The organism is Pseudomonas sp. SWI44 (genome assembly GCF_002947915.1).
Lineage (GTDB): Bacteria > Pseudomonadota > Gammaproteobacteria > Pseudomonadales > Pseudomonadaceae > Aquipseudomonas > Aquipseudomonas taiwanensis.
This window is the reverse complement of record NZ_CP026674.1, coordinates 1-227448: the sequence shown is the minus strand read 5'-3', so window position 1 is coordinate 227448 and position 227448 is coordinate 1. Positions and strand designations below refer to the sequence as shown.

The window sequence follows — 227448 nt, the reverse complement described above, 5'->3', positions numbered from 1 at the left end:
TGTCGGGATGGACGATCACCGCCACACCGTCCAGGCCGATGACTTGCTCGGCACGCGCCGCGCGCAGGTCGCCCAAGGCATGCAGCTGGTTGGCTTCGGCGTCGTTGATGGGGCGGGAGGCCGCGGCCAGGTCAGCCTCGCCGCGGCCCAGGGCGGTGAAGCCGGTGCTCGAACCGTGCGCGGCGATGTCGATCCGCAGGGCGCGGCCTTGGGTATCCTGTGCCTGGATCACACTCTCGTTAGGTACCGCTCCGGGCAATCGCTGGATGGCCGTGGCGTGTTGCGACTGCAACAAGCTTTCGACAAGTGCCGGCAACAAGGCCGCGCCGATGGTGTTGGAACCCTGAATACGCAGGTGCGCCGGTTCGGCCAGGGCCATCAGCGGTAGCAACGGGATGAGCAGGATGAGCAGGCGATGCATGCCGGGGACCTTTGGCACAGGAGTGCCCGGCAGATTACGACAGGGGCGTGACTGAAATGTGACAGCGGGTGGCGGGAGGGAGGGCTTTGCCCGCTTATCGCCGGCAAGCCAGCTCCTACGAAGCGTCGGCTTGCCGGCGATGGCGCTGCATCAATGAGCGCCGGCGGATTTGCTCAGGTCACTTTCGGCCCACTCGGTGTACACGCAGGCATCCGCCACGGCCCAGCGAACCTTCACGGTATCGCCCGGCTGCATGGGCATACCCGCGGCAGACAGCGCCTTGACGGTCAGTTCGGTACCACCGGCGGTCACCACATGACAGGTCTGGCTTTCGCCGAGGAACAGTACTTCCGCGACCTTGGCGCTGACCTCGTTCCAACCTGCTGGCAACGAGTCACGAGCGGCTTGTTCAGCCGTCAGTGCCAGGGCTTTTTCCGGGCGCACCATGATCAGCGCGTCTTGCCCGGCCGTCAGGCCTGGCGTCAGGCGAATGGCTACCGGCTGGCCTTCGAAGCTGCCTGCCCCATTGCTGCTGGCCTTGATGCGCAGGAAGTTGGAATTGCCCAGGAACGAGGCCACGAACGCGTTTGGCGGGTTCTGGTAAAGGTCGTAGCCGGTACCCAGGCCAACGATCTTGCCGTGGCTGAAAATGGCGATGCGCTGCGAAAGGCGCATGGCTTCTTCCTGATCGTGGGTCACGTAGACGATGGTGATGCCCAGGCGCCGGTGCAGCTGGCGCAGCTCGTCCTGCAGGTCTTCACGCAGCTTCTTGTCCAGCGCACCAAGCGGTTCGTCCATCAGCAGGATGCGGGGCTCGTACACCAGCGCCCGGGCAATCGCTACGCGCTGCTGCTGGCCGCCGGACATCTGCGAGGGTTTGCGGTGGGCGAATTTCTCCAGCTGTACCAGCTTGAGCATGGCGTCGACGCGCTTGTTGGTCTCAGCGGCGCCGAGCTTGCGGATGGCCAGCGGGAAGGCGATGTTGTCGCGCACGTTCAGGTGCGGGAACAGCGAATAGCGCTGAAACACCATGCCGATGTCGCGCTTGTGCGGTGGCACGTTCACCAGCGACTGGCCTTCGACCAGAATCTCGCCGCTGCTGGGCGTTTCGAAGCCGGCCAGCATCGACAGGGTGGTGGACTTGCCCGAGCCGCTGGAGCCCAGGAAGGTGAGAAACTCGCCGTCCTGGATGTCCAGGTCGAGGTTGTCCACGGCGGTGAAGTCGCCGTAGTGCTTGTTCAGACCGCGCAGGCTGACCAGGGTCTTGTTGTGCGCGTTGTCTTTGATCACTGCACTCATGGTTGTTCTCTCCGGGCACTCAGGCGTTGACTTCGGTGCGCCGGCGCAGTGCGGCGGCAATAATCATGACAAGAAGCGACAGGCCGATCAGCAGCGTCGATGCGACGGCAATGACCGGGCTCAGGTCCTGACGCAGGGTGGTCCACATCTTTACCGGCAGTGTCTGCAGGTCGGGGCTCGCCATCATCACGCTGAGCACCACTTCATCCCAGGACACCAGGAAGGCGAACAGGCCGCCGGCGATCATTCCCGGGCGGATGGCGGGGAAGGTGACCTTGAAAATGGCCTGCAGGCGCGAGGCGCCGCAGATCACCGCGGCATCCTCGATCGACTGGTCGAACAACTTCAACGAGTTGATGATCGAGATGATGGTGAAAGGCAGGGCGACGATCACATGGCTGACCACGAAGGCGAACAGCGTGCCGGTGTAGCCGAGCTTGAGGAACAGCGCATACACCGCCACGGCGATGATCACCAGCGGCACGATCATCGGCATGGTGAACAGGCCGTACAGCAACTCACGGCCAGGGAAGCGCCCGCGTACAAGGGCGAAGGCGGTGGGCAGGCCCAGCAGCACGGCGGCAAGGGTGGTCAGCACGGCGACCTTGAGGCTGGCCAGGGCGGCGTCCATCCATTCGGGATTGGAGAAGAACTGGCCATACCATTTGAAGGTCCAGCCTGGTGGTGGGAACACCAGCCACTGGGATGAGCCGAACGACAATAGGACGATGAATACCACCGGCAGCAGCAGGAAGGCCGCGATGACCCCGGTGGTCAAGTACAGGCCAGTACGCAGCGGGCGGCCCATGGCGTTGGGAGACAGGAGCATGACGGCTTACCTCGCGTTGCCAACCGGAGATTCCGGCTGCAGCTTCAGGTACAGATAGAAGAGCACCAGGGTGATCACCACCAGCAGTGCGGCGGCGGCGCTGGCCAGGCCCCAGTTCAGGAACGATTGCACCTGCTGGATGATGAATTCAGGCAGCATCATGTTCTGCGCACCGCCCAGCAGTGCCGGGGTGACGTAGTAACCGAGCGACATCACGAACACCATCAACGCACCGGAGAACAACCCCGAGCGGCACAGCGGCAGGAACACCTTCCAGAAGTTGGTCCAGGGACTGGCACCACAGATCGAGCCGGCCTGCAGCACCATCGGGTCGATGGCGTGCATGGTCGCCTGCAGCGGCAGGACGATGAACGGAATCATGATGTAGCTCATCCCGATCACCACGCCGGTGAGGTTGTGCACCATCTCCAGCGGCGTATCGATGATGCCCATGGCCATCAACGCCTTGTTGATCACCCCCGAGCTTTGCAGCAGCACCAGCCATGAGTAGGTGCGCGCCAGCAGGCTGGTCCACATCGACAGCAGCACGATGTTCAGCAGCCAGCGCCCCCACCCCTTCGGCACCAAGGTGATTGCCCAGGCCAGCGGAAAGCCCAGCAGCACGCTGATCAGGGTCACCAGGCCGGCGACGGAGAAGGTGTTGAAGAGCACGCGCGCGTAAGCCGAGTTTGCGAACAGCTGCTCGTAGTTGCCCAGCCCCGGCACCGGCTCCAGCACTCCGCGCAGCAACAGACCGGCCAGCGGCGCGAAGAAGAACAGGCCAAGGAACAGCAGGGCAGGCAGCAGGTTGCGGCTGCCTTTCCAGCGTTGGCTCAGGCTTGGGCGGCACGCGGCCGCTCCCGGAGCGCCGGTGCCGCTGGGGGCACCGTGCGCGTTATGCAGGGCGTTGATGGCAACTTTCATTTGACCAGCCACTCATTCCAGTGCGCCGCGATGGCCGGTCCGTTCTTGGCCCAGTAGGCGAAATCCAGGGTGACCTGGTCCTGGGCATAGGCGGTCGGCAGGTTTGGCGCAAGGTCTTTGTCGAGTTTGCCGACGCTGTCGATGTTCACCGGGGCGTAGGCGGTCTTGTTGGCGAAATCGGCCTGGCCCTCGGCGCTGCTGGCATTGGCCAGGAACTTCATGGCCGCATCCTTGTTCTTGGCGCCCTTGGGGATGACCAGGAAATCGGCCATGACCAGGTTCTGCTTCCAGCTCACACCCACCGGCGCACCGTCTTGCTGCAGGGCATAGACCCGGCCATTCCAGAACTGACCCAGGGACGCTTCTCCGGAGGCCAGCAGCTGTTGCGACTGGGCGCCACCGCCCCACCAGACGATGTCCTTCTTGATGGTGTCGAGTTTCTTGAAGGCGCGGTCCAGGTCCAGCGGGTAGAGCTTGTCGGGCGCTACGCCGTCGGCCAGCAGGGCAAGCTCCAGCACGCCAGGGCTGGGCCATTTGTACAGGGCGCGTTTGCCAGGGTACGTCTTGGTGTCGAACAGAGCGCTCCAGTCGACCGGTTTGTTGGCACCGAGCTTGCCTTCGTTGTAGCCGAGCACGAAGGAGAAGAAGAACGAGCCGACACCGTGGTCGGAGACGAAACGAGGATCGATCTTGTCGCGCTGGATCTGTTTGAAGTCCAGGGGTTCGAGCAGGCCTTCGCTGGCAGCCCGCAGTGCAAAATCGGCTTCGACGTCGACCACGTCCCATTGCACGTTGCCGCTCTCGACCATGGCCTTGAGCTTGCCGTAATCGGTCGGGCCGTCCTGAACGACTTTGATGTTGGTCGACTTGGTGAAGGGGACTGCCCATGCTTCTTTCTGGGCGTCCTGGGTGGTGCCGCCCCAACTGACGAAGTTGAGGCTGTCGGCGGCCTGCACGGCCTGACATGCCAGGGTCAGCAGGCTGGCGGACAGCACTGCGGTTACACGTTTGCTCAACAGCATGGTTACGCCCTCGTTGCTTTTGTTATTCGAGGCGGGGCTTGTGGTGCGCCCGCCAACAGTGTTCGGGGAGCAGCTTCAACAAAGTGTCTTCTGGCCGTTTGTCATTGTAGGTGCCGGCCTGCTGAATCAAGGTCTACGGGATATCATATTATGGTATTCCAAACATTTGGCAAGAGGGATGAGGCTACCGGCCATCACTCCGAGGTTCTGGTTGCGACGCGGGCCCTCTGCAGGAGCGGCTCGGCTCAATTGGAAAAGGGGAGGTTGTTCAGCCCGCGATCCCCGGTTCGAACGGAATGCTTTGCACCACTTCCAGCTCATACCCTGCCAGCCCTGCGTATTTCAGTGGCGGCCCCAGGTGACGCAGCTTGCCCACGCCCAGGTCCTGGAGGATTTGCGCTCCGGTACCCACCTCCGAGTACACCTTCGATTGTCCGCGCTGGTAAGGCCGTATCGGCTGGGTCAGTTGCGGCACGCGTTCGAGCAAGGCCTGGGAGGATTCGTGGTTGGCCAGGATCACCACCACGCCTGCACCTTCCTCGGCGACCTTCTCGAGCGCCGCCCACAACGTCCAGTTGGCCGGGCCGGCATACTCGGCACCGACCAGGTCACGCAGCGGGTCGATCACATGCACACGCACCAGGGTCGGCTGCTCGCGGCGGATGTCACCCATCACCATCGCCATGTGCACACCGCCTTCGATGCGGTCTTCATAGGTCACCAGACGGAAGGTGCCGTGGACGGTGGGTAGCTCCCGTTCGCCGATGCGCTTGATGGTCTGCTCGGTGCTCAGGCGATAGTGGATCAAATCGGCGATGGTGCCGATCTTGATGCCGTGCCGGGCGGCAAACACTTCCAGGTCGGGCCGCCGGGCCATGGTGCCGTCGTCGTTGAGCACCTCGACGATTACCGATGCCGGGGCAAAGCCGGCCAGGCGCGCCAGGTCGCAGCCGGCTTCGGTATGCCCGGCACGAGTCAGGACGCCGCCTTCGCGGGCGCGCAGGGGAAAGATGTGGCCGGGCTGCACCAGGTCTTCCGGGCGGGCGTCAGGAGCCATGGCTGCCGCCACCGTGCGGGCCCGGTCGGCGGCGGAGATGCCAGTGGTGACGCCGGTGGCCGCTTCGATCGACACGGTGAAGGCGGTGCTGAACACACTGCCGTTGGCCGGTACCATCTGTTCCAGGCCCAGGCGTTGGCAGTGATCGTCGGTGAGGGTCAGGCAGATCAGGCCGCGCGCTTCGCGGGCCATGAAGTTGATAGCCTGGGCGTCACAGCGTTCGGCGGCAATCAGCAGGTCGCCTTCGTTTTCCCGGTCTTCATCGTCCACCAGCAGCACCATCTTGCCCTGCCGGTAATCTTCGAGAAGTTCTTCGATGCTGTTGAATGCCATGCTGCACGCTCGCTGTGATGGGGTGATTTTTATGGTATACCATCATACACAATATCGACGTAGCAGGAGATCAGCGGATGAAGGCTTACTGGATCGCCCATGTGGATGTCAGCGACCCCGAGCAATACCAGCAGTACACCCAGCGTGCGCCGGCGGCCTTCAAGGCATTCGGTGGACGCTTCCTGGCTCGTGGCGGGCGTAGCGAGGCAATGGAGGGGAGGCCTACGCCTCAGCGTAGCGTGGTGATCGAGTTCGATTCGTATGAACAGGCAGTGGCCTGTTATCGGTCGGCGTTGTACCAGCAGGCTTGCAGCCATCGCCAAGGGGTGGCGAAGGCCGAGGTGATCATCGTCGAAGGTTTCGAGCCCTGAGCCATTCGCGACTGGCCTATGGCGGGCTTGCCCGCCGTAGGCCAGTAATGCCTGAGGTAGCCTTCAAGGCATCCCAGGCAACTCATGTGGACGCAGGTCGAATACCAACACTTCGGCATCATTGCCATTGGCCAGCTCCAGCCTTTGCTCTTGGCGAACCCGCACACCGTCCCCCTCATTCAGCGCCTGCCCATTGAGCGCGATGCTGCCCCGGGCGACATGCACATAGGCATGGCGGTTTTCCCGCAGGTTAAGGGTCGCCCGTTCCTCGCCATCGAACAGCCCGGCATACACCCGCGCGTTCTGGCGGACCTGCAATGAGCCTTCGGCGCCATCGGGCGAGATGATCAAGCGCAACCTGCCGCGTTTTTCCTCTGCACTGAAGTGCCGCTGCTGGTAACGCGGTGTCGCGCCCCTGACGTTGGGCACGATCCAGATCTGCAGGAAGTGTACCGGCACCGTCAGGCTGTGGTTGAACTCGCTGTGGGCCACACCGTGCCCCGCGCTCATCAGTTGCACATCGCCGGGGCGAATCACCGAACCGGTGCCGAGGGTGTCCTTGTGCTCCAGTGCACCTTCAAGCACATAGGAGAAAATCTCCATGTCTCGGTGCGGGTGCTCGCCGAAGCCTTTGCCGGCGATGACACGGTCGTCGTTGATCACCAGCAGGTCGGAAAAACCTTGTTCTTCGGGGTTACGGTAATGGCCGAAGGAAAAGGTATGGAACGACTTCAGCCAGCCATGGAAGCCAATGCCACGGTCTTGGGCGTTGCGCAGGGTGAGCATGGTGGTTCTCCTTGAAAAGCCGGGGCCGGAAGGGCCGCAGGGCAATTGATGGGAGAATCGTACTGTCACTTTAAGTGTTTATAAATTAGGTTCAATGAGTATTACTGTCTTGTCCAGGATGACAGCGGTAGACGTGCTCTGACGGCTATTTCTTTTGCGGCAGTAGTACTGTTCCTAATTTTCGCTGACGCGCTTCGGAGGGGGATTTCGGCTGCTAGCTTCCGGATTTTCCACTCGGGAATCGCACTCCATACGTAATGAAATCGACGGTAAAGGCCAGGCAGTAGACGGGGACAGGACCACCACCGGGGCCATCTGCATGGCCAGTGGCAGTGGCTATACCTTCAATGGTCAGAAGGTGCTTCGCCGAGGTGATGTCACTAAGGCTTGTCCGATGTGTGGCCAGGAAGGAGTGATTGCAGAGGGTAGCGAGTTGTTCCTCTCGTTCGGGCAGCCCGTGGCGGAGGATGGATCATTGGTCAAATGTGGCTGCCCGACTGGCAGCAATCGTGTAGTGGCGCCCCTTACGGGGCCGATGCCGTCAGGCCGGAGCTTGGCCACGGCAAGAGCAGTCGCTGCGCCGACAACACGGTCCCTCGGCGCTACTGATTCTGGATTGGAGTCGGGCTTTCATATCGTTCAGCGCAGCATGTCGTTCGAGGAGGTATTGGCGAGCCTGGCTATGCAAAAGCCTTTGCCCCTCTCATCGCTGCAGCGCTTGAATCCCACCTTCGCTGACGGCTTCAAGGCCGGCGAGATCTTTGTGCTGGGCAGCCCGAGCAGCGAGTTTACCTGCAGCCCTGGGGAAACCGAATTGATCATGGTGGCGGAAGAAGCGAGAGCGTCACTGGCGATTCTTTGACCCGAGGAAGCCAATTTCATGATGCGGCACCTAAGCGAGATTGCAGGTGTACTCAATGGCGCGAGCCAGTCGATGGGCGTTGGCATGGATATGCTTGAGCGGGGGCTGGGGCAGGTAACAAATACTCTGAAAGGGATCGAAGCATTGCACCAGCGTCAATTTACCCTGCATGGCCATCTGAACAGCCCAGAGTTCTTTGCCTCGCGCAAGGAGCTCTACAAGCAACTGGATAGCCAATTGCGCATGGCCTTTTTGAACAAGCCGCTAGGTTTGGGAAGTTATGACAGTCTGCGCCGTGATCTTGGTATCTCGTCCAAGAGTGTTGTACATCATTGGAAGAAGGCAGGCGTGTCAGGACAGATACCGGGCTACGCGACGCACCTGGACGAGGTGGCGAAGGTGTCGAAGTATCTCAAATACGGAGGGTGGGTTGGAATCGGACTGGGTGCCGGGTCTTCTTATTTGAAGGTCTATGAAGCGTGCCGATCAGGTGAGACCAAAGCCTGTAAGAAAATTCGATTTACAGAAGCGGGAAGTTTCGCAGGAGGGTTAGCTGGAGGGGTCGCTGGGGGGCAGCTTGCGTCTCTTGCAGCGAAAGCGGTGTGCCGTTTTGGCGTCTATGGTAAGGCTGTTTGTGGTATTGCGATGTTTGGTGGTGGATCCTATGGTGGTAGCACGTTAGGTGAACCGGTGGGCGACGTTTTAGGAGAAATGGCATACGAGGCGCTCTATGATTGATCTATCGAACGTGCCCGTTGGCTTGAAAATAGCGTTTGTGCTTGCACCTTTCATCATCAGTTTGACTGGGGTCGGTATTGGCTACCATAGAGCGGGTTCCCGGCATTTCGAGGTGCTATGCAAGGCATTTAAAAATAGCCAGGGCTTTGTGGAGGACTTTACGTATTGGAGTACTATTTCGCTTAGAACAAGGTCGATGATAGTGTCGGGTGTCACGTTGGCGTCAGTTTGGCCTGGTTTAGGAATTCGCCAAGGGTGGTTGGATGCTGATGACTGCCGAAACTGCCCGCTCTATCTCAGGCGCAGGCTGCAGATATCATTCTGGTGTCTTCTAATCGGTTGTATATGGCTTTTTGTAGTTTGGCTGCTGATTGAACTGGATAGATTGTAGATCCGAAAAAGACCCGCCAAGGCGGGTCTTTTGATCGTTGACTCACTGCAAATGTATTTTAAGTTCGGTGGCCGCCTGCCTCATCGCCGCCTTAACCGCCGGCACCTGATTCAACGGGTTGAGCAGCCCATAGTCGTGAATCATCCCGTTGTACCGCACCGAAGTCACCGTCACGCCAGCGGCATCCAGCTTGCGGGCATACGCTTCACCTTCGTCACGCAGCACGTCGAACTCGGCCGTCTGCACCAGCGCCGGCGGCAGGCCTTTCAACTGCTCACTGCTGGCCCGCAGTGGCGAAGCGTAGATCTGCGCGCGAGCATTGGCGTCGGTGGTGTAGTTGTCCCAGAACCACTTCATCATGCCGGTGGTGAGGAAGTGCCCTTCGGCGAACTGCTTGTAAGAACCCGTCTCGAAGCTGGCGTCAGTCACCGGCCACAGCAGCAACTGGAAGCGCAACGCCGGCGTGCCAGCCTCTTTGGCCTTGAGTGCCACGACGGCCGCCATGTTGCCGCCGACGCTGTTGCCTGCCACGGCCAGGCGCTTGCCGTCCACGCCGATGTCCTTGCCATGCTCGGCCACCCAACGGGTCGCGGCATATGCCTGGTCGATCGCAGTGGGGTAGTGCGCTTCGGGCGACGGGGTGTAGTCCACATAGATCGCCACCGCACCGGAGCCGACCACCAGGTCGCGAATCAATCGCTGATGGGTCGGGAAGTCGCCGAGTACCCAGCCGCCACCGTGGAAGAACATGAACACTGGCAACTCGCCTTTAGCGTTGCTTGGGCGCACCACCTGCAGCTTGATCGACTGGCCGTTGGCCTGGATGGTGCGTTCCTTGACCTCGATGCCGGACAGGTCGACCTTCACCGACGCCTGGGCACCGGTCAGCACGGCACGGGCTTCGTTCGGGGTGAGTTGCTCGAGCGGCTTGCCGCCGCCGCGTTCCAGGGCTTCGAGGAAGGCTTGAGTATGCTGTTCGACACCCGGGCTGCCCGCTGCAAATGCGCTGGAGACGGACAGGGCCAGAAGGCTGGCGGTGAGGGTTTTGTGGACAATGTTCATGTGCGAATCCTTTTCTATGAAGTGTTGGAGTGGGCGTCTTGCCTGGCCTGGGGGCCATCGCTGCGACCTGTGCATAGAGTAGGGAGATGCCTTCGTGGGAAAAAGTCGGTATAAAGCGTTTTACTGTCACGTAGAGAGAGACAATGAACCCATACGAAGACATGCGGATCTTCGCCCAGGTCATGGAAGCTGGCAGCTTCACCGCTGCCGCCGACCGCCTGGGCATGTCCAAGCAATCAGTCAGCCGACGCTTGATGCAGTTGGAAGAACGCCTGGGTGTGCGCCTGCTCAATCGCTCGACTCGGCGCCTGGATGCCACGCCGCTGGGCCAGCATTACTATCAGTCGGCCTTGCGTCTGCTGGGCGAAGTGCAGCAGGTGGAATACGACATCAGCGGCCAGGCTCAGGCCCTGCGCGGTACCTTGCGTTTGAGTGCGCCGCTGTCTTTCGCCATGGCGCACCTGGGATGCCTGCTGACTGAGTTTCTCCGCTTGCATCCGCAGGTCGACGTCGAAGTGGACTTGAGCGACCGCGCTGTCGACCTGATCGGCGAAGGTTATGACTTGGCATTGCGGATCGGCGCACTGGAAGATTCAAGCTTGGTGGCGCGGCGCATCGCCAGTGTCGAGCGGGTGTATTGCGCCAGTCCAGCCTACTTGCAAGCCCGGGGGCAGCCCATTACGCCCGAGGCAGTGAGCGAGCACGATTGCCTGCCATACGGCCACGCACGTCAGGTGCAGTGGCAGTTCAAGGGGCAGGGCAAGGCTCAAAGCATCGCGGTCACTGGTCGGATGCGTGCCAACAATGGTGAACTGCTCAGGGATGCGGCGATCGCCGGCATGGGCATCACCTACCTGCCGACCTTCATCGTTGGGCAGGCATTGGCCGATGGGCGCCTGGTGACGCTGCTGGAGCCCTGGACACCGCCACCCCTGCAGTTGTCGGCGGTGTATCCGCAGCACCGGCAGGTGGCCAGGCCGGTGCAGGGGTTCGTGGCGTTTCTGCGCGAGCGCCTGGCGCAGTTGTAGGCGCCTACTCCAGACCGCGTTGCAATGCTTCGATGAACACACCTTCGGCCCGGCTCAGGCGTTGCTCGCGGTTCCACAGCAGGTGGATGTCCACATCGGCAATGCCTTCGTGCGGGGGCAGCTTCCACAGCAGCCCCGCGGCCACATCCGGTGCCACCACGTGCTCGGGCAGGCAGCCGATGCCGAACCCCGCGATCACCAGGCGGCGGACTTCCTCCAGGCTGGGCGACGAAGCCACGATACGCCCGGAAAAGCCCTGTTGGTCGCGGAAAATGGTCAGCGGCGACAGCATGCCGCCGATCTGGTCGCTGGTGAAGCTGACGAAATTCTCCCGCTGCAAGTCGCCTTCGGCCTGGCCGAACAGACGATGGTGCTTGCCACAGAAGAACGCATAGCGTTGACGCAGGAACAGTCGTTGTTCCAGGCGTGGCTGGGGCCGGCGGTTGAGGCTAAGGCCTGCCGTGGCGGTCTTCTCCTGCAGGGCGGCGACGATATCGGAGCTGCGCATCACGTCGATCTCCACCTCCACCCTTGGGTGCTGGCGATGGAAGGCGGCGAGAAAATCATCGAAGCGCTCGCTGACGATGCGGCTGATCATCAGTAGGCGCACCTTGCCCACCAATTCATTGGCCGGTTGCTCCAGCAGCCCGCTGATTTGCGACATCTGTCCATACACCTCACCGGCCAGCTGGAACAGCTGCTCGCCCATTTCGGTCAGTACGAACCGCGGCCCCCGGCGGGCGATGAGTTGGCGCCCGAGTTGTTCCTCCAGGCGCTTGAGTGCCTGGCTCACGGCAGGTTGGGTCAGGTGCAGCCGGGCAGCGGCGCGGCTGATGGACAACTCCTGGCCAATCACCCGAAACGTACGCAGCAGGTTCCAGTCGAGGCGGTCGTTGAGCAGGCGGTCGGACATGGCGGGACTCTAGAATAAGCTCGATTTATAGTTGGAATAATAAATAGAAAATTGACTAATCATAGCCTCGGAACGATAAATCGCACCTAGACGCCGACAGAGCGCTCCCGTGACTCACTTACTCCTGCCAGAAAAACAAGCAAAGGAGCCATCCATGAAGCCTACCGCTTCACCCCAGCCGCGCCGGGCCGCTGCCGCCGCATTCATCGGCACCATGATCGAGTGGTACGATTTCTACATTTACGCTACCGCCGCGGCGTTGGTGTTCGGTGCCTTGTTCTTCCCCTCCGACGACAGCCTGTTCAGCACCATGGCCGCCTTCGGCACCTTCGCCGTAGGCTTTTTCGCCAGGCCGCTGGGTGGCATTGTCTTCGGCCATGTCGGCGACCGTATTGGTCGCAAGAAATCCCTGGTCATCACCCTGTTGATGATGGGCGTGGTGACGGTCGGCATCGGCCTGCTGCCGACCTACGCCCAGATCGGTACAACCGCGCCGGTGCTGCTGATTTTGCTGCGCATCGTCCAGGGCATTGCCGTGGGCGGCGAGTGGGGTGGGGCGGTCTTGATGGCTGGCGAGCATGCCCCCAAAGGGCGCCGTACCTTCTTCGCCTCCTTCGCCCAGTTGGGTAGCCCGGCGGGTTTGATCCTTTCCCTGTTGGCCTTTGGCGCCGTCACGCGGTTGCCAGAAGCAGAGCTGATGAGCTGGGGCTGGCGTGTACCGTTCCTGGCCAGTGCACTGTTGCTGCTGGTAGGCCTGGCCATTCGCCTTGGGGTCAACGAGTCGCCTGAGTTCATCGCCAGCCGTGAACAGGCCCTGAAGACTCAACGCAAGGAGCAGGCCCCGGTACTGGAAGTGCTGCGTACTGCCTGGCGCCCGTTGTTGCTGTGCATCGGCGCCAATACCCTGGGCATCGCCGGGGTCTATTTCACCAATACCTTCATGATCAGCTACACCACCCAGCAGTTGCACCTGGAACGCGCCTTGATTCTTGAATGCCTGTTCTTCGTGGCTGTCATCCAGTTCTGCGTGCAACCGCTGGCAGCGTGGCTATCGGAAAGAATCGGTACCACGCGCTTCCTGGCGCTGGTCGCCCTGCTGGCCATGGCTTCGCCTTACCCGATGTTCGTGCTGGTCAGCTCCGGCGAAGGCCCGTTGATCGTGCTGGGTATCGCCCTGGCGGCAGCCTGCATGGCTTCGTTCTACGCGGTCATCGCCGGTTATGTCAGCGGCATGTTCGAAACCCGTGTGCGCTACACCGCCATCTCCATGGCCTACCAGGTGTGTGGCGCCATCGCTGGCGGGCTTACCCCGCTGATCGGCACCTGGCTGGCCCATACCTTCATTGGCCAATGGTGGCCGATGGCGGTGTTCTACACCCTGATCGCCACGATCTCGCTCACTTGCGTGCTGGCCCTGGCGCGCCAATACACCCGCAGTCAGCGCCTGGAGCTGGCCTGATCCCGACCGAATCCGGAGTATTCGTATATGTTGAAAAGCAACGGGGACCGCCTGTGGGCGAGCCTGATGGACATGGCTGAGGTCGGTGCCACTGCCCGTGGCGGCAGCTGCCGACTGGCCCTGACCGACGACGACAAAGCCGGCCGCGCACTGTTCAGTCACTGGTGCCGTGAGGCCGGTTTGACTCTGTCGGTAGATGCCATCGGCAACCTGTTCGCCCGTCGTGCAGGGACCGACCCTGACGCCGCGCCGGTGATGATGGGCAGCCACCTCGACACCCAGCCCGAAGGCGGTCGCTTCGATGGCGTCTATGGTGTGCTGGCTGGCCTGGAGGTGGTCCGCCGTCTCAACGACCTCGCTATCCAGACCCGCAAGCCGCTGGAAATCGCGGTGTGGACCAACGAAGAGGGCGCCCGCTTCACTCCGGCCATGTTCGGCTCGGCGGTGTTCACCGGCACATTGTCTCTTGACCACGCCCTGGCCATCCGTGATGCCGACGGCATCAGCGTGGCCGATGAGCTGCAGCGTCTCGGTTACGCCGGCCAACGTCCGCTGGGAGGCAAGGTCGATGCCTATTTCGAAGCGCATATCGAACAGGGCCCGATCCTGGAAGACAACGCCAAGTCCATTGGGGTGGTCAGTGGCGGTCAGGCCATTCGTTGGTTGGACGTAACGGTCCAGGGCATGGCGGCCCATGCCGGCACCACACCGATGTTGCTGCGCAAGGATGCCCTGTACGGTGCTGCGCAGATGGTCCAGAGCGTGGAGCAACTGGCGGCAGCCTTTGCCCCTGAAGGCCTGACCACCGTGGGTGAGCTGTCCATCGTCAAGTCATCGCGCAATACCGTGCCAGGCTTGCTGCGCTTTACAGTCGACCTGCGCCACCACCGTGATGAAGCCATTGAAGCCATGGAGAGCGATCTGGCCGCGGAGCTGCAGACGATTGCTGCGCAGCGAGGCTTGCAGGTGCGCATCGAGCGCCACTGGGGCAGCCCGGCAACCCCTTTCGATGCCGAGTGCGTGGCGCAGGTGCAGCGGGCGGTCGATGGGCTCGGTTACTCCCAGCAGAGCATCGTCAGCGGTGCTGGCCATGACGCGATCCTGCTGGCCCGCTATTGCCCGACAGCGATGGTGTTCATCCCCTGCGTCGGTGGCCTGAGCCACAACGAAGCCGAAGACGTGCTGCCCGAGGATGCCAGTCAGGGCGCCGATGTACTGCTCAATGCCGTGCTGGCCCGCGCTGGCCGTGTCGAACAAGGAGAAGCCTGATGCGTTGCTACTTCCACCCCGAGCAACTGTTGCACCACCCCCGCAGCTATTACTCCCGCGGCGCCATGCGCACCCCGCAGGAAGTTCCCGAGCGTGCCGAACACCTGCTGCAGGCAGCCAAGGATCTGGGCTTCGACATCCGCCAGCCCGAAGATGCGGGGCTGGCACCGCTCAAGGCTGTGCATGGCGAGGCCTACCTGGTCTTCCTCGAAGAGGCACATGCGCGTTGGAAGGAGGTACCCGAGGATTGGGGCGACGAGGTGATGTCCAACATCTTCGTGCGCGAACCCAATGCCCTGCGCGGCATCCTTGCCCAGGCCGCGCGTTACCTGGCCGACGGCAGTTGCCCGGTGGGCGAGCATACCTGGCGTTCGGCCTACTGGTCGGCGCAAAGCGCAGTGGCCGCGGCCAAGGCCATCCTCGACGGTGAACCCGCCGCCTATGCCCTGTGCCGCCCGCCGGGACACCATGCCCGCTTCGATGCAGCCGGTGGCTTCTGCTACATCAACAATGCCGCCGTCGCCGCCCAAGCGCTGCGCAGCCGATACAACCGCGTAGCGATCCTCGACACCGACATGCACCATGGGCAGGGCATTCAGGAAATCTTCTACGCGCGCAACGATGTGCTGTACGTATCGACCCATGGTGACCCGACCAACTTCTATCCTGGTGTGGCCGGGTTCGAGGACGAGCGTGGCAGCGGTGCGGGGGAGGGGTACAACCTCAATCTGCCGATGGCCCATGGGGCCAGTGAGGCGGACTTCATGGTCCAGCTTGAAATTGCGCTGGATGCGGTGAAGGATTTTGGCGCCGAGGTGCTGGTGCTGTCGCTGGGGTTCGATATCTATGAGCAGGATCCACAGAGCAAGGTGGCGGTGACGACCGAAGGCTTTGCCGCGCTAGGGGAGCGGATTCGGGCGTTAGGGGTGCCATGCTTGATTGTCCAGGAAGGGGGCTATCACCTGGAGAGCCTGGAGGCGAATGCTCAAGCCTTCTTTGCTGAACAAGCAGCTTGGCGATAGGTGAAGGGCCGATAGCGGGGCCGTCATGGGCGGCCCAATAGCCGGCAAGCCGCCTCCTGGAGAGACGCCTGCCAGCCCAGCGCAATACCTGTAGGCGGGGGCTTGCCCGCGGGGGGGGGGTTCAGTTTCGCCCGGCAGCGCCTCACGTGTTCCCACGCCGCACGTGCTTGACCAACACCTTCTCCAGCAACTCCCACATCGCCGGGTCGCTGCTGAAGGCCACATTGAACCGCATCCACCCGGTGGCCTGCGCATCGACCATGAACAACTGGCCAGGCCCGAGCATGATCCCTTGCTCCAGCGCATCGTCCAGCAACGCCGCGCTGTCGGGAATCGCTGGGTGGCGGGTCCAGATGTACATGCCTTCGTCCGACTCGGTGAATAACTCGAAACCCAACCGGTGCAGGTGACGGCCCACTTCCTGGTGCGCCTCGGCCAGGCGTTGGCGCAGGCGCTTGAGGTGCTTGCGCCAGCGGCCGTCGATGATGGCGGCGTATACCACGCGCTCCATGACCTGTGACGTGGTAAGGCCCGAGCGCATTTTCAGGTGCAGCAGTTTCTGCATCAGCTCGGGGTTGGCCAGCATGTAGCCGACCCGTACGTTGGGCGAGATGCTCTTGGAGTAGCTGCCCACGTACACCACCTGCTGCAAGTGGTCCAGGCTGGCCAGGCAAGGCTGCGGCTCGGCGACCATGTCGGCGTACAGATTGTTCTCCACCAGCCTGAAACCGTGCTTGCTGGCCAGTTGCAGCAGGCGGTGCAATTGCGCCAGCGGGGTGCGTGAACAGGTTGGGCTGTGCAGGTGCGGTTGGGTGAAAAACGCGGTGGGGCGGTAGTGCGCCAGCAACTGCTCCAGTTGGTTCAGGTCATAGCCTGCCGGTGTGCGGGGGACTCCCACCAAGGTGGCGCCCTGGGTACGCAGGATGCTCATCAGGTTGGGGTAACCCGGGTCGTCCACCAGCACCACATCGCCTGGGCGCACCAGGGTACGCGCTGCAAGATCCAGAGCCTGGCTGGCACCGTGGGTGAGCATCAATTGTGCTGGATTGGCGACGATCGACAGCTCTTGCTGCAGGTTCTGCGCCGTCAGCGTGCGCAGCTCCAACAGGCCCATCGGGTCGCCATAGCCGGACAGCTCCAGCGGGCTGCCGGCCACTTGGCGCAAACCGCGGCGCAGGCCGTCTTCGTACATCCAGTCGTTGGGCAACCAGCCGCAACCTGGCTTGAACGGCAACTGGCGGATTTCGAAGATCTGCTGCAAGTACCATTCGGAGTTGAACGTTGGTCGACTGGTGTCGGTCTCGGCACTGTGGTTGTCCAGCAACTCGCCCGCTGCGCGATTGACGAAAAAGCCCGCGTTGCCACGGCTTACCAGCAGCCCCTGGGCCACCAGTCGGTCATAGGCTTCGACCACGGTGAAGGTACTCACCGAATAGGTCGCGGCGAAGGCGCGGATAGACGGCACCTTGGCTCCAGGCTTGAGGGTCTGGTTGTCGATCAGCGCGCGCACCCCGTCGATGATCTGGTTGACCAGCGGAGTGGGGGCGTCTGGATGTAGTTCAAACATTGGGGTGCCTTCAGGTGTGCAGAACGCTGGGCGTCTGCGGGGTACTGCGGGTGTATTGCATGGGTGACCTGTACAGTGCAGCGCGTATTTCATGCCACTGTGCATGGCTCTCTGCGCCGGACATTTTTACATTACGTGTCAGATATCGCCACATAAAGCATGTTCAGTCCGCTCCAGGGTCAACCTTGGGGCGCGTAAGCAGGCCGCCATGGAAGGCCTGCGTGTGCTTGTGCACACCTTCCTGCCCGCATTAGCGCTGATGTACAGGTGAGACCGCTAGCCATCGGGGTCTCACAGTTTTCCTTGGATAAAAAGAAGCACGGGGTACACAACTGATGGGAGCAACATCCACAACCACCACCGCCAAGGGCGAGCACGAGAGCAAGCTCAGCGCTTCGCTCAAGTCGCGCCACCTGACGATGATGTCGATCGCCGGGGTAATCGGCGGCGCCTTGTTCGTCGGTTCCGGCAGCGTGATTCACAGTGCCGGCCCGGCCGCTGTGCTGGCGTATCTCGCCGGCGGCATCCTGGTGGTCCTGATCATGCGAATGCTGGGTGAAATGGCGACGTCCTCGCCAGACACCGGCTCGTTCTCGACCTACGCCGACCGCGCCATTGGCCGCTGGGCCGGCTTCACCATCGGCTGGCTGTACTGGTGGTACTGGGTCATCCTGATGGCCTGGGAGGCCTACGTGGCGGGCAAGATCCTGCACGGCTTCTTCCCCGATGTGAGCGTCAACGTATTCGTGCTGGCCACGACCTTGGTGCTGATCACCGTCAACTTCTTCAACGTCAAGCACTACGGCGAATTCGAGTTCTGGTTCGCGCTGATCAAGGTGGTCGCGATTGTCTGCTTCCTGGTGATCTGTACTGCCGCGGTCATGAATATCTGGCAGTTCGGTGAAGTCCGTGGCATCAGCCACCTGACCGCCGAAGGCTTCATGCCCAATGGCATCACCACCGTGATCGGTGCGTTGCTGGGGGTGATGTTCGCATTCCTCGGCGCTGAAATCGTGACCATCGCGGCTTCCGAAGCCAAGGACCCGGCCGCCCAGATCGTCAAGGCCACCAACTCGGTGGTATGGCGCGTGTGCCTGTTCTACGTCGGCTCGATCTTCCTGATCGTCTGCCTGGTTCCATGGAACGACCCGCACCTGGGTGAGTCCGGCTACGGCGCCTACCGTCGTACCCTGGAACTGCTGGGTGTGCCGTACGCAGAACTGCTGATGAACTTCGTGGTACTGACGTCGGTCAGCAGCTGCCTGATCTCCGGTCACTACACCGCTTCGCGCATGTTGTTCTCCCTGGCCCAGCGTGGCGACGCGCCGTCGTTCTTCAAGATCACCCGTGCCGGCACCGGTGTTCCGGTGTACGCGATCATCGGTTCCTGCGCCGTGGCCGTGGTGTGTGCGCTGATCAATTTCAGCGAGACCCTGCGTCCGAAGGACGTACTGGAAACCCTGATGAACACCACTGGCATGATCGCCTTGCTGGTGTACCTGGTAATTGCCTTCTCGCAGCTGCGAATGCGCCGCAAGCTGATCGCCGAGGGCAAGGAAGTGCGCCTGAAGATGTGGCTGTTCCCTTGGCTGACCTACCTGGTGATCGCTTTCATCGTGGCAGCCCTGGTGACCATGGCATTCATGCCTGACTACCAGATCCTGGTGATCTCCACCGGCATCGCCGCTGCCATCGTGGTGGCCATGGGTGTGGTGCACCAGATCCGTACTGGCAAGCAACACTAAGCGTTCAACGCTTGAGAGACGGCCGGCTTCTTCGGGAGGCCGGCCGTTTTTTTTCGTGATGGTGGAGGCGCCACGCGGCGTTACCGAAAGTGTGAGCAAGCGCATGACCCTAAGTATGGGCACATGGCTTATGCTTCGAGCATTGCCCGCCAAAAGGAACCCGCCATGGCCTGGTCCGCCAATCAGTATTCGCTTTTCGAAGATGAACGCACCCGCGCCGTGCGCGACCTGCTCGCCGCGGTGCCGCAGCGCGCGGTGCACCACGCCACCGACCTGGGCTGCGGCCCTGGAAACTCTACCGAAGTCCTGCTGCACCATTGTCCCGATGCCCAGGTTGTGGCCCTGGACAACGACCAGGACATGATCAACAAGGCGCTTGAGCGGCAACGGTTGCGCGTGCTGCGGGTGCGTTGCGAGAAGGCCGATATCGCCACTTGGACCGCATCGAAACCGCAGGACCTGATCCTGGCCAATGCGTCGTTGCAGTGGTTGCCGGACCACGGATCGCTGTACCCTCATTTGGTTCACCAGCTGTGCGAGGGCGGCAGTCTCGCGGTGCAGACGCCCGACAACCTGGACGAACCTGCGCACCGGCGGTTGCGTGAAATCGCCAGCCAGGGCCCTTGGGCCGACAAGTTCGCTGACCATGTCCTGCCGCCCCGGCACAGCGCAGCCTATTACTATGACCTGCTCAGCCCCCTGTGCGCCCGCGTGGATGTATGGCGCACCACCTACCATCACCCCTTGGCGGGAGGCGCCGAGGCAGTCGTGGAGTGGTTCAAGGGCTCGGCGCTGCGACCTTACTTGGCAAAGTTGGACGCGCAGGAGCAGGCCGATTTTCTGCAGTTGTACCTGCAAGCCATGCAGCGCGACTACCCCCCGGCCACCGACGGTAAGGTGTTGTTGCCGTTCCCACGGCTGTTCGTGGTGGCTACCCGCTGAGCCGGCGCTTGCGCCAGACGATGTAACCATAAAGGGCGAGGTTGACCACCAGCACCAGCGTGCCCAGCAGCAACTGAGTCCGTTCGGTCAAGCCGGCGGGGTAAATCAAGGGCCAGATGTAATGCTCGACGAAGCCGCCTTCGTAACCGGCATCTCCTGCGGCACTGCGCATGCGGTTTTCCCACGTCGTCAGGGGGCAACCCAGGTGCAGGCATTCCACGGCCAGGCCCCAGGCCAGGGCTGGCAGGTGAACGAGCAAGGCGCGAGGCCAGCGGATCACCAACAGCCCGCCCAACAGCACCAGCAGGATGAAGGCCAGGTGCAGTAGGACCAAGGTGTCGGCGGTCAGGCGAAAGAGCATGAGGGCTTATCGCTGGGTTCAGGAACGCTCAGCATAAGACAATTGATGGGGCAGCACGGGTCTTGTTGCCGGCTAGCCGGCTCCTACAGGTTCGGCGAGGATTGTGTAGGAGCCGGTTTGCCGACGATGTGCTGACTCAGACCAGGGCAGGCGTGCGCGGCGGGATCATGCGTCGCGAACCGGTGGACTCGAATGCTGCACCGAAGGTCAGCAGGGCATTGTCGGAGTAAGCGCGACCGGCGAAGGTCAAGCCTACGGGCATACCGATATCCGCCATGATGCCCATCGGTACGGTGACGGTCGGCACGCCCAGGTGACGGATCGCCAGGTTGCCGTTGGCTACCCAGATACCATTGCTCCAGGCGATGTCCGCCGACACGGGGTTTACGTCGGCATCGGCCGGGCCCACGTCGGCCACGGTAGGGAACAGCACCGCGTCAAGGCCCAGGTTATCCATCCAGTCTTCCAGGTCAATCTTGCGGGTTTTCTCCAGCCCGCGCAGGCCGTCGGGCAGCGTTTCGATCTGGTCCCAGGTCTTCAAGCCGCGCTTGGCCATGTTGACGTATTCGTCCATGCCCGCGGCCAGGTCGTCTTCACGGTTGGGCAGGGTGCCGGGGTCGTGGGGGAAGATCTGTGGGCCATCGACGTCGGCCAGGCGGTTGAGCTTGGGGTCGTCGTTGGCGCGCAGGAAATCGTCGAAGGCCCAGCCTGACAGTTCCCACAGTTCGTCGTGAAGGAATTCCTTGCTGACGATGCCACGGTTGTACACGGTCGGTGCACCCGGACGGTCGCCTTCGCAGTTTGACACCAGCGGGAAGTCCACTTCGATCACCTCGGCACCGGCGGCTTCCAGCGCCTTGCGTGCCTCTTGCCACAAGTCGATGACGCTGGCACGGGTGTTGATGCGCTGACCGGTCGGGCCACCGATGCCAGGCTTTTCGGAAGTGCCGGCTTCGGGATCGGCGTTGATGTACATGCGAGGCACGCCGAAACGCTTGCCTTTGAGCGCGCTGGCATCCACCGCCAGGTCGAGGTACGAGGTCGGACGCACGGTCGAGGCCGCCGGAATCGGTACCCAAGGTTGCAGGCGCCACAGGTCGCCACGCTTGTCGGCGTCGTCGGCGACCACTACATCCAGAATTTCCAGCAGGTCGGCCATGGTCCGTGCATAAGGCACCACCACGTCCATGGTCGGGGTCAGTGGCCAGTTGCCACGGACCGAAATCACCCCGCGAGAGGGGGTATAGGCGCACAGGCCGTTGTTCGAGGCTGGGCCGCGACCACTGGACCAGGTTTCCTCGGCCAGGCCGAAGGCACTGAAGCTGGCGGCGGTGGCAGTTCCGGCACCATTGGAGGAGCCGGACGCGAACGGTGCGGTCAGGTAGTTGGCGTTGTACGGGCTTTCGGCGCGGCCGTAGACGCCGCGCTGCATGCCGCCGTTGGCCATGGGCGGCATGTTGGTCTTGCCCAGGCACACCGCACCGGCCGCACGCAGGCGCTCGATGGTGAAGGCGTCGCGCTGGGCGACCAGGTCCTTGAAGGCCGGACTGCCGGAGGCGGCGGTAAGGCCTTTGACCAGGTAGCTGTCTTTGGCGGTGTAAGGAATGCCGTCCAGCGGGCTCAGGGTCTGTCCCTTGGCGCGACGCGCATCGGACGCTTCGGCCTCCTTGAGTGCGTCTGGGTTGCGCACGACCACGGCGTTCAGGGCAGTGGCGGTATTGGCTCCATCGTAGGCGTCGATACGCGCCATATAGGCCTTGACCAGCTCGACCGCCGTCGTGCGGCCCGACTCAAGTGCATCGCGCAGCTCGGCAATGGAAACCTCGGTTACCTCGATCATGCTTTCACCAAAAATTGTGCAAGGTGGGGGCTAATGCGAGGAGTGTACAAGAAGGTTTCGGGGGAAGCAGGTTTGCGCGGGAGAAATGGTTTTTTGCAGGCGGGCATTGATGGGGCCGCCAAGCGGCCCGGTGCACTCAGGCCAGGTCTGTCGCCGAATGCCGTTCCGCCACCTGGCTGGCTTCGTCGCCCCAGGTGCGGTTCACCCGTGTGCCGCGTTGTACCGCCGGGCGTGCGGCGATCTGCTCGGCCCAGCGCTGAACGTTCGGGTACTCATCCACCGCCAGGAACTCTGCGGCGCCATACAGGTTGCCGCGTACCAGCTGGCCGTACCATGGCCATACGGCGATATCGGCGATGCTGTATTCATCGCCACCCAGGTAACGGCTTTCGGCCAGGCGGCGGTCCAGCACGTCGAGCTGGCGCTTGGCTTCCATGGTGAAGCGGTTGATGGCGTACTCGAATTTCTCCGGGGCATACACATAGAAGTGGCCAAACCCTCCGCCCAGGTAGGGGGCCGCGCCCATCTGCCAGAACAGCCAGTTCAGGGTTTCGGTGCGGGCAGCAAGGGACTTGGGCAGGAAAGCGCCAAACTTTTCGGCCAGGTACAGCAGGATCGAGCCTGACTCGAACACCCGTACCGCAGGTTCGACGCTGCGGTCGAGCAGGGCGGGAATCTTCGAGTTCGGGTTGACCTGCACGAAGCCGCTGGAGAACTGGTCGCCTTCGCCGATGCGAATCAGCCAGGCGTCGTATTCGGCACCGGTGTGGCCGAGGGCGAGCAATTCTTCGAGCAGGATGGTGACCTTGACGCCGTTGGGCGTGGCCAGGGAGTAAAGCTGAAGGGGGTGTTTGCCCACCGGCAGGTCCTTGTCATGGGTCGGGCCTGCGACAGGGCGGTTGATGCTGGCGAACTGGCCGCCGGAAGCGGCCTCGTTGCGCCAGACCTTGGGCGGAACGTAAGGGGACTTGCTCATGCGCGGATCTCCTACCTGCAAAGACTTGCATCTATGCCATGGGTTGGGCGCCGAGGGCAAATGCAACCGATGCATGCGAAACAGGGCGCCCTGGCCTGAACCTCGACAGCGGCAGGTAGCATAACAGCGGCACTGTTGCGCAAGGCTGGCCGCCAACTGTGCTGGTCCCTGCCGAAGAAATGCCTTTATGCTGTAACGAAATATGTCTAGAACGCCTGAAGAAGGAAGCCGCAATGCCGCTCAAGGACCTGCTGATCGCCCTGGTGGTGATCATCGCGTGGGGAGTCAACTTCGTGGTCATCAAGGTTGGCCTCGACGGTCTGCCACCGATGTTGCTGGGGGCGTTGCGCTTCGTGTTGGTGGCGTTTCCGGCCATATTGCTGGTCAAGCGCCCGAAGCTGCCCTGGCGCTGGCTGATTGCCTACGGTGCGACCATCTCCCTGGGCCAGTTCGCTTTTCTCTTCCAGGCCATGTACAGCGGGATGCCACCGGGGCTGGCTTCGCTGGTGCTGCAATCCCAGGCGTTCTTCACCCTTGGTTTCGCTGCGCTGTTTCTGGGGGAGCGGTTGCGCCTGGCCAGCGTACTCGGGTTACTGGTGGCGGCGAGCGGCCTGGCGCTGATCGGCAGCGAGGACAGCGGGCACGTGCCGATGGTGGCGCTGCTGCTGACATTGTGCGGCGGTGCCATGTGGGGCCTGGGTAACATCATTACCCGGCGCTTCGGCTCGGTGGACTTGGTGGCGCTGGTGATCTGGGGCGGGTTGATTCCGCCATTGCCGTTCCTGGCGCTTTCGTGGTGGCTGGAGGGGCCAGAGCGCATCGGTCATGCATTGGCCAACATCAGCTGGAGCTCGATTCTGGCCCTGGCTTACCTGGCTTTTGTCGCCACCATGCTCGGCTACAGCCTCTGGAGCAAGCTGCTGTCGCGCTACCCGGCGGGCAAGGTGGCACCGTTCTCGTTGCTGGTTCCGGTGATTGGCTTGAGTTCCTCGGCGTGGTTGCTGGGTGAACGGTTGACCGCCGTGCAGGGATGGGGCGCGTTGCTGGTGATGGCCGGGCTGCTGGTCAATGTCTTCGGGCCGAAGCTGGGGCAGCGCTTGAGGGCGGCCAGCGCGCAATAACTGAAAACACACCCGCGTTCAGTTGCAACGGGCAAGCGCCGCAATGCGGGCGAGGGCTTTGTTAGACTGGGCCTCTTTTGCCAGGCCCACGGAGCACGCCCATGATCATTTCCACCACCAGCCAGCTCGAAGGCCGCCCGATTGCCGAGTACCTCGGGGTAGTCAGCTCTGAATCGGTGCAGGGCATCAACTTTGTGCGCGATTTCTTCGCACGCTTTCGGGACTTCTTCGGGGGGCGTTCGCAGACCCTGGAAAGCGCATTGCGCGAGGCCCGCGAACAGGCCACCGAAGAACTGAAGGCTCGGGCACGGCAGTTGCAAGCCGATGCAGTGGTGGGGGTCGATTTCGAGATCAGCATGCCCTCGGTGCAGGGCGGAATGGTCGTGGTGTTCGCCACTGGTACGGCGGTGCGGTTGAGGTAAGGCTTTTTGCCACTGGTCGGGTTTGGATGTTTTGCCCGGGCAGTCTGCAAATGACTGGCTAGTCTCTTTCTTCAACAGACCGCGTTTTTCCTGGGCATGTCATCTACCTGCCGACGCGGTCGTCACTTGAGGGAGACGGGGCATGAGCGAGTCCTTTTTCGAAGACACGAACGACGCATTCCCAATCAACAGCCAGGTATGGTGCGGCCAGTCGTCGTTTCGCCTGGGCTTTGCCAACATGACCCTGGACGAGTCAGAGCAGCTCAAGCCTGCGCATTTGCAGCGCTACAAGAAGGGCCGTTTCACGCCCCGGCTACCTGCGAAGAAGTAACGCTGACCCAAGACCCCGCCGAACGGCGGGGTTTTTGTTTTGGTTGCTTGATCCAGCTCATGGTATCCAGGGGTAGCGCTCGCCGGATCGCGGCGCTTGTGGTCTTCTTGCGCGGCATGTCAGAAAAGGAGGATTGTTTTTCCATGCGCATCAGGGAAGAGACTTATTGGCAGTGGGCTGACGCCCAGCTGCACAGCCGCTGTCATGACGAGGCGCTGAGCGATGGCACCACGCTCGATGTTCAGGTACGTCTGTCGCGCCTGGGTGCGACGCAGCTGTTCCTTGGCTTGTATGCCCAGGACGGCAAGGCGCTGCTTGAGGAGTATTATCCAGCGCGGCCTGGCGAAACCATGACCCGCGCACTGGTGTGGGGTGTGGACCGCGCGCGAGCACTGGCCACAGGTGCACTGCCACTGCCAACCACCGTGCTACGCCGTCAAGCTTGAGCGTGCCGGGCTTCAGACGCCTGGACGATGCGTTGCGCAGGGACGTGCAACTGACGTAGCAGGTAGTCGGAGAACGCCGGGTCCCACCGTTGCAGGGCAATGGCATCGCGCATGCAAGTCAGCCAGACGCTGGCGTGCTGTGCGTCGATCGGCCACTGCGCATGGAACGATGGGATGGCGATCGAGCCGTAGCGTTCACTGTACAGGCGTGGGCCACCCAACCAACCACTGAGAAAACAGGCCAGTTTGTCCCGTGAGCCGCTCAGGTCGTCCGGGTGCATCTGGCGTACGCTGGCGGCTGCCGGTGTTTCATCCATCAGGCGGTAGAAGTCATCGACCAGGCGGCGCAGGCCATCGATACCGCCTGCGGCCTGGTAAGAGGCATCGCCGGTGCCGAATGCGGGAGTGTTCATCAAGGGCTCCAAGGTCCAGGGGCCGACAGTTTAACAGGCATGAAAAAGCCCGGCCGTTGCGGGCCGGGCTGATGAGGAGGCGTGCTCGATCAGTTGATCGAATCGATCACCTTGATCGCCTGCCGCTCGCGGGCGGCGGGCCATTCCTCCTGCAGGGTCTGCAGGACGCGGCCTACGAACTCGGTGTCGGCGGCGGCCTTCTTGCCGACGTAGCCCTGGCCACGGCGGTAGACCTTGAAGCGTGCGCGCATGCTGGGCAGGTGCGCTTCGAATTCATCTTCGACGGTGTTTGGCGGCAGACGGTCGAGGCGTACCTCACCGGTCTGGCTGACCCACAGCAGGTGATCGTCGAGGCTGTCCTTGCGTGCGGCGAACAGCTTGGACAGTTGGTCGATCGTGGGATTGTTGTTCAAGTTCATCATAAAGCCCCCATTACCTATTGATTGTGATTTTCACAGTTGGCGCCACCACGGTGTAGCGCACTACCACGGCTGCTACAGCAGCATCGCAACAGGGGCTTTCTCACGCTGCCTTTTGGACAGTTCCCTCTCCACGAACGGCCTGCGTTACCGCGCAGGCCGTCTGGAATACCCTTGCCACCGCTCCCGATCAGGGAGACGGCCTCATCATGCCCAAGGCGGATGAACGGCGTCAACCGTTTTGTAGTGAATATTTTTTCTCACTACATCTTGTCGGACAATCCACCTGTCGGGGCCTTTTCAAGGGTGTCGCCGGTCAATGCGACAGGCCGGACAGAATCTGCCATGCAGCCCGAACCCGCGCCTCGTTGGGGTAGTTGCGGTTGGCTAGCAGCACCACGGCCTGGCCTTCGGAGGGAATGAATACGGCGTAGGCACCAAAGCCATTGGTGGAGCCGGTCTTGTTGTACCAGGCGTTGCGCAAGGCGGGACTGGCAGGCTTCAGGCGTTGGGTGCTCTGAGGTTCGCGGATCAGCCTGGGGCTGTTGCCATTGACGAGGGTCTGCAGGTCGACAGGGTAGGGGTAGCGCTCCCAGCCCAGGCCCTGAGTCATTGTGCCGACCTGGAAGTAACCTGCCTGGGTGATCGCGGTGGCCTCCTGCAGGGGTTGAGGCAAGGCGGAGGGTTGCATGTGCAGGCGTACGTAACGCAGCAGGTCGGTGGCGCTGGTCTTGATGCCGTACGCCGGGTCGGCATATGGGCCGGGGTTGACCCGAACGGGTTGGTCCTGGGCGTCATAACCCTGGGCGTAGAGGCTACGCGCTTCGGGAGGGACGTTCAGATAGGTGTGCTCCAGACCCATTCGCGGCAATAGCCCCTGGGTCATCAACGGGTCGAAAGGCCGATGCTGGGCGCGTGCTGCAAGATCGCCAAACAGCCCAATGCTGGGGTTCGAGTAGCAGCGCTGAGTGCCGCGCTCACTGTGCGGTTTCCACTGGCGGAAGAACGTCAGCACCTGCCGTGGCGTCTGCACATCGTCGGGGAACTGCAAGGGCAGGCAGTCGGCGCTGTAGGCACCAAGCTCCAGCACGCTGACATCACCCAGATACGTGCCGGCCAGTGCGGGCTGGTAGCGGCGGGCAGGCGCATCGAGGTCCAGCTTGCCTTCGGCACTGGCCAGGGCCGCGAGGGTGGCCGTGTAGGTCTTGCTCAGCGAACCGACCTCGAACAGGGTATCGGCGCTGACCGGTGTGCCCGCTGCCTTGTCGGCCACGCCAAAGCTGAAGTAATGCGCCTGGCCCTTGTGGTAGACCCCCACTGCCATGCCGGCGATCCCGTACGCCTGCATCAGCGGGCGGATGGTCTGGGTCACCCGTGCTTGCAGGGTGTCATCGGCGTGGGCCGAGGCATGGACCCAGGCGAGGGAAGTAGCGGTAGCCAGCGTGGCAAGAAGAAAGCGTGACATGGGGGCGGGTCCTGTGCGACGGAGTGTCCGTTCAGCGATACCGGCGGGGGTTCCGGCGTTAGCGGGAAAAAGGCCCAGACCTTATCGTCTGCCCCAGCACAATAACAAGACGGAATCTGTGATGAAGTATTTGCGCATGTTATTCGACAATTTCACCCTGGCGCTGCTCAGTGTGGTGTTCATTGCCACCGTGCTGCCCTGCTCGGGTGATGGGGCGTTGTACTTTGGCTGGTTGACCAACCTGGCCATCGGCCTGCTGTTCTTCCTGCATGGCGCCAAATTGTCGCGTGAGGCCATCATTGCCGGTGCCGGCCACTGGCGTCTGCACCTGTTGGTATTCTCCTGCACCTTCGTGCTGTTTCCTTTGCTGGGGATGGCCTTCAAGCCGTTGTTCGTGCCGCTGGTGGGCAACGAGTTGTACCTGGGCGTGCTGTATTTGTGCGCGTTGCCGGCCACGGTGCAGTCGGCCATCGCCTTTACCTCGCTGGCCCGCGGTAACGTGCCAGCAGCCATCTGCAGCGCGGCGGCTTCCAGTCTGCTGGGTATTTTTCTCACGCCGTTGCTGGTGATGATGTTGCTGGGTGCCAGTGGCGATACCGGTTCGGGCCTGGACGCGGTGCTGAAGATCACTCTTCAGTTGCTGGTGCCGTTCCTGGCCGGCCAGGTTGCCCGCCGCTGGATCGGCAACTGGGTCAAGCGCAATGCACGCTGGCTCAAGCTGGTCGACCAAGGTTCGATTCTACTGGTGGTCTACACCGCATTCAGCGAGGCCGTGGTCACGGGTTTGTGGCACACCGTTTCCTCGCAGCACCTGGCAGGGTTGTTCGCGGTGTGCGCCATCCTGCTGGCCGTGGTGCTCCTGGGCACCCATATGCTGGGCAAGGTGCTGGAGTTCAACCTCGAGGATCGCATCACCATTCTGTTCGCAGGTTCGAAGAAGAGCCTGGCCACCGGTGTGCCCATGGCGCAGGTGCTGTTCGTAGGCAGCGGTATCGGGGCGATGATTTTACCGTTGATGTTATTCCACCAAATCCAACTGATGGTCTGCGCGGTACTGGCGCAGCGCTACGCCAGTCGCGATGAAGCGGGTGAGGTTGTCACCAACGGCTAGCGCGCCTGACCCGAGCCTCGCTGGCGCAGGGTCTTATTCACCTGAGCCTCGATCTTGTAAGCCGGCGCTTCCAGCTCCTCGTAATTTCGGGTGTAGCGCCGCGCGAACTCTTCCACGCCCAATTGCTGATACTGCTGAACGTGCTTGAGTTCATGCGCCCACAGCGCCACGTTGTCCTCGGCATCGGTCGCGTGGCGGAATATGATGGTGTCGATGAGCGTGACCGCATTCACGTCAGGGTTCTGCAGCAGGGCATTGGCGGCGCTCACCTGTTGCTCGTCGCCGACCCGGTAACGTGCGGCGTCGAGCACGGCGAAATCGTACCAGGGTTCCAGTTGTACCCGGATATGCAGCGGAATGGGCTGTGTGCCGCTGGCCGTGGCTTCGTCGCGGGCCTGCTGCAGGGCGAACACCAGGCTGCTGGAGGCGACGACCTCGACGTCCTTGAGAATCTGCCCGGCCTGGCCGGGGTCGATCGGCGCGCAGAAGCATCCCATCAGGCACACCTGGTATTGCCCAGGAGGGCAGGCTTGTTCGGCGAATGCGGGGGCAGACAGCACAAGGCCAAGCAAAAGACTAGAGAGCTTCATTCAAGGCCTTGTCGACGAAGGTACGGTTGGCATCCAGCACCTGGGTTTGCACGTGTTCGCTGACCATCATGCGCCCGACCACCAGGGCGCCCACGCACTGGCTGATCAGCACCCAGGCCAGTTGCGGGTCTTGCAGCGTTTCGCTCCACGCATCATGCAGGGCTACCAGCCAATGCTCGGCTTCCTCGCGCACCTGTGGCTCGGCCCGAGCGATTTCAACACCTAGCGGGGGCAACGGGCAACCACCCTCGGGATTGTGCAGGTGAGCCAGGCTCAGGTATTGCTCAAGACAGCGTGCCAGGCGTGCCTTGCTGGTGCTTCGATTGGCCAGGCGGGCCAGTGGGCTGTTGCACAACTCCTGGCGGACCACTTCGGTGAACAAATCGTCCTTGGATGGAAAGTGGTTGTAGAAGGCGCCGCCGGTCAGGCCAATGGCCTTCATCAGCCCGGCCACGCCGGTGCTGGAGAAGCCGCCACGCTTGGCCAGCGCGCCGCTGCTGGCCAGCAGTCTTTCTCGCGTTTGTTGCTTGTGTTCGGTGGAATAGCGCATCCGAAACCCCCTCGCGCCCTGACTTGACGATGGGGGCGATCATAACATAGCGTTCGTTTACTAAGTGATCGTTCACTAATGGAGGCGGGTCGTGACAGAACAACAAAAAGTAGTGCTGGTGATCGGTGCCGGCGATGCCACCGGAGGGGAAATTGCCAAGCGTTTCGCCCGCGAGGGGTACACCGCCTGCGTCACACGACGCCAGGCCGAGAAGCTGCAACCCCTGGTGGACGAGATCCGCGCTACGGGCGGCCAGGCCCATGGTTTTGGCTCCGATGCCCGCAAGGAAGAAGAGGTGACGCAGCTGATCGAGACCATCGAGCGCGACATTGGCCCGATCGAGGCGTTTGTCTTCAATATCGGCGCCAATGTGCCGTGCAGCATTCTCGAGGAAACGCCCCGCAAGTATTTCAAGATCTGGGAAATGGCCTGCTTCGCCGGCTTCCTGACCGCACAGGCGGTTGCCCGGCGGATGGTGATGCGCGAGCGCGGCACGATCCTCTTCACCGGTGCCACGGCTGGCACCCGAGGCGCTGCCGGGTTCGCCGCCTTCGCCGGGGCCAAGCATGCCTTGCGCGCGTTGGCCCAGAGCATGGCCCGTGAACTGGGCCCGCGAAACATTCACGTCGCCCATGTGGTGGTCGATGGGGCCATCGACACCGCCTTCATTCGCGACAGCTTCCCCGAGCGCTACGCCCTCAAGGACCAGGACGGTATCCTCGACCCGGCACATATCGCCGACAGCTACTGGTTCCTGCATGTCCAGCCACGGGACGCCTGGACCTTCGAGCTGGATCTGCGACCATGGATGGAGCGCTGGTGACCCCTATGTCGAACAAGGAGCTTTCAATGGGCAAGACTGTCGAGTTTTTCTTCGATCTGGGCAGCCCGGCCAGCTATCTGGCCTGGACCCAAGTGGCGGGTATCTGCGACCGCCACGGCGCCGAGCTTCGCTACCGACCCTTGTTGCTGGGCGGTGTGTTCCAGGCGACCGGTAATGCTTCACCCGCCATGATCCCGGCCAAGGGGCGCTACATGTTCACCGACCTGGGGCGCTTCGCTGCGCGCTATGGCGTGCCGTTCGCCATGCCCCCGGGCTTTCCGATCAACACCCTGAGCCTGATGCGCGGCTTGACCGGCACGCAATTGCTGGCACCCGAGCGCTTCGAAACGTTGCTCGACGTGCTGTTCACCGGCCTGTGGGCGAAGCAGTTGAACCTGGGGGATGCTGCAGTGCTGGACGTTACCTTGCGCCAGGCAGGTTTCGACCCTGCCGCGTTCCAGGCCTTGGCCGCCGAGCCACAGGTCAAGGCGACGCTCAAGCAGGTGACCGAAGAAGCAGTGGCGCGTGGGGTGTTCGGTGCGCCGACGTTCTTTGTCGATGGGCAGATGTTCTTCGGGCAGGATCGCCTGGACTTCGTCGAAGGGGCGTTGCGCTAGCCAGCCAGCAGTTTCTCGAGCTGGGTACGCTCCCAGAGACTGAGCAGGTCGGTGGGGTTGCTGCCGTAGCGTTGCCAGTCTTCCAGATCGGCCTGCAGGCCCTCGGGGGACTGGCAGCGCACGCAATGGGCCAGGCCTTCGGCATCCACGGCCAGGGTCAGCTGCCAGCCGTCGATGTCCACTTCGACCAGCCCATGCCCATCACGGGCGCGAACCTGCAGCGAGTGAACGCCGAGGGCCGTCTCGCGCAGGCACTGGTAAACGGCCCGGGAGTGCAAGCGCTGGCCGGGTTCAGGCACGGTCAGAAGTTGGCCGGCGTGTTGGCGCTGATGATTTCGGCCTCGTCCGGACCGATGTTCTTGAAACTGTGCGGCAGGGTAGTGGGGATGTAGTAGCCATCGCCGGAGTTGAGCACGCTGACCTGGCCATCGACCCACAATTCGACCGTGCCCCGGGTGACCAGCCCGCATTCTTCGCCCTCGGCATGAACGATCGGCTCGCCGGAGTCGGCGCCTGGTGCATACAGCTCGCGCAGCATACGCATCTGGCGGGCTTCGACGCTCGCACCGACCAGCAGCATGCGCAGGCCGTTGCGGCCCAGGTCAGGCTGCTCGTTGGCGCGGAACACGAAGCGCTCTTCCCGCACCGGCTCGTCGAAGCTGAAGAACTCCGCCAAGGTCATCGGGATCCCCTCGAGCAGTTTTTTCAGGGAACTGACCGAAGGGCTGACGCGGTTTTGCTCGATCTGCGAAATCGTCGAGTTGGTCAGGCCGCTGCGACGGGCCAGCTCCCGTTGGGAGAGGTTGTTGCGTTCACGCACCAGTTTGAGTCGTGTCCCCGTGTCCATAGCCGCCTTGTAATCAGAGGTGTAAAAAATAATGGGCGACGCATTAAAGCACACTCTGAAGCCTTGCGCGCAGTGCTTGTCAGGTGCGTTGGTCGCGGGGCATTGGCCACAGCCCGACCAGCAGCAACAACAGGGCAACCGCAAGGAATGGCAGGCGTGGATCCAGCGCGTAGACCAAGGTGCCAGCCAGTGGCCCTATCACCGCGCCCATCCCCTGCGCCGCGCCGACGGAGCCGGCCGTGGCGCCTTGTTCCGACGCGTGCATGGCATTGGCGGCCAGCGCGGAAAAGGACGGGAACACAAAGCCCATGCCCGCGGCGGCGACGAAGTAGCAACCCCAGAGCCAGGGCGCGCTCGTGGCCAGAGCGCCGCCGGCAAAGCCCAGCGCCGAGACGCTGGCGCCAACCCGTATCATCTTCAGCGGTGGCCATTCCAGCTGGCGCAGGGCGATCTGCGACAGGATCAGTGCCACCCCGACCGTAGTCAAGGCGATGCCGGCTGCCTGGGCTGCCTCGGTCGGCGGCAGGTGCAAACGGTCGAGGGCGAAGAAACCGACGATGATCTGCGAAACGGTGACGCTGAGCATGGCGCTGAAGGCCACCAGCAGGGGGCGGCGCAGGCGCGGGTCGGTCAGGCGCACCGGGCTCGGCGCATGGCTGTGGGCCAACGGTTGCGGCTTTAGCTTGAACAGCAACACGATGAACGCGGTGGCCGGTAGCAAGGACATGATGTGAAACGGCAGGCTCAGACTGTGGCGTGCCAACAGCGCGGCAATCGCCGGGCCCAGTACCAGCCCCACAGCATTGGCTGCGCCCAGGGAGGCTATGGCTCGGGCCCGACGTTGCGGTTCGACATGGTCGGCGATCAGCGCATTGCCGGCCACCGGCAGGGCCGCGTAGAACGCGCCGATCAGCCCGCGAGCCAGCATCAGACCGACGAACGCCAAGGTGGCGTCTGGCAGCCAGCGCAAGGCGCCTTCGACGAACAGGCACAATGACCAGTAGGCCAGGGTAAAGCCCGCACTGCCTAGCAGCAGGATGCGTCGGCGTCCGAGGCGGTCGGCCGCGCGCCCCCAGGGGCGTGCCAGCAGCACCCAGACCACGCCGGCCACGGTCACGGCTGCCCCGGCCTGCCAGGTCGCCATCCCCAGCAGCCGGGCAATTGGCCCGATCAAGGCCACGAAGGCCATCATCGACATGGTGCAGGCCATGTTGGCCAGCAGCAGGGGGCGCAGGTCGAGGGTGCGTGTGACACCCAGGGTGGCAGGATCCTTTGCAGCAGTCATCGGGCAGTCCAGGCAGTTTCAGCGTTAAAGGGCGATCTTATTAAGAGCACTCATCGGTTGTCGAACCGGCCTGGACCGCACGCTGTCATTCGCCGCGGCGCAGGGGGCCTGGCCACATGCTACGCAACACGCCGTCCCGGCGCACCAGTGCGTGCATCAACGCTGCACCCAGGTGCAGCAGGACAGTGGCGAACAACAGGTACCCGGCCCAGCCATGGGCTTGGCGCAGTACGGCGTACAGTTGCAGGTCGTGTGGGGCGATGGCCGGTAGCTGCAGCGGTCGAGGGTAACCGCCCGCCGACAGCATTGCCCAGCCCAGCAGCGGCATGGCCAGCATCAGGGCATAGAGCAGCAGGTGCGAGGCGCCGGCAGCGAACCGTTGCACAGTCGGCAAGTCGTCGGGCAGGGGCGGATGAGGTCGGGTCAGGCGCACGCCGATACGCAGCAGCACCAGTACCAGCAGCGCCAGGCCGGTGGCCTTGTGCAGCTCGACCAGCATCGGGTGGCGGGTTGACAGGTCGGCGACCATGCTCACGCCGATGAACAGCATGGCCAGGATCAACACTGCCATCAGCCAGTGCAGCGAGCGGGCCAGGGGGTGGAAAGCTTCAGGTTTCATGGGCGGGCTCCGGTGCTGAGCGATTCGCGGCTGCGGCGATTGAAAGACTCCGAATAGGCCGCCGAGCGGGCGGCGAGGATCGGGTCGGCGGAAGGTTCGATGCCACGGGGGAGAATCAGCGGGTCGAAGTTCAGGTCGCGGCAGGCACCTTGTTCAGGGGCGTCCACTCGTTCGATCACCAAGGTGCCAGCGTCCACTCGGCGCCGTTGCGCAGGCCAGGGCTGGGCCGGGTCGTCCACGGCGTCGCCGGCCTCGGCCAGCACCAGGCGCAAGGTCCAGCGCAACGGGCCCTGGGCCAGGCGTTGTTGCAGGTCATGTTGCAGGAATTGTTTGTCATCGACCTTGCCTGGGAGCGCGGCGAAGTGGGTCTGTGGCTCCAATTGCCAGCGCACCGGGTGAGCCTTGCCATCGCCGTCGATCAGGCGAAAGGCATTGATGCTGTGGTATTGGGTGCTGGCGAAGCTGTCGCTCGGGGTATAGCTGGCGGCCCATTGGCGGAACGCCGCGCTTTCCGGATGGGCGGCGAAGAATGCTTGTAGCCTTGCCGGGTCAGGCTTGCCGGTGGCAGGGTCAGGCGCGCTGGCCAGCACCTGTTCATAGAACGCCTGCGGCGTGCTCACCGCCAGCACGGGAGGGTTGTTCATACCGGTACGCCAGAGCTGGCCGTCATCGGTACTCAGTTGCAGCGCCAGACTGCGCACGGGCACCGCGGTGTCCGGTGCGAACGGATTGGCCCCCCCAATGGCGAACCGGCCGATGACCGGTACCCGCGCCTGGCTGAACACCCGCGCCGTCGACAGCGTCGCCGCCTGGCCGCTGGCCTGGAAGTAACCGCTGACACACAGGCCTTTCGCATGGTTCTTGCGGTAGCCGGGGTAATGGCCAGCCTGGGCCTCGAAGGTATCTATGATGCGCTGCGGGGTCACTGTTGGGCCGCCGATCCAGCCAGCGGCATAGGCGAAACCCGCGCCCATGGCCAGCATGATGGCGCCTATGGCGGCCAGCCGCAGGTGCTTGGCGGGGCCGTGCAAGGGTGAGTTCATGGTCATCGTCCGGTGCAGTTGAGGTGCCGGTACGACGGGGCAGGAAGGCGGTTATTCCCTGCGAGGGAATAAATTTTGTGGCCGGGCGTCTGCCCTCTACACTGACCATCCCAGGGGCCGGATGACTTCCATGCATGATTTGGACGAACACCAATGGCGCGAGCTGCTGCAGCGTCTGCGCCGCTTTGCCATCTGGCTGACGCGCGAGTCTGGCAGCGCCGACGACCTGGTCCAGGCGACCGTCGAGCGTGCCCTCAGCCGCAGCAGTCAGCAGCGTGACGCCGACAGCCTGCGCGCCTGGCTGTTCACCATCCTTTATCGGCAGTTTCTCGATGGCAAGCGCCGTGACCGCCTGCATGCGCGTTGGCTGTCCTGGTTTGGGCGCGCCGAGGCGCAGGAAGAGCCGGTTGGCGGCGATATCGAACGCATCATCCTGGCCCAGGCGGACTTGCAGGCCTTCGCGCGATTGTCGGACGAGCAGCGCGCCCTGTTGTTGCTGGTCAGCGTCGAGGGCCTGAGCTACAAGGAGGCCGCCCACGCCCTAGGGATTCCCATCGGTACCGTGATGTCGCGCCTGTCGCGCGCCCGTGCCGCGTTGCGTGAACTGACCGAGGGCAACCCGCAGCCCCCGGCCTTGCGGAGACTGAAATGACGCGCCTTATTCCCAGTGAACATGAGCTGCATGCCTACGTCGATGACCGTCTGGAGCCCTCACGGCGAGCCGAAGTGCAAGCCTGGTTGGCGGCCAACCCGTTGGAAGCGCAAAGGGTCGAGGCCTGGCGAAGCGATGCCCGGCGTTTGCGGGCGGCATTGGCAGGTTTCGGCGAGCAGCCAGGCTCGTCACAGTTGGATGTGGGCAGGCTGCAGCAACGCTTGCGTCATCGCAGGCAGCGCCGCTGGGCGTCGGCTGCGGTGTTGCTGCTGGCCGTGGGAGTGGGTGGATTGGTTGGCTGGCAGGCACGGGACGCCACGTTGGCGGACGCTGGCCTGCCCATGGCCGATGCCGTGCAGGCCCATCGCCTGTTCGCTGCCAGCGAAGCGCTGGATATCCAGGCCAGCGACCCGGCACAGTTGCGCGACTGGCTGGAGCGGCATTTCAGTCGGGTAGGGCAGTTGCCAGACCTCGCGGGATACGGCTTCAAGCCGGTGGGGGCACGACTGCTCAGCAACGAGCAGGGGCCGGCGGCTTTGCTGGTATTCCAGGACCGTGAAGGGCAACGCATCAGTCTGTTTCTGCGCTCGCCGGGCGAACGCTTCGCGCGCATGCCGCAGGGGCAGCGCACGGATGGGCGGTTGGAGGCACGCTACTGGTCCCATGGGGCGTACAACTTCGCACTGGTCAGTGCGGCGGACGATGTGCGCGGCGCCGGTGTTGGCGAGGCGCTGCGCTTGGGCCTGTAGTCGGTCCGATCGCGGACAAGCCGGCTCTACGGAGCGTACGACGACTTCGTAGAGGCTGGCTTGCCGGCGATTCGTTTCAGCTCAATTCCAGCCAGATCGGCGCATGGTCCGAGGGCTTTTCCATGCCACGCAGCTCGTAATCCACCCCTGCGGCCTTCAGGCGCGGCACCAGGGCTTGCGAGGCCATGATCAGGTCGATGCGCAGTCCGCGCTTGGGCTCGTCCTCGAAGCCGCGGCTGCGGTAGTCGAACCAGCTGAAGCGGTCGTTCACTTCCGGATACAAGTGACGGAAGCTGTCCACCAGGCCCCAGCCCTTCAGGCGCTCCATCCATTCCCGCTCTTCAGGCAGGAAGCTGCATTTGCCGGTCTTCAGCCAGCGCTTGGCGTTGTCCGGGCCGATCCCGATATCGCAGTCCTGGGGCGAGATGTTCATGTCGCCCATCACCAGCACCGGCTCGTGATTGTGGAACTGCCCTTCGAGCAGGGCCTGCAAGTCGCTGTAGAAGCGCTGTTTGGCCGGGAACTTGGTGGGGTGGTCGCGGCTTTCGCCTTGGGGGAAGTAGCCGTTCATGATAGTGATCGGGGTGCCGTTGGCATCGGCGAAGGAGCCCCAGATGAAACGGCGCTGGGCATCTTCTTCGTCGGTGGCAAAGCCTTTGAACAGGCTAAGAGGCGCCTGGCGCGATAGCAGGGCGACGCCGTAGTGGCCTTTCTGGCCATGGAAGTGCACGTGGTAGCCCAGTGCCTGGACCTCGGCCAGAGGGAACTGATCGTCGCTGACCTTGGTTTCCTGCAGGCCGATCACGTCCGGCTGGTGCTTTTCGATCAGCGCCGCCAGCTGATGCGGGCGGGCACGCAGGCCGTTGATGTTGAAACAGACGATCTTCATCGAAAGACAATCCTGGTAAAAGGCCGGATGCTAGCCGACATCGGCCGTCTCCACCAGCGTGGCAGCCTTGGGGTGGCGCTGCTAACGTGCTGGAGGGGGTGAACGATGTGCGTCCAGGCACCTCCAAGGCACTGAATGACCTTTCCAGGAGGACCGCCCGCGATGCCCGAAACCACTGAAGCCAAGGCCCGTGTCTGTATGCTCGATGAGGGCTATAGCCGTGAGGTGCGCTCGCTGCTGTACCACGCCTATCGCCACGAACCGACGTTCGGCTATGTGTTCGAGGGCCAGCGGCCTGGCTACGAAAGGCGCCTGCGGGTGATGGTGCGTGAGTGGGTGCGCCAGCACTTCTATTTGCAATTGCCCGCCATTGGCCTTTTGCTGGATGACCGCCTGATCGCCTTGGCACTGATCGTGCCGCCGCAACGACGGTTGGGGGTGGCCGACAGCTGGGCCTGGCGCCTGCGCATGATGTTGGGCACTGGCTTGCGCTGCACGCGCCGCTACATGGAATACCAGGCCGCATTGGCCAGTTGCCTGCCGGGCGCCAGGGTGCATGTGCTGCCTTTGCTGGGGGTCCATCCGCAATTTCAGGGCCGGCACTACGGTGAACAATTGCTCCAGGCCGTGCACGACTGGTGCGCGGAAGACCCAAACACCCAAGGGGTGGTGCTGGATACGGGCAATGAGCATTATCTGGCGTTCTACCAACGCCAGGGGTACGAAGAGATCGGCGAGGTAGCTGTAGGACCAATCCGGGAAAGGGTGTTCTTTCATCCCAATCCTGTGTCATCAAGAATGACGGAGGCCTGAACGCCTCCCATGAGGGCCCGGCTCTGGTAGCATGCGCCGCATGACGTATTCAGGAAGATTCACCTGGGGCCTTATTTTCTGGGCCGCCAGTTTCGCAGCATGGGGCCAGAGCGAGTTGCTGGTGAAGGTCAAGCCGGCCAATAAAGCGCTCAAGGCCAATGTCGAAGGCTATATCGGTAATCTGGGTGACCGCGACGAGGAAGCGCTGCTGCGCTTCAGTCGCGGGGCGCAGGAGCAGGCGCGCAAGGCTGCGCAGGCACTGGGCTACTATCAGGCGCAGATCGACACTGAGGTCAAGCCCGCAGCCAAGGCCGACGAACACCCGCAATTGATCATCCGCATTGAACCCGGCGAACCGGTGCGCCTGCGCAACGTGACGGTGCGCATCGAAGGGCCAGCCAGTGAGATGAAGGCGTTTCGCATACCGGACGGTCGTGCGCTGCGTCCGGGCGAGCCGCTTAACCACGGCCACTACGAGGATGCCAAGCGGCTGATCCAGAACCAGGCCTCGCGCTATGGATTCTTCAGCGGTCGGTTCACTCGCCAGCGTCTGGCAGTGGACCCCCAGGCCGGGGTGGCCGACATCGAGCTGGTGTACCAGAGCGGCCCACGCTACCGCCTGGGCGCGGTCACGTTCGGTGGCGACACGCCACTGGATGAAGAACTGCTGCAACGCATGGTTTCGTTCAAGCCTGGCACCCCCTACGATTCGGAACTGGTGGCCGAGCTCAACAACGACTTGCAGTCCAGCGGCTACTTCGAAGGCGTGCGGGTCGACGCGGCGCCCACTGCCGCCGTGGGCGAAGACATCCCGGTGGACGTCCATCTGCAAACCCGCAAACCGCGCACCATGGGCCTGGGCCTGGGTTTCTCGACCGACGTTGGTCCGCGTGGCAAGGCCAACTGGACCCGCCACTGGGTCAACCCACAAGGGCACAGCTACGGCTGGGAAACCGAACTATCGGCCCCGCGGCAGAACGTCGGCCTTTGGTACGACATTCCCCTGGACCCTCCGCTGACCGACAAACTGCGGTTCGCCGGTGGCTATCAGAACGAAGAGCTCGCCGGAACCGACACCCTCAGCAAGCTGTTGACCGTCGGCCCGGAATGGCACAGCAAGCTGCCCAGTGGTTGGCAGCGGGTCATCTCGCTCAAGTACCAGCGCGAGGAGTACCGCCTGGGCGACGACTCGGGCCTTAGCAACCTGCTGATGCCAGGCGTGAGTTTTTCGTATCTGCGCAGCGACAACCGCATCGACCCGCACAGCGGCTACCGCCTGCAGTTCGATGTTCAGGCGGCCAAGGAGGGGCTGGTTTCGGACACCAACCTGCTGCATGGCAATGTCCTGTTGAAAGGCCTGACGACGCTTGGCCACAACCACCGTTTCCTGGGCCGTGTGCAGTTCGGCGGCAGTGCCACCAATGGTTACAAGAACAACATTCCGCCGTCACTCCGTTTCTTCGCCGGTGGCGACCAGAGCGTGCGCGGCTACGACTACCAGAGCTTGTCGCCGAAGAACAGCGACGGCGACCGGATCGGGGGGCGCTACCTGGTGGCCGCCAGCGCCGAGTACCAGTATTCGTTGGCCGAGAAGTGGCGCGTTGCGACCTTCGTCGACCAAGGCAACGCGTTCAATACGCTTGAACTGCCCAGCCTCAAGACCGGGGTCGGCATCGGTGTGCGTTGGGTATCGCCGGTCGGGCCGCTGCGTCTGGACCTGGCCAGGGCGCTCGATGACGATGGCGGTTTCCGCCTGCACTTTTCCATGGGGCCTGAGCTGTGATGCGTGTGTTGAGAACCCTTGGGCTGAGCCTGCTGGCCATCGTGCTATTAGTGGCCTTGGCGCTCGGCGCGATACTGGCTAGCGAAGCTGTCGGGCGCTGGCTGCTGGGTCAGGTGCCTGGGCTCGAAGTCACTGAGTTCCAGGGGCGCCTGGGTGGCAGTTGGCAGGCCCGTCAGATTGTCTGGGCAGATGGCGGTAACCGTGTCGAGCTCCAGGAGCCGGTGCTGTCCTGGTCGCCTGCTTGCCTGTTGCGTGCCACCTTGTGCATCGACCGGCTCAAGGCCCAGCGGGTCGACATGGCCTTTGCGCCCAGCTACGCGCCTGCTGACACCAGCCCTGTGCAGCTGCCGGTGTTGCGCCTGCCGATCGGGATCGAAGTGGGTACGGTCGAGGTCGGGCAGTTGCGACTCGACGGCAATGATCTGTTGGGCGACCTGCAACTGGCGGCGCACTGGACGACCACTGGGCTTCGCATCGACCGCCTGCAAGTGCATCGGGACGATCTGCACCTGGCGTTGCAGGGTAATCTCTTGCCCGAAGGCGATTGGCCGCTGCAACTCGATGGCCAGCTACAGCTGCCAGCCGTGGAAGGTCAGGCCTGGCAACTGGCCGTGACCGCCAAGGGGGATTTGCAGCGAACCCTCGAACTGGATGCGAGCAGCACCGGTTATCTCAATGCCCGGTTGACCGGTGAGCTGCAGGCCCTTGCCGAGCACCTGCCGGCCAAGCTGCACGTCCGTTCCGAAGCGTTCAAGCCCGCAGCTGCGCTTCCGGACACCGTGCAACTCAACCAGCTCAAGCTGGACGCCGAGGGTGACTTGCTAAAGGGTTATCAGCTGACTGGCTCGGCCAGTTTGCCTGCCGAACAAGCCCCCGTGTCGCTGGTGCTGGCGGGGCGTGTGGATGCCAAGGGGGCAAGACTCGATGCTTTGGACCTGAGCGCCAGTGAAACCCAGCGGTTGAAGCTAAGTGCCACCGCCGATTGGCAGAACGCCCTGCAGGCCGATGCCCAATTGGATTGGCTGGACTTCCCCTGGCTGCGCCTGTACCCCTTGGAAACCCCGCCTGAAGTCAGCCTCAAGCGCCTCGATGCCCAGGTGCATTACCGCGATGGCAGTTACCAAGGTACGTTCAAGGGTGAACTCGACGGCCCGGCAGGTGCCTTCACGTTGGCCAGCCCGTTCGAAGGCGACCTGGGCCAGGTTCGGTTGCCGCAACTGGCGCTGGTGGCAGGCCAGGGCAAGGCGAGCGGCAATGTTGCCGTGCGTTTCGCCGACACACTGGCGTGGGATGTCGACCTGCAGCTGTCGGCGCTCGATCCCGCTTACTGGCTCGCCGAGCTACCCGGTACCCTGGCGGGGCCGTTGCGCAGCAAGGGTGAGTTCAAAGGCGAGCAACTCACCCTCAATGCCCAGTTGGATCTAAAGGGGCGCCTGCGTGGTCAGCCGGCGGTGCTCAAGGTAGAGGCCCAGGGCGCTGCCCAGAGCTGGACATTGGGCGCCTTGGCCGTGCAGCTGGGGGACAACCGCATCACCGGCAGCGGCAGTATGCAGCAGCGCCTGGCCGGGCGGGTGGACCTTGACCTGCCGCGCCTGGGCCAGCTTTGGCCAAGGCTGCAAGGGCAGGCCAAAGGCCGGCTGGACATCAGCGGAACACTCAAGGCGCCCCAAGGCACGCTGGACCTGCAGGGTCAGCAACTGGTCCAGGCCGAGAACCGGATCCAGCGCCTGGACCTGGATGCTCGTCTGGATAACGCCCAGCGCGGCCTGATCGAGCTCAAGGCCAGCGGTATTCGTCTGGGCGAAACATCCCTCGGCACGCTCCAGGCCAATGGCAAGGGCGACATCCGGCAGCAGGCACTGACCCTGGCTTTGGATGGCCCGCAGCTGAAACTCGACTTGGGTCTGGATGGCCAGTTGAACAAGGGCGACTGGCGCGGCCGACTGGCCAGCGGACGGATCCAGGCCGGTGGTCAGGATTGGCAACTGCAAGGGCCGGCACGTTTGCAGCGTCTGGCCAGCGGCCAACTGGACTTTGGCGCCCATTGCTGGCGTTCCGGCCAGGCCAGCCTGTGCGGTGACGACCAGCGCCTGGCACCTGAGCCGCGCCTGCGTTACCACCTCAAGCAGTTCCCGCTGGAGAGCCTGGCCCAGTGGTTGCCCAAGGACTTTGCCTGGCAGGGGCTGCTCAATGCCGACGTCAATCTGGATGTTCCCGCCAGCGGCCCCAAGGGCAAGATCGTTATCGACGCCAGTGGCGGCACCCTGCGTGTACGCGACAACGGCCGTTGGATCGACTTCCCGTACCAGGCCCTGCGGCTGGACAGCACCCTGGCGCCGCGACGGGTCGACACCCGCCTGGATTTTCGTGGCGAGCGACTGGGCGAGCTCAACGTCACCACGCGCCTCGATCCGTTGGGCAAGGACAAACCGCTGTCGGGTGACTTCCGCCTGGCGGGCCTGGACCTCTCGGTCGCCCGACCGTTCGTGCCCATGGTCGAGCGGCTGGCCGGGCAGTTGAACGGCAGTGGCCGGCTCTCCGGCACCCTGTTGGCACCGCAGGTCAATGGCGACGTGGTGCTCAGCGGGGGCGAGGTGAGCGGAGCCGAGCTGCCGGTGAGTTTGCAGGGCTTGTCGTTGCAAGCGCAGATCGCCGGTGAACGGGTGCAACTCAATGGCGACTGGCGCAGCGGGGCGGCGGGTCGCGGGCAACTTTCCGGGCACCTGACCTGGGGCCAGGCCCTGGGCATGGACGTGCGCCTACAGGGTCAGCAATTGCCTGTCACGGTCGAGCCGTATGCAGAACTGGAAGTCGCGCCAGACCTCAGTCTGCGCCTGGTCGACGACAAACTGTCGGTCACTGGCAAAGTGTTGGTGCCCAAGGGCAACATCACCGTGCGCGAGCTGCCACCGTCGACGGTGAAGGTGTCGGACGACACCGTCATCGTCGGCCACCAGACCGAAGAGGGCAAGGCGCCCATGGCCGTGGCCATGGACATCGACGTAGAAGTGGGACGCGACAAGCTCTCGTTCAGCGGCTTCGGCCTCTCCGCCAACCTGTTGGGGCATGTACACATCGGCGATAACCTGGACACCCGTGGCGAACTGAGCCTGGCCGATGGCCGTTACCGTGCCTATGGCCAGCGCCTGACCATTCGTCGTGCGCGCTTGCTGTTCGCAGGGCCCATCGACCAGCCGTACCTGGACATCGAGGCGATCCGCAAAGTCGACGATGTGATTGCCGGTATCCGCCTCAGTGGCAGCGCCGAGCAACCGACCACCCAGGTGTTCTCGGAACCGGCGATGAGCCAGGAACAAGCGTTGTCCTATCTGGTGCTGGGCCGCCCGTTGGGCGCCTCGGGCGAGGACAGTAACATGTTGGCCGAGGCTGCCCTGGGCCTTGGGCTGGCAGGCAGCGCCGGGATCACCGGCAGCCTGGCATCGAGCCTTGGCATTGACGATTTCCAACTCGATACCGAGGGGTCGGGCAACGCCACCAGCGTCGTGGCCAGTGGTAACCTGACCGAGCGACTGAGCCTGCGTTATGGGGTAGGGGTGTTCGAGCCAGCCAACACCATCGCGTTGCGCTACAAGCTGAGCAAGAAGGTCTATCTCGAAGCGGCCAGCGGGCTGGCAAGCTCGCTGGACATCTTCTACAAGCGGGACTTTTAAGTGCAGCAAAGCCCGCGCACGCGGGCTTTGTTCTTAAATGGCCTGGACGGCGGCTGTTCGGGATTCGCTTTTTAGAATCAGCTCCAGCAGCAGCGCCAGGACCAGTGCAGCAGCCGCGACGCTGAACAGCACGCCGTAGTGGCCATCGCTGCTCGCGAACAGGGCTGAATATCCGTATCCGGCGATTGCCTGGAAACTCGCGAACGAAACCGTGGCGCGGCTCCAGGTCGCATTCTGCCATGTATGCCCCTCGACCAGGCTGTGCACCCTGGCAAGTGCCAGCGGGACAATGCCAGGCGGGAAAGAGCCGATCAGCAATGCTGCCGCGCCAAGCAGTCGCAGGTCATGGCTTTCAATCAATGCACCCATTGCGACCAACTGTGCGAAGAGCACGATCCGAATGCCCGCCCGTGCGCCCAAGTGGTCGGCCAGCAGCCCATACAGTACGGGGCCCGCGATAGCGCCCAGACCATACAGTCCCCATATCAGCGCACCGGCATGGGTGCCGGCACCAAGGCCGCGGCTGATGTAGTCCACCAGGAACATCATGGGCGCGACCAACGCGGTGGCCATCAGCGCGTACTGGCCGAACAAGACCAGCACTGCCGCCGACGTTGCAGGCTTTGCCGGCGTCGGTGTCGGCGGATGATGCGGAGGGTCTGCTGGCCATCCCGCCCAGCTGCTGATCGTCAGCAGCAGCGACAACGCCGCAAGACCGAGCCAGGTTTGTTGCAGGCCTTTGTCCAGCAACCAGGGTACCAGGCTGGCGGCACCTGCGATTCCCAGTCCGATTCCAAGGAAGATCGCACCACTTGCCAGCCCCCTGCGGTGGGTGGCGACATGGGGGAGGATGGCCGTTGCGGCCAGCACCATGATCGCGCCCCCGGCGACGCCCGATAGCAGCCGCCAGAAGAAGAACCAGCTCACCGACAGGGGCCAGGCACAGCCTAGAAATGCCAGGCTGACCAGGACCATCATGAACCGGAGCACGCTTGCACTTGACCATCTGGTCGCGATCGGTCGGCTGATCAAGGCACCGATGAGGTAGCCTGCGAGGTTCGCAGCGCCCAGGAAAACGACTGCAGAGCTGGCAAACCAATGGGCCTCGATGAGGGCCGGGATGAGTGGGGTATAGGCGAAACGCGCCAGGCCGATACCGACGAGGCTGGCACAAAGACCCGCCCAAATCGGTAGCCATGGGGCACGCGGTGTTGATGCAGTCATGACTTCCCCTTGCGCCGCTGGCGGCGTGAAAGTGACACAGCGTGATGAATTTGACTGGCGCGTTGCATCAGCCAGCAACGCCCGTTACGGGTGAGTCGGATAGTCGATGTAGCCCCGTTCGTTGCCGCCGAAGAAGGTCGCGGGGTCGGGGGTATTGAGCGGCAGGCCCTCGCGGATTCGGCGTGGTAAGTCCGGGTTGGCCAGAAACGGCCTGCCGAAAGCCACCACGTCCGCACGGCCATCACGGATCGCTTTCTCGGCAGAAGCAGCGTCGTATCCGCCCGCGATTACCAGTACGCCTTTCCAGGTATCCCGCAGCGTGAGGATGATCTCGTCCCAGCGGGGGTCGAAGTTCTCGTCCTTGACGGTGCCGACGACCGCAGGCTCGACCAGATGCAGGTAGGCCAGCCCATACCGGTTCAGCGACTCCACGATGTAGGTGAACGTTTCCAGAGGAGTGTCGTCTCCCATCCCCATGAACCGTCCCATGGGGGTCAGGCGCACACCGACGCGATCTGCACCGATTTCCTGCGCCACTGCCTGGACGACGGCCAACAGCAGGCGCGCCCGGTTGCGATAGGAGCCGCCATACGGATCGGTGCGTTCGTTACTGTTGCTGTTGATGAACTGGTCGAGCAGATAGCCATTGCCCGCGTGAATCTCGACACCATCCATCCCGGCCTCGATGGCGTTCAGCGCCGCATGGCGGTAGTCGTCGATGATGCCGGCGATTTCCTCGGTATCCAGCGCGCGCGGCACCGGCACATCACCCCAGACCCCATTGCCCTGTTCGTCGACGATGAAGGTCTTGCCGGGCGCTGCGATGGCGCTCGGAGCAACCGGTAGCCCGTTGCCGGGCTGGAAGCTTGGGTGCGAAACACGTCCCACGTGCCACAGTTGCATAAAGATGCGGCCATCGCGTTCATGCACCTGATCGCTCACCTGTTTCCAGGCTTCGATCTGTTCACGGGTGTAGATACCCGGGGTCCAGGCGTAGCCTTGGCCCTGCTGGGAGATCTGCGTGGCTTCGGTGATGATCAGCGCTGCACTGGCACGCTGGCCGTAATACTCCGCTGCCATGGGCGTTGGCACATCGCCTGGTTGGCCTGCGCGCGATCGGGTCAGGGGTGCCATGGCGATACGGTGAGGAAGTTCCACAGCGCCCACGCGAATAGGATTGAACAGATTACTGGTCATCACTCAGTTCCTTTCAAGTCAGTGTTGATACGGGGTCGAAGGTGCAGCGATGTCGCTGTCGTTTGATGACGTCAGGTTAAGACCCGGGTCCGCATTTGATAATCACCACAACCAGAGCAAGTGCGTTGCGCCACTCGCAAAGCTTGCGACGGAAGCAGCTTCAAAGAGCCGCTCGGGCTTTGCCCCGGTAAACACGCAGCACATCGGCCATTACCGACAAAGCGATTTCGGCTGGCGTTCTGGAGCCGATGTCCAACCCGATGGGCATATGTAGACGGTCCACTTGCGCGGGCGACAGTCCGCCGATTCGCTGCAACCGCTGCGCGCGTTTTTCCGAAGTCCGGCGCGAGCCCATCGCACCGATGTAGAAGGCAGGCGTGTGTACCGCCTCCATCAAGGCCAAGTCATCGATCTTGGGGTCGTGGGTCAATGCCACCACTGCGGTTGCCGCGTGACAACCGCCGTTGGCGATGTACATCGAGGGCAACATGGAAATCAGCTTCACACCCTCGATCGGCATCGCCGCGGCTTCTTCGCGCGGATCGCAGGCGATCACCTCGAAGCCCAGTGCGCGGGCGAACTGCCCGCATGCCTGGGCGACCGGCGACAGACCGGCGAGCAACAAGCGAAGCGCAGGCCCGAGGTTGATCTCCAGGCGGCTGCCAAGACGCACCACCGGATCTGCACCCGCGACAGGGCTTTTCACGCTGAAGAGGCCGCTTTCCAGGTCGAGCGTGCGCGTCAGTCGATGCTGCCCGCGCAGAGCCTCGAGCAATTGCCTGAGGTGGTCACGCCATTGCGCACACGGGTGCCTGTGCTCGACCAGCACGTCCAGGCTGCCACCACACGGCAACTGCAGGCGACTTCGCTCTTGGGCCGTACCGCCGTAACGGATGACCTGCGCCGGTGCGGCATGCTCGCCACGGCCGAGTGCTTCAAGAAATTCCTCTTCGACGCAGCCGCCCGACAATGAGCCGCTGTGTGCTCCGGATCGCAGGGCCACCAGCATGGCGCCAGGCGACCGCGGGGCCGAGCCGAAGGTGCTGAGCACAGTGCAAAGCCACACACTTTTCCCCTCGTCAGCCCAGGCCAGGGCCTGTTCGAGAACCGTCACATCAAGATGTTGCATCTACCGTAACCTCTGTAAACGCTGGCGCGAGTGCCACCGGCTACCCTTGCTGACCGGAACGGGTGAGCGGCAGGGCGAGCCGTCGGTGTCCTGTGGCATCTGCCAGCGCATTGCCCAGCGCGGCAGCCATCGGACCCTGCACGATTTCAGCGGCCCCGAGGAAGGGCTGGCCAGGTTGGTCGATCATGTGCACTTGCACGTGCTTGGGAAGCTGCGGGAAGCGCAGGATCGGATAGCCGCTCCAGTCGTAGCTGCGCACACCACCGGCGTCATAACTGACTGCCTCATACAGCGTCCAGCTGCTGGACTGAACGATGCCGCCTTCCACCTGGTTGCGCAGCCCATCGGGGTTCACGATCTGTCCTACATCGACGGCCGTGACCACCCGCTGGATCTCGATCTCGCCGGTTTGCGGATGTACCTGGATTTCCACCGCCACTGCGCAGTAGCCCATGATGTTCTTGTAGCGCGCGAAGCCCATGCCAATGCCCGAGCCTGGGGTGGGCGATCGCCGTGGCCAGCCGAATTCACTGCGGGCCCGCTCGATGACAGCCCGGGCCCTGGGGTCGGTGAGGTGGCTCAGGCGGAACTCCACGGGATCCACCCCTGCCTGGCCAGCCAGTTCGTCCAGGCAAGCCTCGATGGCGAAGACGTTGATGTGCGCCCCAAGCGAGCGCATCGCCGAGGTGCGAAATGGCATTTGCGTGATGAAATTCATATCGATAGTGCTCGCGCCCGTTTGGTACAACGGGATTGCGTTGCGGTCACCATCGCCTTCGGGCTGCGCGATCGGAATGGAGGGCGCCGAGGTGAACGGCCGAGCGAGCAGGCGCGCGGGCACGAGGCGGCCGGCATTGGTGATGCGTTCGTTATGCGGCGTGGTCCAGAGCTCGTATTTCCAATGGTTGATTCGGCCGTTGCGGTCCAGATCCGCCTCCAGTTCGGTGAGCATGGCCGAGCTGTAGGGCTCCCACAGGTTCTCCTGTTCACGCATCCACTGCACACGCACCGGGACGCCCGGCACCTGTAGGGCGATCAGCGCAGCGTCGGCTGCCGCGTCATCGGCGCCATTGTGCCCGTAGCATCCGGAGCCTTCGACATGGATGCAACGCACGGCGCTTAGCGGCAGGCCGACCATCTCGGCGATGCCGGCGCGCAGTGGGAATACACCTTGGGTGTGGCTCCAGACCGTCAGCGTACCGTCCTTGAACCAGGCCACCGAACAGGAGGGGCCGATCGAACCGTGCATCAAGTATTGCTTGGTGACGCGCGCCCGATACGTCTTGCCACTGGAAGGCGCCGCTGAGCCTTCATGCTTGATTGGGTAGCGCCTGGATTGCAGCCTGGGCAGCAGCTGGTGAATGACGGCTTGGTCCGCAATCACCTCTGCGCCGCTCCAGGTCGCTGATTCGTAGCCTGCGCGCATGGCGGTGACGGCCTGCCATTCATCCTTGGCCACCACGGCGAGGTAGTTGCCATCCTTGACCACCTTGACGATGCCTGGAAGGCTTTCAATAGCTTGCATATCGAAACCGGTGAGCGTGCTGCGAGGCCTTGGTGGCCGGATGACCCGCGCGTGGACCATGCCCGGTAGCCGCATGTCCTGGACGAACGCCGCGGCGCCGGTGACTTTTGCAGGGATGTCGAGGCGTGGAATGGCGTGGCCGATGAGCTTGAACTGCTCCGGTGCGCTTTGCGGTGACTCGGCCTTGGCGTGTCGATGCAAGTCCACACCGGCCACGGCCTCGGCATAACTCATGCGCAGGCCGGACGGGGCGATGATCATCGCGTCAGCGGTCTTCAGCGATGCGGCATCGACGCCCCAGCGTCTGGCGGCCGACTCCAGGAGCATCTGGCGAACCTGAGCAGCGGCGTTGAACAACGCCGTGCCACTGTCGAAGATCGTGTGGCTGCCGGCCGTGTAGCCTTCGTTGGGCGTCAGGGCCGTGTCGGCCGTGAGAAAGGTGATCGCTGTTGGTGCGACATCCAGACGCTCTGCCGCAATCTGCACAAGCGCGGTCTTGACGCCGGTCCCTAGCTCCACCTTGCCGGTATACACGGTGATCCCCTCTGCACCAACCCTGATCCAGGCGTCCAGGTAAGGGTTGGTGCGCAAGCTGCCGGGCAGATCCGGGGCGAGCACGAGCGTACCCAGGGTATCCACCTCAGTATCGGCCAGCGCCTTGCGCGCGGCTGGCATCAACGTGAAGGCCATCAGCAGGCTGCTGCCCTGAAGGAATGCGCGGCGACTGAATTCAGTTCTGGACGACATGGATTCCACCGTTTTCAACGACGCGGGTGATCGCTTCAATGATCCGAAGGTGCGTGCCGCAGCGACACAGGTTCGTCGCCATGTGGGCACGAAGGGTGTCCTCGTCGGGGCGAGGGTTTTTCTCCAGCAGGGCCTGCGCGCGCATGATCATCCCAGCGATGCAGTAACCGCACTGGGCCGCCTGGGTATCGATGAAGGCTTGCTGCAGGGGGCCTGGCCGCTCTGTCGTGCCCAGGCTTTCGAGCGTGCGGATCTTGCGGCCTTCCATGCCTGAACATGGCGTCACGCACGAGAACACCGGCCTGTCGTCGACGATGACCGTGCAGGCGCCACACTGGCCCAGCCCGCAGCCGTACTTGGCGCCGTTGAGTTGCAGGTGGTTACGCAAGGCGTAGAGCAATGGCATGTCCGGATCGATGTCCAGGCTGTGCACCTTGCCGTTGACGGTGAGATTGACGTTGCTCATTTGGCCTCCTCGCGCAGCGCTTCGATAGTCGAGTCCACTCCGCTCCACGGCTGCTCCGGGTTCGCCTGCTGCCTGACGTACGAGGCCAGGGCGGCGAGCTGTCGGTCGTTCAGGCTGGCAGCGAAGGGGGGCATGGCTGGGCCGGCCTCGCCGGGTGTGGGAGGAATGCCCTCAAGTACCGTCTTGATGAAATTGCGTGGCTCATGGGCCTGAGCCGCGGATGTGGCCGCCAGTGAAGGCCGGCCGTCGATGGTGCGCATCGGCGCCGCAGCACCGTGGCAGCCCGCGCAAGCGCCCTGGAAAAGATCGCGACCAAGGCTGGTCGACTCAGCCGTTACCACCGTGTCCGAATGGTCGTCGGTCGGTTTACGACGCGGCGCCGGCAAGCTCAGCAGGTAGTGGGCAATGGCTTGGACGTCGGCCTGCGGCAGTCGCGCCAGTTCCTGGCTGACCGGGCGCATCGGCCCGGCTGGGGTGCCATGGTCGTCAACCACCTTGGCCTGCAGATAGCCCACCAACTGTGCCTGCGTCCAAGGCTTTTCGCGACGGGCAAGGCCGAGCAGGGAGGGCGCTTCCCAACCATCGACCAGCCCACCGGAAAGCGCCTGGCTGTCTTTCTCGGCACCGAGAAAGTTCAAAGGCGTGTGGCAACCGCCACAGTGGCCTGCGCCTTCGACCAGATAGCGGCCACGATTCCACTGTGGCGATTGCTGCGCTGTCGGCTCGAAGGGCTGTGTATGCAAGAACAGAAGGTTCCAGCCCGCGACCAGCGGGCGAATGTTCATTGGAAACTTCATGCGGTTGGGGGAGGCGGGCTCATACACTGGCGGCCCGCTCATCAGATAGGCGTAGGCGTCCGCCAGGTCGTGATTGCTGAGCAGGCGATAGTGCTTGTATGGGAAGGCTGGATAAAGGAAATGCCCATCGCGGGAAACCCCGTCGCGCATGGCGCGTTCGAACGCTGCGAGCGGCCACTGGCCAATGCCCGTTTCGGCGTCAGGCGTGATGTTGGTGCTGTAGAGCGTGCCAAACGGCGTTACCAGTGGCAGGCCACCTGCCAGGTATTTACCACCGGGACGTGTATGGCAAACCGCGCAGTCTCCGGCTGTAACGACCTTGGCGCCGCGAGCGATCTGCGCGGCATCGAAGGCTGCTGGCCGCTCGATCGGGTCGATAGCAGGTCGCCACATCAACCCGAACGCTGCCGCCAACCCTGCTACTGCAAGGGCAACGGCCACGGATGCCCAACGCTTGTTACGCGACATCGAAGATCTCCTCATCTCCAACCTCGGCGTGTTCGGTACCGATTGGTTGAGGGCCTGAGCGTAAAGGAGCAGGTTTTCCAGGGGTATAGGTCCCTCGCGCAAGGAAGCTTTGCTGTTCACGCAACGCTGGCAGTTTTGCGCAACATGCACAGCTTCGTTGCTGGGCGTTCATATTCCAACGCCTCGCCTTGGCGCATAGGCTTGCTCCTGAACTTTTCAACCCATCCGGAGATGACGCCATGTCAGCGAGCAGCCCTGAAGTACTTGTTTCACCGTCGGTGCATGCCGATGCAACCCCGACGCTATCCAAAGCGCTGGTCGTGTTCCTCGCATTCTGCTGCGGTGCGGTGGTTGCAAACCTCTATTACGCCCAGCCCATCGTCGAACTGATCGCGCCGAGCATTGGCCTGTCGCCCGAACATGCCAGCCTGATCGTTTCGTTGACCCAGTTCGGTTATGCAGCGGGCTTGCTGTTCCTGGTCCCGCTGGCCGACTTGATGGAAAACAAACGCCTGGTGATCGGTTTTACCCTGGTCGTCGGCGGGTTTCTCGCGGCAGCAGGGTTTGCGGACTCGCCCTCGCTGTTCCTGATCGCGGCGTTGATGATCGGCCTGACTTCCGTCGCCGTGCAGATCCTGGTACCGCTGGCCGCGCACATGGCACCTGAAAGCAGTCGTGGCCGGGTGGTGGGCAACATCATGAGCGGCCTGCTGCTCGGGATCTTGCTCGCTCGCCCCGTAGCGAGCCTGGTGTCCGAATACATTGGCTGGCGAGGTGTGTTCTTCAGCGCTGCGGTGCTGATGGTCGCGATTGCCTTGCTGGTCGCCGTACTGCTGCCCAAGCGCATGCCTAACCATCACACCACCTATGGTCGTCTGATTGGTTCGGTGTTCGGCCTTGCCAAGCAATATGCCGTTCTTCGGGAACGCTCGCTGTATCAAGGCCTGTTGTTCGCAAGCTTCAGCTTCTTCTGGACCATCGTGCCGATCGAGCTGATCCGTCACTATGGCTTCAGCCAGAATGGGGTGGCGCTGTTCGCGCTGGTCGGCGCAGTGGGTGCCGTCGCGGCCCCCATCGCCGGCCGTCTGGCCGATGCAGGGCATGGCCACGTCAGTACCTTGGTGGCATTGGTACTGGCACCGGTAGCGCTGCTGATCGGTGGTATTCCGGGGCTGGGCTACCTGGGACTGGTGGCAGCGGCAATCGCCTTGGACTTCGCGGTGCAACTGAACATGGTGCTTGGGCAACGCGAGGTCTATGCGCTGGACCCCAACAGCCGAGCACGCCTGAACGCCGTGTTCATGACCAGCATCTTTGTCGGCGGTGCACTGGGTTCGATGCTTGCAAGCCCGCTCTATGAGCGCTTTGGCTGGCCAGCCACGATCTTCACTGCCGCTGCGTTTCCGGCCGTGGCGCTGGTGATTTTCCTCATGAAGCATGTGGGCAAGCGCTGATCGATGAGCTGAGCACGCCTGTTCTATTTCCACGTCCGTTCACATGACTATCATCCAGCCTGCCAGCAGCGTCGACGGGTGACGACACTGGCTTGCCGGATGGATCTTCAACGGAGTCGGAAATATGGATAAGTTTCTCGCGTTAAGCATGTTCGTTGAGACGGTGCGCTGCGGTGGATACTCCGCAGCGGCCCGAAAGCTTGGCGTGGCAACTTCTTCCGTAGCGCGTCAGGTTGCCGCATTGGAGTCGGAGCTGGGCACCACGCTGATCACCCGCAGCACACGCCAGAACAGCCCGACCGACTTGGGGCAGGCCTATTTCGAAAGCGCGGTGGCCATCCTCGATGCGCTCGCTGCCGCTGACAGCAGGGTGACGGACAGAGGAAGCGAAGCCAAAGGCAAGCTTCGGGTCAGCGTGCCAGTGGAGTTCGGCCGGCGCCTGATCTCACCCCACTTGGGCCGGTTTCTGGCGAGTCATCCGGGGGTGGAGGTGAGCCTGAACCTCAGCGATGAGAGGGTGGATCTGTTCAAGGACCGAATCGATCTGACCGTTCGCTTGGGCTCGACGGTCTCCAGCGAGGAAGTCATCTGCACCACCATCGGTCACTTTCAACGCTGGCTGGTGGCAAGCCCGGCGTACCTTGAACAGCATGGTGCGCCCACTCAGCCAGGCGAACTCAGCACCCATTCTTGTATGCGATTCGACTACGGTGGGCCGATGCGAGACTGGCTTTTCGAAGTTGCTGACCAGACTCTGCCGGTTTCGGTTCAGGGGCGGATGCAAAGCAACAATGCCGATATTCTCAGGCAAGCAGCCGTTGCAGGGCAGGGCATTGCACTGTTGGCCGACTGGCTGGTCGCCGAGGATGTGCAGCAGGGGCGGCTCACCCGCTTGCTGCCGGAATATGAAGTGAACCCGATATCCGTCAATTCCTCGATCAACATCGTCTACTTGCCGATCAACCGTGAATCGACACGCATCAAGGTATTTGCGCAGTTCATGAAAGAGTTGCTCAATATCGCATAGCTGCGTACGCAACGCTCCATTGCGTGGTGCGTGGCTTCAGTCTGTCCCCGTAACGCCTTACCCTTGGATGAACGAATCCTTCAGGGTAGTAATCATGCAGACTCCACCGATCTTGGCGTTCGACTTTCTCGACCCTTGGGGTTGGGTCGCAATGCGCCGGCTCGTGATCGCGATGACCCAGGCCAATAGAGAACTGAATGTTACCTTTCAACCCTGCCGCTGCGTGCTGAGTCGATCGGCAGCCGGCATGGCCTACCGCGACTTCCTGGCGTACCGCTTCGGGACACAAGCGGTGCTCCATCAGTCCCTCGTGGCAACGGAACTGCAAATGCTGGGCATTGAACCGGCGTTCAGCGCAATCGTCTGCGTTCCGGACACGCGGCTGGCGCTTGCGGCGGTGCTGTGGTTGCAGCGCAGCGCCAGGCCTGCCCGGCCATTCGTGGAAAGCGTGTACCAAGCCTTGTATTGCCATGGTCAGGACATAGGTGATCCGGCCATGCTGGAAAAGTTGCTGGGGCGCGAGATGGCGTCCTTCGGCGACATTCAGGCATTCATGCAAAGTGCCGCTTTCAGCGATGAATTGCAGGAAACCGAAGCTTCTGTCGCCGCCTGGGCTGGACGTGTGATTCCCTCTTTGTGCATTAATGGGGCCGTTGTCTTCGGCGCGCAGACGCCCGGCGTATTAATGCCAATGTTCATCTGAGGTGGGCCGTGTTCAGGTGACTGTGCGGCTAGGCCGCGGTAGCTGAGCCTAGACAAGGTCTGGACTGACCCTGCGCTAGCCACCTGGCCATAGCCATCGTGGGCTTTGCTTGCCTCGATGTCGCTTGTGGCTTTCGCCATCAGATCTGTCTGCTGTTGCGCGCAGCGATCGCGACCGTGTTCGGCGAGTCTGCAAGTGAGACGAATTTTCGTGTCGCGCCATCAAGCGCATCGATGCAACCCGCCTCGATGTCGTAGACCCAGCCGTGCAGGTTCAAACGCCCCTGCTCGAGCGCCAGTGCGACCGAGGGGTGGGTACGAAGGTTCGACAGTTGCGCAATCACGTTTTCCCGCACAAGGCCGTCGAGCTTGGCGCGAGGCGTGTCGAACGCATGCGCCGCGTTGATCGCTTTTGCGGCGTCTGCGTGCCGCAGCCAGCTAGCGACCGCGGGAAGATGGTCCAGACAAGTGCAGCGTGAAATCGCGCCCATCGCACCGCAGTCGGAGTGGCCGCAGATCACGATGTCCTGCACGCCGAGCACCGCGACCGCATATTCGACGGTTGCCGAGACGCCGCCGGGTTCGGGTCCATAGGACGGCACGATGTTACCGGCGTTGCGAATCACGAACAGTTCGCCCGGTTCGCGCTGTGTAAGAAGTTCAGGTACGACACGACTGTCCGAGCAGGTGACGAACAATGCCTTCGGGTTTTGCGTCGTCGCGAGTTGCTTGAATAGCTCGACGCGTTGGGGGTAAACCTCTCGCTGAAAGCGCAGAAAGCCGTCAATGATGTCACGCATGGAATCCTCCAAATCCGAATGCCAGGATCAGGTCACGAGCATTCAATATGCCACGGTGCCGTTGTGGCCGTCATCATCGCGAAGCTCGTGCCCAGTGGCTGTCGTCGATTAGCGGAATTCCCCGCGCCGCAACCCTGCAACGAACGCCTAGTCCGCAGGCCCAAGTCTGGTCATTGATCCTCGAACCGCCCAGCAGGGTGCATTGCACTTGAAATGCAGATTCCGGGCGGCAGCTGTTGCAACGGCTAACGGGCTCATCAGGGCTGGCTTGGATCCATTTCAAACCTCGATGGAAGAATTTCAGTTCAAACGGGTCACTCAGGCCTGGCGGCGAATGTTACCGATCTGGCGCAGGCTCAGGCCGTACTTATCGGCCAACAGGCTGCGGGACAAGCCCTTGGCGCTTTCTTGCTGGATTTGCAGGTTGCGCAGCTGGCGCAGGAAGTGATCGGCCTTGGGAATTTCCAGCGCCACGCCAGCGAAGCGTTTGATCAGGGCATCCAGAGCCTGTGGCGGCAGTACATCGGTCAGCTTGGAGCGTTCGCGATGCTTGGGGATGTATTTTGGCCTGCCGCCGTAGGAGCAGGTCAGGCGGTAAGCATTTTCAATGCCGATGCACTCGATGAGCGATTGCAGCGAATGCGGTAATTGGCTGATATCGATGCAGCTCAGGTCTAGTGATTCCATGTGGGCCCCCTCAGGACAAATGGGATGCGCGCGTTGAACATCCAACGTTGCGACTCTGCGATCGCCACCGATCGGTTGCTGATGGCGTGACTGGATTTTCAGACAGCGGCGAGCTGAGCCGCTAGGCGCCAAGCGGACTGGGCGCTGTAGCCTAGCGGAGCACTTGTTGCAGGCAGCGATTTCGTGGGCTGTAGGATAAGGCGTCGGTTTTTGGCTCCAGGCCTTTGTTTTCCGACGGGGCCAGCGTCCGTTGCTGCATTGGGTCTCAGTACCCTCATTTGTGCCGGGGGGGCAGAGGGGAAGGGGCCAGGACGCTGGCATCGTGGCCATGGCTATCGATACCTTGGCAGTGGGCGCAAGGCCCATGTGCTCAGGTGCGTCGAAGCACGCCAGGCAGGAAATGCAGCGCCGATGACGGTTGGCGTTGTATCATGGCCGCGGCTCGATGCGAGCCATTTGCCTCTGATGTTGCAAGGAACCTTCGATGACACATGTGCAGCGCCTCAAATACTCCCTTTTGATCATCCTGGTGGTGTTGGGCCTCATGCTGGGCCTGTCTCACCTGCAGAAAGAAGGGGTGATCAGCGAGCAGACGTTCCAGGTGTGCGCCATCGTCATTGCGGTGGTCGTGGTGGTAATCAACGGGATACTGCGGCGCAAGGTCAAACCCTGACCCGTGCCGGCCGGCCAGTCCTGGCCGGCCATCCGCTCAGCGCGCGGCCTGCTCCAACACGGCGCGCGCCTGGGGATCGAGGCTGTAGCATTTGTCGCTGCCCAGGCAGATCACACCTTCGGCGCACAGGCGCTTGAGCACCTCCCGGACACTCAGGAATGAAAGCGGTATGTCCAGTTGTTCAAGCTGGGCGTGCACACCGCGCACGCCGATGCTGCGGCCGTTGCGGTCAGCCGTGTGCAGGGCGTCGATCACCTTCAGGCGGATCAGGCTGGTGCGCAGGCCATAACTGCGCAGCAACTCGCGAATCTGTTCGTTGCCAACGCGTTCATCCCCGCTGGCGACCGCTCCGTTGGGCGCCGTGACCGGCGCATGCCCGGCCTGCATCGTGGGTTGCGGGTGGTACATGTGAATGCTCCTTTTCGTGGACTGTCCCGAAATATGGGTGCCTCACTTACTAGGACGAATGAGAGCGGCAAATCTGCAGCCTTGGCGTAAAAAAAATTGCCTCGGCCTGATCAAGACCTTGGATGCGCGGGCATTGCGTAAAATTTTCATTCAGCCATTCGTCTGATCGGGATGACCCTTGAATCCGAGGAATGCCCGTGTTCACACTTTCGCGTCCACTGACCTGTGCCAGCCTGGCGGTAGCCCTGGTTGTCTTCAGCGTTGCTGCCCAGGCTCGGGATACCGGTGACGAGGCCAGCGCACAGATCCGCCGCACCAGCTTTGGCGTCCCGCACATCGTGGCCAAGGACGAGCGCGGCCTGGGGTATGGGATTGGCTACGCCTACGCGCAGGACAACCTGTGCTTGCTGGCCAATGAGGTATTGACCGTCAATGGCGAGCGCTCCCGCTACTTTGGGGCCCAGGGCAAGACCGTGGAGCAGCGCGACAACCTGACCAGCGACCTGTTCTTCACCTGGCTCAACCGCCCATCAGCGGTCAATGGCTTCCTGCAGGCACAGCCGACCGCCGTACGGCAGTTGCTCGAAGGCTATGCCAGCGGCTACAACCGTGCACTGGGCGAGCGCCGTGCCGCGGGCCTGCCGGCCGAATGCGGAACAGGGCAGTGGTTGCATCCGATCACCAGTCTGGACCTGGTCAAGTTGACCCGGCGGTTGCTGGTGGAGGGTGGGGTGGGGCAGTTTGCCGAGGCCGTGGTAGGCGCGCAGCCGCCGACACGGGCGACTCAGCGGGCCGCCAGCGATTTTACTGCGGCGCTGGCACAGCAGTCGCGCTTCGCTTCCGAGCGCGGCAGCAACGCGGTGGCCGTCGGCGCAGAGCGCTCAGCCAATGGTCGCGGGCTGTTGTTGGCCAACCCACATTTCCCTTGGGTGGGTGGCATGCGTTTCTATCAGATGCAGCTGACCATTCCTGGCCAACTGGATGTCATGGGCGCTGCCCTGCCGGGGTTGCCGGTGATCAACATCGGTTTCAACCGGCACCTGGCCTGGACCCACACCGTCGATACCTCGAAGCATTTCACCCTGTACCGGTTGCAACTGGACCCGAAGGACCCGACCCGCTACCTGCTCGATGGCCAGTCGCTGCCACTCATGCCGCAAACCGTGAGCATCACCGTCAAGTCCGAAGACGGCAGCCTGAGCCAAGTGCAGCGCCAGGTCTATGCCTCGACGTTCGGCCCGGTGGTGCAATGGCCGGGCCGACTGGACTGGGACAGCCAAGCTGCCTACAGCCTGCGCGACGCCAACCTGGACAACACCCGTGTGTTGCAGCAGTGGTACCAGATCAACCGCGCGGGAAGCCTGGACGCGCTCAAAGGCTCGATCGCCAGCCTCCAGGGCATTCCCTGGGTCAACACCCTGGCGGTAGACGCCGCAGGACGAACGCTGTACCTCAACCAGTCGGTGGTGCCGTACGTCGACCAGGAGTTGCTGAGCCACTGCAGTCACCCGGCAGCCCAGGGCCCACTGGTGGTGCTGGATGGATCGCGCAGTGCGTGCCAGTGGAAAGTCGATGCCCAGGCGGCTCAGCCGGGTATCTTCCCCGCGCGTCTGCTACCAAGCCTTGAGCGCTCCGACTTCGTGCAAAACTCCAATGACCCCGCCTGGATGGCCAACCCTGCCGAGCCCCTGACGGGTTTCTCGCCACTGGTCAGCCGCGATGATCAACCGCTTGGCATGCGCGGGCGCTTTGCCCTGCAGCGCCTGCAAGGCGAGACGAAGGTGGGTATCGATGACTTGCAGCGCATGGTGACCGATGACGAGGTCTATCTCGCCAGCCTGGTGCTGCCGGATCTGATGCAGTGGTGCAAGGAAGCCGAGGCTGACGTGCAGACCGTTTGCGCCAGCCTGGCAGCGTGGAACGGCAAGGCTGATCTGAACAGTGGCGTCGGCCTGGTGCATTTCGAAAACATTGTCGAGGCGCTGGCCGAACACCCGCAAAGCTGGCGGGTGGCCTTCGACCCGGCCGATCCGCAGCACACGCCCCGGGGGCTGGCCGTCGAACAGGCAGCGGTACGCAAGCTGCTCCATCACGCCGCGCTGGCGTCATTGCAGGCAGTCGCACAAGCCGGGGTAGGGGAAAACAGCCAGTGGGGGCAGATCCAACAGGCTGCCGATGGCACGCCAGTGCCGGGCGGGCCACAAGGCTTGGGCGTATACAACGCGATCTACAGCGTGCCGCACGGGCCGGGCAAGCGACGGGTCGTCAGTGGCACCAGCTACCTGCAACTGGTCAAGTTCACCGAGCAGGGGCCGCAGGCCCGAGGGCTGCTGGCGTTTTCGCAGTCCAGTGAAGCCGGTTCGGCACATTCGAACGACCAGACCAAGGCCTTCTCCGCCAAACAGCTGGCGCCGATTCCGTTTACCGAGGCGCAGATCAAGGCAGACCCGCAGTATCGGCAGTATGTGATCAGCGAGCGGGATGGGGCGGTTGTGAGCGTGAAATGAGGGCGGCCTCACCGCCGGCAAGCCGGCTCCTGCAGGTCGACACGGGCCTGCAGGGGCCGGCTTGCCGGCGATAGGATCGACAGCATCAGGAAAACTCGAAAGGCGCCAGCTGGAACCCTTGCTCGTCCACCTGAAGGGCCCAGCCCCGACGGTCCCAGTCGCCCAGAACGATGCGCCGCGCTGGCTCACCTTCGACCACCAGCTTGTGAATCGCCGGTCGGTGGGTATGGCCATGGACCAGGGTGCGCACACCGTGCGCCGCCATGACCTTCGGGACCTCTTCGGGCGTGACGTCGACGATCTCGGTTGCTTTCATGCGTGTCTGCGCGCGGCTTTCGCTGCGCAGCTTGCGCGCCAGCTTCTGCCGCGTGGATAGCGGCAGGTGGCGCAGTACCCACAGGCTAACCGGGTTGCGCAGGTATCGACGCAGCTTCATGTAGGCCAGGTCGCGGGTGCACAGGGTGTCGCCGTGCATCAGCAGCACCTGTTCGCCACCGAGCTCGATCACGCTTGGGTCGGTCAGTAGCGTGCAGCCGGCGGCTTCGCAGAAGTCCTGGCCGATCAGGAAGTCACGATTGCCATGCATCAGGTAGATCGCCGTGCCGCTGTCGCTCAGCTGGCGCATGGCCTGGCCGATCGACTGCTGGAAGGGCGACATCGCGTCGTCGCCGATCCATGCTTCGAAGAAGTCACCAAGGATGTAAAGCGCCTTGGCGTGGCGGGCACGACCGTCGAGCAGATCAAGAAACGCCCGGGTTATGTCCGGGCGTTCTTCTTGCAAGTGCAGATCGGAGATCAGCAGAATCACTCAATGATCTCGGCTTTCTCGATGACCACGTCGTCTTTCGGCACGTCCTGGTGGCCAGCCTTGGAACCGGTGGCGACCGTTTCGATGGCGTCGACGACTTCACGGCCTTCGATCACTTCGCCGAACACGGCATAGCCCCAGCCCTGAACGTTCTTGCCGCTGTGGTTGAGGAAGTCGTTGTCGTTGGCGTTGATGAAGAACTGCGCCGAGGCCGAGTGCGGCTCCATGGTCCGGGCCATGGCGATGCTGTACTTCTTGTTCTTAAGGCCGTTGTCGGCTTCGTTCTGGATGCTGGCGCGGGTCTTCTTCTGGCTCATGCCGGCTTCGAAGCCGCCGCCCTGGATCATGAAGCCCTTGATCACGCGGTGGAAGACGGTGCCGTCGTAGTGGCCGTCTTTGACGTACTGAACGAAGTTCTCAACGGTTTTCGGCGCTTTCTCGGCGTCCAGTTGCAGGACGATGTCGCCGTGGTTGGTGCTCAGTTTGACTTTGGACATGCTGAAATTCGCTCTTTCAAGGCATTCGGGAATAGGGTGCGTCAGGCGCATAATGGCAACTGACGCAGGATCCGGCCGGCACGACACATGGCCTGCGTCGGCTATTTTGCCAGCTTGCGACAAATAGCAGCGATAAATCGCGGCAGTTTGTCCGAGCCCGGCTGTCAGCAGCTTGACTGCTTCGGCTATGATAGGCCCTTTGATTCAATCGGCCTACCCAGGCCGGACACGTGCATTCAAGGATCCTATGAGCAAGCCCACTGCCGACAACGCGCCCAACGCCGCTGCCAAAGGCGCCCCCGCCGTCCCTGCGAACTTCCTGCGGCCGATCGTCCAGGCCGACCTGGACTCGGGCAAGCACAGCAGCATCGTCACCCGCTTCCCGCCAGAGCCCAATGGCTACCTGCACATCGGCCACGCCAAGTCGATCTGTGTGAACTTCGGCCTGGCCAAGGAGTTCGGCGGCGTCTGCCACCTGCGTTTCGACGACACCAACCCGGCCAAGGAAGACCAGGAGTACATCGACTCCATCCAGCGCGACGTCAAGTGGCTGGGCTTCGAGTGGGCGGGCCCGGTGCGCTACGCCTCGGACTACTTCGAGCAATTGCATGAGTGGGCCGTGGACCTGATCAAGTCGGGCAACGCCTACGTCTGCGACCTGACCCCGGAGCAGGCCAAGGAATACCGTGGCAGCCTGACCGAGCCTGGCAAGAACAGCCCGTTCCGCGAGCGCAGCGTCGAGGAGAACCTGGACCTGTTCGCCCGCATGAAGGCGGGTGAGTTCAAGGATGGCGAGCGCGTGCTGCGTGCCAAGATCGACATGGCCTCGCCGAACATGAACCTGCGCGACCCGATCCTGTATCGCATCCGTCACGCCCACCACCACCAGACCGGTGATAAGTGGTGCATCTACCCCAACTACGACTTCACCCACGGTCAGTCGGACGCCATCGAAGGCATCACCCACTCGATCTGCACCCTGGAATTCGAAAGCCACCGTCCGCTGTACGACTGGTTCCTGGACAAGCTGCCGGTACCGGCGCACCCGCGCCAGTACGAGTTCAGCCGCCTGAACCTGAACTACACCATTACCTCCAAGCGCAAGCTCAAGCAGCTGGTCGACGAAGGGCACGTCGAGGCCTGGGACGACCCGCGCATGTCGACCCTGTCGGGCTACCGCCGCCGCGGCTATACCCCAGCGTCGATCCGCAACTTCTGCGAAATGATCGGCACCAACCGTTCCGACGGCGTGGTCGACATGTCGATGCTCGAGTTCAGCATCCGTGACGACCTGGACCGCACCGCGCCTCGTGCCATGTGCGTGCTGCGTCCGCTGAAGGTGGTCATCACCAACTACCCGGAGGGCAAGGTCGAGCAGCTCGAACTGCCGCGTCACCCGAAGGAAGACATGGGCGTGCGCGTACTGCCATTCGCCCGCGAGCTGTACATCGACCGTGACGACTTCATGGAAGAGCCGCCCAAGGGTTACAAGCGCCTGGAGCCAGCCGGCGAGGTGCGCCTGCGCGGCAGCTACGTGATCCGTGCCGACGAAGCCATCAAGGATGCCGACGGCAACATCGTCGAGCTGCGCTGCTCGTATGACCCCGACACCCTGGGCAAGAACCCTGAAGGCCGCAAGGTCAAGGGTGTGATCCACTGGGTACCGGCCGAAGGCAGCGTCGAATGCGAAGTGCGCCTGTACGACCGTCTGTTCCGCTCCGCCAACCCGGAGAAAACCGAAGACGGTGGCAGTTTCCTCGACAACATCAACCCGGACTCGCTGCAAGTACTGACGGGTTGCCGTGCCGAACCATCGCTGGCCCAGGCACAGCCGGAAGACCGCTTCCAGTTCGAGCGTGAAGGCTACTTCTGCGCCGACCTGAAGGATAGCCAGCCTGGCCGTCCGGTGTTCAACCGCACCGTCACCCTGCGTGACTCCTGGGGCAGCTAAGGAACCGCCGTGCTTACCATCTACAACACGCTGAGCAAAACCAAGGAAGTCTTCAAGCCGCTCGATGGCAACAAGGTGCGCATGTACGTCTGCGGCATGACCGTGTACGACTACTGCCACCTGGGCCACGGTCGCAGCATGGTGGCCTTCGACCTGGTCACCCGCTGGCTGCGCAAGAGCGGCTATGAGCTGACCTATGTGCGCAACATCACCGACATCGATGACAAGATCATCAACCGGGCCAACGAGAACGGCGAGTCGTTCGACGCGCTGACTGCCCGAATGATCGACGCGATGCACGAGGACGAGCGCCGCCTGAACATTCTCAAGCCGGACCTGGAACCGCGTGCCACCGACCATATCGCCGGCATGCATGCGATGATCCAGACCCTGATCGACAAAGGCTACGCCTACGCCCCGGGCAATGGCGACGTGTACTACCGCGTCGGCAAGTTCGTCGGTTACGGCAAGCTGTCGCGCAAGAAGATCGAAGACCTGCGCATCGGCGCCCGCATCGAAGTCGACGAAGCCAAGCAGGACCCGTTGGACTTCGTGTTGTGGAAAGGCGTCAAGCCGGGCGAGCCGTACTGGGATTCGCCGTGGGGCCCTGGCCGTCCGGGCTGGCACATCGAGTGCTCGGTGATGTCCACCTGCTGCCTGGGCGAGAGCTTCGACATCCACGGTGGCGGCAGCGACCTTGAGTTTCCGCATCACGAGAACGAGATCGCCCAGAGCGAGGCGGCCACCGGCAAGCCGTACGCCAACGCCTGGATGCACTGCGGCATGATCCGCATCAATGGCGAGAAGATGTCCAAGTCGTTGAACAACTTCTTCACCATTCGCGACGTGCTCGACAAGTATCACCCCGAAGTGGTGCGTTACCTGCTGGTGGCCAGCCATTACCGCAGCGCGATCAACTACTCCGAGGACAGCCTGCGTGATGCCAAGGGCGCCCTGGAGCGGTTCTACCACGCCTTGCGTGGCCTGCCGCGCGTGGCAGCCAAGGGGGGCGAAGAGTTCGTCGAGCGCTTCAGCGTGGCGATGAACGACGACTTCGGTACGCCCGAAGCCTGCGCCGTGCTGTTCGACCTGGTACGCGAGATCAACCGCCTGCGGGAGACTGACCTGGAGGCCGCTGCCGGCCTGGCGGGGCGTCTGCGTGAGTTGGGGGATGTGCTGGGTGTGCTGCAGCTGGAGGCTGATGACTTCCTGCGCGCCGGTGCCGAGGGCAAGGTCGATGCGGCCGAAGTCGAGGCGCTGATCCAGGCGCGTCTGCAGGCACGTGCCGACAAGAACTGGGCTGAATCGGACCGTATCCGCGACCAGCTGACCGCCATGGGCGTGGTGCTGGAAGACAGCAAGGGTGGGACCACCTGGCGTCTGGCCGACTGATCGCGTTAGCGGATCGTTCGCCGGCACGCCGGCACCTACAGGATCTCTCAGTGTCATGTAGGCGCCGGCGTGCCGGCGATTGGGCTGCGAGGCAGTCCCGGTCGTTACTTGGCCAGCCCCGCCAGCGGGCAATGCATCACCAACTTCGCCCCACCGAACTCGCTGGCCCCAATTTCCAGCGCGAACCCATGCAGGTCGACGATCGCCGCCACGATCGACAGCCCCAGCCCGAACCCTGCATGACGGTGACCTTCCTCGCTGCGATAGAAGCGTTTCAACACCGCGGCGCGCTCCTCTTCAGGAATGCCCGGCCCGCTGTCTTCGATGGCGATATGCACCCCGGCCTCGTCCTGGGTCGCCGAGATGACCACACGCCCGCCCTCGGGAGTGAACTTGATCCCGTTGCCGACCAGATTGGCCAGCGCCTCGAACAGCAGTTCCCGGTCGCCGTGTAGCGCCGCCAGTTGCGCGGGCTGTTCCAGATAAAGGCGTATGCCACCGTCCTCGGCCAGCGGCAGGTAGAAGTCATGCAGCTCCACCAGCAGGCCATGCGGATCCAGCTGCACGAAGCCGGCCCGGCGTTGGCGGTCCTCCAGCTCACTGATGCGCAGCAACCCGCGAAAACGCGCCATCAGCGTATCGGTTTCGCCAATCGCCTGGTCCAGCGCCTCGGCTTCGGCCGAGTCGACGGCGCTTTGCTGGCGAATTCGATACAGCTGTGCGCGCAGGCGGGTCAACGGCGTGCGCAGGTCATGGGCAATGTTGTCACACACGCCCTTGACCTCGTGCATCAGCCGCTCGATACGGTCGAGCATGGCATTGACGATGGCCGCCAGCATATCCAGCTCGTCACGCCGTGCCGACAGCGGCAGGCGGTGGGTGAGGTCGCCGGCGACGATCAGTTCGGCCTGGGCCTGGATCGCGCGGATGCGCTTGAGAGGGCGGCGGCGCAGCAGGTACCAGCCAGCGAAGCCTGGGATCAGGGTCAGCGAGATGCCCCAAAGCAAGGCATGCAGGATGATCCGGGTGACCACGAACAACGAGCCATTGTCGCGCACCAGCACTAGCCAGCGGCCATCCTGCACCTTGATGGCCACGGCATCGCAGCTGTCTCGCGGCATGTGCGGGTCATCGGCATCCAGGCAGCGCTTGAGCTCATGCACCTTGCCGTCCAGCCCAAGTTCCTGAGGTATGGCGCGAATACGCCCGCCAATCGGGTTGAGCTGCGCGTCGAACAGGCCATAGGCGTCGAAACTGCGCTCTTCGAAGGCTTGGCTGGCGATCAGGGCATCGTCCAGTTGCTTGCCGCTCATGTGCGCGAACAAGTGCTGGCGCTGCAGCATGGAATGGCGAGTGAGCTTGTTCAGGTAACTGGACACCTCGAAGTACAGCACCCCCATGAGGATGCAACTCCAGGCCACGAACAGGAAGCTGTACAGCGCCAGCAGGCGGCTGGTGGACGAGCTCCAGCCCTTAGACGGGTTCAGCAATGGCATAGCCGGAGCCCCGTACGGTACGGATCAGCGGCGACTGGCCGGGTGAGTCGATCTTCTTGCGCAGACGGCCGATGTGGACGTCGATCAGGTTGGTGCCAGGGTCGAAGTGGTACCCCCAGACTTCTTCGAAAATCATCATCCGCGTGATCACTTGGCCGGCGTGGCGCATCAGGTACTCCAGCAACTTGTACTCGGTGGGCAGCAGGTTGAGGGTCTGCTCGCCGCGACGTGCCTCGTGGCTGATCAAGTCCAGCTCCAGGTCGGCGACCTGCAGGCGGGTCTGGGTCATGGGCACGCTGTTGCGCCGCAGCAGCACTTCGACCCGCGCGGCCATTTCATCCGATGCGAACGGCTTGGTCAGGTAGTCATCCCCGCCGGCGCGCAGGCCACGTACCCGCTCGTCGACATCGGACAGGGCGCTGATCATCAGGATCGGCGTGGCGATCTTCAGGTTGCGCAGGGTGGTGACGATGGTCAGGCCGTCGACCTCGGGCAGCATGCGGTCCAGGGTGATCAGGTCATAACCACCGGCAATGGCCTTGGCCAGGCCTTCACGGCCATTGTCGGCCCAATCCACTTCCAGGCCGTGGCTGGTGAGTTCGGCGACGATTTCCTGGCCGGTGACGGCGTCGTCTTCGATGGTCAGTACGCGTGGCATGCTGGTTCCTGGGCGGCGAATGGAGACTGGATTGTGCCAAAGAATAGACTGCCCGGAATTTAAGAAAAATTCATCTGCCACCGGGTAGCAAGCGTTGGCCGAGCCGCCGCCTCTGCGCCAAGCCGGTTGTTGGGCGGATTTAGATCAATCCTACATTCAGTAGTGAAGCGTCCTACATATATTCGCGGATGTTCTTGGTAGGTTCCGGTCTTTGCCGATTGACAGGCATTGGTCCAACCCACATCAAAGGACATCGGATGTTCAAGTCATATGGCTACGGGGCAATTCGCTTTCTTGCGGACAGGTTGCCCGATGACATGCGCGTGCTGGCCTTCAGCGGCGGCGAAGGCATCAGCAGCCTGTTCTCTTTCGATATCGAACTGGTCAGCGAGCGCGCCGACCTGCCGTTGGAAACACTGCTCAACCAGCAGGCGTTTCTCGCCTTCGACACACGGGGCAGCGGTGTGCATGGCGTGATTTCGCGCTTGCGTCAGGGTGCCAGCGGCAAGCGCCTGACCCACTACCACGCCAGGCTAGAGCCGCAAATGGCCCGCCTGGGACTGCGTCGCAACCACCGCATCTTCCAGGGCCGCACGGTTGCTCAGGTGGTCGCCCGCCTGCTCGAAGAGCACGGCATACTGTCCGACGCCTACCAGTTTCACCTCGCCGAGCCATCACCGCCCCGCGATTACTGCGTGCAATACGCAGAGAGCGACCTGGCCTTCGTCGAGCGGTTGTGCCAGGAAGAGGGCATTCATTACCACTTCGTCCATTCGCCGCAGGGGCATCGGGTGGTGTTCGCCGATCACCAGTCCTATTTCCCGAAACTGGCCACCGCGGTCCCGTTCGTGCCGCCCGCCGGGCTGCAACCCGACGGGCCGGTCATCCAGGCATTCAGTGTGGCGGTGCAGACCACGGTAAGCCGCGTGGAACTGCGCGACCATGACTTTCGCAAGGCCGCTGCGCCGCTGGCCTATGCCAGCCGTAGCAATACCGGGCTCCGTGCGCCGGATATCGAGTTTTACGCCTACCCGGGCGGCCTGCGCCAGACGTTGGAGCAGCGCCGTGGCAGCACGATGAGCAAGCGTGCCCTGGAGCGTTGCCGGGTCGACCACCGCCAGGCCCAGGGCGACAGTGATGAACCTCTCCTGGTCAGTGGCCACTTGATGAGCCTGACGGGCCACCCCCGCGCTGACTTCAACGACCTGTGGCTGCTGACCAGCCTACGCCATGAGGGGCGTCAGCCACAGGTATTGGAGGAGAACGGTGGCCAGGAGGGGGCCGTCAGCGAAGCGCCGCGCTATGCCAATCACTTCACTGCCACGCCCTGGGACGTCATCTACCGTCCGGCCATGACCCGTCCCCCGCCGCGCATGCCTGGTTGCCAGGCCGCGCGGGTGACCGGGCCCAAGGGCGAGGAGGTGTACTGCGACGAACTGGGACGGGTCAAGGTGCAGTTTTACTGGGACCGTGAAGGCCAGGGCAACGAACACAGCAGCTGCTGGTTGCGGGTGATGTCGAGTTGGGCCGGTGATCGTCATGGTGTGGTGTGCTTGCCGCGGGTCGGCATGGAAGTGGTGGTGAGCTTTCTCGATGGCGACCCGGACCAACCAGTGGTCAGCGGGTGTCTGCCCGACAGCCTGCACCCTTCACCGTATGCGCTGCCGGACGCCAAGGCCCGTACCGTCTTGCGCAGTCGCAGCCTGGGAGGCAGCGGTGGCTACAACGAGTTGGCCATGGATGACCGCGACGGCAACGAATTGCTGTACCTGCGCGCACAGCGCGATTTCGAGCAATGGGTCGAGCATGACAGCCTGCTGGAGGTCGGCAACCGCCAGCAGGTGCTGGTCAAGGGCGACAGCCACGTCACGCTGGAGGCCGAGGCAGGGTGCACGGTCGGCGGCGACCGCCGTGTCCTGCTGCGCTCCAGCGATCACCTGACCGTCGACCTGGGTCGTCAGGTCCGGGTCGGCACCGTGCTCGCCCAGCATGCCGGTCAGCAAATGCAGCTGTCGGCGGAGCGTGAGGTGGTCGTGGAGGGTGGGGCGAGTATCACCCTGAGAGTCGCAGGTCAGCACCTGGTCATCAATGGCGCCGGGATCTTCGCCAGCAGTCCCGTTCAGCTTGGTGGCGTGCCGGCTGCCAGTCTCGTCGCCAACCCCTTGTCGCCAGGGCAGGGGGGTGGCGTACAGGTACCGGGGGCATTGCCGGCGAGCATGGCGCCGACGCAAGCGGCGTTGATGCAGCAGAGCCGGTTACTCGGAGCGGCCTATTGCCCGGTTTGCGAGGGCTGCCGCGAAGGCGTGGCGGCGTTGGGAGGTGTGCAATGAGCGCGGTATCGCCTCGGGCCTGGATGGCGCAGCAGCGCGCCTGCGGTCGCGAGATTGCCTTGGTGCTGGACAGCGGCTTCGACGAGCGCACGTCCCTGCTCGCGTGCCTGCCGAGCGAGCGCTGGTGTGCGTTATATGCCCAGACCGAAGTGGCGCACATGGCGACCCTGGGGCCGAGTTGCTTCTTGATTGGCGAGCCCGAGGCGAAGACCGTTCAGGCGCTGCTGGATCAGCCACAACGGCATTGGGGCTGGCTGGCCAGCCTGGCCCCCGATGCGCTGGCCGCCTGGGCTGCGCATTGGCGGGCGCGGCTGTTGATCGGCCAGCGACCGCAGCAGGCGCTGTACCGCTTCCATGACAACCGCATTCTGGCGGCGGCCTTGCAGCGGTTGCCCTCGGCTGCCCTGCCTGCCTACCTGGGGCAGGCCATCAGCATCTGCTACTGGGACGGGCAGCGGTGGGCGCAGGTCGACAACCCGTTGCCCGGTGATCATCCCTTGCCGACAGCGCCTGTTTGGCTGGCGCACGGCTCAGGCAGCGAAGCGGTGTTGCTGGCCAATGCACATCGATTCCTCCTGGCCCACCACTTCGCGGCCTACCTGAAGGTGTTCGAACCCCCTGGTCACCCTGATTGGTTGCGTACGCAACTGGCGCGTGCCCGCGCCTGGGGCTGGGAGACGCCGCAGCAACGCGAGTTCTTGCTGGTGCAGAGCCTGAGTATGCCGGGGTTGGTGTTGCCAGAGGAGTGGGGGCCACAGGCTGGGGAAAGTCCGCAGATGCATCTGCACCGGTTGCGCTATCGCACGGTGGGCTGACGAAACGAGAGGTCAGGGAGCATGAGTGCTCAACGGATGATTAAACAGTTGTGCTGGCTTGGCGGCATGGCGCTACTGGCTGGTTGCGGTGATGACAAGACCAATACCTTTACGTTGATAGGTGAGTTGCCGCCGAATTTTTCCTATCACGGCGTGGCGTGGTACAGGCACGAATCCGACCCCACGTGCGACGCCGGAGGGTTTCGTGGAGTGTCGATCAATAAGGACTGGCGGAAAAACTACCTCCCCGTGACGACCATCGAAATTCGCAAGGTGGTCAAGGGCTGCCCGATGGTGGTGCGGCATTTGGAATTGAAGATACGTGCAAAGTATGGAAATACGATTCATGAAATAGCTGGTGACCCGGCGAATATCGGGGTTTATCAAGTGCTTGATGAAAAGTACCGTCGTGAATTCAATGCGGCGAACGAAGATGTTTTCTATGGGGTGTGTGAGTGGATGTTCAGGACGATGGGTAGGCATCGGATGCTCGTGAAGTTGATGTCATGCAAAAAAGATAACGAGCGTGGTGAGCGTGGTCTGGGCCATCCCTTTGCGGCGTATACGCTCGATCAGCTACCAGGGAAAACGGTGCGGATGAATATTCGAGTGGGCGGTGAAGAGCGTCCGTCTTGGGGAGATACATGGGTGAAGTTTCCAAATGGCTGGAAACGTTGTGCAGGAAAAGGGGCTGAGGATCATAGGGGGTACTGCAATGGAAATTACACCGATTTCAGCGAATTTACGATGCCTGATGGTAGGCGTTGCACAATTTACCCAGGTTGTGAGGAGTGATGGATGAAGTTGGGCGTCAATACTGCCAGGGCAGGAAAACCTATTCTAGGGCTTGGAGTCGTGGCGCTACTGGCTGGTTGCGGTGATGACAAGACCAATACCTTTACGTTGATAGGTGAGTTGCCGCCGAATTTTTCCTATCACGGCGTGGCGTGGTACAGGCACGAATCGGACCCCACGTGCGACGCCGGAGGGTTTCGTGGAGTGTCTATCAATAAGGATTGGCGGAAAAACTACCTCCCCGTGACGACCATCGAAATTCGCAAGGTGGTCAAGGGTTGCCCGATGGTGGTGCGGCATTTGGAGTTGAAGATACGTGCAAAGTATGGAGATACGATTTATGAAATAACTGGGGATCCGGCAAATATCGGGATCTATGAAGTGTTGGAGGAAAAGTACCATCGTGAATTCAATGAGACGAACGAAGATGTTTTCTTTGGGGTGTGTGAGTGGATGTTCAGGACGATGGGGAGGGATCGGGTGATACGCAAGTTGCTGGCATGCAGAAAAGACAATGAGCGCGGAGAGCGTGGTTTGGGCCATCCCTTTGCGGCGTATACGCTCGATCAGCTACCAGGGAAAACGGTGCGGATGAATATTCGAGTGGGTGGTGAAGAGAGTCCGTCTTGGGGAGATACATGGGTTAAGTTTCCAAATGGTTGGAAACGATGTAAGGGAAGGGGACCTGAGGATGTTAGGGGGTACTGCAACGGAAATTACACCGATTTCAGCGAATTTACCATGCCTGATGGTAGGCGTTGCACAATTTACCCAGGTTGTGAGGAGTGATGGATGAAGTTGGGCGTCAATACTGCCAGGGCAGGAAAACATATTCTGGGGCTTGGCGTTGTGGCGCTACTGGCTGGTTGCGGTGATGACAAGACCAATACCTTTACGTTGATAGGTGAGTTGCCGCCGAACTTTTCCTATCACGGCGTGGCGTGGTACAGGCACGAATCGGACCCCACGTGCGACGCTGGAGGGTTTCGTGGGGTGTCGATCAATAAGGACTGGCGGAAAAACTACCTCCCCGTGACGACCATCGAAATTCGCAAGGTGGTCAAGGGCTGCCCGATGGTGGTGCGCCATCTGGAGTTGAAGATACGCGCAAAGTATGGAAGTGAATTTCACCAATTCACCGGGGATCCGGCAAATATCGGGATCTATGAAGTGTTGGAGGAAAAGTACCATCGTGAATTCAATGAGGCGAATGAAGATGTTTTCTATGGAGTTTGTCAATGGATGTTCAGGACGATGGGGAGGGATCGGGTGATACGCAAATTGCTGGCATGCAGAAAAGACAATGAGCGCGGAGAGCGTGGTTTGGGCCATCCCTTTGCGGCGTATACGCTCGATCAGTTACCAGGGAAAACGGTGCGGATGAATATTCGAGTGGGCGGTGAAGAGAGTCCGTCTTGGGGAGATACATGGGTTAAGTTTCCAAATGGTTGGAAACGATGTAAGGGAAGGGGACCTGAGGATGTTAGGGGGTACTGCAACGGAAATTACACCGATTTCAGCGAATTTACCATGCCTGATGGTAGGCGTTGCACAATTTACCCAGGTTGTGAGGAGTGATGGATGAAGTTGGGCGTCAATACTGCCAGGGCAGGAAAACCTATTCTAGGGCTTGGAGTTGTGGCGCTACTGGCTGGTTGCGGTGATGACAAGACCAATACCTTTACGTTGATAGGTGAGTTGCCGCCGAACTTTTCCTATCACGGCGTGGCGTGGTACAGGCACGAATCGGACCCCACGTGCGACGCTGGAGGGTTTCGTGGGGTGTCGATCAATAAGGACTGGCGGAAAAACTACCTCCCCGTGACTACCATCGAAATTCGCAAGATGGTCAAGGGCTGCCCGATGGTGGTGCGGCATCTGGAGTTGAAGATACGTGCAAAGTATGGAAGTGAATTCCACCAATTCACTGGAGATCCGGCAAATATCGGGATCTATGAAGTGTTGGAGGAAAAGTACCATCGTGAATTCAATGAGGCGAACGAAGATGTTTTCTTTGGAGTTTGTCGATGGATGTTCAGGACGATGGGGAGGGATCGGGTGATACGCAAATTGCTGGCATGCAGAAAAGACAATGAGCGCGGAGAGCGTGGTTTGGGCCATCCCTTTGCGGCGTATACGCTCGATCAGCTACCAGGGAAAACGGTGCGGATGAATATTCGAGTGGGCGGTGAAGAGCGTCCGTCTTGGGGGGATACATGGGTGAAGTTTCCAAATGGTTGGAAACGATGTGCAGGGGATGGGCCTGATGACCTTCAAGGGTACTGCCATGGAAATTACACCGATTTCAGCGAATTTACGATGCCGGATGGTAGACGTTGCACAATTTACCCAGGTTGTGAGGAATGATAGATGGAGCTGAAGACTGATGGTGCTGAGAGGATTTCAGCTTCGCTGAATGATCAAGCGCTAACATGTCCGCATCGCGGTCGTGAAACAACATTTCAATTGGTGGATGAACAGGGGGCGGGTGAGCCTTATGCGGGCTTGTATTATGAAGCGGTAGACAGTGAAGGGGTTACGTACAGTGGTGCGCTAGATGTCAAAGGATGCGGCAGGGTGACGAATCATCACGGTGCTATATCGTTGCGGTTCGAGAGCGAATATGTCGGCTCGGAAGAGCTTTATAGCGACCTTCAGCGACGTAAATCCTATCCCTTGAAAATTACTGATCTCCAAGTGCGCGCAGAGAAAACGCAGTACGCAAATGCCGATGGATCCAGAACTTCAAGTAATCCTGCGCAAGCAGCGGCGGACCATTACTATCAGGTAGAAACCAGTGAGCTGGTTCGTTATGCCTGCCATTTACCACCGCTCGTTGACCGTGGTTTTCCACCTCGAACCTCCTTGAATGCCATCATGGGGGAGCATGGAAATAGCGGTATTTGCCTTATGCCGGATGCTTGCACGGTGCTTGAAGTGCGTCCGCTCCGGGCATTGCGACCGCTGCTATCGGCGAACGCCGAGTTCTGTGCGCTGAACTTGTATCAGTTGGCGTTGATGGCGACGCTCAGCTACAACCCATTTGGACAGGACCCGGACGAGCACCCCGTGCTGGCTTCTACGGTCAGCTTTCCGTTCATACCCACCAGTGGTAACTGGTTCGGGAGTGCGTTGAACACGTTCAATGAAATCTGGCGTGTCGACCCAGAGCAATCGGAACCCATGTACCCAATACTCGAAGAGGTGGCCTATTCCAGACGTCTGGAAATCGTGCCGTTTGACCCCGCTCTGTATCCAGTGAACGACCCAAGCCTGGGAAACGACCAACAAAATCCGGCGCGCTTGCATTTTTTGGATGACAGAGGTCTCAGCGATGCAACGGACACCCAGGCCTTCATCACTCACACATCTGAATATGCTCTGATTGCAGTACGCGGAACAAACGAAGCAGCGGACTTTCTTCGGGATGTTGATGCACTCCAAGTGCCCTTCGAGCAAGGAGAAGGTCGCGTCCATCGTGGTTTTTATGAGTCAGCACTCAAGGCCTTTGATTTCGCGATGTCGTACCTTGATCAGTTCGACTATTCAAAGAATCTCATCATCTGCGGCCACAGTCTTGGCGGAGCAGTTGCCTTGATCCTGGCCGAAATGCTGCGCCGCACTTCCAAAGAGTTTGCCATCCAACTCTACACCTACGGCGCCCCCCGCGCCGGTGACGTCACCTTCACCCGCAACGCTGCCGACCTCATCCACCACCGCATCGTCAACCATGACGACGTCATCCCCAACGCCCCGCTCCCCTGGATGAACCCGCGCTACGACGTCATGGCCCAAGGCGCCTTGGTGATGCAGATCGATGCCATGCTTGGCATGAAAATCCTGCGCACAGGCCTGGTCAACCAGGAGGGCGAACATTACGAACATCACGGCAACCTGCGCCATTTCATGCCGATCGCGCTGACGCCGCACACATCGTCGGCCATTCTGTGGAGCCCGGGCTGCGATACCATCACCGATCAGGCCCTGTGCAGTCGCTACCTGCGCAAGGTCGATGGTTTGCCGGAGCTTCGCTCGATCAGTGTTGCGGATCACGCCATGACGGCCGGTTACCTACCGGCCTGCTGGGCAGTGTTGCGCCGCCACCAGCAAGCACTGGCCGATCGGGCACCTGCGGTCACCCGACGAGAAATACAGCTGGTCGAAGAGGCCTTGAAGTCTATCAGCGAACAGTTGGTCAGGCGCCGAGCACGTCTGGCTGGCGGTGACCATTACGCGCGCACCCATGAGCCAAGCCAAAAGCAGGTGGAGCAGGAGTTGAGCCGTATCAGTGGCACTCGCGAGCGCCTGGCGACCTTGAACCATGCTCCTATCAGTGCAGCCGATATCTATGGCGAGCATGCTGGCACACCTCATCTCATGGCCGCATTGGCGCGCTGGCATGCCCATGCGCAGAACGCCCGAACCGAACCGCTTGCCCAGGCACCCGCTGAGTTGGCGCCCGTCGAGCCCGTGACGCCAGCCATGACCTACAACGACATCCTCGCCTACCTGGATGCCGTGGACGACCCGAATGACCCGCTGAACCTCATATGAAAAAGGGGCACACCCACAAAGGCATGCCCCTTTTGACTGGCGCGTGGGCTATCAGGCGACCTTGACGATCCAGCCCGCTGGCGCTTCGACGTCACCGCTCTGGATGCCGGTCAGCTCGTTGTAGAGCTTCTGGGTAACGGGGCCGACTTTTTCCAGGTCATGGAATACATGCAGCTTGCCGTTGTATTCGATACCACCGATCGGGGTGATCACGGCAGCGGTACCGCAGGCACCGGCTTCGACGAAGCGGCCGAGATTGTTGATCTCGACATCGCCTTCGACCACGGTCAGGCCCAGGCGCGATTGCGCCAGTTCCATCAGCGACAGGCGGGTGATACCCGGCAGTACCGAGGCCGATTTCGGGGTGACGAATTCGTTGTCGGCGGTGATGCCAAAGAAGTTGGCCGAACCGACTTCCTCGATCTTCGAGTGGGTCAGTGGGTCCAGGTAGATGGCGTCGGCGAAGTGCGCCTTCTTGGCTTCGGCGCCCGGCAGCAGGCTGGCTGCGTAGTTGCCACCGACCTTGGCCGCACCGGTGCCTTGCGGGGCTGCGCGGTCGAAGCTGGAAATCTGGAAGTTGTGCGGCTTCATGCCGCCCTTGAAGTACGAGCCTACCGGGATGGCGAAGATCGAGAAGATGAACTCGGGGGCGGTGCGCACGCCGATGTTGTCACCGGTACCGATCACGAACGGACGCAGGTACAGGGCACCTTTGCCGTGCGGCGGAACGAACTTCTCGTTAGCCTTGACCACTTGCTTGCAGGCTTCGATGAATACATCGGTCGGCACTTGCGGCATCAGCAGGCGTGCGCAGCTGCGCTGCATGCGTGCGGCGTTCTGGTCGGGGCGGAACAGGTTGATCGAGCCGTCCTTGCAACGATAGGCCTTCAGGCCTTCGAAGCACTGCTGGCCATAGTGCAGGGCGGTGGAGCCTTCACTGATGTGCAGCACATTGTCTTCGGTCAGGGTGCCTTTGTCCCACTCGCCGTTGCGCCACACGGACAGGTAGCGCTTGTCGGTCTTGATGTAGTCGAAACCCAGCTTGTCCCAGTTAATGCTCTCGTTACTCATGACACCCTCGATTGTCTTGCAGATGCCCGATCTACTCGGGCTGCTGTGATATGCGCACCTCGCCACGATAATACATCCGTCGCGGATCGGGAACGGCCAGTCACGAATTGGCTGCCGCTCACGTCAATCGGCCTGCCTGTCAGCGCTCCTGCAGGCGTCGGTTCCAGTCACCGCCATGGCGGCGGGCGCAGGCCTCTTCGCTGTCGAAACGCACGTGCCAGGCCACATGGTCCAGACGAATGCCGGCTTCGTCGAGCGCCTGGGCTGTCAGTGCCAGCATACGCGCCTTCTGAGGGCTGCCCAGGGCTGCGTCCTTGTCCGCTTCGCGGTCGAATACCCAGGTGATACGCAGGCTGCCGGGGAATGCATCGGGATCCAGGCGATGGGTGAGCCAGGCGAAACCGACAATTTCGGCCTTGGCGGTTTCACAGGCTTCGGTCAGGCAGGCGATCAGTTCGCGCTCCATACGCGCCAGTTCACGTTTGTTCAGGGCTTTCACCAGGCCTCCTGGCGGCAGTGTGTGGAAAAAACCGTCACTTTAGCGCAGTTAATGTCGAGGTTGGTTTTTGCACGGGCGGGGCAGGCGTGATAGAACGCAGGGGTGCCATTCAGAAGTTGAATACCCAGATGTCCATCAGCGCTAAATCGAATAGAGCCCTCTTCGACCTCGACTTGCTCCGAGCCATTGTCGTGGTGGCCGACTGCGGCAGCTTCACCACGGCCGCGGCACGCTTGCACTCGACACAGTCGACCATCAGCCAGAAGGTTCGCCGCCTGGAAGAAATGGTTGGCCACCGCCTGCTGGTGCGTGGCAATCGTGACGTGCTGCCCACCGATGCCGGTCAGACCCTGCTCGGTTATGCCCGCCACATGCTGGCGTTGAACGACCAGATGCTCGAAGCCTTGGCCGGTGCCATGGTCGGCGTGACCGTACGCCTTGGCGTGCCGGAGGACTTCGTCGGCGGACGCACCACCCATGCGTTGTCGGCGTTCAGTCGCCAGCACCCGCAGGTCAAGCTGGAGGTCACCAGTGGGCTGTGTCGCGACCTAAGCCAGTCCTATGACAACGGTGAACTGGACTTGGTGTTGCTCAAGCAGCGGCGCAACAGCCGCGAAGGGGTGGCGTGCTGGCCGGAGCGGTTGCAGTGGATCGACAGCGTGCGCTTGCCATCGTTCGAGCTCGACCCGGTACCCTTGGTCACGTTTCCTCCGCGCGGGCTGTATCGCGATGACATGATCAGCGCCATCGAGGGCATGGGGCGGCGCTGGCGCATCAGCTTCACGAGTTCGAGCCTGAGCGGGATCCAGGCCGCGGTGGCCGATGGGATGGGCATCAGCCTGCTGCCACCACGGGCCGCGACCGGTGAGCATCGCACCCTCGGGCTGGCGCAAGGGCTGCCGGAGGTGGACAGTTATGAAATCGTGATCCTGCATCGCCCGACAGCAGATGTGATGGTCAAGGCGCTGGCGGATGTGCTCAAGCAAATGCTGGCTGTGGACGGGATCTGACAGCCCCCCCCTTGCCGTGCGGCGGACGTTGCGCGGCTGCCGCGATCCGCGCTCGCGCGATCAATGCACGGTCTTGCGCTGCCTGACACACCCCGCAGCTTGCACCGTCAGTTCATCCAGCCATTCATCACGCTGCTGTTCAGCGTCGATCATGGCGTCCTCGCCTTGCTGGTTGAGCAGGTAGGTATGGATCTGGTGCACTTCCGTGGTCTGGTAGATCGGCGCGATATCCAGTCGGCCAATCAGCGCGCCGCTGGCGTGGCCGGTGCTGCTCATCAATACCTGCGGCCCATTGGCGGCCACCACTTGCATTCCCATGCTTTCGAACCACGGTACCTGGCCGGCGAAGGCGTTGAGCTCGACGCAGGCGTAGCGCGTCTTGAGGTCCGTCAGCAGGGCACGGGCGATGCCCTGGCGGCGGTGGCTTGGCCGTACCGCAAGAAAGGTCAGCGCGCAGGCCTGGTCGTTGTCCTGGGCCGGTAACGCCAGGGCGAACCCGAGCAGTTGGTCCGGTGCATCGGCGTCCAGGGCGAGGGTCAGTGTCACCCGCAGCCCACGCGTGCCGTCCAGGGCCTGGAGATACTGGTGTACCTCCATGCCAACGCCGTACTGATACAACGGGTACAGCGGATTCTCGACGCGGATGGCGACGCTGCTCAGGTCGCCGACGTTTTCGATCACCAGTTGGCGAATCTGGTTCTGGAAGGACTCGGGCGGCACGCTGTCGAGGCGGCTCAGGATGAACATCGGTGGACGGGCTCCGGCTGGCAAGGGCTTAGGCTGCGCCACGCTGGCGCAGGACCCACAGTCTACCCGTTTTTGCCGAGCAGGCTCAGGCCCGCAGCGCCGCCAGCATCAGGTCCAGATTCTGCACGGCCGCGCCCGATGCACCTTTGCCCAGGTTGTCGAACACCGCCGTCAGCAGCACCTGGCCATGCGCGGGGTTGGCATACAGCGCCAGTCGCAGGTCGTTGCTGTCGTTCAGGGCTTCAGGGTCGAGCGCTGCCGCTGGCCCGTGCTGGTGCAGTGGCATCACCTGGACATGGCGCGCGCCCTGGTAATGCTGCTCCAGGCAGGCCTGCAGCTGTTCGGCGCGGACGTTGCCTGGCAGCAGGCGCAACTGCACGGCAATGCTTAGCACGATGCCCTGGCGATAGGCGCCATAACCTGGCAGGAACATCGGCCGTTGCGACAGCCCGGCATGTTGCTGGATCTCCGGCACGTGTTTGTGCGCCAGTTCCAGTCCATAGAGTTGCAGGGCAGGGGGGCTGTCTGCTGACGCCTGTTCGTAGCGCTCGACCGCTGATCGGCCACCGCCGGAGTACCCGGAAATGGCATGAATGCTCAGGGGGTAGTCGGCTGGTAGTAGCCCGGCCTTGATCAGCGGGCGCAACAGGGCGATGGCGCCGGTGGGGTAGCAGCCAGGGTTACTGACGCGTTTGGCTTGGGCGATGCGCTCGGCCTGCTGCTCATCCAGCTCTGGCAAACCATAGACCCAGCCGGGGGTTGTGCGGTGGGCGGAGCTGGCGTCGATCACGCGTACGGCCGGGTTGCGCAGCGCTGCAACGGCTTCGCGGGCGGCGTCGTCGGGCAGGCAGAGCAGGGCGATGTCGGCATTGTTGACGGCCTCTGCGCGGCGTTGTGGGTGCTTTCGGTCAGCCTCGGGGAGGGTAATCAGGCGCAGGTCGTCGCGGCCTTGCAAGCGGGCGTGAATGTGCAGGCCAGTGGTGCCTTGGTCGCCGTCGATGAAGACAAGTGGCGTGTGCATGGTCGAGTTCCGGTGGCGGAGGGATGGCCTATGCTCGCGCGTCGCTGGACTAAAGAAAATTTGAATATCATGATGCTTGTATTCATAAATTCTGAATTAACACCATGCGAGAAATCAGCCTGGATCGCCTTCGTACCTTGGTGGTGATCGCCGATATGGGGTCGTTCGCCGAAGCGGCCCGACAGCTCAACCTGGCGCCTGCGACCATCAGTCTCCATGTAGCGGAACTGGAGGCACGGGTCGGGGCTGCGCTGCTGCTGCGCAACCGCAGCCAGGTTCGGCCTACCGCCCTCGGCGAAACCCTGCTGGTGCGTGCCCGCCGCCTGCTGGCCGATGCCGACCTGGCGCTGGACGAGGTGCGCCGGCAGGTCGAGGGCCTGACGGGGCGCGTGCGACTGGGAGCCTCGACCGGCGCCATCGCCCACCTGCTGCCCCAGGCATTGGAGCACCTGCGCCAGACGCATCCAGGGGTCGATGTGCAGGTACAGGTGCTGACCTCCCAGGCTTCGCTGACACGGCTGCGTGACGGCACGCTGGATATTGGCCTGGTGGCATTGCCGCAGGTGGCGGGCAAAGGGCTGAGGGTCACACCCTGGCGGCGTGACCCGATCATGGCCTTCGTGCCCAGTGACTGGCAGCCTCCGGCCAAGGTGACGCCAGCCTGGCTGGGGCAGCGCGCATTGATCCTCAATGACAACAGCACCCAGCTGTCACGGGTGACCGCCGAGTGGTTCGCGGCGGCCGGGTTGTACCCGGTACCGCGCATCGAACTGAACTACAACGATGCGATCAAGAGCCTGGTGGGCGCGGGGTATGGCGCGACATTGCTGCCTCAGGAGGGCGCAGCGGCAGAGTTCGACCCCAGGGTTGCCCGGCGCCCGTTGCGACCGGGGTTGTGGCGGCAGTTGGGTATTGCCTGCCGGGAAGGGGAGCACGACCGGGCCACGGGGTATGTGCTGGAGGCGTTGGAGCGGTTGCGGCAGTAGACTGGCTCATTGCCGATGTGCTTGAAGAGGCCCGATACTCACTCCGCTGGCGGCTGGGTTTCGGTGACCGGGCGACTGAAGGCGCCATTGCGGACTTGAAAAAAGGTCCGCAGGCCATTTCAATCGATACTTCATGTAATCAATAGAGTCGCCATGACCCGCCATTTCGATGACCTGCAACTGGGTAGCCTGGAGCTGTTCTGCCTTGCCGCCGACACCGGTAGTTTCACGGCGGCCGCTAACGAGGCCGGCGTTACCCCAGCAGCGGTGAGTCGCAGCGTGGCCCGCCTGGAGGAGCGTCTGGGGGTGCGGTTGTTCGTGCGTACCACCCGCCATATGCGCCTGTCTGAGGCCGGCCTGGCGTATTACCAGCAATGCCGCCAGGCACTGGGGCAGCTGGTCGAGGCCGAGCGCCAGGTCGCCGGTGGGCAGCTCGAGCCCAGTGGCCGGCTGCGCATCAGCGCCCCGACACCCTATGCCCATCACCGTCTGCTGCCGCTGCTGCCGCGCTTTCGTGAGCTGTACCCGCAGGTGCAAATCGATGTGCACGTCAGCAATCGCAATGTCGATTTCGCCGACGAGCCGTTCGATCTCGCCATTCGCGGTCGTGAGCCCGCGGATTCGCGGCTGGTGGCAAGGCGGCTGGAAGATGCCGAGCTGGTGGTGGTGGCAACGCCCGGCTACTTGGCACGGGCCGGCGTGCCACAGGTGCCCGAAGACCTGCTGCGGCATGAATGCATCCAGTTCGAGCTCCCCAGCAGCGGCCGCCGTCCGCCCTGGAGCTTTCGCCAGGACGGTCGGCAGCTGGAGCTGGAGACCCACGGATCGTTCACCTGCCAGGGCGACTTCCTGGCCACCGCCACGCTGGTACGCCATGGCGCGGGCTTGATGCAGGCCTATCGCTTCACGGTACAGGATGCTCTGGAGCGTGGCGAGCTGGTGGAAGTGTTGCGTGATTTTGGCGGCACTTCACGGCCGTTCATGTTGATCTACCCGCAGGCGCGGCACATGCCCTTGCGGGTGCGGGTGCTGATCGACTTTCTGTTCAGCGGTGCAAGCCTGGGGCAGGCCCGCACTGTGGCAGGGCTGCCCACACGCCCTTAGGCTGTGTACGAAAAGCCTTGATACTCGGTGATGCTGCGTTGAAAACAGCCTTGCCTGACCTTCGTCCCAAGCCTTTTCCCACAGCCCCTAGAACCAGCGGTCGTTCTTCTTGCGGCCTCGGGTCAGCGACGGCAGGATCAGCCCGGCCAGCAAACCTGCGCCAGCGATGCTACCGCCATAAACCATGTAGCGCATCATCACCTGCTTGTTCTCGTCGCCCAGGCGCGCCTGGGTGTCGCGCAAGCTGGACTGGCTCTGGTCGAGCTGTTCACTGAGCGCCTTGTTGCGCGCCTCCAGCTCATCGATCAGTTTCTTGCGTGAGTCGAGGGTTTCCTGCATACCCTGCACGCGGTTCTTCCAGCTGTCGTCGATGGTTTTCAGCTGACCGGACAACTCCGCCACCTGGGCATCGAGTTGCGGCAGGCGTTCGCTCTGGCCTGGCACCGACTGCAAGTCGGTGCTGAGGATCCACACCAAGTCGCCGTTCTGCCCGCGTACCTGACTGTAGTTACCCTGGCTGCCAATGAGCGTGACCTTTTGTCCGGACTTGAGGTTGCCGACGATGCGGTGGCCATCGGTAGGGCCACTGCGCACGTAGGTGGTCAGGCTGTCACTGACCCAGCGCGCATCGCTGGCGGGTTCTTCAGCATGCACCGGAACGGCGAGGGCCACCAGCGCGGCGATCAGGCTGCCGCGCAGGGCAGGGAGGACAGGGGCAGAGGGGCGGGAATCAGGCATGTTGGGTCTTCGCTGGAACTGGACAGAAAATGGCCCGGTGAATAGGCCGGTGAACCGGTCGCTGGTTTGACCGTCAGGGAATGACCGCATTTTTGTAGGCAGGTTCACTGCCTAATGTCGGAAATGTCTGCAGAATGTTGCAGGGATGCACGCGAGCCAAGGCGCTAGACTGATGGTTCCTTCAACGCTCCTGGAGCATGGCCATGACTGCCAAGAACACCCTCTGCCTCTGGTTCGACAAGGATGCGCAAGCAGCGGCGAACTTCTATGCCAGTGTTTTCCCCGATAGTCGGGTAGTCGCCGTGCACAAGGCGCCGGCTGACTTCCCCTCGGGCAAGGTCGGCGACGTGATCACTGTGGAATTCATCGTCATGGGCTTACCCTGCGTAGGCATCAATGGGGGCACGGCGTTCAAGCAGACCGAGGCGTTTTCGTTCCAGGTCTGTACCGAAGACCAAGCCGAAACCGACCGTTTCTGGAACGCCATCGTGGGCAACGGCGGCCAGGAAAGCGTGTGTGGTTGGTGCAAGGATAAGTGGGGGGTGTCATGGCAGATCACGCCCAGAGTGTTGCTCGAGTCCTTCAGTCACCCTGATCCCGCAGCGGCCAAGCGAGCGTTCGAGGCGATGATGACCATGGGCAAGATCGATGTGGCTGCCATCGAGGCGGCATTGAAAGGCTGACCGGCAAGACTGGCAGGCCTTGGCGGCGGGTGGGCTCTAGGCTCTGTACGTAAAGCTTTGATACTCGGTGACGCTGCGTTGAAAACAGCCTCGGAATGCTCATTTACAAGCCGTAAACTCCGCTTCCTCGGCTGTTTTCGCCTTGCCTGACCTTCGTCTCAAGACGTTTCATACAGACCCTAAGGACGGGGCGCCTGGGTAAGCCGTATGATCTGCCGCGCGCAGTAGGCGCCGGTGAGAATCACTCCGAACAAACGCAAGGTCTGCATGGCCAGCACCAGGCCGACATCGGCATGGGTCTCAACCGCGATGATCGCCATGGCATCCAGCCCACCGGGGCTGGTGGCCAGGTACATCGACAGGAAGTCGCTGCCCATCGCCTTGGCCATCAGCCAGGCGCAGGCAGCGCACAGCACGATCAGCACCAAGGCTCCAGCTATCATGGTCGGCAGGTGTGTCCACACGTAGCGCACGGTCTGCCGGTCGAAGCGCAGGCCGATGTAGCAGCCAATGGCGCCATACGCCACGGCCAGCAAGGGTTCGGGCAGGGTGATCGTCAGCAACCCGCTCAGCTGCAGCGCACTACCGAGCAATAATGGCATCAGCAGAGCCCCCGCGGGCATTCGGTTGCCGGCGGCAATGCCGACCACCACCACGCCAACACTGAGCAGGCTATTGAGAAGATGCGGTGCCTCGCTGATCGCAGGGGCGTTCGCCGCCGCGCCAGGCCCCGGCGTGGCGCCCAGCAGGTGGCTGACCAGCGAGCCGATCATCACCACGCACACCACGCGCACATACTGCATGGTGGCCACTACGCGGCCATCTGCGCCGTTTTCCTCAGCCATCGACACCATCGCCGACGCAGCGCCAGGAGCGGTGCCCCAGGCAGCGGTACTGCCGGGAATGCCGCCAAAGCGCACCGTGCCCAGGCCCACCAAGGCGCTCAGGGCCACGGTGATGAAGGTGGCGACCAGCATCAGGTGCCAGGACTGCGCCATCGAGATCAATACCGACCAGCTCACCGCGTGCGCCACCAGCAGGCCGACGCAACCTTGGCCGAAACGAAACGCCTGACGATGTAGAGACAGGCGCGCACCGCCTATACCGAACACGATGGCCACCAGCATGGGGCCGAGGAACAAGCCTGCCGGTACGGACAGGGTATGCAACAACTGGCCGAAGGCACCGGCGCCTATCAGTAGCGCGAACCATTTGACGAAGGTCTTGGGGTTGCCGGAGGCAGAGGTCTGCAAGGTCGAGACTCCTTGTGCAGCGATAACGCGGTGTGCGGGGAAAAGTATCGACGGGGCAACCGATCAAGTCTATTTTCTACTTTTGATGAATCCATAACTGAAATTCATGAATCATGGACCTTCGCGACCTGACGTATTTCGAAACCATCGCCGAACTCGGGCATCTGGGCCGGGCTGCCGAACAGCTCAATCGCAGCCAGCCCGCGCTGAGCAAGAGCATCCAGCGTCTTGAAGAGTCGTTGGGCACGCGCCTGTTCCAGCGGGATGGGCGGCGGATCAAACTGACCGAAGTCGGCAAGCTGCTGTTGGCCCGTGGCAAGCAATTGCAGATGAACATCGCGCAAACCGAGCGTGAAGTGCGCGATTTCGCCAGCGGGCTGGTGGGCAACATTCGCCTTGGCTGCGCCGCGAGCATGGCCGATCATCTGTTGCCGAACCTGACGGCGGTCCTGCTTGAGCGGGCGCCGGAGCTGACGCTGAAACTGTCCATCGCTCAGGACGATGTGCTCAAGGAGTCGCTGCGCTCTGGCCAGCTGGATGTGATCATCTCGCCGCAGATCGCCGACGACCCGCAGTTCACCACCTACCCGATCGTTGAAGACGAAGCAGTGGTCGTGGCCAGCGAGGACCATCCGGTGTTTGCCGGCCCCATCACCTTGAAGGACCTGTGCCGCTATCGCTGGGTGTTGGGTGGCCCCACGGTCACGGCTCGGCGCTGGATCGACAACGTGTTCATGGCCCAGCAATTGCCTTCCCCGCAGGTACAGATCGAGACCAATTCGATTTCGCTTCTACCCCGGCTGATCGCCCGCACCCGTCTGCTGAGTTTCGTGGCGCGGGAAACGCTGGAGCACGGTCTGGGCCGTTCGGGTTTGCGCGAGGTGCCGCTGGAGGAGACCACGATGCGGCGAACCGTTGCGGTATCGGTGCGCGCTCAAGGGTATTTGCCACCGGCGGCAAGCTCGATGGTGGAGTTGCTGAGGGAAAAGGGCGTGAGCTTCCTGGGTAGTGAATGGCGGCGAAGCGACGGTGCTTGAGGATTCTGATGGCCGGTTGATGACAAGCGGCACGCTGAATCTACGCTCAAGGCATAAGTAACATTCTGCAATATTCCCCGGCAGGCCCTGATGGATCTCGTTCGTTCGCTACGCAGGAAGGCCGTGCTGGTCGGCAAGTCGCCCTATGGGGGGACGCAATTCTTGAGTTGCCCGGTGCAACTCCTGGCGGAGGCTCATCAATGCTTAAAAAATGCTTGTTGGCGTTGGCCATCGGCGGCTTGCTGTCGGCATCGGCGGTGTTGGTGCCGGACTCGCTCGGTGGCGTATCCACTGCTTATGCGAAAGACGGTGGCGGCGGTGGAGGTGGAGGCCACGGTGGAGGCGGTGGAGGCCATGGAGGCGGCGGAGGCGGCGGAGGCGGCCACGGTGGCGGTGGTGGAGGGCATGGTGGTGGCGGAGGCTCAGGCGGTGGCCATGGCGGCAGTGGCAGCGGACACGGTGGCGACGGCGGCAATGCCGGCTCGGGCCGTGGTGAGAGCGGTCGCAACGGGGCAGATGATGGTGCCAGCCATGAGGCCAACCACGAGGCCAATCACGAAGCGAATCACGAAGCCAACCATGATGTGGGTGGGCCCCACGGCGTGGGGCAGGGGGCGGATGATGGGGTGAATCATGACGTCGGGGATGACCGTGGGGGTGATCGGACCTGACATTCCCGTGGCCTGTACCAGCCCGTTTCGAAAGGCGGTACAGGCGTTCAGGTCGATGGTTGCCCCGGGTAGTCAGGTATGAGGGACCTGTTTGGCCACCGGCGTCCCGGCATACTGCGGCTTCAAATGCCCCTGGTCATCCAGCAGGTACGCATCCATCACTTCGCGCACCACGGGCCCCGCCACCCGGCCTCCGGCCTCGCCGTTCTCGATCATTACCGCCACCACCACGCTTGGATGGTCAGCCGGAGCGAAGCCGACGAACAGGGCGTTGTCGCGGTGGCGTTCCAGGGTTTTGTCACGGTTGTAGCGCTCGCCTTGCTTGATCGCCACCACCTGCGCGGTGCCGCTCTTGCCTGCAATCCGGTACTGCGCCCCAGCCGCCGCCGCGCGGGCGATACCTCGTGGGTCGTGCATGACCATCTGCATGCCCTGGTTCACCTGGTCCCAGGCATGGCGGTCGTGCAGCACGATGTTCGGCATCGGGTTCGGGTCCACCGGTGCTTCACCGCCCACGGTCATGGCCAGGTGCGGACGGTGCCATACACCTTTACTGGCCAGCAGGCTGGTGGCCTGGGCCAGTTGCAGCGGTGTGACCTGCATGTAGCCCTGGCCAATCCCGAGAATCAATGTCTCGCCGGGGAACCAGGCCTGGCGGCGAGTCGCACGTTTCCATTGCTGCGACGGCATCAGGCCGGCCGCTTCCTCGAACATGTCCAGCGACACCTTCTGACCCAGGCCGAACTCACTCATGTAGTCGTGCAGCCGGTCGATGCCGAGTTTGTGTGCCAAGTCGTAGAAGTAGGTGTCGTTGGAACGCATGATGGCGGAGTACATGTCCACCCAGCCATCGCCGCTGTGGTTCCAGTTGCGGTACTTGTGATCGTAGTTGGGCAACTCGTAGTAGCCGGGGTCGAACACTCGGCTGCCGGGGGTGATCACACCACTGTCGAGACCGGCGATGGCGACTTCCGGCTTGACCGTCGAGCCCGGCGCGTAGAGACCGCGCAGCACGCGGTTGAACAGCGGGCGGTCGATCGAGTCGCGCAGGGCTGCGTATTGCTTGAAACTGATGCCCTTGACGAACAGGTTAGGGTCGAAGCTGGGGTTGCTGACCATCGCCAGCACGTCGCCATTGGCCGGGTCCAGCACTACCACGGCGCCACGTCGGTCGCCCAGGGCTTTCTCCGCAGCCAACTGTAGGTGCGCATCGAGGCTCAGGACGATGTCCTTGCCGGGAATCGGGTCCTGGTGATTGAGCACTCGCATCACACGGCCCTGGGCATTGGTTTCGACCTCTTCGTACCCGACGTGGCCATGCAGCTGGCTTTCGTAGAAGTGCTCGATACCCGTCTTGCCGATCGACTGGGTGCCCCGGTATTCAGTGCTGTCGAGGGTCTTGGCTTCCTTTTCGTTGATGCGCCCGACATAGCCCACCGAATGGGCGAAGTGCTCGGCCAGGGGGTATTCGCGGATGAACTGTGGCTCGACCTCAAGGCCCGGCAGGCGGAATTGGTTGACCGCCACGAGGGCGATCTGCTCCTCGCTCAACCCCACCATCAGGGTCACCGGTTCGAAAGGCTTGCGGCCTCGACGAAGGTCCTTGTCGAACTGCTTGCGATCATCTTCGGACAGGCTCAGGACCTGGGCCAGGGTATCGAGAACCTTGGCCGTATCGCCGGCCCGTTCACGGGTCATGGTCAGGTCGAAGCTGGGCTTGTTGTCGGCCAGCACCACGCCATTGCGGTCGTAGATCAGTCCGCGCTCGGGGGCGATGGGCAGCACATGCACACGGTTGTTTTCCGAAACAGCGGTCTGCTGGTCGTGCTGTACCACCTGCAGCACATACAGCCGTCCCACCAGCACGGCCACCAGGCTGCAGACCAGGGCGGCGCAGGCCAGCAGCCGACGGTTGACCAGGTGCTTTTCCTTTTCGTGGTCCTTCAGGGGTATGGGCTGGGGCATGGGCTCGGCTGTCGGGTCTCGGGCAATACGCAAGATCGCGGGGCAGGCAGGCTTGGGCAGGTTCGGCGCAGCCGCTGACGAGCGGTGTCCCTGCCAGCGCCGACCTGCCCCGCGATGGGCGGGCGATGCTACGCAAGGTCGCCGGGAGCCTCAAGGTACCGGATGCACCGCACGGGCCTGGATATGCCGCTCGCCCCCGGTGTCAGTGCCTTCATGGCCAACATGAAGATTCGTTCATGCGACTGACGGGCATAAAAAACAGTTTTTGCGACGGTTACTGACCTGCAACAGGGTTTTGCAGCCAAGTACTGACTAGACTGGCTTTTCCAACCCTGCCCGTGAGAGCGCGATGACGGACCATCCTCTGCAGCAGACGCCCCCGCAAGCCATCCGTTTCCCCGTCGGATTGGTTGCCGCTGTGATCGCACTGGTGGTGGTCTTGCTGCTGCCTCTGCCGGCCACCCTGCCAGTGGCCGGGCAGCGGATGCTGGCGATTCTGTTGTTCGCGGTCATCGTCTGGGTCACCGAAGCGGTGTCCTATGAAGCCAGCGCCATCATGATCACCTCGCTCATGGCGGTGCTGTTGGGCACTGCGCCCACGTTGCAAGACCCCGCGGTGACCTACGGGTCGTCGGCGGGTGTATCGATGGCGCTCAGCGGCTTTGCAAACCCGGCGCTGGCGCTGGTGGTCGGTGCTTTGTTCATTGCTGCCGCGATGACCCACACTGGGCTGGACAAGCGCATCGCCCTGGTCACCCTGAGCAAGGTCGGCGCCAGCACCCAGCGTGTGCTGCTGGGATCGATGGCGGTGATCGTGCTGTTGAGCCTGGTGGTGCCCAGCGCCACCGCGCGCAGCGCTTGCGTGGTGCCGATCATGATGGGGGTGATCGCGGCATTTGGGGTTTCGGCACGTTCGAACATCGCCGCAGGCATCATGATCATCGTTGCCCAGGGCACCAGCATCTGGAACATCGGGATCCAGACCGCCGCGGCCCAGAACCTGCTGACGGTGGGCTTCATGGACAAGATGCTCGGGCAGCGGGTGTCTTGGATCGACTGGCTGATGGCCGGCGCGCCGTGGGCGGTGATCATGTCGCTGGTGCTGGTGGTGCTGGTCCTGAAACTGCTGCCACCGGAAAGCGACAAGGTGCCGGGCGGCATGGAGGGGGTCAACCAAAGCCTGACGCAACTAGGGCCCATGACTGGCGCGCAGAAGCGTCTGGGCCTGGTCTCGCTGCTGTTGTTATTGGCCTGGGCCACGGAAGGGCGCCTGCACCCGTTCGATACCACGACCACCACCTATGTCGGCTTGGTGGTGCTGTTGCTGCCGCGCTTTGGCGTGATGACCTGGAAGGATGTGCAGGCGCGCATTCCGTGGGGCACGGTGATCGTGTTCGGCGTCGGTATCAGCCTGGGTACTGCCCTGCTCAGCACCCAAGCAGGGCAGTGGCTGGGCGCGCAGGTGGTCGAGCGCACCGGGCTGGACCAGGTCGGCTCGTTGGGCGTGTTCGCGATCCTCAGTGCATTCCTGATTCTGATTCACCTGGGCTTTGCCAGTGCCACCGCGCTGACGTCGGCATTCCTGCCCATTCTCATTGCAGTCCTGCAGACGCTGCCCGGCGATTTCAGCCGGGTAGGCATGACCATGCTGCTCGGTTTTGCCGTCAGCTTCGGTTTCATTCTGCCGATCAACGCCCCGCAGAACATGGTCTGCCTGGGCACCGATACCTTCACCCCCAGGCAGTTCGCGCGGGTTGGCATCTGGGTCAGTGTGATCGGCTATGTGCTGTTGTTGGTCTTTGCCGGGACCTATTGGTCGTGGCTGGGCTGGATGTAACCCGCCGGCAAGCCCGGCAACGCTCGTTGGCTAGCCGACCGAGCGATCACTCAAGCTCATGTGGGAATACAAGGAGGCGAGTATGAAAGCTGCTGTCGTTGCAAAAGGGCAACGTGTGGAAGTGGTCGAGAAAACCCTGCGACCGTTGAAGCACGGTGAAGCGCTCCTGGCGATGGAGTGCTGTGGCGTCTGCCATACCGACCTGCACGTGAAGAACGCCGATTTCGGTGACAAGACCGGTGTCGTGCTGGGTCATGAGGGCATCGGCGTGGTCAAGGAAGTTGGTCCGGGTGTCACCTCGCTGAAAATAGGCGACCGGGCCAGTGTCGCCTGGTTCTACCAGGGCTGTGGTCATTGCGAATACTGCAACAGCGGTAACGAAACCCTGTGCCGCGAGGTGAAGAACGCCGGCTACACCGTCGATGGTGGCATGGCCGAAGAGTGCATCGTGGTGGCCGATTACGCGGTCAAGGTGCCCGATGGGCTGGACTCCGCTGCTGCAAGCAGCGTCACCTGTGCTGGCGTCACCACCTACAAGGCAGTGAAGATTTCCAACATTCGCCCCGGACAGTGGATTGCCATCTACGGCCTCGGCGGCCTGGGCAACCTGGCCCTTCAGTACGCCAAGAACGTCTTCAATGCCAGGGTCATTGCGGTGGACATCAACGATGACCAGCTGGCGTTCGCACGGGAAATGGGAGCGGACCTGACGATCAACTCCCTCAAGGAAGACGCCGCGAAGATCATCCAGGAGAAAACCGGGGGGGCTCATGCGGCCGTGGTGACGGCCGTGGCGAAGGCGGCGTTCAACTCAGCGGTGGACGCGTTGCGCGCGGGCGGGCGACTGGTGGCGGTCGGTTTGCCGACCGCCAGCATGGACCTCAACATTCCCCGCCTGGTACTGGACGGTATCGAAGTGGTCGGCTCGCTGGTCGGCACTCGCCAGGACCTGCACGAGGCCTTCGAATTCGCCGCGCAAGGCAAAGTGGTGCCGAAGGTCGCCCTGCGCCGCATCGAAGAGATCAACGAGATCTTCGATGAAATGGAGCAAGGCAAGATCACTGGTCGCATGGTGATCGACTTCACTCAGTAAGGCAGTCGAAGCAAGGCCCCGGTCGCAGGGTGGTGCTGGCCGGGGCCTTGTTTTTCAAGCCGTGGTCAGTGCTTGAACATTACATGACGGATGGCCGTGTAGTCCTCGAGGCCATACATCGACATGTCCTTGCCATAGCCGGACAGCTTCACGCCGCCATGCGGCATCTCGCTGACCAGCATGAAGTGGGTGTTGACCCAGGTGCAGCCGTACTGCAGGCGCGCCGCCAGTCGGTGGGCGCGACCGACATCGGCGGTCCACACCGAGGAGGCCAGGCCATAATCGGAGTCGTTGGCCCAGGCCAGGGCCTGTGCCTCGTCGTCGAACTCGGTGACCGATACCACCGGGCCGAAGATCTCGCGACGCACCACTTCGTCATCCTGAAGGGCGCCGGCCAGTACGGTCGGTTCGAAGAAGAAGCCTGCACGTTCGGCGCGCTTGCCACCGGTAACCACTTCGATGTGCGGCAACTGCCGGGCACGCTCGACGAAACCGGCGACGCGCTCCAGATGCTGCTGGGTGATCAATGGCCCCAATTCGGTGTCCGGGTCGTCCTGCTCGCCATAGCGAATGCTGGCAACGGCTTCGCCGAGCTTCTGCACGAACTTGGCGTAGATGCCTTTCTGTGCATAGATGCGGCAAGCCGCGGTGCAGTCTTGCCCGGCGTTGTAGAAGCCGAAGGTGCGGATGCCTTCCACGGCAGCGTCGATATCGGCGTCGTCGAAGATGATCACCGGGGCCTTGCCGCCCAATTCCATGTGCATGCGCTTCACCGTGTCAGCGGTGCCGGCAATGATGCGGCTGCCGGTGGCCACCGAGCCGGTCAACGAGACCATGCGCACTTTCGGGTGGGCGGTCAGGGGCTCACCGACGCTTGGGCCACGGCCGAAGACGATGTTCACCACGCCAGCCGGGAAAATGCCGGCAATCAGCTCAGCCAGGCGCAGGGCAGTCAGCGGGGTCTGCTCGGACGGCTTGAGTACCACTGTGTTGCCGGCGGCCAGGGCTGGGGCGAGTTTCCAGGCCGCCATCATCAGTGGGTAGTTCCACGGGGCGATCGACGCAACCACGCCCACCGGGTCACGGCGGATCATCGAGGTATGGCCCGGCAGGTATTCGCCAGCGGCCGAACCTTGCAGGCAACGGCTGGCACCTGCGAAGAAGCGGAACACGTCGGCCACGGCTGGCAGTTCGTCGTTCAGCGCGGCGCTGTAGGGCTTGCCGCAGTTGTTCGATTCCAGGCGTGCCAGTTCCGCTGCGTTGGCATCGATGGCGTCGGCCAGCTTCAACAGCAGGAGCGAGCGGTCCTTCGGCGCGGTCTGCGACCAGCTGTCGAAGGCCGTATCGGCAGCCTGAACGGCGGCATCGACCTGGGCAGGCGTGGCCTCGGCGATCTCGATCAGAGTGGTGCCGAGTGACGGATTGAGGATGGCAAGCGTTTCGCCTTTGCCGGCGACCAGTTGGCCGTTGATCAACAGGTTGGTTTGCATCGGTGGAACCTCCAGTTCGGGAGCGTAGAGCACATTCGGTCGGTGTCGTGTTCAAGCGCGTGCCACGGCGCGGCTACTTGCCGCTGCCCGCCACGCCTTCGCCACCTTTGGTCAGGTAATAGGCGCCCAGGATCGGCAGCATCGTCACGAGCATCACCAGCATGGCGACCACGTTGGTTACGGGGACGTCGCGGGGGCGGCCCAGTTGGTTCAGCAGCCAGATTGGCAAGGTTCGCTCATGGCCGGCGGTGAAGGTGGTGACGATGATTTCGTCGAATGACAGGGCGAACGCCAGCATGCCGCCGGCCAGCAAGGCCGAGCCAAGGTTGGGCAGGATCACGTGGCGGAAGGTCTGCCAGCAATCGGCGCCCAGGTCCATCGAGGCTTCGATCAGGCTCTGGGAGGTCCGCCGCAGGCGAGCGATGACGTTGTTGTAGACGATCACCACGCAGAAAGTGGCATGGCCGATGACGATGGTCAGCATGCCCGGCTCGATGCCCAGTGACTTGAACGCCGACAGCAGGGCGATACCGGTGATGATGCCGGGCAAGGCAATCGGCAGGATCAGCATCAGCGAGATGCCTTCCTTGCCGAAGAAGTCGCGCCGGTACAGCGCCACCGAGGCCAGGGTGCCCAGCACCATGGCGATCAGCGTGGCGATGCCGGCGACCTTTACCGACAGCACGATGGCATCGAGTACGTCCTGGCGCGCGAACGCCACGCTGAACCAGTGCAGGGTGAAGCCCTTGGGCGGGAAGCTGAAGGCGGCGTCCTCGGTGTTGAAGGCGTACAGGAAGATGATCAGGATCGGGAAGTGCAGGAACACCAGTCCGCCCCAGGCGGCGGCTTTCAGCCCCCAGGAAGCCTGGCCGTGGGTTGAGGAGTCAGAGTGCATCGAAGGCCCCCAGGCGTTTGACGATGGACAGGTAGACGGCGATCAGCACGATCGGTACCAGGGTGAAGGCGGCCGCCATCGGCATGTTGCCGATCGCGCCTTGCTGGGCGTACACCATGTTGCCGATGAAGAACCCGGGTGGACCCACCAGTTGTGGCACGATGAAGTCGCCCAGGGTGAGGCTGAAGGTGAAGATCGAACCGGCGGCGATGCCAGGCACCGACAACGGCAGGATGACCTGGAAGAAGGTCTGCTGCGGGTGTGCCCCCAGGTCGGCCGAGGCTTGCAGCAACGAAGGCGGCAGGCGTTCGAGAGAGGCCTGGATCGGCAGGATCATGAACGGCAGCCAGATGTACACGAACACCAAGAAGCGCCCGAAGCTGGAGGTGGACAGGGTATTGCCCCCCAGCCCCGGCAGGCCCAGCAGCAGGTTCAGTACAGGTTCCAGGCCCAGGTGCTGGATGAACCACATCGCCACGCCGCCCTTGGCCAGCAGTAGGGTCCAGGCGTAGGTCTTGACGATATAGCTGGCCCACATCGGCAGCATCACGGCGATGTAGAAAAACGCCTTGGTCTTGCCGTGGGTGTAGCGTGCCATGTAGTAGGCGATGGGGAAGGCCACCGCGCCGCTGGCGACGGATACCGCCACGGCCATCAGCACCGTGCGCTGGATGATGTCGAAGTTGGCCGGGTTGAATAGCGAGGTGAAGTTGGACCAGGTAAAGTCCGAGGTCACCATCATGGTGAAGTCGTCGAAGGTGTAGAAACCCTGCCACAGCAAGGTCAGCAACGAGCCCAGGTAGATTGCGCCGAACCACAGCAGCGGTGGTACCAGCAGCAGCGACAGGTACAGGGTCGGCTTGCGGTACAGCAGGTTCGACAGGCGTCGCAGCGGGCCATTGGCTGTCGCCGTAGCCGGTGCATTGAGGGTCAGTTCCATGTCATGCGCCCTCGTTGAGCACCACCATGGCCGCGCGCGACCAGCGAGCGGTCACCTGCTGGCCCGGCTGGTGGGGGAGGTGGCTGTCGGCCCACTGGCTGTTGGCCTGGCTGAGGCAGAGGTTCTGACCGTTGTCCAGGCGGATTTCGTAGCGGGTCGCCGCACCTTGGTACTGGATGTCGTGCAGCAGGCCGCTGATCTCGATGTCGCTGGCGCCGCGTTCGCCGTCGGCGAAGCGGATGTGTTCCGGACGGATGGAAAACGGCTGTGCGTTGCCGGTCAGGGCGCGGGCGAGGTCGCCGCGCAGCACGTTCGAGGTGCCGACGAATTCCGCCACGAACGGTGTGGCCGGCTTCATGTACAGGTTGCGAGGGGTGTCGACCTGCTCGATGCGGCCTTTGTTGAACACCGCCACGCGGTCGGACATCGACAGCGCTTCGCTCTGGTCGTGGGTCACGAAGATGAAGGTGATGCCCAGTTGGCGCTGCAGTTTCTTCAGCTCGCTCTGCATCTGTTCGCGCAACTTGAGATCCAGCGCGCCCAGGGGTTCGTCCAGCAGCAGTACACGTGGGCGGTTGACCAGGGCGCGGGCCAAGGCCACGCGTTGGCGCTGCCCGCCGGAAAGCTGCACCGGCTTGCGCTGGCCATAACCCCCCAAGGCCACCATGGCCAACGCCTCTTCGGCACGCTGCAGGCGGTCAGCCTTGCCAACCCCTTTCACCTTCAGGCCATAGGCGACGTTCTCCAGCACGCTCATGTGCGGGAACAGCGCGTAGTCCTGAAACACCGTGTTGACGTCGCGCTGATAGGGCGGCAGACCGGCGGCTTCCTGACCGTGGATGCGGATCGAGCCTGCGCTGGGTTGCTCGAAGCCGGCGATCAGGCGCAGGCAGGTGGTCTTGCCCGAGCCCGATGGGCCGAGCATGGAGAAGAACTCGCCGTCCTTGATGTCGATGGACACCCGGTCAACGGCTTTCACCTCGCCGAATTGGCGGGAAACCTGGGTGAACTGAACAGCGGGGGTGGTCATGGTGCACGCTCCAAGGGGCAGGAATCCGGCGTAGCAGGGCCCTGCCCGTTGCTCTGAAGGACGGGAAATCGCTATGCAGGTAGTTCGGTGTGGGGCTGGCGCGCCTGGCACTCACTGACGCGTGCTGCCAGGCGCCGGGAAAGCCGTCGCTCAGCGGCCGCCCATGATCCCGATGTAATCCTGGGTCCAGCGGCTGTAGGGCACGAACTTGCCGCCCTCCGCCACTGGGGTTTTCCAGAACGCGATCTTGTCGAACTGGTTGTAGCCGTTGCTGGCGCAGCCTTCGGCACCCAGCAAGGCACTGGCCTTGCAGCCTTCGGGGGCTGCCGGGACCGAGCCGAACCAGGCAGCGACGTCACCCTGTACCTTGGGCTCCAGCGACCAGCTCAGCCATTTGTAGGCGCAGTTGGGGTGTTTGGCCTCGGCATGCAGCATGGTGGTATCGGCCCACCCGGTAACGCCTTCCTTGGGGAAAACGGTGGCGATGGGCTGGCCCTCGGCCTTGAGTGCGTTGGCCTGGTACGGCCAGGCACTGGAGGCCACGACGCCTTCGTTCTTGAAGTCGCTCATCTGCACCGTGGTGTCGTGCCAGTAACGATGGATCAGTTCACGCTGTTGGCGCAGCAGTTCGATCACCGCGGCGTACTGCTTCTCGTCGAGTTGATAGGGGTCGGTGATGCCCAACTGCGGCTGGGTGGCCTTGAGGTACAGCGCGGCATCGGCGACGTAGATCGGGCCGTCGTAGGCCTGCACGCGGCCCTTGTTCGGCTTGCCGTCGGCCAGGTCCTGGCCTTGGAATACTACCTTCCAGCTGTCCGGCGGAGTGGGGAACACCTGGGTGTTGTACATCAACAGGTTCGGGCCCCACTGGTAGGGGGCGCCGTAGGTCTTGCCGTCGACCACGTACCAGGCCGCATCCTTGAGCCTGGGGTCGATGTTCTTCCAGTTGGGAATCAACGCAGGGTCGATCGGCTGCACGCGTTTGCCGTAGATCAGCCGCAGCGAAGCATCACCTGAAGCGGTGACCAGGTCATAGCCGCCCTTGGCCATCAGGCTGACCATCTCGTCGGAGGTGGCGGCGGTCTTGACGTTGACCTGGCAGCCGGTTTCCTTTTCGAATGGGGTGACCCAGTCGTACTGCTTGTCGGACTCGCCACGCTCGATGTAACCGGGCCAGGCGACGATGTCCAGGCGGCCTTCACCCGCGCCGACCTCCTTCAAGGCCTCAGCGGCCTGGGTGCCGGCGCTGGCCAGTAGGGCGGTGGTGATGGCACTGAGTAGTACGGTCTTGCGCATCGGGTGAGTTCCTCTTGTTGTTGTCGCTTGGGATGTGCCGGCAGGCGCGTTCACTCCAGCTGCTGGCCGTGGCGCGCCATGATGTGGCGAACCACGCTGTAGTCCTGCAGCGAGTCACTGGACAGGTCCTTGCCATACCCCGAGCGCTTGAGGCCGCCGTGGGGCATTTCACTGGCCAGCATGAAATGGGTGTTGATCCAGGTGCAGCCATACTGCAAGCGGTTGGCGACCTGGAACGCCTTGTCCAGGTTCTGCGTCCACACCGATGAAGCCAGGCCGTATTCCGAGTCGTTGGCCCAGTCCACCGCCTGTTCCAGCTGATCGAAGCGGGTCACCGTGACCACTGGGCCGAACACTTCGCGCTGGACGATCTCATCCTGCTGCTTGCAGCCGGCGAGCAGGGTGGGCTGGTAGAAGAAGCCCGCTCCCGAATGCGCGGCGGCGCCGGTGACCCGTTCGATATGCGGCTGGCCCAGGGCGCGTTCGACGAAGCTGGCCACGCGGTCGCGCTGGCGGGCGCTGATCAATGGGCCGATCTCGTTGTCGGCGTCGCGCTTGCGGGCGAAGCGAATATTGGCCACGGCATCGCCGAGCTCGGCGACCAGACGGTCGTGGATGCCGGCCTGGGCGTAGATGCGGCAGGCGGCGGTGCAGTCCTGGCCGGCGTTGTAGTAGCCATGGGTGCGCACACCTTCGACCACGGCGGCCAGGTCGGCGTCATTGCAGACGATCACTGGGGCCTTGCCGCCAAGCTCCAGATGGGTGCGCTTGAGGGTGCGCGAGGCAGCCTGCAGGATCTTCTGCCCGGTGACGATATCGCCGGTGAGGGAAACCATGCGCACCTTCGGGTGGCTGACCAGATGGCTGCCGATGCCTTCGCCACCGCCGCAGACGATATTGAGCACGCCGGGTGGCAGGACCTGCGCCAGGGTGGGTGCCAGCGCCAGGATACTCAGCGGGGTGTGTTCGGACGGTTTGAACACCAGGGTGTTGCCGGCCGCCAGGGCCGGAGCGATTTTCCAGGCCGCCATCATCAGCGGGTAGTTCCACGGCGCGATGGAGGCCACCACGCCGACCGGGTCACGACGTACCATGCTGGTATGGCCGGGAATGTATTCGCCGGACAATTGGCCTTGCTGGCAACGCACGGCGCCGGCGAAGAAGCGGAATACGTCGGCGGTGGCGGGGATGTCGTCCTGGCGTGCCAGGTGCAGCGGTTTGCCGCAGTTGAGTGCTTCGAGCCGGGCGAGTTCGTCGGCGCAGTGGTCGATGGCTTCGGCGATGGCCAGCAGCGCCTTGGCGCGCTGGGCGGGGGTGGTGCGTGACCAGGCCGGGAAGGCCCGGTGGGCGGCCGCGATGGCGGCTTCGAGTTGATCCAGCGAACCTTCGGCGATGCTGACCAGGGTCTGGCCACTGGCCGGGTTGATGATCGGTTCGACAATACCCTGGCCTGCGACCAGTTGGCCGTCGATCAGCAACGCGGTGTGCAGGGGGGCACCAGTCATCTTGGACGCTCGTCGTTTATCGGTCTTGTTGTCGTGGGGCATAGGCAGGCTCCGCAAGGTTGAAGCCCGGAACTGGCCCTGTGCTATGGCAACAGAGACTAGAGTCCGGGCCAGTGGACGACAAATGCTTAATACTGAAAGCGTCGTTCGAAAAAATCGAATGCTACACGCTGTCAGATCGACAGGCGCTTGGCGTTGGGCTGTTCGCGGGCCACGGTGAGGAATGGGTCGACCAGCGTCGGCCGCGCCGTGCCACGGCGCCAGGCCAGGCCGACGTCGAGTGGCTCGCCAAGGTCCACCAGTGGGCGCGCCTCGATGATGTCGCCCTCCAATGACCATGGGCGGTAAGTCATGTCGGGCTGAATCGACAAGCCCAGGCCGGCGGCAACCAAGCTACGCACCGCCTCCACCGAGGCCGTGCGCAGGGTCACTTGCGGTACAAGCCCGGCACGGGACCAGATGCGCTGGGTATGCAGGCCCATTTCGTCGGCGTTCAGCTGGATCAATGGCTCGCCCGCCACATCGGCCAGGGCGATGCTGTCGCGTTCCAGCAATGGATGTTGCGGCGGCAGCCACAGCCGGTGTGGAGAGTGGGTGAGTACTTCGGTCTGCAACGCGTGACGGTCTTCGAGGTTGGACAGAATCAGCACGCCAACGTCGATCTCGCCGCTGACCAGCAAGTGTTCGATGTAGGGACGTTCGTCCTCCACCACCCGAGTGCGCACGTTGGGGTAGGCGCGCTGGAAGCGGTTGATCAGGTCTGCCAGGTAATAGCCGGCCACCAGGCTTGTAACGCCGATGGTCAGGCTGCCGGTGACCTGGTCGGTGCTCTGTTGCAGGCTGCGCTTGGCGTTTTCCACCGTGGCCAGGATCAGGTGCGACTGGCGCAGGAACTGGTGGCCTTGGTGCGTGAGGGTCATGCCCTTGGCGTGGCGGTCGAACAGACGCACGCCGATTTCTTCCTCCAGCTGCTGGATGGCCAGGGTCAGGGTGGACTGGGAAATGAACACTGCCTGGGCGGCAGCGGAAATCGAGCCGGTTTCGGCGACGGCGATGAAATGGCGGATCTGGCGGAGCGTCATCATAGGTAGTGGGCCGCTTTCGATCAATCGGCGCGCAAGCCCGTCGTCGAGGCGGGTAGGGCGCTTTTTCGTTGTGGTTTATCGAAAGCCCATGGGAGCATTCTTTTTAATCGAAAGAAAGCAGTTGGACGCAAGCAATCAGGACCTGGGCGGTTCTCGTTCGAAGCAATGGCGCATGGCGTCCAGATAACGGCGTGCGCCAAGGCCCAGTGGTCGGGACTTGATCCAGATGATATCCACCCACAGCCGCAGGCGGCTGGCCATGTTGTCGAAGCGCACCTCGGCCAATGCGCCGGAGGCGATCAGTGGCTCGACCAGCGGCTGCGGCAGATAGGCCCAGCCCAGGCCGGATTGCACCAGGTCGAGCGTGGCCAGGTAGCTGTCGGTCAGCCAGATGCGCCGGGACAGCACCATGCGCGGGTCGGACCCGGTAGGGTTGCCGGACGCCACGATGATCTGCCGCTGTTCGGCAAGCTGTTCCTCAGGCAGCGGTGTGCCGCTGTGCTGACCGGCGGGGTGACGTGGCGAGGCGACCGCCACCAGCAGTTGGCTACCGGCTTCGAGAAAGGACTCGCGCTCGTCGATGCCAGGTCGTTCGAACACCAGGGCCAGTTGCACGCTGCCCTCATGCAGCAGGCGAATGGCTTCCGATTGCGTGGCAGAGCGGACCTCGATCTCCAGGGTGGGAAACGCGTTCGCCAGCATCTCCAGTGGTTGGCTCCAGCGCCCGGTCTGCAGTTCGGGTGCCATGGCGATGGTCAGGCGCTTTTCCAGCCCTTTGTGCAATTGCAGGGCCTGTGCATCCAGCAGGTTCAGTTGGCAGATCACCTGCCGGGCCTGGGGCTCGAGTGCCAGCGCCGCGCTGGTGGGCAGGGCCTTGCGGGTTGCGCGGTCGAACAGGGCCAAGTCCAGTTCGGCTTCCAGTTGGCCGATGGCCATGCTCACCGCCGAGGGTACGCGGCCAAGCTTGCGGGCGGCCGCAGAGAATGAACCGCCGTCCAGCACGGCGAGGAACACGGCCAGGGAATCGCTCGTGAATGCCATTGTCAGGAAACCTGATGACGCTTGTGTTTTATTGATAGAAATTATGAACACAAGAGGGCGCTATCACAACTATCGGCCTTGCCCACCGGGCGCACCGGTGGGCAAGGCTTAAGGACCGCTACAGGCCTTCCTGCAGGATCCGCTCGATGCTGTCGACGAAGTAGTCGACGCTGGCCCGCGTGGTGCACATCGGCGGTTTGATCTTGAGGATGTTCAGGTAATCGCCGGTCGGCTGCATGAAGATGCCGAGGTCGCGCAGGCGGTTGCACAGCGCGGTGGTTTCTTCGGTGGCTGGCTCCAGGGTCTGCCGGTCGCGCACCAGCTCCAGCCCCAGGTAGAAGCCCGAGCCATGGGCGGCGCCAGCCAAGGGGTAGCGGTCGACCAGGTCCTGCAGGCGCGCCTTGAAGTAACGCCCGACCTCCCGCGCATTGTCCAGCAGTCCTTCGCCATGCAGCACATCCAGCACCGCCATGCCGATGCGGCAACTGACCGGGCTGCCGCCTGCCGAGGAGAAGAAGTAGCCCTCTGCCTCCAGTGCCTCGGCGATTTCGCGGCGGGTAATGACCGCGCCCAGGGGTTGGCCGTTGCCCATACCCTTGGCCATGGTGATGATATCCGGCACCACGCCTTGCTCTTCGAAGCCCCAGAAGTATTCGCCCAAGCGTCCATAACCCACCTGTACCTCGTCGGCGATGCACACGCCACCGCGAGCACGGACCTTGGCGTAGGCCGCCTGCAGGTAACCCGCTGGCAAGGAAATGCCGCCGGCATTGCCGTACACCGGCTCGCAGATGAATCCAGCCAGTTGGCGGCCACGGGCATCGAGGTCGGCGAGCTTGGCATCGACATCGCGCAAGTAATCGGCGGCGCTGTCCGGGCCCTTGTAGCGCCCGCGGAAGGTGTTCGGCGCCTGCACCGGGTGCACCCAGTCCGGTCGGGTTTCCAGGGCCTGCGGGTTGTCGGCGATGGAGGTGGAAATGGCATCGGTGGCCACCGACCAGCCATGGTAGGCCTCCAGCACGCTGAGCAGGTCACGTCCGCCGCTATAGGCCCAGGCCAAGCGAATCGCCAGGTCGTTGGCCTCGGTGCCACTGTTGACCAGGAACACCCGGTCGAAGCCCTCGGGCGCCAGTTCCAGCAGGCGTTCGGAGAACTCGGCGATGGCCGCGTAGTGGAAGCGCGAGTTGGTGTTGACCAGCGACCACTGGCGCGCCGACTCGGCGGCCATGCGCGGGTGACCGTGGCCCAGCACCGCGACGTTGTTGAGCATGTCCAGGTAAGAGCGGCCCTGCATGTCGATCAGGTAGTTGCGCCAGCCGCGCTCGATGTGGGGCGGCTGGGTGTAGTAGTGCTTCTGCGAGCGGGCGAAGCTGGCATCGCGGCGCGCCAGCAGGGCTTGCGGGTCGGGCAGTGGCTCGGCATCGCAGTCCAGGCCCAGCAACGCTGCCGGCGACGGGCACAGGGCCATCCAGGCGGCGGCCTGTGAGGGCGCGGCAAAGAATGGCGGTTGCAAGCCTTCGTCCAGGCACAGCTGGACGCTGAGAAAACCGCAGCTGCTGCCCAAGGCCTGCCCTTTGGCCAAGGCCTGGCCATGCTCGGGGGCATCTTCCAGGCCACTGAGCCACAGGGTCCAGGTGGCGGTGCGCAGGCAGCCGCGACCATCGCCGGTACGCTGCCAGGTGCCGGCCTCCGGCGCCTGCACAAGGCTACCGTTCGGCAGATTGAGCTCTACGCCCAGGGCGCAGGTCGCCGGTTCGTCAGGGCGGTCGATGTGGGTTTGCGACAAACGGAACTGGCCATGCAGGCTGCACGCGGGGGCGGGCTGGGCCGTCAGTACGTGCTGGTCGAAACCGGGCTGCTCCCAGTTGCCAGCCTCGCAGTGCGGGCTGAGCACACCCAGGTCGACCCGGCTCACGGCCTGTCCGGCCAGGGCGGGAATCAGGGGCAGGCAGCCGGCGAAGTCCACGGTGGCCTGGGGTTTGCCGGCGGCGTGCAGGATTGCCGCCTCCATCAGTGCGGCGGGCACGGCACAGGCGGTGTCGAAGATTTCCCATTCGTGGGCGATGTTGTCACGGGTGTACTGGTTGGCCGGGTCGACCGCCAGTTGCTGTTCGCTGCTCAGGACCAGTACCGCCGAACGCAGTTGCACCAACGGCCACAGGGCATGTACCTCGGCGTCGTGAAGTGGGTTTAGCGCCTGGTAGGCACTGATCGCCGGCAGGATACGCAGCGGGTCGCCCTCGGCGTGGTGGAGCAGGGCCGAGCACGTCACCGACAGGTCGGCGATGCGCCAGGTGCGCAGCAGGTCGCCGAAGTCGATCACCCCTTGCACTTGCCAGTGACGTTCGGCATCGCGGCCCCAGACGACGTTGTCGTCGGTGATGTCCAGGTGCACGGCTTGGCTCGGCAAGTGCTCGACCAGCGGTTCCAGGCGCTTGGCCGCCTGCTGTGCCAGGCGCGACACCTGGTCCCGGCGCGCAGGGTCCTTCAGCACGGGGAGCAGGTGTTCGATCAGTGCCAGGGCGTGGCGAGGGTCCCATTGCAGGGTGCGCTCCAGCCCCGGATGGTCGAAGCCGGCCAGGGCCTTGTCGACCCGGGCGCACAGCGCGCCGAATTCGGCAACGACCGAGGCTGGCAGGTGCGCCAGACGAGTCAGAGGTTGCCCGTCCAGATAGTCGAGCAAGCGTGCACGCAACGGCTGGCCGCCTACCTCGACGGCCAGCAGCGCCCGGCCATTGCGTGCCGTGCGCACGGCGGGTACCTGCAATCCCTGGTCACGCAGGTACGCCAGTGCCGCGTGTTGCGCTTCGAGCTCGATCTGGGCGTAGGTGCCATGGCAGGCCTTGAGCACATACCGCCCCTGCGGGCTATCGACCCGGTAGTTGAGGTCCTGCTGGCTGCCAAGGGCCTGTAGCGTCCCGTCGAGGTCATAGTGCTCACGCAGCAAGGCATGGGCCTGGTCTTCGTTGAGCGAAGGGCTGGACTGGCTGGAGCGTTCGAGCAGCGAAGCGAGCGAGGTGGAGGTTGCGTGCGGGAAGGACATGGATGCCACCGTGGGTCGTACAATTATTGGCGCCGAATCTATGCCTCAGTTGGCTGACGATAAAAGACAATCGTGATCAGAAATTCTGATAACGGCGCCCGGAGCCAAAGCCCATCTCCTTTTGGCGTCTCGGGGATGGCGGCGACGACGCCAGCTTTCGGGTAAGAGGCTTGCACCCTTCGACATTAACCCGGCACGTTTGCAATCGCTGATTACACTGTTGAAACCGCAATACATGGAATACCCGGCATGGGCGAGGTGTCGATGGGTCGTGCAGCTTGGCTGGCAGGCCGCCTGGTGGCGCGTCTTGTGAAGGTGATTCGTGCGGTCGAACCGGCTTGTGCCAAGGAGACACCCCCATGAACAACCCAGGACGGGGTGTTTCCCTGCAGTGGCTGGTGGCATTGGCGATCATGCTGGGCATGCTGGTACTGGGTGTTGGCTTGGCCTGGCAGGGCTATCGCGCCATACAGCAGACGCTGGTGGCTGCAGCCGGCGACACGGCCGAGCAATTCGCCCGGACCATCGATGAGCGCGCCCGTCGCCTGGTCGACCCAGTGCAAAGCAGCATTCGCCTGCTTGCCGTCAACCCGTCCGCCAGTGGCTTGGCCCCCCGTCTGCAGCAATTGGCCCAGCTGGTCGAAAGCCTCAACGCCAACCCGATGCTCAGCGCTGCCTACGTCGGTTACCCCAATGGCGAGTTCATGCTGCTTCGCCCGCTGCGCACGGCGCAGTTGCTCGAGCGCTTCGCCGCACCGCCAGGCACGGAGTTCCTGGTGCAGAGCGTCAGCCTGGGGGAGGGCGGGGCGATGCTGGGCGAGTGGCGGTTCTACGACCGTGCCCTGACCTTGCTCGAATCTCGGGTCAAACCGGATTACCACTACGATCCACGTCAGCGCCCCTGGTTCGTCGAAGCCTCAAGCCAGGCACAGACCGTGCTGACCCACCCCTACGTGTTCTTCACCACCGGCCAGATCGGCCTGACCATGGCCCAGCGCAGCCGCGATGGTGGGGCTGTGATCGGCATGGATGTGTCGGTCGACGACCTGGCGAGCCAGAGCCGTGACCTACGCATCACCGCTGGCACCGAAATCGCCGTGGTCGACGACCAGGGCAATGTGGTGGCTTACCCGGACCTTGCGCGCGTAATCGTGCGCGAGGGCGAAGCGGTGCGCCTGTCGCGCCTTTCGGAACTGGGTATCCCCAGCCTCGATCGGATATACACTGACTTGCCCCAGGGCAGCCGACCACAGCCGTACGAACTGCAGGGGCAGACCTGGTACGGCATGCGTGTGCGCTTCACCACCCTGGCTGGCCAGGAACTGCAGGTGCTGATCGCCGTGCCTGCTCGAGAGCTGCTGGCCGGAGCGCGCACGGTGCTGGTCGAGCAAGTGCTGTGGACGCTGGCACTGATGGCCATACTGCTGTTGCTGGGTGGGCTGCTCGGACGTCGTATCGGGCGCCCGCTGCGCCTGCTCGCCGAGCAGGTGCGGGCGCTGGCCAGTTTCGATTTCAGTCGTGAAGTTGGGGTGTCTTCGCGGGTGTCCGAGGTGCGTGAGCTGAGCCATGTGCTCAGCCGCATGTCCGTCACCATTCGCAGCTTCCAGGCGATCACCCTGGCGCTGAGCCGAGAAAGCCAGCTGGAGCGCATGCTCGACGGGGTGCTCACCCACTTGGTGAATGCCGCTGGAGTCAGTGCCGGTGCGGTTTACCTGCTCGACGCCGAGGGCGCCTCGTTGCGCCTGGCCGCCTGCCAAGGCGAGGGGTACCCGGCAGAGCTGGCCCTCGACGACCATGAGCGCGACGATCTGGCCAGCGCCGTGGCCCATGCCCTGGAGCTGCGTGGGGAGAGCCTGGCGGTGGTGCTCAACGATCGCAGCCAGGCGCTGCTCGGCATCCTGGTGTTGCAATTGAACAGCCAGCACGCCCGCGAAGAAGTACGCCAGCCGTTTCGACGCTTTGTCGAAGAGTTGTCCGGTGCCGCCGCCGTCGCCATCGAGACGCGCCAGCTGATCGAGGCACAGCAGCGACTGCTCGATGCCATGATCAAGTTGCTGGCCGACGCCATCGACGCCAAGAGCCCATACACCGGCGGCCATTGTGAACGGGTGCCGCAATTGGCGCAGATGCTGCTGGACAAGGCCGTGCAGGCCGAAACGGGCCCCTACGCCGACTTCGCCATGAGCGAAAGTGAACGCTACGAGTTTCGCGTGGCGGCCTGGTTGCACGATTGCGGCAAGATCACCAGCCCCGAATATGTGGTGGACAAGGCCACCAAGCTGGAGACCTTGTACAACCGTATCCACGAGGTGCGCATGCGCTTTGAGGTGCTCTGGCGCGATGCTGAGCTTGCTTACTGGCAAGGGCTGGCCGCCGGCGGCGACCGGCAAGGGCTGCAGCGCACCCTGGAGCTGTACCAGGTACAGTTGCAGGATGAGTTCGCGTTCGTCGCCAAGGCCAACATTGGCGGGGAGTTCATGCAGGACGAAGATGTCGAGCGTTTGCAGCGTATAGGCCAACGCCGCTGGCAACGGCATTTCGATGACCGCCTGGGCATTTCACGCGATGAAGAGCAGCGCTTTGCTGGCCTGGCGCCGGTGCCCCTGCCGGTGGAGGAGCCATTGCTGGCTGACCGGGACGAGCACCGCGTACCCTGGGGCCCGCGCAAGCCCCCCGTGACCCACGACGACCCGCGCAACCTGTGGGGGTTCGACATGCGCCTGCCGGCCAATGCCAGCAACCATGGCGAGCTGTACAACCTGTCGATCCGGCGGGGAACGCTGAACGACGAGGAACGCTTCAAGATCAACGAACACATCGTGCAGACCATCATCATGCTCAGTGCCTTGCCGTTTCCACGGCAGCTGCGGCGCGTGCCTGCCATCGCCGGCAACCACCACGAGCGCATGGATGGCAATGGTTACCCGCGCCGATTGGGCGAGGACCAGCTGAGCCTCGCCGAACGGGTCATGGCCATTGCCGACATCTTCGAGGCACTGACCGCCGCCGATCGCCCGTACAAAGCGCCTAAGACACTGTCCGAATCGGTGAAGATCCTGGTATCCATGGCGCGCGACAGGCATGTCGACGGGCAACTGCTTCAGCTGTTCCTGAGCAGTGGGGTATACCGCGAGTATGGCGAGCGGTTCCTGCGTCCCGAGCAGCTTGACGAGGTGGACGTAACGTACTGGTTGGCCCAGATTGCGGGGCAGTCGCTGCTGGAAAGTTGAGGCGGTCGAGGAATCCGTCGGCGCGGGCAGGTCCCGCTGCCGGGTGTGCATGCGGCCCTGGCTTTTTCACTGGCTGGCGAGCTATCCCGGCGTTATGCTGGTGACTCACTTATCGGAACACTCAGCATGCGCAGGTTAGTGCTGTTACTCGTTGCCAGCGTCATCGCAGGCTGCCAGGCTCCGATGCCGGTGGCAGACCCGCAAAAGGCCTGGGTCGATTTTTCCACACCGTTTCCCAATGACAGGTTGCTGCTGGCCGAGCGGCTGGACAAACAGCGCCTGCGCGATGGCCGCTTCTTCGAGGTCGCCCCTGGCAGCCATGAGCTGATCGTACGGTTCGATTTCGAAGTGGCCGGTGGCGGTAGCATGAGCATGATGGGCGGTCCTTCCACCCGTGTCTGTTACCTGACGCTTCACTACGCGCATTTCGAGGCCGGCCAGCGCTACTTGCTCGAAGGCCGCTCGATGGCGTTCACCCCCGAGGCTCGGCTGTTCAACGCCAAGCATGAGGTCGTTGCCCAGGCCAGTGAGTACTACTGCCTCACCTGAGGTGGTGCACTGGCCATCTGCCCCCGCCCTGAATCCACGCCTTGCTCCTGTTGTCGCGCTCGCTGTGAGGGCATGGGCGCGCGCGTGCGTTTAGCTGAGGAACATGACCTTTGATGCGATTTGTGGATCCACAAAAAGTTTCTATTGCCTAAATAATTTGACTTTTCTCGCTTCTGTATCAGTTAATGGATCCACAAAAATAAATAGCCGGAGAGTCAAATGTTCCCGAAAAACGCCTGGTATGTGGCTTGCACCCCTGATGAAATCACCGAGAAGCCGTTAGGCCGACAAATCTGTGGGGAAAAAATGGTGTTCTACCGCGGGCAGCAGGACCAGGTCTGCGCCGTGGAGGATTTCTGCCCGCACCGCGGCGCACCCTTGTCCTTGGGGTATGTCGAGAACGGCAACCTGGTCTGCGGCTACCATGGCTTGGTCATGGGCTGCGATGGCAAGACCCTCGAAATGCCTGGCCAGCGGGTACGGGGCTTCCCATGCAACAAGGCCTATGCCACGGTTGAGCGCTACGGTTTCGTCTGGGTCTGGCCCGGCGACCAGGCACTGGCCGATCCCGCGACCCTGTGCCACCTGGAGTGGGCCGAGAGCGAAGAATGGGCCTACGGCGGTGGGTTGTTCCACATCAGGTGCGACTATCGCCTGATGATCGACAACCTGATGGACCTGACCCATGAAACCTACGTGCATGCTTCGAGCATCGGCCAGAAGGAGATCGATGAAGCGCCTCCGGTGACAACGGTCAATGGCGACGAAGTCGTCACGGCCCGGCACATGGAAAACATCATGGCACCGCCGTTCTGGCGCATGGCCTTGCGGGGTAATCATCTGCCTGACGACCTGCCGGTGGATCGCTGGCAGATCTGCCGTTTCACTCCGCCGAGTCACGTACTGATCGAAGTGGGCGTGGCGCTCGCGGGCAAGGGAGGCTATGACGCAGCGCCCGAACACAAGGCGTCGAGCATCGTTGTGGACTTCATCACGCCGGAAACCGAGACCTCGATCTGGTACTTCTGGGGCATGGCGCGCAATTTCAATCCGCAGGACCAGGCGTTGACCGACAGCATCCGGGAAGGGCAGGGGAAGATCTTCAGCGAAGACCTGGACATGCTCGAGCAGCAGCAAGCCAACCTGCTCGCCAACCCGCAGCGCACTCTGCTCAAGCTCAATATCGACGCAGGCGGCGTGCAGTCGCGACGCATCCTGGAGCGGTTGGTGGCTCAGGAGCAGGCTGGCGTCGCAGCACAGCTGATCGCTACCGCGCAGTAACCGTCCCTGTCGATGTCCAGCACGGCCACCGGGTGGCCGTCAATGGAAGGTGAGCCATGATTGAAGTTGTCGTCACATCCCGTACCCGTGAAGCTGAAGGTATCTGCAGCTACGAACTGAGCTGCGCCCACGGCAACCCGCTGCCCGCATTCAGCGCCGGGGCGCACATCGACGTGCACCTGCCAGGAGGGCTGGTGCGCCAGTATTCCTTGTGCAACCACCCCCAGGAACGCCATCGCTACCTGATCGGCGTTCTCAACGACGCTGCTTCACGCGGTGGCTCCCGTTGCCTGCATGAGCAGGTCGTGACGGGGCAGTCCCTGCTGATCAGTGAGCCGCGCAATTTCTTTGCCCTGGCCCCCAAGGCCAGTCGCAGTCTGCTGTTTGCCGGCGGGATCGGCATCACCCCGATCCTGTGCATGGCGGAGCAATTGTGGAGCCAGGGCGAGGAGTTCGAACTGCATTACTGCGCACGCTCCCACGAGCGAGCGGCGTTTCTCGAGCGTCTGACTAGCGCCGCGTATGCCAGCCAGGTTCACCTGCATTTCGACGCGCATCCAAACACGCGGCTCGACCTGGCGCAGGTGTTGGCAAACCCTGGGGCGCAGGACCATCTGTATGTCTGCGGCCCCGGTGGGTTCATGCAGCATGTGCTGGACAGTGCCCGCAGCCACGGTTGGCCAGATGCCCGGCTGCATCGGGAGTACTTCGCCGCCGAGCCGGTCGACACCCGCGATGACGGAGCGTTTTCGGTCAAGCTCGGCAGCACCGGTCAGGTATTCGAGATCCCAGCAGACAAGACCGTGGTCCAGGTGCTGGAGCGTCATGGCGTGTCGATTGCCGTTTCGTGCGAGCAGGGCGTATGCGGTACCTGCCTGACCCGGGTGCTGGAAGGCGTGCCAGAACACCGCGACCTGTACCTGACCGAAGACGAGCGGGCGGCCAACGATCAGTTCACACCCTGTTGCTCACGGGCTAGGACAACCATGCTGGTGCTCGATCTGTAACGGGCGTCTAGTCGCCCCTGGAAATCACCTGGACGCCACTTGCCGTGCTGGCTGCGCCGAACACCTCGGCGTAGCGCAGCGTGGCATTGGCATGCTCGCGCATGATGCTTTCGGCGCGCGCGCCCTGACGGTTGCGCAAGGCGTCGACCAGCGAGTGGTGCTGCATATGGGCAAAGTTGAAGCGCCGGTATTCGCGGGCCATGTCGTCGCGGTCGAAGGCCAGCGCCGACACCGATGCGAATGGCCGATGATCGTTGCGTGCCAGTGCCTCGGCGATTGCCGGGTTACCGCTGCCGGTGATGATTACCTGATGCAAGCGCACGTTCAGGTCGTGGTAGGCCGCCAGGTCCTGCTCGGTGATGTAGCCCTTGTCGAACAGCGCGTCGCCCTCGTCCAGGCATTGCTTGAGCGTGGCCATGGCTTTGGCGTCCAGGCCGCGCTCGGCGCACTGCCGTGCTGCCAGGCCCTCGAGTACACCCCTCACCTCGACGGCGCCGGTAAGGTCTTCGACGCTCAGTGCGCGAACCTGAAAGCCCTTGCCGCCATGGCGGACCAGCAAGCCTTCCTGTTCAAGGGTACGAAACGCCATGCGCACCGGCATGCGCGAAACGCCGAAGCGCTCCGCCGTGGGAACTTCCATCAAGCGCTCACCGCCGGCCAACTCACCGGAAGCGATCATCTTGCGCAGGGCGACCAGGATGGTCTGGCCATGTTTGCTCATTGCAGGCGACCTCGGGGAATGAGCCGCCATGGTAACGCAACGAGCACAGGCGTGCGCGGTGCTGGCAGGGCAGCCTCCGGGTCGACGGTTTTTTCCTCGGTCGATGCATTGACGCGCGCGGCGATTGCTGACTATTCTCTCGAAACTGGAACGAGAATTCTAATTCTGTTGCGGGGTTCGAATCGGTACCGCCGGCCTCCCAGCCCTCGCCCAGCGACTCATCATGACAATAAGAGGACACACATGATGCGCTTCTCAGCATTCCTGGTCGGCCGCTCGACCGCCCCTGAACAAGACCGTTTCGTCATGGACGCCCTGGTAGAGCATGCCTGCGCTGCCGAACGGTTGGGCTTCGACGCGGTGTTCATGCCGGATCACCACTTCACCGGCTATGCCCCCATGTCCAGCGACCCGTTCATGTTCGCGGCCTACCTGGCAGCGCAGCTCAAGCGAGTACATTTCGGCATGTCGGTCACCACGGTGCCACTGCACCATCCGGTGCGTTTCGCCGAGCGGGTGAATCTGCTTGACCAGTTGACCGATGGGCGTTTGCTGGTGGGGGTGGGCAGCGGGACCACACCGGAGGAGATGATTGGCTTCGGTGTGAACTACAAGCATGCTTCGGCCTTGCTGCAGGAAAATCTCGACCTGGTCCAGCGCCTCTGGGACAAGGAACTGGAAGACGCCCCAATCTCCTTCGAAACCGCGCACTACAAGGGCGCCGTCGTGCAACGCATCGTGCCGACGGCCTACCAGAAGAAGTTCAACCGCATCATGCCGGTGGCGCTGCGCGAAACCAGCATGCAGCGGGCCGCCGACTCCGGCTGGCCAGCCTTCATTCCGGCGTTCACCCCGCCAGTGGCGGCCAGTGCCGATCCGTTCACCGAGCTGACCAAGTACTTCCACCGCTACCGCGACGCGCTGCACGAAGCCGGTCATGCGCCGGAGGTCGTCGCACATTGCCTGTCCTGGACCACACACACCTACCAATGCGTGCACCTGGCCCCTAGTGCGGAGCAGGCGCAAGAGGAGCTCATGCAGATCCTCAAGGCCTACAAGCAGGCCATCGACCGCGAGTACCACTACAACAAGCGCGCCGAAGTGCTCAGCGGCGTCTCGCTGCACCCACACCCTGACTGCTTCAGCCCGGAATGGATCAAGACCTGGTGCTTGCACGGGACACCGGAGCAGGTCGCCGAAGAACTGCACAAGCACAAGCAGCTTGGCATCGGCAACGTACTGATGGGCTTCACCAATGGGCCGCTCACTGAGCAGCGCATCGGCTTTGCCAACCAGTCGCTGGATCTGTTCTCCCGCGAAGTCATGCCGCAATTTCGTTGAGCCGGAGGCCTGAGTCATGAAACGTACTGTTCAATTGCATGATGCTGATCGGCCACTGATCGTCGGCATCGGCGGCACCACCCGGCCGGGGTCCAGCACCGAGAAGGCTCTGCGTTGTGCCTTGGAGCGCGCGCGGCAGTTGGGCGCACGGACCATTTTGTTCGGTGGCGCCGAGCTCTCTGCCTTGCCAAGCTTCGATCCGCAGGTGACCGAGCGCACCCCGGCCGAGGTGGCGTTGATCGAGGCGGTGCGTGCCGCCGATGGTGTGATCTTCGCAACACCCGGGTACCACGGCGGCGTTTCCGGATTGGTGAAGAACGCCATCGACCTGCTGGAAGACCTGCGTCAGGATCGCCGCGTCTACCTGGATGGCCGTGCGGTGGGTTGCATCGTCACAGCGGCCGGATGGCAGGGGTGTAACACCACCTTGGGAGCCCTGCGCTCCATCGTCCATGCACTGCGGGGCTGGCCAACGCCATTGGGCGTAACGCTCAACACTGCCGGCGCTGCGCTGTTCGACGCCGAGGGCCGTTGCACCCATGAGCAGATAGCGGCGTCGTTGGCCACACTGGCAGAGCAGAGCCTTGCGCTGGTGCAGCAGCGTCAGGGGGCAGGGCAGAGGTTCAGCCATGGGTAGCCCAGTATTCGATTGGCGCCAGGTGGCGCACCTCACGGCCGGGCAGGATATGTGGTCGACTCATCCGCTGCCGGCAATCGGGCTCAAGTCCGTGCGTTTTTCCGACGGCCCGATGGGCATCACTGGAGGGCGGGTGGATGAGCGCGATCTTGCGCTGCTGACACCGTGCGGTCTGGCGCTGGCGGCCAGTTGGGATGGGGCGTTGGTGCGCAAGGTCGGCCAGGTGGTGGGCGACGAGGCGCTGCGTCTGGGAATCCAGGGCATCCTTGCGCCCAATCTCAACCTGATGCGTAGCCCGTTGGCGGGCCGGGCCTTCGAGTTGTTCGGCGAAGACCCACTGCTGATCTCGAATCTTGGTGGGGCCTGGGCTGCAGGGGTGCAGTCCCGTGGGGTGGCGTCGGTGATCAAGCACCTGGTGTGCAACGACTCGGAAACCGACCGGCGCAACATGAACGTGACGGTAGACGAACAGACCCTGCGGGAGGTGTATTTCCGCCCGTTCGAGCACACGGCCAGGCAGGGAGCGTGGGGCATGTTGACGGCTTACAACAGCGTCAATGGGGTGCGCTGTGCCGAGCTTGGCCAAGCCATTGGCTGGCTCAAGCAGGGCTTGGGTTGGGACGGACTGGTGATGTCGGACTGGTTTGGCACCCACGACGGCGTCGCTAGCCTGGCGGCAGGGCTGGACCTGGAAATGCCCGGCCCTGCCCGGCATATGGGCGCGGCGCTGGACGTCGCTGCGCCGATCGGCGAACGCCTGGTCGATGCCGTCGAACGCCTGCAGCGCCTTGCTGGTCGAGTCGACAACCCGCTTCCCTATGACGCCAGCGTCGCTGCCGAATCGGAGCGCATCGAGGTGCTGAAAGAGGCGGCGGCGGCTGGAATGGTGCTGTTGCGCAACGACGGCCTGTTGCCGTTGCGGCCGGATAAGGAAAAGCGCATCGCGGTCATCGGCCCCAACGCGATCCAGCCTTGTTTCCAAGGTGGCACGTTCGCCAAGGTAGCGCTCGACCCGGCGACGGAAATGCCGGTCACCTCGATCACGGCACGTTTCCACGAGGTGGTGTATGCCGAAGGCGTGGTCGCCGAGTACCGGATTCCCCCGTTGACCCGCGAGCCGCTGGACCTGAGCGTGACGTTCCGCGATGCCGAAGGGCACCTGGTGCACGAGGAAACGCGCCATGCTTCTTCGCTGGTCTGGTTCAAGGACATGCCCGGTGTGGGCGATCTTCTGTCGCTCGAAGGCATTGCCAACGTTACGGCTAGCACGGTCATGCAAGTGGCCAACAGTGGTGTGTATCGCTTCTTCCTCGGCGGTACGGGCGAGGTCAGCCTCTCCATCAACGGGCAGGCCTATGCCAGCTTCGATGGCGTCACCTTGTCCGGTGACATCATGGGCAAGTTGATGCAGAGCCCACACACCTGGGTCGATGTGATACTGGAGGCGGGCCAGCAGTGTTCGCTTGAATTCTCGATGAACATTGGCCGAAGTCTGGCGCATGGCCTGTGGTTCGGCTGTCGAGCACCTCAGTCACATGACCTGCTCGCGCAAGCCGTGGCGTTGGCGCAGCAGGTGGATAGCGTCGTGCTCATGGTGGGGGAGACCGCCGATGCGGGGCTGGAAAGCGTCGACCGCGACACCACCCAGCTCAGCGCCGCACAGCAAACCCTGGTTCGTGCGGTCTGCGAGGTCAATCCGCGTACGGTCGTTGTGCTCAATGTGGGGCATCCGGTCGATACGGCCTGCCTGAAGCACGCCGCCGCTGTCATCGTCGCCTGGTATCCGGGGCAGGCCTTCGGGCCTGCACTGGCCTCGGTATTGGCAGGCGATCTCGAGCCAGGTGGGCGGTTGCCGGTGACCTTCGCTGAGCGGGAGCAGGATTATCCGGTCTGGTCTCTCACGCCTGATCCGGCGGGTGAGGTGCACTACCACGAGCGTTGGTGGGTGGGGTATCGCCATTTTGCGGCGCACTCGCTAACGCCTGCCTTTCCCTTCGGCCATGGCTTGGGTTATGCATCGATCGAGCCTGAAGTGGCCCAGTTGTCCGGGGAGCACGTCGAGACACTGAGCGTGCGCCTTGGGTTGCTGAACAACTCGTCTCGCCAGGGCAAGGCTGTTCCCCAGCTCTACCTGCTGGCCCCCCCCGAAGAAGGCCAGGACAGGCGATATTCTCTGGAGGCCTTCGCGGCGGTGGACGTTCCCGCGACGGGGAGGGCCGCTGTCGACCTGGTGCTCCAGGCGCGCAGTTTTTCCCGTTGGGATTGCGAGCAGCAGCGGTGGCGACTGCAACCTGGGCTTTACCGCATGACCCTGGGCGCTTCAAGCACTGACGGCTGGCTGCAGCTGGCGCTTGAGGTCGATGAGAAGGGCGGCGTGGAGGCGGGCGCATGGCATTCGCTGTTCGATCAATCCATCCACGCCAGCGATAGGCCGCTCACGAGATAAATGATGTGCAGTGGCGCGAGTGCTGTGGCTCGCTGCCAGACAATCAGAATAAGAATCCTCGTTCAGAATAACAATGGCGGTCAGGAACCGCCCTACAAGGAGGTAAGACGTGTACCCATCAGCCTGTATCGAATGGCTCTTTCAGGATGACTGTCCCAATTTCGCCGATCGCATCCGTGCGGCGAAATCCGCCGGGCTCAGCCATGTCGAGTTTCACCTGTGGCGCGACAAACCCATGGACCAGGTAGCGCACGCCTTGCGTGAAACCGGGGTGACCTTGACCAGCTTCTGCGTCGATCCGCGACGAAGCCTGGTCGATCCGGCGCAGCATGCCGAGTTCATCGAAGCGGTGCGCGACAGTCTGGCGGCCAGCCAGAAGGTCGGTTCGCCTCCGCTGATCGTGGCCTCTGGCTTCACCCGTGAGGGCGTGTCGCATGCCGAGCAACGCGCAGCCGCCATCGACGCGCTGAGCAACGCCGCCCACCTGGCCGAACAGGCCGGCGTGGAGTTGCTGATCGAGCCACTCAACACCCGTATCGACCACCCCGGTATGTTCCTGCACGACACCCGCGAAGCCCTGGACATCATCGAGGAGGTCGACAGTCCGAACCTCAAGCTGCTGTTCGATGTGTACCACTCCAGCGTGATGGATGAATCGCTGGAGTATGTGCTGCGCGGCCGCATGCACCTGGTGCGCCACGTGCAGATCGCCGACCTGCCAGGGCGCAATGAGCCTGGCACCGGGCAACTCGACTGGGACGATGTGCTGCGACGGCTCGAGACGCTGGGGTACCGGCAAGCGATCGGCCTCGAGTACAAGCCCACCCTGCCTTCCCTGCAATCGCTGGCCACCGTGCGACAAGCCACCGGCCTGTAACAGCCACTCCAGGAAAAATGCCATGAACAACAAGATCAAACGCGGCGTCAGTCTGTACAGCTTCCAGAACGAAACCTTCCTCGGCAAGATGGACCTGGCCGATTGCATCCACCAGTGCGCGCAGATGGGGGCACTGGGTATCGAGATCATCGGTGAGCAGAGCTTCGCGGGCTGGCCGGAGCAGGGCGTGGCCGACACGGCCATCGAGCATTGGCATCACCTGATGAAGAAGTACGGCACCGTGCCGGTGAGCCACGACTTCATGCTCGATTACAAGCGTTACAAAGGGCGGCCGATGCCCTTCGAAGAGCAGGTTCGCAGTGTGCGCAACGACCTGGAGTTCGGTGCGCGCCTGGGCATGAAATACATCCGCTCGCTGGTCTCGGTCGACCCGGAAGTCTTGGTGGCCGCCGCACCTTATGCCGAAGAACTGGGGCTGAAGATTCTCCTTGAAGTTCATGCTCCGCTGCACTTCGACCATCCCTGGATCATCCGCCACGCCGAAGCCTATGAGCGCGCCGGTACCCAGGCGTTGGGCTTCTTGCCGGACATGGGGATGTTTCTCGATCGCTTCCCGCGGGTCTGGAAGGAGCGGTTCATCCGCAATGGCTGCCCGGTCGCTGCCGCCGACTTCATCGAAAAGAGCTACGAAGACCGCCGCCTCAGCGAGTACGTCATCCTGGACGTCATGGAGAAATGGGGGCCGGGCCCGCAACTGGCGATGGCCGAGACCCTGCGACACAACGCGGCGTTCGAACCCAAGCGAATGCTCGATTTCATGCCGCGCATCCACAATATCCACGCCAAGTTCTACGAGATGACCGAGTCGCTGCAAGAGTGGTCGATCCCGTATGACGAGATCTTCCGCGTGCTGCAAAAAGGTGGCTATGAGGGTTATGTCTGTTCCGAGTACGAGGGCAACCGTTGGGTGGAAGACGCCTTCGAAGTCGACAGCCTGCATCAGGTTCGCCTGCAACACCGCATGTTCTGCAAACTGCTGAACGAAGATCTGCCCGCCGCTTTGGCCGCCTGAGGATAGCCCCGATGTTCGATAAACACATGATTTGCCAGGAAGGCTTCAACAATGTCATCGAAGGCGGCAAGGTCACCGGCTTCCGCTTCCTCGCGCGTTTGCCGTATTACCGCGGCCTGGGCCTGTCGATGATCGAAGACATCGCTATCAGCGTGGACGGCGAGGCGATCGAACGCAGTGCGATTCGCTTTAGCGTAAGGGGCCGCAGCTGGAGCCTGGATGAGCTGGAAACCGTGTACGACGACCGCTGGAATTTTGGCGAGAAAGCCGAGCTGATCGTGCTCAAGCCCGGCGGCCTCGCCGAGGGCAAGCATCGCCTGAAGCTTGCCGAGAAGCTGCGGATTTCCTACCTGCCGTTCGTGCCCACCACGACGTGCGAGGCGGATGTCGCGCTGACGCAATGAACTGAACCTGTCCTGAACGCGGGCGAGTCGGGCCTTCCCGATTCGCCTTGCTGCGTGCCCAGTCCGTTTGATCTCCACAAGAACAATGAAGGAGAAGATCGTGGGAACTCCCCTTTCTGCTGCTCAAACCGCTCCACGCGCCGGGGTGGCGCAAGGCCTGATCATGGTGCTGACCGGATTCCTGCCCATTCTGGCTATTGTCTCGCTGGCACCGGCTGTACCGACGCTGATCGAGCACTTCGCGCCTGTCGCCCATGCGCAGGTGCTTATCCCGTTGATGATCACCGCACCGGGCTTGGTCATCGCCTTCGTGGCGCCTTTTGCCGGCTTGCTTGCCGACCGGCTGGGGCGTCGTCGTCTGCTCATCGGTGCGACATTCCTGTTCGGCGTGTGCGGTACCATGCCGCTGTGGTGCCAGTCGCTGACGCTGATCTTCGCCAGCCGTCTGGGCGTGGGTCTGGCGGAGGCCGTGGTACTGACGCTGGCTAACACCATGCTGGTGAACTATTTCAATGTCCGCCGTCGTCGCTTCTGGCTGGCGCTGCAAGGGTTCGTCGGGCCTTCGCTCGCCGCCGCTGTCATCGCCAGCTCTGGCTACCTGACCGCCATGGTCTGGAATGGCGCGTTCTGGATCTACACCATCGCCTTCCCGCTGTGCTTGGCCATGAAGGTATGGATGTTCGAGCCCGATGCCGATACCCGCCACGATGACGAGCCGCTGATCGACGACAGCGTTTTCCCTTGGCTGCGCATGGCGACCATCTGCCTGACCACCTTCGTCATTGCCGTCGTGTACTACGTCTACACCATCAACGCCGGTACCGCGTTCCATGCACTGGACGGCGCATCGCCGCAGCGCATCGGCATGCTGATGTCGTTGGCGTCGTTGGCGGTGCCGCTGGGGGCATTGCTGTTCGGCTGGGTCTCCAGCCGGACCACGCCGGAGCGTGTGCTCACCGTCACGTTGGCGTTGATCGGTGCGGGCATGATCGCTATCGGGCAGGCACGCAACCCGATGGTCATGGGCGTTGGCGCGGTGGTTCAACAGGTCGGTGCCGGCATGGCCGTCAGCGCGATGATCTTCTGGGTGGCCTCGCTGGTGGGGCCTGCGCATCGCGGTCGGGCGATGGGGGCGTGGTCCAGTGCCTTCTTCGCCGGGATGTTCGTCAGCCCACTGTTCGTCAACCTGCTGCGCGTGCAGGCTGAGGGCAATATCATGGTGCCGTTTTCGGTATTCGGTGGCGTGGCGTTGGTGCTAGCAGCCGCGATCTTCGCCTATTCGCTTTCCGGACACGGGCATGCGCTACGCAAGCTTCCCGCCTGAAACGCTTTATCGGCAGTAAAACAAAGGGCCTCCTGTTCAGGAGGCCCTTTGTTTTGTCAGCGTCACGACTCTGCAGGCACGCTCGCACTCTCCCTGGAAGGCCACTGGGCACGTAGCCAGACGATTCCGCCAACCATGAACGCCTGGCACAGGGCGCAGACGATCACCATCGACAGGCCGCTGCCGAAGGACGCCAGGGCGGCAACCAGTGCCCCAGCCAGCGATGCACCGGCCATCTGCATGGCACTCATCAGCGCGCTGGCAGTGCCGGCGTGCTGACGGAAAGGCTGCAGCGCCATTTGCGTTGCATTGCCACTGACCAGCCCGCCAGACATCGTCAATGCAAGGATGGCGACCAACCAGGGCCAGATCGAACGGGCGTCGGTGAGTGCGCAGGTCGCCAGCCCTACACAGCCCGCGACGGCCAACCCGGCGCCGGCGAGCAGCAGTTTGTGTGCTTCGACATGTTTGGCGCTGAGGCGCCCGTTGCTGACGGCCCCCACGATCAGTCCCGCCGAGCAGGCGCCGAAGGTGAGCCCGAATTGTTGTGGGGTCAGCCCCAGGTTATCGATGAACAGGCTGGGGGCGGCACCGACGTAGGCGAAGATCGAGGCGAACGAGGCAGACGTAACGAGGGTGCCGGCAAGGAACAGGGGTTCTGCCAGCGCCTTCATGTATCCCGCGGCCAGGGACCTTGGGCTGAGCTGGGGCAGGGGAACCTTGAGGGTTTCCTTGAAACCACGGGCGAGCAGCAGCCCGATCACGATCCCGTAAACCGCCAGGAACACGTACAGCATCTGCCAGCGTGCAAACCCGATCAGCAGCGAGCCCAGGCTCGGCGCAAGCAGAGGCGCGAGCATCCCTAGGGCGGCCATGAACGACAGCTTGCTGCGCGCCTCGCTGCCTTGGAAACAGTCCCGCATGATTGCCAGGATCACCGGCCGGCCAGCGCCGCCGCCGACGCCCTGCAGCAACCGCCAGGAAAGCAACGTACCGAGGCTGTCCGACAGCGCACAGCCCAGGCTGGCCACGCTGAACAGCACCAGCGAGACAAGCAGCACCGGCCTTCTGCCGTAGCGGTCGCACAGCGGGCCCGCGATCAGTGGAACGGCGGCGAAGCCAGCAAGGAACACGCTGAGTGACCAGACCATCGCCTCCGGCGCGATCCCTAGCGCTGAAGCGGTGCTGCCGTTGGCCGGCAGCGCCATGTCGATTCCTAGCGCACCCAAGGCGCTCACGGCGGCCATGAGGATCAGAAACGCGCGTGCATGCGGGTCTATCGCCTTCAAGGGGCTAACCTCCTGATTGGATAAAACAAGAATTCTAATTCTAATTTAAGGCAGTGCCAATCCCGATTCGGCGGTTGAGCCGAGGCGGGAGGCGGTCAATGGGTGAGGAAGAGCACGCTCATGGTGCCCAGGTCTTGCTTCAAGTGGTTCCAGTCGCCTTCGCCCGCGGCGTCGGCCGCCGAGCCCAGCCCAAGGAAACGGGCAAGCGAGGAGTAGATGATGCGGAAGCAGGAATGGATGGCGCGGTCAGGGTCTGGATGACGGATTTCATCCTGGTGCGCGTTGATCTGTGCCATGAACGCGGCTGCCATCCTGGCGTGATATTCCTTGCCTGAACGGGCGATATCGGCGTGGCTGGCGCGGTTCATGAATGGCTTGAGGATCGCGGCATGCCGGGCCAGGTGTTCGGCCAGGGTGTCCACCAACAGTGGTAACCGTTCCGAGAGGTCAAGCTGGCGGGCGCCAAGCTCGCGCATCGAGGACTGCCACTCGAGGTCCATCTTCTCGAGCGCATCTTCGAAGACTACTTGCAGCAAGTCGTCCTTGCCCTTGAAACGGCCGTAGATCGAGCCGATCGATACGCCAGCTGCCTTGCTGACCTCAATCAGCGTGAGGTCTGCGGTGAGGCTTTCGCACAGTAGTTGTCGCGCTGCGGTGAGCACTTTTTCCAGGGACTGGCGGCTTCGGTCTTGCTGGGGCGGGCGTACGTTTGGGGTAGTCATGGTGGCAAGCTTGGAGTTTTTTCCGATGGCCCGCAAGGAAAAACTTGACGGACATGAAAAGGCAATTAAGTATGACTCATAGAACCAGAATTATGGTTCTATTTGCAAGCGACTTTGCTTGCCACCCACAACAAGAAAGGCCCGCTCGCCGAGGCGGGTGCAGGAGGTCGACATGGAAATGCCAGCAAGAATGCCAACGCCGCAACCAGGAGGGCCGTCCGATCCTAATGCGCTTGGGTGTCTCCATCTTCAGTCTTCACGTCGTTGAGGGGCCGCGCTCATGCGATTGAAGGGGCTGGATCTGAATCTGCTGATGGTGCTGGATATCCTTCTGCAGGAGTGCAACGTCTCAAGGGCCGCGCAACGCCTGGGCCTGGGGCAGTCCACCGTCAGCTCGTCGCTGGCCAGGTTGCGCGAGCATTTCGCAGACGAACTGCTGGTCAAGGGCAATCACAGCATGCTGCCCACCGCGCTTAGTCAGGAGCTCAAGCCTTTGGTGAGGCAGTGGTTGCAGGATGTGGGCGGCCTGCTCGAACAATCAACGGCCTTCGTGCCCGCGCAGTGCGATGCTACGTTGCGCATTGCCTGCACCGACGATCTGGCCCAGCAACTGCTGCCACGGATCATCAGGGCTTTGGGCCGGCAAGCGCCTGCCATGCGCGTTCAACTGCTGGCCGCACCCCGGGGCAGCGCTGAAAACCTCGATGCCTGGATGGCGCGTCAGCAGATCGATTTCATGATCGCCAGCGACGCCTGCAGCCATAGTGAGGCACTTTTCGATGAGCAGTGGCAGTGTCTCGCCCGGACCGATCACCCCGCCTTGCAAGACGGCCTGAGCCTGGAAACGTTCAACCGCCTGCCGCACCTGCGGGTGGCGGGGCAGCACTTCGCGGGCGATGAAACCCGCGACATCTGTGCGTGGGTGCCGGGTTACCTGGCCCTTGATACCTACCTGGACGCAGGGCAGGCGATTGCCTGCGTGCCCGCGTCCCTGAGTCGTGCGTACAGGACGCAGAGACCGCTCCAGGTGTGGCCGCTGCCTTTCGACACCGCAAGGCTGGTGCAGCGGCTGTCCTGGCGGGCTGGCGCCATACAAGAGCCACTGCACGATTGGGTACGTCAGTTGATCCGAGGCTGTGTGAACCTGCCGGACAAAGGAGCGCTGCCATGCGTTATCGGGCTCTAGACCTGAACCTGCTGGTCGTGCTGGACGCATTGCTTGAACACTGCAGTGTCAGTCGGGCAGCCGAGCAGCTGTACGTCAGCCAGCCCGCGATCAGCGCAGGCCTGGCCCGGTTGCGCCTGCATTTCGATGACCCCCTGCTGGAGCCGGACGGCCGACGGATGCGCCCGACCCCGCTGGCACTGGAAATTCGCGAGAAAGTGCGTCATGCCGTGCATCGAGCGGCCGAGATCGCGCGTCGCGACAAGGTATTCGATGCTGCGCATACCCGGCAATCGTTCAAGGTGATGTGCTCGGACCTCGACGCGGGTTTTCTCATTCCGCTGCTGTATCAACGCCTGGTGAAGCTTGCGCCTGGGGCTCGTCTGGAAGTGCTGTCGATTTCCCAACTGGGCGAGAGCGCAGTCCAGGATGCTTTCCAGCGTCATGGCGCAGATGTGCTGATCCGCCCATTCGATGAGCGCGACGAGGCCTACGCCAGCCAGATGCTGCTCGACGTGCCGCTGGCGACGCTGGTCTGCCAGCGCCCGGTCGAGCCGAGCTTTGTCGTCGATCCAGACGATGGCTGCGAGGTGATCGCTTCGGACCTTGGGCTGAAGTCGACCGAGGGTTGGCGCACCGACCACCTGCTGGCGCTGCCGACACTGCTCGGGGCGAGCAATCTGCGCGTGAGGCTGCCGGATTTCATCGCGCGCAGGTTCTGCCAACGCTACCCGAACCTGCGGATGCTCAACGCCTCACAACAGGCACCGCGTTGCCGGCAAGTGATGCAATGGCCCAGACACCGTGATCAGGAACCCGCGCACACGTGGCTGCGCGAGCAGTTGCTCACATGCGCAGCCCAGCTTGTGCAAGCGCCAGTGGGGGAAGGGCGCTCAGTGTCCCAGCTTCACCCATTGGCCACCCAGGGCGTGGCTGCGCAACATGGCCTCGATAGCGGCGAGACCGCGTAGTCCTGTGTCGAAATCAGGTAGCAGGGTAGCTGCGTAGGCGGCGGGACGCAGGGTTTGTCGTGCCAGCCAGAGCTCTGCGTAATCGCAATAAAGCTGGGCGAATGCCTCCAGGTATCCCTCCGGATGGCCCGCGGGTAGGCGCAACAGCGCATCCCGTTGTCGCGCATGTTCGCCCGCTGCGCGTTTGATGATGCGCGTCGCCTGGCCGGTTTCGGTGAACAGCAGCGCCTCGGGTTGTTGTTGATCGAAGGCCAATGCGCCCTTGCTACCGAACAGCCGGAGGCGTAGCCCATTCTCCTGTCCGGGCGCCACCTGGCAGGCCCAGAGGCCGCCCCGAGCGCCGTTGGTGAACCTCAACAGCGCTTGCACCTGGTCGTCCAGGCGACGTCCAGACACCAGCGATGCGAGGTCTGCGCAGACTTCGTTCAATACCAGGCCACTGACGAACTCCACCAGGTGCAAGGCGTGGCTGCCGATATCGCCCAGTGCCCCGGCCGGCCCAGCTTGGTCAGGGTCATCGCGCCAAGTTGCCTGCGGGCTCTGCGACAGATCCGTGAGCCATTCCTGGGCGTACTCGACCTGGACCACGCGTACCTCGCCGATGGCTCCGGCGGCTACCAATCGGCGCGCCTCACGCACCATGGGGTAGGCGCTGTAGGGATAGGTCACGGCAAAGATGCGATCGCTCGCACGTACGGTCGCGGCCAGTGCATGAGCTTGGGCGTACGTGCGGGCGAGGGGCTTCTCGCAGATCACATCGATACCATGGTCGATGAATGCCGACGCAATCGGTATGTGCAGGTGATTGGGCGTGGCGATCACCACGGCATCGATGCCATCGTCACGCATCGCTTCGGCGCGCGCCATTACCTGCCAGTCGTGGTAGCTGCGCCCTGGATGAATGAACAATGCCCTGGCGCTGGAATCGGCTCGTGCGGGATCTCTGCTCAATGCGCCCGCGACCCACTCGAAGCGGTCGTCGAGGCGGGCTGCCATGCGGTGGACGGCACCGATGAACGCGCCGTCACCGCCGCCGACCATGCCAAGTCGCAGACGCCGTGTCTGTGCACTCATCGCTCGCCTCCTATGCCCAGCAGATGCGATTGCGCCGTTGCGTCGAGGGTGCTGCTTGCGAAGTCGTCGAAGGCGTAGCGCGCCACGGGAATAATGTGCTCTGCGATGAACCGCGCGCCTTCGCGGGCACCGTCCTCGGGATGCTTGAGGCAGCACTCCCATTCGAGGGTGGCCCAGCCTGGATAGTCGTAGGTTGCCAGGCGCGAGAAGATCGCCTTGAAGTCGATCTGTCCGTCGCCCAACGAGCGGAATCGGCCAGCGCGTGATATCCAGTCACCATAGCCGCCGTAGAGACCCTGGCGGCCATCGGGTCGGAACTCGGCATCCTTGACATGAAATGCCCCGATCCGTGCATGGTAGTGATCGATGAAGGCCAGGTAGTCGACCTGCTGCAGATGCAGGTGGCTGGGGTCGTACAGCAGTTTTGCCCGGGGATGCTGGTCGACCTCGGCCAGAAAGCGCTCGAAACTGACTCCGTCGTGCAGGTCTTCGCCGGGGTGCAGCTCGAAGCAGACATCCACGCCGTGCCGGTCGTAGGTGTCCAGCAGAGGACGCCAGCGATCGCCCAGTTCCTTGAAAGCTCGCTCGACCAGCCCTTGCGGACGTTGCGGCCAAGGATAGAGGTAGGGCCATGCCAGCGAACCGGAGAAGGTCGCGTGGGCCGTCAAGCCGAGGCGCGCAGAGGCCCGCGCAGCCAGCGCCACTTGTTCGCTGGCCCATTGCCGACGTGCGCCGGGGTTGCCGCGCACTTCACGGGGAGCGAACGCGTCGAAGAGCGTGTCGTAGGCAGGGTGCACGGCGATCAACTGACCTTGTAGGTGAGTGGAAAGCTCGCTGACAACGACCCCGTGTCGGTCCAACCGACCGCGGATCTCATCGGCATAGCCCTGGCTTTGCGCAAGCTGCTGCAGGTCGAACAGGCGTGGATCGCAGGGGAGTTGCAAGGCCTTGTAGCCAAGGCTCGCTGCCCACTCGGCCAGGTTGTCCAGGGTGTCGAAGGGGGCGGTATTGCCCACGAACTGCGCAACGAACAGCGAGGGGCCTTTAAGCGTGACCATGGGTGTGCTCCTGCAGGATGCGCTCGCAGGCGCGTACGGCGAGGGCGACGCTGGTCAGCGTCGGATTGCAGGCCGTCGGAGTGGGAATGACGCCGTTGCCTGCGACGAACAGGTTCCTGAAGCCCCATACCTGGCCGCGGTCGTCACAGACACTGGTGCCATCGTCCGCTTCGCCCATGCGCGTCGTGCCCTGGTAGTGGAGCGAGCTGCCTGGCGGCAACATCAAAGGTGCTTCACCCAGTGGCTGGCCGAGGGCTTTGCCTGCGCGCTGCAACAGGTCGCGCGCCTTGTCGACCTGTGCCAGGTCGCGTTCGGTCAAGCTGTAGTCGAGGGTCATGGCGGGCATGCCGAGGAAGTCCTTCTCGGTCTCGCTGAAGCGCACACGGTCTTCGGCGCGGATGTCCTGCTTGCAGCAGAACCAGCCCATGGCGACGATGTGCTCGACGTTCGCCTGGGCTTCATCCGTCAGTGCAACCGGGCACGCTTCCATCTGCATGACCTGGCCATGAAACGGGTGATGCTGCCGGTCGAAGGGTACCCAGTACACGCCAACCGTCGCATCCTCGCCAGGGCGGGTGATACCGCATTCCTCGGCATCGAGTCGAACGGCATGCACGACCTGGGGCTGATCGTTGAGGTAGCGGCCGAGGGCCTGGGGGCGTATGCCCGAGGCCCAGAGCAGTTGCGGGGTGCGCAGTGCATCGGCGGCGACGATGACGGTCTTGGCGTCGACGCGGTAACGTGTGCCGCTGCTGCGGTCCAGCAGTTGGGCACCGATCACGCGGTCGTGCCTGACCAGCAACTGCAGGCAGGCGGTGTCATGGCGTAGTTCGAATCGCTCCGGCCTGCCTGCTTCGTCCGCCAGGGCACCGAGAATCGTATCGCTGCCACTCCATCGGCGTTGGTCGTGCTCGGCACTGCAGGCAAGCGGCATGCGCTGCACGGCGCGATCGCGCGAAGTGACCTCAGCGAAGGCATTGCTCAGGCGTTCACGCAGGCGTTGGCTGACAGGGGTATCTGGGTACGCGGCCGCCGTAACTTGCAGCAGCTCCCTGGCTGTCGCCAAGGCGGCTTGCATCTCGTCGGTGGGGATGAAGCCGATGGCTTCACCGTCGGCCGGCGGTGGGCACGCGCACGTCCAGTGCGCGCCCATGCCGCCAACATTGGTCGAGCAAGCGGCAGCAGGCAGTTCACCCCATCGTTCTCCGTTCGGCAGGTGAGTGCCGGGGCGCACGAGATGCTCGAGTCGATAGCGGCCCGACACGGCAGCGCCGGCGCGTTCAGGCATGCTGGGCACTGCGTAGCGGAAGGCGGTCGGCCCTTGCGCGGCGACCTGTGCTGCCACGCGGGCCTCTTCAGGCAGGTTGCGAACGTGCAGGCCGGCGCGCTCGGTCAATCGTGGGCCGGCATCCACCATCAGCACATGCAAGTGGCCCTGGTCGACGAGCAGGCGAGCGCACGTCGCACCGACCGGCCCGCTGCCAACGATCAGCACATCTACATCGATCATCGCGTCACGCATTATTGGAATTCTCCGCGAGTGGCTAACAGCCTGGAAGTATGCGTTTCAAACGTTGCGGCGGGGCATGATAAATATCGATGTGGCAGTATCCGTCCAGCTGATGGGTAATGCCGAGGCATAATCAATGAAGATAGGAGGTGCTCGCCATAAACGATTTCTAAGTTAACGGCTGCTGTGGGTTACTTGTGGTGCAAGTCCACGCCTTGCGATGGTTTCCGTACAACTACAAGAACTTCGGGAGTCCTGACGTGCTTAAAAGTCACAAGGGCAGTTGCCTGCCGTCCATTTTAATGCTGCTGGTTTCATCGGTACTCACCCATTCGGCGTTTGCCGGGTCGACTGAAGAAACAAACGACACGGTCGGCCAAGCGTCCAAGGCACCGGCACCTTACAGTTGTGAATACTTTGACCAGTTTCTCTCGCGGGCGACCGCTGTCATCCGCCCTCAATCGAACTGTGAGTCGCTGCTTGGCGATGCCGGCGGCATTCGCTCCGAACTGGCCGACCGGGGTATCGGCGCACAGCTGACCTGGAACCCGATGGGGCTTTACGACCTGAAAGGTCAGAACCGCGACCCGCAAGAATACGGCGGGCAGAATTTCACCTACAGCCAGAGTGTCGCCCTGACCTTGACCTATGACCTTGAGCGCATCGGCTTCAGCAAGGATGCACAGCTGACATTCACACCGCAGGTGCAGACATCCAACTACCAACAGGGCTACCCAAGGTTGCACAACGTCGCGATTCTCGCGGTCAACCAGCCGTTCAACGACGGCAAGCTGGAGCTGCAATACGGCTTCTACCCCCTGATTCGCCAGTTCTACGGCATGATTCTGGGCGGTAACTCGGCATCGGCGGCCCTTGGTCCGACCAGCGTGATACCGGTTCAGGTGGGCCTGAGCCTGAACGCACCGACGCCGTCATTCGATGTCACCTTCCGCGACGACAGCAAACGCTGGTACAACCATTCCTCCATCAGCCGAAGCATGACACCTGAAGGGTTCCTGGCCGATGTGCAAAAGAACCCCTATGGCTTGAAGTGGCACGTGGATGGCGCCAATCCCCTGTTCGTCAATGAGTTCGGCTACAAAGTCCAGCCCGGTCAGGGCAGCCATTCGCATTGGTTCCGAGCCGGGCTGATCTATAACACATCGCACTACACCTATTTGAAGACGCAGCAGCCGACCGACAGTAACTACGGTGCGTATGTTGCCAATACGATCCAGTTGACCACCCCCAGCCCGGGTACTGCGCAAGGGTTGTACCTGGATACCAAGGCGAGCTGGGCGCCAAAGGACCGCAACGCTTACAACGGCGATGTCCAGTTCACGTTATTTGACATCGGCCTGTTTCCGGGGCGGCCTCGTGATATGACATCCATTGGCTTTACCCGCTCATTTATCAGTAAGGACTTTCGCGACGTAATGGGCGAACGAGGTTTGGCGCCCGCCGATACTATTACCGCCGTCTCACTTTCCCACGCCTTCCGGGTCACCAAGGGTATCTATTGGATCAACGGGTTTACGTATCAGGATAATCCAACGTTAGTGCCCAAGCGCGGGGATGCCTTCTTGTGGCAGACCAGCATGTATTGGAACTTCTAGGTGGGGACTTTATAGGGTAGAGCACGTGCTTAGTTGGTGAATGTGAAAAGTGCCTGCATGTTTCAAGGGCGTGTGTGGCCGTGTAATCTGTACGGGCATCAACCCGGCCCGCTAACAACAAGGTACAGACGGTTGAAACTTCACCAACTCAAGGCGCTGGTCGCCATCCATAACGCAGGCAGCATCCTTGAAGCCTCCAAGCTCATGCACATCACGCAGCCCGCATTGAGCCGTTCGATCAAGGAGCTGGAACGGGAGGTTGGCTTTACCCTGTTGCAGCGCTCGCACAAAGGCATGGCGCTCACCGAGGAAGGCAAGCGCGTCATTCGCCATGCCAACCTCGTGGTGGAGAGTATCCGGCGCCTGCAGATCGAAGCTGCGAGCATTCAGGATGCCGCGCTGGGCGCGGTATCCATCGGGGTCACTTCGCTGACTGCGATGCTCGACGGTGTCGATGAGAGCATCCTGGCCTTTCGGCGTAAGTACCCGAGGGTGAAGATCACCATCACCGACTTGCGGCCGTCCCAGATCCTGCAGCGGTTGCGCGATGGCAGCCTCGATTTCGCCATTACCTCCCAGCAGCCGCTGAGCCGTATGAGTCTGGATTGGGAGGCACTGGGCAGTATCAAGGGCAGGGTGATCTGCCATGCGTCGAATCAGCAGAAGTTCGCCAAGTCGCTGCGCACCTTGCAGTATGCCAACTGGATCAGCCTGGATGAACTGTCGGACCAGGCGTCGCAGTTTCATCAGTTGTTCGAAAGCAATGGCCTTCGGGTGCCGCAGAACACCGTCGAATGCACCTCCGTGATGATGGCGCTCAAGCTGCTTAAGAACACCGAATCGTTGATGACGATCAGTGAGCTGGCCGTGGACCAGGGGTTCACCTTTGGCGTCGAGTGCGACTACGTGGCCATGCCGGTGCAGGAGCTGATTCCGGACTACCCCATCAATTTGGTCTGCATCGACCGCCATAGCCTTACGGCACCTGCCCAGGAGCTGTTCCACAGCTTGCGCGGGCAGGTGCTCAGGCAAACTCGCCCGGTACTCTCAGAAGTGGTAGTACATTCCTAGCGCGACATTGCTTGGATCATCGCCAACCTGGTCCACCGGTGTGCCGGCGTAGGTGACCGACGAAGCTCGCTGGTTGACGATCCTGCCGAGTCGCCCATAGATGGCCCAACGCGGGGTGATGAAATGGTCATAGCCGATCATCACCCCGGTTGCGTCCTTGTCGCCGGCGCTGACTTGGCGTTGCATCACGGCCAGGCGCAGGACGTCCCGATTGCCGACCGGTGCCAGCACGCCGAAGGTGTACAGCGTGGTGCTGGGCGTACCGGACTGGTCCACCTCCTGGCGTTGCCAGGTCATGCTGGTGGACAACGGGCCGAAGTCATAGAACGCTGACAGGCTCTTGTAGTGGTTGGCCGTCTGCCGGGAGACGCCACCGTCGTCATACGGATCGCTGTAGTACAGGTTGTAGGAGGCCAGCAGCATGACCTGGCTGTTGCGGTACTGCAACTTGGCACCGCCGCCACGGACGGTGCGCCCCGCGCTGGCGGCATCATCGAAGCCGAAGCTCAGTGCGGTGCCGATGCTGTAACCGTCCAGGTTCGGGCTGGTATAGGCCAGGGTGTGCTTGGGGCGCAGGTCCAGGTAATAGGCGCCCTTGCCAGCGGCAGGCAGGGCCAGGTAGGTGTAAGGCGAGCCGTAGGTGGCCAGGAACGGGTCGGCGTAGGTGGGCGTGCTCATGCTGTAGGTCTTGCCGAACTCGAGCTTGCCCAGGGTTCGCGAGCGCAGGGCGATCGTTGCCAGGCGCAGACTTCCAATGCTGTCCCAGGTTGCGTCCAGGGCTTTGCCGTTGATGTTGAAGCCCTCTTCGACGTCGAGCTCCAGCACCGTATCGGGGCTGAGCCCCTTGCGGGCATACAGCCCGAGCTTGTTGGTCCATGCGCCGCCTCCGGCCAGCCGGTAGCCCGAATGGTGCTGCGAATCGTGATAGCTGGCGAATGCATCCACGGTGCCATAGACCTTGAGTTGGTCATCGAAACCGTAATCCACGCCGTAGTAACCAAAACCTGGCGCAAGGCGATCGAGCGCCGGAAAGCCTTCGGCTTGCGCCTGAACGGCCAGGCAAGCCCCATGGATCATCAACAGCAACGACGTCATGCGAGTGTTCATTCACGACTCCAAGCCAGCACAGTGATGTGTGCCCGTAGCGTCGGTGAACGGAACGTTTCAGCGTGATTGCTTATTCGGCCATGTCATGCCGTTTGGTTAATAGCAGCTTCGCGCGGCGTTGTGTTTCGCGGGAGCGCCGTTTCTACAGAGGCTGCCAAGCCGCCGAGAAGCGGCCCTTCAGGCGCGGTTCGGTGGGCATAATTGGGGCGGTGTGGCGAGGCAGGGCAAACTGTGCGCTAGCTCAGGGCAAATTGGCCAACCACCGATGAGGCCAATTAACCAGAGGTTAGCTTCATGCCGAAACTGCAAGTGTGTTGAGTGCCCGATTGGCAGATATTCGTTGCACGCCGCGATTTGCCATCGGAGACAACAATGACCAGAACGCCCCCCGCGCCGTCAGTCGTGCAGACAGGCCCGCATTCAGCCGCGAAAGCATCCTCCTCCCGCAAAACCTTGATCGCGTGCTCGTTGGGCAACGCGCTGGAGATGTACGACTTTACGATCTACAGCTTTTTCGCTGTGCTGATCGGCAAGCACTTTTTCCCCTCCGACTCGGCGATGGCTTCATTGCTCATGTCGCTGGCCACCTTTGGCGTCGGTTTCCTGATGCGACCGGTCGGGGCGATGGTCATCGGTCGCTACGCCGATCGGCATGGACGCAAGGCAGCATTGAGCCTGACCATCGGGCTGATGACCCTGGGCACCGGGCTGATCGCCTTCGCGCCGACGTATTCGCAGATAGGTATTTTCGCGACCTTGCTGCTGGTGGCGGGCCGGCTCATCCAGGGCATGTCGGCGGGCGGGGAAGTCGGCACCGCGTCGGTGTTCCTGATGGAATCCAGTGCAGTGAGCAACCGTTGCCGCAATGTCAGCTGGCAGGCCGCCAGCCAGGGTTACGCCGCATTGGTGGGAGCAGGCTTTGGCGTTGCCCTCAACCAGTTGCTCGACCCCGCTGCCCTTGAAAGCTGGGGGTGGCGAATACCGTTCATCTTCGGGCTGCTGATCGGTCCGGTCGGCTGGTACATTCGCACGCGTTTGCCCGAAACCCACGACACAGGGCCTGCGCAGAAGGCCGAGCGGGGGCTCGACGCCGAGCTGCTCAAGCGTATCGGCCTAGGCATCGGCCTGATGGCCAGTTCGACCATAGGCATGTACCTGTTCGTGTTCTACATGCCCACCTACCTGACCACGGCGTTGCATTACCCGCCGGGCAGCGCCATGGCCATTGCCTGTATCAGCAGCGGTTGCATGGCAATCATCTGCCCGTTGGCTGGCCGATTCGCGGACAAGTATCAACTCAGGAAGCGCCTGCTGGCGTGGACGGTTGCGACGCCGGTGGTGCTGATACTGCCGGTGTTCCACCTGCTTGGCGAAGTGCGACACACAGGCCTGGCCATGATGTGCGTAGCCATCCTGATCCTGCCGACCTGCATCGGTGCCGGTGCGTTCTTCGCATTGATCATGGAAGGTTTTCCCAAAGCTCGGCGCTCCTTCGGCACCTCAGTCAGCTATAGCCTGGGGGTGACGATCTTCGGTGGTTTTTCGCCGCTGGTGGCTACCTGGTTGATTGGCGTGATGGGCACCGCGCTGGCGCCAGCCTATTTCCTATTGGCTGGGGGCGTCGTCAGCCTGGCCTGCCTCAAACATTTCCCTGAAAACAAAGGATGCGCGTGACATGGGTACTTTCCAGAGCAAGCAACCTCGGCCCTCGTCTGCAGAGCTGGATGAGTTCGTCATGCTTCGTCGGCAGATCCATGCTGCGCCGGAACTGGGCGGCGACACCCCCAATACCGCCGCATTGGTGGCCGACAGGCTGCAGGCCTGGGGCTATGAGGTGCATCGCAATGTCGGTGGGCATGGTGTGGTCGGCGTATTGAAAGCAGGGGACAGCCCACGCAGCATTGGCTTGCGGGCCGACATGGACGCATTGCCCATGAGCGAAAAGAATCGCTTCGAGCATGCCAGCAAGATTCCCGGGCGCATGCATGCCTGTGGCCATGACGGGCATACCGCGATCCTGCTGGCCGCCGCTGCGCAACTGGCCGAGACGCGTGACTTCGATGGCACGGTGAATGTGATCTTCCAGCCTGACGAGGAAGGTCTGGGCGGGGCCAAGGCGATGATCGACGACGGCCTGTTCGAGCGCTTCCCATGCGACTCGGTGTACGCATTACACAATATGCCTGGCCTGCCAGTGGGTACCTGCGTGGTGCAGGCCGGGCCTACCATGGCGTCCTCTGAGCGGGTGAGCATTCGCATTACCGGCAAAGGCGGGCACGGTGCGATGCCGGAGCTGTCGGTGGACCCGGTGATGGCGTTGAACAGCCTGATCAGCGGCATCCAGACCATCAAGTCGCGCAACCTGAGCGTGGATGAATATGCGGTCATCAGCATCGGCATGATCCAAGCCGGCACCGTCTACAACATCATCCCTGACGAGGCCTGCATGCTGTTGAGCGTGCGCACCGACACGGCCCAGACCCAACACAAGATCAACCGCCGCATCGACGCTCTGGTCAAGGGGCATGCCGAGAGTTTCGGCGTGGCGATCGATGTGCAATTCACCCAACTGGCGCCCGCACTGTGCAACAGCGACCACGAAAGCACGTTGCTCCGTGAAAGCCTGAGGCCTTTGTTCGCCGACGGCTCAGTGCTGGACAAAATGCCCAGCAAGGTCATGGGCACCGAAGACTTCGCCTACATGCTGGAGGCGCGGCCAGGCTGTTACTTCATGTTGGGCAATGGTACGGGCGAGTTCCATGGATGCTCGGTGCACAATCCTCATTACGACTTCAACGATGCGCTGGTGAAGATTGGCGCCGATTGTTGGGTAAAGTGGGTCCAGGACTACTTGCGCTGATGGTGGATGGGCGCGGTTTAACTGCCAACGCTGGCACGCGCGGTTCCCACGGACACTGCTGGTACGCCTGAGGCGCGGGTGGTCTTTTGGCTTTAGCAGACGATACTTCTCTGTACAGGCGGGCGCATAGCCGGTGGCGCACCGCGGGAGGTGTCAGGTGAACAAGCTATCAATCGTGGGTGCTGGGATGGTGGGTGAGGCGGCGGCTCAGGCCATCGCCCGGGAAGAGTTGTGCAGCGAGTTGGTGTTGATCGATGTGCAGGGTGATCTGGCACGGGGCAAGGCACTGGATGTGTGGCAGGCGGCGGTCGAGTCAGGGTCTGATACCCGGGTTTACGGCGGGGCCGATGCCCAATGCCTGCAGGGCTCCGACCTGGTGGTGATAACGGCCGGTGTGCCGCGCAAGCCCGGCCAGTCGCGTCAGGATGTGTTGAGCGTCAACCTGCCGATTCTCGATGGCATCATGCGGGATATCCAGCAGCATGCGCCAGCCGCCACGGTACTGGTGGTGTCCAATCCGGTCGACGTACTGACCTATCGGGCCTGGTCCCTCAGCGGGCTGGGGCGCAACAAGGTATTTGGGCAGGCAGGGGTGCTCGATACCGCACGCATGAAGTGTTTCATCGCCGAGGAAACCGGCTTTTCAGCGCGGGATATCACCGCGCTGGTGCTGGGCGGGCATGGCGATAGCATGGTGCCGTTGATGCGCTATTGCGCGGTCGGTTCGGTGCCGTTGTCCCACTTCCTGTCGGACGAGCAGATAGCGCGGATCGTGCAGCGCACACGGCAGGGCGGTGGCGAGATCCTCGGCTTGAAAAAATCGGGCAGCGCCTGCGATGCGCCGGGCGTGGCCATTGCGCGGATGGTGGACGCCATCGCTTACGGACGGCGCAGTATCGTGCCGACGGTCGCGATGCTTGAGGGCGAGTACGGGCGCACGGGTATCGCCATGGGCGTCCCATGCGTACTGGCAGCGGACGGGATTTCGCAGGTGATCGAGTTGCCTCTGGATACCCGGGAACAGGCGATGTTCGACCACTCCGCCGACCAGGTAGCGCGTGATATCGCTGAGATGAACGCACTGGTGAGCGGGACGGCATGAGGGTGCAATGGCCCTGGGATTAAACCTTCGCGTCAGCGCGCAGTCAGTTGCAGTAACAAGCCTCGTTTGGTGATGGCTGGAGGGGTAGCTGATGAAACTCGTCTGCTTGCTGCGTGGTTGCCAGTGGCGCACGGTGATGACCCGTGAAGTCGCGGGTCTCGAATGCCAGTGTTGCGAGCGCTGCGGCGCCCTGCGCTACAGCAGCGCCGGCGATCCGTTCAACCCATAGGAGGTCAGCATGGCGCGGGCCATCTGGAAAGGCGCGATCAGTTTCGGCTTGGTGCACATCCCGGTTTCGCTCAATACGGCGGTGCGTACCGAGCGGGTCGATTTCGACTGGCTCGACAAGCGCAGCATGGAGCCGGTGGGCTACAAGCGGGTGAACAAGGTCACTGGCAAGGACATCGACAAGGAAAACATCGTCAAGGGCGTGGAGTACGAGAAAGGTCGCTATGTGGTGATCAGCGAGGAAGAGATTCGCGCCGCGCGGCCTGAGGCGACCCAAACCATCGACATCTTCTCCTTCGTCGACGCCGGCGACATCCCGCTGCAGCACTTTGACACCCCTTACTATCTGAGCCCCGACCGCCGTGGTGGCAAGGTCTACGCACTGTTGCGCGAAACCCTGGAAAGCACCGGCAAGGTGGCGTTGGCGACGGTGGTGCTGCACACCCGTCAGCACCTTGCGTTGCTGCGGCCGCTGGACGATGCCCTGGTGATGATCACCCTGCGCTGGCCCGAGGAGGTGCGCAGCATTGAAACCCTGGAGTTGGACAAGAGCGTGACCGAAGCCAAGGTCGACAAGCGCGAACTGGACATGGCCAAGCGGCTGGTCGAGGACATGAGCGGGCCGTGGTCCCCGGATGAGTACCACGATGCGTTTCGCCAGACCATTCTTGACCTGGTGGAGGAAAAGGCCAGCAAAGGCAAGATCGAGACGGTGGAGAAGGGCGAAGGTACCCGTACGGAGAAAGGCGCCGACATCATCGACCTCACCGAACTGCTCAAGCGCAGCCTGGGCGGCGGCAAGACCGCCAAGGGCAAGAAATCCACGACCAAACGCTCGCGCAAGGCGTCATGAGGGCGACGGGTCGCCCCCATGCTGTGCAATCAGGCTGCAGCGTGACTCAGGCCGCGCCGCGGGCGGCTTGCCGGCTGCCTTGCGCTGGCAGTGGCTCGTGCAGCGAGATCCGCGATGTCTCCGGTAGCGCCAGGCCGCCCAGCAATGCCACCAGGGCAATCACCACCAGGTAGAATGCTGGCGCAAGGCTGCTGCCGGTCTGGCCGATCAGCCAGGTCGCCACCAAGGGCGCCGTGCCGCCGAACAGCGTGTAGGCCACGTTGTAGGTGATCGCCGATGCGGTGTATCGGGTGCGGGTCGGGAAGGTTTCCGACAGCAGCGCCGCGGTCACCACCCCGCTTAGCAGCGCCCCGACCGCCAGCAGGATCACCCCCAGCAGTGCCCCGGACATCGACCCGGAACTGGCCAGCCAGTAAGCAGGGAACACGCAGGCCATTACCCACAGGCAGGTGAAGCCAATGGTCTTGCGCCGTCCGACCCGGTCCGAGAATGCGCCAGCCAGCGGGCAGCCAATGGCGGCGAACAGCAGCGCCACGGTAGTCACCAGCAGCGACTGGGCGCGGGTCAGGTGGCCAACCAGTTGCAGGTAGGTGGCGAAGTAAGTGGTGAACATGTAGAACGACAGCGCCGTCAGCGAGATGAAAGCTCCCAGGTTGCGGATCGCCCGGCCATGGGTGCGCAGGGTCTCCTTGAGCGGCGAGTGCTCGTGTGCCTTGCCCTCGGCCATGGCTTCGCGGAAGGCCGGGGTTTCTTCCATGCGCCAGCGCAGGTAGAGGCCGACCAGCCCCAGCGGCGCGGCGACCAGGAACGGAATGCGCCATCCCCAGGTGTTCATCGCTTCGCTGGTGAGGCTGGCTTCCAGCCCGTACGCGATCACTGCGGCGCAGGCGAAGGCCGAGAAGGTCGAAACCGGAACGAAACTGCCGTAGAAGGCCCGGCGGTTTCTGGGCGCGTGCTCCATCAGGTAGGCACACGCACCGGCATACTCGCCGCCGGCAGAGAAGCCCTGCAGGCAGCGTGCCAGGGTCAGCAGTGCGGGGGCGGCCAGGCCAATGCTGGCATAGGTCGGCAACAGGCCGATCAGGGTGGTGGAGCCGGCCATGAGCAAGATGGTCATCGACAGGACGCGCTTGCGCCCAAGCCGATCGCCCAAGGCGCCGAACACAATTCCGCCCAGGGGGCGCAAGGCAAAGGCCACGGCGAATACCGCGAACGTCTTGAGCAGCGCCACGCTGGCATCTTCGCTGGCGAAGAACTGGCTGGCGATCAGGGTGGCGAGAAAACCGTAGACGGCAAAATCGAACCACTCGACGAAATTGCCGATGGCCGAAGCGGCGATGACGCGGCGTAGCGTGGCGGGGGATACCTCATGAGGTGCGGACATGCGTGTGCTCTCCGGTGGTCATAGGCAGCCTGGATGAATGTAGAGCGGTCGGGCCGCTTTATCGTTGTGGTACAGGCAGTAGACAGGCCAGCGCGGGTGAGTGCTGCTTCGAGGGCGACATCGGGATATCTGTTTTGACCGTTTGTCGTGCGATACGGCCCCGTAGGAGCCGGCTTGCCGGCGATGCGACCCATGCGGTGTATGCACCGGCCGAGCGGTGATGGTCGGCAAGCCGGTTTCCACAACGACCGTCCAGTCGCAATCGCTTAGACGGTGAATACGACGCCAGTACGCGATGCGGCATTGCGAATATGCTCCTGCATGGCCCGTTGCGCTCCAACTTGCGAACGCCGTGCCAGCGCGCGGAGGATCTTGCGGTGCTCCTGCCAGGTTTCCATGGCGCGCTCGGGGCGAATGAACGGAAGCTTCTGGCTTTCCAGGAAGATCTCCTGGCTGGCGGTGATCACCTGCAGCATCGCCTGGTTGCCGCAGGCTTGCAGTAACTGCTGGTGGAAGGCGAAGTCCAGGCGCGCGGCCGCTTCGAAGCGACCGGCCCGCAATTCCACACGCATGGCCTCGACATTGGCCTCCAGGCGGTCGATGTCGTCAGCGGTCAGCCTCAAGGCAGCTTGCCCGGCGGCAAAACCTTCCAGCGTGTAGCGCAATTGGAAGGTGTCGGCGGCCGACACCTGCTCGGCGTAGGGCCAGGCGAACGCCGGCGGCGTCTGGGCCAGCGGCGCCTGGACGAACACACCCTTGCCCGGCTGGACGCTCACCAGTCCCAGCGCACTGAGCGAGGAGAGGGCTTCGCGCAACGAAGCCCGGCTGACGCCCAATTGTTCCGCCAGGTCGCGCTGCGAGGGCAGGGCATCGCCGGGCAGGTAACCGCCGTCGTCGATCAGTTTACGAATCGCCTGCAGGGCGATTTCAGGGACTGCGCGGGGGAGGGTGTCGAGCATGCTGTTCAGACCGGTCGGAGGCGATATCCGCTCCTTTTACGGGCATTGGCGGCGCCTTGCAAGTCTTGCCCCGGTGTGGCGCAGAATCGGTTCACCCTGCACGAATGCGGGGCGCGGCGCACCGCTGTGGGTGAAGCGTTCGAAGTAACTGTTCAGACCAGTAAGACCTTGCAGGCGCGGGCCTTGCGCAGGGTTCGTCGTGTGTTTTCAGGGATCTGGCATGGCCCATGCAATGGCCTTGCAGACTCATCACCCCGTTCCCTGCGAGGCTTTTCCATGAAGATGTTCCGTCCCCTGCTTCTGGCCACCCTGTTCTGCGGCAGCACCCTGGGCTTGTCCCAGGCGCAGGCCGACGCCCTCGCCGACATCACTGCCCGCGGTGTACTGAAGGTGGCGGTGCCGCAGGACTTCCCGCCGTTCGGTTCGGTCGGTCCCGACCTCAAGCCTCGTGGCCTGGACATCGACACCGCCCAGCTGCTGGCCGACAAGCTCGGTGTCAAGCTGGCGCTGACGCCGGTCAACAGCACCAACCGTATTCCATTCCTCACCACCGGCAAGGTCGACCTGGTGATCTCGAGCCTGGGCAAGAACCCCGAGCGCGCGGCGGTGATCGATTTCTCCCGCCCTTATGCGCCGTTCTACCTGGCGGTATTCGGCCCGCAGGACGCCAAGGTCGACAATATCGACGCCATCGCTGGCAAGACCATCAGCGTCACCCGTGGCGCGATCGAGGACATGGAGCTGTCCGCCGTCGCGCCCCAAGGCACCCTTATCAAACGCTTCGAGGACAACAACTCGACCATCGCCGCTTACCTGTCCGGCCAGGTCGACCTGATCGCCAGCGGCAGTGTGGTAATGGCTGCCATCGCCGAGAAGAACCCTTCCAAGGTCCCGGTGATGAAGGTCAAGCTCAAGGACTCGCCAGTTTATGTGGGCCTGGCCAAACAAGAGCCTGCGTTGCTGGAGAAGGTCAACGCCACCCTGGAAGCGGCCAAGGCCGACGGCAGCCTCAATCGCAATGCCGAGAAGTGGCTCAAGCAACCGCTGCCGGCTGATCTTTGAGCGGCAAGCGGAGCCTGAACCATGGCCTATCAATTCGACTTCGCCCCGGTGCTGGCGCAGGGTGACCTGTTGCTCAGGGGGGCGCTGTTCACCTTGCAGCTGACGGTTATCGGTACGCTGCTCGGTGTCGCCATCGGCGTGGTCGGCGCGGTGGTCCGCGCCTGGCGGCTGCGCCCGTTCGATGCGCTGTTCGGCGTGTACGTGGAACTGATCCGCAACACGCCTTTCATCGTCCAGCTGTTCTTCATCTTCTTCGGCTTGCCGGCGCTGGGCGTCAGGTTGACCGAGTGGCAAGCGGCGGTGCTGGCGATGGTGATCAACCTCGGGGCGTATTCCACCGAGATCATCCGTGCGGGGATCCAGGCTATAGCCAAGGGGCAGTTGGAGGCCGCTGCGGCATTGGCCATGAGCCGCTTCGAGGCACTGCGCCATGTGGTGTTGCGCCCTGCATTGGCCAAGGTCTGGCCGGCGTTGTCGAGCCAGATCGTGATCGTGATGCTGGGCTCGGCAGTGTGTTCGCAGATCGCCACCGAAGAGCTGTCCTTTGCCGCCAACTTCATCCAGTCGCGCAACTTCCGCGCCTTCGAAACCTACCTGCTGACCACGCTGATGTACCTGGTCATGGCCATTGTCGTGCGCCAGTTGCTGGCCTGGGTCGGCCAACGTTGGCTGATGGGGAGACGCTGAATGGATTTCACCTTGTGGGACATTGTCCGAAACCTGCTAACCGGGCTGCAGTGGACCTTGCTGCTGTCGCTGGTCGCGTTTCTGTGCGGCGGGCTGGCCGGGTTGCTGCTGTTGCTGGCGCGGATCAGCGACAGCTCCTTATTGCGTGGCTTTGCCCGTGGCTACATCGAGCTGTTCCAGGGCACGCCGCTACTGATGCAGCTGTTCATGGTGTTCTTCGGCATAGCGCTGTTCGGCATCGACGTCTCGGCGTGGATGGCCGCTGCCATTGCCCTCACGCTGTTCACCAGCGCCTTCCTGGCCGAGATCTGGCGTGGCTGCGTCGAGTCCATTCCTCGCGGTCAGTGGGAGGCGTCGGGCAGCCTGGCGTTGAATCGCCTGGAGCAACTGCGCTACGTGATCCTGCCCCAGGCACTGCGCATCGCCATCGCCCCGACGGTGGGCTTCTCGGTGCAGGTGGTCAAGGGCACGGCGGTGACCTCGATCATCGGCTTTACCGAGTTGACCAAGACCGGCGGCATGCTGGCCAACGCCACGTTCGAACCGTTCCTGATCTACGGCCTGGTCGCGCTGGGCTATTTCCTTCTCTGCTATCCGCTCTCGCTGAGCGCCCGTTATCTGGAAAGGAGGCTGCATGCCCCTGCTTAGAGTATCCGCACTGCACAAATACTATGGCGACAATCATGTGCTCAAGGGCGTTGACCTGAGTATCGAGGAAGGCGAGGTGGTGGCCATCATCGGCCGCAGTGGTTCGGGCAAGAGTACCTTCCTGCGTACCCTCAACGGTCTGGAGTCGATCAGCGATGGGGTGATCGAAGTCGACGGCGAATACCTCGATGCCAGCCGCGCGGACTTACGCGCCCTGCGCCAGAAGGTTGGCATGGTGTTCCAGCAGTTCAACCTGTTTCCGCACCTGAGCGTGGGCGAGAACGTGATGCTCGCGCCACAGGTGGTGAAGAAGGCCAGCCGTGCAGAGGCCCGCCAGCTGGCCGAGCAGATGCTGGCGCGGGTGGGGCTCGCCGAGAAGTTCGATGCGTATCCTGACCGACTCTCTGGTGGCCAGCAGCAACGCGTGGCAATCGCCCGGGCGCTGGCGATGTCGCCGAAGGTACTGCTGTGCGACGAGATCACCTCGGCACTGGACCCGGAGCTGGTCAACGAAGTGCTGGGCGTGGTTCGCCAACTGGCCAGCGAGGGCATGACCCTGATCATGGTCACCCACGAAATGCGCTTCGCCCGCGAGGTGGGCGACAAACTGGTGTTCATGCACCACGGCAAGGTGCACGAGGTGGGAGACCCCCGCGAAGTGTTCGCCGCCCCGCGCACGGCGGAGCTGGCGAACTTCATCGGTGCGGTGGCGTCGGCCTGACCGGCCAAACGATCAGAAACAAAGGTCCAGCGCCAGCTCGAAGGTGCGTGGCGCGCGTAGGCCTGCTTGGCATATACCTCATTGGTCAGGTTGCGCACCCGCCCGGTGAGGGGGGTGTGCTCGTCCAGGCGATAGCGGACGAAGGCACCCTACAGGGTGTAGGCTGGTGCCTTGGGGGTATTGGCGTTGTCGGCGTACACCGAGTCGACATAGCGAGCGTCCACGCCCCCTGACCCGTCCTGGGGCAGGCTGTAGGTCAGCCACAGGTTGCCGACATTTGGTGCATTATCCTTGCGCGACACCGATGCGCCGTTGAGCGCTTCGTTGAGCTGATCGTACCGCCCGTCGCCGACGTTGTAGTTCTCGAAGCGCCGGCTCTTGTCGCTCTGCAGGGTGCTGCGACCAGGCAGGAGCGGCGAGCCCCAGTACGGACTGTCCTCGGTGTCCTACTGGTATTCCAGTGCCAGGGCAGCACGCGGGGCCGTGGGGTGATTTTCATGGCGGCGAATCTAGCATTGGGGTGAATGGTCAGGTAGTGCTTCGCGGTGGCGGATTGCCGCACCTGGCATCGCATAGGACTCAGACCTGCGAATCACCGGTGCACAGCCGGTTGCGCCCGCTCTGCTTGGCCTGGTACAGCGCCCGATCCGCCTCGCTCAGCGCCTCGCCAGGGTCGCTGCCTTCCACTGCCTGCCAATGCGCGACACCCAGCGAAATGGTCATTGCGCCCACCGGCTCCAGCGGCGTGTCCTGTACCGTCACTCGCAGGCGCTCGGCTACATTCGTGGCCACCTCCAGACTGGCACCGGGCAACAGCATCAGAAACTCCTCGCCACCGGTTCGGCATAGCAGGTCGCCTTCACGGCAACAGCCGCGCATCAGTTCGGCGAGGCGGCGCAGCACCTGGTCGCCAACATCATGGCCATGGCCATCGTTGATCCGCTTGAAGTGATCGATGTCCAGGACGATGGCCGAGAATCGCCGCCCTTCAGCTTTGAGCAGCGACAGGCTGAACTCCAGGCTGCGGCGGTTGCCCAGCCCGGTCAGCGGGTCGGTCTGGGCGTCGCGGTTGAGCCGGCCTATGCGCTCGTGCAACAGGTTCAAGCCAAACAGTAGCGCACGCTTGAGCTCGGCCGCTTCAAAGTACCAGGCGCGCACGCGATGCAGGCGTTCGGCGGTACTGGCGCGGTCCATCGACCTGGCCCCGGCCGCCAATTGCCATAGCGGGCGGGCGATGATCATTGCCAGCCACCAGAGCAGCAGGCAGCCAAGCAACGCCAAGGGAGCTGAAATACCCATCACGCTGAGTATCAGGTGGCTCAATGGTGCAACGGTTTGCTCCAGCGGCTGCTGGGCTATCACGCCCCAGCCCGCGCTGGGTACGGTGGCGAATCCGGCCAGCATCTCGACGCCACGGGTATTGGTCACTTGCCGGGTGCCGCTGGGCACCGTCGCCAACTGGTCCACCAGTGCGTTGCCTTCCACCAGCGTGCCGACACGCTCTGCATCGGGGTGATACAGCAACCGACGATTGCGATCGACCACGTAGAGGTACGAGCCGTCTTTGTAGAAATGTTCACCCAGCAAGCTGTTGAGGATGTTGCGCTCGCGCAGGTAAAGGCTGCCGCCGACATAACCGAGGTACCGGCCGTTGCCATCGAAGATCGGGTGCGACAGCGCTACCACCAGGTTGTTGGCGGCTGACAGAAAAGGCGTCGAGACCAGAGGCCGGCGCTGGGTCAGTGCCTCCTGGGACCCGGGTGAATGCACGCGGGTGCCGATGAAACGACGTAGTGTAGCGGGCGATATAGCCCGCAGGACGCCCTCGGCGTCCACCACGAAGGTGGAGTTGAAGGCACTGCTCTGTCGCAGCAGACGCTCGGTTTCCGCCACCATCGCTTCGGTGTCGTCCATCTGACGTCCCTGCAAACCGGCGCTGAACGACAGATGCTGCAAGGCGTTGCTGATGAAGGTCTCGGTGATGGCCGCCAGCTTGGCCGCATACACTCGGTTCGCTTCAAGCGCGTGGTCGATCAGCAACTGTCGTTGCACCCGGTAGCTGGCGAAATAGCTGGCGCACAGCATCACCAGGGCGGTGAGGGCACAAAGGACGAGAATGAGCGTGCGCAGGTCCAGGCGCAGTCCGTGCTTGGCGTGTGGCAATCCTGATCTCACTGACGCGGAAAATGGAATAACCTTACTCGTTATGTGTTTGCACGGCTATAGAAGAACGGTGTGAGGTACCGAGGCATCAAGCGCCGGCCTTTTCCAGCGACCTCAGCTCGTCTTCCACTTGTTGCATGCGCTGTTTGGCCAATGCCTGCACCTTTTCATCACGTGCAGACTCACGCATGAGTGCGGTCAGCTTGCGGCTGAGGCGCTGGCCTTCCTCGGTCTCTTCCAAGGCCCTGGCCTTGGCCGGGTCGCGGGTGGCTTCGACGATGGTGTTGAACTCGGTGTCGCTGAAGTTCTTCTCGCTGTAGAGCTTGTACAGGTCCTGGCGCTGGTCCTCGACGGTAAGGTGCTTGCGCAGCACTTCCCTGATCGTGGTTTCGGCCAGCGCCGGGTGGGTGCGGGTGAGCAGCGACGCCATACGGTCGATATTGTTCTCGTAGGCCTCCTGCAGCGGCAAATTGGCCAGGATCTGTTCGTTGCGGCTGGGCTTTGGGTCGCAAGCGACGAGGGCAGCGGCGAGCAACAGGGGAAGCAGGAGCGAGGGGAGGCGGGGCATGGACTGGCCTTGGGCGCGATGTATGGGGCAATTATACCGATGTCGATGTGCCGGCGACGAGAGCGAATGTGCGTCAGCAATTGGCCGGCCAGGGCAATGCCCGAACGGGCAAGCAGGCCTTGTGGCGCCGACCTTACTGAAGTACAACTCAGGTCGCACTCGCCATCGCTACCTGTCGACCATGCCACATTGGACCCTCCATACTCCCAGCCATGACGCCATCGCAGAAGTCGTGAGGTTCGTCGACGCGGCACGCCGTGATCTGTTCCCCATGCTCGCCGAAGCGCCGTTACCCAACGACCTTGCCCACTTCGGCGATACCTACCTCGATGGCGCTGGTCGTTTCCTCGTGGCCCGCGACCAGGGCCGGCTGGTCGCAGCCATCGGCTATCTGCCGTATGACCATCGCTTCCCTCAGCTCGACTACCGAGGTGCTCACGTGGTCGAGGTGGTGCGCTTGTTCGTCCGGCCCGAGTACCGCAGGCATGGGCTGGCTGGCGCCCTGTTCGCGGCACTGCGCGAGCAGGCCATGAATGCAGGTGTCGACTGCCTGTACCTGCACACCCATCCCTTCCTGCCTGGCGCGATTGCGTTCTGGGAGCGGCAAGGATTCAAGGTGGTCGATGTCGAGGATGACCCGCTGTGGCGCACCACCCATATGCACCAATGGCGGCGAACCTAGTGTGGTGTTTCGCAAGTAACACTCATATTTTTCGGCCTAACGCCTCGGCTGCACGACCGACGCTTGCCAAGATGTCATCGGCCTTTCGATGCCAGCGAAAGGGTCGAGGGTTGGCGTTGTGGGTGGCAAGGTAGTAATCAATGGACTCCTCCAGATCCTTCACGCTGGTATGTGCCTGGCGCTTGATCCACTTTTCGCTCAGCGTCGAGAGGAAGCGCTCCACCAGATTCAACCAGGATGCCGAAGTAGGTGTGAAGTGCACTTGGTAGCGCGGATGCGCTGCCAGCCACACTTTCACGTTGTCAGTCTTGTGTGTCGCGTAGTTGTCCATTACCAGATGAACAGGCATGTCCTCGGGTACGTTAGCGGCCACCTCTTTGAGGAAAGCGAGAAACTCTGTACTTCGATGGCGGCGCTTCAATCTTCCGATGACTTCACCCGTAGCGATATCCAGCGCCGCGAACAACGATGTGGTTCCGTGGCGCTTGTAGTCGTGGGTGCGAGTGACGGGTTTGCCGGGGGCAAGAGGTAAGCCTGGCTGGGTACGGTTCAGCGCCTGAATCTGGCTTTTCTCGTCGATGCAGAGCACCAGGGCCTTTTCGGGAGGGTTGAGGTAGAGCCCAACAATGTCGTGGACCTTGTCGACGAACAGAGGGTCGGTCGAAAGTTAGAAGGTCTTCTCAAGGTGAGGCTTGAGGCCGAAGGCATGCCATATCCGCATGACGCTGGCTGGAGAAATGCCGGTTGCCTGACTCATCGAGCGAGTGCTCCAGTGACTGGCATCTTCGGGTTTGGATTGCAGTGCCTGATTGACCACGGCCTGTACTTGTTCATCGGTTATGCTGCGAGGCCGGCCTGAGCGATGTTCGTCATTTAAACCATCGAGCCGCAGCCGACTGAATCGCACTCGCCAACGCGAGACCGTGTGTACGCCGCTGCCAAGTCTGTGGGCGATTGAGGTGCCTGATTCTCCACTAGCGCACGCCAAGATGATTTCGGCGCGAATGCGAGATTCAGCAGAGCCTTTACGCTATCGGGAGCGACGAAGCAGTTCGATGTGTTCTTCGTCGCTCAGCTCAATCGGGGCAGCAGGTCGGCCGGCTTTCATATCGTGGCTCCGAGGCATTTCTGATGCTGTGAAGCCTAGACCAAAATATGAGTGTTACTTGCGAAGCACCACACTAGGAAGGCTCCTACATCCGCGCTGCGGCGCGGGCCATCACGTTCATTTCATTCCCCCGCCGCGTTCCTTACCTTCCCGTCCGATCATCAAGACGAGGAAGCAATGCCCATGGCGCACCTGGCCCTGTACAAGCTCAAGCTGCTGGACCATTTCGAAGACCGCAGAGACGCCTGGACCTTCGCAGACTTCGAGAGCAGCTTGCTCAAGGCCTGGCGCCGGGCGACGCGCGATGATGCCAAGGCCATCATCCATGCGGCGCATAAGGAAGGATGCTGGCCAAAGACGGTCAAGCGTTACGTGCTGACCCACTACCAGGTTTTTGGCAATGTCAGTGCGCAGCTCAGTGCAACGTTCGCTGATGTCGTGGCGTCGATAAGCTCGCAGGAGAGGGCGCAGTGGCGATTGCAGGCATCAACCTGAAAGCGCAGCGGGCCGCGCGCAGGATCAGAATCCTCCTGTCAGCGGCCACTCCACCGCCAGGCGGATCTGGTTCCCGTCCAGTTCCGCTTGCGCGGTATTGCCCCGGTGCACGTTGTGCCGCACAGAAAACGCAGTGCCCTTGGCCTTGCCGCTCTGCACCACGTAGCGCGCCTCAAGGTCGCGCTCCCAATGCTTGCCGCCCTTGCCATAGCCCAGGTAGGCATAACCGCCGTTGGGGTCCACATGCGATCCGTCGATATCGAACCCCCTGACGTACAGCGCTGTCAGGCTCAACCCTGGTACCCCATAGGCGCCCATGTTCAGGTCATAGCGCGCCTGCCAGGACCTTTCGTTGGGTGCGTTGAAGTCGGACATCTGCACGGCGTTGGCGATGTAGATCGCTCCACGGCTGACATAGTCGAACGGCGTGTTACCGTCCACCTGCTGCCAGCCGAGGCTGAAGCCGTGGGGGCCCTGGTTGTAACGCCAGACCAGGCTCCATGTGGTGTTGTCAATGTGCCCGGATAGCGCCTTGCCGGTATCGGTGGTGCGATACAGGTTGAGATCCAGGCTCAGGCTGCGACGGTCGTCCAGGGCATGGGTGAGTGTGCTGCCCAGGTAGTGCTGGTTCCAGCTGTCTTCATAGCGAGAGGTGTACAGGCTGCCACTGAAGGCGGCGCCGGGGTTCCACACCACGCCTGCCAGGTCGAAACCGTTGCCTTGCCGGCCGTTGGAATAGTTGACCACGAAGCCTTGGTCGTGGCTCGACGCGTTGCGGTCGGTGTTCTCGTTGAAATGGCCGGCCACCAGCTTGAGTGAGTCGAACGGGTTGCTGGTGAGGAAGAATCCGGTGGCCGTCTCAGGCAACAGGCGGCTGTCGGAGGAACTGAATACCGGCGTCTTCACGCGCTGTTCGCCATAGGACAGCACGGTATTGGAAACACGCAGCTTGAGCGCAGCACCGCCCCGGCTGTACTCGGATTTGGGGTGGCCATCGTTGTCCAGGCTGAGCAAGCGTGCCTTGCCGGCGCGTCCTCCGCCGCTGTCCAATTGCAGGCCAAGGTAGGCGTGTGCATCGACACCCACGCCGATAACGCCTTGGGTAAATCCTGAGGTGAAGGTGCCCATCAAACCGTAGGCCCACTCTTCGGCAAGGCCGTTGCGTTCGTCACGCGGCTTGTAGGCATTACGCGCGCTGCCGTTGCGGCCCCCATGCTTGTAGTCGCGCTGGTCGAATACGCTGCGATTGAGCAGGCCCCAGGTGCTGTCCTCGACGAAGCCGTTGCTTTGCGACTGCGTGGAGTCGGCCATCGTGAATGGGGTGATGCCCAGCAGCGGCAGCGCCAGCAGCAAGCGGCTCATCGTGCGGCCTCCAGTTTGCTCAACTGTGCGGCGAAGCGGTCTTTGGCGCGGGTCGGCAGGTTTCCTGGGATTGGCGTGGCCTGGGCGTCACCCACTTGAATCAACATCACCATGCCCATGGCCACGTGGGGAATGCACTGGACGCCATATGTACCGGGCACCGTGAAGCTGTGCTCGAAGGGCTGGTTGAGCCTGCTCATGAACGCCTCGGCCCCGGCAGGCAGCAGCCCTGGAACGCTGGCGGCGTTGTGCCCGCTTTGGCTAGGTAGGAAGCGAACCGTGTCGCCTGGCGCAATGCGCAGATAATCCGGCTCGTACACCATCGACCCCTCGGCGCCGCGATTGAGCATTTTCACTTCATGCACCTCGGCCTGGGCGGCGTGGGTGAAAACGGTGCTGACGAGCAGTAGGGCGAAAGGACGCAACGGCATGGTGGGAACTTCCAGGTTCAAGGGGCGCGAAAACGCAGGATGCGCGCGCCATCGAAGGGGTCGGTGAGGTAGTGCGCCTGCACGCCGAAGGTGCTCAGCAGACGCTCCGGCGTCAGCACGTCCTGCGGTTTGCCCAGGGCGACCAGGCGGCCTTTGTCCAGCATGGCGACACGGTCACAGGTGAGCGCCTGGTTCAGGTCGTGCAGGGCGATCAGGGTGGTGATCGGTAGCGCCTGAACCTGGCGTAGCAGGCTGAGCTGATGCTGGATATCCAGATGGTTGGTCGGCTCGTCGAGCAGCAGCACCTGAGGGCTTTGGGCCAGGGCGCGGGCGATGTGCACCCGTTGGCGCTCGCCCCCGGACAGTGAGTTCCAGATGCGGGTGCGCAGGTGCTCGGCGTCGAGGTCGACCAAGGCTTGCTCGACGATGGCGCGGTCGTGGCTGGAGAACGGCGACAGGGCCGATAACCATGGCGTGCGCCCCAGGGCCACGGCGTCGAACACGCTGATGGCGTCGAGGGTGTCGGCCTGCTGTTCGACCAGCGCCAGAGTCTGGGCGATACGCCGTCGGGGAAGCCGCGCCAAGGCGTTACCGAGCAACTGGACACTGCCGCTGGCCGGCGCGCGTAGCCCGGCCAGCACTTTGAGCAAAGACGATTTACCCGAACCATTCGGGCCGACGATCCCCAGCGTTTCGCCGGTGACCAAGGTGAGGTCGATATCGCGGAGCACGAGATTGCCCGACAATTCGAGGCTCAGGCCCTGACAGGCGAGTGGGGCGATGGGCGCATTGATCATGAGGGTCATGGGCGCCCCCGACGGCTGACCAGGATCAGCGCGAACACAGGCGCGCCGATCAATGCGGTGACCACGCCCACCGGTATCACTTGGCCCGCAATCAGCGTGCGTGACAGTACATCGGCGGCGATCAGGAACAAGGCGCCGCCCAGGGCGCTGGCCGGCAGCAGGTGGCTATGGCCAGGGCCGAGCAGCAAGCGCAGGGCGTGGGGAATCACTAAACCGACAAAACCGATGGCCCCGACGATCGACACCATCACCGCTGTCACCAATGCAGCGCAACTGATCAGCAGCAACTGGGTGCGACGCACGGCAATACCCAGCGACGCTGCCGAGTCGACTCCGAAAGTAAAGGCATCCAGCGTGCGGCGGTGCCACAGGCACACCACCAGGCCGGCCAGCGCCACTGGAAGTGCCAGCCACACCGATGGCCAGCGCACGCCACTGAGGTTGCCCAACAGCCAGAACAGGATGCCACGCGCCTGCTCGGCGGTGGCCGACTTGGTGATCAGGAAGGCAGTCAGTGCATTGAACAGTTGCGAGCCGGCAATGCCTGCGAGGATGACCTGGGCGCTGTTGCCAGTGGAGCCGCTGGTGCGGGCCAGCACCAATACCAGCGCGAAGGCAGCGAGTGCACCGAGGAACGCACCTGCTGACATGCTCAGTGCCATGCCACCGAACCCCAGCAAGCCCACCAGCACCGCACCGGTCGAAGCGCCTGCCGAGAGGCCCAGCAAGTAAGGCTCGGCCAGCGGGTTGCGCAGCAATGCCTGGAGAATCACCCCGCAGGTCGCCAGCCCGGCACCGCAGGCGGCAGCCACCAGGGTGCGGGTCAGACGGTAGTTCCAGACGATGCCCGCATCGATCGGGTCGACCGGGTAACCAGCCTGCCACAGGTGGTTGGCCAGCACTTGGTAAACCACGCTGGACGATACGTTGGCCTCTCCGATGACGGTGCCGGCCAGGACGGCGGCGAGCAGGGCCATTGCCGACAGGACGCTATAAATCAACAAACGCTTCATCACGGCGCCGCATTGCCGCTGGCGAAGGCGGCAGACAAAGTCTGCAGGCCACGGAACAGACGGATGCCGGCCTGCATGGCATCTGCATCGAGGATGATGATGCGGTTGTTCTTCACCGCGTCCATGTTGCGGGTCACCGGGTCGTTGTGCAGGAAGTCGAGTTTTTTCTGGTAGTCGTCGGCGGGGAAGCGGCGGCGGTCCATGCGGGCAATGATCAGCCAGGTTGGATTGGCCTTGGCCAGCGTTTCCCAGCCCACGGTCGGCCATTCCTCGTTGGACTCGACCACATTGCGCACACCGAGGGTGCGCAGCATGAAGTCAGCCACCCCTTGGCGACCAGCCACATAAGGGTCTATCTGGAAGTCGGCGCTGGAGAACCAGAACAATGCGCTGGTGTTGGAGAGGTCCTTGCCTGCAACGTGCTTTCTGGCACTGTCCAGGCTTGCCTTGAGATCGGCGTTCAATGCCGCGCCGCGGTCCTGCACGTCGAAGATCTCGGCCAGTTGGCTGACGCTTTTGTAGATGCTCTGGACCTGGAAAGCTTGTAGACGGGTACCGTCGGCTCCGACCAGGTTGTCCTTGCCTTCGCAGTCCGATGGCAGCAGGTACGTAGGAATCTTCAGCTCATCGAACTGCTCGCGGGTTGCCACGACGCCCTGGGCGCCGACCATCCACTCGAATTGCACCGCCACCAACCGTGGGCGCTTGCCCACCACGGCTTCGAAACTGGGGTCGTTGTCGGCCAGCCGCTCGACCTTGTCGTTCACCGCCTTGTACTCGGGCAGCACATTGTTGAACCACAGCGAAGTGCCGGCCACTTTGTCGCCCAGCCCAAGGGCATAGAGGATCTCGGTCGCCGCCTGGCCGATGGTGACGGCGCGCTCGGGGGCCTGGGCGAAGGTCTGGGGCCGGCCACAGTTGTCGACGGTGAGCGGGTAGTGGGTGGTAGCGGCCTGGGCCAGGCCGGCGAGGCTCAGGCCTGCAAGCAGGGTGGTGGAGCGCAGCAGCATGTGGGGGCGATCTCCTATCGGACAGTTCACGGCATGAACGCACGGACAGGCATCGCCAAGCCCCATGCGCACGGCGTGGGGCTGCACCCGGGAACGGGTGGAGATGGCCATCCCGGACACCCCGCCGGTTGGTGAATGTAGGCCGGCAGGTCTCCTGACTGGTGCGTCCTTGCCCGGCTCCGGCCTTCCCGGATCGGCAGACCCAGTGGCTTGGTTGGAGCAGGCTCGGCACCTACAGTTGCGGGGGCAGTTCCGATTGGCCTGTGAAAGCTGGCCCTGGATTCCCTATTAATTCCGTGGTGGAAACCGGCGGGCCGCATGGTAGACCATTCGGCCGCCGGGTGAAAACGTCATATCAGAAGTACTTCAGCCAGCTGATGTCGCGGCGACGCGCCTTCAAGCGGCCGAATGCCCGCACCGGCAGGTACAGCGCCACCGCCAGCAGCACGGCGACCAGCCACACTGCACCGATCCCGTCGAAGCCAAAATACTGGCCCTGGTTCAGCCCGAACAGGGCGACGCAGGCCAGGTACAACAGCTTCAGGACGTAAAGGTGCAACAAGTAAAAGAACATGGGGGCTGCGCCAAACACGGCCAAGGCCCTGATCCAGCGAGCCTGGCCGGCACGTTCGAAGACGCGCAGCAGCACGAGGCCGCCCCCCAGGGTCAGGGCCAGGAACAGCAGTGAAGGAGGGTACTTGGTGATGTTGAAGAAGCTCATCGCCGTCTGCGTCAAGGTTGGGTAACCGCTCCAGGGCGCCTCGCCATAGCCATTGATCATGCGCAGCACGACGAAGCCCAGCAGGGCGATCACGCCGGCCATCAGCAGACGATGCTGGCGTTGGCCTGCGTCGCTGCCGCGGGCGAACCATGGACCCATGCCATAGCCCAGGGCGATGACGCCAATCCATGGCAACACCGGGTAGGACGTGCGTAGGCGCAGGCCGTCGGAGAGCGTCAACCAACCACGATCATGCAACATGGCCCACGGGACATGCAGAGCCGATCCCGGCTCGAAGTGCAGGCCGTCGAGCAGGTTGTGCCCGGCCACGATGACAGCGCCCACGGCGAGCATCAGCGGACGCGGCAGCCACACCAGCACAGACAGGGCAATCATGCTCACGCCAATGGCCCAGATCACCTGCAAGTAGATGACGGTGGGCGGCAGTTGGAAGGTCCAGGCGAAGTTGACCAGGGTGAACTCCAGTGCCACCAGGAACAGCCCGCGCTTGAACAGAAATGCCGACACATCGCTGCGGCCCTTGTGCTTTTCGCCGTACAGCCAGGCCGAAAGGCCAGTGAGCAGGACGAACACCGGGGCGCACAGATGGGCGAGGGTGCGACTGACGAACAGCGAGGGCTCGGTGGTGTCGATGTCCATCGGGTCGCCTACCTGGCGGTGCAGGAAGAAGGTTTCGCGGACGTGGTCCAGCAACATGAACACGATCACCAGGCCGCGCAGGGCATCGATGCTGTGCAGGCGCTGGGTGAGTTGGGTAGGCGTGGCTATGGCGCTTGTCATAGGGGGTCGCAGGCAGGAATCATTATCAAGTGAAACGTTATCTTATAACTATTTGATGAGCCCTGAACAGGCTTTTTCAGGTGGGTGACATTTTGTCGCGCCCGCGCCAGCACTGAATAATCGTTATTGCCCGGCGCGCACGGGACAATCTCGATATTTTGGCTTTTCAGTCACGCACGACAGGCTTATGGTGTAGGTCGTCAAATTTCTTGGAGCTTCCATGTCCAGCCGTTTCCCTGTTGTTCGCCCTCGTCGCCTGCGCCAGAACGAGTCCCTGCGTACCCTGTTCCAGGAGACGGAGTTCCGCCTCGAAGACCTGATCCTGCCGATCTTCGTCGAAGAGGGCATCGATGACTTCGTCCCGATCACCAGCATGCCTGGGGTCAACCGCATCCCGGAGAAACGACTCGCCGAGGAAATCGAGCGTTATGCCCGTGCCGGTATCAAGTCGGTAATGACTTTCGGTGTTTCCCACCACCTGGACGAAACCGGCAGCGACACCTGGAACGAAAACGGCTTGGTCGCGCGCATGGCGCGAATCTGCAAGGACACCGTGCCGGAGATGGTGGTGATGTCCGACACCTGTTTCTGTGAATACACCAGTCACGGCCATTGCGGCGTGTTGCATGACCATGGCGTGGACAACGATGCGACCCTGGCCAACCTCGGCAAGCAGGCGGTGGTGGCCGCTGCCGCGGGCGCCGACTTCATCGCCCCTTCGGCGGCGATGGACGGCCAGGTCCAGGCGATTCGCTCCGCCCTCGATGGCGCCGGCTTCCATGACACCGCCATCATGGCCTACTCGACCAAGTTCGCCTCGTCGCTCTATGGCCCGTTCCGCGAGGCCGGTGGCACCGCACTCAAGGGCGACCGCAAGAGCTACCAGATGAACCCGATGAACCGTCGCGAAGCCGTGCGCGAATCATTGCTCGACGAGCAGGAAGGCGCTGACGTGCTGATGGTCAAGCCAGCCGGCGCCTACCTGGATGTGATCGCCGACATCCGCGCAGCCTCGCGCCTGCCGCTGGCGGCCTACCAGGTCAGCGGCGAGTACGCGATGATCAAGTTCGGCGGCCTGGCTGGCGCCATCGATGAAGGGCGCGTGGTGCGTGAAAGCATTGGCGCGATCAAGCGTGCCGGCGCGGACCTGATCCTCACCTACTTCGCCATGGATCTGGCCCGCGAAGGCATCTGAGACACGCGACCCGGGCTCAGCGGGGCATGTAGCCCCGTTGCCATGAGCGCGGAATGAACCGCGCCACCAGGGCCAGCAGGCACGCCAGGGCGCAACTGCCCACCAGTGCCTGCAGGCCCAGGTGATGTTGCAACCAGCCGCCCAGCGCGGCACCCAGCAGCATGCCGCTCCACGGCACCAGTTGCACACGCCAGCCGTCGCGACGTTCACCCATTAGCCAGCGGCCAAAGCCGCGACCGAACCGGGACAGCGCTCCGGTCACGTAGGTCAGGCCGATCGGCAGCCCATTCACTTGTTCGACCACGGCATTGATCATGCCCATGGCCAGGATCGCCGCGATCAGGGGTAGCCAACTCGTGACCGTTGGCCAGGAGGCCGCCAGGGCAAGCAGGGCTGCGACCACCACCAGCACAGGCCAGGCTCGTTGCCTGAAACCGCGGGCCAGCACTATCCCCAGCGCATTACCAAGCACGAAGCTGAGAATGGCGGCGCTCAGGCGCAGCACCAGGGCCAGGTCCGCCTGGCTGATGGCCACTGCCAGGCGGGTGGTGTTGCCACTCATGAACGAGACGAAATCGCCTAGCGCCAACAGGCCAATGGCATCGGTCATACCCGCCAGTACCGATAGACTGGCGACCAGGCCAAGACCTACCCGACCACGCAATCTCTGCAGCCTCAGGCGTTTGGCGCTGCGCGAGGGCAGGGCATTGGGCAACATAGCGGTGGTCTCAGCGCAGCAGGTTTTCGCGGGCCAAGGTGCCCTTCAGGGTGCGCTCGACCACATCCACCAGGACCATGGTCTGGTGGTCCACCTCGATATTGATCAGGTCACCGTTCTGGTAGCGGGCGAAGGTGGTCTGGCGCAGGGTTTCGGGAATCAGGTTGATGGTGACGACGTTTTCTTCGACGTCGGCGACAGTCAAGCTGCAACCATTGACGCCGAGGAATCCGCGCGCAAATACGTATTTGGCCCATTCCGGCGGCATGCGGAACTTGATGAAGGCGCCGGTCTCCTTGATCGACAGCTCGACAATCTCTGCAGTGGTGGCGATGTGGCCGGCCATCAGGTGCCCACCGACTTCGGCGTTCATCTTCGCCGAGCGTTCTATGTTCACGCCTTGGCCTGCGCTGAAGAAGCGCAGGTTGGTACGTTCGAGGGTGGCGGTCATGGCGTCGAACTTCACCTGACTGCCGTTGATTTCGGTGACTGACAGGCAGGTACCTTCTACGCTGACGCTGGCGCCGATCTTCAGCTCATCGAGCAGCTCGGCGGTGAGGTCGATGGTGAACTGGTTGTGACCTGGGTAGCGGGTTACATCAAGTAGAGGGCGGACGGCCTGGACGATGCCGGTGTACATGGGGAGCTCCTGGGCACAGGGAATGCTGAACTCTCGAACGCTATGCCCGTGGGCCGGTAAATGCAAGCGCTTGGCTTTCGTGATGGGGGTTGTGGACGCCGATCCTGCGCGGGTAAACCCGCTCCGACAGCGGGCTGGCATGTGGCTAGGTAAAGTGTCTGTCCATCAACGCCGCGCCGACAATTGCTGCGGCGCCAGAAACGCTCCGTGGAAGTAGGTGCGCACGGCCTGCATCGCTGGGCTGAATGCCCGTTCGCGGTGCCAGGCCAGCCCCACGCTCATGGGTGTGACAGGGTCGCTGATGGTGACGGTCTCGATCCGCTTGCCCTCCAACGACCAGGGGCGGTGCACCAGATCGGAGAGGATCGCCACGCCACTGCCGTTGGCCACCATGCTGCGCACCGCTTCGACCGAACTGGTGCGCACGCGCACACGGGGTCGCTGACCGGCCTGCTCCCAGTATCGTAAGGTGGCTTGTTCCGCCTCATCCACGGTCAGCTGGATGTAAGGCTCGCGGGCCACGTCGGCCAGGCTCACCGATGAGCGTTCGCACAGCGGGTGATGGCTGGGAAGCCACAGTCGACGCTCGGAGTTGAACAGCGTCTCGGAAACGATATCCGGGTGCGTCAGGTTGGCGGTCAGCACCACGGCCATGTCGAAGTCGCCCTCCAGCAGGCCTTGTTCGATGGTGCTGCGTTCTTGCTCTTGCACCTGAAGGCTCACATCCGGATGCCAATGCTCAAGCCGTTGCAGGTGGTGCGGCAGGAAGTAGCCCAGCACCGTGTAACTGGCTGCCAGACGCAGCACCCCGCTGGCGCGCAGGTCGGGCAGCGGGCTGTTGAGCGCGTCATCGACGCTGCGCAAGATCACATAGGCGCGGTTGAGAAAGTGCCGGCCGGCCTCGGTCAAGGTCATGCCCTGGGCCGAGCGCTGAAACAACAGCGCACCGAGCATCGCCTCCAGCTCCTTGATGGCGGTGGTCACTGCCGACTGGGAAATGTTCAGGTGGATCGCAGCCTGGGAAATCTGGCCGATTTCGGCGGTTGCGACGAAGTAACGGACCTGGCGCAGGGTCAGTGACACAGCATGCTCCTGTCGTATCTGTTTTTCAGAAGACACCCCCTCTGTTTATAAATCTTCCCAAGGGGGTGGGGAAAATCTAACGTGGCTGGCATGCAGTCACAAGTATCAGGAGCCAGGGTATGCACGCAGTGGATTTCAACTCTGACATGGGTGAGGGGTTCGGTCCCTGGACCATCGGTGATGGTGTCGACGACGAGCTGATGGCCTACATCAGTTCGGCCAACGTCGCCACCGGTTTCCATGCAGGCGACCCCGGCACCATGCGCCGTACCGTGGCGCGGGCCAAGGCGTTGGGCGTGGCGGTGGGTGCCCATCCAGGTTTTCGTGATCTCGTCGGTTTCGGGCGTCGCCACATCAATGCGCCAGCCCAGGAACTGGTCGACGACATGCTCTACCAACTGGGTGCGCTACGTGAAATTGCCCGTGCCCAGGGCGTGTCATTGCAGCACATCAAACCCCACGGCGCGCTGTACATGCACCTGGCCCGTGACGAAGAAGCCGCACGTCTGCTGGTGGAAAACCTGCGGGTGGTCGAGCCTGAGCTGTTGCTTTACTGCATGCCTGGTTCGGTGATCTGCCGTGTCGCCCAGGAGATGGGGCAGCCGGTGGTCCGTGAGTTCTATGCCGACCGCGAATACGACTTGAGTGGCTCCATTGTGTTCACCCGTCATGTACGCGGCTACGAACCCCAGCGGGTTGCCGAACGGGTTCTGCGCGCTTGCCAGGAGCGGGTAGTGCGTACAGTCGAAGGCCAGGACCTGGCGATAAGTTTCGATTCCATTTGCCTGCACAGCGATACGCCTGGCGCTCTTGACCTGGTCGAGGCCACACGCAAGGCGTTGAATGGGGCGGGCATCAGGGTGCGCGCACCGCGCTGAGGCCTGTCACAGGCACCCGGCGCAGACAAGCCTGGGCCTCCGCATGATTCGAATTCGCCTGCCTTTGTATAAAGACTCCAAAAAGGAACAGAGATGGCCGAGCCGCTTGCAACTTCCCCGATTCGCTACAGCTTTGGTGCCGACGAGCACTTGTTCGCCGAGGTCAGCGACAGCATGTCGCTGGAAGCCTTTTTCAAAGGTATGGCCGTGACACGTGCAGTAGAGCGCCTGGCGCTGGACGGCGTACTGGATGTGTGCCTGGCCAATGCCTCGTTCCAGATCCGCTTCGACCCGGACCGTATCGCCCCGCAGGACCTTTTGGAGGCGGTACGTGGCGCCGAGTCCGAAGCGGTAGCCGAGCGCTCGCTGCAGACGCGCATCATCGAGATTCCGGTGTTGTACAACGACCCCTGGACCCATGAAACCCTGATGCGCTTTCGTGACCGCCATCAGGAGCCGGACAGCACCGATCTGGAGTATGCGGCGCGAATCAACGGCCTGGCCGATGTTCAAGCGTTCATTGCCGCGCACAGTGGTGCGCCGTGGTTCGTGTCCATGGTCGGTTTCGTCGCAGGCTTGCCGTTCATGTTCCAGATGGTCGAGCGAGAACGGCAGTTGCAAGTGCCCAAATACCTGCGTCCGCGCACCGACACACCCAAGCTGACCCTTGGACATGGCGGTTGTTTCGGTTGCATCTACTCGGTGCGCGGAGCAGGGGGATACCAGATGTTCGGCGTGACCCCAGCACCGATCTATGATCCGCAGCAGCGTCTGCCCTACCTCAAGGAGCACATGGTGTTCTTCCGTCCGGGCGATATCGTGCAGTTCAAGCCCATCGACCGGGCCAGCTACGACCAGGCCGTATCCGATGTGGAAGAGGGACGTTTCAACCTGCGCATACGCCCCGTGGACTTTGACCTCGATGCCTTCCTGGCCGACCCGGTGGGCTACCCGAAATCGCTTCAGGAGGTACTGGCATGATCAAGGTGCTCAAACCTGGCTTGGCCACATCGGTTCAGGACCTTGGCCGCGAGGGTTATTATCATTTGGGTATCCCGCCTTCCGGCGCTCTGGACCAGTATGCCCTGTGCGCGGCCAACCACCTGGTGGGCAATCCGGCGGGTGCGGCGGCACTCGAATGCGCGCTGGTGGGGCCGGAACTGGAGTTTCAGCACGATGCCTTGGTGGCGGTGTGCGGTGCACAGATGCCGGTGCTCCTGGACGGTCGTCAACAGCCACCGGACACGGCGTTTGCGGTCCGCGCCGGACAAGTGCTGCGCTTCGGCTTTCCCTCGGCGGGCGCCCGTGCCTATCTGGCAGTGGCCGGTGGTATTCAAGTGCCCGAGGTGCTTGGTAGCCGATCGACCTACGCACTGGGGGCGCTTGGAGGATTGCACGGCCGCAAGCTGATGGTCGGCGATGTGCTGCCGGTGGGTGTGGGCACTGGAAAGACGCGGGCAGGTGCGAGTTTGCCAATGGCGCTGCGTCAATCGCTAGGTGGGGAGGTGGTGCTGAGGGTAGTGCCCGGGTTGTATTTCCACCGTTTGACCGAAGCGGCTGCCAAGAGCTTTTTCACCGAAGCCTGGACGGTGGGCTCGGAGGCCGACCGCATCGGCTATCGCTACAAAGGCGCAAGCGCGTTGAGCTTCCAGCCCCGTGAGCAACCCTTCGGCGCCGGGTCGGACCCTTCGAACATCGTCGACAGTTGCTACCCCATTGGCTCGATTCAGGTGCCGGCAGGGCTTGAGCCGATCATTCTGCACCGCGACGCGGTGTCGGGTGGCGGGTATGCCATGATCGGCACGGTGATCAGCGCCGACCTCGACCACATCGGGCAGATGCAGCCGAACCAGCAGGCAAGATTCCTGGCCGTTAGCCTTGAGGAGGCTCTACAGGCCCGGCGTTCGTACAAGAAGAAACTTGCCTGCCTGGGGCGGTTGTTCGGCTGATCAATGTCATTTGCCGGCGGCGTGGCTGATCTTTTTGCCCCGTTGTTCCGCCACTTCCAACGCCTGGCCGTCGCGCTGCTTGCCTTGGCGCGCCAGGCCTTCCAGCTGTGGAATCAGCATCCCTTCGGGCAGGTGGCGCCAGAACCGCCCTGGCATGTGCAGGCGCAAGGCTTCGGGGTTCAGGCGGGCAGGGTTGAAGGTGTGACGATAATAGGTGCGCCACAGCTCGGCATCCGGATCGTTGGCATGGCGTGCCCACTGCTGCCAGGTCGATGGGCAGCAGCGTTGGTAGTCGAAATGCTGACCGTCGAAACGAATGCCGTCCTGAGGCGTGGCGATCATCCAGCGTTGGCGACCCAGACGATCGGCAAAATGCGCGCTGGCGCTTTCCAGGATGTCATGTGCCGGCTCATGGTAAGCCACCAGATCCAGTTGCAGCTCATGGGCAAGCGCTTCGGGCAATGGCACGAAGCGCAGGAAGGCATGCAGGTGGTGTGCTTCGCGGTTGACCTGCTTGATACGACGGTGCAGTTCGCTGCCCAGGCGGTCACCGGCGAGCATGGCTGTGCGGTCGCCATGGGCCACGCGCCAGAGCACTTCGTAGAGCAGGTTCCAGCGTTGCTCGCCTCGGTAGCGAGCCGCCCGTTCGAGTTGGTTCAGCAATTCCGGCGGAACCCGTGCGCGAAAGGGACCGGGGCCTTCGGGCAATGGTGTTGGCACCGCCAGTAAGTCGTCCATCGGACCCTGGGACCAGGTCACCTCGGCCGGGTCGATGCCGTGGCCAAGCAGTGTCCGGGCCTGGCCGCGCCAGGTGGCGAAGTGGTTGTCGCAGTCGAGCGCGATCATCCCCACAACCCCATCTGTACCGGAGCCTGGGACTCACGCAGACGGGCCCGCAGCAGGCCGCTGCGCAACTCGGCCTGCGCGGGCCGGTAATCGCTGGTGACGATGAACGGGCGCGCCTTGTCCAGCACGCAACGCAGCTGGATCAGGTCATCGTAGCGGATGCGTCGCTCGCGGCGAAGTGCCACCAGGCGTTGCACACTGCGCAAGCCAATGCCCGGAATACGTGCCAGCAGGGCGGGTTCTGCGCGATTCACATCCAGTGGAAACACATCGCGGTTGGCCAGTGCCCACGCCAGCTTCGGGTCAATGTCCAACGCCAGGTTGGCGTTCGGGCCCAACAGCTCGCCTGCCTTGTAGCCGTAACCTCGAAGCAGGAAGTCAGCCTGGTACAGACGATGCTCGCGCAGGAGCGGCGGCGCGGCCAGCGGCACGCTGTTGGGGCTGTCCGGGATGGGGCTGAACGCCGAGTAGTACACACGCTTTAGCCCGTAGCCCTGGTAGAGCGATTCGGCGTTGCGCAGCAGGGTGCTGTCGTCGGTCGAGTCGGCCCCGACGATCACCTGGGTGCTTTGCCCGGCCGGGGTGAAGCGCGGTGCCTTGGGTTCGTTGGCCACAGCCTGTTGGCCGCGATGGATCACGCCCATTGCCTGGCGAATGGTGTGCGCTCGTTTCTCCGGCGCCAGGCGCTTGAGGCTGGCGTCGGTGGGCAGCTCGATATTGACACTCAAGCGGTCGGCCAGGCGCCCAGCTTCCTCGATCAGCAAGGGGTCGGCGTCGGGAATGGTCTTGAGGTGGATGTAACCGCGGAACTGGTGGGTTTCCCGCAGCAGGCGGGCTACGCGGATCAACTGCTCCATGGTGTAGTCGGCCGAACGGATGATGCCGGAACTCAGGAACAGCCCGCTGATGCAGTTGCGCCGGTAGAAGTCCAGGGTCAGGCGAACCACCTCCTCGGGGGTGAAACGGGCCCTGGGAACGTTGCTGGATCGACGATTGACGCAGTACTGGCAGTCGTACAGGCAAAAGTTGGTCAGCAGCACCTTGAGCAGCGAGACGCAACGCCCATCCGGGGTGAAGCTGTGGCAGATGCCCATGCCATTGGTTGCACCCAGGCCATCGCCACCGCGCGAATTACGCTTGGGCGCACCGCTGCTGGCGCAGGAGGCATCGTACTTGGCGGCATCGGCAAGGATGCCGAGCTTGGCGATGAGTTGCATGGCGTCGTCTCGCAATACTGATTATGCATACAGTATTTTGAGTGTGCCCGGATTGCAAGCACCTGCGCGCGGCACCCGACTCGCTTCGGCGACCGCTAGACCTTGGGATCAGGATTGCGCCGCGGCCCACACCTGCAGGCGGAACCAGCTGCGCATCGGGTCTGCGTGGGTTCGTTGGTGCCAGATCTGCATCACTTCCACCTGCGCAAGCTTCAGCGGCAGCGGGTGATGACACAGGTCCTGATCACGCTCGGTGGCGTCCTCTGCCACCGAGCGAAGGCAAGTGAGCAGCAGGTCGGTACCCCGCACCAACCTGGCCGGCGCCAGGAAACTCGAAAGGCCCGCAACCACCTTGCGGCGGTGCCCTTGGGCGTGCAAGGCCCGATCCACCAGGCCATCGAGATCGCCCGTGAGGGTGGTCAACAGGTGATCGCAGCGCAGGAATGTATCCAGGTCCAGGCCTTGGGCCAGATGTGGATTGTGTTTCCAGGCGAGCACGACGAAGTCCTCGCTGAGCAGACGCTGTTGGTGAAAGGTATCTGGAAGGTCGGTGTAAAAGCCGGCGATGGCCAGGTCGCAACTGCCTTTTTCCAATGCGTCGCGGGGTAGCTGACCCCGCGTGTTATGGGTGACCAGCACCAGGTTCGGCGCCTGCTCGCGCAAAACCGGCAGCAGTTTCGGTAACAAGGTCTGCTCGATGTAATCGGTGCTGTACAGGTGCAGGCGGGCAGGGCGGGAGAGGAAGTCCTGGCCATCGCAGCGCTCGTAGAACGCCTCCAGCCCTTCCACCAAACGCTGTACCTCGGGCGCCAGTTCGTGGGCCCGAGGCGTCGGGGTCATCCCCCGCGGCGCGCGGACGAACAATGGGTCGCCAAACTGGTGTCGCAGTTTGTTGAGCTTGTGGCTGAGTGCGGGTTGGCTCAGGGCCATGCGCTCGGCGGCAAGGGTGGCATTGCGTTCCTGATAGAGCACGTGGAACAGGTGCAGCAGGTTCAGATCCTTGTGGGTGATATTCATTTTAAGAATCGCAGGCATGAAGGCTTTCGAATAATCGAATCATAGCGCGCCGGGTAGCATGGGCCCACTTTTCGCTTGATCCGGAGAACGTTGCATGAAAAAGACATCCACTCTTGCGTTGGCCGTGGCCGGCGCGCTGCTTGCCGGCACGGTCAGTGCCGCCCCCAAGGGGGAAGTGCTGGTGCTGCTGTCCAGCGAGAACCAGCTGCCGCTGCAGGGCGGTACAAGCTATGCCACCGGCTACTACCTCAACGAGTTCGGTGTACCTGCGGACCAGTTGCTCAAGGCTGGCTACACACTGGTCCTGGTCACGCCCAAGGGCAACGCGCCGAGGGTTGACCAGCGTTCGGTCGACCCCCAGTATTTCGGCGGCGATGCTGCCGAGATGCAGCGCATTCAGACGGTTGTGCAGGGGCTGCCGGACATTGGTGACACGCTTTCGGTGAAGGAAGTACTGGCCGGTGACCTGGACCGTTATGCGGGGCTGTTCATTCCAGGTGGCCATGCGCCGCTGATCGACCTGGCGAACAACCCTGAGGTCGGCGCTTTGCTGAACCACTTCCACCAGGCGGGCAAGCCGACCGCTGCCATCTGCCATGGCCCTATTGCGCTGCTCTCGGCTCAGAAAGACCCGGCCAGTTACCAGGCCGCACTGGCCCGTGGTGAGAAGCCAGCAGCCACTGACTGGGTGTACCAGGGTTACAAGATGACCATTTTCTCCGACCCGGAAGAGCAGGTGTTCGAAGGCTCGCTCAAGGATGACCGGCTGCTGTTCTATCCGGCCAAGGCAATGGCTGGAGCCGGCGGTAACATGACCTACGCCCCGGCATGGCAGCCGAACGTGGTGGTGGACCGTGAATTGATCACTGGGCAGAACCCCTTCTCGGACAAGGCGCTGGCCAAGGCGTTGCTGGAGAAGCTGGCAAGCCGCCGGCAATGACAGCCTTGTGGTTGCCAAGGCGGTTTCCGTGATCGCGGGCGACCCTGCGCCGACCAGGGTTCGCTCTGCGGTTTGAACTAAACTTATGCGTGGTTCGCTTGCAGAACGTTTCATCCATCCGACCACCGCCCTCCGGACAGGACTGCCCTCGTTGACGGTGGCCTTCTTGCAGAGGAGGGCTGGTCATGGACGAGGCAAGGCTTCACGATTTCATGGGCAAGCTGGTCGGCGACATGGGCGCGGCGGCGACGCTGGCCAATGTCATTCTCGGCGATGAGCTGGGGCTGTACCGAGCCATGGCTGACAGCCAACCCGTCACCCCCGAGGCACTTGCGGCCAAGACCGGTTGCCACCCACGGTTGGTGCGTGAGTGGCTGAATGCCCAGTCGGCCGCCGGCTACGTCGTTCATGAAAAGGGCAGCTTCGTGCTACCCGAAGAGCAGGCCATGGCCCTGGCGCTGGAAGACTCCCCCGCCTACATGGCAGGGGGCGCGTCGGTGATCGCCGCCCTGTTCCATGACAAGGACAAGCTGGTGGCAGCCATGCGCGGTGGTGGAGGCCTGGCCTGGGGCGATCATCACCCGTGCATGTTCAGCGGTACCGAACGCTTCTTCCGGCCGGGCTATCGGACCTTCCTGGTGGCTGACTGGTTGCCAGCGCTGGAAGGCGTGGTGGCCAAGCTGCAGGCCGGGGCGAAGGTCGCGGACGTGGGATGCGGTCATGGGGCGTCGACCCTGGTCATGGCCGAGGCGTTTCCAGCCTCGACCTTTACCGGTTACGACTACCACGCGCCTTCTATCGCCACGGCCAGCGAACGTGCACGCGAGGCTGGGCTGACTGAACGCGTCAGTTTCCAAAAGGCTTCTGCCAAGGATTACCCAGGTCATGATCATGACCTGGTGTGTTTTTTCGACTGTCTGCATGACATGGGCGACCCGGTCGGGGCGGCGCGGCATGCCTACCGTGCGCTCAAGGCAGATGGCACGGTAATGTTGGTGGAGCCTTATGCCGAGGACTCGCTGGATGGCAATCTGACGCCGGTGGGGCGGCTCTTCTACGCGGCCTCGACGTTTATCTGCACACCGAATTCGCTTTCGCAGGAAGTCGGGTTGGGGCTTGGCGCCCAGGCCGGGGAGGCGCGTTTGCGGGCGGTGTTCGAGGAAGCGGGATTCACCCGGTTCCGGCGCGCGACGCAAACGCCCTTCAACCTGATCCTGGAGGCGCGCAAGTAGCAGGCGCTGGCTTGTCAGGGATGCGGCCAAAGCAGAAGGGGCGCCATGTCGGCGCCCCTTCTGTCTTGTTGCTTAGGCTTCAGCGTCCCAAGGACGGTCGCCTTTTTCGTCTTTCACGCGGGTTGGCAGGCCCATGACGTCCAGCGCCTTGAGGAACGGCTCGGCTGGCAGCTCCTCGACGTTGACCATGCGCTTGGCATCCCACTCGCCGCGTGCGACCAGCAGGGCAGCGGCCACTGGCGGTACGCCAGCGGTGTAGGAAATGCCCTGGCTGTCGGTTTCGGCGTAGGCTTCTTCGTGGTCCGCGACGTTGTAGATGAACACTTCGCGGGGCTGGCCATCCTTGGTGCCCTTGACCAGGTCACCGATGCAGGTCTTGCCGGTGTAGCCCGGGGCCAGGGAGGCCGGATCAGGCAGCACGGCCTTGACCACCTTCAGCGGTACCACTTCCAGGCCTTCGGCGGTCTTGACCGGTTGCTCGGAGAGCAGGCCCAGGTTCTTCAGCACGGTGAACACGTTGATGTAGTGCTCGCCGAAGCTCATCCAGAAACGCACGTTCGGTACGTTGAGGTTCTTGGAGATCGAATGAACTTCGTCATGACCGGTCAGGTACAGGTTCTGCGAACCTACCACCGGCAGGTCGTCGGTACGCTTGACCTCGAACATGGTGTTGCTGGTCCACTGGCTGTTCTGCCAGCTCCAAACCTGACCTGTGAATTCGCGGAAGTTGATTTCCGGGTCGAAGTTGGTAGCGAAGTACTTGCCGTGGGAACCGGCATTGACGTCGAGAATGTCGATCGACTCAATGCTGTCGAAATACTGTTGCTGCGCGAGTTTCGCGTAGCTGTTCACCACACCCGGGTCGAAGCCGACACCAAGAATGGCGGTAATGTTCTTTTGTTGGCACTCTTCGAGGTGTTTCCACTCGTAGTTGCCGTACCAGGGCGGCGTCTCGCAGATCTTGCCCGGTTCTTCGTGAATGGCGGTGTCCAGGTAGGCGACACCGGTATCGATGCAGGCACGCAGCACCGACATGTTGAGGAAGGCGGAACCAACGTTGATCACGATCTGCGATTCGGTTTCGCGGATCAGCGCCTTGGTCGCCTCGACATCGAGAGCATTGAGCGAGAAGGCCTGGATGTCGGCGGGTACCTTGAGGCTACCCTTGGCCTTTACGCTGTCGATGATGGCCTGGCATTTGGAGATGTTCCGCGACGCAATGGCAATACGACCGAGTTCGTCGTTATGCTGCGCGCACTTGTGGGCCACCACCTTGGCGACACCTCCTGCACCAATGATAAGAACGTTCTTCTTCAATTTATCCCTTGCTCCTTACTGAAAGCCCGTCTTACGACAGGCTGGAAACGTAGTCTTCGAAACCGAACTCGCGGACAACTTCGACGCTGCCGTCGAGTTGCTTGACCACGATGGCTGGCATTTTCAGACCGTTGAACCAGTTTTTCTTGACCATGGTGTAACCCGCCGCGTCGATGAACGACAGGCGATCGCCGATGGCCAGCGGTCGATCGAATTGGTACTCGCCGAAGATGTCACCGGCCAGGCACGACTTGCCGCAGACCATGTAGGTGTGTTCGCCCTCGTTAGGGGCCATCTTGGCATTGAGGCGGTAGATCAGCAGATCGAGCATGTGCGCTTCGATGGAGCTGTCGACCACAGCCAGGTGCTTGCCATTGTAAAGGGTGTCGAGCACGGTCACTTCGAGCGACGCGCTCTGGGTGATGGCAGCTTCGCCCGGCTCGAGGTAAACCTGCACGCCGTACTTTTCCGAGAAGGCTTTCAGGCGCGCGCAGAAGGCATCCAGAGCATAGTCTTCGCCGGTGAAGTGAATGCCGCCACCGAGGCTGACCCACTCGACCTTGTGCAGCAGGTGGCCGAAGCGTTCCTCGATGTGCGAGAGCATCTTGTCGAACAGGCTGAAGTCGCCGTTCTCGCAGTTGTTGTGGAACATGAAGCCGGAGATCTGCTCGATGACCTGCTCGATCTTGGCCGGGTCCCATTCGCCCAGGCGGCTGAACGGGCGGGCCGGGTCGGCCAGCAGGTAGTCGGAGCTGCTCACCTGCGGGTTGACGCGCAGGCCGCGAACCTTGCCTTCGGACTGCTCGGCGAAGCGTTGCAGCTGGCCGATGGAGTTGAAGATGATCTTGTCGCAGTTCTCGAGCATTTCCTCGATTTCATCGTCGGCCCACGCCACGCTGTAGGCATGGGTTTCGCCAGCGAATTTCTGGCGGCCGAGCTTGAGCTCGTACAGCGACGAGGAAGTGGTGCCGTCCATGTACTGTTGCATCAGGTCGAATACCGACCAGGTGGCGAAGCACTTGAGGGCGAGGAGGGCCTTGGCACCGGAGTGTTCGCGCACGTAGGCGATCTTCTCCATGTTGCCCAGCAGCTTGGTTTTATCGATGAGGTAGTACGGCGTCTTGATCATTTAAAGGCCCCCGGCCAGGCCGGCCAAAAAAAGGACACGCATTGTGCCTTCACTTGCCGTATATCGAAAGGGCGGAAGACGCATTTCGTCAGAGTTATGTGGCTGACGGTAATCGATGCGCCATCCGTCCTTCGCGCAAGGCAGTTGAACAGACGAATATGACTATCCTAATCGCCGCGTTCGGTGGCTGGCGGGAACCCGATCGACGACCTGCGCCGTACCTGCCAGCAGGGGAGATCTACTGCGCCGCCGCCAACCAGGTCTGAATCTGCGCCAGGGTCGCCGTGGCGCCACCACAGACCACCACCAGCACCTGGCGGTATTGCTCCAGTGCCTGCGGGTCGTAGGCCAGGGCCAAGGCTGCGCCGCAGGCTGGCTCGACCAGTACCCGATGATCGAGCAGGAACCGCTCGCAAGCCTGTAGTGCGGCGCGGTCGCTGACCAGGTGGCTCTGGACCGGGTGCGTGCGCACGCAGGTCAACGCTTGATCGGCCACCCGTTTGGCGCCCAGCGAGGTGGCGACCGACGTGATGCGCGCCAGTTCGATGGACTGGCCGGCCTGCATGGCCGCGTGCAGCGATGCTGCACCTTCGGTTTCCACCGCCAGCACCGGTACATCGTCCCAGCCGTTGCGCTGCAGGCCTTCGACCACGCCGCTGAGCAAGCCTCCGCCGCCAACCGAGAGCACCACCGCATCGGGTTTGAAACCGGCCTGGGCCAGCTCGTCCACCAGGCTGGCATGGCCGGTCCACAGCAATGGGTCGTCGAAGGGGTGGATGAAGGCATCGTTCGGCCCGACCAAGGTCTGCGCCAGTTCGTTGGCCTCCTGCCAGGAACTGCCGTGCACCACCACCTCGGCGTTCTCGAGGCGCAGCAGCTCCTTGGCGCGTTCAGTGGTGGTTTCGGGCACCACCACCGTGACCGGGACGCCCAACTGGCGACCGGCATAGGCCACGGCCAGGCCAGCGTTGCCACCGGAGGACGACACGAAGTGCCGGGCTCCACGCGCATGATGCGTCTCGCAGGCGTGGCCGACCCCGCGTAACTTGAACGAACCGCAGGGCTGCAGTGCATCGAGCTTGAGCCACACCGCTCGACCGGCTGCGATGGACATGGGCCGGGATTCGATCAGGGGCGTCTGAATGTGCAAGGTCATGGGTAGATCCCTCTGTTTACCAAGGCTGAAATGAGTCGCGTACGGTACAGGTCACATTGCCTCCTGGACCATCTGTAGAAAAGTCGCCACCACCCGCCGTGTGCGTTGTTCGCTCAAGCACACCAGGGTTTCGGTCAGGTGCCGCTGGCAATCGACGATAGGCAGCGCGCATACACGGGCGTCGGCGCCGAACTCGGCTGCCGAGACCACCCCCACGCCAATTCCCACCACCACCGCCTCACGCGCGGCCTCCCGGCCCTCGACCTGAATCGCCGGGCGTATGCGCAGGCCGGCACGTTGCATTTCTTCTTCAAGCGTTTGCCGGGTTACCGAGCCCGGTTCGCGAAGCACCAGCGGTGTGTCGTCCAGGTCGGCCAGGCTGATCGACCCGCGACTGGCCCATGGGTGCTGATGGGAGACGAAGGCCACCATCGGGTCGCGTCGCAATGGCACGCAGTGCAGGCGCTCGTCGTCGACATCGCGCCCCAGCAGCGCCAGGTCCGCCTGGTAACTGAACAGGCGGGCGAGGGATTCATCGGTGTTGCCAGTCTCGACCTTTACTTGGATGCCTGGATAGCGCTGGCAGAAGCGGGCGATCTGCGGCAGCACGTGGACAGGCGCATCCACGGCCAGGACCAGGCTGCCGGTTTGCAGGGCGCGGGAGTCTTGCAGCAGCTCGTGGGCCTCGGCTTCGCAGGCGAACAGGCGCTGGCTGATACCCAGCAGGCGTTCACCCAGGTCGGTCAGGTGCACCGAGCGCTTGTTGCGATGAAACAGCAACACGCCAAAGCGTTCTTCGAGTTTGCGCACCTGGTCGGACACCGCCGGTTGGCTCAGGAACAGTTTTTCTGCGGCGCGGGTGAAGCTCCCGTGCACGGCCACGGCATGAAAGGCCTTGAGTTGAGCGTGGGAAACCGCCATGACGTCTCCAGTAACAAGCTGAGCTTATGTCTGAAATACCTTAAATCGTTTTTATTTATCAGTCAGTAGCTGTTTCCATACCGATCAGCCCCAACCAGCCGCCACAAGCGGCCGCCTGTGGCCATGGTGCCCATACGGCGCCATCTGACCAGATGACGAGCCACGTCATGCAGTGCGCAACACAACAACAAGACAGGCATTTTCTTCACATTCTGCCGGCACACTTGAGCAAGAGGTCAGAGTCAAAATGAATCAAACCCTAGCCGCGATGAAACGTTGGCGCGTACAGATCTTCGCCATCACCTGGCTGGCCTACGCCGCCTTCTATTTCACCCGCAAAGCGTTCTCGGTGGCCAAGCTTGGCATCGGCGAAGACCCGAATTTCATGCTCGACAAGGCCGCCATGGCCAACCTCGATGCGATCTACCTGGCCGCCTATGCCGTGGGCCAGTTTACTTGGGGCATGCTTGCCGACCGCTTTGGCCCGCGCGTGGTAGTGCTCGGCGGCCTGCTGATTTCGGCCGCCGCTGCGGTGGTGATGGGCAGTTACGCCACCTTCCCGATCTTCGCCACCTGCATGTTGATCCAGGGCCTGGCGCAGTCCACCGGTTGGGCGGGGCTGTGCAAGAACATCGGCAGCTTCTTCCCGGCCTCGCAGCGTGGCCGGGTATTGGGGCTGTGGAGTTCCTGCTATGCCTTTGGCGGCTTGGTCGCCTCGCCATTCGCCGGCTGGTGGGCCTACACCCTGGTCGGCACCTGGCACGCGGCGTTCTTCTCCAGTGCCGCGGTGGTGGCGGCTGTCGCTGTGCTGTTCTTCTTTCTGCAGCGCAACAAACCCGAGGATGTAGGCCTGCCAGCGGTGGAGCCTGAGCCGCAGAGCATGTCCCCGGGTTCAAACCTGTGCAGTGTCTGGGCGCCGCTACGTGAAGTGCTACGCAACCGTACGGTACTGACCCTCGGCCTGGCTTACTTCCTGCTCAAGCCGGCACGTTATGCCATTTTGCTGTGGGGGCCGGTGATCGTCTTCGAGCAAATGCCTTCGGTGGGCAAGGTGGGGGCGGCGATCATTCCGACGGCCTTCGAGCTGGCCGGACTGCTGGGCCCCATCATCATTGGCCTGGCCTCGGACAAACTGTTCGGCGCGCGGCGCATGCCGGCCTGCGTGATCAGCCTGCTGCTGTTGACCCTGACACTGGCAGCCTTCATGGGTGCGATGCATAGCGGCAGCGTGATGCTGGTGGTGGCGCTGCTGTTCGTCATGGGCCTGACCCTCTATGGGCCTGACTCGATGATCAGCGGCGCGGCAGCGATCGATTTCGGCACGGCCAAGGCGGGGGCAACGGCGGCCGGTTTCGTCAACGGGTGTGGTTCGGTGGGTGCCGTGCTGGGCGGCTTGCTGCCCGGTTACTTCGACAGTGTCACGGTGTTCATCGTCTTCGCAGGCTGTGCGCTGTTCTCGGCCCTGGTGCTGGTGCCGCATTGGAACAGTCGCCCGGCGAGCACGGCCCAGGCCAGTGACGTGGCGCCCAACACCAGCATGGCAATAAAGCCACTGCGTACATAAAGGAAAGCAAGCGAATGAGACCCTTCTGGCTGCAACAGGCCCTGGATTCCGAACAGGCGGCTGTTTGCCCACCGCTGCAGGGCGATGCCCGCTGTGATGTCTGCATCGTCGGTGGCGGCTACACCGGGCTATGGACAGCACTGATGCTCAAGCAAGCGGTGCCAGCACTGGATGTATTGCTGATCGAGGCGGATATCTGCGGCGCTGGGGCCAGTGGGCGCAACGGCGGATGCGCGCTGTCGTGGTCGGCCAAGTATTTCACCTTGGAGCGTCTGTTCGGGGTGGCTGAGGCGGTGCGCCTGGTGCGCGAGTCCGAGCGCAGTATCAGCGCCATCGGCGCGTTTTGCGCCGAGCATGGCATTGACTGCGACTACCGACTGGATGGCACGCTGTACACCGCTACCAATCCGGCCCAGGTGGGGGCCACCGACGCAGTGATCGCAGCGCTGGAGCAGAAGGGGATCAATTCGTTCCAGCGTTTGCCGCTGGAACAGGTGCAGCGCCTGGCCGGTTCGGCGCGACACCTGGAGGGCTGGTTCTCTCCGGCTGCCGCCACCGTGCAGCCGGGGCGCCTGGTGCGCGGCCTGCGCCGGATGGCCCTGCAGCTGGGGGTGCGAATCCATGAAGGCACGGCCATGACCGGGCTTGAGCATGGCGCTCCGGTGCAGGTGCGCACTGCCCACGGTACGGTCCGTGCCGACCGCGTGGTGCTTGGTCTCAATGCCTGGATGGCGCGGGCATTCGCGCAGTTCGAACGCACCGTGGCCATCGTTTCCAGCGATATGGTGATCACCGAGCCGTGCCCCGAGTTGCTCCGGGAAATCGGCCTCGACAGCGGCATCAGCGTGCTCGATTCGCGCATTTTCGTGCATTACTACCACAACACCTCTGACGGCCGGCTGATGCTCGGCAAGGGCGGCAATACCTTCGCCTATGGTGGGCGCATGCTGCCAGTGTTCGACCAACCGTCGCCGTACCGGCCCTTGCTGCGCGAGAGCCTCGGCGCGTTCTTCCCAGCGCTGGCCGATGTGCCTCTGGCGGCCAGCTGGAACGGGCCCTCGGACCGTTCGGTGACCGGTTTGCCGTTCTTTGGCCGGTTGGATGGGCAAGGCAACGTGTTCTATGGCTTCGGCTATTCCGGCAGCGGTGTAGGGCCTTGCCACATGGGCGGGCAGATTCTCTCGTCGCTTGCGCTGGGGCTGGACAACCCATGGACCCGTTCGCCACTGGTCAACGGACCGCTGGGCCTGTTCCCGCCAGAGCCGATTCGCTACCTGGGCTCGTTGATGGTGCGCAATGCCATTCGGCGCAAGGAGCGCGCCGAGGACCAGGGTGTAAGGCCGCGGCGGCTGGACGTGCGGCTGGCACGGTTCGCGGCGGCGGCGGGTAAGTCTGACAAGGCCTGAGTGGCTCTGGGCGTGTAGGCGCTGGCTTGCCAGCGCTTGGGCGAAGATTTCTTGTCGAACCATCGCCCGAGGGCGTATAAACTGCACCCACTTTTGGCCGGTCGCTTCCTGAACCGGCCGCTGAAACAAAGAGAGTCGACATGGGCGCACAGTGGAAAGCCAAACATAAAGAAGCCGCGGCCAACGCCAAAGGCAAGATCATGGGCAAGCTGTCCAAAGAGATCCAGATTGCCGCCAAGTCCGGCGCCGATCCCGACATGAACCCGCGTCTGCGCCTGGCCATCGAACAGGCCAAGAAGGCCTCGATGACCCGTGAAACCCTGGAACGGGCGATCCGCAAGGGCGCAGGGCTCGATGGCGACGCGGTGCAGTATCAGGCTGTGAGCTACGAGGGCTTCGCACCGCACCAGGTGCCGCTGATCGTCGAGTGCCTGACCGATAACGTCAACCGCACCGTCGCCCAGATCCGCGTGCTGTTCCGCAAGGGCCAGCTGGGTGCCAGCGGTTCGGTGGCCTGGGACTTCAACCACGTTGGCCTGATCGAGGCGACCCCGAACGGTGACGCCGACCCGGAAATGGCCGCCATCGAGGCCGGCGCCCAGGACTTCGAAGAAGGCGAGGAAGAGGGTTCGACCCTGTTCATCACCGACACCACCGACTTGGACGCCGTGCAGAAGGCGCTGCCAGAGCATGGTTTCACCGTGACCTCGGCGAAAATCGGCTACACCCCGAAGAACCCGGTAAGCGCTGCCAGCCTGAGCGCTGAAGCCCTGGCCGAGGTCGAGGCATTCCTCGAAGCGATCGACGAAAACGACGATGTGCAGAACGTCTACGTCGGCCTGACTGCCTGAAGACAGGGGCCGCGTTGCGTCCCAATCGCCGGCAAGCCGGTTCCTGCAGGGGCTGGGGGGCTGGCGATTGGGCATGGCGCTCCCTTGCTGGAAGGCTTGAATGAACCCCACCTTCACCTCCCTCAGCCTCGCTCACCTGCGTACGCTTGACTGCCTCCTGCAGTTGAAGAACCTCAGCCATGCAGCCGAGCGCCTGGGCGTCAGCCAGTCGGCCCTAAGCCGTCAATTGGCCCATCTGCGCGAAGCGTTCGACGACCCGCTGCTGGTGCGACAGGGCCGCGGCTATGTGCTCAGCGAGCATGCCGAAGCCTTGGTCGAACCGCTGCGTCAGGTGCTGGAAGAGCTCCAGGCCCTGCGCCAGCCAGCGGCCTTCGACCCAGCCCGTTGCGAGCGTCGGTTCTGTCTGGCTGCCTCCGATTACGTCGCCGAACATATGCTGCCGCTGCTGGTGGCAGCGCTGGAGCGCGAAGCGCCGGGCATAAGCCTGGAGTACCGCACCTGGCAGGCTGGCCAGTATGCGCTTCTGGCCAGTGGTGAGATCGACCTGGCCACGACCCTGTTCGATGAGTCTCCACCCAACCTGCACGGCCGCCTGCTGGGCGAGGACCGTGCGGTGTGCCTGATGCGTCAGGACCATCCGCTCACAGCATTCGAAGCCTTGAGCCAGGAGGACTACCTGGCGTTCAAGCATGTGCGTATCTCAGGTGGCGGCGACAAGGACAGCTTCATCGATCGCCACCTGCGCGCCCAAGGCCTGCAGCGGCGGGTTGGCCTGGAAGTGCCGTTCTTTTCCGCCACCGTGCAGGTGGTCGGCAACAGCCAGGCTGTGGCGACCGTTCCCGAACACATCGCCCGCCAATTGTGCCGGCTGCACCCACTGGCCTGGCGACCGCTGGGCTTTATCGAGCACACCCAACGCTACTGGGTGGTGTGGCACCAGCGCCTGCAGGCATCTGCTGAGCATCGCTGGTTGCGCAACCGAGTCTTCGAGCTGTGGCGGCAATCGCAGTTCGGTGTACAGGGCGGTCATGCGCCTTTGCCATAGCAGGTATGCGCCAAGTGGGGTTCTTCGGCGGCGTGGGGCTGCCTAGACTGGGGGACATCGTGGTGTCGGGGCTGGCCCTTTTCGTGGGTGAAGCCGTTCCTTGCAGGACTGCGCTGTTTTCGGAGCCAGTGAGTAATCTGTGGGAGCGGGCGTGCTTGCGCAAAGAGCGGCACTGACGCCAGGCACCCCCAAAGGAGACTGAGCGTGACCCCCGAACAATTTCGCCAGTATGGCCACCAACTGATCGACTTGATCGCAGACTATCGGCAAGGTATCGCCGAGCGCCCGGTCATGGCACAGGTTGAGCCGGGCTATCTCAAGTCGGCATTGCCCGATGCAGCGCCGCAGAAGGCCGAGCCGTTCGAGGCAATTCTCGACGACGTCAACCACCTGCTGATGCCTGGCCTGTCGCACTGGCAGCACCCGAATTTCTTCGGCTACTTCCCGTCCAACGGCACGCTGTCGTCGGTCCTGGGCGACTTCCTCAGCACCGGCCTGGGCGTGCTCGGGCTGTCCTGGCAATCCAGTCCGGCACTCAGCGAGCTGGAAGAGACCACCCTGGATTGGCTGCGCCAATTGTTGGGTTTGTCGGCACAGTGGAGCGGGGTTATCCAGGACACCGCTTCGACCAGCACCCTGGTGGCGCTGATCTGCGCGCGCGAACGAGCCACCGAGTACGCCTTGGTGCGGGGTGGCCTGCAGGCCGAGGCAAAACCGTTGGTCGTGTATGTCAGCGCCCACGCGCACAGTTCGGTGGACAAGGCAGCGTTGCTGGCGGGTTTCGGACGCGACAACATTCGCCTGATCGCCGTTGACGAACAGTTCGCCATGCGCCCTGAGGCGCTACGCGAGGCCATCGTGCAGGACCTGGCAGCGGGCAATCAGCCCTGTGCGGTCGTCGCCACCACCGGCACCACCGCCACCACCGCGCTCGATCCGCTCCGTTCGATTGGCGAGATCGCCCAGGCGCATGGCTTGTGGCTGCACGTTGATTCGGCCATGGCTGGTTCGGCGATGATCCTGCCGGAATGCCGCTGGATGTGGGAGGGCATTGAGCTGGCCGACTCGGTGGTGGTCAATGCCCACAAGTGGTTGGGCGTGGCCTTCGACTGCTCGATCTACTATGTGCGCGACCCACAGCATTTGATCCGGGTGATGAGCACCAACCCCAGCTACCTGCAGTCGGCGGTGGATGACGAGGTGAAGAACCTGCGCGATTGGGGGATCCCATTGGGTCGTCGGTTCCGCGCGTTGAAGCTGTGGTTCATGTTGCGAAGCGAGGGGGTAGAGGCCTTGCAGCAACGCTTGCGCCGGGACCTGGAAAACGCCCGCTGGCTGGCCGAGCAGGTGCAGGCTACGGCGCAATGGGCGCTGTTGGCACCTGTGCAATTGCAGACGTTGTGCATTCGCCATTGTCCAGCAGGGTTGGATGGCGAGGCGCTGGATACCCACACCAAGGGCTGGGCGCAACGGCTCAATGCCTCGGGGGATGCTTATGTCACGCCGGCTACCCTGGATGGGCGCTGGATGGTGCGAGTGTCGGTGGGGGCTCTGCCGACCGAGCGAGAGCATGTGGAGCGGTTGTGGGAGCGGTTACAGCAAATCGTCAACGACTGAAACAAGGGGGCCGCTAAGCGGCCCCCTTGTCCATCAATGTCCTACTGTCTGAAAGCTGCCTTTGCGGCTGGCCTCGTAGGCTTCTTTTTCCATCGGCTTGGCCTGTGGGTTACCCAGGTCTTCCATTGCCAGGCGGTGGGTTTCCGGTGCCAGGTAGGCAGCGAAGGCGCACACGCAGGTGATGAGGAACGCCAAACCGCCGATCACCAGTGGGATGTTGTCCGAACCTGGCGGGGCAACGAAGGCGAACAGCGCCGGCAGCATGGCGGTGAGCATGGTGCCGATGTTCTGTGCGATGGCCATGGCCGAGACCCGGTAGCGGGTCTGGAACAGCTCTGGATAGAAGCTTGGGAACACCGCGTTGTAGCCTTGGTACACCAGGCCCCACATCACGATCGAGGCGACGAAGGCCATCGGTACGTTCTGGATGCTGATCGCATACAGGTAGACGAAGGCTAGCAGACCAGAGCCCAGGCAACCGGCAATCATGGTCGGGCGACGACCGATCTTGTCCGAGAGGTTGCCGACGAACGGAATCACCAACACTGCAACGATGTTGCCGACCACCGGAATCCACAGGTAAACGCTCTTGTCGAAGCCAATGCCGTAGGCCGGCTGTACTGCGTAGGCTGCACCGAAGATGGTGGCCACGACCGGGATCACGTTCATCAGTGCCATGAACATCACCAGCACCATGTGCTTCCAGCTGTGACGGAAAGCTTCTTTGACGGGCGACTTGGCGACTTTGTCCTGCTTCTCTTCTTTCACGAAGGCTGGGGTTTCATGCACTTCCCGGCGGATGATGAAGCCCGCTACCAGCACCAGGGCGCTCATCAGGAACGGAATACGCCAGCCCCAATCGTTGAAGGCTTCACTTGGCATGAAGTAGGCCAGCGGCAGGAATACCGCGGCGGCCATGACCTGACCGGCCTGTACGCCCTGCAGTGTGAAGCTAGCGTAGTAGCCGCGCCGGCCGAACGGAGCGTGCTCCATGATCATCGAACTGGCGCCGGAGATTTCGCCGGCCACGGCAAAGCCTTGGACCAGGCGCAGCAACACCAGCAGTGCCGGGGCCAGCAGGCCGATGTCGTGGTAGGTAGGCAGCAGGCCGACAGCCATCGTCGACAGGCCCATCAGGAACATGCACAGCAGCAGTACGTTCTTGCGCCCGCGGGTATCACCCCAGTGGCCGAGCACGAAGGCGCCGACCGGACGGGCCAGGTAGCCGACACCGTAGGTGGCCAGCGAAGCGATGATGGCCATTTTCGGGTCGGTGTTGGGGAAGAAGATCTGCGGGAAGATAAGGGCCGCAGCTTGCGCGTAAATGAAGAAGTCGTAGTACTCGAGTGCCGAGCCGATCCATCCGCTGGCGGTCGCCTTCTTGGCTTGAGAGCTGGAGTGGGCCATCGTTGTCTCCGTTGTTCTTGTTGGTTACCGCACGGCTGGCAGCGTTCGCGAGGCGCGACAAGGGGCCAGACGTAGCGATCGATATCGGGAGTAGGGGCGTTGCTAAATGGCGCGCAATCGCGGATGGGAAGTGCGAAGGGAGAGCGAGCGAGCAGGTGCGGATCGCAAGGCGACTGGAGTGTGCATAGGTCGGTACCCGGTTTATTGAACTTATTATGTGGTGATACTGGGCTCTTCAGCGCAGGTTCCGCCGAACGACCTTCTGGGCAGAATCGGATCTTCGGTTTACCTGCGTCTGGAATTCATAGTTGCGCACGGGTTGGCATTTGATCAATTCATCGAAACGGGTTTTGTTCGGTAATCGAACACAAAACTAACCATTTCGTACAAACCAATTGCTGACAGGACTTTACCTGCGAATAATTGATCGTGCCAGAAACCTGTTCGAGGTTTCGGCACCGTCGTCCTCCGCGCAGGCCCCGCGCCGCGCTCCAATAACAAGGTATTCCAGCATGCAGCGTTCGATAGCCACCGTGTCCTTGAGCGGCACTCTGCCGGAAAAGCTCGAAGCCATCGCCGCCGCCGGTTTTGACGGCGTTGAAATCTTCGAGAACGATCTGCTCTATTACGCCGGTAGCCCACGTGAAATTCGGCAGATGTGCGCCGACCTGGGTATCGCCATCACTCTGTTCCAGCCGTTTCGCGATTTCGAAGGCTGCCGTCGTGAACGCCTGCAGAAGAACATCGATCGGGCCGAACGCAAATTCGACTTGATGCAAGAGCTGGGTACCGACCTGGTCCTGGTGTGCAGCAACGTCCAGGCCGATGCGCTGAGCGAAGAGCAGATTCTGGTGGATGACCTGCGTCTGCTGGCCGAGCATGCCGGCAAGCGCGGTCTGCGCATCGGCTACGAAGCCTTGGCCTGGGGCCGCCATGTGAACACCTACCAGCAAGTCTGGAACCTGGTGCGCCAGGCTGACCATCCTGCGCTGGGCGTGATCCTCGACAGCTTCCACACCCTGTCGCTCAAGGGCGATCCGTCGGCGATCCGCGATATCCCCGGCGACAAGATCTTCTTCGTGCAGATGGCCGATGCGCCGATCCTGGCGATGGACGTGCTGGAGTGGAGCCGCCACTTCCGCTGCTTCCCAGGGCAAGGTGAAATGGATCTGGCGGGCTTCCTCGCACCGATTTTGGCGACTGGCTATCGTGGTCCGTTGTCGTTGGAGATTTTCAACGACGGCTTCCGCGCGGCACCGGCACGGCAGAACGCCGCCGATGGCCTGCGTTCGCTGCTGTACCTTGAAGAGCAGACCCGCCTGCGCCTGGAGCAAGAAGCCACGCCCATCGAGCCGGGTGTGTTGTTCGCGCCACCGGCGGCCAGTGCCTATGACGGTGTCGAATTCCTTGAATTTGCAGTGGATGAGGCCGTTGGTGCGCGCCTTGGCGGTTGGCTCAAGCGCCTGGGCTTCGCCGAGGCTGGCCAGCACCGAAGCAAGGACGTGACGCTGCTGCGTCAGGGCGATATCAACATCGTGCTCAACGCCGAGCCGTATTCCTTCGGCCACAACTTCTTCGAGGCTCACGGCCCTTCACTGTGTGCCACGGCCTTGCGAGTCAGGGACGAGGAGGCGGCACTGCAGCGTGCGACGGCTTTCCGTGGTCAGCCATTCCGCGGCCTGGTCGGCCCCAACGAATGTGAAGTGCCTGCGGTGCGTGCCCCGGACGGTAGCCTGATCTACCTGGTGCAGCAGGGGCGCGAAGGCCGCTCGCTGTACGATACCGACTTCTCCCTGGACCCTGAAGCGACTGCCAGTGGCGGCTTGCGCCGAATCGACCACATGGCTCTGGCCCTGCCGGCCGAGTCGCTGGACAGTTGGGTGCTGTTCTACAAGAGTCTCTTCGACTTCGCCGCCGACGACGAGGTGGTTTTGCCCGACCCATACGGCCTGGTGAAAAGCCGCGCCCTGCGCAGTCAGTGCGGTACCTTGCGTTTGCCGTTGAACATCTCGGAAAACCGTAACACCGCCATCGCCCACGCATTGTCCAGCTACCGGGGCTCGGGTGTTCATCACATCGCCTTCGATTGTGACGATATCTTCCGCGAAGTGGCCAGGGCCAAGGAGGCGGGAGTGCCGTTGCTGGAGATTCCGCTGAACTACTACGACGATCTGGCTGCGCGCTTCGATTTCGACGACGAATTCCTCAGCGAGCTGGCGTATTACAACGTGCTGTACGACCGCGATGCCCAGGGGGGGGAGTTGTTCCACGTCTACACCGAGGCGTTCGAGGAGCGTTTCTTCTTCGAAATCATCCAGCGCAAGGGGGGGTACGCCGGCTATGGTGCCGCCAACGTTGCGGTGCGGCTGGCGGCGATGGCCAAGCGGCGCAGTGGTGCGGCGCGCAAGCCGGTGTTGTGAGCATGGCGTTAGGCTTTGGGTGCCTGTGAGATCGAGCGCCGCCCGCGCGGCGCATCGCGAGCAAGGCTCGCTCCTACGTCTGTTTCGGGCCAATGACGTCAGTGACAGGCGCGCGCGAGCGCCTAGCTTGTACGACCTGATATCGCGTCAAGCGCACATCTTTCAGGAATTATTGGCCCGGAATAGACGTAGGAGCGAGCCTTGCTCGCGATGCGCCGCGCAGGCGGGGTTCGATCTCACAATCACCACACCCTCCGCGACACCACCCGACCAACAGCGCGCTTCCCTGTATCGCTTCGCTCACGGATAATCCTCGCATTCCAATAAACAGCCTGTGAGTGGGTATGAGTGATTCCGTAGTCAGCCTCGGCCAGCCTGAGATCGAAGGGGTGCGCAAGACGCGCAAGAACAACCCCGAGAAAACGCGCGAGGACATCCTCCAGGCCGCGATCAACGAGTTCGTCCAGCAGGGGCTGGCAGGCGCGCGGGTCGACGCCATCGCCGAGCGCACGGCCACCTCCAAGCGCATGATCTACTACTACTTCGGCAGCAAGGAACAGCTGTACGTCGAGTGCCTGGTCAAGCTTTACGGCGATATCCGCAAGACCGAACAAAGCCTCGAGCTAGAATCGCTGCCGGTCGAGCAGGCAATTCAGCGTCTGGTCGAGTTCACCTTCGATCACCATGACCGCAATGTCGACTTCGTGCGCATGGTCTGCACCGAGAACATCCATTACGGCGAATACGTCAAGAAGACCCCGGTCATCCGCGAGATGAGCAGCCTGGTGCTCCAGGCCTTGAGTCGTACGTTGCAGCGCGGTGTTGAAGAGGGCGTGTTCCGGCCCGGAATCGAGGTCATCGACCTGCACATGCTGATGAGCTCGTTCTGTTTTTATCGGGTATCGAACCGGCATACCTTTGGCGACATCTTCCAGGTCGATTTCTCCGACACCAACGTCAGGCAGCGCCACAGGGCGATGATCTGCGACGTAGTGATGCGCTACATCCGCGCCTGACCGGCGCTCATTCACCCAGCCGTTGCTCGCGTGACGGCGGGTAGCCGAAGTAGGCGGCATAGCATTTGCTGAAGTGCGACACCGAGACGAAACCACAGGCCACCGCCACCTCCATCACCGACAGGTCGGAGTATTGCAACAGGCGGCGGCTCTTGGTGATGCGCAGCTCCATGTAGTAGCGCCGCGGCGAGGTACCCAACTGGGCCTGGAACAGCCGGTCGATCTGTCTTCGCGAGCGCCCGCTGTAGGTGGCCAGCTGGTCGAGGCTGAGGGTTTCTTCCAGGTTGTTTTCCATCAGCTCGACGATGGTGCGCAGGTGCAGGCTCATGGACTTCTTCGCTCCAGGCCCGACCTGGCGATAGCGAGCACCCGAGAACGACAGGATTTCCTCGACACCTTCGGCCAAGCCATCGCCGTAAAGCCTGCGTACCAGCCCTAGCATTAGCTCCATGGCGCCGTTGGGGCTGGCCGCGCTCAGGCGGTCACGGTCGAGGGTGAAGCTGGCAGGGGTGATGCGTGTCTGCGGGCTGCGCTCGGACAAGCTCGCGCGCTGTTCGGGGTGGATGCTGCAGCCATAGTCATCGAGCACGCCGGCGCGGCCAAGGAACCAGGCACCGTTCCATAGGCCACCCAGGGCCATGCCATGGGCAGCGCAGTCCCCCAACAGGCGATCGAGTTCGGGGTACTTCAACGGCGTGCGCAGGCCGCCACACACCAGCAGCAGATCAAGGTCCTTGAGCGCTTGCGCCTCCAGCTCGGTAGCCACCAGTTCCAGGCCCAGGTCGCTCAGCACCCGATCGCCACTGAGCGACAGCGGGGTAAAGCGGAAACTGTCGGCGCGCAGCAGGTTGGCGGTGACCAGCACATCCATGGCCACGGTGAAACTGGCCATCGAAAAGTGTTCGAGCAGGACGAAGTCGACCCGATAGGGCGCCTGTGCGTTCTCGGTCGAGGATTTGAGCCTTAGCATGTTGCTGGTGCTGGTCTTCTTGCTGAACTGACGTGGCGTTGGCACTCTGAACTCCGCTTCCAGGCTGGTTCGCAGAGTGTGGCGGCAGGCCGAGGGAAAGACAATCTCCGGGGTGCGGGCGTGGTATTGGAGGTCGTATTGAGGCAACTGAGCTATGCTGGCGTACCTCACCCGGAGACCCTCGATGAAATACGCCCTCGCTTTGCTGCTGAGCCTGTTGCCATTCATGGCCAATGCCTTGCAAACAGGTGAAACACTGGCGCCCTGGACGCTGCTCGACCAGTACGACCAGGCCGGCAGTCTTGAAACCGGCACCCATATCTTGCTGGTTGCCCGCGATATGGACGGCGCCAAGCTGGTGAAGGCGGCGCTTGCCGATCAGCCCAAGGGCTACCTTGAAGCACGCCATGCGTTGTTCGTCGCTGATATCCAGCGCATGCCGGCGCTGATCAGCAAACTGTTCGCCATTCCGGCGATGCGTGACTACAGCTACCGGGTTCTGCTTGACCGTGACGGCCGAGTGGCCAGTCGTTACCCAGCCGAGGAGGGCAAGGTGCTGTGGTTGCAGCTGGAGCGGGGCGCGTTGGTGAGCCAACGGCTGTTCAGCGATGCGCAGGCGCTCAAGGCCGCCCTGGACCAAGCGCCGCACCCTTGAAAGGGGTGATCAGGGCACCCGATGCACTGATGCCCTGAGCGGGGTCATGGAATATTGAGCGTGATGGCGCTACCAAGGCCATTGACCATCAGGCTGCCTTCGAACTCGATGTGCTTGATCACGTCCGCCGATTCGAGTTCGCCTTTTATTCGCATGCGGACCTGGCGTTTCGCTTCGCGGGCCTTGTCATCGAGGGTGGCGGGTGCCAGCTCCACTTGGCCGAGCAGTGTGGTCTCGATATCACCGGTGGTTTCCCAACCCAGGTTGTGGCGCAGGATGGTGCGCGCTTTCTCCGCCGAAGCTACGTGCTGTGGTTTGCCGGTGTCGAGGGGGCTGATCGTGTAGGCGAGTTGGAAGTCGTGTTTCATGGCATTTCCTTTTCTGTGGATGCAGGCCTCCGTGCCGGGGCCTGCAATCTAACCGGCCGTTAGCGAAACTGAAACCAACGCGTTGTTCAGGCTGCTCCGGTCGCGGTGGGAATCTGCCCACAGCGTTCTTCGGCGCGCGTTAAACTGCTAATTTTTCGAGCCCGCCTCATGCTGCCCATCGAATTGCTTGAAACCACCCCCGACCAGGCTGAACTGCTGCGCAACCTTTATCAGTTCTATGCCTATGAATCCTCCGACTGGGAGCAGGAGGACGTCGAGGTGGACGGGCGTTTCTACATTCATGAATCACACCTGCAACGTTATTGGCACGCTCCCGACTGGAGCGCCAGCCTGGTCCTGGTGGATGGTTTCATCGCGGGTTTCGTGCTGGTCGAGCGCAGCGAATTGCCGGGGGTCGATGCCCTGGAACTGGCTGACCTGTTCATCCTTAAAAAGTATCGCCGCCAGGGCGTTGCGCGGGCTGTCGCGCAACAGTTCCTCGGCCGCCCCGGTGACTGGCTGCTGCGCTGCCATGGCCGGGACCGCCAGGCCGTGGCGTTCTGCCAAGCGCTGGTGGATACCCTGCCGCGTCCGGTGCGGATGATCGAGCTGGATGACGACCCGGAGTTGCTCAATTTCTGGGTAAGCGCGGCCCGCCACTGAGCGCCGCGCCGCGATGGGCAACGGCAAAATTTTGTGAGTCACTTCACAAAAATCAGGTAATTGGCATAATGCCAGCACCCTTTTGCAAGACCTGGCCGCCACCGTGCCCGGCGGCTTATCGTTCCCTTGGCAGGTTCAGGTAAATCTCATGTCGCTAGTCGCAAGTTCGGACATCATGTACCGGCTGTTGATCCAGAGTGTGCTGGATTACGCCATTTACCTGCTTACCCCCGAGGGGATCGTCGCCAACTGGAATCCGGGAGCGCAGCGGGCCAAGGGCTATGGGGCCGACGAGATTGTCGGTAAGCACTATTCGCTGTTCTACAAGGACAGCGAGCGTAACGCCGGTCTGCCCGAGCAGAACCTGGATCAGGCCCGGCGCACGGGGCGCTTCGAGGAAATCGGTGTGCGCTTGCGCAAGGATGGCACGGCTTTTCACGCCCATGTGGTGATCGACGCGGTATACGACGACGATGGCCAGTTGGTCGGCTTTGCCAAGGTCACGCGTGACATCACCGAGCGTCGCCAGCAGGAGCTGGAGCTGTTGAAGGCCAAGGAGCTGGCCGAGCAGTACAGCCAGGAGATGACCAACCTGTCGCAGTTCCTCGACTCGGTGATCTCCAATATTCCTGCCAGTGTGATCGTCCAGGACCTGCAGAGCCAGCGCATCCTGCTGGCCAACCAGCAGGCCGAGCGCCTGTTCGGCGGCCGTGACGCGAACATGATCGGCCAGATGCCCAACGAGTGCCTGACCCCGGCTGGCGCTGAATTCCTGGGTCAGCAGTTCAGCCGTGGTGCCCGCAGTGCCAAGGGGTTTGCCGCCGAAACCCGGGTCGACACCGCCTGCGGCCCGCGCATCCTGCGCAGCCGGTCGCTGCTCTGCCAGAATCGCGACGGTCAGGCCGACTACGTGCTGTTCGTCGCCGAAGACGCCACCGAGGAGCTGGCCGCCCACGCACAGATCCACCACATGGCACACCATGACGCGCTCACCGGGTTGCCGAATCGCACGCTGTTCAACGAGCGTTTGAAACAGGCGCTGGTGCGGGGTGAGGACAACAGCAAGCTGACCGCTGCGCTGTGCCTGGACCTGGACAATTTCAAGAACATCAACGACTCGCTTGGCCATGCTTTCGGCGACAAGTTGCTGCGAGCCTTGGGCAAGCGGCTGCGTCGCGAGCTGCGGGAGCACGACACCCTGGCCCGTCTGGGCGGCGATGAATTCGCCGTGGTCCTGACCAACCTGGAGAACCGTGAGGGTGCCTACCACATCGCCCAGCGCCTGATTGAAGCGATCAGCCCGCCGTTCCAGATCGAAGGCCATCAGTTCTCGGTAGGGGTCAGCATCGGGGTGGCCATCGCCCCGCAGGACAGCGATCAGGCCGAGCAACTGCTGGGTTATGCCGACATGGCGTTGTACGAAGCCAAGCGCAATGGGCGCAATCGCTACGAGTGCTTCAGCGTCGAGATGGACGTTGCCGCACGCCAGCGCCGCCTGGTCGAGACCGACCTGCGTACAGCGCTGCACCTTGGGCAATTGCACCTGCACTACCAGCCAGTGGTCGACCAGCAGACCAGCCAGATCACCGGGTACGAAGCGCTACTGCGCTGGGAGCATCCGACCCGGGGCATGGTGATGCCGATGGACTTCATCCCCATCGCCGAAGAAACCGGGCTGATCCACGAGCTTGGAACCCGCGCACTCAACCTGGCGTGTCAGGAGGCAGCCAGCTGGGAAGGCGAGCAGACGGTGTCGGTGAACCTGTCGCCGGTGCAGTTCAAGAACGCCAATCTGGTGCACACGGTGGCCCTGGCGCTGGCCGACTCGGGCCTGGCGCCTCAGCGCCTGGAGTTGGAAATCACCGAATCGGTGTTGCTGGGCAACAGTGAAGAGAACGTGCGTACCCTGCGGGCGCTAAAGGCACTCGGAGTGTCCATCTCGCTGGACGATTTCGGGACGGGTTACTCGTCGCTGGGCTACCTGCGTTCATTCCCGTTCGACCGGATCAAGATCGACAAGTCCTTTGTACATGACATGTGCGAAAGCCGCGAGGCGATGTCGATCATTCGGGCCATTACCGAGCTGTCCAACAGTCTGATGATCAAGACCACGGCCGAGGGTGTGGAGTCGGAAGAGCAGATGCGCCGCCTGGCTGCCGAGGGGTGCTCGCACTTTCAGGGGTACCTGTACGGTCGACCGGCACCGGCGAGCGAGCGATTGAAACAGGTGGGCTGATCGCTGGCGGTGCCGGCTCCATGCCCCGCCGTCGCTATGCTGCGGGGTCTATGCAGGAGCCGGGTTGGCGGCGATGGGGGCGCTCAGCTATTCCACTGGGGCGCAAAATCTGGGCTCACAACCCGCTGATCCTTCGGCAGCGCCGCGATCAAGGTCCGGTCATCATCATCCAGTTGCACGTCCAGTGCCGCCAGGTTGGCCAACTGGTTCTGGCGGCTGCTGGCTTTTGGAATCACCGCCACGCCATCCTGGTCCAGCAGCCACTTGAGCGCGACCTGGCTTGGCAGGACGCCATGCTTGGCGGCGATATCGCCAATAGCCTGCTGTTCCGCGGCCCGTCCGCGCGCCAGCGGCGTGTAGGCAGTCAAGAGCAGGTCATGCTGACGCGCGTAGTCCAGCAGCGGCTGCTGGCTGAGCAGCACGTGGTACTCCACCTGGATCGCCGACAGCGGCGCCCCCAGCTCCTCGACCACCTGGCGCAACAGGCCGAGCGGGAAATTGGCCACGCCGATACTGCGCGCCTTGCCTTCCTCGTGCAGGGTGACCAGTGTCTCGATACTGCGGGCCAGGTCCATGTCCTTGGCGGGCCAATGGATATGGAACAGGTCTACCTGGTCGGTGCCCAGGAGACGCAGGCTGTCCTCCAGCGATTGACGCATGGCCTTGGGTTCGAGCTTGTCCCACCAGACCTTGGTGGTCAGGTGGATGGCTTCGCGCGGCACTTCGCTCTCGCGCAGGGCCTGGCCGACCGCGGCCTCATTGTCGTAGGCGGTGGCGGTATCGATGTGCCGATAACCCAGCTCCAGCGCCTGGCGGACCGCTGTGGTGCATTCGCTGCCGGTCATTGGCCAGGTGCCCAGGCCGATACAGGGCAAGTCCAGACCGTTGCGGGTTGTTAACCTATGCATGAGAACTCCTTGTAGGGGGGAGGAACGGGCATTGATGGTGCGTGTGTGTTGCGGCCTGGGCCATGTGCCTGAGGCAAAAAGTGGTCGATCAGCGAACGAAATCTTCTGGGCCTTGAGCGGGAACGGCAATGGGTCTTCCTTAAGTTGTCGTATCTCTTCTAGAATTCGACCTGCCGCACCTGCCTTTCACCCTGGCGCAGTATCCCGCCGCGCCGCCATCGAGAGCGCCATGAGTTCCAGCACACCGCTGTCCGGAGTCAATCAACCACTGCGAGGCATCGCCCTGGTGGTGGTGGCGACGTTTCTATTTGCCAGCCACGATGCCTTGTCCAAGTTTCTCGGCGGGCTTTACCCGATCATCATGGTGGTCTGGGCGCGCTATCTGGTGCATACCTTGCTGATGGCCGGGATCTTCCTGCCCAAGTCCGGCCTTAACGTGCTGCGGACTCGTCGCCCGGTGCTGCAGACCTTGCGTGCGTTGAGCCTGCTGAGCACCAGCCTGTTATTCACCACCGGCCTGCAGTACCTGCCGCTGGCCGAGGCGACGGCGGTCAACTTCCTTGCGCCGGTGCTGGTTACGGCATTGTCGGCACCGCTGCTCAAAGAGCGGGTGACGGCGGGGCAGTGGGTGGCGGTGGTGCTGGGGTTCGTCGGGGTGCTGGTGGTGGTGCACCCGGGAGGCGCGATGTTCACCCCGGCGATTCTGTACCCGTTCGGCTCGGCGCTGGGGTTCTGCTTCTACCAGTTGCTGACCCGTATCCTGGCCGCCCACGACAGCCCGACCACCAGCAACTTCTATGCAGGGTTGTGCAACACCTTGGTGATGACGGCGCTGGTGCCATTTTTCTGGGAAGTGCCGCGCTGGGATCATGCGCTGTTGATGCTGGCACTGGGCGGCTTTGGCATGAGCGCGCACTTGCTGCTAACCCAGGCGTTCCGCCATGCGGCGCCGGCGCTGTTGGCACCGTTCAGTTACTGCCAGATCGTATTCGCCGGGTTGCTCGGCCTGCTCATTTACCGGCAGGTGCCGGACAGTGCCAGCCTGATCGGGATCGCCGTCATCTGCCTGAGCGGTTTGGGTGCGGCGTGGATGCAGCGCAGGAAGTGACCGTCATTGCGTGCAGCTGGATGTGGAAGAACCCATGCATTGCGAAGGGGCTGCTCGATGGCCACATGGGTCAGGCACGCCCCCCCAGCAAGCTGCTCAACGACGCATCGAAGTCTCGCAACGCATCGGCCTGCACTGCCTGCTCATCGTCGATAACCCGTGTCACATCGCCAAGCGCCTTGTGCGCCCGTCCCTCGGCACGGCCGATGTAGGTCAGCTGGTCGTCGAAGAAGCGTGCTACCACACGGCTTTCGATATCGGCGCTGGCGAGTCGGCTTTCGCTATCGAGGAGCACGATGATGTCCGGGCGATCGGCCAACAGTGTGTCCAGGTCGTCATAGAACGTCACTTCGGCGAACTGTTGGGCCAGTGATTTGGCCAGCCAGTCGTAGGCTTGGCTGCCGCTGTTGAGGGTGGCGACCGGAGTGCTGCGGTTCTGCGCGGGCGCAGTGCGTTCGTCGCGATGGCGCTGCAGGTAGTCGAGTGTCGAGGCGCCGTTGCGCCCCAGCAGTACTGCGACATGCTGGCCGGGCGCAAGCACCACACTGGACATTGCGGTGGCGGAGTAAAAATGCCCGTCGGGCCTGGCGTCGTGGTTCGCTGCAGGCGCCGCACAGCCGCTGAGAGCCGCGAGCAGGACGAGCAGGGCTGCGATCATGCCGGTTTTCATCGGGAAACCTCGTCAATGCATCAATGCCGCCATCTTCCGCCAGGCACTGCTTGCGGCGGAACTCGATGCTGTTCATGGTGGCTATTGACGAGGTCGATGAATCAACGAGGGTCGGCCATGAACTGCATGATCCGCTCGCGCAGCCAGCGTTCAGCCGGGTCGTTGTCCTGGGCGCCGCTCCAGACCATCGACAGCTCTGCCTCGGTGACATCGAACGGTGCGGGGTCGGCGCGCAGGCTGCCATCGTCGGCCAGGGCACAGGCGGCATAGTCCGGCACCGTGGCGATCAGTTCGGTGTTACGCAACAAGGCCCGAAGGCTGCCGAACTGCGGCACTGCAAGGACCACCTTACGGCAGCGGCCGATGCGGGCCAGGTCAAGGTCGATGTTGCCGCTCATGTCGCCCGAGAAGGACACCATCACATGGGGGCGGGCGCAGTATTCGTCCAGGGTCAGCGGGCCGGGGCGGTCATCGGCGCGCAGCACCCGCACACCGATGTTGCGCAGCTTGCGACGCTTGGCCGTGGCCGGCAGGTCGGTGGTGTAGCTCACGCCGACGGAAATTTCGCCGCTGGACAGTAGCCCTGGCATCAGCAGGAAGTTGGCTCGACGCACCACCACACTGATCTCAGGGGCCTCTTCGCGCAGGGCTTGGAGCAGGGCGGGAAACAGGCCGAACTCGGTGTCGTCCGACAGGCCCAGGCGAAACACGTTGCAGCTGTTGGCCGGATCGAAATCCCGCGCCCGGCTGATCGCCGCGGAAATCACGTCCATGGCCGGCCCAAGCTCGGCAAAAATCTGCATCGCCCGCGGCGTCGGCTCCATGGCCCGGCCATTGCGGATCAGCAGCGGGTCGTCGAACAGCTCCCGCAGGCGGGCGAGGGCGGCGCTGACCGTGGATTGGGTGATGAACAGCTTTTCGCCGACACGGGTCAGGTTGCGTTCGATCATCAGGGCTTCGAACAGCACCAGCAGGTTCATGTCGACGCGGCGCAGGTCATTGCGGTTCATGTGCTTGGCTCTGGGCGTCAGTGGTTGGCGATGAATTGAAGCTCGCCGAGGGCCCTTTTGCCTTGTATGGATGTGCCCGGCCTTTAACCGGGAAAAAGCATACGCTGACGCTATCGCCCCGCAATAGCCACTCTATTAGAAGTCTGCCCAAGGTCGGCTAGTCTTGTCCCTGGCTCCGCGAATTGTGCGTGCGGGCGGCGTGTCAGCACCTGTGTGCAAGACCGAGCCGCGGCGCCGTGGCAAGGTCGCTAGCCCCGTGTCGGCACGCGTCCGACCCAACCTGATGAGGGGTAGGCATGAGCCCCTGTGCTCAGCTGAAAGAACACCTGGCATAGACCGGAAATCTGGATAACCGACCCAAAAGGTAACCGCAGATGTCGAACGAATCGAAATGCCCGTTCCATCAAACCGCAGGTGGCGGCACCACCAACCGCGACTGGTGGCCTGACCAGCTCAATCTTAGGATTCTCCATCAACATTCCTCGAAGTCCGACCCGATGGACAAGGACTTCGATTACGCCAAGGCGTTCAAGAGCCTCGATTTCCAGGCCCTGAAGAAAGACCTGACCGCCTTGATGACCGATTCCCAGGACTGGTGGCCAGCCGACTTCGGTCACTATGGCCCATTGTTCATCCGCATGGCCTGGCATAGCGCGGGCACCTACCGCATCGGTGACGGCCGTGGTGGCGCTGGCTCTGGGCAGCAGCGTTTCGCCCCGCTCAACAGCTGGCCGGACAACGTCAGCCTGGACAAGGCACGGCGCCTGCTGTGGCCGATCAAGCAAAAGTACGGAAACAAGATTTCCTGGGCCGACCTGATCGTGCTCACCGGCAACGTTGCCCTCGAATCGATGGGCTTCAAGACCTTCGGTTTCTCGGGTGGGCGTGCCGACGTCTGGGAACCAGACGAAGACGTGTACTGGGGCTCGGAGAAAGTCTGGTTGGGTGGCGATACCCGCTATGGCAAGGCCCAAGCGCCCGGCCAGGGCGACCTGGTGGCCGAACCGGCCAAGCGTCCGGAAGAAGAGAGCCGTACGCTCTCCGGCGAGCGTAACCTTGAAAACCCGCTGGCCGCTGTGCAGATGGGCTTGATCTACGTGAACCCGGAAGGCCCGGAGGGCGTTCCCGACCCAGTGGCCTCGGGCAAGGATATCCGTGAAACCTTTGGCCGCATGGCCATGAACGATGAAGAAACGGTTGCCCTGATTGCCGGCGGCCACGCCTTCGGCAAGACCCATGGTGCCGGCCCGGCCGACAACGTCGGGCCCGAGCCTGAAGCCGCGGGGCTGGAGCTGCAGGGCCTGGGCTGGGCCAACAAGTTCGGCACCGGCAAGGGCGGCGATACCATCACCAGTGGTCTGGAAGTGACCTGGACCTCGACCCCGACCCGCTGGAGCAACGAGTACCTGAACAACCTGTTCAACTTCGAGTGGGAACTGACCAAGAGCCCGGCGGGTGCGCACCAATGGCGACCCAAGGACGGCAAGGGGGCCGGCACCGTGCCGGATGCCCACGACCCGGCCAAACGCCACGCGCCGTCCATGCTCACCTCTGACCTGGCCTTGCGTTTCGACCCGATCTACGAGCCCATCGCCCGTCGCTTCAAGGACAATCCCGACCAGTTGGCGGATGCCTTCGCCCGCGCCTGGTACAAGCTGATCCACCGTGACATGGGGCCTCTGGCTCGTTACCTGGGCCCGGAAATGCCCAACGAAGAGCTGCTGTGGCAAGACCCGTTGCCGAAAGTCGATCATCCGTTGGTGAACGAGCAGGACATCGCGACGCTTAAGGCCAAGGTGCTGGCGTCGGGCCTGAGTGTTGCCGAGCTGGTGTCCACCGCCTGGGCTTCGGCCTCGACGTTCCGCGGGTCGGACAAGCGAGGGGGCGCGAACGGCGCTCGCCTGCGTCTGGCGCCGCAAAAGGACTGGGCTGCCAACCAGGGCGTTGAGAACGTGTTGACGGCGCTGGAAAAGATCCAGAGCGAGTTCAACAGTGGCGGCAAGAAGGTCTCCCTGGCCGACCTGATCGTGCTGGCCGGCAACGCGGCGGTGGAGAAGGCCGCCAAGGACGCCGGGCACGATGTCAGCGTGCCGTTCCATCCTGGGCGTGTCGATGCCAGCCAGGCGCAGACCGATGTCGAGTCGTTCGCCGTGCTGGAGCCGCTGGCTGACGGCTTCCGCAATTTCACCAAGGCGCGCTACAGCGTCAAGGCCGAGAAATTGCTGCTGGACAAGGCGCAGTTGCTGACCCTCACCGCTCCAGAGCTGACGGTGCTGATCGGCGGCTTGCGTGTGCTGGGGGCCAACCATGGTGGTTCAAAGCATGGGGTGTTCACCAACAAGCCCGGCAGCCTGAGCAACGACTTCTTCCGTAACCTGCTGGACATGGGCGTGGAATGGAAGTCGACCTCGGCCGACAACGACACCTTCGAGGGGCGCGATCGCAAGACCGGGCAAGTGAAGTGGACCGGCACCCGGGTTGACCTGGTGTTCGGCTCCCATGCCCAACTGCGAGCCTTGAGCGAGGTGTACGGCAGCAGCGATGGCAGCGCCAAGTTCGTCAAGGACTTCGTCGCGGCCTGGGCCAAAGTGATGGAACTCGACCGCTTCGACTTGCCGCGTTGAGTCCCCTCCCCAAGGCCTGATGCGACAGGCCTCGAGTTACCCTCCGGTTGCGATGTTTTGCCGGAGGGCGACTCACCCCTGGGTTTCCTGAAACATCAGTCATTCCCCCTTCCAATCTGCCGACGGAAGTTTGCTGTTAGTGCATGCTTCCCCATAAGACGCAGGCAGTAATCGCAGCAAGGGTGCGCTATCATGCGGCCCTTTTTTCGCGTGCATAGGTGGCTGTCTGACAGCTGTTCGTTCCATTGGCGTTTATTGGGGGCGTGGGCGGTTATAGATCGCCGCGGCGTCAAGGAAGGCTTTGGGGAAGTGTGTTCCCTGATTGTAACCAGGTGGTGTGTGTGGGTCGTATCAAGCTGTATTGGTGTCGCGGTAGCGGGCGTAAAGACCCGAACCGTCAAAACTTCGGAGACTACCTCTCTGCCGATATCGTCGAGTTCGTATCCGGCAAGAAAGTCGAACATTCGCCGATAAAATCCGCCGAACTCATTGCCATTGGCAGTGTCTTGGGGCGCGAGAAGAAAGCCAGGATCTGGGGCTTTCCACGCAAGCTGCACATCTGGGGGGCAGGCACCGCAGACGCGCAGGATCTGTTCTCGAGTCGGCACTACTACCACGCGGTACGTGGGCAGAAATGCGCATCGCGTATCCAGGGTTTGAAACGCCAGCCTGTGCTGGGCGATCCTGGGCTGCTTTCGTCTTCACTGGTCAACAGGCCACTGCACAAGCACACCCGCATCGGCATCATTCCACATATCAATCACCGTGCTGCTCCCGTCATCAAGGCGCTCTTACAGCACCTGCCGGGTTCGAAGGTCATTGATGTGTATTCGCCAGTAAAACAGGTGTTGTCCGAGATAGCCTCCTGTGAGTTCGTGCTGTCCACCAGTCTGCATGGGCTGATCGTTGCAGATTCCTACGGCGTGCCCAATAAATGGATGGCCATGGAAAGAAATGCCAACTGGGAGTTCAAGTTCCAGGACTACTACTCAGCCTTCGGCATCGTTGACCCCGCACCGATAACGCCCGACCAGATCTTGCAGGACGCTAATTGGTCTGTCGAAAGCTGCATGGGCGATTATCTTCGCCCAGGACTTGGCGATATCCAGCAAAACCTCATCAAGGCGTTCCCAGCGTTGTAACCGCCGATTCGACAAGCCGAGGCATTCGAGCTTCGGCTTGTCGACGGCCATAGCGCCAATTCCAGGTCGGATAGATACAAAAGCGTTCCCGAGCGTTCTGTTGCAATGCTTCCCAGGCGGCCGGCCTGAACAGCGTGCTCACAACCACAAGGAATACCGACCATGCAAATGCCCAAGACCCTGAGGATTCGTAACGGCGAGAAGGTGCAGCCCACCTTCAGCGCCCAGGAATACGCCGCTCGCCACGCCCGTCTGCGCGCCTACATGGCCGAGCACGACATCGAAGCCGCGATCTTCACCTCCTACCACAACGTCAACTATTACAGCGACTTCCTGTATTGCTCGTTTGGTCGTCCTTATGCGCTGGTGATCACCCAGGACAAGGTGGTGTCGATCAGCGCCAATATCGACGGCGGCCAACCCTGGCGCCGCACCGTAGGCACCGACAACATCGTCTACACCGACTGGCAGCGCGACAACTTCTACGTCGCCATCCAGCAGGCCCTGCCACTGGCGTCGCGCATCGGCGTGGAGTACGACCACCTCAACCTGCAGAACCACGCCAAGCTCGCCGCCTGCTACCCCAAGGCCGAGTTGCTGGACATCGGTGCTCCCTGCATGCGCATGCGCATGATCAAATCCGCCGAGGAACAGGCGCTAATTCGCCACGGCGCACGGGTGGCCGACATCGGTGGTGCGGCGGTCGTCGAAGCATTGCGCGACCAGGCACCGGAGTACGAAGTGGCGCTGCATGCCACCCAGGCCATGGTGCGCGAGATTGCCAGAAGTTTCCCCGATGCCGAATTGATGGACACCTGGACCTGGTTCCAGTCCGGGCTCAACACCGACGGTGCTCACAATCCGGTAACCAGCCGCAGGGTCAACAAAGGCGACATTCTCAGCCTCAACTGCTTCCCGATGATCGCCGGCTACTACACGGCGCTGGAGCGCACGCTGTTCCTGGACCACTGCCCGGACGAATACCTGCGCCTCTGGCAGGCCAACGTGGAAGTGCACGAGGCGGGACTGAAGCTGGTGCGCCCAGGCATGCGCTGCTGCGATATCGCCCGCGAGTTGAACGAGATCTTCCTGCGGCATGACCTGTTGCAGTACCGCACCTTCGGTTACGGCCACTCGTTCGGTACCCTCAGCCACTACTATGGCCGCGAAGCCGGGCTGGAGCTGCGCGAGGACATCGACACGGTGCTGGAACCGGGGATGGTGGTGTCGATCGAGCCGATGATCATGCTGCCGGAAGGGCGACCGGGGGCAGGCGGGTATCGCGAGCACGATATCCTCATCGTCAACGAGCATGGCGCCGAGAACATCACCAAGTTCCCGTATGGGCCAGAGCACAACATCGTTCGCAAGTAAGGACCGATGTCGGTCGCTTCGCGGGTGAACCCGCGCCCACCGGTCAGGCAGTGTGCTCAACAGCTGCCAGTACCCGTGGACGCTGGCTTGCCGGCGAGGCGGCCGAGGCATACAACAAGAACATCACTGAATGACCATCAGACCCTGCCTCCAATTAGAAGAATCAGAGGGTACCCGTCATGTCCAGCACCACCCTGAATGCATCCACACTCGACGCCGCTAGCCAGAGCGCCGAGCGCCAGGCCTTGCGCAAGGCCGCCCGCGCCAGCTTCATGGGCAACTTCGTCGAGTGGTTCGACTACGCCGCCTACGGTTACCTGGCCACCATCATCGCTGCGACCTTTTTCCCCCAGACCGACAAGACTACCGGCCTGTTGGCAACCTTCGCGGTATTTGCCCTGTCCTTTCTGGTCCGCCCTCTGGGCGGCGTGGTGTGGGGACATTTTGGTGACCGCCATGGGCGACGCAATGCGCTGTCACTGTCGATCCTGATCATGTCGATCTCGACATTCTGCATCGGCCTGCTGCCGGGCTATGGGCAAATCGGCCTGTGGGCGCCATCCCTGCTGTTGCTCATTCGCCTGGTCCAGGGCTTCTCCGCCTCAGGCGAGTATGCCGGGGCTTCGGCGTTTCTGGCTGAATACGCGCCACCCGGGCGGCGCGGGCTCTACACCAGTATCGTGCCGGCCAGTACCGCGGCGGGGCTGTTGTTCGGTGCGACCTTCGTGGCGGTGCTGCACGAAGTGCTCAGTACCGAAGACCTGCACAGTTGGGGATGGCGCCTGCCGTTCCTGCTGGCCGCCCCCTTTGGCCTGGTCGGCCGCTACATCCGCATGAGCCTGCAGGACACGCCCAAGTTCCTGGAAATGGAACAGCGTCTGGAGAGCAAGGCCTGCATGACCCCGGCACCGATTCGCGAATTGCTGTCCCGGCACCGTCGTAGCCTGGCCATTGGCATCGGCGTGACCTGCCTGAATGCCGTGGCCTTCTACCTGCTGCTGAGCTACATGCCAACCTACCTGTCCACCGAGATGGGCATGAGCGAGCGGGATTCGTTCATCGCCTCGACCGTGTCGCTGGCGACCTACATCGGCCTGATTTTCCTGATGGGACGGCTGTCCGACCACTTTGGCCGCAAGACCATGCTGGTAGTGGCTTCGCTGTTGTTCCTGGGGCTCACCATTCCGCTGTTCAAGTTGCTCGAGGGCCAGCCGCTGCTGGTGATCCTGGCGATCCAGATTCTGTTCGGAGCGATGCTGGCGATGAATGATGGAACGCTGCCGTGTCTGCTGGCGGAAATCTTCCCCACCCGGGTTCGCTTCAGTGGCTTTGCCTTGTGTTTCAACGTGGCCAATGCGCTGTTCGGCGGCACGGCTCCGTTCATCGCCACCTGGTTGATTCAACTGACGGGCAACAAGCTGGCCCCAGCGGGGTATCTGCTGGCTGCAGCGCTGGTGGCGTTGGTGGCGATGCTGATGTGCCGGGAAACGGCGCATGCGGCCTTGAAGGACTGAGCCGTCGATACGCGCCTGATGGGCGGCGAGCCGGTTACTACGCAGCGCAAGCCGAACCCGCCAGGCGCCGGCTTGCCGGCGATCAGGCTGTCAGTGCAACGAAGCCTGTCGCCGTTCGCCCAACGGCGACAAGCCAAAGAACCGGCTATAGCTCTTGGAAAAATGCGCCGGCGAGCTGAACCCGCAGGCCAACGCCACTTCCCGCACCTGCACATTGCTGCGCAGCAGCAACTCCCGCGCCCGCGACAGGCGCAATTCCAGGTAGTACTGGCTAGGCGTGCGCTGCAGGTACTTGTGGAACAAACGCTCAAGCTGGCGGACGGTCACCTCGTTGAGGCTGGCCAGTTCCTCCAGGCCCAGCGGCTCCTCAAGATTCGCCTCCATGATCGCCACCACCTGGCTGAGCTTGGGCTGTGCGCTGCCCAGCAGAGTGCGCAAGGGCACCCGCTGACGTTCCCGCTCACCGCGTACCCGGTCGCACAGCAGCAGCTCGGCGGCCTTGGCGGCGATGTCCTGCCCACCGGCTTCACGGGCCACCAGCTGCAGCATCATGTCCATGGCGGCCACACCGCCGGAGCAGGTATAGCGGTCGCGGTCGAGCTCGAACAGCTGGCTGGAGATGACGATGCCGGGAAACTGCTCCTGCAGGGTCTGTAGGTCTTCCCAGTGGATGGTGCAGCGGTAGCCTTTGAGCAGGTCGGCCCGCGCGAGCAGGTAGCTGCCGGTACAGATACCGCCCAGCGGCAGCCGTTGTCGCGCCAGTTGACGCAGCCAGTCGATGAGTGGTCGATTGCTCTCGCGCCCTCGATCGATGGGGTTGGCGCCCACCACGAACAGGGCATCCAGCGCCGGGCTGTTGGCGATGCTATGGTCAGGCAAGACGCGCATGCCATTGCTGGCCATGACCGGGGCATCGCTGGCTGCGATCAGGACGGTGCGGAACAAGGTGCGGCGGGCTGCCAAGTTGGCCATGCGCAAGGTCTCCACCGCCGAGGCCAGGCCGATGGTGGTGAAGTTCGGCAAGACCAGGAATCCGAACGTTCTGGTCGTGGACGGCGTACCAATCGTTGAAGCGGGGTGGACCATTGCGATCTTCCTGTGCAAGCTGAGGCGTAATTCGTCAGGGGCAGTGAAAAATTGAAGCCTCATGTGTTTCTTGTAGTTATGGGTCGTTGCCGGGTCGATCTTACACCCCGCGTACAGCGACCAGGAATGGACCTGATTGCACAGAAAAGGTGAACGTTGGTGAAACCCGATTCCATGCTGGCTGCGCTGCCAGGTGTCTTCATGCCCGCCGAGTCGATCCAGGTACTGCCCGATGCCGCAGCCTATCGGGCCTGCCTGCTGGAGCGCATCAAGGCGGCCACCCGGCGCATCGTCATCGTCGCGTTGTACCTGCAGGAGGACGAGGCCGGCCAGGAGGTACTCGACGCGCTGTACCAGGCCAAAGCCGCGCGGCCGGGGCTTGAGATCGTCATCGTGGTCGACTGGTTCCGGGCCCGGCGCGGCCTCCTGGGGGCAGGGCGCCAGCCGGGCAATGCCGCGTGGTACCAGGCCCAGCGCCAGTTGCGCGGGTTGGATGTGGTGATTCACGGCGTCCCGGTGCAAACCCGCGAGCTGTTCGGCGTGTTGCACCTGAAAGGCAGCGTCATCGACGATTGCGTGATCTATACCGGCGCCAGCTTGAATAACGTCTATCTGCATCGATTCGACCGCTATCGCCTGGACCGCTACCATCTGTTTAACTCGCCGGCGTTGGCCGATGCCGTGGTCGATCTGGTTCGACGCCTGCTGCATCATACCGCCACGCCGCGCCTGGACCTGCCGGCTCCGCCAGTGAACCGTGGCCTGCGCGCCGATATCCGGCGCCTGCGGGCTCGCTTGCGGCGCATGGCCTATGAAGTGCCAGCAGCGCAGCAGGGGGAGGGTGTGCGGGTGATTCCGCTGCTCGGCGTTGGGCGTGGCAACCTGCTCAACCGAACACTTTGCACGCTGTTGGCCACCGCCCGATCACAGATCATCATCAGCACGCCGTACTTCAACCCGCCACGGGTACTGATGCGCGAGATCGACCATGCCTTGGAACGCGGCGTGCGCATCGAGCTGATCGTCGGTCACCGAACGGCCAACGACTTCTATATCACGCCCGGTGAGCCGTTCAGTGCCAGCGGTGCCTTGCCCTACCTGTATGAAGACAATCTTCGGACCTTCGCCCGCCGTCGCGATGGCGCCATCGCCAGTGGTCAGCTGGTGGTGCGGGTGTGGAACGATCCAGGGCATACCTTCCATGCCAAAGGGCTGTGGATCGACCAGCGTTATTCACTGCTGACCGGCAACAATCTCAACCCGCGCGGGTTCAACCTGGACCTGGAAAACGGTTTGCTGATCGACGACCCGCAAGGGCACTGGCTGGTACCTCGGGCATCCGAGCTTGAGTCGTTGCGCCACCATGCACCGAAGATTGCCTCGGCAGAAGAACTGGGTATCCAGGCCGAACATCCCAAGGAAGTGCGCAGGTTTTTGCGCAGGCTGCGCTACAGTCGATTGGAGCCTTTGATCAAGCGCGTGTTGTGAGGACGGGCCAGCGTCCAGGTTAACCTGAAGGCGGCATATTCAAATGAATGTGCCCCCTCTGAAAAGCCATGACAAGCGCATACAATCAGCGGCTTTCACGTTAACCAGATAGGCCAATCCGTATCATGGCGCTTGACCCTCCTACGATGCTGACCATTTCGATCGCCCTGGCCGCCGCGGCTGCCTTGTACCTGGCAATCGAGTGGCGTAGCGTTCGCGAACCTTCTTTGCTGTTCTGGAGTGCCGGGTTCGCCACGATCACCGTCGGTTCCACCTTGGCCTTGCTGCGGGGAGTCGGCCTGCTGCTGATCGGGATCTGGTTCGCCAACGGCTTGCTGGTGGTCGCCCACGCGTTCTTCCTGGCCGGGGTAATGCATTTCACCCAGGCGCGGTGGTCCAAAGCATGGCTGCTGATCGTGCTGGCGTGGTTCGCCTTGCTGCTGCTCCCCGTGGGGCCGCAGTGGTCAAAGGTCATGCTGATGGTCAACTCGCTGCTGGTGTCGCTGTTGACGCTCTGGGCCAGCTTCCTGCTGCGCCCGCATGGCAAATCATTGAGCGTGGGTGCGGTGCAACTGCGCTATGTGTTGCTCATCCATGGGCTGTTCTACGTCGCCAAGGCGGTCATCGCGATCATGCCGGGCACCTTGATCGACCTGGCCACCTTCGGCGGGCTGATCATCCAGATTTCCCTGGTCGAGGGGGCAATGGCGATCATGCTGATCGCCTTGTCGATGACGGGCACCGTGCGCTACAGGCGCGAAGAACGTATTGCCCGACTGGCCGCGCGCGACCCACTGACGGCCCTGTACAACCGCCGTGCACTGGAAGTGCGTGCAACCCACCTGTTCAAGGATGTCAGCCCGGCGCGACCGGGGGCCTTGCTGCTGATCGATATCGACAATTTCAAGCTGGTCAACGACCTGCATGGTCATGCAGCTGGTGATCGCCTGCTGGTTACCCTGAGCGAAATGATTCGTGCGCTGCTACCAGAGCGTTCGCTGGCCGCCCGGCTGGGGGGCGATGAGTTCGTCATTCTGCTCAGCGATGCCAGTCGTGAGCGCGTGGAGGCGTTGGGTGGTCGATTGCGGGAGCAGTTTCGGGAGGCGGCGGCGCAGAACCTGCCAACACCTGAGGCGGTGACCCTGAGCATCGGTGCCAACCTGTTCGACCAGCCGCCAGTCAGTCTGGCCGCGCTGATCGAACAAGGTGATGTGGCGTTGTATCAGTCCAAGCGGGGTGGGCGTAACAGCATTCGGTTGGTTGACCGCACGGTGTAGCGCCTGCTCGGCTGGTCGCCATCGGCCGTGGGTCAGGCCACTACCTGGTAGCATGGCACGTAGGCCGCGCCGCCGGGCAGTTTCATTCGGTGCTGGTCGACGAACGCCTGCAACAGACGACCCAATGGGTCCATCACGGCGCGGTCGCCGCGAATCTGGTACGGCCCGTGTTCCTCGATCAGGCGAATGCCCTTGTCCTTGACGTTGCCGGCTACGATCCCGGAAAACGCCCGGCGTAGGTTGGCCGCCAGCTCATGGGGCGGCAGCTCCCGGCGCAGGTCCAGATCCGCCATGTTCTGGTGAGTAGGGTCGAATGGACGCTGGAAGCTCTCCTCGATCTTCAGCAACCAGTTGAAGTGGAATGCGTCGTTTCGCTCGCGGCGGAACTGCTTGACCTCCTTGAGGCCCTCGACCATGTGCCGGGCCACCTCGGCCGGGTCGTCGATGATGATCTTGTACAGGCGGTGAGCGGCTTCGCCGAGGGTCGAGCCGACGAACTGGTGCAACTGCTGCAGGTAGGGTTCGGCACTGCGTGGGCCGGTGAGAATGACCGGGAACGGCAGGTCCTTGTTGTCCGGGTGCATGAGGATGCCCAGCAGGTACAGGAACTCTTCTGCAGTACCGGCACCGCCGGGGAAGATGATGATGCCGTGGCCGACACGGACGAAGGCTTCCAGGCGCTTCTCGATGTCCGGCAGGATCACCAATTCGTTGACGATCGGGTTGGGCGCCTCGGCGGCGATGATGCCCGGCTCGGTCAGGCCCAGGTAACGGCTGCCGTGCATGCGCTGCTTGGCGTGGGCAATGGTGGCACCTTTCATCGGGCCCTTCATCACACCCGGCCCGCAGCCGGTGCAGACGTCCAGCTTGCGCAGGCCCAGCTCGTGGCCGACCTTCTTGGTGTACTGGTACTCCTCGCTGCTGATCGAGTGACCGCCCCAGCACACGACCATTTTGGGCTCGACGCCCGGACGCAGGGTGCGTGCGTTGCGCAGCAGGTGGAAGACGTAGTCGGTGATGCCTTGGGAGCTTTCCAGATCGATGCGCTGGCTGGCCAGCTCGCTTTCGGTGTAGACGATATCGCGCAGGGCGCAGAACAGCATTTCACGGGTGCTGGCGATCATTTCGCCATCGACGAAGGCATCGGCCGGGGCATTGAGCAGCTCCAGGCGTACGCCGCGGTCTTGCTGGTGAATACGGACCTCGAAGTCTTGGTAGGCCTCAAGTATGGTCTTGGCATTGTCGACATGGGCGCCGGTGTTGAGGATGGCCAGGGCGCACTGGCGGAATAGGGTGTAGAGGCTACCGGTACCGACTTCACTCAGTTGTTGGACTTCACGTTGCGACAGCGTTTCCAGGCTGCCTTTGGGGCTGACGGATGCATTGATGACATTGCGTTGGGGCATCTAAGTCTTTCCTGTGCAGGTAAAACATCCTTCTTTGACACCACCATACCGACAATTTCACCTGGCAACGAGAGGGGTCAATAAAATCTTGACGTGGCATGGCCCTCTTCGCGGGTTTACCCGCGAAGAGGGCCATGCCACGTCAACCGCTCATCCGAACAGCTTTTGCACCCCCAGGGTAATGGCCAGGCCACCCCCGACCAGCCACAGGTTGAGGATCGCGCCGGTGGCCAACGCCCGGGGGCCGGCCTGGCGAATCTGGCTCAAGCGGGTTTCCATGCCCAGAGCGGTCATGGCCATGGTCAGGGCGAAGGTGTCGAGGCTGTTGACCGTCTGGATCAGCCCGCTTGGCAGGACCTGCAGCGAATTCACCAGCACCAGCGCGAGGAAACCGAAGGCGAACCAAGGCATGGCGATGCGCCCGTTGCCGTGCACCTGGCCGGCCTTGCGCGAGCGGCTGATCCACACACCCACTACCAGCAACACGGGGACCAGCAGCATGACCCGGGTCATCTTGACGATGGTAGCGATGTGCGTGGCCTCTGAGCTGATGTTGCTGGCGGCGCCCACCACCTGGGCAACTTCATGGACGGTGCCGCCGAGGAACAGGCCGGCACCGAGGGTGTCGAGCGGGATCCAGCCAGCATTGATCGCCAACGGGTAGAGAAACATCGACAGGGTGCCGAACAACACCACGCTGCCGACGGCCATGGCGCTTTTGTGCGGGGCGCTGCGCAGGGCGGATTCGAACGCCAGTACGGCGGCGGCGCCGCAGATCGCGCTGCCCGCGGCAGTAAGCAGCGCGGTATCGCGGTCCAGCTTGAGCAGTTTCATGCCGCACCAGAGGCCGATCAGCAGGGTGCTGACGACAATCAGCAGCGACACCGTCAACCCCGACCAACCGACCTCGGCGATTTCCTGCAGACTGACCCGTAGACCAAAGAATGCCACGGCAATTCGCAGCAGCTGGCGAGCAGAAAAGTTGATACCTGCCGCCCAACTGTCAGGCACGCCATGGCGCAGCGCGTTGCCATACAGGGCACCTGCGACGATGCCGACGATCAGCGGGCTGATGCCAAGATTGGCGATGGCAGGCAGGCCGGCCAACTGGGTGACCGCAAGCGCGAATAGCGCGACGAACAGAACGCCATTGAGCCGCCCTCGGGTGGCGAGGGTAGGAGCAAAGGCAGGGTGGGACGGAACCGTGGCCATGTGAGTCCTCCGGAAAGGTGTTTCGACATGACCTACGTTAATCTGGTTATAAGCTTATAAAAAATCGTAATTTAGAATGGAAAATATCCGTTTAGCTGATATTTTATTCTCATGACCCCAGAACAACTGATAACGTTCGCCACGGTTGCGGAACACGGCAACATCAGCCATGCGGCCCAGGCGCTGCACCTGTCGCAGCCGGCGGTGTCTGGCCAGCTCAAGTTGCTGCAGGAGGCCTTTGGCGAACCTCTCTATCAGCGCGCCGGCCGGGGTGTGCGGCTGACAGCTGCCGGGGAGCAGTTGCTGGCCCATGCTGAGCGCCTGCGCGAAACGTTTCGTCAGGCCCAGGCATTGCGCGAGGCCATGCGTGGGCTGGAGCGCGGTACCTTGCGCATCGGCGCCAGCACCACGCCTGCCAGCTACCTGCTGCCGTACCTAATTGCCGATTTCCATGCTCGCTACCCGGAGGTGCTGGTGAGCACTTCCAACGGCAACACGGCGGAGATCGTCGCCGCGCTCGACAGCGTCGACATCGCCCTGATCGAAGGGCCGCCGGGACAGGAGCTGCCATTGGGCACGGTGGTGACGGCGTGGCGGGAAGACGAGATCGTCGCCATCGTGCCGCGTGGGCATCCGCTGGCTGGCAGTGACCAGCAAACGCTGGCGGCGCTAGGGGCCTACCCACTGGTGCTGCGCGAGAGCGGCTCGGGTGTGCGACAGATCGTCGAGCGGGCATTTGCCCGCAGCGGCGTGGCGATGCGTGTGGCGCTGGAGATTGCCGGGGTGGAAGGGGTGAAGGAGGCGGTGCGGGCCGGGATGGGGATCGGTTTCGTGTCGGCGATGTCGATCCGTCACGAGGATGGCGCGTTGCACCGGTTGCAGGTTGTGCCGCAGGCGTTGGTGCGGCGGTTTTCCATTCTGGTCCCGCATGCCGCCTCCCCGTCGCGGGCGGCGGCGCGGTTTCTGGAATTATGTATTGGCCTGCAAGCGTCGGGTTGACTGTGTTGGCCGCCAATTACCGGCTTTGTGATCGAAGTTTATTGCCGGGGCGGTATAGCGTCGGGGGGAATTGACGCGTCAGCCAAGTGGCCTGTTAAAACTGCCAGTGTTCAGGCCATGGCTTTCTCTTTAAAGTGGCCCTTCCGTCAGGCGCGGGGTGATTCACGATGGATCGTTGTTTTCGCAGTGCCAGCTGCCACAACCGTCAGTGCCATGACCTGGCCTACACGCCCTATGGTGTGTCCGTCAGTTCCCAATGTTCATCGCGTGTTGGTTTTGCGGGCCAATGGCAGGACACACTCAGTGGCTGTTATCTGCTGGGTATGGGGCGGCGGATGTACGATCCCTCACTGGGTCGTTTTGTCAGCCCCGACGTCTTGAGCCCGTTTGGTAGCGGCGGTGTAAATGCCTATGCCTACTGCGCTGGCGATCCAGTGAATTACGTCGACCCTTCAGGGCTCAGCAGGAGCGGCGTCGGAAGGCAAGCGAATCCTCAAAAGCGCTTGGATATCAGCGTTCTGAAAAGCGCGAATCTTCGACCAAGCTTGTATCCACAGCTCGCGAACTTCAGGCAACAGGCTAAGGGAATGACTGGATGGCCCATGGAAAGGGAAACAGTAGTTGCACGGATATATAAACACGAGGTTCCGCACTACGGTTACAGTAGGTTTGATTTAACGTACAACTTTGCTGCTGATGATTTTTCAGTGAATTTTGTGTATGGGTCACCTATTTTTCATCTGCCGGCTGGTAACTATGAGGTAAAAAAGGATACCTACGTATTGGGTGTTGGAGCGTTTCAGCCCGCACGTGGGCTCAGGAATTATAAATCTCGTGAAGTCAGTAAAGCAGATTTTGGAGGGTTTTCTCTTCCTGCTGTTCAGCACCCTAGAGCGCAACTTGCAGAGTCTGCATGGCCTGAAGTCGCCAAAGCAATTTGGGATGTGCGTCTTCGACGGGAAATTGACCAATTTGACAAGATGCTGCAAAGCTATTCACCACCAGACGCCCCCACGCCACCCCCCAGGCGGCGTTAACCTGGAAAGCGAGTGCGCCTGACACCTGCCGGGACACTCAGCGGCGAACCTTGCACCGCACCGATACACTGGCCGCCGCGCTCGACCATGGCGATGAAGAAGGTTACCCGGGGGATAGCCAGAGGGCACCGCTCAGGCCCAGCACCGGCGGGTTGCGCAAGGTAAGCGCATCGCCCAGGTGTTTATCCGATCGCGACATCGGTTGTGGCCTGGCTGCGCCGTGTCACTCGTCTGCGTAATTCATGATCGACAACAGGCGGATGGGTACTTGCACCAGCTGCTCGGGGCCGTGCGGGGTCTCGCCGTCGAAGGTCAGGCTGTCACCGGCCTGCATGTGATAGAGCTGGTTGCCGTGGCGATACACCAGCTCGCCCTCCAGCAAGTGGAGGAACTCGGTGCCGGGGTGAGCGAAGGTCGGGAATTCTTCACTGGCGTCGTCCATGGTCACCATGTACGCCTCGAAGTTTTTTTTCGGCCCCCTGGCGTGATTGAGCAGATGGTAGGTGTGGCCTTTTTCGGTCCCGCGGCGAACCACCTCCAATCCTTCGCCGGCCTTCACCAGCAAGGCATTGCCGTCGGGCTGGTCATATTGGCTGAACAGCTTTGCCATCGGCATACCCAGCACGTCGCACAGGCGACTGAGCGTGTCGAGGCTGGTGGACACTTGGGCGTTCTCGATCTTGCTCAGCATGCCTTGGCTGATGCCGGCGATGCGCGCCACATCGGCGAGCTTGAGGGACTGGGCCTGGCGCTGGCGCTTGATCTGCAGGCCCAGGTACTGCTCAAGGCGGAGGCGGGGTTCGGTCTCGGTCAACATCACGTTTCCTTTCACGCGTTGCACTGTTTCAGTTCAGGAATAAAGATTTCGCACTGGGAAAGCGCAGGGTGAGGCTGCAGCAGACGCCTCTTTCCTCGGGTGAAAACTAGTTTCCCACATATATAAAAGAAAAACTGCCCCATGGCCGGACTGGCTTCATCGTCGACAAGCCGGCGCCTGCACGGGTAAAGCATTACCCCAAGCGCCGGCTTGCTGGCGACAGGGGCACTCCTGGCAAAAAGTTGGCAAGGCTGTTGCATTCCTGATAGGAAAGTAAATTTCCCGTGCGGAATTACATGCAGGTCCACCATGCCTTGCCCCCTTACCCAGGAGTGTTCAACCCATGTTGCCAGCAGAAACCCAGCGCACCCTCGATCAACACGGCATCAAGTACGTGTTGGCCCAATTCGTCGATATCCATGGCTCGGCGAAAACCAAATCGGTGCCGGTATCGGGCCTGAAGATGGTGGCCGAGGAGGGCGCCGGCTTCGCCGGGTTCGCCATCTGCGGTATGGGCATGGAACCCCATGGTCCGGACTTCATGGCCCGTGGTGATCTGTCCACACTGATCCCGGTGCCTTGGCAGCCCGGCTATGGTCGCGTGGTGTGCGTCGGTCACGTCAATGGCCAACCCTGGCCTTACGACAGCCGCTACGTGCTGCAACAACAGGTACAGCGCCTGGCCGACAAAGGCTGGACCCTGAACACTGGCCTTGAACCGGAGTTCAGCCTGTTTCGTCGGGACGAAAGCGGCAAGCTGCAGTTGGTGGATGCCTCGGACAACCTCGACAAACCTTGCTACGACTACAAAGGCTTGTCGCGTTCGCGGCTGTTCCTCGAGCGCCTGACCGAGGCCCTGCAGCCGGTCGGCTTCGACATCTACCAGATAGACCACGAGGATGCCAACGGCCAGTTCGAGATCAACTACACCTATTCCGATGCCATGGAGTCGGCCGACCGTTTCACGTTCTTCCGCATGGCCGCCGGCGAGATCGCCAACGACCTGGGGATGATCTGCTCGTTCATGCCCAAACCTGACCCCAAGCGTGCGGGCAATGGCATGCACTTTCACCTGTCGCTGGCCAGCAGCACCAACAAGAACCTGTTCCACGATCCCTCCGACAGCAGCGGCATGGGACTGTCCAAGCTGGCCTACCACTTCGCCGCCGGCCTATTGGCCCATGGGCCGGCCCTGTGTGCCTTCGCCGCGCCAACGGTCAACTCGTACAAGCGCCTGGTGGTGGGCCGTTCGCTGTCTGGCGCCACCTGGGCTCCGGCTTTCGTCGCCTACGGCGCCAACAATCGCTCGGCCATGGTGCGCATTCCTTACGGGCGCCTGGAGTTTCGCCTGCCGGACGCGGGCTGCAACCCTTATCTGGTCACCGCCGCGATCATCGCCGCCGGCCTGGATGGTATCGACCGGCAGTTGGAGCCGGGCGAGATGTGCAACGAGAACCTCTACAACCTCAGCCTCGAAGAGATCGCCGACCGCGGCATCAAGACCCTGCCGCAGTCGCTCAAGGAAGCCGCCGACGCCCTGGAGGCCGACCCGCTGTTCCGCGAGGTGTTGGGTGCCGAGATCGTCGACGAGTTCATCAAGCTCAAGCGCATGGAGTGGGTGGAATACAGCCGCCATGTCTCCGACTGGGAAATCCAGCGTTACACCGAGTTCTTCTGACCGCCCCCAATCCCCTGGGCGGCTACAGCGAGCGCGGTCGCCCACTGCCTTGTAAGGAGTATCACCATGTGTGGAATCGTAGGTCTGTACCTGAAAAAGCCCGAGCTGGAGGCCCAACTCGGCAAGCTGTTCGAACCCATGCTGCAAGCCATGACCGATCGCGGCCCCGACAGTGCCGGCTTTGCCATCTATGGCGACGAAGTGGCCGAGGGTTGGGTTAAGTTGACCTTGCAGGCCAGCGACATCGACTACCCCTGGACCGCCCTGATGGGCGAGCTGGAAGGGCGTCTTGGCTGCTCGCTGGACTGGTTCCAGAACGCCAGTGCCGCCGTGTTGAAGGTACACAGCAGCGAGGCCGCCGTGCGCCAGGCACTGGTCGAGCTGGCGCCGAACGTGCGCATCATGAGCGCTGGGCGGAGCATCGAGATTCTCAAGGGCATGGGCCTACCGGCGGAGATTTCCAGCCGTTTCGGCCTGGCCACCATGAAGGGCAGCCACATCATTGGTCATACCCGCATGGCCACCGAAAGCGCGGTGACCATGGAGGGCAGCCACCCGTTTTCCACCGGCGCCGACCTGTGCCTGGTGCACAACGGCTCGCTGTCCAACCACTTCCGTCTGCGCCAGGAGCTCAAGCGCGAAGGCATCAGCTTCGAGACCGACAACGACACCGAGGTGGCTGCCGGCTACCTGACCTGGCGCCTTCGCCAGGGCGACACCCTGGCCCAGGCCCTGGATGGTGCGCTGGAGGACCTGGATGGCTTCTTCACTTTCGCCATCGGCACCCGCAACGGCTTTGCCGTGATTCGCGACCCGATCGCCTGCAAGCCGGCGGTGCTGGCCGAGACCGATGACTACGTGGCCATGGCCTCGGAGTACCAGGCCCTGGCCAGTCTGCCAGGCATCGACAAGGCCAGGGTCTGGGAACCAGCACCCGCCACCCTCTACGTCTGGGAGCGCGAAAGCGCCTGACCCTTTCACCGAACACTGGAGCACTTGCATGAAGACCATCGACCTTTCCAGCGCCTCGGTGCGCGAGCTCAACCAGGCCTTGCACGGCGAGGTGCAAGACCGTGAATGGCGGGTCAGCCACCCGGACGGCAAGCACAACCTGGCTGTAGGCATCAACCAGGCCGTTTCCGTGGACATCGACGGCCATGCCGGCTACTACTGCGCCGGAATGAACCAGAGGGCTAGCGTTACCGTGCACGGCAATGTCGGCGTGGGCGTTGCCGAGAACATGATGTCCGGCTCCGTGCGCGTCAAGGGCAGCGCCTCGCAAGCAGCCGGCGCGACTGCCCATGGCGGCTTGCTGGTGATCGAGGGCGATGCCGGAGCGCGTTGCGGCATTTCCATGAAGGGCGTGGACATCGTCGTCGGCGGCAGCATTGGCCATATGAGCTGCTTCATGGGCCAGGCCGGGCGCCTGGTGGTGTGCGGCGATGCGGGCGATGCACTGGGCGATTCACTGTATGAGGTGCGTATCTACGTCAAAGGCACGGTGCAGTCGCTGGGTTCTGACTGCATCGAAAAGGAAATGCGCGCCGAACACCTGCAAGAGCTGCAAGAGCTGCTGAACAAGGCCGGCCTCGACCACAAGGCCGCCGATTTCAAACGCTACGGCTCGGCTCGCCAGCTGTACAACTTCAAAGTCGACAACGCCAGCGCGTACTGAATCAGGAGCACCATCATGAGCGAGCAACCCACCCCGGTACTGCGTGAGTCGGCCACCTTCGACCGCCTGACCATCCAGGAAATCCAGCGCGCCGCCGAAACCGGCATCTATGACATTCGTGGCGGTGGCACCAAGCGCCGTGTGCCGCATTTCGACGATCTGTTGCTGCTGGGCGCCAGCGTGTCGCGGTACCCGTTGGAAGGCTACCGCGAAAAATGCGGCACGGACGTAGTCCTGGGCACCCGTTTTGCCAAGAAGCCGATACACCTGAAAATCCCGGTGACCATCGCCGGCATGAGCTTCGGCGCGTTGTCAGCCAACGCCAAGGAGGCTCTGGGCCGTGGGGCCACCATCGCCGGTACCAGTACCACCACCGGTGACGGCGGCATGACCACGGAAGAGCGCGGCCAGTCGCAGCATCTTGTCTACCAGTACCTGCCTTCGCGCTATGGCATGAACCCGGATGACCTGCGCAAGGCCGACGCCATCGAGATCGTCCTTGGCCAGGGCGCCAAGCCTGGCGGCGGCGGTATGTTGCTGGGCATGAAAGTGACCGAGCGGGTGGCCGGTATGCGCACCTTGCCGATCGGGGTCGATCAGCGCAGCGCCTGCCGCCACCCGGATTGGACCGGACCGGATGACCTGGCGATCAAGATTGCCGAGCTGCGCGAGATCACCGATTGGGAAAAGCCCATCTACGTCAAGATCGGTGCCAGCCGACCGTACTATGACGTGAAGCTGGCGGTGAAGGCCGGTGCGGACGTGATCGTGCTCGACGGCATGCAGGGCGGTACCGCAGCGACCCAGGAAGTGTTCATTGAGCACGTGGGTATCCCGATCCTGCCAGCCATCCCGCAAGCGGTGCAGGCGCTGCAGGAAATGGGCATGCACCGCCAGGTTCAACTGATTGTCTCCGGAGGCATCCGCAATGGTGCTGACGTGGCCAAAGCCATGGCCTTGGGCGCCGATGCCGTGGCCATCGGGACTGCCGCGCTGATCGCCCTGGGCGACAACCATCCACGGCTGGATGCCGAACTGAAAAAAATCGGCTCGGCTGCCGGCTTCTACGACGACTGGCAGAACGGCCGAGACCCAGCGGGTATCACCACGCAGGACCCGGAGCTGGCCAAGCGCCTGAACCCGGAGGAGGCCGGTCGTCGCCTGGCCAACTACCTGCGGGTCCTGGTGCTCGAAGCCCAGACCATGGCCCGCGCCTGCGGCAAGTCGCACCTGCACAACCTTGACCCTGAGGACCTGGTGGCGCTGACGGTGGAAGCAGCGGCCATGGCGCGGGTGCCGCTGGCGGGTACTGCCTGGGTACCGGGGCAGGCGCAGTACTGATGTTGTTGCACTGACTGCTCTGGTCTCATCGCCGGCTTGCCGGCGATGAGACCGATGCAACGCCTACATCGGCAACAGCCGATCCTGGATCACCTCTTTCATCACCAATGTCGAACTCAACCGTTTCACATTGGGAATGCTGGTCAATTGCTCGTCGTACAGCTTCTGAAACGCCGGCAGGTCCTTGGCCACCACATGCAACAAGTAATCTGGGTCGCCAAACAACCGCTGGGCCTCGACGATCTGCGGAATTTCACCCAGTGCGCCTTCGAAATCGGCCACGGGCTGGCGGGTGACTTCGCGCAAGGTGACGAACACCAATGCCGCGAAATTGAGCCCCAAGGCCGAGGGCGCCAAGCGTGCGTGATAGCCAAGAATCGCGCCGTTCTCCTCCAGCGCCTTCAGCCGCCTGTGGCATGGCGACAGGCTCAGGCCGACGCGGTCGGCGAGCTCTGTGACCGACAGCCGACCGTCTTTTTGCAGTTCGGCAAGTATCTTTCTGTCTGTTCTGTCCATTGGGAAGAATCTTCCACCAAATAACGTTCCGCGGGGAATATACGAAAGAAAATCCCCTGGCGGAACCCGTACGCTGTGTCCATCCCCTACCGCGTGCAAAGGAAGTTTAAAGTGGCTATGAGTGTGCTGATGGCGTTCTGGGCCGTGTCGTTGCTGTTCGTGATTACCCCCGGAGCCGACTGGGCATATGCCATCTCGGCGGGCATGCGTGGGCGCTGGGTGATGCCGGCGGTAGCAGGAATGCTGTCGGGGCATTTCATGGCCACACTGGTGGTGGCGGCGGGTGTTGGTACCGTGCTGGCGGGGCACCCCGTGGCCTTGATGTTGCTGACGCTGGCCGGCTGCATCTACTTGCTGTGGCTGGGCGGCAATCTGTTGCTCAGCCCACCGGTGCCGCAATCGGGGCAAAGCAGTATTGCTGACTCTGGCAAGCGCTGGGCACTGAAGGGCTTTTGCGTGAGCGGCCTGAACCCCAAGGTGTTCCTGTTGTTCCTGGCCTTGCTGCCGCAGTTCACCGACCCGCAATCGAGCTGGCCGGTACCGTTGCAGATTCTGCTGCTGGGCCTGGTGCACCTGTGCAGTTCGCTGGTGGTCTATTCGCTGGTGGGGTACGGCGCCAAGGCGGTGCTGAGCAGCCGTCCGGGCGCGGCCAGGATGGTCGGGCGGGTGTCAGGGGGGGTGATGATCCTGGTCGCAGTGGGGTTGATTGCCGGGCAGTTGGGCAGTTGATCACGCCTTTGTCGGCTCAGCGCATGAAATGCACTTTGCCGGTATCGTCATTACCCATGTAGATCCCATACACCCCCGCCTGCCGTTCAAGGATGTAACGCTCGAGAATCTGTCGGATCGCCGGGTAGTAGATGTCGTCCCAGGGAATCTCGTCAGGCTCGAAGAACTGGTAAGCCATTGTCTCGGGCCCGAACTGGCCGGTCTCTTCGGTGGCGATGGCGCGGAAGATGATGTACACCTCGCTGATCTTCGGCACGCTGAAGATCGAATAAGGCGAGACGATATCGGCGCGCACGCCGCTTTCTTCCCAGACTTCGCGCAGGGCCGCCTGTTCGGTGGTTTCACCGGCCTCCATGAAACCGGCCGGCAAGGTCCAGGTGCCTGGACGGGGAGGGATGGCACGCTGGCACAGCAGGTACTTGCCCTCGCGCTCGATGATGCAGCCGGCGATGATCTTCGGGTTGATGTAGTGGACGTAGCCACAGCCAGGGCAGTGCAGGCGCTCGTGGGTGTCGCCAGTGGGAACGCCCCGGGCCAGTTCCGTGGTGCAGTGCGGGCAGTAGCGCGGGGCGGTGGGCATGGTCAGCGGCCTATGCGAGGTTCCTTGAGGGCCAGGGGCTCGACGATATCGCGCACCTTGGTGTTGTCGTCCTGCTTCTGGCGCAGGTATTCCAGCGCTACCTTGGCGGCGGCGCGAACGTGGTCGACCGAAGCTTGGTGGGCAACCACTGGGTCGCCACTCTTGATCGCCTCGACAATCTTCTCCATCTCACGGTTGCTGGCGCCGCGGCGGTTCTCTTGCGACACCGAAGTGGCGCGCAGGTAGCTGATGCGGGCCTGAAGCTGGCGTAGCTGTTGCGCCGCCACCTGGTTGCCGGAGCCTTCGAGCAGGACGTCGTAGAAGCCTTGTACCGACTCGAGCACTTGCTGCAGTTCGCCTTCTTCGAGGGCTTCGCGGTTGACCTCGAGGGCGCGCTCAAGGGCGCGGATGTCCTTGGCCTTGGCGTTGAGCGTGAACAGCTGCACGATCAGGCCTTCGAGTACACAGCGCAGCTCGTAGATGTCGCGGGCATCTTCCAGGGTGATGATGGCAACGCGTGGGCCCTTGGCGTCGGCGAATTCCACCAGGCCTTCGGATTCCAGGTGACGCAGGGCTTCGCGCACCGAGGTGCGGCTCACGCCAAGGCGGTCGCAGAGGTCGCGCTCTACCAGGCGGTCGCCTGGTAGAAGGTGGAAATTCATGATCGCGCCGCGCAGCTTGTCGAGCACGATTTCACGCAGAGTAACGGGGTTGCGGTTGACCTTGAAGCTGTCGTCGAGTGGCTGGCGTTTCATCAGGTGCGCTCTTTATGAGGCTGTTGCGCCAACATCGCGGAGTGCCTTGAACCTGGCACTCCTTGCAGTGGTTCGAACAGCCCGTTGTTAACGGGTTGACTCCGCATCGGCTTCGGCGAACGCTTCGCGGGCCAGGCGGAAACTGTCCACCGCCGCGGGTACGCCGCAATAAATGCCGACCTGGAGCAGGATCTCGCGAATCTGTTCACGGCTCAGGCCATTGCGCAATGCGCCGCGAATGTGCAGCTTGAGCTCGTGGGGCCGGTTGAGCGCGGAAATCATGGCCAAGTTTATCATGCTGCGCTCTTTGAGCGACAAGCCTTCGCGGCCCCAGACGTGGCCCCAGCAGTACTCGGTGACCAGCTCCTGCAAGGGCTTGGTGAAGTCGTCGGCATTCTGGATCGAACGGTTGACGTACTCCTCGCCCAGCACCTGGGTACGGATCTGCAGGCCCTTGTCGTACTTTTCGTTGCTCATTGCCGTGCTCCGAATGAAAAAGGGGGCCGCAACCGAGGGTGAGAGGGTGGGCGCGGCCCCTGAAAACAGGGGAATGTGTGTGAGCTTCTGCGCGGCTTTACCCGCGAAGAAGCCAACACCGCTTCCTTGGGGGTCTTAACCCAAAGGTGGCAGGGCACCTAGCTTGCCTTTGTGGTAGACCATCGGCGTCACCGGCTCGGCTGGCAGCACCAGGTTCTTCACCGCGCCAACGATGATCGCGTGGTCGCCGCCGTCGTATTCACGCCACAGTTCGCACTCTATGATCGCCGTGGCCTTGCTCAGCAACGGGTTGCCCAGTTCGCTCAGGTGCCATTCGATGCCTTTGGCCTTGTCCTTGCCTTTACCGGCGAAGGCGTAAGCCTCAGCAGTCTGGTCGGCTGACAGCAGGTGAATGGCGAACTGCTTGCTGTCACGCAGGATCGGGTAGGTGTCGGAGGCGTAGTTGGGACAGAACAGCACCAGTGCCGGGTCGATCGACAGCGCGCTGAACGCGCTGGCGGTGATGCCGACGATGGCGCCGTCGGCATCGAGGGTGGTGACCACCGTCACGCCGGACGGGAAGGAGCCCATCACGTCTTTGTAGATGCCAGGTTCGATCATCTCGTGTTACCTCTTAGCGCATCACGAACGGGTCGGGCATCGGCGCGGTGGAGAGATTGATCCACACCGTCTTCAGCTCGGTATAAGCCAGCACCGAGTCGATGCCGCTCTCACGGCCGTAGCCGCTGTTCTTGAAGCCACCGATCGGCGCCATGGCCGACACGGCACGGTAGGTGTTGACCCAGATGATGCCGGAGCGTACGTCACGGGCCAGGCGATGGGCACGGCCCAGGTCACGGGTCCAGATCCCGGCTGCCAGGCCGAACTGGGAGTCGTTGGCGATTGCCAAGGCCTCTTCCTCGGTCTTGAAGCGGATCACCGCCGCGACCGGGCCGAATACCTCTTCCTGCATGATGGTCATCGAGTTGCTGTCGCACTCGAACAGGGTCGGCTCGTAGAACCAGCCGTCCCCCTCGACCTCGGCACGCTTGCCACCCATGTGCAATTTGGCGCCTTCGGCCTTGGCGGCCGCAACCAGGCCTTCGACCACGGCCAGTTGCTGGGCGGTGGCCATCGGGCCCATCTCGCTGGCATCGTCCTGCGGATTACCGATACGAATGCGCTTGGCGCGGGCGATCAGGCGCTCGACGAACTCATCGAAGATCTCATCCTGCACCAGCAAGCGCGAACCTGCCACGCAGCTTTGTCCCGAGGCGGCATAGATGCCGGCTATGGCGCCGTTGATGGCGCTGTCCAAGTCAGCGTCGGCGAAGATGATGTTTGGCGACTTGCCACCCAGCTCCAGGGACAGCTTGGCGAAGTTCTCGGCGCTGCTGCGCACCACATGGCGGGCGGTGGCAGCACCGCCGGTGAAGGCGATCTTGCGCACCAGTGGATGGCGGGTAAGCGCTGCGCCAGTGCTTGGGCCGTAGCCGGTCACCACGTTGACCACGCCAGCCGGGAAGCCGGCTTCTAGGGCCAGGCGGGCCAGCTCCAGAATGGTCGCTGAGGCGTGCTCGGACGGCTTGAGCACGATGGTGTTGCCGGCGGCCAGAGCCGGCGCCAGCTTGATCGCGGTCAGGTACAGTGGGCTGTTCCACGGGATGATCCCGGCCACCACGCCGATCGGCTCGTGCACGGTGTAGGCGAACAGGTCAGGCTTGTCCAGCGGCAGGGTGCCGCCTTCGAGCTTGTCGGCCAGGCCTGCGGTGTAGTGGAAGAACTCCGGCAGGTAGCCGACCTGGCCGCGGGTTTCGCGGATCAGCTTGCCGTTGTCGCGGCTTTCGAGCTGGGCGAGGTGCTCTTTGTTCTGGGCGATCAGATCGCCGAGGCGACGCAGCAGCTTGCCTCGGGCGGTCGCGGTGAGGCTGCGCCAGGCTCTGCTGTCGAAGGCACGCTGGGCGGCCTGCACGGCCAGTTCGACATCGGCCTCACCGGCGTCGGGCAGTTGCGCCCAGGCCTTGGCGGTAGCCGGGTCGAGGCTGTCGAAGGTCTTGCCGCTCTGGGCATCGAGCCATTGGCCGTCGATGCACATCTGGAAACGAACGAGGGTCATGCAACAATCCCCTTGGCGGATTCGGTAAGGGTGCGGGCTTGCGCCAGGAAGTCCAGAAGCATCTTGTTGACTTCCCGCGGCGCTTCCACCGGCATCATATGCCGTTGCTCGGCGAGGACCACGCTTTGCGCACCAGGAATGCGCGCGGCAAGCTGGCGAGTCATGGCCGGAGTGGAGCCTGCGTCGAGTTCACCGGTGGCGATCAGCGTCGGCACCTGGATGCTGCCCAGGTCGTCGGCGCGATACATGTCTTGGGTGGCGAACAGCGCATAAGTGGTGTGATAGCCCTGCGGATCGTTGCTCGCCAGCACCTGGCGGATGGCGGCGACCTGCGCGGGGTTGGCGGCTTTGTATTCGCGGCTGAACCAGCGGTCGAGCGCGGCATCGACGTTGGCGTCCGGGCCTTGTTGCGCAGCCTGGGCGGCACGGGCGATGACGCCGGCGCTCTGCTCGGGGGTGCGGTTGAACACGCTGTTGAGCACCACCAGCGCGGCAAGGCGCTGCGGGTGGTGAAGGGCGAATGCGCGCGCCACCAGGCCACCCATCGAGAAGCCAATCACGGTGGCTTGGGCAATCTGCAGGTGATCGAGCAGTTCGGCCAGTTGGTCGGCGTAGCCTTCCAGGCCCACGTCGGGCGGTGGCAGGGCGCTCTGGCCATGGCCGAGCATGTCATAGGCGATGACCCGATAGTCGTTGGCCAGGCCCACGAACTGCCCGCCCCACATTTCTTTGTTCAGGCCCACGCCGTGGATCAACACCACAGGTTGGCCCTGGCCTTGGACCAGGTAGCTGGTTCCGGCCGGTGTACGTTCAGCGACAGGCTGAATCATGGAGGGCGCTCCTTGAAGGTCGGGCGTGGCGCTTGCACGCAACGCCCCGGCCCGTCTTGGTTGTTGTTATTGAGCGTTGGCTTTTTCGGCAGCCAGTTCTTCCAGGTCGATGTAGCGGTTGCCGATGCGCGGGTGCAGGCGACCGCCGTCGGAGGCGCCCAGGACCACGACGATTTCATCGGCGCGCGGGGCGTCTTCGATCTGCATTTCCAGGGTGATGTAGTGAGAACGCAGGCCTTCGTCGTCCTTCTGCATCATCGGGATCTGAATCGAGGTGCCTGGGCCGCCGCGCTTGTTGGTGAAGCTCAGGTAGCTCTTGGCCTTGACGGCTTCGCGGTAATGGTTGCCGAAGCGCAGGGTGTGGATCACGGCGGAAGCGTGTTCGATTTCGCCATCGGCGCCGACCACGGCGGCCTTGCCGTAGGCTTCGATCTTGTCGGCACCGCCGATGGCGGCGGTCAGGCGCTCGACCATCAGCGCGCCCAGCTCGGAGCAGTTGGCGCGGATTTCCGGCTTCAGATCCTCAACGAAACCGCGACCGGCCCATGGGTTCTTGATCACCACGGCCAGGCCGACCATGGTCACTGGCTTGTCGGTGGCTTTGCCGCCTTCGATGCGGGTCTCTTCGGAGTAGGTGACGATCTTGCGGATTTCGAAACTCATGGGGGGCTCCTGGTGAGGGTTATCAGCTCTTGTTGTCTGATGGTATACCATAATATTTGTTGTGCAAGAGGTGCCGAACAATTTCTCTGGTCAGGGGGACGAAAGGTGGGCTGATCCCTTGGTTTTTGGGCTGTCTGTGCTGGACTTCTCGCGGGTAGCCATGCACCTGCAGGTGCTGCACTGTTCTCGATTTCAGTGGGCTGGCGATGGGAACGCCGCCCATGCAAAAAAATGCCCGCTCACGCGGGCCACGAGGGCCCGCGGGAGCGGGCTCATCCCGCAACGGTTTCAGGCAATGGGAATTCAGGCGAACGCCGGCACCACTTCCTTGATGAAGAGTTCGAGCGACTTTTTCTTCTCGGCGTGGGGCAGGCTGTTGTCGCACCAGAAGCTGAACTCGTCGACGCCCAGTTCCTGGTAGTACTTGATGCGCGCGATGATTTCTTCCGGCGTGCCGATCATGGTGTTCTTGCGGATATTCTCCAGCGCGAACGCCGGCACTTCAGCGAACTTGGACTCCGGGCTTGGCTCGAGGAATCCGTTGACCGGCGTGGTCTTGTTGCCGAACCAGGCGTCGAAGGTGCGGTAGAAGCGCGAGATGGCCTGGGCGCCAACCTTCCAGCCTTCGGGCTCCGACGGGCTGTGTACGTGGGTGTGACGCAGCACCATCAGTTGCGGGCGCGGTACTTCGGGGTTGTTGTCGAGTGCGGCCTGGAACTTGTTCTTCAGGTCCAGCACTTCTTCGTCGCCCTTCATCAGCGGGGTGACCATGACGTTGCAGCCGTTTTTCACAGCGAAATTGTGCGAGTCCGGGTCGCGCGCGGCGATCCACATCGGGGGCATGCCTTTTTGCACGGGCTTGGGCACGCTGGTGGAGGTCGGGAACTTGTAAACCTCACCCTCATGGGCGTAATCGCCTTCCCACAGCTTGCGTACGGCCGGCACCATTTCACGCAGCGCCTTGCCTCCGTCGGTGGCGGGCATGCCGCCGGCCATGCGGTCGAACTCGAACTGATAGGCGCCACGGGCCAGGCCCACTTCCATGCGACCGTTGCTGATCACGTCCAGCAGGGCGCATTCACCGGCCACGCGGATAGGGTTCCAGAACGGCGCGATGATGGTGCCGGCGCCCAGGCGGATTTTCTCGGTGCGCGCGGCCAGGTAGGCCAGCAGCGGCATCGGGCTCGGCGAGATGGTGTATTCCATGGCGTGGTGTTCGCCGATCCACACGGTGCTGAAACCGCCGTTCTCGGCCATCAGGGTCAGTTCGGTCAGGTCTTCGAACAGCTGGCGATGGCTGACCTGTTCATCCCAACGTTCCATGTGCACGAACAACGAAAATTTCATGGGGCTTTCCTCGGAGCTTTAAGGTGTCGCCTGGTGCGCCAGGCGTCATTGATGACGATAGGTGGCTCAGGCGAAGGCGGGCAGGCTGGCCATCTTGCCGCGGCAGTAGACCATCGGCCGTGGGGCCTCTTCGGGCACGATCAGGTTGTGCACCTTGCCGACCATGATGGCGTGGTCGCCGCCTTCGTATTCACGCCACAATTCGCATTCGATGACGGCGGTGGCGCCGGCCAGAATGGGGTTGCCAAGCTCGCTCAAAGTCCACTCGATACCAGCGGCCTTGTCCTTGCCTTTCTTGGCGAACGCGTAGGCTTCGGTCTGTTGCTCGCCAGAGAGCAGGTGGATGGCAAAGCGCTTGTTGCGCATCAGTACCGGGTAGGAATCGGAGCTGTAGTTCGGGCAGAACAGCACCAGCGGCGGGTCCATGGACAGGGAAGAAAATGCGCTTGCGGTAAGGCCGACGATCGAACCATCGTCGTCCAGGGTGGTGATGACCGTGACGCCGGACGGGAAGGAGCCCAGGACATGCTTGTAGACGGTTGCATCGATCATGGCGAATACCTCGAGAGGGCTGCGGTGGTCCGCGGTTTTTATCGTTGATGTGTCTGATGGTATACCGTAATACTCGATTTGCAAGTGGAATTTTACACCGGGTAAAAATCACGATGAATGGCGCAAGGCCGCATGAACAGCGGCTTTGAAAAAATCAAGCAAGCATTGCGGGTGCTGCTGAACCGGATCAGTTACACATTTTTCAGCCGCATCAGTGTTGTCAAAAGTTTGGAATACCATAATATGGTCTTCAGCTGAGAGGCCGCCCCGCGCGGTTTCCTTACAAAGATAAAAACGACCTTTCGAGCTGAAAACCTATGTCCCAACCGTCGTCGCAACACCAGTTTGTCGAGAATCACACGGTCGATTACGTTCCACCTGCCGAGCGCCATGGGAAGGCGCGTGATCTGTTCACCCTTTGGTTCAGCACCAACATAGCGCCCCTGCCCATCGTCACCGGCGCCATGGTGGTCCAGGTATTCCACCTGAATCTGTTGTGGGGGTTGGTCGCCATCGTGCTGGGCCATCTTGCCGGGGGCGTGGTCATCGCCTTGGCCTCTGCCCAGGGACCGCAGTTGGGCATTCCGCAGATGGTCCAGAGCCGTGGCCAATTCGGCCGCTATGGCGCCTTACTGATCGTGTTCTTCACGGCGCTCATTTATGTGGGCTTCTTCATTTCCAACATTGTGTTGGCGGGCAAGTCGATCCATGGCATCGCCCCCAGCGTGCCGATGCCCACTGCCATCGTCATTGGTGCGCTGAGCGCAACGGCCATTGGTGTGATCGGTTACCGCTTCATCCACACCTTGAACCGTATTGGCACCTGGGTGATGGGCTCGGCATTGCTGGCAGGCTTCATCATGATGTTCGCCCAGCAGCTGCCGGCTGACTTCTTCAGCCGCGGAGGGTTCAACCTGTCAGGCTTCATCGCCACGGTGTCGCTCGGCACTATCTGGCAGATCAGCTTCTCGCCGTACACCTCCGACTACTCGCGCTACCTGCCGCGCGAGGTAGGCATCGCCAAGCCATTCTGGGCGACCTATTTCGGCGCCACACTGGGCACCATTTTGTGCTTCAGTTTCGGTGCCGTGGCGGTGCTGTGCGTGCCGCAAGGTACCGATGCGATGGACGCGGTCAAGCAAGCCACCGGTTGGCTGGGGCCGATCCTGATGGTGCTGTTCCTGCTCAACATCATCAGCCATAACGCCCTCAACCTCTATGGCGCGGTGCTGTCGATCGTCACGGCCATCCAGACCTTCGTCGCCCAGTGGACCCCGAGCATCAAGGTGCGGGTGATTTTGGCGTCGCTGATCTTGGTGGGCTGCGGCCTGGTAGCGCTCAATGCATCGGCGGACTTCATCGGTCAGTTCATCGGCCTGATCCTGGCGCTACTGCTGGTGCTCGTACCGTGGGCCTCGATCAACTTGATCGACTTCTACCTGATCAAGAAAGGCCAGTACGACATTGCCTCGATCTTCCGCGCCGATGGCGGTATCTACGGGCGCTTCAACCACCATGCGATTGTCGCCTATGCCTGCGGGATCCTGGTGCAGTTGCCGTTCGCCAACACTTCGCTGTATGTCGGGCCCTACTCGAACATCGTCGAGGGGGCCGACCTGTCGTGGCTGTTTGGCTTGTTGGTGACGGTGCCGCTCTATTACTGCCTGGCGACCCGAGGCAAGGAAGAGAAAGCGGGCAGGTTGTCAGTGCGAATGACTGACTGGGCTTCGTAACGACCGTGATGGCGCTGCTTTGGCAGCGCCATCTTCGTTTTCGGGGGGCCTACAACGGATAGTGCTTCAGTTCCCGAGCGATCAGCATCCGCTGGATCTCGCTCGAGCCCTCATAGATCTGCGTGATCCGCGCATCGCGGTAATACCGCTCCACCGGATAGTCTTCCAGGTAGCCATAGCCTCCGTGCACCTGAATCGCCATCGAACACACGCGCTCGGCCATTTCCGAAGCGAACAGCTTGGCCTGGGATGCTTCCGACAAGCACGGCTTGCCCGCGCTGCGCAGGCGCGCAGCATGCAGTATCAACAGGCGCGCGGCATGACCTGTACCTGCATGTCGGCCAGCAGGTTAGCGATGCTCTGGTGTTCATTGATCGGCTTGCCGAACTGCACACGGTCGCGCGAATAGAGAAGGGCAGCCTCGAATGCCGCGCGGGCTATCCCCAAGGCTTGGGCGGCGATGCCTATCCGCCCGCCTTCGAGGTTGGAGAGGGCGATAGCCAGGCCCTTGCCGCGCTCGCCAAGGATGTTGGCGGCCGGGATACGGCAGTTGTCGAGGGAGACCGCGCAGGTATCCGAAGCGCGGATGCCCATCTTGTGCTCGCTACGGTCGACCTTGAACCCCGGATTGTCGGTCGGCACCAGAAAGGCAGAAAGACCCTTCTTGCCCAGCTCCGGGTCGGTGACGGCGAAGACGATGGCCAGTCCGGCACGGCGGGCGTTGCTGACGAACTGCTTGGAGCCGTTGATCACCCATTCGCCGTTGACCAGCTCTGCACGGGTGCGCAGGTTGTGCGCTTCGGAGCCGGCTTGCGGCTCGGTCAGGCAGAAGCAACCGATGACTTCGCCGCTGGCCAGGCGCGGTAGCCAGGCCTGTTGCTGCTCGGGCGTGCCATAAGCCAGCAGCGGGCCGCAACCGACGGAGTTGTGAATGCTCATCATCGCCCCGGTAGCGCCGCAGCCAGCAGCGATCTCCTCGACGGCCAGGGCGTAGGCGACATAGTCGGTGTAGCTGCCGCCAAAGTCTTCAGGCACCACCATGCCAAGCAGGCCCAGTTCGCCCATTTTCTTCACCACGGCGTCATCGATCCAGCCGGCCTTTTCCCAAGCCTGGGCGTGGGGGGCGATCTCGCCGCGGGCAAAGTCCCGGGCCATGTCGCGGATCATGATCTGCTCTTCGCTCAGTTCCAGGTCTTGCATGTGCGTACTCCCAGGCTCACAGGCCTTCGAAGAATTGGTCGACCCGCTGGCGGCTCAGCCCGCTCAAGGTCGGCGGATTCCAGCGTGGTTGTTTGTCCTTGTCGACGATCAGGGCGCGTACGCCTTCGATGATATCGCCGTGCTGGAACCACTGGCGGTCCAGGTGCAACTCCATGGCGAAGCAGTCTTCCAGTGCCAGGTGGCGGCCTCGGCGCAGCATCTCCAAGGTCACTGCCATGGCCAGCGGCGAACGGCTTTCCAGCAGGTCGGCTGTGGCTATGGCCCACGGGCGACTGTCACCGATGCTGACCGCGCGCAGTTGCTCGATGATTGCGAGCGGGTCGGGTTGGGCGAAGAAGTGGTCGATGACGGGGCGCAGCTTTTCCAGAGGGGCATCGTTCAGGGTCTGGGTGCCGAGGGTGGCCATCAGGTTTTGCAGGTCCTTGAGTGGGTATTCGCCGAACGTGATGTTATCCAGGCCTTGCTCCAGGGCAGTGAGGGCGTCGCTGGCCAGGTACCAGTCGGCCAGCCCGCAGTACAGGGCATCGGTGGCCTGGATCTGCACGCCACTGACCCCCAGGTAGATGCCTAGTTCACCGGGAATGCGCGGCAGGAAATAACTGCCGCCCACGTCCGGGAAGTAACCGATGCCCACCTCGGGCATGCCCAGGCGGCTGCGCTCGGTGACGATGCGCAGGTCCGCGCCTTGGGCCAGGCCCATGCCGCCGCCGAGGGTGAAACCGTCCATCAGCACCAGAACCGGTTTGCGGTAGCGATGGATGAGCAGGTCGAGGGCATATTCCTCGACGAAGAAATCTTCGTGAAGCCTGTCACCAGCCTTGAAGCTGTCATGCAGCGAGCGGATATCGCCACCGGCGCAGAAGCCCTTGGGGCCTTCGCCGCGCAGAACCACGGCCTTTACCTGTGCGTCCTCGGCCCACCGGTCCAAGTGCTGGCGCAGGCTGCGCACCATGTCGAGGGTCAGGGCGTTGAGGCCGGTAGGGCGGTTGAGGGTGAGGTGGCCAATGTGGTTGCGAACCTCGGCCAAAACGTGATCCGTTGCCGAGATGTGAGCATGCGCGGTCATCGCGTTCTCCCTGCTTTGTTATTGATTTTCCAAGTGAAGTCTGGAGTGCGCTGGAGTGTCGCAGGATCGTGGCATGCGAATTTACCGTGCACAATCGACAAATCTGCAGGGGTGTCCTGCATTTTTGCCTTATGTGCGCGCCTTCCGGACAAGTCATGCAACTTTAGCGCTGTCGCGTCCCCGCGTCGTCCGTCGCTGGCCACCTTCGATCCTTGCACCGTGAAACGTCACGCTTACCGATCTCGCTCGATGTAGTCCGTATCCCACGAGTCGTGTCGAACTGCATCTGACATACATGGGAAGCGCGTCCCCGTACCGTTCTCGCACCGCGACTTGCCACGTTCACCTGTCAGGTCGCAGTCGTTTTCACTACGTTTTCCTAAAGGAGACAGGGATGTTTGCCGCCGCGAACCAGACCCATTTCAGCTTGCACATCGACGGCCTGGAGCACGATTTCCAGGTCCTCGCCTTCAACGGCACGGAAGCCATCAGCCACGCCTATGCCATTGACCTCGAGCTGGTCAGCGAACGCCCTTCGCTGGACCTGGAACGCCTGCTGCACAAACCCGCCTTCCTCCAGCTCGGCGACGCCGGCCGCAGTCTGCACGGCCTGATCCATCGCGCCGTCAAGGGCAAGTCCCTGGCCAGCACCGGCATGAAACTGGCCCAGAGCGGCCAGGCCGCGCTGCAACAGGTGCAACTGCCGACGCTGCCGACGCTGAGCCCTCCCGCCAACCCGGCCAAGCGCCCGCTGGGCAGTGAGGTGCTGGCATGAGTGGCGAAACCAAGCAACGTGAAGCGCAAGTCGCGGTCGCCCCACTCAACACCATCGACGCCAAGGACGTGGGCCGCGGCGCCGCCGCCTTCGACGCCTGGTTGCAGTCGGTCAGCAGCGGCTACGTCACCCTCGAACGGATCAAGACCGTGGCCGGTGCCTTGCCGGTGGTGGGCAACATCATGGCCCTGGTCGACGCCCTGGGCGATGTGGTCACCCTGGTCAAGAGCAAGCACCGCCAGGTGCTCGACTGGGTCAGCCTGGGCATCAACCTGATCGGCGTATTGCCAGCGCCGCCGACCATGGCCGCCGCCCGCATGAGCTTGCGCCCGACCTTGTTCCTGGTCCGCCAGGAGCTGCGCAACAGCGCCAAGATGCTGCTGGGCGACTCGCTGATCACGGTGCTGATGGGCCACCTCAACGCCACCATCGCCGGGACCCTCGACGACTTTGTGACCCAGGCACAGCCAAAGATCGCCGGCATTCTCAAGGACGCGGGCGATCTGGGTACCAAGGTGACTGGCGAAATTGCCACGGGCCTGGAGAAAGTCGTGCTCGGCCAACTCGACGCCCAGGGCGACAAGGCGGCGGCGAGCAAGCAGATGGCAGCCGCCAGCGACCAGTTGCTCAACGACCCCAAGGCGGCGATCAGCAACTTCTTCGGGGCGTACGTGTGAGAAGGATGGTACTCATGGGAATAGTCTCAATTCCACTAAACCCGCTATTGGATATACCTTGAGGGATGAAGACGATCATAGCGTTCTAAACTACGGTGAGACTACTATGGGTAAACGCAGGTATACAGAAAAATATCTCAAGGAAAATAACGCATATATGCAGGAGGAGGCATCAGGGACAAAGTGGGAAATGCATGCGTGGCAGCATCAGCAGATATTGGATTACAAGGCTGTAAGTAAAGACGGCAAAAGACCTCCTCTGAATAAAAGCGATTATTAAGGTGCCGTATGATTTTTAGCACTTCAAGTGAACAACATGTTATTGTCGGAAATGCCGCTCAAATTGCTCGAAAAAGAGTAAAAGATGTACTGGTAGAGACTCTGTCTGATGTTTCGCTAGAATGTGGCGCGAACTCGTGGACGTTCATTTCAATCTTAATGCCAGACGAGCGAGTCATTGACTATCCCGAAGTGAAGAAGTACCACAAGGCGCGTAAGGTTATTGAAGTTCGCGTTCAAATACCTGTCAATGAGTTCAAAGAGGCGGATGAGTCAAGGCAGGTGAGCTTAATGCTTGATGCCGTGCTTCGCTCAATCGAAATGATGAAGGAAATAAAGAGTCTGAAGATTACGAGAGCGATGTTCTTTTGCTTAAGGATTCAGTTAACAAAGCCCGTGCGAAGTTAAGTGGCTAATTAGTGTCGCGCTAGACTAGGACGGCGTGGTCAACTGGTCAAAAGCAGGAACCGGCAACTGCTGGACTTGGTTGGGCAAGGTGCTAGGCAACTTTTGCCTACGACGGCAATGGCAAGCTGATCCAGGCCATCAATGCCGACAGCAAGCTGCAATGGTTCCATGACGAAGCGGGCAACCTCACTCGCGAGCATCAGTACTACCTCAAGACCGCTGTGCCGATGGTCGCGGTGTGGAGGCACGAGTACGACGCGCTGAACCTGCGCACGGCGACGATTCGTCCCGATGGCCATAAGGTCAGCACGCTCACCTACGGCAGCGGTCACGTGCTGGGCATGACCCTTGACCAGCATGAGCTGCTGGCCTACGAGCGCGATGCTCTGCACCGTGAGTGGTCCGGCATCAGGGCAACCAGCTGATGCAGACCCAGGCGTGGGACCCGGCAGGTCGCTTGCAGGCGCAATGGCTGGGTAGCCACGACGGCAAGTCCACGTTGCTCAAGCGCCAGTATCAATACGATGCCATCGGCCAGCTGACCGACATCCACGACACCCGCCGTGGTCACCTGGCTATCAGTACGACCCGGTGGGCCGTCTGCTGCAAGCCACCAGTCGCCTGGGTGTCGCGACCTTCGCCTTCGACCCGGCCGGCAACCTGCTGGACCAGAAGACCCAGGAACTCAACCGCCCGCTGGAAAGCGACCCGCGTCGCAACAAGCTGATGGACAACCTGCTGCGCGAGTACGCCGGCACGCATTACCAGTACGACGAACGCGGCAACCTCATCCACCGCCTGCATAACGGCGACAAGGCCCGCCTGACCTGGGACCTGTTCGACCGTCTGGTCCGCTTCGACGATGGCAAGCTCAGCGTGGCGTACAGCTACGACGCCCTGGGCCGTCGCCTGCACAAACACTCGACCGCGCATCACTACGACGATCCCCGTGCGGGCAGTGGCTGGAACCAGATGCAACGCGCCAAGCGCCAGCGCGAACTGGGTTGCGGTTACACCCTGTACGGCTGGGATGGCGACAACCTCGCCTGGGAAAGCTCGCCGCCGCAGGACGAAGGCGAAACCGGGCGGACCGTGCATTACCTGTACGAACCGGACAGCTTCGTGCCCGTTGCGCAGGCGCTGCGCAAGGCACCGATTCGCCTGTTACGGCAGCCGGACTGGCGTGGACGCGAATACGACATCGACCAGGACCCGCTGTGGCAACACGAAGTGAAGCCGCAGCCGATCGATGCGATTGCCTGGTATCAGTGCGATCACCTCGGTACGCCGATGGAGCTGACCGACCACCACGGAGAGGTGGCGTGGGCGGGGCAGTACAAGGCGTGGGGTGACGTGCGCGAGGTGCGCTCGGACTGGGCCAAGCAGGTTGGGATGAGCAACCCGATTCGCTTCCAGGGGCAGTACCACGATCACGAGACCGGGCTGCATTACAACCGGTATCGGTACTATGATCCGAGGGTTGGGCGGTTCGTGAGTCAGGACCCCATTAGTTACGGGGTGGCTTGAACCTGTATGCCTATACTCCTAACCCTATTTATTGGTACGACTCTCTTGGGCTCACGCCAACAGTATTGGACGCACCGGGTTATGCAGTATATGGCCTATACCCGGTAAGGAAAAGCCATTCTATGTTGGACATACAGCTCAGGACCCAGCTGCTCGAGAACAGCAGCATAAGCAGACCCAGAGGCTGGGGCAGGGCGAGCTTAGAGTGATAGAAAGTGATTTAACATATACTCAGGCGAAAGGTAAGGAACAATTCTATGTCGAAAGCTATGGGGCTAAAACTGGCTTCCCTAGAAACGTAATTGAGCCAATCAACAAGTCAAGAACTGATGAGCGTGGACTTTCGCATTTGGCGGAGTATAAGAATGCCAAGAAAAGTACTGCGCTGTGCGAGTTGTGAGGAGGACGAGTGGGAAAAGTGAATAAAAGCATCACTCCGGGAGATTTTTTTTGTATTCCTGCGCTAAGCGAAATGGATGGAAAGGGCTTTGTTATGGCTCGCTATATAGGTGCGGTTTCTGGAAATGCGGGCTATTTGATAGAGGTCTTCAAAAAGTTTTACAAGGCGCTACCTGCAGATATCGGCGAGGTAGATACGAGTGAGCGTCTTTTTAGACCTGTTCTTTGCTCTTTTAATTTCCCGGAGATTCCCCGTTGGAGGGTGGTTTTTCATGACCCTGATTACGACAGATCTAAATCTGGCTACCAAGATATTGTTCTAGAGTTTGTGCCATATCTCTGGGTCGGTGGTGAGAAGCAACCTAAGGGTATTAAGTCTGAAGGAAAGGGTTTTGAACGGTCAATCTGTTGGCGTACGTTGCACTTGATTTTTAGGGTCAACGCGCATCTAGCAGGCAGATTTGAAAGTGACGAACCATATGACTACCACAAGCTGAATGCTGCGGAACGTGTCGACGCCCCTGATGCTGTCAGCGATGTAATTGCCTTGGCAGAGTCTGTCGAAGCAAATTTGGCGAAGCAATTCAGCGTTTGGAAAAAGAAAGTTAAGGGCTGAGCCTTCATTTCGTCACGACACCCGCCGTCACCTGGCCTATCAGTACGACCCGGTGGGCCGCCTGCTGCAAGCCACCAGTCGCCTGGGTGTCGACCTTCGCCTTCGACCCGGCCGGCAACCTGCTGGACCAGAAGACCAGGAACTCAACCGCCCGCTGGAAAGCGACCCGCGTCGCAACAAGCTGATGGACAACCTGCTGCGCGAGTACGCCGGCACGCATTACCAGTACGACGAACGCGGCAACCTCATCCACCGCCTGCACAACGGCGATAAAGCCCGCCTGACCTGGGACCTGTTCGACCGTCTGGTCCGCTTCGACGATGGCAAGCTCAGCGTGGCATACAGCTACGACGCGCTGGGCCGTCGCCTGCACAAACACTCGACCGCGCATCACTACGACGATCCCCGTGCGGGCAGCGGCTGGAACCAGATGCAACGCGCCAAGCGCCAGCGCGAACTGGGTTGCGGTTACACCCTGTACGGCTGGGATGGCGACAACCTCGCCTGGGAAAGCTCGCCGCCACAGGACGAAGGCGAAACCGGGCGGACCGTGCATTACCTGTACGAACCGGACAGCTTCGTGCCCGTCGCGCAGGCCCTGCGCAGGGCACCGATTCGCCTGTTGCGGCAGCCGGACTGGCGTGGACGCGAATACGACATCGACCAGGACCCGCTGTGGCAGCACGAAGTGAAACCGCAGCCGATCGATGCGATTGCCTGGTACCAGTGCGATCACCTCGGTACGCCGATGGAACTGACCGACCACCACGGAGAGGGGCGTGGGCGGGGCAGTACAAGGCGTGGGGTGACGTGCGCGAGGTGCGCTCGGAGTGGGCCAAGCAGGTTGGGATGACCAACCCGATTCGCTTCCAGGGGCAGTACCACGATCATGAGACCGGGCTGCATTACAACCGGTATCGGTACTATGATCCGAGGGTTGGGCGGTTAAACCTGTTTGCCTATGCGCCGAACCCTGTGGAGTGGATTGATCCTCTTGGATTAGCGAAAAAGCAGCCAGTAAGACTCGTTAATGGCTGTCCAATTATCGGTACTGGGCAGAAGACTGGTGGTGATGGTCATGCTCAAATATCCGAGGGTATGGCGGAGCAGATGGCCAACAGCGGCCAATATGAAAAAATTGGCGTTAACGTAGCAGTCAAGACCGTGACAGGGGTACCTACAGACCCGATTACTCGTCCGGATGTTACTGGGCTAAGGAAGATGGGGAAGTAGATATTGTTGAAGTACCTTCACCAACCGATAACCTGAAGGAGTTGTAGTCGAAAGGAAGAAGTACCTTGAAAGGCTTGGGTGATCGTGCTGGTGGTTACACAGAGACAGAGAGAACTCGTCGGAGAATTTAGATGGTGGACTACTATAATTTTCTTGTCGCTCATTCGGTGGCAGGAGAGAAATTAGACTTCGTTAAGAACTACTCTGCGTTCGAGCAATGCATGCAAAATGTGGGTGGAAAAATTGAACGTTGTGGTGGTAAAAACGGGAGGGTAATTAAGTTTGGTCGGGAGAAGTATCTAAAGGAACTTAATGAGGGGAAGGTTGATGTAATTGAGCTTTACTCAGAAAGGATATGGGAGAAAGGGGAGGGAAGTGAGACACTTAATTGCGATTTTTCGTCAGTTTTGTCTGCGGATGGGCTCTCTGCTAACAGCGTTTTCGGAAAAGCTCAGTTTGAAATCGTTGGTTGAGTCTTTTCTAAGCTGTCCAGAATGGTATGTCGATTTTTTATGCATACGCCTACAGAAAGCCACGCGTTTGGTTTTGGTTACGCGTTTGGGCGACATGTTCCAGATGAAGAACATCCGTTAATGTGGTCTAGGCGTGACGAAACTATTATGTGGCTCAAGATGCAGTGGGCCGGTAAAACTGATGAATATATTAGGGATGTATATCCGGTAAATCTTTTTTCTGTGCGTAAGCTACAAGCGCTTCCTCCCAAAAAGCTCGAATTATTATATGCTGTGATGTCACAGCATGGTGAAATTCTTGACAAGTCTGGATTCAAGGTGTGGGCTTTATCTGATGTTGATCGTGAAAGTGCTAGGGAGAAACTTTCTGAGGTCGATTTGCTAGCATCATGTATGGCCTAGTTCTCTATTTTAATCGGCGGAGTCGGATGGCGAGGCCATGCTACGGCAGCTCCAGCGCGGCTGACCGATGCGCGGTTGAGTGACTTGCTCAAGGGTTCGCCTCAAGGCTTCGGCAGGCAATAATGGCTTGCG

The 227448-nt window shown here is 62.5% G+C and carries 206 protein-coding genes, 7 pseudogenes and 1 riboswitch (1 of these 214 only partly in view); of the genes and pseudogenes, 109 read left to right on the top strand and 104 right to left on the bottom strand.

Going from position 1 to position 227448, the window contains the following annotated elements; all coding sequences use genetic code 11:
- From C4Q26_RS01065 to ribBA, 6 genes are all read right to left on the bottom strand, one after another.
- Positions 1–421 carry the start of a substrate-binding domain-containing protein gene (locus C4Q26_RS01065; protein ID WP_023380045.1) on the bottom strand. 887 nt of this gene lie to the left of the window's left edge, so the window shows 421 of its 1308 coding nt (coding positions 1–421); the start codon lies at positions 419–421; its stop codon lies off the left edge, out of view.
- A gap of 150 nt (positions 422–571) precedes the next feature.
- Positions 572–1720, bottom strand: a complete 1149-nt coding sequence (locus C4Q26_RS01060; protein WP_104881914.1) for an ABC transporter ATP-binding protein — start codon at positions 1718–1720, stop codon at positions 572–574.
- A 19-nt stretch (positions 1721–1739) separates the two neighbouring features.
- Entirely contained in the window at positions 1740–2549 is an 810-nt protein-coding gene (locus C4Q26_RS01055; RefSeq protein WP_023380047.1) for an ABC transporter permease, read from the bottom strand.
- Positions 2550–2555: 6 nt separating this feature from the next.
- Positions 2556–3473 (bottom strand): ABC transporter permease, encoded by a 918-nt coding sequence (locus tag C4Q26_RS01050; RefSeq protein WP_023380048.1) that lies wholly within the window; start codon positions 3471–3473, stop codon positions 2556–2558.
- Positions 3470–4495, bottom strand: a complete 1026-nt coding sequence (locus tag C4Q26_RS01045; protein ID WP_104882576.1) for an ABC transporter substrate-binding protein — start codon at positions 4493–4495, stop codon at positions 3470–3472. The genes C4Q26_RS01050 and C4Q26_RS01045 overlap by 4 nt, the downstream gene beginning before the upstream one ends.
- A 268-nt stretch (positions 4496–4763) precedes the next feature.
- Positions 4764–5885: a bifunctional 3,4-dihydroxy-2-butanone-4-phosphate synthase/GTP cyclohydrolase II gene (gene ribBA / locus C4Q26_RS01040; protein WP_023380050.1), complete on the bottom strand. Its 1122-nt coding sequence runs from the start codon at positions 5883–5885 to the stop codon at positions 4764–4766.
- A gap of 77 nt (positions 5886–5962) precedes the next feature.
- On the opposite strand from ribBA, the gene C4Q26_RS01035 reads away from it, so the two are divergent.
- Positions 5963–6256 (top strand): DUF1330 domain-containing protein, encoded by a 294-nt coding sequence (locus tag C4Q26_RS01035; RefSeq protein ID WP_023380051.1) that lies wholly within the window; start codon positions 5963–5965, stop codon positions 6254–6256.
- A 63-nt stretch (positions 6257–6319) separates the two neighbouring features.
- Here the strand turns inward: C4Q26_RS01035 and C4Q26_RS01030 are convergent, their stop codons facing one another.
- Positions 6320–7042, bottom strand: coding sequence for a pirin family protein (locus tag C4Q26_RS01030; RefSeq protein ID WP_023380052.1), 723 nt, complete (start codon positions 7040–7042; stop codon positions 6320–6322).
- Positions 7043–7361: 319 nt separating this feature from the next.
- Between C4Q26_RS01030 and C4Q26_RS28620 the strand changes: the two are divergent.
- The 3 genes and pseudogenes from C4Q26_RS28620 to C4Q26_RS28610 form a co-directional block, all read left to right on the top strand.
- A pseudogene (locus tag C4Q26_RS28620) lies at positions 7362–7478 on the top strand (hypothetical protein); the annotation flags it as partial.
- A gap of 213 nt (positions 7479–7691) precedes the next feature.
- Positions 7692–7904: a hypothetical protein gene (locus C4Q26_RS28615; protein ID WP_244880951.1), complete on the top strand. Its 213-nt coding sequence runs from the start codon at positions 7692–7694 to the stop codon at positions 7902–7904.
- An 18-nt stretch (positions 7905–7922) separates the two neighbouring features.
- Positions 7923–8642 (top strand): hypothetical protein, encoded by a 720-nt coding sequence (locus tag C4Q26_RS28610; protein WP_353843717.1) that lies wholly within the window; start codon positions 7923–7925, stop codon positions 8640–8642.
- 433 nt (positions 8643–9075) lie between these two features.
- Here C4Q26_RS28610 and C4Q26_RS01020 read toward each other — a convergent pair whose 3' ends face one another.
- Positions 9076–10095, bottom strand: coding sequence for an alpha/beta hydrolase (locus C4Q26_RS01020; protein WP_023380054.1), 1020 nt, complete (start codon positions 10093–10095; stop codon positions 9076–9078).
- Between the two features lie 143 nt (positions 10096–10238).
- Between C4Q26_RS01020 and C4Q26_RS01015 the strand changes: the two genes are divergently transcribed.
- On the top strand, positions 10239–11123 hold the full coding sequence (locus C4Q26_RS01015) for a LysR family transcriptional regulator (RefSeq protein WP_023380055.1): 885 nt from the start codon (positions 10239–10241) through the stop codon (positions 11121–11123).
- A 4-nt stretch (positions 11124–11127) separates the two neighbouring features.
- Here C4Q26_RS01015 and C4Q26_RS01010 read toward each other — a convergent pair whose 3' ends face one another.
- Positions 11128–12036, bottom strand: coding sequence for a LysR family transcriptional regulator (locus C4Q26_RS01010; protein WP_104881911.1), 909 nt, complete (start codon positions 12034–12036; stop codon positions 11128–11130).
- A 154-nt stretch (positions 12037–12190) separates the two neighbouring features.
- Here C4Q26_RS01010 and C4Q26_RS01005 point away from each other — a divergent pair, with 154 nt between their 5' ends.
- Genes C4Q26_RS01005 through C4Q26_RS00995 form a run of 3 tightly spaced genes read left to right on the top strand, consistent with a single transcriptional unit; the run spans position 12191 to position 15786 of the window.
- Positions 12191–13495 carry an MFS transporter gene (locus tag C4Q26_RS01005; protein WP_023380057.1) on the top strand — a complete coding sequence of 435 codons (1305 nt, stop codon included), beginning with the start codon at positions 12191–12193 and terminating at the stop codon, positions 13493–13495.
- 27 nt (positions 13496–13522) lie between these two features.
- Complete coding sequence (locus tag C4Q26_RS01000) at positions 13523–14764, top strand: Zn-dependent hydrolase (RefSeq protein ID WP_104882575.1); 1242 nt, start codon at positions 13523–13525, stop codon at positions 14762–14764.
- Complete coding sequence (locus tag C4Q26_RS00995; RefSeq protein WP_023380059.1) at positions 14764–15786, top strand: histone deacetylase family protein; 1023 nt, start codon at positions 14764–14766, stop codon at positions 15784–15786. The genes C4Q26_RS01000 and C4Q26_RS00995 overlap by 1 nt, the downstream gene beginning before the upstream one ends.
- 142 nt (positions 15787–15928) lie before the next feature.
- On the opposite strand, the gene C4Q26_RS00990 is transcribed toward C4Q26_RS00995, so the two are convergent.
- Positions 15929–17353: a PLP-dependent aminotransferase family protein gene (locus tag C4Q26_RS00990; protein ID WP_027907015.1), complete on the bottom strand. Its 1425-nt coding sequence runs from the start codon at positions 17351–17353 to the stop codon at positions 15929–15931.
- A gap of 335 nt (positions 17354–17688) precedes the next feature.
- Between C4Q26_RS00990 and C4Q26_RS00985 the strand changes: the two genes are divergently transcribed.
- Positions 17689–19098 (top strand): amino acid permease, encoded by a 1410-nt coding sequence (locus C4Q26_RS00985; RefSeq protein WP_023380061.1) that lies wholly within the window; start codon positions 17689–17691, stop codon positions 19096–19098.
- A 165-nt stretch (positions 19099–19263) separates the two neighbouring features.
- Complete coding sequence (tam, locus tag C4Q26_RS00980; protein ID WP_023380062.1) at positions 19264–20040, top strand: trans-aconitate 2-methyltransferase; 777 nt, start codon at positions 19264–19266, stop codon at positions 20038–20040.
- On the opposite strand, the gene C4Q26_RS00975 is transcribed toward tam, so the two are convergent.
- The 3 genes from C4Q26_RS00975 to yghU all read right to left on the bottom strand — a co-directional run bounded on the left by C4Q26_RS00975 (position 20030) and on the right by yghU (position 23217).
- Entirely contained in the window at positions 20030–20401 is a 372-nt protein-coding gene (locus C4Q26_RS00975; RefSeq protein WP_023380063.1) for a DUF2784 domain-containing protein, read from the bottom strand. The two genes, tam and C4Q26_RS00975, sit on opposite strands and share 11 nt — an antisense overlap.
- A 136-nt stretch (positions 20402–20537) precedes the next feature.
- Positions 20538–22241: an amidase gene (locus C4Q26_RS00970; RefSeq protein ID WP_104881905.1), complete on the bottom strand. Its 1704-nt coding sequence runs from the start codon at positions 22239–22241 to the stop codon at positions 20538–20540.
- A 136-nt stretch (positions 22242–22377) separates the two neighbouring features.
- On the bottom strand, positions 22378–23217 hold the full coding sequence (gene yghU / locus C4Q26_RS00965) for a glutathione-dependent disulfide-bond oxidoreductase (protein WP_023380065.1): 840 nt from the start codon (positions 23215–23217) through the stop codon (positions 22378–22380).
- 233 nt (positions 23218–23450) lie between these two features.
- Between yghU and C4Q26_RS00960 the strand changes: the two genes are divergently transcribed.
- From C4Q26_RS00960 to C4Q26_RS00945, 4 genes are all read left to right on the top strand, one after another.
- Entirely contained in the window at positions 23451–24338 is an 888-nt protein-coding gene (locus C4Q26_RS00960) for an EamA family transporter (protein WP_023380066.1), read from the top strand.
- Between the two features lie 101 nt (positions 24339–24439).
- A complete protein-coding gene (locus C4Q26_RS00955; RefSeq protein ID WP_023380067.1) occupies positions 24440–24760 on the top strand; it encodes a YbjQ family protein in 321 nt (106 codons plus the stop codon).
- 142 nt (positions 24761–24902) lie between these two features.
- On the top strand, positions 24903–25091 hold the full coding sequence (locus tag C4Q26_RS00950) for a hypothetical protein (RefSeq protein ID WP_023380068.1): 189 nt from the start codon (positions 24903–24905) through the stop codon (positions 25089–25091).
- Between the two features lie 143 nt (positions 25092–25234).
- Entirely contained in the window at positions 25235–25537 is a 303-nt protein-coding gene (locus tag C4Q26_RS00945) for a hypothetical protein (RefSeq protein ID WP_023380069.1), read from the top strand.
- Here the strand turns inward: C4Q26_RS00945 and C4Q26_RS00940 are convergent.
- The 3 genes from C4Q26_RS00940 to ampC form a co-directional block, all read right to left on the bottom strand.
- The gene (locus C4Q26_RS00940) at positions 25528–25950 is read right to left on the bottom strand and encodes a group II truncated hemoglobin (protein ID WP_023380070.1); all 423 of its coding nucleotides are present in this window, start codon (positions 25948–25950) and stop codon (positions 25528–25530) included. The genes C4Q26_RS00945 and C4Q26_RS00940 overlap by 10 nt on opposite strands.
- A gap of 89 nt (positions 25951–26039) precedes the next feature.
- A complete protein-coding gene (locus C4Q26_RS00935) occupies positions 26040–26372 on the bottom strand; it encodes a hypothetical protein (protein ID WP_023380072.1) in 333 nt (110 codons plus the stop codon).
- Positions 26373–26685: 313 nt separating this feature from the next.
- Positions 26686–27834: a class C beta-lactamase gene (gene ampC, locus C4Q26_RS00930; RefSeq protein ID WP_104882574.1), complete on the bottom strand. Its 1149-nt coding sequence runs from the start codon at positions 27832–27834 to the stop codon at positions 26686–26688.
- A gap of 121 nt (positions 27835–27955) precedes the next feature.
- Here ampC and C4Q26_RS00925 point away from each other — a divergent pair, with 121 nt between their 5' ends.
- Positions 27956–28945 (top strand): bile acid:sodium symporter family protein, encoded by a 990-nt coding sequence (locus tag C4Q26_RS00925; protein WP_104882573.1) that lies wholly within the window; start codon positions 27956–27958, stop codon positions 28943–28945.
- On the opposite strand, the gene C4Q26_RS00920 is transcribed toward C4Q26_RS00925, so the two are convergent.
- A complete protein-coding gene (locus C4Q26_RS00920; RefSeq protein WP_027907012.1) occupies positions 28942–29535 on the bottom strand; it encodes a DUF4157 domain-containing protein in 594 nt (197 codons plus the stop codon). The two genes, C4Q26_RS00925 and C4Q26_RS00920, sit on opposite strands and share 4 nt — an antisense overlap.
- Positions 29522–30085, bottom strand: a complete 564-nt coding sequence (locus C4Q26_RS00915) for a TetR/AcrR family transcriptional regulator (RefSeq protein WP_104882572.1) — start codon at positions 30083–30085, stop codon at positions 29522–29524. Before C4Q26_RS00915 ends, C4Q26_RS00920 begins: the two co-directional genes overlap by 14 nt.
- A gap of 91 nt (positions 30086–30176) precedes the next feature.
- Here C4Q26_RS00915 and C4Q26_RS00910 point away from each other — a divergent pair, with 91 nt between their 5' ends.
- Both C4Q26_RS00910 and C4Q26_RS00905 read left to right on the top strand, forming a co-directional pair.
- Positions 30177–30908 carry an SDR family oxidoreductase gene (locus C4Q26_RS00910; protein ID WP_104882571.1) on the top strand — a complete coding sequence of 244 codons (732 nt, stop codon included), beginning with the start codon at positions 30177–30179 and terminating at the stop codon, positions 30906–30908.
- 26 nt (positions 30909–30934) lie between these two features.
- Positions 30935–31525, top strand: coding sequence for a 2-hydroxychromene-2-carboxylate isomerase (locus tag C4Q26_RS00905; RefSeq protein ID WP_023380083.1), 591 nt, complete (start codon positions 30935–30937; stop codon positions 31523–31525).
- On the opposite strand, the gene C4Q26_RS00900 is transcribed toward C4Q26_RS00905, so the two are convergent.
- From C4Q26_RS00900 to C4Q26_RS00880, 5 genes are all read right to left on the bottom strand, one after another.
- The gene (locus C4Q26_RS00900) at positions 31522–31824 is read right to left on the bottom strand and encodes a hypothetical protein (RefSeq protein WP_252189434.1); all 303 of its coding nucleotides are present in this window, start codon (positions 31822–31824) and stop codon (positions 31522–31524) included. The two genes, C4Q26_RS00905 and C4Q26_RS00900, sit on opposite strands and share 4 nt — an antisense overlap.
- A gap of 2 nt (positions 31825–31826) precedes the next feature.
- Positions 31827–32372, bottom strand: a complete 546-nt coding sequence (locus C4Q26_RS00895; protein ID WP_023380085.1) for a cupin domain-containing protein — start codon at positions 32370–32372, stop codon at positions 31827–31829.
- Positions 32373–32451: 79 nt separating this feature from the next.
- On the bottom strand, positions 32452–33657 hold the full coding sequence (locus tag C4Q26_RS00890; RefSeq protein ID WP_104882570.1) for an MFS transporter: 1206 nt from the start codon (positions 33655–33657) through the stop codon (positions 32452–32454).
- A gap of 85 nt (positions 33658–33742) precedes the next feature.
- Entirely contained in the window at positions 33743–34276 is a 534-nt protein-coding gene (locus tag C4Q26_RS00885; RefSeq protein WP_023380087.1) for a cytochrome b, read from the bottom strand.
- A complete protein-coding gene (locus C4Q26_RS00880; protein ID WP_027907008.1) occupies positions 34273–35325 on the bottom strand; it encodes a catalase family peroxidase in 1053 nt (350 codons plus the stop codon). The genes C4Q26_RS00885 and C4Q26_RS00880 overlap by 4 nt, the downstream gene beginning before the upstream one ends.
- A 124-nt stretch (positions 35326–35449) precedes the next feature.
- Between C4Q26_RS00880 and C4Q26_RS00875 the strand changes: the two genes are divergently transcribed.
- Both C4Q26_RS00875 and C4Q26_RS00870 read left to right on the top strand, forming a co-directional pair.
- A complete protein-coding gene (locus C4Q26_RS00875; protein ID WP_023380089.1) occupies positions 35450–35971 on the top strand; it encodes a sigma-70 family RNA polymerase sigma factor in 522 nt (173 codons plus the stop codon).
- Complete coding sequence (locus C4Q26_RS00870; RefSeq protein WP_023380090.1) at positions 35968–36720, top strand: anti-sigma factor; 753 nt, start codon at positions 35968–35970, stop codon at positions 36718–36720. The genes C4Q26_RS00875 and C4Q26_RS00870 overlap by 4 nt, the downstream gene beginning before the upstream one ends.
- Positions 36721–36796: 76 nt before the next feature.
- On the opposite strand, the gene xthA is transcribed toward C4Q26_RS00870, so the two are convergent.
- Positions 36797–37609, bottom strand: coding sequence for an exodeoxyribonuclease III (gene xthA / locus C4Q26_RS00865; RefSeq protein ID WP_023380092.1), 813 nt, complete (start codon positions 37607–37609; stop codon positions 36797–36799).
- Between the two features lie 162 nt (positions 37610–37771).
- On the opposite strand from xthA, the gene C4Q26_RS00860 reads away from it, so the two are divergent.
- From C4Q26_RS00860 to C4Q26_RS00850, 3 genes are read left to right on the top strand one after another with little or no spacing between them, the layout of a single operon-like run.
- Positions 37772–38422 carry an N-acetyltransferase gene (locus C4Q26_RS00860; RefSeq protein WP_023380093.1) on the top strand — a complete coding sequence of 217 codons (651 nt, stop codon included), beginning with the start codon at positions 37772–37774 and terminating at the stop codon, positions 38420–38422.
- 40 nt (positions 38423–38462) lie between these two features.
- Complete coding sequence (locus tag C4Q26_RS00855) at positions 38463–40205, top strand: autotransporter assembly complex family protein (RefSeq protein WP_027907006.1); 1743 nt, start codon at positions 38463–38465, stop codon at positions 40203–40205.
- On the top strand, positions 40202–43876 hold the full coding sequence (locus tag C4Q26_RS00850; protein ID WP_104882569.1) for a translocation/assembly module TamB domain-containing protein: 3675 nt from the start codon (positions 40202–40204) through the stop codon (positions 43874–43876). Before C4Q26_RS00855 ends, C4Q26_RS00850 begins: the two co-directional genes overlap by 4 nt.
- Positions 43877–43909: 33 nt before the next feature.
- Here C4Q26_RS00850 and C4Q26_RS00845 read toward each other — a convergent pair whose 3' ends face one another.
- The 6 genes from C4Q26_RS00845 to C4Q26_RS00820 all read right to left on the bottom strand — a co-directional run bounded on the left by C4Q26_RS00845 (position 43910) and on the right by C4Q26_RS00820 (position 51429).
- Positions 43910–45100: a YbfB/YjiJ family MFS transporter gene (locus C4Q26_RS00845; RefSeq protein ID WP_104882568.1), complete on the bottom strand. Its 1191-nt coding sequence runs from the start codon at positions 45098–45100 to the stop codon at positions 43910–43912.
- Between the two features lie 84 nt (positions 45101–45184).
- Entirely contained in the window at positions 45185–46297 is a 1113-nt protein-coding gene (locus C4Q26_RS00840; RefSeq protein ID WP_027907004.1) for an alkene reductase, read from the bottom strand.
- Between the two features lie 160 nt (positions 46298–46457).
- Positions 46458–47426: an XdhC family protein gene (locus C4Q26_RS00835; protein WP_023380098.1), complete on the bottom strand. Its 969-nt coding sequence runs from the start codon at positions 47424–47426 to the stop codon at positions 46458–46460.
- A 40-nt stretch (positions 47427–47466) separates the two neighbouring features.
- A complete protein-coding gene (locus tag C4Q26_RS00830; protein ID WP_027907003.1) occupies positions 47467–49698 on the bottom strand; it encodes a molybdopterin cofactor-binding domain-containing protein in 2232 nt (743 codons plus the stop codon).
- Positions 49682–50164, bottom strand: a complete 483-nt coding sequence (locus C4Q26_RS00825) for a (2Fe-2S)-binding protein (protein ID WP_023380100.1) — start codon at positions 50162–50164, stop codon at positions 49682–49684. The genes C4Q26_RS00830 and C4Q26_RS00825 overlap by 17 nt, the downstream gene beginning before the upstream one ends.
- The gene (locus C4Q26_RS00820; RefSeq protein ID WP_104882567.1) at positions 50161–51429 is read right to left on the bottom strand and encodes a cytochrome c; all 1269 of its coding nucleotides are present in this window, start codon (positions 51427–51429) and stop codon (positions 50161–50163) included. Before C4Q26_RS00820 ends, C4Q26_RS00825 begins: the two co-directional genes overlap by 4 nt.
- A 239-nt stretch (positions 51430–51668) precedes the next feature.
- Between C4Q26_RS00820 and C4Q26_RS00815 the strand changes: the two genes are divergently transcribed.
- The 3 genes from C4Q26_RS00815 to C4Q26_RS00805 all read left to right on the top strand — a co-directional run bounded on the left by C4Q26_RS00815 (position 51669) and on the right by C4Q26_RS00805 (position 54613).
- The gene (locus C4Q26_RS00815) at positions 51669–52883 is read left to right on the top strand and encodes an MFS transporter (protein WP_104882566.1); all 1215 of its coding nucleotides are present in this window, start codon (positions 51669–51671) and stop codon (positions 52881–52883) included.
- A gap of 124 nt (positions 52884–53007) precedes the next feature.
- Positions 53008–53910 carry a LysR family transcriptional regulator gene (locus C4Q26_RS00810; RefSeq protein WP_041925474.1) on the top strand — a complete coding sequence of 301 codons (903 nt, stop codon included), beginning with the start codon at positions 53008–53010 and terminating at the stop codon, positions 53908–53910.
- 94 nt (positions 53911–54004) lie between these two features.
- A complete protein-coding gene (locus C4Q26_RS00805; RefSeq protein WP_158664646.1) occupies positions 54005–54613 on the top strand; it encodes a DsbA family protein in 609 nt (202 codons plus the stop codon).
- A gap of 139 nt (positions 54614–54752) precedes the next feature.
- Here C4Q26_RS00805 and C4Q26_RS00800 read toward each other — a convergent pair whose 3' ends face one another.
- Both C4Q26_RS00800 and C4Q26_RS00795 read right to left on the bottom strand, forming a co-directional pair.
- A complete protein-coding gene (locus tag C4Q26_RS00800) occupies positions 54753–55412 on the bottom strand; it encodes a carbonic anhydrase (RefSeq protein ID WP_023380107.1) in 660 nt (219 codons plus the stop codon).
- A 318-nt stretch (positions 55413–55730) separates the two neighbouring features.
- Positions 55731–56099 carry a Mor transcription activator family protein gene (locus C4Q26_RS00795; protein WP_023380109.1) on the bottom strand — a complete coding sequence of 123 codons (369 nt, stop codon included), beginning with the start codon at positions 56097–56099 and terminating at the stop codon, positions 55731–55733.
- A 484-nt stretch (positions 56100–56583) separates the two neighbouring features.
- Here C4Q26_RS00795 and C4Q26_RS00790 point away from each other — a divergent pair, with 484 nt between their 5' ends.
- On the top strand, positions 56584–56772 hold the full coding sequence (locus C4Q26_RS00790) for a hypothetical protein (RefSeq protein WP_023380111.1): 189 nt from the start codon (positions 56584–56586) through the stop codon (positions 56770–56772).
- 36 nt (positions 56773–56808) lie between these two features.
- Here C4Q26_RS00790 and C4Q26_RS00785 read toward each other — a convergent pair whose 3' ends face one another.
- The gene (locus C4Q26_RS00785; protein ID WP_104881892.1) at positions 56809–57180 is read right to left on the bottom strand and encodes a fe2+ zn2+ uptake regulation protein; all 372 of its coding nucleotides are present in this window, start codon (positions 57178–57180) and stop codon (positions 56809–56811) included.
- Between the two features lie 197 nt (positions 57181–57377).
- Between C4Q26_RS00785 and C4Q26_RS00780 the strand changes: the two genes are divergently transcribed.
- Positions 57378–59687, top strand: a complete 2310-nt coding sequence (locus C4Q26_RS00780; RefSeq protein WP_104882371.1) for an acylase — start codon at positions 57378–57380, stop codon at positions 59685–59687.
- Between the two features lie 85 nt (positions 59688–59772).
- Here the strand turns inward: C4Q26_RS00780 and lpxH are convergent, their stop codons facing one another.
- Complete coding sequence (lpxH, locus tag C4Q26_RS00775) at positions 59773–60495, bottom strand: UDP-2,3-diacylglucosamine diphosphatase (protein WP_023380115.1); 723 nt, start codon at positions 60493–60495, stop codon at positions 59773–59775.
- Positions 60492–60992 (bottom strand): peptidylprolyl isomerase, encoded by a 501-nt coding sequence (locus C4Q26_RS00770; protein ID WP_104881891.1) that lies wholly within the window; start codon positions 60990–60992, stop codon positions 60492–60494. The genes lpxH and C4Q26_RS00770 overlap by 4 nt, the downstream gene beginning before the upstream one ends.
- Positions 60993–61239: 247 nt before the next feature.
- On the opposite strand from C4Q26_RS00770, the gene C4Q26_RS00765 reads away from it, so the two are divergent.
- Positions 61240–62943 carry a glutamine--tRNA ligase/YqeY domain fusion protein gene (locus tag C4Q26_RS00765; RefSeq protein WP_023380117.1) on the top strand — a complete coding sequence of 568 codons (1704 nt, stop codon included), beginning with the start codon at positions 61240–61242 and terminating at the stop codon, positions 62941–62943.
- 9 nt (positions 62944–62952) lie between these two features.
- On the top strand, positions 62953–64335 hold the full coding sequence (gene cysS / locus C4Q26_RS00760; protein ID WP_027907822.1) for a cysteine--tRNA ligase: 1383 nt from the start codon (positions 62953–62955) through the stop codon (positions 64333–64335).
- Between the two features lie 104 nt (positions 64336–64439).
- On the opposite strand, the gene C4Q26_RS00755 is transcribed toward cysS, so the two are convergent.
- A complete protein-coding gene (locus tag C4Q26_RS00755) occupies positions 64440–65831 on the bottom strand; it encodes a HAMP domain-containing sensor histidine kinase (protein WP_023380119.1) in 1392 nt (463 codons plus the stop codon).
- A complete protein-coding gene (locus C4Q26_RS00750) occupies positions 65809–66489 on the bottom strand; it encodes a response regulator transcription factor (RefSeq protein ID WP_023380120.1) in 681 nt (226 codons plus the stop codon). The genes C4Q26_RS00755 and C4Q26_RS00750 overlap by 23 nt, the downstream gene beginning before the upstream one ends.
- A gap of 257 nt (positions 66490–66746) precedes the next feature.
- On the opposite strand from C4Q26_RS00750, the gene C4Q26_RS00745 reads away from it, so the two are divergent.
- Genes C4Q26_RS00745 through C4Q26_RS00715 form a run of 7 tightly spaced genes read left to right on the top strand, consistent with a single transcriptional unit; the run spans position 66747 to position 74983 of the window.
- Complete coding sequence (locus C4Q26_RS00745; protein ID WP_104882565.1) at positions 66747–68819, top strand: type VI secretion system tip protein VgrG; 2073 nt, start codon at positions 66747–66749, stop codon at positions 68817–68819.
- The gene (locus tag C4Q26_RS00740; RefSeq protein ID WP_104882564.1) at positions 68816–69634 is read left to right on the top strand and encodes a DUF4123 domain-containing protein; all 819 of its coding nucleotides are present in this window, start codon (positions 68816–68818) and stop codon (positions 69632–69634) included. Before C4Q26_RS00745 ends, C4Q26_RS00740 begins: the two co-directional genes overlap by 4 nt.
- A 21-nt stretch (positions 69635–69655) precedes the next feature.
- Positions 69656–70429, top strand: a complete 774-nt coding sequence (locus C4Q26_RS00735; RefSeq protein ID WP_252189435.1) for a hypothetical protein — start codon at positions 69656–69658, stop codon at positions 70427–70429.
- 3 nt (positions 70430–70432) lie between these two features.
- Entirely contained in the window at positions 70433–71218 is a 786-nt protein-coding gene (locus tag C4Q26_RS00730) for a hypothetical protein (protein WP_104881888.1), read from the top strand.
- A gap of 3 nt (positions 71219–71221) precedes the next feature.
- Entirely contained in the window at positions 71222–72007 is a 786-nt protein-coding gene (locus C4Q26_RS00725) for a hypothetical protein (protein ID WP_104882562.1), read from the top strand.
- 3 nt (positions 72008–72010) lie between these two features.
- Positions 72011–72796: a hypothetical protein gene (locus tag C4Q26_RS00720; protein ID WP_023380125.1), complete on the top strand. Its 786-nt coding sequence runs from the start codon at positions 72011–72013 to the stop codon at positions 72794–72796.
- Between the two features lie 3 nt (positions 72797–72799).
- Complete coding sequence (locus C4Q26_RS00715; RefSeq protein WP_104882561.1) at positions 72800–74983, top strand: lipase family protein; 2184 nt, start codon at positions 72800–72802, stop codon at positions 74981–74983.
- Positions 74984–75034: 51 nt separating this feature from the next.
- Here C4Q26_RS00715 and C4Q26_RS00710 read toward each other — a convergent pair whose 3' ends face one another.
- Positions 75035–76054 carry a branched-chain amino acid aminotransferase gene (locus tag C4Q26_RS00710; RefSeq protein WP_023380128.1) on the bottom strand — a complete coding sequence of 340 codons (1020 nt, stop codon included), beginning with the start codon at positions 76052–76054 and terminating at the stop codon, positions 75035–75037.
- 139 nt (positions 76055–76193) lie between these two features.
- Complete coding sequence (locus tag C4Q26_RS00705) at positions 76194–76553, bottom strand: hypothetical protein (RefSeq protein ID WP_023380129.1); 360 nt, start codon at positions 76551–76553, stop codon at positions 76194–76196.
- A gap of 128 nt (positions 76554–76681) precedes the next feature.
- Here C4Q26_RS00705 and C4Q26_RS00700 point away from each other — a divergent pair, with 128 nt between their 5' ends.
- Positions 76682–77563: a LysR family transcriptional regulator gene (locus C4Q26_RS00700; RefSeq protein ID WP_023380130.1), complete on the top strand. Its 882-nt coding sequence runs from the start codon at positions 76682–76684 to the stop codon at positions 77561–77563.
- A 60-nt stretch (positions 77564–77623) separates the two neighbouring features.
- Here C4Q26_RS00700 and C4Q26_RS00695 read toward each other — a convergent pair whose 3' ends face one another.
- A complete protein-coding gene (locus tag C4Q26_RS00695; protein WP_023380131.1) occupies positions 77624–78310 on the bottom strand; it encodes a GNAT family N-acetyltransferase in 687 nt (228 codons plus the stop codon).
- 85 nt (positions 78311–78395) lie between these two features.
- The gene (argC, locus tag C4Q26_RS00690; RefSeq protein WP_104882560.1) at positions 78396–79331 is read right to left on the bottom strand and encodes an N-acetyl-gamma-glutamyl-phosphate reductase; all 936 of its coding nucleotides are present in this window, start codon (positions 79329–79331) and stop codon (positions 78396–78398) included.
- Positions 79332–79435: 104 nt separating this feature from the next.
- On the opposite strand from argC, the gene C4Q26_RS00685 reads away from it, so the two are divergent.
- Positions 79436–80317 carry a LysR family transcriptional regulator gene (locus tag C4Q26_RS00685; protein ID WP_023380133.1) on the top strand — a complete coding sequence of 294 codons (882 nt, stop codon included), beginning with the start codon at positions 79436–79438 and terminating at the stop codon, positions 80315–80317.
- 153 nt (positions 80318–80470) lie between these two features.
- Positions 80471–81421, top strand: coding sequence for a LysR family transcriptional regulator (locus C4Q26_RS00680; protein ID WP_023380134.1), 951 nt, complete (start codon positions 80471–80473; stop codon positions 81419–81421).
- A gap of 87 nt (positions 81422–81508) precedes the next feature.
- On the opposite strand, the gene C4Q26_RS00675 is transcribed toward C4Q26_RS00680, so the two are convergent.
- Positions 81509–82159, bottom strand: coding sequence for a TIGR04211 family SH3 domain-containing protein (locus tag C4Q26_RS00675; RefSeq protein ID WP_023380135.1), 651 nt, complete (start codon positions 82157–82159; stop codon positions 81509–81511).
- 203 nt (positions 82160–82362) lie between these two features.
- Between C4Q26_RS00675 and C4Q26_RS00670 the strand changes: the two genes are divergently transcribed.
- The gene (locus C4Q26_RS00670) at positions 82363–82842 is read left to right on the top strand and encodes a VOC family protein (RefSeq protein ID WP_104881885.1); all 480 of its coding nucleotides are present in this window, start codon (positions 82363–82365) and stop codon (positions 82840–82842) included.
- A 179-nt stretch (positions 82843–83021) separates the two neighbouring features.
- On the opposite strand, the gene C4Q26_RS00665 is transcribed toward C4Q26_RS00670, so the two are convergent.
- Positions 83022–84095: an AbrB family transcriptional regulator gene (locus tag C4Q26_RS00665; RefSeq protein ID WP_023380137.1), complete on the bottom strand. Its 1074-nt coding sequence runs from the start codon at positions 84093–84095 to the stop codon at positions 83022–83024.
- Positions 84096–84208: 113 nt separating this feature from the next.
- On the opposite strand from C4Q26_RS00665, the gene C4Q26_RS00660 reads away from it, so the two are divergent.
- Together C4Q26_RS00660 and C4Q26_RS28010 are read left to right on the top strand one after the other, a co-directional pair.
- Positions 84209–85132: a LysR family transcriptional regulator gene (locus C4Q26_RS00660; RefSeq protein WP_023380138.1), complete on the top strand. Its 924-nt coding sequence runs from the start codon at positions 84209–84211 to the stop codon at positions 85130–85132.
- Positions 85133–85332: 200 nt separating this feature from the next.
- The gene (locus C4Q26_RS28010) at positions 85333–85803 is read left to right on the top strand and encodes a hypothetical protein (protein WP_177429810.1); all 471 of its coding nucleotides are present in this window, start codon (positions 85333–85335) and stop codon (positions 85801–85803) included.
- A gap of 72 nt (positions 85804–85875) precedes the next feature.
- On the opposite strand, the gene mrdA is transcribed toward C4Q26_RS28010, so the two are convergent.
- Positions 85876–87768, bottom strand: a complete 1893-nt coding sequence (mrdA, locus tag C4Q26_RS00645; protein ID WP_104882558.1) for a penicillin-binding protein 2 — start codon at positions 87766–87768, stop codon at positions 85876–85878.
- 349 nt (positions 87769–88117) lie between these two features.
- On the opposite strand from mrdA, the gene C4Q26_RS00640 reads away from it, so the two are divergent.
- Complete coding sequence (locus tag C4Q26_RS00640) at positions 88118–89605, top strand: DASS family sodium-coupled anion symporter (protein ID WP_049818743.1); 1488 nt, start codon at positions 88118–88120, stop codon at positions 89603–89605.
- 82 nt (positions 89606–89687) lie between these two features.
- Positions 89688–90698 (top strand): alcohol dehydrogenase AdhP, encoded by a 1011-nt coding sequence (gene adhP, locus C4Q26_RS00635; protein WP_023380142.1) that lies wholly within the window; start codon positions 89688–89690, stop codon positions 90696–90698.
- A gap of 65 nt (positions 90699–90763) precedes the next feature.
- Here the strand turns inward: adhP and C4Q26_RS00630 are convergent, their stop codons facing one another.
- The 9 genes from C4Q26_RS00630 to C4Q26_RS00590 form a co-directional block, all read right to left on the bottom strand.
- Entirely contained in the window at positions 90764–92188 is a 1425-nt protein-coding gene (locus tag C4Q26_RS00630) for a gamma-aminobutyraldehyde dehydrogenase (protein ID WP_023380143.1), read from the bottom strand.
- A gap of 73 nt (positions 92189–92261) precedes the next feature.
- Positions 92262–93083: an ABC transporter permease gene (locus C4Q26_RS00625; RefSeq protein WP_104882557.1), complete on the bottom strand. Its 822-nt coding sequence runs from the start codon at positions 93081–93083 to the stop codon at positions 92262–92264.
- Positions 93073–94023 carry an ABC transporter permease gene (locus tag C4Q26_RS00620; protein WP_027907162.1) on the bottom strand — a complete coding sequence of 317 codons (951 nt, stop codon included), beginning with the start codon at positions 94021–94023 and terminating at the stop codon, positions 93073–93075. Before C4Q26_RS00620 ends, C4Q26_RS00625 begins: the two co-directional genes overlap by 11 nt.
- Before the next feature lies 1 nt (position 94024).
- Entirely contained in the window at positions 94025–95053 is a 1029-nt protein-coding gene (locus C4Q26_RS00615) for an ABC transporter ATP-binding protein (RefSeq protein WP_023380146.1), read from the bottom strand.
- A gap of 150 nt (positions 95054–95203) precedes the next feature.
- Positions 95204–96349 carry a putative ABC transporter substrate-binding protein YdcS gene (ydcS, locus tag C4Q26_RS00610; protein WP_104882556.1) on the bottom strand — a complete coding sequence of 382 codons (1146 nt, stop codon included), beginning with the start codon at positions 96347–96349 and terminating at the stop codon, positions 95204–95206.
- A gap of 50 nt (positions 96350–96399) precedes the next feature.
- Positions 96400–97854, bottom strand: coding sequence for a gamma-aminobutyraldehyde dehydrogenase (locus tag C4Q26_RS00605; protein ID WP_104882370.1), 1455 nt, complete (start codon positions 97852–97854; stop codon positions 96400–96402).
- A 173-nt stretch (positions 97855–98027) separates the two neighbouring features.
- A complete protein-coding gene (locus C4Q26_RS00600; RefSeq protein WP_023380149.1) occupies positions 98028–98939 on the bottom strand; it encodes a LysR family transcriptional regulator in 912 nt (303 codons plus the stop codon).
- Positions 98940–99074: 135 nt separating this feature from the next.
- Entirely contained in the window at positions 99075–99980 is a 906-nt protein-coding gene (locus tag C4Q26_RS00595) for a LysR family transcriptional regulator (RefSeq protein ID WP_104882555.1), read from the bottom strand.
- 118 nt (positions 99981–100098) lie between these two features.
- Complete coding sequence (locus tag C4Q26_RS00590) at positions 100099–103023, bottom strand: aminotransferase (protein WP_104881881.1); 2925 nt, start codon at positions 103021–103023, stop codon at positions 100099–100101.
- A gap of 359 nt (positions 103024–103382) precedes the next feature.
- Between C4Q26_RS00590 and C4Q26_RS00585 the strand changes: the two genes are divergently transcribed.
- From C4Q26_RS00585 to C4Q26_RS00570, 4 genes are all read left to right on the top strand, one after another.
- Positions 103383–106253, top strand: coding sequence for an HD domain-containing phosphohydrolase (locus C4Q26_RS00585; RefSeq protein ID WP_104882554.1), 2871 nt, complete (start codon positions 103383–103385; stop codon positions 106251–106253).
- A gap of 126 nt (positions 106254–106379) precedes the next feature.
- A complete protein-coding gene (locus C4Q26_RS00580; RefSeq protein WP_041925476.1) occupies positions 106380–106802 on the top strand; it encodes a hypothetical protein in 423 nt (140 codons plus the stop codon).
- Between the two features lie 219 nt (positions 106803–107021).
- The gene (locus C4Q26_RS00575; protein WP_023380154.1) at positions 107022–108083 is read left to right on the top strand and encodes an aromatic ring-hydroxylating dioxygenase subunit alpha; all 1062 of its coding nucleotides are present in this window, start codon (positions 107022–107024) and stop codon (positions 108081–108083) included.
- Positions 108084–108139: 56 nt separating this feature from the next.
- A complete protein-coding gene (locus tag C4Q26_RS00570; protein ID WP_023380155.1) occupies positions 108140–109090 on the top strand; it encodes a PDR/VanB family oxidoreductase in 951 nt (316 codons plus the stop codon).
- Between the two features lie 7 nt (positions 109091–109097).
- On the opposite strand, the gene C4Q26_RS00565 is transcribed toward C4Q26_RS00570, so the two are convergent.
- On the bottom strand, positions 109098–109811 hold the full coding sequence (locus tag C4Q26_RS00565; RefSeq protein WP_023380156.1) for a GntR family transcriptional regulator: 714 nt from the start codon (positions 109809–109811) through the stop codon (positions 109098–109100).
- A 243-nt stretch (positions 109812–110054) separates the two neighbouring features.
- On the opposite strand from C4Q26_RS00565, the gene C4Q26_RS00560 reads away from it, so the two are divergent.
- The 7 genes from C4Q26_RS00560 (at position 110055) to C4Q26_RS00530 (ending at position 117873) form a co-directional block, all read left to right on the top strand.
- Complete coding sequence (locus C4Q26_RS00560) at positions 110055–111152, top strand: LLM class flavin-dependent oxidoreductase (RefSeq protein ID WP_023380157.1); 1098 nt, start codon at positions 110055–110057, stop codon at positions 111150–111152.
- Positions 111153–111168: 16 nt separating this feature from the next.
- Positions 111169–111789 (top strand): NADPH-dependent FMN reductase, encoded by a 621-nt coding sequence (locus C4Q26_RS00555; RefSeq protein WP_023380158.1) that lies wholly within the window; start codon positions 111169–111171, stop codon positions 111787–111789.
- Complete coding sequence (locus C4Q26_RS00550) at positions 111782–114235, top strand: beta-glucosidase (RefSeq protein ID WP_023380160.1); 2454 nt, start codon at positions 111782–111784, stop codon at positions 114233–114235. The genes C4Q26_RS00555 and C4Q26_RS00550 overlap by 8 nt, the downstream gene beginning before the upstream one ends.
- Positions 114236–114344: 109 nt before the next feature.
- Entirely contained in the window at positions 114345–115112 is a 768-nt protein-coding gene (locus C4Q26_RS00545; RefSeq protein WP_104882553.1) for a hydroxypyruvate isomerase family protein, read from the top strand.
- Between the two features lie 22 nt (positions 115113–115134).
- Positions 115135–116145, top strand: coding sequence for a sugar phosphate isomerase/epimerase (locus tag C4Q26_RS00540; protein ID WP_023380162.1), 1011 nt, complete (start codon positions 115135–115137; stop codon positions 116143–116145).
- Between the two features lie 11 nt (positions 116146–116156).
- Entirely contained in the window at positions 116157–116549 is a 393-nt protein-coding gene (locus C4Q26_RS00535; RefSeq protein WP_023380163.1) for a DUF6379 domain-containing protein, read from the top strand.
- A 100-nt stretch (positions 116550–116649) separates the two neighbouring features.
- Positions 116650–117873 carry an MFS transporter gene (locus C4Q26_RS00530; protein ID WP_202676077.1) on the top strand — a complete coding sequence of 408 codons (1224 nt, stop codon included), beginning with the start codon at positions 116650–116652 and terminating at the stop codon, positions 117871–117873.
- A gap of 62 nt (positions 117874–117935) precedes the next feature.
- Here the strand turns inward: C4Q26_RS00530 and C4Q26_RS00525 are convergent, their stop codons facing one another.
- Both C4Q26_RS00525 and C4Q26_RS00520 read right to left on the bottom strand, forming a co-directional pair.
- Positions 117936–119162 carry a multidrug effflux MFS transporter gene (locus tag C4Q26_RS00525; protein WP_104882551.1) on the bottom strand — a complete coding sequence of 409 codons (1227 nt, stop codon included), beginning with the start codon at positions 119160–119162 and terminating at the stop codon, positions 117936–117938.
- Positions 119163–119257: 95 nt separating this feature from the next.
- Positions 119258–119884: a TetR/AcrR family transcriptional regulator gene (locus C4Q26_RS00520; RefSeq protein ID WP_023380166.1), complete on the bottom strand. Its 627-nt coding sequence runs from the start codon at positions 119882–119884 to the stop codon at positions 119258–119260.
- Between the two features lie 280 nt (positions 119885–120164).
- Here C4Q26_RS00520 and C4Q26_RS00515 point away from each other — a divergent pair, with 280 nt between their 5' ends.
- Both C4Q26_RS00515 and C4Q26_RS00510 read left to right on the top strand, forming a co-directional pair.
- Positions 120165–121070, top strand: coding sequence for a LysR family transcriptional regulator (locus C4Q26_RS00515; protein ID WP_104881877.1), 906 nt, complete (start codon positions 120165–120167; stop codon positions 121068–121070).
- Entirely contained in the window at positions 121052–122020 is a 969-nt protein-coding gene (locus C4Q26_RS00510; protein ID WP_104882550.1) for a LysR family transcriptional regulator, read from the top strand. The genes C4Q26_RS00515 and C4Q26_RS00510 overlap by 19 nt, the downstream gene beginning before the upstream one ends.
- On the opposite strand, the gene C4Q26_RS00505 is transcribed toward C4Q26_RS00510, so the two are convergent.
- From C4Q26_RS00505 to C4Q26_RS00495, 3 genes are read right to left on the bottom strand one after another with little or no spacing between them, the layout of a single operon-like run.
- Positions 121943–123094 (bottom strand): Gfo/Idh/MocA family protein, encoded by a 1152-nt coding sequence (locus C4Q26_RS00505; protein ID WP_023380169.1) that lies wholly within the window; start codon positions 123092–123094, stop codon positions 121943–121945. The genes C4Q26_RS00510 and C4Q26_RS00505 overlap by 78 nt on opposite strands.
- Positions 123091–124152: a sugar phosphate isomerase/epimerase gene (locus C4Q26_RS00500; RefSeq protein WP_023380170.1), complete on the bottom strand. Its 1062-nt coding sequence runs from the start codon at positions 124150–124152 to the stop codon at positions 123091–123093. The genes C4Q26_RS00505 and C4Q26_RS00500 overlap by 4 nt, the downstream gene beginning before the upstream one ends.
- Positions 124139–125674 (bottom strand): GMC oxidoreductase, encoded by a 1536-nt coding sequence (locus C4Q26_RS00495; RefSeq protein ID WP_104882549.1) that lies wholly within the window; start codon positions 125672–125674, stop codon positions 124139–124141. The genes C4Q26_RS00500 and C4Q26_RS00495 overlap by 14 nt, the downstream gene beginning before the upstream one ends.
- A gap of 248 nt (positions 125675–125922) precedes the next feature.
- Between C4Q26_RS00495 and C4Q26_RS00490 the strand changes: the two genes are divergently transcribed.
- Both C4Q26_RS00490 and C4Q26_RS00485 read left to right on the top strand, forming a co-directional pair.
- Entirely contained in the window at positions 125923–127278 is a 1356-nt protein-coding gene (locus C4Q26_RS00490) for a carbohydrate porin (protein WP_202676079.1), read from the top strand.
- Positions 127279–127410: 132 nt separating this feature from the next.
- Positions 127411–128349, top strand: a complete 939-nt coding sequence (locus C4Q26_RS00485; protein ID WP_104882548.1) for a LysR family transcriptional regulator — start codon at positions 127411–127413, stop codon at positions 128347–128349.
- On the opposite strand, the gene C4Q26_RS00480 is transcribed toward C4Q26_RS00485, so the two are convergent.
- Positions 128326–129456 carry a porin gene (locus C4Q26_RS00480; RefSeq protein ID WP_104882547.1) on the bottom strand — a complete coding sequence of 377 codons (1131 nt, stop codon included), beginning with the start codon at positions 129454–129456 and terminating at the stop codon, positions 128326–128328. The two genes, C4Q26_RS00485 and C4Q26_RS00480, sit on opposite strands and share 24 nt — an antisense overlap.
- A 372-nt stretch (positions 129457–129828) precedes the next feature.
- On the opposite strand from C4Q26_RS00480, the gene C4Q26_RS00475 reads away from it, so the two are divergent.
- The 5 genes from C4Q26_RS00475 to C4Q26_RS00460 all read left to right on the top strand — a co-directional run bounded on the left by C4Q26_RS00475 (position 129829) and on the right by C4Q26_RS00460 (position 134499).
- Entirely contained in the window at positions 129829–131130 is a 1302-nt protein-coding gene (locus C4Q26_RS00475) for an MFS transporter (protein WP_041925478.1), read from the top strand.
- 1 nt (position 131131) lies between these two features.
- Complete coding sequence (locus C4Q26_RS00470; RefSeq protein WP_023380176.1) at positions 131132–132316, top strand: M20 aminoacylase family protein; 1185 nt, start codon at positions 131132–131134, stop codon at positions 132314–132316.
- Between the two features lie 157 nt (positions 132317–132473).
- The gene (locus C4Q26_RS00465) at positions 132474–133418 is read left to right on the top strand and encodes a malate dehydrogenase (RefSeq protein WP_023380177.1); all 945 of its coding nucleotides are present in this window, start codon (positions 132474–132476) and stop codon (positions 133416–133418) included.
- A 91-nt stretch (positions 133419–133509) separates the two neighbouring features.
- On the top strand, positions 133510–133647 hold the full coding sequence (locus C4Q26_RS28005) for a PSPA7_2676 family Cys-rich small protein (protein ID WP_167332796.1): 138 nt from the start codon (positions 133510–133512) through the stop codon (positions 133645–133647).
- 9 nt (positions 133648–133656) lie between these two features.
- Entirely contained in the window at positions 133657–134499 is an 843-nt protein-coding gene (locus C4Q26_RS00460; protein ID WP_104882546.1) for a Ku protein, read from the top strand.
- A gap of 46 nt (positions 134500–134545) precedes the next feature.
- On the opposite strand, the gene C4Q26_RS00455 is transcribed toward C4Q26_RS00460, so the two are convergent.
- Complete coding sequence (locus C4Q26_RS00455; protein ID WP_104882545.1) at positions 134546–135883, bottom strand: MFS transporter; 1338 nt, start codon at positions 135881–135883, stop codon at positions 134546–134548.
- 266 nt (positions 135884–136149) lie between these two features.
- A complete protein-coding gene (locus C4Q26_RS00450) occupies positions 136150–136842 on the bottom strand; it encodes a FadR/GntR family transcriptional regulator (RefSeq protein WP_023380180.1) in 693 nt (230 codons plus the stop codon).
- A 276-nt stretch (positions 136843–137118) separates the two neighbouring features.
- On the opposite strand from C4Q26_RS00450, the gene C4Q26_RS00445 reads away from it, so the two are divergent.
- From C4Q26_RS00445 to C4Q26_RS00430, 4 genes are read left to right on the top strand one after another with little or no spacing between them, the layout of a single operon-like run.
- Positions 137119–137904: a transporter substrate-binding domain-containing protein gene (locus tag C4Q26_RS00445; protein ID WP_023380181.1), complete on the top strand. Its 786-nt coding sequence runs from the start codon at positions 137119–137121 to the stop codon at positions 137902–137904.
- Between the two features lie 21 nt (positions 137905–137925).
- The gene (locus C4Q26_RS00440) at positions 137926–138591 is read left to right on the top strand and encodes an amino acid ABC transporter permease (RefSeq protein ID WP_023380182.1); all 666 of its coding nucleotides are present in this window, start codon (positions 137926–137928) and stop codon (positions 138589–138591) included.
- Positions 138592–139239 carry an amino acid ABC transporter permease gene (locus C4Q26_RS00435; protein ID WP_023380183.1) on the top strand — a complete coding sequence of 216 codons (648 nt, stop codon included), beginning with the start codon at positions 138592–138594 and terminating at the stop codon, positions 139237–139239.
- Positions 139226–139960 carry an amino acid ABC transporter ATP-binding protein gene (locus C4Q26_RS00430; protein ID WP_023380184.1) on the top strand — a complete coding sequence of 245 codons (735 nt, stop codon included), beginning with the start codon at positions 139226–139228 and terminating at the stop codon, positions 139958–139960. Before C4Q26_RS00435 ends, C4Q26_RS00430 begins: the two co-directional genes overlap by 14 nt.
- A gap of 12 nt (positions 139961–139972) precedes the next feature.
- On the opposite strand, the pseudogene C4Q26_RS00425 reads toward C4Q26_RS00430, so the two are convergent.
- The 3 genes and pseudogenes from C4Q26_RS00425 to C4Q26_RS00415 all read right to left on the bottom strand — a co-directional run.
- Positions 139973–140322, bottom strand: a pseudogene (locus tag C4Q26_RS00425) (TonB-dependent receptor domain-containing protein); the annotation flags it as partial.
- 217 nt (positions 140323–140539) lie between these two features.
- A complete protein-coding gene (locus tag C4Q26_RS00420; RefSeq protein WP_104882544.1) occupies positions 140540–142123 on the bottom strand; it encodes a sensor domain-containing diguanylate cyclase in 1584 nt (527 codons plus the stop codon).
- 88 nt (positions 142124–142211) lie between these two features.
- Positions 142212–142691, bottom strand: a complete 480-nt coding sequence (locus C4Q26_RS00415; protein ID WP_104882543.1) for a hypothetical protein — start codon at positions 142689–142691, stop codon at positions 142212–142214.
- A 181-nt stretch (positions 142692–142872) separates the two neighbouring features.
- On the opposite strand from C4Q26_RS00415, the gene C4Q26_RS00410 reads away from it, so the two are divergent.
- On the top strand, positions 142873–143373 hold the full coding sequence (locus C4Q26_RS00410; RefSeq protein ID WP_027907178.1) for a GNAT family N-acetyltransferase: 501 nt from the start codon (positions 142873–142875) through the stop codon (positions 143371–143373).
- 22 nt (positions 143374–143395) lie between these two features.
- Here the strand turns inward: C4Q26_RS00410 and C4Q26_RS00405 are convergent.
- Positions 143396–144379: pseudogene (locus C4Q26_RS00405) on the bottom strand (IS630 family transposase).
- Positions 144380–144664: 285 nt separating this feature from the next.
- Here C4Q26_RS00405 and C4Q26_RS00400 point away from each other — a divergent pair.
- On the top strand, positions 144665–144976 hold the full coding sequence (locus tag C4Q26_RS00400; protein WP_023380188.1) for a hypothetical protein: 312 nt from the start codon (positions 144665–144667) through the stop codon (positions 144974–144976).
- 24 nt (positions 144977–145000) lie between these two features.
- Here C4Q26_RS00400 and C4Q26_RS00395 read toward each other — a convergent pair whose 3' ends face one another.
- The 6 genes from C4Q26_RS00395 to C4Q26_RS00370 form a co-directional block, all read right to left on the bottom strand.
- Positions 145001–146338 (bottom strand): OprD family porin, encoded by a 1338-nt coding sequence (locus tag C4Q26_RS00395; RefSeq protein ID WP_027907179.1) that lies wholly within the window; start codon positions 146336–146338, stop codon positions 145001–145003.
- Positions 146335–146769 carry a pseudoazurin gene (locus C4Q26_RS00390; protein ID WP_023380190.1) on the bottom strand — a complete coding sequence of 145 codons (435 nt, stop codon included), beginning with the start codon at positions 146767–146769 and terminating at the stop codon, positions 146335–146337. Before C4Q26_RS00390 ends, C4Q26_RS00395 begins: the two co-directional genes overlap by 4 nt.
- A gap of 17 nt (positions 146770–146786) precedes the next feature.
- The gene (locus tag C4Q26_RS00385) at positions 146787–147575 is read right to left on the bottom strand and encodes an ABC transporter ATP-binding protein (protein WP_023380191.1); all 789 of its coding nucleotides are present in this window, start codon (positions 147573–147575) and stop codon (positions 146787–146789) included.
- The gene (locus C4Q26_RS00380; RefSeq protein WP_023380192.1) at positions 147572–148588 is read right to left on the bottom strand and encodes an iron ABC transporter permease; all 1017 of its coding nucleotides are present in this window, start codon (positions 148586–148588) and stop codon (positions 147572–147574) included. Before C4Q26_RS00380 ends, C4Q26_RS00385 begins: the two co-directional genes overlap by 4 nt.
- The gene (locus tag C4Q26_RS00375; RefSeq protein WP_104882542.1) at positions 148588–149598 is read right to left on the bottom strand and encodes an ABC transporter substrate-binding protein; all 1011 of its coding nucleotides are present in this window, start codon (positions 149596–149598) and stop codon (positions 148588–148590) included. The genes C4Q26_RS00380 and C4Q26_RS00375 overlap by 1 nt, the downstream gene beginning before the upstream one ends.
- A 126-nt stretch (positions 149599–149724) precedes the next feature.
- Positions 149725–149924: riboswitch (cobalamin riboswitch) on the bottom strand.
- A 29-nt stretch (positions 149925–149953) separates the two neighbouring features.
- Positions 149954–151120, bottom strand: a complete 1167-nt coding sequence (locus tag C4Q26_RS00370; RefSeq protein ID WP_104882541.1) for a DUF1624 domain-containing protein — start codon at positions 151118–151120, stop codon at positions 149954–149956.
- A gap of 220 nt (positions 151121–151340) precedes the next feature.
- On the opposite strand from C4Q26_RS00370, the gene hemB reads away from it, so the two are divergent.
- Positions 151341–152315, top strand: coding sequence for a porphobilinogen synthase (gene hemB, locus C4Q26_RS00365; RefSeq protein WP_023380196.1), 975 nt, complete (start codon positions 151341–151343; stop codon positions 152313–152315).
- Between the two features lie 16 nt (positions 152316–152331).
- Here the strand turns inward: hemB and C4Q26_RS00360 are convergent, their stop codons facing one another.
- The 3 genes from C4Q26_RS00360 to C4Q26_RS00350 form a co-directional block, all read right to left on the bottom strand.
- Positions 152332–153033, bottom strand: coding sequence for a YoaK family protein (locus tag C4Q26_RS00360; protein ID WP_023380197.1), 702 nt, complete (start codon positions 153031–153033; stop codon positions 152332–152334).
- 10 nt (positions 153034–153043) lie between these two features.
- Positions 153044–153673, bottom strand: coding sequence for a riboflavin synthase (locus C4Q26_RS00355; RefSeq protein ID WP_023380198.1), 630 nt, complete (start codon positions 153671–153673; stop codon positions 153044–153046).
- A 165-nt stretch (positions 153674–153838) separates the two neighbouring features.
- Positions 153839–154756: a LysR family transcriptional regulator gene (locus C4Q26_RS00350; RefSeq protein WP_023380199.1), complete on the bottom strand. Its 918-nt coding sequence runs from the start codon at positions 154754–154756 to the stop codon at positions 153839–153841.
- Between the two features lie 119 nt (positions 154757–154875).
- Between C4Q26_RS00350 and C4Q26_RS00345 the strand changes: the two genes are divergently transcribed.
- The 3 genes from C4Q26_RS00345 to C4Q26_RS00335 all read left to right on the top strand — a co-directional run bounded on the left by C4Q26_RS00345 (position 154876) and on the right by C4Q26_RS00335 (position 157583).
- Positions 154876–155634, top strand: coding sequence for a 5-oxoprolinase subunit PxpA (locus C4Q26_RS00345; protein WP_023380201.1), 759 nt, complete (start codon positions 154876–154878; stop codon positions 155632–155634).
- A gap of 93 nt (positions 155635–155727) precedes the next feature.
- Entirely contained in the window at positions 155728–156615 is an 888-nt protein-coding gene (locus C4Q26_RS00340; RefSeq protein WP_023380202.1) for an allophanate hydrolase subunit 1, read from the top strand.
- Complete coding sequence (locus tag C4Q26_RS00335) at positions 156612–157583, top strand: biotin-dependent carboxyltransferase family protein (RefSeq protein ID WP_104882540.1); 972 nt, start codon at positions 156612–156614, stop codon at positions 157581–157583. Before C4Q26_RS00340 ends, C4Q26_RS00335 begins: the two co-directional genes overlap by 4 nt.
- A gap of 6 nt (positions 157584–157589) precedes the next feature.
- On the opposite strand, the gene C4Q26_RS00330 is transcribed toward C4Q26_RS00335, so the two are convergent.
- From C4Q26_RS00330 to C4Q26_RS00320, 3 genes are all read right to left on the bottom strand, one after another.
- Complete coding sequence (locus C4Q26_RS00330; RefSeq protein WP_027907180.1) at positions 157590–158435, bottom strand: TIGR03915 family putative DNA repair protein; 846 nt, start codon at positions 158433–158435, stop codon at positions 157590–157592.
- Complete coding sequence (locus C4Q26_RS00325; protein WP_023380208.1) at positions 158426–159646, bottom strand: putative DNA modification/repair radical SAM protein; 1221 nt, start codon at positions 159644–159646, stop codon at positions 158426–158428. Before C4Q26_RS00325 ends, C4Q26_RS00330 begins: the two co-directional genes overlap by 10 nt.
- A 108-nt stretch (positions 159647–159754) precedes the next feature.
- Positions 159755–160663 carry a LysR family transcriptional regulator gene (locus C4Q26_RS00320; RefSeq protein WP_104882539.1) on the bottom strand — a complete coding sequence of 303 codons (909 nt, stop codon included), beginning with the start codon at positions 160661–160663 and terminating at the stop codon, positions 159755–159757.
- 94 nt (positions 160664–160757) lie between these two features.
- On the opposite strand from C4Q26_RS00320, the gene C4Q26_RS00315 reads away from it, so the two are divergent.
- Together C4Q26_RS00315 and C4Q26_RS00310 are read left to right on the top strand one after the other, a co-directional pair.
- Positions 160758–161603 carry a type 1 glutamine amidotransferase domain-containing protein gene (locus C4Q26_RS00315; RefSeq protein WP_023380210.1) on the top strand — a complete coding sequence of 282 codons (846 nt, stop codon included), beginning with the start codon at positions 160758–160760 and terminating at the stop codon, positions 161601–161603.
- Between the two features lie 185 nt (positions 161604–161788).
- Positions 161789–162835, top strand: coding sequence for a class I SAM-dependent methyltransferase (locus tag C4Q26_RS00310; protein ID WP_023380211.1), 1047 nt, complete (start codon positions 161789–161791; stop codon positions 162833–162835).
- A gap of 72 nt (positions 162836–162907) precedes the next feature.
- Here C4Q26_RS00310 and C4Q26_RS00305 read toward each other — a convergent pair whose 3' ends face one another.
- The 4 genes from C4Q26_RS00305 to C4Q26_RS00290 all read right to left on the bottom strand — a co-directional run bounded on the left by C4Q26_RS00305 (position 162908) and on the right by C4Q26_RS00290 (position 167358).
- On the bottom strand, positions 162908–164152 hold the full coding sequence (locus C4Q26_RS00305) for a saccharopine dehydrogenase family protein (protein ID WP_023380212.1): 1245 nt from the start codon (positions 164150–164152) through the stop codon (positions 162908–162910).
- 31 nt (positions 164153–164183) lie between these two features.
- Positions 164184–165281 carry a carboxynorspermidine decarboxylase gene (gene nspC, locus C4Q26_RS00300; protein ID WP_023380213.1) on the bottom strand — a complete coding sequence of 366 codons (1098 nt, stop codon included), beginning with the start codon at positions 165279–165281 and terminating at the stop codon, positions 164184–164186.
- A gap of 238 nt (positions 165282–165519) precedes the next feature.
- Positions 165520–166437, bottom strand: coding sequence for a pyridoxal-phosphate dependent enzyme (locus C4Q26_RS00295; protein ID WP_023380214.1), 918 nt, complete (start codon positions 166435–166437; stop codon positions 165520–165522).
- 51 nt (positions 166438–166488) lie between these two features.
- Entirely contained in the window at positions 166489–167358 is an 870-nt protein-coding gene (locus C4Q26_RS00290; protein WP_023380215.1) for a LysR substrate-binding domain-containing protein, read from the bottom strand.
- 247 nt (positions 167359–167605) lie between these two features.
- Here C4Q26_RS00290 and C4Q26_RS00285 point away from each other — a divergent pair, with 247 nt between their 5' ends.
- From C4Q26_RS00285 to C4Q26_RS00265, 5 genes are all read left to right on the top strand, one after another.
- A complete protein-coding gene (locus tag C4Q26_RS00285) occupies positions 167606–168922 on the top strand; it encodes an MFS transporter (RefSeq protein WP_027907182.1) in 1317 nt (438 codons plus the stop codon).
- A 14-nt stretch (positions 168923–168936) separates the two neighbouring features.
- Positions 168937–170328 carry an FAD-dependent oxidoreductase gene (locus C4Q26_RS00280; protein WP_104882538.1) on the top strand — a complete coding sequence of 464 codons (1392 nt, stop codon included), beginning with the start codon at positions 168937–168939 and terminating at the stop codon, positions 170326–170328.
- Between the two features lie 140 nt (positions 170329–170468).
- A complete protein-coding gene (locus C4Q26_RS00275) occupies positions 170469–171179 on the top strand; it encodes a YebC/PmpR family DNA-binding transcriptional regulator (protein WP_023380218.1) in 711 nt (236 codons plus the stop codon).
- 100 nt (positions 171180–171279) lie between these two features.
- Positions 171280–172224, top strand: coding sequence for a LysR family transcriptional regulator (locus C4Q26_RS00270; RefSeq protein ID WP_104881868.1), 945 nt, complete (start codon positions 171280–171282; stop codon positions 172222–172224).
- A 204-nt stretch (positions 172225–172428) separates the two neighbouring features.
- On the top strand, positions 172429–173841 hold the full coding sequence (locus tag C4Q26_RS00265; RefSeq protein ID WP_023380220.1) for a DOPA decarboxylase: 1413 nt from the start codon (positions 172429–172431) through the stop codon (positions 173839–173841).
- Positions 173842–173874: 33 nt separating this feature from the next.
- Here C4Q26_RS00265 and C4Q26_RS00260 read toward each other — a convergent pair whose 3' ends face one another.
- A complete protein-coding gene (locus C4Q26_RS00260) occupies positions 173875–175248 on the bottom strand; it encodes an MFS transporter (RefSeq protein ID WP_023380222.1) in 1374 nt (457 codons plus the stop codon).
- A 512-nt stretch (positions 175249–175760) separates the two neighbouring features.
- On the opposite strand from C4Q26_RS00260, the gene quiC reads away from it, so the two are divergent.
- Positions 175761–177668 carry a 3-dehydroshikimate dehydratase QuiC gene (quiC, locus tag C4Q26_RS00250; protein ID WP_104882537.1) on the top strand — a complete coding sequence of 636 codons (1908 nt, stop codon included), beginning with the start codon at positions 175761–175763 and terminating at the stop codon, positions 177666–177668.
- Positions 177669–178012: 344 nt separating this feature from the next.
- A complete protein-coding gene (locus C4Q26_RS00245) occupies positions 178013–178684 on the top strand; it encodes a TetR/AcrR family transcriptional regulator (RefSeq protein ID WP_023380226.1) in 672 nt (223 codons plus the stop codon).
- A 7-nt stretch (positions 178685–178691) separates the two neighbouring features.
- On the opposite strand, the gene C4Q26_RS00240 is transcribed toward C4Q26_RS00245, so the two are convergent.
- Positions 178692–179699: a GlxA family transcriptional regulator gene (locus tag C4Q26_RS00240; protein WP_023380227.1), complete on the bottom strand. Its 1008-nt coding sequence runs from the start codon at positions 179697–179699 to the stop codon at positions 178692–178694.
- Between the two features lie 139 nt (positions 179700–179838).
- Between C4Q26_RS00240 and C4Q26_RS00235 the strand changes: the two genes are divergently transcribed.
- The gene (locus C4Q26_RS00235; protein WP_104881867.1) at positions 179839–180309 is read left to right on the top strand and encodes an FAD/FMN-containing dehydrogenase; all 471 of its coding nucleotides are present in this window, start codon (positions 179839–179841) and stop codon (positions 180307–180309) included.
- Positions 180310–180353: 44 nt separating this feature from the next.
- Here C4Q26_RS00235 and C4Q26_RS00230 read toward each other — a convergent pair whose 3' ends face one another.
- Complete coding sequence (locus C4Q26_RS00230; RefSeq protein WP_023380229.1) at positions 180354–180677, bottom strand: hypothetical protein; 324 nt, start codon at positions 180675–180677, stop codon at positions 180354–180356.
- 168 nt (positions 180678–180845) lie between these two features.
- Here C4Q26_RS00230 and C4Q26_RS00225 point away from each other — a divergent pair, with 168 nt between their 5' ends.
- Both C4Q26_RS00225 and C4Q26_RS00220 read left to right on the top strand, forming a co-directional pair.
- Entirely contained in the window at positions 180846–181340 is a 495-nt protein-coding gene (locus C4Q26_RS00225) for a GNAT family N-acetyltransferase (protein ID WP_104882536.1), read from the top strand.
- Between the two features lie 148 nt (positions 181341–181488).
- Positions 181489–183576 carry a bifunctional diguanylate cyclase/phosphodiesterase gene (locus C4Q26_RS00220; RefSeq protein ID WP_023380231.1) on the top strand — a complete coding sequence of 696 codons (2088 nt, stop codon included), beginning with the start codon at positions 181489–181491 and terminating at the stop codon, positions 183574–183576.
- Between the two features lie 83 nt (positions 183577–183659).
- Here the strand turns inward: C4Q26_RS00220 and C4Q26_RS00215 are convergent, their stop codons facing one another.
- Positions 183660–184484 carry an aldo/keto reductase gene (locus C4Q26_RS00215; protein WP_027907186.1) on the bottom strand — a complete coding sequence of 275 codons (825 nt, stop codon included), beginning with the start codon at positions 184482–184484 and terminating at the stop codon, positions 183660–183662.
- A gap of 229 nt (positions 184485–184713) precedes the next feature.
- On the opposite strand from C4Q26_RS00215, the gene C4Q26_RS00210 reads away from it, so the two are divergent.
- On the top strand, positions 184714–185592 hold the full coding sequence (locus C4Q26_RS00210; protein WP_023380233.1) for a DMT family transporter: 879 nt from the start codon (positions 184714–184716) through the stop codon (positions 185590–185592).
- A 70-nt stretch (positions 185593–185662) separates the two neighbouring features.
- Here C4Q26_RS00210 and C4Q26_RS00205 read toward each other — a convergent pair whose 3' ends face one another.
- Together C4Q26_RS00205 and C4Q26_RS00200 are read right to left on the bottom strand one after the other, a co-directional pair.
- A complete protein-coding gene (locus C4Q26_RS00205; protein WP_041925480.1) occupies positions 185663–186262 on the bottom strand; it encodes a hypothetical protein in 600 nt (199 codons plus the stop codon).
- 101 nt (positions 186263–186363) lie between these two features.
- Positions 186364–187272: a LysR family transcriptional regulator gene (locus tag C4Q26_RS00200; protein ID WP_023380235.1), complete on the bottom strand. Its 909-nt coding sequence runs from the start codon at positions 187270–187272 to the stop codon at positions 186364–186366.
- Positions 187273–187646: 374 nt separating this feature from the next.
- Here C4Q26_RS00200 and katG point away from each other — a divergent pair, with 374 nt between their 5' ends.
- The 4 genes from katG (at position 187647) to C4Q26_RS00180 (ending at position 193926) form a co-directional block, all read left to right on the top strand.
- Positions 187647–189896, top strand: coding sequence for a catalase/peroxidase HPI (katG, locus tag C4Q26_RS00195; protein ID WP_023380236.1), 2250 nt, complete (start codon positions 187647–187649; stop codon positions 189894–189896).
- Positions 189897–190237: 341 nt separating this feature from the next.
- Positions 190238–191038 (top strand): polysaccharide pyruvyl transferase family protein, encoded by an 801-nt coding sequence (locus tag C4Q26_RS00190; RefSeq protein WP_023380237.1) that lies wholly within the window; start codon positions 190238–190240, stop codon positions 191036–191038.
- Positions 191039–191200: 162 nt separating this feature from the next.
- Positions 191201–192412 (top strand): M24 family metallopeptidase, encoded by a 1212-nt coding sequence (locus tag C4Q26_RS00185; RefSeq protein ID WP_023380238.1) that lies wholly within the window; start codon positions 191201–191203, stop codon positions 192410–192412.
- A 179-nt stretch (positions 192413–192591) separates the two neighbouring features.
- Positions 192592–193926, top strand: a complete 1335-nt coding sequence (locus tag C4Q26_RS00180) for an MFS transporter (RefSeq protein WP_104882535.1) — start codon at positions 192592–192594, stop codon at positions 193924–193926.
- 90 nt (positions 193927–194016) lie between these two features.
- Here the strand turns inward: C4Q26_RS00180 and C4Q26_RS00175 are convergent, their stop codons facing one another.
- On the bottom strand, positions 194017–195012 hold the full coding sequence (locus C4Q26_RS00175) for a GlxA family transcriptional regulator (protein ID WP_023380242.1): 996 nt from the start codon (positions 195010–195012) through the stop codon (positions 194017–194019).
- A 159-nt stretch (positions 195013–195171) separates the two neighbouring features.
- Between C4Q26_RS00175 and pssA the strand changes: the two genes are divergently transcribed.
- Together pssA and C4Q26_RS00165 are read left to right on the top strand one after the other, a co-directional pair.
- Complete coding sequence (gene pssA / locus C4Q26_RS00170) at positions 195172–196500, top strand: CDP-diacylglycerol--serine O-phosphatidyltransferase (protein ID WP_104882534.1); 1329 nt, start codon at positions 195172–195174, stop codon at positions 196498–196500.
- Positions 196501–196625: 125 nt separating this feature from the next.
- On the top strand, positions 196626–197777 hold the full coding sequence (locus C4Q26_RS00165) for a GGDEF domain-containing protein (RefSeq protein ID WP_081669660.1): 1152 nt from the start codon (positions 196626–196628) through the stop codon (positions 197775–197777).
- A gap of 32 nt (positions 197778–197809) precedes the next feature.
- Here C4Q26_RS00165 and ppnN read toward each other — a convergent pair whose 3' ends face one another.
- Positions 197810–199183, bottom strand: coding sequence for a nucleotide 5'-monophosphate nucleosidase PpnN (gene ppnN, locus C4Q26_RS00160; protein ID WP_023380248.1), 1374 nt, complete (start codon positions 199181–199183; stop codon positions 197810–197812).
- A gap of 150 nt (positions 199184–199333) precedes the next feature.
- Positions 199334–200395, bottom strand: coding sequence for a YeiH family protein (locus C4Q26_RS00155; RefSeq protein WP_027907192.1), 1062 nt, complete (start codon positions 200393–200395; stop codon positions 199334–199336).
- 111 nt (positions 200396–200506) lie between these two features.
- Between C4Q26_RS00155 and C4Q26_RS00150 the strand changes: the two genes are divergently transcribed.
- Positions 200507–201394 (top strand): LysR family transcriptional regulator, encoded by an 888-nt coding sequence (locus tag C4Q26_RS00150; RefSeq protein ID WP_104882533.1) that lies wholly within the window; start codon positions 200507–200509, stop codon positions 201392–201394.
- A 167-nt stretch (positions 201395–201561) separates the two neighbouring features.
- Entirely contained in the window at positions 201562–202431 is an 870-nt protein-coding gene (locus C4Q26_RS00145) for an RHS repeat-associated core domain-containing protein (RefSeq protein WP_104882532.1), read from the top strand.
- Between the two features lie 223 nt (positions 202432–202654).
- Here the strand turns inward: C4Q26_RS00145 and C4Q26_RS00140 are convergent, their stop codons facing one another.
- Positions 202655–203248 (bottom strand): cupin domain-containing protein, encoded by a 594-nt coding sequence (locus C4Q26_RS00140; RefSeq protein ID WP_023380252.1) that lies wholly within the window; start codon positions 203246–203248, stop codon positions 202655–202657.
- A 343-nt stretch (positions 203249–203591) separates the two neighbouring features.
- Here C4Q26_RS00140 and glnT point away from each other — a divergent pair, with 343 nt between their 5' ends.
- The 4 genes from glnT to C4Q26_RS00115 all read left to right on the top strand — a co-directional run bounded on the left by glnT (position 203592) and on the right by C4Q26_RS00115 (position 207942).
- Positions 203592–204926, top strand: coding sequence for a type III glutamate--ammonia ligase (gene glnT / locus C4Q26_RS00130; protein ID WP_023380254.1), 1335 nt, complete (start codon positions 203592–203594; stop codon positions 204924–204926).
- Between the two features lie 66 nt (positions 204927–204992).
- On the top strand, positions 204993–205898 hold the full coding sequence (locus C4Q26_RS00125) for a glutamine amidotransferase family protein (RefSeq protein ID WP_023380255.1): 906 nt from the start codon (positions 204993–204995) through the stop codon (positions 205896–205898).
- A 28-nt stretch (positions 205899–205926) separates the two neighbouring features.
- A complete protein-coding gene (locus C4Q26_RS00120) occupies positions 205927–206601 on the top strand; it encodes a glutamate synthase subunit alpha (RefSeq protein ID WP_023380256.1) in 675 nt (224 codons plus the stop codon).
- Positions 206602–206616: 15 nt separating this feature from the next.
- Positions 206617–207942, top strand: coding sequence for an FMN-binding glutamate synthase family protein (locus C4Q26_RS00115; RefSeq protein ID WP_027907194.1), 1326 nt, complete (start codon positions 206617–206619; stop codon positions 207940–207942).
- A gap of 63 nt (positions 207943–208005) precedes the next feature.
- Here C4Q26_RS00115 and C4Q26_RS00110 read toward each other — a convergent pair whose 3' ends face one another.
- The gene (locus C4Q26_RS00110; protein ID WP_023380258.1) at positions 208006–208458 is read right to left on the bottom strand and encodes an Lrp/AsnC family transcriptional regulator; all 453 of its coding nucleotides are present in this window, start codon (positions 208456–208458) and stop codon (positions 208006–208008) included.
- Positions 208459–208569: 111 nt separating this feature from the next.
- Between C4Q26_RS00110 and C4Q26_RS00105 the strand changes: the two genes are divergently transcribed.
- Positions 208570–209187 carry a LysE family translocator gene (locus C4Q26_RS00105; RefSeq protein ID WP_023380259.1) on the top strand — a complete coding sequence of 206 codons (618 nt, stop codon included), beginning with the start codon at positions 208570–208572 and terminating at the stop codon, positions 209185–209187.
- A gap of 16 nt (positions 209188–209203) precedes the next feature.
- Here the strand turns inward: C4Q26_RS00105 and C4Q26_RS00100 are convergent, their stop codons facing one another.
- From C4Q26_RS00100 to C4Q26_RS00060, 9 genes are all read right to left on the bottom strand, one after another.
- Positions 209204–209767 carry an NUDIX hydrolase gene (locus C4Q26_RS00100; RefSeq protein ID WP_027907195.1) on the bottom strand — a complete coding sequence of 188 codons (564 nt, stop codon included), beginning with the start codon at positions 209765–209767 and terminating at the stop codon, positions 209204–209206.
- A gap of 2 nt (positions 209768–209769) precedes the next feature.
- On the bottom strand, positions 209770–210522 hold the full coding sequence (locus C4Q26_RS00095) for a GntR family transcriptional regulator (RefSeq protein WP_023380261.1): 753 nt from the start codon (positions 210520–210522) through the stop codon (positions 209770–209772).
- An 87-nt stretch (positions 210523–210609) separates the two neighbouring features.
- Complete coding sequence (locus C4Q26_RS00090; protein WP_023380262.1) at positions 210610–210999, bottom strand: carboxymuconolactone decarboxylase family protein; 390 nt, start codon at positions 210997–210999, stop codon at positions 210610–210612.
- 135 nt (positions 211000–211134) lie between these two features.
- Complete coding sequence (locus tag C4Q26_RS00085) at positions 211135–211620, bottom strand: flavin reductase family protein (protein ID WP_104881861.1); 486 nt, start codon at positions 211618–211620, stop codon at positions 211135–211137.
- 13 nt (positions 211621–211633) lie between these two features.
- The gene (locus C4Q26_RS00080) at positions 211634–213115 is read right to left on the bottom strand and encodes an aldehyde dehydrogenase (RefSeq protein WP_104882531.1); all 1482 of its coding nucleotides are present in this window, start codon (positions 213113–213115) and stop codon (positions 211634–211636) included.
- Entirely contained in the window at positions 213112–213945 is an 834-nt protein-coding gene (locus C4Q26_RS00075; protein ID WP_104882530.1) for an alpha/beta fold hydrolase, read from the bottom strand. Before C4Q26_RS00075 ends, C4Q26_RS00080 begins: the two co-directional genes overlap by 4 nt.
- 66 nt (positions 213946–214011) lie before the next feature.
- Positions 214012–214608, bottom strand: a complete 597-nt coding sequence (locus C4Q26_RS00070) for an amino acid synthesis family protein (RefSeq protein WP_023380267.1) — start codon at positions 214606–214608, stop codon at positions 214012–214014.
- A 303-nt stretch (positions 214609–214911) separates the two neighbouring features.
- The gene (locus C4Q26_RS00065; RefSeq protein ID WP_023380268.1) at positions 214912–215955 is read right to left on the bottom strand and encodes an LLM class flavin-dependent oxidoreductase; all 1044 of its coding nucleotides are present in this window, start codon (positions 215953–215955) and stop codon (positions 214912–214914) included.
- A 66-nt stretch (positions 215956–216021) separates the two neighbouring features.
- Positions 216022–216507, bottom strand: coding sequence for a flavin reductase family protein (locus C4Q26_RS00060; RefSeq protein ID WP_023380269.1), 486 nt, complete (start codon positions 216505–216507; stop codon positions 216022–216024).
- A gap of 317 nt (positions 216508–216824) precedes the next feature.
- Between C4Q26_RS00060 and C4Q26_RS00055 the strand changes: the two genes are divergently transcribed.
- A complete protein-coding gene (locus tag C4Q26_RS00055) occupies positions 216825–218240 on the top strand; it encodes a cytosine permease (RefSeq protein ID WP_104882529.1) in 1416 nt (471 codons plus the stop codon).
- Positions 218241–218289: 49 nt separating this feature from the next.
- Here the strand turns inward: C4Q26_RS00055 and C4Q26_RS00050 are convergent.
- A pseudogene (locus C4Q26_RS00050) lies at positions 218290–219440 on the bottom strand (acyl-CoA dehydrogenase family protein).
- Positions 219441–219456: 16 nt separating this feature from the next.
- Entirely contained in the window at positions 219457–220527 is a 1071-nt protein-coding gene (locus C4Q26_RS00045) for an enoyl-CoA hydratase/isomerase family protein (RefSeq protein ID WP_104882528.1), read from the bottom strand.
- 394 nt (positions 220528–220921) lie between these two features.
- Between C4Q26_RS00045 and C4Q26_RS00040 the strand changes: the two are divergent.
- From C4Q26_RS00040 to C4Q26_RS27790, 8 genes and pseudogenes are all read left to right on the top strand, one after another.
- A pseudogene (locus tag C4Q26_RS00040) lies at positions 220922–221167 on the top strand (type VI secretion system tip protein VgrG); the annotation flags it as partial.
- A 131-nt stretch (positions 221168–221298) separates the two neighbouring features.
- Positions 221299–221979, top strand: coding sequence for a hypothetical protein (locus C4Q26_RS00035; RefSeq protein ID WP_256583349.1), 681 nt, complete (start codon positions 221299–221301; stop codon positions 221977–221979).
- Between the two features lie 288 nt (positions 221980–222267).
- On the top strand, positions 222268–222666 hold the full coding sequence (locus tag C4Q26_RS27795) for a hypothetical protein (RefSeq protein ID WP_158664869.1): 399 nt from the start codon (positions 222268–222270) through the stop codon (positions 222664–222666).
- Positions 222667–222764: 98 nt separating this feature from the next.
- Positions 222765–224246: pseudogene (locus tag C4Q26_RS00020) on the top strand (RHS repeat-associated core domain-containing protein); the annotation flags it as partial.
- 365 nt (positions 224247–224611) lie between these two features.
- Positions 224612–225208, top strand: a complete 597-nt coding sequence (locus C4Q26_RS00015; protein WP_158664868.1) for an Imm26 family immunity protein — start codon at positions 224612–224614, stop codon at positions 225206–225208.
- Positions 225209–225221: 13 nt separating this feature from the next.
- Positions 225222–226216 (top strand): annotated as a pseudogene (locus tag C4Q26_RS00010) (RHS repeat-associated core domain-containing protein); the annotation flags it as partial.
- 356 nt (positions 226217–226572) lie between these two features.
- Complete coding sequence (locus tag C4Q26_RS00005) at positions 226573–226914, top strand: hypothetical protein (protein WP_104882525.1); 342 nt, start codon at positions 226573–226575, stop codon at positions 226912–226914.
- A 39-nt stretch (positions 226915–226953) separates the two neighbouring features.
- Positions 226954–227316, top strand: a complete 363-nt coding sequence (locus tag C4Q26_RS27790; RefSeq protein WP_158664867.1) for a hypothetical protein — start codon at positions 226954–226956, stop codon at positions 227314–227316.
- Positions 227317–227448 lie beyond the last annotated feature (132 nt).

Bases quoted from the DNA above. Each gene is read 5' to 3' on its own strand.
- C4Q26_RS00480 (WP_104882547.1), bottom strand. From the start codon at position 129,456: ATGAACACTCGCATGACGTCGTTGCTGTTGATGATCCATGGGGCTTGC.
- C4Q26_RS00840 (WP_027907004.1), bottom strand. From the start codon at position 46,297: ATGACCAGTAATCTGTTCAATCCTATTCGCGTGGGCGCTGTGGAACTT.
- C4Q26_RS00055 (WP_104882529.1), top strand. From the start codon at position 216,825: ATGTCCCAACCGTCGTCGCAACACCAGTTTGTCGAGAATCACACGGTC.
- xthA (WP_023380092.1), bottom strand. From the start codon at position 37,609: ATGAAGATCGTCTGTTTCAACATCAACGGCCTGCGTGCCCGCCCGCAT.
- C4Q26_RS01010 (WP_104881911.1), bottom strand. From the start codon at position 12,036: ATGTCCGACCGCCTGCTCAACGACCGCCTCGACTGGAACCTGCTGCGT.
- C4Q26_RS00925 (WP_104882573.1), top strand. From the start codon at position 27,956: ATGAAGTATTTGCGCATGTTATTCGACAATTTCACCCTGGCGCTGCTC.
- katG (WP_023380236.1), top strand. From the start codon at position 187,647: ATGTCGAACGAATCGAAATGCCCGTTCCATCAAACCGCAGGTGGCGGC.
- C4Q26_RS00730 (WP_104881888.1), top strand. From the start codon at position 70,433: ATGAAGTTGGGCGTCAATACTGCCAGGGCAGGAAAACCTATTCTAGGG.
- C4Q26_RS00395 (WP_027907179.1), bottom strand. From the start codon at position 146,338: ATGAGCCGCTTGCTGCTGGCGCTGCCGCTGCTGGGCATCACCCCATTC.
- C4Q26_RS01060 (WP_104881914.1), bottom strand. From the start codon at position 1,720: ATGAGTGCAGTGATCAAAGACAACGCGCACAACAAGACCCTGGTCAGC.
- C4Q26_RS28615 (WP_244880951.1), top strand. From the start codon at position 7,692: ATGTCGTTCGAGGAGGTATTGGCGAGCCTGGCTATGCAAAAGCCTTTG.
- C4Q26_RS00340 (WP_023380202.1), top strand. From the start codon at position 155,728: ATGGCCGAGCCGCTTGCAACTTCCCCGATTCGCTACAGCTTTGGTGCC.
- C4Q26_RS01015 (WP_023380055.1), top strand. From the start codon at position 10,239: ATGAACCCATACGAAGACATGCGGATCTTCGCCCAGGTCATGGAAGCT.
- C4Q26_RS00280 (WP_104882538.1), top strand. From the start codon at position 168,937: ATGAGACCCTTCTGGCTGCAACAGGCCCTGGATTCCGAACAGGCGGCT.
- C4Q26_RS00680 (WP_023380134.1), top strand. From the start codon at position 80,471: ATGACCCGCCATTTCGATGACCTGCAACTGGGTAGCCTGGAGCTGTTC.
- glnT (WP_023380254.1), top strand. From the start codon at position 203,592: ATGTTGCCAGCAGAAACCCAGCGCACCCTCGATCAACACGGCATCAAG.
- C4Q26_RS27790 (WP_158664867.1), top strand. From the start codon at position 226,954: ATGCATACGCCTACAGAAAGCCACGCGTTTGGTTTTGGTTACGCGTTT.
- C4Q26_RS00845 (WP_104882568.1), bottom strand. From the start codon at position 45,100: ATGACTGCATCAACACCGCGTGCCCCATGGCTACCGATTTGGGCGGGT.
- C4Q26_RS00945 (WP_023380069.1), top strand. From the start codon at position 25,235: ATGCGCATCAGGGAAGAGACTTATTGGCAGTGGGCTGACGCCCAGCTG.
- C4Q26_RS00270 (WP_104881868.1), top strand. From the start codon at position 171,280: ATGAACCCCACCTTCACCTCCCTCAGCCTCGCTCACCTGCGTACGCTT.
- C4Q26_RS00515 (WP_104881877.1), top strand. From the start codon at position 120,165: ATGCGATTGAAGGGGCTGGATCTGAATCTGCTGATGGTGCTGGATATC.
- C4Q26_RS00390 (WP_023380190.1), bottom strand. From the start codon at position 146,769: ATGCCGTTGCGTCCTTTCGCCCTACTGCTCGTCAGCACCGTTTTCACC.
- C4Q26_RS00770 (WP_104881891.1), bottom strand. From the start codon at position 60,992: ATGTCCAAAGTCAAACTGAGCACCAACCACGGCGACATCGTCCTGCAA.
- C4Q26_RS00245 (WP_023380226.1), top strand. From the start codon at position 178,013: ATGAGTGATTCCGTAGTCAGCCTCGGCCAGCCTGAGATCGAAGGGGTG.
- C4Q26_RS00415 (WP_104882543.1), bottom strand. From the start codon at position 142,691: ATGCCCCGCCTCCCCTCGCTCCTGCTTCCCCTGTTGCTCGCCGCTGCC.
- C4Q26_RS00285 (WP_027907182.1), top strand. From the start codon at position 167,606: ATGAATCAAACCCTAGCCGCGATGAAACGTTGGCGCGTACAGATCTTC.
- C4Q26_RS00120 (WP_023380256.1), top strand. From the start codon at position 205,927: ATGAAGACCATCGACCTTTCCAGCGCCTCGGTGCGCGAGCTCAACCAG.
- ydcS (WP_104882556.1), bottom strand. From the start codon at position 96,349: ATGCGCAAGACCGTACTACTCAGTGCCATCACCACCGCCCTACTGGCC.
- C4Q26_RS00805 (WP_158664646.1), top strand. From the start codon at position 54,005: ATGCAGACTCCACCGATCTTGGCGTTCGACTTTCTCGACCCTTGGGGT.
- C4Q26_RS00175 (WP_023380242.1), bottom strand. From the start codon at position 195,012: ATGGTCCACCCCGCTTCAACGATTGGTACGCCGTCCACGACCAGAACG.
- C4Q26_RS00125 (WP_023380255.1), top strand. From the start codon at position 204,993: ATGTGTGGAATCGTAGGTCTGTACCTGAAAAAGCCCGAGCTGGAGGCC.
- C4Q26_RS00835 (WP_023380098.1), bottom strand. From the start codon at position 47,426: ATGCAACATCTTGATGTGACGGTTCTCGAACAGGCCCTGGCCTGGGCT.
- C4Q26_RS01030 (WP_023380052.1), bottom strand. From the start codon at position 7,042: ATGCTCACCCTGCGCAACGCCCAAGACCGTGGCATTGGCTTCCATGGC.
- C4Q26_RS01005 (WP_023380057.1), top strand. From the start codon at position 12,191: ATGAAGCCTACCGCTTCACCCCAGCCGCGCCGGGCCGCTGCCGCCGCA.
- C4Q26_RS00295 (WP_023380214.1), bottom strand. From the start codon at position 166,437: ATGACCTTGCACATTCAGACGCCCCTGATCGAATCCCGGCCCATGTCC.
- C4Q26_RS00575 (WP_023380154.1), top strand. From the start codon at position 107,022: ATGTTCCCGAAAAACGCCTGGTATGTGGCTTGCACCCCTGATGAAATC.
- C4Q26_RS00905 (WP_023380083.1), top strand. From the start codon at position 30,935: ATGGGCAAGACTGTCGAGTTTTTCTTCGATCTGGGCAGCCCGGCCAGC.
- C4Q26_RS00355 (WP_023380198.1), bottom strand. From the start codon at position 153,673: ATGTACACCGGCATCGTCCAGGCCGTCCGCCCTCTACTTGATGTAACC.
- C4Q26_RS00895 (WP_023380085.1), bottom strand. From the start codon at position 32,372: ATGGACACGGGGACACGACTCAAACTGGTGCGTGAACGCAACAACCTC.
- yghU (WP_023380065.1), bottom strand. From the start codon at position 23,217: ATGAGCAAGTCCCCTTACGTTCCGCCCAAGGTCTGGCGCAACGAGGCC.
- C4Q26_RS00275 (WP_023380218.1), top strand. From the start codon at position 170,469: ATGGGCGCACAGTGGAAAGCCAAACATAAAGAAGCCGCGGCCAACGCC.
- C4Q26_RS00830 (WP_027907003.1), bottom strand. From the start codon at position 49,698: ATGTCGTCCAGAACTGAATTCAGTCGCCGCGCATTCCTTCAGGGCAGC.
- C4Q26_RS00505 (WP_023380169.1), bottom strand. From the start codon at position 123,094: ATGAGTGCACAGACACGGCGTCTGCGACTTGGCATGGTCGGCGGCGGT.
- C4Q26_RS01050 (WP_023380048.1), bottom strand. From the start codon at position 3,473: ATGAAAGTTGCCATCAACGCCCTGCATAACGCGCACGGTGCCCCCAGC.
- C4Q26_RS00785 (WP_104881892.1), bottom strand. From the start codon at position 57,180: ATGTACCACCCGCAACCCACGATGCAGGCCGGGCATGCGCCGGTCACG.
- hemB (WP_023380196.1), top strand. From the start codon at position 151,341: ATGTCCAGCCGTTTCCCTGTTGTTCGCCCTCGTCGCCTGCGCCAGAAC.
- C4Q26_RS00560 (WP_023380157.1), top strand. From the start codon at position 110,055: ATGATGCGCTTCTCAGCATTCCTGGTCGGCCGCTCGACCGCCCCTGAA.
- C4Q26_RS00585 (WP_104882554.1), top strand. From the start codon at position 103,383: ATGAACAACCCAGGACGGGGTGTTTCCCTGCAGTGGCTGGTGGCATTG.
- C4Q26_RS00495 (WP_104882549.1), bottom strand. From the start codon at position 125,674: ATGCGTGACGCGATGATCGATGTAGATGTGCTGATCGTTGGCAGCGGG.
- C4Q26_RS00550 (WP_023380160.1), top strand. From the start codon at position 111,782: ATGGGTAGCCCAGTATTCGATTGGCGCCAGGTGGCGCACCTCACGGCC.
- C4Q26_RS00450 (WP_023380180.1), bottom strand. From the start codon at position 136,842: ATGCTCGACACCCTCCCCCGCGCAGTCCCTGAAATCGCCCTGCAGGCG.
- C4Q26_RS00750 (WP_023380120.1), bottom strand. From the start codon at position 66,489: ATGCCACGCGTACTGACCATCGAAGACGACGCCGTCACCGGCCAGGAA.
- C4Q26_RS00060 (WP_023380269.1), bottom strand. From the start codon at position 216,507: ATGATCGATGCAACCGTCTACAAGCATGTCCTGGGCTCCTTCCCGTCC.
- C4Q26_RS00315 (WP_023380210.1), top strand. From the start codon at position 160,758: ATGAAAAAGACATCCACTCTTGCGTTGGCCGTGGCCGGCGCGCTGCTT.
- C4Q26_RS00640 (WP_049818743.1), top strand. From the start codon at position 88,118: ATGACGGACCATCCTCTGCAGCAGACGCCCCCGCAAGCCATCCGTTTC.
- C4Q26_RS00565 (WP_023380156.1), bottom strand. From the start codon at position 109,811: ATGAGCAAACATGGCCAGACCATCCTGGTCGCCCTGCGCAAGATGATC.
- C4Q26_RS00630 (WP_023380143.1), bottom strand. From the start codon at position 92,188: ATGCAAACCAACCTGTTGATCAACGGCCAACTGGTCGCCGGCAAAGGC.
- C4Q26_RS00230 (WP_023380229.1), bottom strand. From the start codon at position 180,677: ATGAAACACGACTTCCAACTCGCCTACACGATCAGCCCCCTCGACACC.
- argC (WP_104882560.1), bottom strand. From the start codon at position 79,331: ATGCACACGCCACTTGTCTTCATCGACGGCGACCAAGGCACCACTGGC.
- C4Q26_RS27795 (WP_158664869.1), top strand. From the start codon at position 222,268: ATGATTTTTAGCACTTCAAGTGAACAACATGTTATTGTCGGAAATGCC.
- C4Q26_RS00720 (WP_023380125.1), top strand. From the start codon at position 72,011: ATGAAGTTGGGCGTCAATACTGCCAGGGCAGGAAAACCTATTCTAGGG.
- C4Q26_RS00185 (WP_023380238.1), top strand. From the start codon at position 191,201: ATGCAAATGCCCAAGACCCTGAGGATTCGTAACGGCGAGAAGGTGCAG.
- C4Q26_RS00100 (WP_027907195.1), bottom strand. From the start codon at position 209,767: ATGCCCACCGCCCCGCGCTACTGCCCGCACTGCACCACGGAACTGGCC.
- C4Q26_RS00310 (WP_023380211.1), top strand. From the start codon at position 161,789: ATGGACGAGGCAAGGCTTCACGATTTCATGGGCAAGCTGGTCGGCGAC.
- C4Q26_RS00070 (WP_023380267.1), bottom strand. From the start codon at position 214,608: ATGAGTTTCGAAATCCGCAAGATCGTCACCTACTCCGAAGAGACCCGC.
- C4Q26_RS00090 (WP_023380262.1), bottom strand. From the start codon at position 210,999: ATGAGCAACGAAAAGTACGACAAGGGCCTGCAGATCCGTACCCAGGTG.
- C4Q26_RS00600 (WP_023380149.1), bottom strand. From the start codon at position 98,939: ATGATGACGCTCCGCCAGATCCGCCATTTCATCGCCGTCGCCGAAACC.
- C4Q26_RS01045 (WP_104882576.1), bottom strand. From the start codon at position 4,495: ATGCTGTTGAGCAAACGTGTAACCGCAGTGCTGTCCGCCAGCCTGCTG.
- C4Q26_RS00150 (WP_104882533.1), top strand. From the start codon at position 200,507: ATGACCCCAGAACAACTGATAACGTTCGCCACGGTTGCGGAACACGGC.
- C4Q26_RS00065 (WP_023380268.1), bottom strand. From the start codon at position 215,955: ATGAAATTTTCGTTGTTCGTGCACATGGAACGTTGGGATGAACAGGTC.
- C4Q26_RS00005 (WP_104882525.1), top strand. From the start codon at position 226,573: ATGGTGGACTACTATAATTTTCTTGTCGCTCATTCGGTGGCAGGAGAG.
- C4Q26_RS00825 (WP_023380100.1), bottom strand. From the start codon at position 50,164: ATGAGCAACGTCAATCTCACCGTCAACGGCAAGGTGCACAGCCTGGAC.
- C4Q26_RS00660 (WP_023380138.1), top strand. From the start codon at position 84,209: ATGGACCTTCGCGACCTGACGTATTTCGAAACCATCGCCGAACTCGGG.
- C4Q26_RS00380 (WP_023380192.1), bottom strand. From the start codon at position 148,588: ATGAAGCGTTTGTTGATTTATAGCGTCCTGTCGGCAATGGCCCTGCTC.
- C4Q26_RS00430 (WP_023380184.1), top strand. From the start codon at position 139,226: ATGCCCCTGCTTAGAGTATCCGCACTGCACAAATACTATGGCGACAAT.
- C4Q26_RS00110 (WP_023380258.1), bottom strand. From the start codon at position 208,458: ATGGACAGAACAGACAGAAAGATACTTGCCGAACTGCAAAAAGACGGT.
- ampC (WP_104882574.1), bottom strand. From the start codon at position 27,834: ATGTCACGCTTTCTTCTTGCCACGCTGGCTACCGCTACTTCCCTCGCC.
- C4Q26_RS00085 (WP_104881861.1), bottom strand. From the start codon at position 211,620: ATGATCGAACCTGGCATCTACAAAGACGTGATGGGCTCCTTCCCGTCC.
- C4Q26_RS00675 (WP_023380135.1), bottom strand. From the start codon at position 82,159: ATGCCTGATTCCCGCCCCTCTGCCCCTGTCCTCCCTGCCCTGCGCGGC.
- C4Q26_RS00820 (WP_104882567.1), bottom strand. From the start codon at position 51,429: ATGTCGCGTAACAAGCGTTGGGCATCCGTGGCCGTTGCCCTTGCAGTA.
- C4Q26_RS00890 (WP_104882570.1), bottom strand. From the start codon at position 33,657: ATGACTGCTGCAAAGGATCCTGCCACCCTGGGTGTCACACGCACCCTC.
- C4Q26_RS00460 (WP_104882546.1), top strand. From the start codon at position 133,657: ATGGCGCGGGCCATCTGGAAAGGCGCGATCAGTTTCGGCTTGGTGCAC.
- C4Q26_RS00855 (WP_027907006.1), top strand. From the start codon at position 38,463: ATGACGTATTCAGGAAGATTCACCTGGGGCCTTATTTTCTGGGCCGCC.
- C4Q26_RS00700 (WP_023380130.1), top strand. From the start codon at position 76,682: ATGTCCATCAGCGCTAAATCGAATAGAGCCCTCTTCGACCTCGACTTG.
- C4Q26_RS00345 (WP_023380201.1), top strand. From the start codon at position 154,876: ATGCACGCAGTGGATTTCAACTCTGACATGGGTGAGGGGTTCGGTCCC.
- C4Q26_RS00540 (WP_023380162.1), top strand. From the start codon at position 115,135: ATGAACAACAAGATCAAACGCGGCGTCAGTCTGTACAGCTTCCAGAAC.
- C4Q26_RS00555 (WP_023380158.1), top strand. From the start codon at position 111,169: ATGAAACGTACTGTTCAATTGCATGATGCTGATCGGCCACTGATCGTC.
- C4Q26_RS00440 (WP_023380182.1), top strand. From the start codon at position 137,926: ATGGCCTATCAATTCGACTTCGCCCCGGTGCTGGCGCAGGGTGACCTG.
- C4Q26_RS00995 (WP_023380059.1), top strand. From the start codon at position 14,764: ATGCGTTGCTACTTCCACCCCGAGCAACTGTTGCACCACCCCCGCAGC.
- C4Q26_RS00075 (WP_104882530.1), bottom strand. From the start codon at position 213,945: ATGATTCAGCCTGTCGCTGAACGTACACCGGCCGGAACCAGCTACCTG.
- mrdA (WP_104882558.1), bottom strand. From the start codon at position 87,768: ATGCCCCAGCCCATACCCCTGAAGGACCACGAAAAGGAAAAGCACCTG.
- C4Q26_RS28610 (WP_353843717.1), top strand. From the start codon at position 7,923: ATGATGCGGCACCTAAGCGAGATTGCAGGTGTACTCAATGGCGCGAGC.
- C4Q26_RS00915 (WP_104882572.1), bottom strand. From the start codon at position 30,085: ATGCGCTATTCCACCGAACACAAGCAACAAACGCGAGAAAGACTGCTG.
- C4Q26_RS00205 (WP_041925480.1), bottom strand. From the start codon at position 186,262: ATGAAAACCGGCATGATCGCAGCCCTGCTCGTCCTGCTCGCGGCTCTC.
- C4Q26_RS00615 (WP_023380146.1), bottom strand. From the start codon at position 95,053: ATGACCACCCCCGCTGTTCAGTTCACCCAGGTTTCCCGCCAATTCGGC.
- C4Q26_RS00975 (WP_023380063.1), bottom strand. From the start codon at position 20,401: ATGCTCTTTCGCCTGACCGCCGACACCTTGGTCCTACTGCACCTGGCC.
- C4Q26_RS00875 (WP_023380089.1), top strand. From the start codon at position 35,450: ATGCATGATTTGGACGAACACCAATGGCGCGAGCTGCTGCAGCGTCTG.
- C4Q26_RS00880 (WP_027907008.1), bottom strand. From the start codon at position 35,325: ATGACCATGAACTCACCCTTGCACGGCCCCGCCAAGCACCTGCGGCTG.
- C4Q26_RS00290 (WP_023380215.1), bottom strand. From the start codon at position 167,358: ATGGCGGTTTCCCACGCTCAACTCAAGGCCTTTCATGCCGTGGCCGTG.
- C4Q26_RS00200 (WP_023380235.1), bottom strand. From the start codon at position 187,272: ATGAACCGCAATGACCTGCGCCGCGTCGACATGAACCTGCTGGTGCTG.
- ribBA (WP_023380050.1), bottom strand. From the start codon at position 5,885: ATGGCATTCAACAGCATCGAAGAACTTCTCGAAGATTACCGGCAGGGC.
- quiC (WP_104882537.1), top strand. From the start codon at position 175,761: ATGCAGCGTTCGATAGCCACCGTGTCCTTGAGCGGCACTCTGCCGGAA.
- C4Q26_RS00735 (WP_252189435.1), top strand. From the start codon at position 69,656: ATGAGTGCTCAACGGATGATTAAACAGTTGTGCTGGCTTGGCGGCATG.
- C4Q26_RS00590 (WP_104881881.1), bottom strand. From the start codon at position 103,023: ATGTCCTTCCCGCACGCAACCTCCACCTCGCTCGCTTCGCTGCTCGAA.
- C4Q26_RS00385 (WP_023380191.1), bottom strand. From the start codon at position 147,575: ATGACCCTCATGATCAATGCGCCCATCGCCCCACTCGCCTGTCAGGGC.
- C4Q26_RS00695 (WP_023380131.1), bottom strand. From the start codon at position 78,310: ATGTTCATCCTGAGCCGCCTCGACAGCGTGCCGCCCGAGTCCTTCCAG.
- C4Q26_RS00800 (WP_023380107.1), bottom strand. From the start codon at position 55,412: ATGCGTGACATCATTGACGGCTTTCTGCGCTTTCAGCGAGAGGTTTAC.
- C4Q26_RS00620 (WP_027907162.1), bottom strand. From the start codon at position 94,023: ATGGAACTGACCCTCAATGCACCGGCTACGGCGACAGCCAATGGCCCG.
- C4Q26_RS00860 (WP_023380093.1), top strand. From the start codon at position 37,772: ATGCCCGAAACCACTGAAGCCAAGGCCCGTGTCTGTATGCTCGATGAG.
- C4Q26_RS00220 (WP_023380231.1), top strand. From the start codon at position 181,489: ATGTCGCTAGTCGCAAGTTCGGACATCATGTACCGGCTGTTGATCCAG.
- C4Q26_RS00095 (WP_023380261.1), bottom strand. From the start codon at position 210,522: ATGAAACGCCAGCCACTCGACGACAGCTTCAAGGTCAACCGCAACCCC.
- C4Q26_RS00510 (WP_104882550.1), top strand. From the start codon at position 121,052: ATGCGTTATCGGGCTCTAGACCTGAACCTGCTGGTCGTGCTGGACGCA.
- C4Q26_RS00210 (WP_023380233.1), top strand. From the start codon at position 184,714: ATGAGTTCCAGCACACCGCTGTCCGGAGTCAATCAACCACTGCGAGGC.
- C4Q26_RS00795 (WP_023380109.1), bottom strand. From the start codon at position 56,099: ATGGAATCACTAGACCTGAGCTGCATCGATATCAGCCAATTACCGCAT.
- C4Q26_RS00885 (WP_023380087.1), bottom strand. From the start codon at position 34,276: ATGAAACCTGAAGCTTTCCACCCCCTGGCCCGCTCGCTGCACTGGCTG.
- C4Q26_RS00755 (WP_023380119.1), bottom strand. From the start codon at position 65,831: ATGCCATTGCTGAACCCGTCTAAGGGCTGGAGCTCGTCCACCAGCCGC.
- C4Q26_RS00580 (WP_041925476.1), top strand. From the start codon at position 106,380: ATGCGCAGGTTAGTGCTGTTACTCGTTGCCAGCGTCATCGCAGGCTGC.
- C4Q26_RS00155 (WP_027907192.1), bottom strand. From the start codon at position 200,395: ATGGCCACGGTTCCGTCCCACCCTGCCTTTGCTCCTACCCTCGCCACC.
- C4Q26_RS00595 (WP_104882555.1), bottom strand. From the start codon at position 99,980: ATGGCATTCACGAGCGATTCCCTGGCCGTGTTCCTCGCCGTGCTGGAC.
- C4Q26_RS00790 (WP_023380111.1), top strand. From the start codon at position 56,584: ATGACACATGTGCAGCGCCTCAAATACTCCCTTTTGATCATCCTGGTG.
- C4Q26_RS00990 (WP_027907015.1), bottom strand. From the start codon at position 17,353: ATGTTTGAACTACATCCAGACGCCCCCACTCCGCTGGTCAACCAGATC.
- C4Q26_RS00180 (WP_104882535.1), top strand. From the start codon at position 192,592: ATGTCCAGCACCACCCTGAATGCATCCACACTCGACGCCGCTAGCCAG.
- C4Q26_RS00745 (WP_104882565.1), top strand. From the start codon at position 66,747: ATGTTCAAGTCATATGGCTACGGGGCAATTCGCTTTCTTGCGGACAGG.
- C4Q26_RS00445 (WP_023380181.1), top strand. From the start codon at position 137,119: ATGAAGATGTTCCGTCCCCTGCTTCTGGCCACCCTGTTCTGCGGCAGC.
- C4Q26_RS00375 (WP_104882542.1), bottom strand. From the start codon at position 149,598: ATGCTGCTGCGCTCCACCACCCTGCTTGCAGGCCTGAGCCTCGCCGGC.
- C4Q26_RS00475 (WP_041925478.1), top strand. From the start codon at position 129,829: ATGACCAGAACGCCCCCCGCGCCGTCAGTCGTGCAGACAGGCCCGCAT.
- C4Q26_RS00520 (WP_023380166.1), bottom strand. From the start codon at position 119,884: ATGACTACCCCAAACGTACGCCCGCCCCAGCAAGACCGAAGCCGCCAG.
- ppnN (WP_023380248.1), bottom strand. From the start codon at position 199,183: ATGCCCCAACGCAATGTCATCAATGCATCCGTCAGCCCCAAAGGCAGC.
- C4Q26_RS00625 (WP_104882557.1), bottom strand. From the start codon at position 93,083: ATGCACTCTGACTCCTCAACCCACGGCCAGGCTTCCTGGGGGCTGAAA.
- tam (WP_023380062.1), top strand. From the start codon at position 19,264: ATGGCCTGGTCCGCCAATCAGTATTCGCTTTTCGAAGATGAACGCACC.
- C4Q26_RS01020 (WP_023380054.1), bottom strand. From the start codon at position 10,095: ATGAACATTGTCCACAAAACCCTCACCGCCAGCCTTCTGGCCCTGTCC.
- C4Q26_RS00035 (WP_256583349.1), top strand. From the start codon at position 221,299: ATGAGTGGCGAAACCAAGCAACGTGAAGCGCAAGTCGCGGTCGCCCCA.
- C4Q26_RS00500 (WP_023380170.1), bottom strand. From the start codon at position 124,152: ATGGTCACGCTTAAAGGCCCCTCGCTGTTCGTTGCGCAGTTCGTGGGC.
- C4Q26_RS00080 (WP_104882531.1), bottom strand. From the start codon at position 213,115: ATGACCCTCGTTCGTTTCCAGATGTGCATCGACGGCCAATGGCTCGAT.
- C4Q26_RS00140 (WP_023380252.1), bottom strand. From the start codon at position 203,248: ATGTTGACCGAGACCGAACCCCGCCTCCGCCTTGAGCAGTACCTGGGC.
- C4Q26_RS00920 (WP_027907012.1), bottom strand. From the start codon at position 29,535: ATGAAGCTCTCTAGTCTTTTGCTTGGCCTTGTGCTGTCTGCCCCCGCA.
- C4Q26_RS01035 (WP_023380051.1), top strand. From the start codon at position 5,963: ATGAAGGCTTACTGGATCGCCCATGTGGATGTCAGCGACCCCGAGCAA.
- C4Q26_RS00165 (WP_081669660.1), top strand. From the start codon at position 196,626: ATGGCGCTTGACCCTCCTACGATGCTGACCATTTCGATCGCCCTGGCC.
- C4Q26_RS00470 (WP_023380176.1), top strand. From the start codon at position 131,132: ATGGGTACTTTCCAGAGCAAGCAACCTCGGCCCTCGTCTGCAGAGCTG.
- C4Q26_RS00765 (WP_023380117.1), top strand. From the start codon at position 61,240: ATGAGCAAGCCCACTGCCGACAACGCGCCCAACGCCGCTGCCAAAGGC.
- C4Q26_RS00815 (WP_104882566.1), top strand. From the start codon at position 51,669: ATGTCAGCGAGCAGCCCTGAAGTACTTGTTTCACCGTCGGTGCATGCC.
- C4Q26_RS00715 (WP_104882561.1), top strand. From the start codon at position 72,800: ATGGAGCTGAAGACTGATGGTGCTGAGAGGATTTCAGCTTCGCTGAAT.
- C4Q26_RS00235 (WP_104881867.1), top strand. From the start codon at position 179,839: ATGAAATACGCCCTCGCTTTGCTGCTGAGCCTGTTGCCATTCATGGCC.
- C4Q26_RS00225 (WP_104882536.1), top strand. From the start codon at position 180,846: ATGCTGCCCATCGAATTGCTTGAAACCACCCCCGACCAGGCTGAACTG.
- C4Q26_RS01000 (WP_104882575.1), top strand. From the start codon at position 13,523: ATGTTGAAAAGCAACGGGGACCGCCTGTGGGCGAGCCTGATGGACATG.
- C4Q26_RS00335 (WP_104882540.1), top strand. From the start codon at position 156,612: ATGATCAAGGTGCTCAAACCTGGCTTGGCCACATCGGTTCAGGACCTT.
- C4Q26_RS00215 (WP_027907186.1), bottom strand. From the start codon at position 184,484: ATGCATAGGTTAACAACCCGCAACGGTCTGGACTTGCCCTGTATCGGC.
- C4Q26_RS00115 (WP_027907194.1), top strand. From the start codon at position 206,617: ATGAGCGAGCAACCCACCCCGGTACTGCGTGAGTCGGCCACCTTCGAC.
- C4Q26_RS00985 (WP_023380061.1), top strand. From the start codon at position 17,689: ATGGGAGCAACATCCACAACCACCACCGCCAAGGGCGAGCACGAGAGC.
- C4Q26_RS00325 (WP_023380208.1), bottom strand. From the start codon at position 159,646: ATGCAACTCATCGCCAAGCTCGGCATCCTTGCCGATGCCGCCAAGTAC.
- C4Q26_RS00455 (WP_104882545.1), bottom strand. From the start codon at position 135,883: ATGTCCGCACCTCATGAGGTATCCCCCGCCACGCTACGCCGCGTCATC.
- C4Q26_RS00970 (WP_104881905.1), bottom strand. From the start codon at position 22,241: ATGATCGAGGTAACCGAGGTTTCCATTGCCGAGCTGCGCGATGCACTT.
- C4Q26_RS00570 (WP_023380155.1), top strand. From the start codon at position 108,140: ATGATTGAAGTTGTCGTCACATCCCGTACCCGTGAAGCTGAAGGTATC.
- nspC (WP_023380213.1), bottom strand. From the start codon at position 165,281: ATGATCAAGACGCCGTACTACCTCATCGATAAAACCAAGCTGCTGGGC.
- C4Q26_RS00955 (WP_023380067.1), top strand. From the start codon at position 24,440: ATGATCATTTCCACCACCAGCCAGCTCGAAGGCCGCCCGATTGCCGAG.
- C4Q26_RS00950 (WP_023380068.1), top strand. From the start codon at position 24,903: ATGAGCGAGTCCTTTTTCGAAGACACGAACGACGCATTCCCAATCAAC.
- C4Q26_RS00410 (WP_027907178.1), top strand. From the start codon at position 142,873: ATGCCACATTGGACCCTCCATACTCCCAGCCATGACGCCATCGCAGAA.
- C4Q26_RS00940 (WP_023380070.1), bottom strand. From the start codon at position 25,950: ATGAACACTCCCGCATTCGGCACCGGCGATGCCTCTTACCAGGCCGCA.
- C4Q26_RS00810 (WP_041925474.1), top strand. From the start codon at position 53,008: ATGGATAAGTTTCTCGCGTTAAGCATGTTCGTTGAGACGGTGCGCTGC.
- adhP (WP_023380142.1), top strand. From the start codon at position 89,688: ATGAAAGCTGCTGTCGTTGCAAAAGGGCAACGTGTGGAAGTGGTCGAG.
- C4Q26_RS00400 (WP_023380188.1), top strand. From the start codon at position 144,665: ATGGCGCACCTGGCCCTGTACAAGCTCAAGCTGCTGGACCATTTCGAA.
- C4Q26_RS00045 (WP_104882528.1), bottom strand. From the start codon at position 220,527: ATGACCGCGCATGCTCACATCTCGGCAACGGATCACGTTTTGGCCGAG.
- C4Q26_RS00710 (WP_023380128.1), bottom strand. From the start codon at position 76,054: ATGAGTAACGAGAGCATTAACTGGGACAAGCTGGGTTTCGACTACATC.
- C4Q26_RS00685 (WP_023380133.1), top strand. From the start codon at position 79,436: ATGCGAGAAATCAGCCTGGATCGCCTTCGTACCTTGGTGGTGATCGCC.
- C4Q26_RS00960 (WP_023380066.1), top strand. From the start codon at position 23,451: ATGCCGCTCAAGGACCTGCTGATCGCCCTGGTGGTGATCATCGCGTGG.
- C4Q26_RS00605 (WP_104882370.1), bottom strand. From the start codon at position 97,854: ATGACTGGTGCCCCCCTGCACACCGCGTTGCTGATCGACGGCCAACTG.
- C4Q26_RS00725 (WP_104882562.1), top strand. From the start codon at position 71,222: ATGAAGTTGGGCGTCAATACTGCCAGGGCAGGAAAACATATTCTGGGG.
- C4Q26_RS00435 (WP_023380183.1), top strand. From the start codon at position 138,592: ATGGATTTCACCTTGTGGGACATTGTCCGAAACCTGCTAACCGGGCTG.
- C4Q26_RS28010 (WP_177429810.1), top strand. From the start codon at position 85,333: ATGCTTAAAAAATGCTTGTTGGCGTTGGCCATCGGCGGCTTGCTGTCG.
- C4Q26_RS01055 (WP_023380047.1), bottom strand. From the start codon at position 2,549: ATGCTCCTGTCTCCCAACGCCATGGGCCGCCCGCTGCGTACTGGCCTG.
- C4Q26_RS28005 (WP_167332796.1), top strand. From the start codon at position 133,510: ATGAAACTCGTCTGCTTGCTGCGTGGTTGCCAGTGGCGCACGGTGATG.
- C4Q26_RS00740 (WP_104882564.1), top strand. From the start codon at position 68,816: ATGAGCGCGGTATCGCCTCGGGCCTGGATGGCGCAGCAGCGCGCCTGC.
- C4Q26_RS00870 (WP_023380090.1), top strand. From the start codon at position 35,968: ATGACGCGCCTTATTCCCAGTGAACATGAGCTGCATGCCTACGTCGAT.
- C4Q26_RS00535 (WP_023380163.1), top strand. From the start codon at position 116,157: ATGTTCGATAAACACATGATTTGCCAGGAAGGCTTCAACAATGTCATC.
- C4Q26_RS00360 (WP_023380197.1), bottom strand. From the start codon at position 153,033: ATGTTGCCCAATGCCCTGCCCTCGCGCAGCGCCAAACGCCTGAGGCTG.
- C4Q26_RS00670 (WP_104881885.1), top strand. From the start codon at position 82,363: ATGACTGCCAAGAACACCCTCTGCCTCTGGTTCGACAAGGATGCGCAA.
- C4Q26_RS00370 (WP_104882541.1), bottom strand. From the start codon at position 151,120: ATGACAAGCGCCATAGCCACGCCTACCCAACTCACCCAGCGCCTGCAC.
- C4Q26_RS00320 (WP_104882539.1), bottom strand. From the start codon at position 160,663: ATGAATATCACCCACAAGGATCTGAACCTGCTGCACCTGTTCCACGTG.
- C4Q26_RS00260 (WP_023380222.1), bottom strand. From the start codon at position 175,248: ATGGCCCACTCCAGCTCTCAAGCCAAGAAGGCGACCGCCAGCGGATGG.
- C4Q26_RS00935 (WP_023380072.1), bottom strand. From the start codon at position 26,372: ATGATGAACTTGAACAACAATCCCACGATCGACCAACTGTCCAAGCTG.
- C4Q26_RS00145 (WP_104882532.1), top strand. From the start codon at position 201,562: ATGGATCGTTGTTTTCGCAGTGCCAGCTGCCACAACCGTCAGTGCCAT.